218 protein-coding genes and 1 other RNA gene (2 of these 219 cut by a window edge) are annotated in these 223,099 nt (G+C 66.7%); 109 read left to right on the forward strand and 110 right to left on the reverse strand.

Going from position 1 to position 223,099, the window contains the following annotated elements; translation table 11 throughout:
- Positions 1-146 carry the 3' portion of a UdgX family uracil-DNA binding protein gene (locus tag ACP7C5_RS09220; protein WP_426264016.1) on the forward strand. Its footprint begins 1,243 nt before the window's first position, so the window shows 146 of its 1,389 coding nt (coding positions 1,244-1,389); the start codon falls outside the window, past its left edge; the stop codon is at positions 144-146.
- Positions 147-246: 100 nt separating this feature from the next.
- Here ACP7C5_RS09220 and dinB read toward each other — a convergent pair whose 3' ends face one another.
- Together dinB and ssrA are read right to left on the reverse strand one after the other, a co-directional pair.
- On the reverse strand, positions 247-1,353 hold the full coding sequence (dinB, locus tag ACP7C5_RS09225; protein WP_426264017.1) for a DNA polymerase IV: 1,107 nt from the start codon (positions 1,351-1,353) through the stop codon (positions 247-249).
- 69 nt (positions 1,354-1,422) lie between these two features.
- Positions 1,423-1,767: a transfer-messenger RNA gene (gene ssrA / locus ACP7C5_RS09230) on the reverse strand.
- An 81-nt stretch (positions 1,768-1,848) separates the two neighbouring features.
- Between ssrA and ACP7C5_RS09235 the strand changes: the two genes are divergently transcribed.
- Positions 1,849-2,280, forward strand: coding sequence for an RrF2 family transcriptional regulator (locus tag ACP7C5_RS09235; RefSeq protein WP_133186315.1), 432 nt, complete (start codon positions 1,849-1,851; stop codon positions 2,278-2,280).
- 39 nt (positions 2,281-2,319) lie between these two features.
- Here the strand turns inward: ACP7C5_RS09235 and mscL are convergent, their stop codons facing one another.
- Positions 2,320-2,748: a large conductance mechanosensitive channel protein MscL gene (gene mscL / locus ACP7C5_RS09240; RefSeq protein WP_354287882.1), complete on the reverse strand. Its 429-nt coding sequence runs from the start codon at positions 2,746-2,748 to the stop codon at positions 2,320-2,322.
- 84 nt (positions 2,749-2,832) lie between these two features.
- Here mscL and ACP7C5_RS09245 point away from each other — a divergent pair, with 84 nt between their 5' ends.
- Genes ACP7C5_RS09245 through ACP7C5_RS09260 form a run of 4 tightly spaced genes read left to right on the forward strand, consistent with a single transcriptional unit; the run spans position 2,833 to position 5,518 of the window.
- Positions 2,833-3,417 carry a LemA family protein gene (locus tag ACP7C5_RS09245; RefSeq protein ID WP_426264018.1) on the forward strand — a complete coding sequence of 195 codons (585 nt, stop codon included), beginning with the start codon at positions 2,833-2,835 and terminating at the stop codon, positions 3,415-3,417.
- A gap of 33 nt (positions 3,418-3,450) precedes the next feature.
- On the forward strand, positions 3,451-4,326 hold the full coding sequence (locus ACP7C5_RS09250) for a TPM domain-containing protein (protein ID WP_426264019.1): 876 nt from the start codon (positions 3,451-3,453) through the stop codon (positions 4,324-4,326).
- Positions 4,326-5,009 carry a TPM domain-containing protein gene (locus ACP7C5_RS09255; RefSeq protein ID WP_322162461.1) on the forward strand — a complete coding sequence of 228 codons (684 nt, stop codon included), beginning with the start codon at positions 4,326-4,328 and terminating at the stop codon, positions 5,007-5,009. The genes ACP7C5_RS09250 and ACP7C5_RS09255 overlap by 1 nt, the downstream gene beginning before the upstream one ends.
- Positions 5,006-5,518: an NUDIX hydrolase gene (locus ACP7C5_RS09260; protein WP_426264020.1), complete on the forward strand. Its 513-nt coding sequence runs from the start codon at positions 5,006-5,008 to the stop codon at positions 5,516-5,518. The genes ACP7C5_RS09255 and ACP7C5_RS09260 overlap by 4 nt, the downstream gene beginning before the upstream one ends.
- 39 nt (positions 5,519-5,557) lie before the next feature.
- Here ACP7C5_RS09260 and ACP7C5_RS09265 read toward each other — a convergent pair whose 3' ends face one another.
- Positions 5,558-5,839, reverse strand: coding sequence for an ETC complex I subunit (locus tag ACP7C5_RS09265; RefSeq protein WP_133186327.1), 282 nt, complete (start codon positions 5,837-5,839; stop codon positions 5,558-5,560).
- A 9-nt stretch (positions 5,840-5,848) separates the two neighbouring features.
- Positions 5,849-8,389: an ATP-dependent helicase HrpB gene (gene hrpB, locus ACP7C5_RS09270; RefSeq protein WP_426264021.1), complete on the reverse strand. Its 2,541-nt coding sequence runs from the start codon at positions 8,387-8,389 to the stop codon at positions 5,849-5,851.
- Between the two features lie 194 nt (positions 8,390-8,583).
- Here hrpB and ACP7C5_RS09275 point away from each other — a divergent pair, with 194 nt between their 5' ends.
- Positions 8,584-9,534 (forward strand): cation diffusion facilitator family transporter, encoded by a 951-nt coding sequence (locus tag ACP7C5_RS09275; protein WP_426264022.1) that lies wholly within the window; start codon positions 8,584-8,586, stop codon positions 9,532-9,534.
- 22 nt (positions 9,535-9,556) lie between these two features.
- Here the strand turns inward: ACP7C5_RS09275 and ACP7C5_RS09280 are convergent, their stop codons facing one another.
- Entirely contained in the window at positions 9,557-9,745 is a 189-nt protein-coding gene (locus ACP7C5_RS09280) for a hypothetical protein (RefSeq protein ID WP_426264023.1), read from the reverse strand.
- Positions 9,746-9,849: 104 nt separating this feature from the next.
- Positions 9,850-10,866 (reverse strand): polyprenyl synthetase family protein, encoded by a 1,017-nt coding sequence (locus ACP7C5_RS09285; protein ID WP_133186335.1) that lies wholly within the window; start codon positions 10,864-10,866, stop codon positions 9,850-9,852.
- 107 nt (positions 10,867-10,973) lie between these two features.
- On the opposite strand from ACP7C5_RS09285, the gene ACP7C5_RS09290 reads away from it, so the two are divergent.
- The 3 genes from ACP7C5_RS09290 (at position 10,974) to ACP7C5_RS09300 (ending at position 14,047) form a co-directional block, all read left to right on the forward strand.
- Complete coding sequence (locus ACP7C5_RS09290) at positions 10,974-11,258, forward strand: chorismate mutase (RefSeq protein WP_133186337.1); 285 nt, start codon at positions 10,974-10,976, stop codon at positions 11,256-11,258.
- Positions 11,259-11,353: 95 nt separating this feature from the next.
- Positions 11,354-12,967, forward strand: a complete 1,614-nt coding sequence (locus ACP7C5_RS09295) for an MFS transporter (RefSeq protein WP_426264024.1) — start codon at positions 11,354-11,356, stop codon at positions 12,965-12,967.
- 45 nt (positions 12,968-13,012) lie between these two features.
- Entirely contained in the window at positions 13,013-14,047 is a 1,035-nt protein-coding gene (locus ACP7C5_RS09300; protein WP_426264025.1) for an alanine racemase, read from the forward strand.
- Between the two features lie 51 nt (positions 14,048-14,098).
- Here the strand turns inward: ACP7C5_RS09300 and ACP7C5_RS09305 are convergent, their stop codons facing one another.
- The 3 genes from ACP7C5_RS09305 to ACP7C5_RS09315 all read right to left on the reverse strand — a co-directional run bounded on the left by ACP7C5_RS09305 (position 14,099) and on the right by ACP7C5_RS09315 (position 19,820).
- The gene (locus tag ACP7C5_RS09305) at positions 14,099-17,344 is read right to left on the reverse strand and encodes a TonB-dependent receptor domain-containing protein (protein ID WP_133186343.1); all 3,246 of its coding nucleotides are present in this window, start codon (positions 17,342-17,344) and stop codon (positions 14,099-14,101) included.
- 194 nt (positions 17,345-17,538) lie between these two features.
- Positions 17,539-18,711, reverse strand: coding sequence for an acetyl-CoA C-acetyltransferase (locus ACP7C5_RS09310; protein WP_426264026.1), 1,173 nt, complete (start codon positions 18,709-18,711; stop codon positions 17,539-17,541).
- 29 nt (positions 18,712-18,740) lie between these two features.
- Positions 18,741-19,820 carry an alpha/beta fold hydrolase gene (locus ACP7C5_RS09315; RefSeq protein ID WP_426264027.1) on the reverse strand — a complete coding sequence of 360 codons (1,080 nt, stop codon included), beginning with the start codon at positions 19,818-19,820 and terminating at the stop codon, positions 18,741-18,743.
- 20 nt (positions 19,821-19,840) lie between these two features.
- Between ACP7C5_RS09315 and phaR the strand changes: the two genes are divergently transcribed.
- A complete protein-coding gene (gene phaR / locus ACP7C5_RS09320; protein WP_426264028.1) occupies positions 19,841-20,422 on the forward strand; it encodes a polyhydroxyalkanoate synthesis repressor PhaR in 582 nt (193 codons plus the stop codon).
- Between the two features lie 7 nt (positions 20,423-20,429).
- The gene (locus ACP7C5_RS09325) at positions 20,430-20,609 is read left to right on the forward strand and encodes a hypothetical protein (protein WP_426264029.1); all 180 of its coding nucleotides are present in this window, start codon (positions 20,430-20,432) and stop codon (positions 20,607-20,609) included.
- Between the two features lie 230 nt (positions 20,610-20,839).
- On the opposite strand, the gene ACP7C5_RS09330 is transcribed toward ACP7C5_RS09325, so the two are convergent.
- The 7 genes from ACP7C5_RS09330 to ACP7C5_RS09360 all read right to left on the reverse strand — a co-directional run bounded on the left by ACP7C5_RS09330 (position 20,840) and on the right by ACP7C5_RS09360 (position 28,135).
- On the reverse strand, positions 20,840-21,145 hold the full coding sequence (locus tag ACP7C5_RS09330) for a hypothetical protein (protein ID WP_426264030.1): 306 nt from the start codon (positions 21,143-21,145) through the stop codon (positions 20,840-20,842).
- Between the two features lie 234 nt (positions 21,146-21,379).
- Positions 21,380-22,906, reverse strand: coding sequence for a CpaF family protein (locus ACP7C5_RS09335; RefSeq protein ID WP_189675867.1), 1,527 nt, complete (start codon positions 22,904-22,906; stop codon positions 21,380-21,382).
- 155 nt (positions 22,907-23,061) lie between these two features.
- Complete coding sequence (locus ACP7C5_RS09340) at positions 23,062-23,313, reverse strand: ATP synthase F1 subunit epsilon (RefSeq protein ID WP_426264031.1); 252 nt, start codon at positions 23,311-23,313, stop codon at positions 23,062-23,064.
- A gap of 186 nt (positions 23,314-23,499) precedes the next feature.
- Complete coding sequence (atpD, locus tag ACP7C5_RS09345) at positions 23,500-24,972, reverse strand: F0F1 ATP synthase subunit beta (RefSeq protein ID WP_133186355.1); 1,473 nt, start codon at positions 24,970-24,972, stop codon at positions 23,500-23,502.
- Between the two features lie 19 nt (positions 24,973-24,991).
- Positions 24,992-25,879: a F0F1 ATP synthase subunit gamma gene (locus ACP7C5_RS09350; RefSeq protein WP_133186357.1), complete on the reverse strand. Its 888-nt coding sequence runs from the start codon at positions 25,877-25,879 to the stop codon at positions 24,992-24,994.
- Between the two features lie 168 nt (positions 25,880-26,047).
- Complete coding sequence (gene atpA, locus ACP7C5_RS09355; protein ID WP_426264032.1) at positions 26,048-27,577, reverse strand: F0F1 ATP synthase subunit alpha; 1,530 nt, start codon at positions 27,575-27,577, stop codon at positions 26,048-26,050.
- 3 nt (positions 27,578-27,580) lie between these two features.
- Positions 27,581-28,135, reverse strand: coding sequence for a F0F1 ATP synthase subunit delta (locus ACP7C5_RS09360; protein WP_133186361.1), 555 nt, complete (start codon positions 28,133-28,135; stop codon positions 27,581-27,583).
- A gap of 219 nt (positions 28,136-28,354) precedes the next feature.
- Here ACP7C5_RS09360 and ACP7C5_RS09365 point away from each other — a divergent pair, with 219 nt between their 5' ends.
- The 4 genes from ACP7C5_RS09365 to ada all read left to right on the forward strand — a co-directional run bounded on the left by ACP7C5_RS09365 (position 28,355) and on the right by ada (position 31,986).
- The gene (locus tag ACP7C5_RS09365) at positions 28,355-29,647 is read left to right on the forward strand and encodes a HAMP domain-containing protein (protein ID WP_426264033.1); all 1,293 of its coding nucleotides are present in this window, start codon (positions 28,355-28,357) and stop codon (positions 29,645-29,647) included.
- Entirely contained in the window at positions 29,617-30,135 is a 519-nt protein-coding gene (locus tag ACP7C5_RS09370) for a methyl-accepting chemotaxis protein (RefSeq protein ID WP_426264034.1), read from the forward strand. Before ACP7C5_RS09365 ends, ACP7C5_RS09370 begins: the two co-directional genes overlap by 31 nt.
- A 69-nt stretch (positions 30,136-30,204) precedes the next feature.
- Complete coding sequence (locus tag ACP7C5_RS09375; RefSeq protein ID WP_426264035.1) at positions 30,205-30,882, forward strand: dienelactone hydrolase family protein; 678 nt, start codon at positions 30,205-30,207, stop codon at positions 30,880-30,882.
- Between the two features lie 63 nt (positions 30,883-30,945).
- The gene (gene ada, locus ACP7C5_RS09380) at positions 30,946-31,986 is read left to right on the forward strand and encodes a bifunctional DNA-binding transcriptional regulator/O6-methylguanine-DNA methyltransferase Ada (protein ID WP_426264036.1); all 1,041 of its coding nucleotides are present in this window, start codon (positions 30,946-30,948) and stop codon (positions 31,984-31,986) included.
- Positions 31,987-31,999: 13 nt separating this feature from the next.
- On the opposite strand, the gene ACP7C5_RS09385 is transcribed toward ada, so the two are convergent.
- Positions 32,000-33,550, reverse strand: a complete 1,551-nt coding sequence (locus ACP7C5_RS09385; RefSeq protein WP_426264273.1) for a S1C family serine protease — start codon at positions 33,548-33,550, stop codon at positions 32,000-32,002.
- Positions 33,551-33,963: 413 nt separating this feature from the next.
- Between ACP7C5_RS09385 and ACP7C5_RS09390 the strand changes: the two genes are divergently transcribed.
- Positions 33,964-34,818, forward strand: coding sequence for a GAF domain-containing protein (locus ACP7C5_RS09390; protein ID WP_426264037.1), 855 nt, complete (start codon positions 33,964-33,966; stop codon positions 34,816-34,818).
- Between the two features lie 22 nt (positions 34,819-34,840).
- Here ACP7C5_RS09390 and ACP7C5_RS09395 read toward each other — a convergent pair whose 3' ends face one another.
- Positions 34,841-36,394 carry a peptidase MA family metallohydrolase gene (locus tag ACP7C5_RS09395; protein ID WP_426264038.1) on the reverse strand — a complete coding sequence of 518 codons (1,554 nt, stop codon included), beginning with the start codon at positions 36,392-36,394 and terminating at the stop codon, positions 34,841-34,843.
- A gap of 85 nt (positions 36,395-36,479) precedes the next feature.
- Entirely contained in the window at positions 36,480-38,648 is a 2,169-nt protein-coding gene (locus ACP7C5_RS09400; RefSeq protein ID WP_426264274.1) for a primosomal protein N', read from the reverse strand.
- A 199-nt stretch (positions 38,649-38,847) separates the two neighbouring features.
- On the opposite strand from ACP7C5_RS09400, the gene ACP7C5_RS09405 reads away from it, so the two are divergent.
- Positions 38,848-39,732 (forward strand): tyrosine recombinase XerC, encoded by an 885-nt coding sequence (locus tag ACP7C5_RS09405; RefSeq protein WP_426264039.1) that lies wholly within the window; start codon positions 38,848-38,850, stop codon positions 39,730-39,732.
- Between the two features lie 130 nt (positions 39,733-39,862).
- Here ACP7C5_RS09405 and ACP7C5_RS09410 read toward each other — a convergent pair whose 3' ends face one another.
- The 4 genes from ACP7C5_RS09410 to rsmI form a co-directional block, all read right to left on the reverse strand.
- Positions 39,863-40,462: a DedA family protein gene (locus ACP7C5_RS09410; protein ID WP_426264040.1), complete on the reverse strand. Its 600-nt coding sequence runs from the start codon at positions 40,460-40,462 to the stop codon at positions 39,863-39,865.
- 188 nt (positions 40,463-40,650) lie between these two features.
- Entirely contained in the window at positions 40,651-41,607 is a 957-nt protein-coding gene (gene gshB / locus ACP7C5_RS09415; protein WP_426264041.1) for a glutathione synthase, read from the reverse strand.
- A 141-nt stretch (positions 41,608-41,748) separates the two neighbouring features.
- On the reverse strand, positions 41,749-42,054 hold the full coding sequence (locus ACP7C5_RS09420; RefSeq protein WP_322162496.1) for a YraN family protein: 306 nt from the start codon (positions 42,052-42,054) through the stop codon (positions 41,749-41,751).
- A 151-nt stretch (positions 42,055-42,205) separates the two neighbouring features.
- Positions 42,206-43,039 carry a 16S rRNA (cytidine(1402)-2'-O)-methyltransferase gene (gene rsmI, locus ACP7C5_RS09425; protein ID WP_189675856.1) on the reverse strand — a complete coding sequence of 278 codons (834 nt, stop codon included), beginning with the start codon at positions 43,037-43,039 and terminating at the stop codon, positions 42,206-42,208.
- A gap of 11 nt (positions 43,040-43,050) precedes the next feature.
- Here rsmI and ACP7C5_RS09430 point away from each other — a divergent pair, with 11 nt between their 5' ends.
- Positions 43,051-44,250 (forward strand): penicillin-binding protein activator, encoded by a 1,200-nt coding sequence (locus ACP7C5_RS09430; protein WP_426264042.1) that lies wholly within the window; start codon positions 43,051-43,053, stop codon positions 44,248-44,250.
- A 4-nt stretch (positions 44,251-44,254) separates the two neighbouring features.
- On the opposite strand, the gene hemW is transcribed toward ACP7C5_RS09430, so the two are convergent.
- Positions 44,255-45,445, reverse strand: coding sequence for a radical SAM family heme chaperone HemW (gene hemW / locus ACP7C5_RS09435; protein ID WP_426264043.1), 1,191 nt, complete (start codon positions 45,443-45,445; stop codon positions 44,255-44,257).
- Between the two features lie 39 nt (positions 45,446-45,484).
- Between hemW and ACP7C5_RS09440 the strand changes: the two genes are divergently transcribed.
- Positions 45,485-46,054, forward strand: a complete 570-nt coding sequence (locus ACP7C5_RS09440) for a CAP domain-containing protein (protein WP_426264044.1) — start codon at positions 45,485-45,487, stop codon at positions 46,052-46,054.
- Between the two features lie 160 nt (positions 46,055-46,214).
- Here the strand turns inward: ACP7C5_RS09440 and rdgB are convergent, their stop codons facing one another.
- Together rdgB and rph are read right to left on the reverse strand one after the other, a co-directional pair.
- Positions 46,215-46,847 (reverse strand): RdgB/HAM1 family non-canonical purine NTP pyrophosphatase, encoded by a 633-nt coding sequence (gene rdgB / locus ACP7C5_RS09445; RefSeq protein ID WP_322162504.1) that lies wholly within the window; start codon positions 46,845-46,847, stop codon positions 46,215-46,217.
- Positions 46,844-47,560, reverse strand: coding sequence for a ribonuclease PH (gene rph, locus ACP7C5_RS09450; RefSeq protein ID WP_133186384.1), 717 nt, complete (start codon positions 47,558-47,560; stop codon positions 46,844-46,846). Before rph ends, rdgB begins: the two co-directional genes overlap by 4 nt.
- 111 nt (positions 47,561-47,671) lie before the next feature.
- Here rph and ACP7C5_RS09455 point away from each other — a divergent pair, with 111 nt between their 5' ends.
- The 7 genes from ACP7C5_RS09455 to ACP7C5_RS09485 all read left to right on the forward strand — a co-directional run bounded on the left by ACP7C5_RS09455 (position 47,672) and on the right by ACP7C5_RS09485 (position 56,040).
- Positions 47,672-48,433 carry an energy transducer TonB gene (locus tag ACP7C5_RS09455; RefSeq protein WP_426264045.1) on the forward strand — a complete coding sequence of 254 codons (762 nt, stop codon included), beginning with the start codon at positions 47,672-47,674 and terminating at the stop codon, positions 48,431-48,433.
- A 515-nt stretch (positions 48,434-48,948) separates the two neighbouring features.
- Positions 48,949-49,992, forward strand: coding sequence for a heat-inducible transcriptional repressor HrcA (gene hrcA, locus ACP7C5_RS09460; RefSeq protein WP_426264046.1), 1,044 nt, complete (start codon positions 48,949-48,951; stop codon positions 49,990-49,992).
- 16 nt (positions 49,993-50,008) lie between these two features.
- Positions 50,009-50,557: a nucleotide exchange factor GrpE gene (gene grpE, locus ACP7C5_RS09465; protein WP_426264047.1), complete on the forward strand. Its 549-nt coding sequence runs from the start codon at positions 50,009-50,011 to the stop codon at positions 50,555-50,557.
- 14 nt (positions 50,558-50,571) lie between these two features.
- Entirely contained in the window at positions 50,572-51,531 is a 960-nt protein-coding gene (locus ACP7C5_RS09470; protein WP_426264048.1) for a cobaltochelatase CobT-related protein, read from the forward strand.
- A gap of 10 nt (positions 51,532-51,541) precedes the next feature.
- Complete coding sequence (locus ACP7C5_RS09475; RefSeq protein ID WP_426264049.1) at positions 51,542-51,718, forward strand: hypothetical protein; 177 nt, start codon at positions 51,542-51,544, stop codon at positions 51,716-51,718.
- Complete coding sequence (locus tag ACP7C5_RS09480) at positions 51,718-52,944, forward strand: threonine synthase (RefSeq protein WP_426264275.1); 1,227 nt, start codon at positions 51,718-51,720, stop codon at positions 52,942-52,944. Before ACP7C5_RS09475 ends, ACP7C5_RS09480 begins: the two co-directional genes overlap by 1 nt.
- 168 nt (positions 52,945-53,112) lie before the next feature.
- Positions 53,113-56,040, forward strand: coding sequence for a PAS domain-containing protein (locus ACP7C5_RS09485; protein ID WP_426264050.1), 2,928 nt, complete (start codon positions 53,113-53,115; stop codon positions 56,038-56,040).
- A gap of 7 nt (positions 56,041-56,047) precedes the next feature.
- On the opposite strand, the gene ACP7C5_RS09490 is transcribed toward ACP7C5_RS09485, so the two are convergent.
- Both ACP7C5_RS09490 and dapE read right to left on the reverse strand, forming a co-directional pair.
- Positions 56,048-57,187 (reverse strand): SET domain-containing protein, encoded by a 1,140-nt coding sequence (locus ACP7C5_RS09490; protein ID WP_426264051.1) that lies wholly within the window; start codon positions 57,185-57,187, stop codon positions 56,048-56,050.
- Between the two features lie 110 nt (positions 57,188-57,297).
- The gene (gene dapE / locus ACP7C5_RS09495; protein WP_426264052.1) at positions 57,298-58,434 is read right to left on the reverse strand and encodes a succinyl-diaminopimelate desuccinylase; all 1,137 of its coding nucleotides are present in this window, start codon (positions 58,432-58,434) and stop codon (positions 57,298-57,300) included.
- 10 nt (positions 58,435-58,444) lie between these two features.
- Here dapE and ACP7C5_RS09500 point away from each other — a divergent pair, with 10 nt between their 5' ends.
- Positions 58,445-58,909, forward strand: a complete 465-nt coding sequence (locus tag ACP7C5_RS09500; RefSeq protein ID WP_426264053.1) for a cupin domain-containing protein — start codon at positions 58,445-58,447, stop codon at positions 58,907-58,909.
- Positions 58,910-59,039: 130 nt separating this feature from the next.
- On the opposite strand, the gene ACP7C5_RS09505 is transcribed toward ACP7C5_RS09500, so the two are convergent.
- Positions 59,040-59,708: a glutathione S-transferase family protein gene (locus ACP7C5_RS09505; RefSeq protein ID WP_426264054.1), complete on the reverse strand. Its 669-nt coding sequence runs from the start codon at positions 59,706-59,708 to the stop codon at positions 59,040-59,042.
- 72 nt (positions 59,709-59,780) lie between these two features.
- Here ACP7C5_RS09505 and ACP7C5_RS09510 point away from each other — a divergent pair, with 72 nt between their 5' ends.
- Entirely contained in the window at positions 59,781-61,124 is a 1,344-nt protein-coding gene (locus ACP7C5_RS09510; RefSeq protein ID WP_426264055.1) for a chloride channel protein, read from the forward strand.
- A complete protein-coding gene (locus tag ACP7C5_RS09515; protein WP_426264056.1) occupies positions 61,121-61,588 on the forward strand; it encodes an OsmC family protein in 468 nt (155 codons plus the stop codon). Before ACP7C5_RS09510 ends, ACP7C5_RS09515 begins: the two co-directional genes overlap by 4 nt.
- Positions 61,589-61,622: 34 nt before the next feature.
- On the opposite strand, the gene yihA is transcribed toward ACP7C5_RS09515, so the two are convergent.
- The 6 genes from yihA to ACP7C5_RS09545 all read right to left on the reverse strand — a co-directional run bounded on the left by yihA (position 61,623) and on the right by ACP7C5_RS09545 (position 65,323).
- A complete protein-coding gene (yihA, locus tag ACP7C5_RS09520) occupies positions 61,623-62,258 on the reverse strand; it encodes a ribosome biogenesis GTP-binding protein YihA/YsxC (RefSeq protein ID WP_133186406.1) in 636 nt (211 codons plus the stop codon).
- Positions 62,255-64,009: a membrane protein insertase YidC gene (yidC, locus tag ACP7C5_RS09525; protein ID WP_426264057.1), complete on the reverse strand. Its 1,755-nt coding sequence runs from the start codon at positions 64,007-64,009 to the stop codon at positions 62,255-62,257. The genes yihA and yidC overlap by 4 nt, the downstream gene beginning before the upstream one ends.
- Before the next feature lie 34 nt (positions 64,010-64,043).
- Positions 64,044-64,256, reverse strand: coding sequence for a membrane protein insertion efficiency factor YidD (yidD, locus tag ACP7C5_RS09530; protein WP_322162526.1), 213 nt, complete (start codon positions 64,254-64,256; stop codon positions 64,044-64,046).
- Between the two features lie 151 nt (positions 64,257-64,407).
- Positions 64,408-64,674, reverse strand: coding sequence for a ribonuclease P protein component (gene rnpA / locus ACP7C5_RS09535; RefSeq protein ID WP_229839307.1), 267 nt, complete (start codon positions 64,672-64,674; stop codon positions 64,408-64,410).
- Between the two features lie 83 nt (positions 64,675-64,757).
- A complete protein-coding gene (gene rpmH / locus ACP7C5_RS09540) occupies positions 64,758-64,892 on the reverse strand; it encodes a 50S ribosomal protein L34 (RefSeq protein WP_010162954.1) in 135 nt (44 codons plus the stop codon).
- A gap of 101 nt (positions 64,893-64,993) precedes the next feature.
- On the reverse strand, positions 64,994-65,323 hold the full coding sequence (locus ACP7C5_RS09545; protein ID WP_426264058.1) for a hypothetical protein: 330 nt from the start codon (positions 65,321-65,323) through the stop codon (positions 64,994-64,996).
- 140 nt (positions 65,324-65,463) lie between these two features.
- On the opposite strand from ACP7C5_RS09545, the gene ACP7C5_RS09550 reads away from it, so the two are divergent.
- Both ACP7C5_RS09550 and ACP7C5_RS09555 read left to right on the forward strand, forming a co-directional pair.
- On the forward strand, positions 65,464-66,969 hold the full coding sequence (locus tag ACP7C5_RS09550; RefSeq protein WP_426264059.1) for a YifB family Mg chelatase-like AAA ATPase: 1,506 nt from the start codon (positions 65,464-65,466) through the stop codon (positions 66,967-66,969).
- 68 nt (positions 66,970-67,037) lie between these two features.
- Positions 67,038-67,571, forward strand: coding sequence for a DUF805 domain-containing protein (locus ACP7C5_RS09555; protein WP_426264060.1), 534 nt, complete (start codon positions 67,038-67,040; stop codon positions 67,569-67,571).
- A 57-nt stretch (positions 67,572-67,628) separates the two neighbouring features.
- Here ACP7C5_RS09555 and ACP7C5_RS09560 read toward each other — a convergent pair whose 3' ends face one another.
- A complete protein-coding gene (locus ACP7C5_RS09560) occupies positions 67,629-69,038 on the reverse strand; it encodes a helix-turn-helix domain-containing protein (protein WP_426264061.1) in 1,410 nt (469 codons plus the stop codon).
- Positions 69,039-69,125: 87 nt separating this feature from the next.
- On the opposite strand from ACP7C5_RS09560, the gene ACP7C5_RS09565 reads away from it, so the two are divergent.
- The 10 genes from ACP7C5_RS09565 to ACP7C5_RS09610 all read left to right on the forward strand — a co-directional run bounded on the left by ACP7C5_RS09565 (position 69,126) and on the right by ACP7C5_RS09610 (position 82,556).
- Positions 69,126-70,652 (forward strand): acyl-CoA carboxylase subunit beta, encoded by a 1,527-nt coding sequence (locus ACP7C5_RS09565; RefSeq protein ID WP_426264062.1) that lies wholly within the window; start codon positions 69,126-69,128, stop codon positions 70,650-70,652.
- On the forward strand, positions 70,649-72,790 hold the full coding sequence (scpA, locus tag ACP7C5_RS09570) for a methylmalonyl-CoA mutase (RefSeq protein ID WP_426264063.1): 2,142 nt from the start codon (positions 70,649-70,651) through the stop codon (positions 72,788-72,790). The genes ACP7C5_RS09565 and scpA overlap by 4 nt, the downstream gene beginning before the upstream one ends.
- Positions 72,787-73,881: a biotin synthase BioB gene (gene bioB / locus ACP7C5_RS09575; protein WP_426264064.1), complete on the forward strand. Its 1,095-nt coding sequence runs from the start codon at positions 72,787-72,789 to the stop codon at positions 73,879-73,881. The genes scpA and bioB overlap by 4 nt, the downstream gene beginning before the upstream one ends.
- Positions 73,872-74,231, forward strand: coding sequence for a lysozyme inhibitor LprI family protein (locus ACP7C5_RS09580; protein WP_426264065.1), 360 nt, complete (start codon positions 73,872-73,874; stop codon positions 74,229-74,231). Before bioB ends, ACP7C5_RS09580 begins: the two co-directional genes overlap by 10 nt.
- Before the next feature lie 174 nt (positions 74,232-74,405).
- Positions 74,406-76,463, forward strand: coding sequence for a biotin carboxylase N-terminal domain-containing protein (locus ACP7C5_RS09585; RefSeq protein WP_426264276.1), 2,058 nt, complete (start codon positions 74,406-74,408; stop codon positions 76,461-76,463).
- 129 nt (positions 76,464-76,592) lie between these two features.
- The gene (locus ACP7C5_RS09590; RefSeq protein ID WP_426264066.1) at positions 76,593-78,056 is read left to right on the forward strand and encodes an efflux transporter outer membrane subunit; all 1,464 of its coding nucleotides are present in this window, start codon (positions 76,593-76,595) and stop codon (positions 78,054-78,056) included.
- The gene (locus ACP7C5_RS09595) at positions 78,057-79,430 is read left to right on the forward strand and encodes an efflux RND transporter periplasmic adaptor subunit (RefSeq protein WP_426264067.1); all 1,374 of its coding nucleotides are present in this window, start codon (positions 78,057-78,059) and stop codon (positions 79,428-79,430) included.
- The gene (locus ACP7C5_RS09600; protein WP_426264068.1) at positions 79,420-80,280 is read left to right on the forward strand and encodes an ABC transporter ATP-binding protein; all 861 of its coding nucleotides are present in this window, start codon (positions 79,420-79,422) and stop codon (positions 80,278-80,280) included. The genes ACP7C5_RS09595 and ACP7C5_RS09600 overlap by 11 nt, the downstream gene beginning before the upstream one ends.
- Positions 80,280-81,488: an ABC transporter permease gene (locus ACP7C5_RS09605; protein WP_133186434.1), complete on the forward strand. Its 1,209-nt coding sequence runs from the start codon at positions 80,280-80,282 to the stop codon at positions 81,486-81,488. Before ACP7C5_RS09600 ends, ACP7C5_RS09605 begins: the two co-directional genes overlap by 1 nt.
- 135 nt (positions 81,489-81,623) lie before the next feature.
- The gene (locus tag ACP7C5_RS09610) at positions 81,624-82,556 is read left to right on the forward strand and encodes a 50S ribosomal protein L11 methyltransferase (RefSeq protein WP_426264069.1); all 933 of its coding nucleotides are present in this window, start codon (positions 81,624-81,626) and stop codon (positions 82,554-82,556) included.
- Positions 82,557-82,563: 7 nt separating this feature from the next.
- Here ACP7C5_RS09610 and ACP7C5_RS09615 read toward each other — a convergent pair whose 3' ends face one another.
- Both ACP7C5_RS09615 and phhA read right to left on the reverse strand, forming a co-directional pair.
- Positions 82,564-82,932 (reverse strand): hypothetical protein, encoded by a 369-nt coding sequence (locus tag ACP7C5_RS09615; RefSeq protein WP_426264070.1) that lies wholly within the window; start codon positions 82,930-82,932, stop codon positions 82,564-82,566.
- Positions 82,929-83,798 (reverse strand): phenylalanine 4-monooxygenase, encoded by an 870-nt coding sequence (gene phhA / locus ACP7C5_RS09620; protein WP_133186440.1) that lies wholly within the window; start codon positions 83,796-83,798, stop codon positions 82,929-82,931. The genes ACP7C5_RS09615 and phhA overlap by 4 nt, the downstream gene beginning before the upstream one ends.
- Positions 83,799-83,872: 74 nt before the next feature.
- Here phhA and ACP7C5_RS09625 point away from each other — a divergent pair, with 74 nt between their 5' ends.
- Positions 83,873-84,535 (forward strand): TIGR02117 family protein, encoded by a 663-nt coding sequence (locus ACP7C5_RS09625; protein WP_322162551.1) that lies wholly within the window; start codon positions 83,873-83,875, stop codon positions 84,533-84,535.
- Positions 84,532-85,224, forward strand: coding sequence for an esterase/lipase family protein (locus ACP7C5_RS09630; RefSeq protein WP_426264071.1), 693 nt, complete (start codon positions 84,532-84,534; stop codon positions 85,222-85,224). The genes ACP7C5_RS09625 and ACP7C5_RS09630 overlap by 4 nt, the downstream gene beginning before the upstream one ends.
- 132 nt (positions 85,225-85,356) lie before the next feature.
- On the opposite strand, the gene ACP7C5_RS09635 is transcribed toward ACP7C5_RS09630, so the two are convergent.
- Both ACP7C5_RS09635 and ACP7C5_RS09640 read right to left on the reverse strand, forming a co-directional pair.
- The gene (locus tag ACP7C5_RS09635) at positions 85,357-85,635 is read right to left on the reverse strand and encodes a hypothetical protein (RefSeq protein WP_133186446.1); all 279 of its coding nucleotides are present in this window, start codon (positions 85,633-85,635) and stop codon (positions 85,357-85,359) included.
- Complete coding sequence (locus ACP7C5_RS09640; protein ID WP_426264277.1) at positions 85,635-86,639, reverse strand: glycerophosphodiester phosphodiesterase; 1,005 nt, start codon at positions 86,637-86,639, stop codon at positions 85,635-85,637. Before ACP7C5_RS09640 ends, ACP7C5_RS09635 begins: the two co-directional genes overlap by 1 nt.
- A 267-nt stretch (positions 86,640-86,906) precedes the next feature.
- Here ACP7C5_RS09640 and ACP7C5_RS09645 point away from each other — a divergent pair, with 267 nt between their 5' ends.
- Positions 86,907-87,488, forward strand: coding sequence for a nucleotidyltransferase family protein (locus tag ACP7C5_RS09645; protein WP_133186448.1), 582 nt, complete (start codon positions 86,907-86,909; stop codon positions 87,486-87,488).
- Here the strand turns inward: ACP7C5_RS09645 and ACP7C5_RS09650 are convergent.
- From ACP7C5_RS09650 to ACP7C5_RS09660, 3 genes are all read right to left on the reverse strand, one after another.
- On the reverse strand, positions 87,485-88,183 hold the full coding sequence (locus tag ACP7C5_RS09650) for an SDR family NAD(P)-dependent oxidoreductase (protein WP_426264072.1): 699 nt from the start codon (positions 88,181-88,183) through the stop codon (positions 87,485-87,487). The genes ACP7C5_RS09645 and ACP7C5_RS09650 overlap by 4 nt on opposite strands.
- A gap of 78 nt (positions 88,184-88,261) precedes the next feature.
- Positions 88,262-89,641, reverse strand: a complete 1,380-nt coding sequence (locus tag ACP7C5_RS09655; RefSeq protein ID WP_426264073.1) for a methyl-accepting chemotaxis protein — start codon at positions 89,639-89,641, stop codon at positions 88,262-88,264.
- Positions 89,642-89,661: 20 nt separating this feature from the next.
- Positions 89,662-91,005, reverse strand: a complete 1,344-nt coding sequence (locus ACP7C5_RS09660) for a methyl-accepting chemotaxis protein (protein ID WP_426264278.1) — start codon at positions 91,003-91,005, stop codon at positions 89,662-89,664.
- Between the two features lie 248 nt (positions 91,006-91,253).
- Here ACP7C5_RS09660 and sdhC point away from each other — a divergent pair, with 248 nt between their 5' ends.
- The 11 genes from sdhC to lpdA all read left to right on the forward strand — a co-directional run bounded on the left by sdhC (position 91,254) and on the right by lpdA (position 104,978).
- Complete coding sequence (sdhC, locus tag ACP7C5_RS09665) at positions 91,254-91,664, forward strand: succinate dehydrogenase, cytochrome b556 subunit (RefSeq protein WP_426264074.1); 411 nt, start codon at positions 91,254-91,256, stop codon at positions 91,662-91,664.
- A gap of 1 nt (position 91,665) precedes the next feature.
- The gene (gene sdhD / locus ACP7C5_RS09670) at positions 91,666-92,064 is read left to right on the forward strand and encodes a succinate dehydrogenase, hydrophobic membrane anchor protein (RefSeq protein WP_133186456.1); all 399 of its coding nucleotides are present in this window, start codon (positions 91,666-91,668) and stop codon (positions 92,062-92,064) included.
- Positions 92,057-93,859, forward strand: coding sequence for a succinate dehydrogenase flavoprotein subunit (sdhA, locus tag ACP7C5_RS09675; RefSeq protein WP_189675822.1), 1,803 nt, complete (start codon positions 92,057-92,059; stop codon positions 93,857-93,859). The genes sdhD and sdhA overlap by 8 nt, the downstream gene beginning before the upstream one ends.
- A 124-nt stretch (positions 93,860-93,983) precedes the next feature.
- A complete protein-coding gene (locus ACP7C5_RS09680; RefSeq protein WP_189675821.1) occupies positions 93,984-94,544 on the forward strand; it encodes a ClpP family protease in 561 nt (186 codons plus the stop codon).
- 183 nt (positions 94,545-94,727) lie between these two features.
- Complete coding sequence (locus ACP7C5_RS09685) at positions 94,728-95,513, forward strand: succinate dehydrogenase iron-sulfur subunit (protein ID WP_133186466.1); 786 nt, start codon at positions 94,728-94,730, stop codon at positions 95,511-95,513.
- 252 nt (positions 95,514-95,765) lie between these two features.
- Positions 95,766-96,875 (forward strand): cell division protein ZapE, encoded by a 1,110-nt coding sequence (gene zapE, locus ACP7C5_RS09690; RefSeq protein ID WP_426264075.1) that lies wholly within the window; start codon positions 95,766-95,768, stop codon positions 96,873-96,875.
- A gap of 204 nt (positions 96,876-97,079) precedes the next feature.
- A complete protein-coding gene (gene mdh, locus ACP7C5_RS09695; protein WP_426264076.1) occupies positions 97,080-98,042 on the forward strand; it encodes a malate dehydrogenase in 963 nt (320 codons plus the stop codon).
- Between the two features lie 60 nt (positions 98,043-98,102).
- Entirely contained in the window at positions 98,103-98,987 is an 885-nt protein-coding gene (gene sucD, locus ACP7C5_RS09700) for a succinate--CoA ligase subunit alpha (RefSeq protein ID WP_010183864.1), read from the forward strand.
- A gap of 156 nt (positions 98,988-99,143) precedes the next feature.
- Positions 99,144-102,083 carry a 2-oxoglutarate dehydrogenase E1 component gene (locus ACP7C5_RS09705; protein WP_426264077.1) on the forward strand — a complete coding sequence of 980 codons (2,940 nt, stop codon included), beginning with the start codon at positions 99,144-99,146 and terminating at the stop codon, positions 102,081-102,083.
- A gap of 114 nt (positions 102,084-102,197) precedes the next feature.
- Positions 102,198-103,454 carry a 2-oxoglutarate dehydrogenase complex dihydrolipoyllysine-residue succinyltransferase gene (odhB, locus tag ACP7C5_RS09710; RefSeq protein WP_189675818.1) on the forward strand — a complete coding sequence of 419 codons (1,257 nt, stop codon included), beginning with the start codon at positions 102,198-102,200 and terminating at the stop codon, positions 103,452-103,454.
- A 117-nt stretch (positions 103,455-103,571) separates the two neighbouring features.
- Entirely contained in the window at positions 103,572-104,978 is a 1,407-nt protein-coding gene (gene lpdA / locus ACP7C5_RS09715; protein ID WP_426264078.1) for a dihydrolipoyl dehydrogenase, read from the forward strand.
- Between the two features lie 283 nt (positions 104,979-105,261).
- On the opposite strand, the gene ACP7C5_RS09720 is transcribed toward lpdA, so the two are convergent.
- Positions 105,262-105,984, reverse strand: a complete 723-nt coding sequence (locus tag ACP7C5_RS09720) for a YoaK family protein (protein ID WP_426264079.1) — start codon at positions 105,982-105,984, stop codon at positions 105,262-105,264.
- 51 nt (positions 105,985-106,035) lie between these two features.
- Between ACP7C5_RS09720 and ACP7C5_RS09725 the strand changes: the two genes are divergently transcribed.
- Positions 106,036-106,320, forward strand: a complete 285-nt coding sequence (locus ACP7C5_RS09725) for a hypothetical protein (protein ID WP_189675816.1) — start codon at positions 106,036-106,038, stop codon at positions 106,318-106,320.
- Positions 106,321-106,390: 70 nt separating this feature from the next.
- Positions 106,391-107,020 (forward strand): trimeric intracellular cation channel family protein, encoded by a 630-nt coding sequence (locus ACP7C5_RS09730; RefSeq protein WP_133186482.1) that lies wholly within the window; start codon positions 106,391-106,393, stop codon positions 107,018-107,020.
- Positions 107,021-107,027: 7 nt separating this feature from the next.
- Here ACP7C5_RS09730 and ACP7C5_RS09735 read toward each other — a convergent pair whose 3' ends face one another.
- Positions 107,028-107,834, reverse strand: coding sequence for an energy transducer TonB (locus ACP7C5_RS09735; RefSeq protein ID WP_426264080.1), 807 nt, complete (start codon positions 107,832-107,834; stop codon positions 107,028-107,030).
- Positions 107,835-107,934: 100 nt separating this feature from the next.
- Between ACP7C5_RS09735 and uvrA the strand changes: the two genes are divergently transcribed.
- The gene (gene uvrA, locus ACP7C5_RS09740) at positions 107,935-110,814 is read left to right on the forward strand and encodes an excinuclease ABC subunit UvrA (protein ID WP_426264081.1); all 2,880 of its coding nucleotides are present in this window, start codon (positions 107,935-107,937) and stop codon (positions 110,812-110,814) included.
- A gap of 78 nt (positions 110,815-110,892) precedes the next feature.
- On the opposite strand, the gene ACP7C5_RS09745 is transcribed toward uvrA, so the two are convergent.
- The 4 genes from ACP7C5_RS09745 to ACP7C5_RS09760 all read right to left on the reverse strand — a co-directional run bounded on the left by ACP7C5_RS09745 (position 110,893) and on the right by ACP7C5_RS09760 (position 113,507).
- Positions 110,893-111,942, reverse strand: a complete 1,050-nt coding sequence (locus ACP7C5_RS09745; protein ID WP_426264082.1) for a beta family protein — start codon at positions 111,940-111,942, stop codon at positions 110,893-110,895.
- 1 nt (position 111,943) lies between these two features.
- The gene (locus tag ACP7C5_RS09750) at positions 111,944-112,432 is read right to left on the reverse strand and encodes an ImmA/IrrE family metallo-endopeptidase (protein WP_426264083.1); all 489 of its coding nucleotides are present in this window, start codon (positions 112,430-112,432) and stop codon (positions 111,944-111,946) included.
- Positions 112,425-112,646, reverse strand: coding sequence for a hypothetical protein (locus tag ACP7C5_RS09755; protein ID WP_426264084.1), 222 nt, complete (start codon positions 112,644-112,646; stop codon positions 112,425-112,427). The genes ACP7C5_RS09750 and ACP7C5_RS09755 overlap by 8 nt, the downstream gene beginning before the upstream one ends.
- A 258-nt stretch (positions 112,647-112,904) precedes the next feature.
- The gene (locus tag ACP7C5_RS09760; protein ID WP_426264085.1) at positions 112,905-113,507 is read right to left on the reverse strand and encodes a hypothetical protein; all 603 of its coding nucleotides are present in this window, start codon (positions 113,505-113,507) and stop codon (positions 112,905-112,907) included.
- A gap of 309 nt (positions 113,508-113,816) precedes the next feature.
- Between ACP7C5_RS09760 and ACP7C5_RS09765 the strand changes: the two genes are divergently transcribed.
- The 3 genes from ACP7C5_RS09765 to ACP7C5_RS09775 all read left to right on the forward strand — a co-directional run bounded on the left by ACP7C5_RS09765 (position 113,817) and on the right by ACP7C5_RS09775 (position 115,602).
- Positions 113,817-114,554, forward strand: a complete 738-nt coding sequence (locus ACP7C5_RS09765; RefSeq protein ID WP_426264086.1) for a hypothetical protein — start codon at positions 113,817-113,819, stop codon at positions 114,552-114,554.
- 166 nt (positions 114,555-114,720) lie between these two features.
- Positions 114,721-115,155 (forward strand): hypothetical protein, encoded by a 435-nt coding sequence (locus tag ACP7C5_RS09770; RefSeq protein WP_206365622.1) that lies wholly within the window; start codon positions 114,721-114,723, stop codon positions 115,153-115,155.
- Positions 115,156-115,215: 60 nt separating this feature from the next.
- The gene (locus tag ACP7C5_RS09775; RefSeq protein WP_426264087.1) at positions 115,216-115,602 is read left to right on the forward strand and encodes a hypothetical protein; all 387 of its coding nucleotides are present in this window, start codon (positions 115,216-115,218) and stop codon (positions 115,600-115,602) included.
- Between the two features lie 25 nt (positions 115,603-115,627).
- Here ACP7C5_RS09775 and ACP7C5_RS09780 read toward each other — a convergent pair whose 3' ends face one another.
- Positions 115,628-116,272: a TMEM175 family protein gene (locus ACP7C5_RS09780; protein WP_426264088.1), complete on the reverse strand. Its 645-nt coding sequence runs from the start codon at positions 116,270-116,272 to the stop codon at positions 115,628-115,630.
- A 93-nt stretch (positions 116,273-116,365) separates the two neighbouring features.
- Here ACP7C5_RS09780 and hslV point away from each other — a divergent pair, with 93 nt between their 5' ends.
- Both hslV and hslU read left to right on the forward strand, forming a co-directional pair.
- On the forward strand, positions 116,366-116,920 hold the full coding sequence (gene hslV / locus ACP7C5_RS09785; protein WP_426264089.1) for an ATP-dependent protease subunit HslV: 555 nt from the start codon (positions 116,366-116,368) through the stop codon (positions 116,918-116,920).
- A 96-nt stretch (positions 116,921-117,016) separates the two neighbouring features.
- Complete coding sequence (gene hslU / locus ACP7C5_RS09790) at positions 117,017-118,312, forward strand: ATP-dependent protease ATPase subunit HslU (protein ID WP_426264090.1); 1,296 nt, start codon at positions 117,017-117,019, stop codon at positions 118,310-118,312.
- Between the two features lie 194 nt (positions 118,313-118,506).
- On the opposite strand, the gene ACP7C5_RS09795 is transcribed toward hslU, so the two are convergent.
- The 13 genes from ACP7C5_RS09795 to ACP7C5_RS09855 form a co-directional block, all read right to left on the reverse strand.
- Complete coding sequence (locus ACP7C5_RS09795; protein WP_426264091.1) at positions 118,507-118,878, reverse strand: hypothetical protein; 372 nt, start codon at positions 118,876-118,878, stop codon at positions 118,507-118,509.
- Complete coding sequence (locus ACP7C5_RS09800) at positions 118,875-119,282, reverse strand: hypothetical protein (protein WP_426264092.1); 408 nt, start codon at positions 119,280-119,282, stop codon at positions 118,875-118,877. Before ACP7C5_RS09800 ends, ACP7C5_RS09795 begins: the two co-directional genes overlap by 4 nt.
- Before the next feature lie 57 nt (positions 119,283-119,339).
- The gene (gene gloB / locus ACP7C5_RS09805) at positions 119,340-120,068 is read right to left on the reverse strand and encodes a hydroxyacylglutathione hydrolase (RefSeq protein ID WP_426264093.1); all 729 of its coding nucleotides are present in this window, start codon (positions 120,066-120,068) and stop codon (positions 119,340-119,342) included.
- Positions 120,068-120,484 (reverse strand): VOC family protein, encoded by a 417-nt coding sequence (locus ACP7C5_RS09810; RefSeq protein ID WP_426264094.1) that lies wholly within the window; start codon positions 120,482-120,484, stop codon positions 120,068-120,070. The genes gloB and ACP7C5_RS09810 overlap by 1 nt, the downstream gene beginning before the upstream one ends.
- 76 nt (positions 120,485-120,560) lie before the next feature.
- Entirely contained in the window at positions 120,561-121,319 is a 759-nt protein-coding gene (locus ACP7C5_RS09815) for a tetratricopeptide repeat protein (protein WP_426264095.1), read from the reverse strand.
- Entirely contained in the window at positions 121,316-122,053 is a 738-nt protein-coding gene (locus ACP7C5_RS09820; protein WP_426264096.1) for an alpha/beta hydrolase family protein, read from the reverse strand. The genes ACP7C5_RS09815 and ACP7C5_RS09820 overlap by 4 nt, the downstream gene beginning before the upstream one ends.
- 179 nt (positions 122,054-122,232) lie before the next feature.
- Entirely contained in the window at positions 122,233-123,144 is a 912-nt protein-coding gene (locus tag ACP7C5_RS09825) for an alpha/beta fold hydrolase (RefSeq protein WP_426264097.1), read from the reverse strand.
- Complete coding sequence (locus tag ACP7C5_RS09830) at positions 123,141-123,350, reverse strand: helix-turn-helix transcriptional regulator (protein WP_133186518.1); 210 nt, start codon at positions 123,348-123,350, stop codon at positions 123,141-123,143. Before ACP7C5_RS09830 ends, ACP7C5_RS09825 begins: the two co-directional genes overlap by 4 nt.
- Positions 123,347-123,766: a hypothetical protein gene (locus ACP7C5_RS09835; protein WP_426264098.1), complete on the reverse strand. Its 420-nt coding sequence runs from the start codon at positions 123,764-123,766 to the stop codon at positions 123,347-123,349. Before ACP7C5_RS09835 ends, ACP7C5_RS09830 begins: the two co-directional genes overlap by 4 nt.
- Positions 123,763-124,170 (reverse strand): hypothetical protein, encoded by a 408-nt coding sequence (locus ACP7C5_RS09840; RefSeq protein ID WP_426264099.1) that lies wholly within the window; start codon positions 124,168-124,170, stop codon positions 123,763-123,765. The genes ACP7C5_RS09835 and ACP7C5_RS09840 overlap by 4 nt, the downstream gene beginning before the upstream one ends.
- 221 nt (positions 124,171-124,391) lie before the next feature.
- Positions 124,392-126,011, reverse strand: a complete 1,620-nt coding sequence (locus ACP7C5_RS09845) for an NAD(P)/FAD-dependent oxidoreductase (protein WP_426264279.1) — start codon at positions 126,009-126,011, stop codon at positions 124,392-124,394.
- A gap of 188 nt (positions 126,012-126,199) precedes the next feature.
- Positions 126,200-126,454 (reverse strand): DUF6356 family protein, encoded by a 255-nt coding sequence (locus tag ACP7C5_RS09850; RefSeq protein ID WP_133186524.1) that lies wholly within the window; start codon positions 126,452-126,454, stop codon positions 126,200-126,202.
- A gap of 18 nt (positions 126,455-126,472) precedes the next feature.
- The gene (locus ACP7C5_RS09855) at positions 126,473-127,882 is read right to left on the reverse strand and encodes a UDP-N-acetylmuramate--L-alanine ligase (RefSeq protein ID WP_426264100.1); all 1,410 of its coding nucleotides are present in this window, start codon (positions 127,880-127,882) and stop codon (positions 126,473-126,475) included.
- Positions 127,883-127,928: 46 nt separating this feature from the next.
- Here ACP7C5_RS09855 and ACP7C5_RS09860 point away from each other — a divergent pair, with 46 nt between their 5' ends.
- The 5 genes from ACP7C5_RS09860 to ACP7C5_RS09880 all read left to right on the forward strand — a co-directional run bounded on the left by ACP7C5_RS09860 (position 127,929) and on the right by ACP7C5_RS09880 (position 132,913).
- Positions 127,929-128,744: an LD-carboxypeptidase gene (locus ACP7C5_RS09860; RefSeq protein ID WP_426264101.1), complete on the forward strand. Its 816-nt coding sequence runs from the start codon at positions 127,929-127,931 to the stop codon at positions 128,742-128,744.
- A gap of 48 nt (positions 128,745-128,792) precedes the next feature.
- On the forward strand, positions 128,793-130,148 hold the full coding sequence (locus ACP7C5_RS09865; protein ID WP_426264280.1) for a M48 family metalloprotease: 1,356 nt from the start codon (positions 128,793-128,795) through the stop codon (positions 130,146-130,148).
- On the forward strand, positions 130,148-130,879 hold the full coding sequence (locus tag ACP7C5_RS09870; protein ID WP_426264102.1) for a DsbA family protein: 732 nt from the start codon (positions 130,148-130,150) through the stop codon (positions 130,877-130,879). The genes ACP7C5_RS09865 and ACP7C5_RS09870 overlap by 1 nt, the downstream gene beginning before the upstream one ends.
- A 185-nt stretch (positions 130,880-131,064) precedes the next feature.
- The gene (locus ACP7C5_RS09875; protein WP_426264103.1) at positions 131,065-131,991 is read left to right on the forward strand and encodes an ABC transporter ATP-binding protein; all 927 of its coding nucleotides are present in this window, start codon (positions 131,065-131,067) and stop codon (positions 131,989-131,991) included.
- Between the two features lie 127 nt (positions 131,992-132,118).
- Positions 132,119-132,913: an ABC transporter permease gene (locus ACP7C5_RS09880; protein WP_426264104.1), complete on the forward strand. Its 795-nt coding sequence runs from the start codon at positions 132,119-132,121 to the stop codon at positions 132,911-132,913.
- A gap of 138 nt (positions 132,914-133,051) precedes the next feature.
- Here the strand turns inward: ACP7C5_RS09880 and ACP7C5_RS09885 are convergent, their stop codons facing one another.
- The 4 genes from ACP7C5_RS09885 to ACP7C5_RS09900 all read right to left on the reverse strand — a co-directional run bounded on the left by ACP7C5_RS09885 (position 133,052) and on the right by ACP7C5_RS09900 (position 137,709).
- Entirely contained in the window at positions 133,052-134,914 is a 1,863-nt protein-coding gene (locus ACP7C5_RS09885; protein ID WP_426264105.1) for a CocE/NonD family hydrolase, read from the reverse strand.
- 156 nt (positions 134,915-135,070) lie between these two features.
- The gene (gene glpX, locus ACP7C5_RS09890; protein WP_133186552.1) at positions 135,071-136,039 is read right to left on the reverse strand and encodes a class II fructose-bisphosphatase; all 969 of its coding nucleotides are present in this window, start codon (positions 136,037-136,039) and stop codon (positions 135,071-135,073) included.
- A 180-nt stretch (positions 136,040-136,219) separates the two neighbouring features.
- On the reverse strand, positions 136,220-137,044 hold the full coding sequence (gene dapD, locus ACP7C5_RS09895; protein WP_426264106.1) for a 2,3,4,5-tetrahydropyridine-2,6-dicarboxylate N-succinyltransferase: 825 nt from the start codon (positions 137,042-137,044) through the stop codon (positions 136,220-136,222).
- Positions 137,041-137,709 (reverse strand): pyrimidine 5'-nucleotidase, encoded by a 669-nt coding sequence (locus ACP7C5_RS09900; protein ID WP_426264107.1) that lies wholly within the window; start codon positions 137,707-137,709, stop codon positions 137,041-137,043. Before ACP7C5_RS09900 ends, dapD begins: the two co-directional genes overlap by 4 nt.
- Before the next feature lie 189 nt (positions 137,710-137,898).
- On the opposite strand from ACP7C5_RS09900, the gene ACP7C5_RS09905 reads away from it, so the two are divergent.
- Together ACP7C5_RS09905 and ACP7C5_RS09910 are read left to right on the forward strand one after the other, a co-directional pair.
- Complete coding sequence (locus ACP7C5_RS09905; RefSeq protein ID WP_426264108.1) at positions 137,899-138,897, forward strand: LLM class flavin-dependent oxidoreductase; 999 nt, start codon at positions 137,899-137,901, stop codon at positions 138,895-138,897.
- Between the two features lie 220 nt (positions 138,898-139,117).
- Positions 139,118-139,897: a TIGR00266 family protein gene (locus ACP7C5_RS09910; RefSeq protein WP_426264109.1), complete on the forward strand. Its 780-nt coding sequence runs from the start codon at positions 139,118-139,120 to the stop codon at positions 139,895-139,897.
- 12 nt (positions 139,898-139,909) lie between these two features.
- On the opposite strand, the gene ACP7C5_RS09915 is transcribed toward ACP7C5_RS09910, so the two are convergent.
- The 4 genes from ACP7C5_RS09915 to ACP7C5_RS09930 all read right to left on the reverse strand — a co-directional run bounded on the left by ACP7C5_RS09915 (position 139,910) and on the right by ACP7C5_RS09930 (position 143,535).
- Entirely contained in the window at positions 139,910-140,980 is a 1,071-nt protein-coding gene (locus ACP7C5_RS09915; RefSeq protein ID WP_426264110.1) for a serine aminopeptidase domain-containing protein, read from the reverse strand.
- A gap of 116 nt (positions 140,981-141,096) precedes the next feature.
- Entirely contained in the window at positions 141,097-142,422 is a 1,326-nt protein-coding gene (locus tag ACP7C5_RS09920; RefSeq protein ID WP_416194524.1) for a sensor histidine kinase, read from the reverse strand.
- Positions 142,423-142,532: 110 nt separating this feature from the next.
- Entirely contained in the window at positions 142,533-143,198 is a 666-nt protein-coding gene (locus ACP7C5_RS09925; protein ID WP_010183547.1) for a response regulator transcription factor, read from the reverse strand.
- Positions 143,199-143,229: 31 nt separating this feature from the next.
- Complete coding sequence (locus ACP7C5_RS09930) at positions 143,230-143,535, reverse strand: PepSY domain-containing protein (protein ID WP_133186564.1); 306 nt, start codon at positions 143,533-143,535, stop codon at positions 143,230-143,232.
- 382 nt (positions 143,536-143,917) lie between these two features.
- On the opposite strand from ACP7C5_RS09930, the gene ACP7C5_RS09935 reads away from it, so the two are divergent.
- Entirely contained in the window at positions 143,918-145,711 is a 1,794-nt protein-coding gene (locus tag ACP7C5_RS09935; RefSeq protein WP_189675782.1) for an ABC-F family ATP-binding cassette domain-containing protein, read from the forward strand.
- Between the two features lie 177 nt (positions 145,712-145,888).
- On the opposite strand, the gene ACP7C5_RS09940 is transcribed toward ACP7C5_RS09935, so the two are convergent.
- From ACP7C5_RS09940 to ACP7C5_RS09960, 5 genes are all read right to left on the reverse strand, one after another.
- A complete protein-coding gene (locus ACP7C5_RS09940; protein WP_426264111.1) occupies positions 145,889-146,713 on the reverse strand; it encodes a DUF815 domain-containing protein in 825 nt (274 codons plus the stop codon).
- A gap of 89 nt (positions 146,714-146,802) precedes the next feature.
- A complete protein-coding gene (locus ACP7C5_RS09945; protein ID WP_426264112.1) occupies positions 146,803-148,848 on the reverse strand; it encodes a tetratricopeptide repeat protein in 2,046 nt (681 codons plus the stop codon).
- Positions 148,841-150,190: a PEP-CTERM-box response regulator transcription factor gene (prsR, locus tag ACP7C5_RS09950; RefSeq protein WP_133186572.1), complete on the reverse strand. Its 1,350-nt coding sequence runs from the start codon at positions 150,188-150,190 to the stop codon at positions 148,841-148,843. The genes ACP7C5_RS09945 and prsR overlap by 8 nt, the downstream gene beginning before the upstream one ends.
- Positions 150,187-152,235, reverse strand: a complete 2,049-nt coding sequence (gene prsK, locus ACP7C5_RS09955; RefSeq protein WP_426264113.1) for an XrtA/PEP-CTERM system histidine kinase PrsK — start codon at positions 152,233-152,235, stop codon at positions 150,187-150,189. Before prsK ends, prsR begins: the two co-directional genes overlap by 4 nt.
- Positions 152,232-153,620, reverse strand: a complete 1,389-nt coding sequence (locus tag ACP7C5_RS09960) for a TIGR03013 family XrtA/PEP-CTERM system glycosyltransferase (protein ID WP_133186576.1) — start codon at positions 153,618-153,620, stop codon at positions 152,232-152,234. Before ACP7C5_RS09960 ends, prsK begins: the two co-directional genes overlap by 4 nt.
- Positions 153,621-153,791: 171 nt before the next feature.
- On the opposite strand from ACP7C5_RS09960, the gene ACP7C5_RS09965 reads away from it, so the two are divergent.
- Both ACP7C5_RS09965 and ACP7C5_RS09970 read left to right on the forward strand, forming a co-directional pair.
- On the forward strand, positions 153,792-154,847 hold the full coding sequence (locus ACP7C5_RS09965) for a mannose-1-phosphate guanylyltransferase/mannose-6-phosphate isomerase (RefSeq protein WP_322162625.1): 1,056 nt from the start codon (positions 153,792-153,794) through the stop codon (positions 154,845-154,847).
- Between the two features lie 23 nt (positions 154,848-154,870).
- Positions 154,871-155,362 carry a GNAT family N-acetyltransferase gene (locus ACP7C5_RS09970; RefSeq protein ID WP_426264114.1) on the forward strand — a complete coding sequence of 164 codons (492 nt, stop codon included), beginning with the start codon at positions 154,871-154,873 and terminating at the stop codon, positions 155,360-155,362.
- On the opposite strand, the gene ACP7C5_RS09975 is transcribed toward ACP7C5_RS09970, so the two are convergent.
- Positions 155,356-158,214 (reverse strand): TonB-dependent receptor, encoded by a 2,859-nt coding sequence (locus tag ACP7C5_RS09975; RefSeq protein WP_426264115.1) that lies wholly within the window; start codon positions 158,212-158,214, stop codon positions 155,356-155,358. The two genes, ACP7C5_RS09970 and ACP7C5_RS09975, sit on opposite strands and share 7 nt — an antisense overlap.
- Positions 158,215-158,391: 177 nt before the next feature.
- Between ACP7C5_RS09975 and ACP7C5_RS09980 the strand changes: the two genes are divergently transcribed.
- Positions 158,392-158,913, forward strand: coding sequence for a hypothetical protein (locus ACP7C5_RS09980; RefSeq protein ID WP_426264116.1), 522 nt, complete (start codon positions 158,392-158,394; stop codon positions 158,911-158,913).
- Positions 158,914-158,917: 4 nt separating this feature from the next.
- On the opposite strand, the gene ACP7C5_RS09985 is transcribed toward ACP7C5_RS09980, so the two are convergent.
- From ACP7C5_RS09985 to groES, 3 genes are all read right to left on the reverse strand, one after another.
- A complete protein-coding gene (locus ACP7C5_RS09985; RefSeq protein ID WP_426264117.1) occupies positions 158,918-159,487 on the reverse strand; it encodes a Uma2 family endonuclease in 570 nt (189 codons plus the stop codon).
- A gap of 214 nt (positions 159,488-159,701) precedes the next feature.
- The gene (groL, locus tag ACP7C5_RS09990) at positions 159,702-161,345 is read right to left on the reverse strand and encodes a chaperonin GroEL (protein ID WP_426264118.1); all 1,644 of its coding nucleotides are present in this window, start codon (positions 161,343-161,345) and stop codon (positions 159,702-159,704) included.
- 54 nt (positions 161,346-161,399) lie between these two features.
- Positions 161,400-161,687: a co-chaperone GroES gene (gene groES / locus ACP7C5_RS09995; RefSeq protein ID WP_010183565.1), complete on the reverse strand. Its 288-nt coding sequence runs from the start codon at positions 161,685-161,687 to the stop codon at positions 161,400-161,402.
- A 226-nt stretch (positions 161,688-161,913) separates the two neighbouring features.
- Between groES and sppA the strand changes: the two genes are divergently transcribed.
- The 6 genes from sppA (at position 161,914) to ACP7C5_RS10025 (ending at position 168,683) form a co-directional block, all read left to right on the forward strand.
- Positions 161,914-163,806, forward strand: coding sequence for a signal peptide peptidase SppA (gene sppA, locus ACP7C5_RS10000; protein WP_426264119.1), 1,893 nt, complete (start codon positions 161,914-161,916; stop codon positions 163,804-163,806).
- Positions 163,803-164,387: a GNAT family N-acetyltransferase gene (locus tag ACP7C5_RS10005; protein ID WP_426264120.1), complete on the forward strand. Its 585-nt coding sequence runs from the start codon at positions 163,803-163,805 to the stop codon at positions 164,385-164,387. The genes sppA and ACP7C5_RS10005 overlap by 4 nt, the downstream gene beginning before the upstream one ends.
- A gap of 59 nt (positions 164,388-164,446) precedes the next feature.
- Positions 164,447-164,743, forward strand: coding sequence for a GIY-YIG nuclease family protein (locus ACP7C5_RS10010; protein WP_426264121.1), 297 nt, complete (start codon positions 164,447-164,449; stop codon positions 164,741-164,743).
- Positions 164,744-164,819: 76 nt separating this feature from the next.
- On the forward strand, positions 164,820-167,741 hold the full coding sequence (ileS, locus tag ACP7C5_RS10015) for an isoleucine--tRNA ligase (protein ID WP_426264122.1): 2,922 nt from the start codon (positions 164,820-164,822) through the stop codon (positions 167,739-167,741).
- Positions 167,738-168,280 (forward strand): signal peptidase II, encoded by a 543-nt coding sequence (gene lspA / locus ACP7C5_RS10020; RefSeq protein WP_322162638.1) that lies wholly within the window; start codon positions 167,738-167,740, stop codon positions 168,278-168,280. The genes ileS and lspA overlap by 4 nt, the downstream gene beginning before the upstream one ends.
- Positions 168,273-168,683: a DUF3035 domain-containing protein gene (locus tag ACP7C5_RS10025; RefSeq protein ID WP_426264123.1), complete on the forward strand. Its 411-nt coding sequence runs from the start codon at positions 168,273-168,275 to the stop codon at positions 168,681-168,683. The genes lspA and ACP7C5_RS10025 overlap by 8 nt, the downstream gene beginning before the upstream one ends.
- Positions 168,684-168,771: 88 nt before the next feature.
- Here the strand turns inward: ACP7C5_RS10025 and ACP7C5_RS10030 are convergent, their stop codons facing one another.
- The 3 genes from ACP7C5_RS10030 to sseA all read right to left on the reverse strand — a co-directional run bounded on the left by ACP7C5_RS10030 (position 168,772) and on the right by sseA (position 171,968).
- Positions 168,772-169,626 carry a TorF family putative porin gene (locus ACP7C5_RS10030; protein WP_426264124.1) on the reverse strand — a complete coding sequence of 285 codons (855 nt, stop codon included), beginning with the start codon at positions 169,624-169,626 and terminating at the stop codon, positions 168,772-168,774.
- A 193-nt stretch (positions 169,627-169,819) separates the two neighbouring features.
- Entirely contained in the window at positions 169,820-171,013 is a 1,194-nt protein-coding gene (metC, locus tag ACP7C5_RS10035) for a cystathionine beta-lyase (RefSeq protein WP_426264125.1), read from the reverse strand.
- A gap of 115 nt (positions 171,014-171,128) precedes the next feature.
- Positions 171,129-171,968 (reverse strand): 3-mercaptopyruvate sulfurtransferase, encoded by an 840-nt coding sequence (gene sseA / locus ACP7C5_RS10040; RefSeq protein ID WP_426264126.1) that lies wholly within the window; start codon positions 171,966-171,968, stop codon positions 171,129-171,131.
- 128 nt (positions 171,969-172,096) lie between these two features.
- Between sseA and queF the strand changes: the two genes are divergently transcribed.
- The 3 genes from queF to ACP7C5_RS10055 all read left to right on the forward strand — a co-directional run bounded on the left by queF (position 172,097) and on the right by ACP7C5_RS10055 (position 176,291).
- Complete coding sequence (queF, locus tag ACP7C5_RS10045; protein ID WP_426264127.1) at positions 172,097-172,543, forward strand: preQ(1) synthase; 447 nt, start codon at positions 172,097-172,099, stop codon at positions 172,541-172,543.
- A 151-nt stretch (positions 172,544-172,694) separates the two neighbouring features.
- Positions 172,695-174,968, forward strand: coding sequence for a glycosyltransferase (locus tag ACP7C5_RS10050; protein ID WP_426264128.1), 2,274 nt, complete (start codon positions 172,695-172,697; stop codon positions 174,966-174,968).
- Positions 174,969-175,010: 42 nt separating this feature from the next.
- Positions 175,011-176,291, forward strand: a complete 1,281-nt coding sequence (locus ACP7C5_RS10055) for a glycoside hydrolase family 130 protein (RefSeq protein ID WP_426264129.1) — start codon at positions 175,011-175,013, stop codon at positions 176,289-176,291.
- Positions 176,292-176,422: 131 nt separating this feature from the next.
- On the opposite strand, the gene ACP7C5_RS10060 is transcribed toward ACP7C5_RS10055, so the two are convergent.
- Positions 176,423-178,369, reverse strand: coding sequence for an OPT family oligopeptide transporter (locus ACP7C5_RS10060; RefSeq protein ID WP_426264130.1), 1,947 nt, complete (start codon positions 178,367-178,369; stop codon positions 176,423-176,425).
- Between the two features lie 122 nt (positions 178,370-178,491).
- Here ACP7C5_RS10060 and ACP7C5_RS10065 point away from each other — a divergent pair, with 122 nt between their 5' ends.
- The 4 genes from ACP7C5_RS10065 to ACP7C5_RS10080 all read left to right on the forward strand — a co-directional run bounded on the left by ACP7C5_RS10065 (position 178,492) and on the right by ACP7C5_RS10080 (position 181,921).
- Positions 178,492-178,938 carry a MarR family winged helix-turn-helix transcriptional regulator gene (locus ACP7C5_RS10065; protein WP_354287987.1) on the forward strand — a complete coding sequence of 149 codons (447 nt, stop codon included), beginning with the start codon at positions 178,492-178,494 and terminating at the stop codon, positions 178,936-178,938.
- Between the two features lie 72 nt (positions 178,939-179,010).
- A complete protein-coding gene (locus ACP7C5_RS10070; RefSeq protein WP_426264131.1) occupies positions 179,011-179,841 on the forward strand; it encodes a diacylglycerol/lipid kinase family protein in 831 nt (276 codons plus the stop codon).
- Positions 179,838-180,605, forward strand: a complete 768-nt coding sequence (locus ACP7C5_RS10075; protein ID WP_426264132.1) for a metallophosphoesterase family protein — start codon at positions 179,838-179,840, stop codon at positions 180,603-180,605. Before ACP7C5_RS10070 ends, ACP7C5_RS10075 begins: the two co-directional genes overlap by 4 nt.
- Before the next feature lie 53 nt (positions 180,606-180,658).
- Complete coding sequence (locus ACP7C5_RS10080) at positions 180,659-181,921, forward strand: dipeptidase (RefSeq protein ID WP_426264133.1); 1,263 nt, start codon at positions 180,659-180,661, stop codon at positions 181,919-181,921.
- Between the two features lie 11 nt (positions 181,922-181,932).
- On the opposite strand, the gene ACP7C5_RS10085 is transcribed toward ACP7C5_RS10080, so the two are convergent.
- The 5 genes from ACP7C5_RS10085 to ACP7C5_RS10105 all read right to left on the reverse strand — a co-directional run bounded on the left by ACP7C5_RS10085 (position 181,933) and on the right by ACP7C5_RS10105 (position 186,257).
- The gene (locus tag ACP7C5_RS10085) at positions 181,933-183,207 is read right to left on the reverse strand and encodes a sensor histidine kinase (RefSeq protein WP_133186620.1); all 1,275 of its coding nucleotides are present in this window, start codon (positions 183,205-183,207) and stop codon (positions 181,933-181,935) included.
- A gap of 173 nt (positions 183,208-183,380) precedes the next feature.
- Positions 183,381-183,941, reverse strand: coding sequence for a 30S ribosomal protein S9 (rpsI, locus tag ACP7C5_RS10090; RefSeq protein WP_133186622.1), 561 nt, complete (start codon positions 183,939-183,941; stop codon positions 183,381-183,383).
- Positions 183,941-184,420, reverse strand: coding sequence for a 50S ribosomal protein L13 (gene rplM / locus ACP7C5_RS10095; protein WP_010185350.1), 480 nt, complete (start codon positions 184,418-184,420; stop codon positions 183,941-183,943). The genes rpsI and rplM overlap by 1 nt, the downstream gene beginning before the upstream one ends.
- Positions 184,421-184,571: 151 nt before the next feature.
- On the reverse strand, positions 184,572-185,609 hold the full coding sequence (locus ACP7C5_RS10100; RefSeq protein WP_426264134.1) for a COX15/CtaA family protein: 1,038 nt from the start codon (positions 185,607-185,609) through the stop codon (positions 184,572-184,574).
- A gap of 63 nt (positions 185,610-185,672) precedes the next feature.
- Positions 185,673-186,257 carry a hypothetical protein gene (locus ACP7C5_RS10105; RefSeq protein WP_354287992.1) on the reverse strand — a complete coding sequence of 195 codons (585 nt, stop codon included), beginning with the start codon at positions 186,255-186,257 and terminating at the stop codon, positions 185,673-185,675.
- Between the two features lie 139 nt (positions 186,258-186,396).
- Between ACP7C5_RS10105 and ACP7C5_RS10110 the strand changes: the two genes are divergently transcribed.
- Positions 186,397-186,789, forward strand: coding sequence for a MerC domain-containing protein (locus ACP7C5_RS10110; protein WP_133186628.1), 393 nt, complete (start codon positions 186,397-186,399; stop codon positions 186,787-186,789).
- A gap of 53 nt (positions 186,790-186,842) precedes the next feature.
- On the forward strand, positions 186,843-187,301 hold the full coding sequence (locus ACP7C5_RS10115) for a Fur family transcriptional regulator (protein ID WP_426264135.1): 459 nt from the start codon (positions 186,843-186,845) through the stop codon (positions 187,299-187,301).
- A gap of 7 nt (positions 187,302-187,308) precedes the next feature.
- On the opposite strand, the gene ACP7C5_RS10120 is transcribed toward ACP7C5_RS10115, so the two are convergent.
- The gene (locus tag ACP7C5_RS10120; RefSeq protein ID WP_426264136.1) at positions 187,309-187,848 is read right to left on the reverse strand and encodes a GNAT family N-acetyltransferase; all 540 of its coding nucleotides are present in this window, start codon (positions 187,846-187,848) and stop codon (positions 187,309-187,311) included.
- Positions 187,849-187,965: 117 nt separating this feature from the next.
- Between ACP7C5_RS10120 and dxs the strand changes: the two genes are divergently transcribed.
- The 3 genes from dxs (at position 187,966) to ACP7C5_RS10135 (ending at position 191,571) form a co-directional block, all read left to right on the forward strand.
- Positions 187,966-189,891, forward strand: a complete 1,926-nt coding sequence (gene dxs / locus ACP7C5_RS10125; protein ID WP_426264137.1) for a 1-deoxy-D-xylulose-5-phosphate synthase — start codon at positions 187,966-187,968, stop codon at positions 189,889-189,891.
- Between the two features lie 605 nt (positions 189,892-190,496).
- Positions 190,497-191,195: a DUF6629 family protein gene (locus ACP7C5_RS10130; protein WP_426264138.1), complete on the forward strand. Its 699-nt coding sequence runs from the start codon at positions 190,497-190,499 to the stop codon at positions 191,193-191,195.
- Positions 191,196-191,397: 202 nt separating this feature from the next.
- Positions 191,398-191,571, forward strand: a complete 174-nt coding sequence (locus ACP7C5_RS10135) for a hypothetical protein (RefSeq protein ID WP_426264139.1) — start codon at positions 191,398-191,400, stop codon at positions 191,569-191,571.
- A 51-nt stretch (positions 191,572-191,622) separates the two neighbouring features.
- Here the strand turns inward: ACP7C5_RS10135 and ACP7C5_RS10140 are convergent, their stop codons facing one another.
- The 5 genes from ACP7C5_RS10140 to ACP7C5_RS10160 all read right to left on the reverse strand — a co-directional run bounded on the left by ACP7C5_RS10140 (position 191,623) and on the right by ACP7C5_RS10160 (position 194,420).
- Positions 191,623-192,117 (reverse strand): DUF2442 domain-containing protein, encoded by a 495-nt coding sequence (locus ACP7C5_RS10140; protein ID WP_426264140.1) that lies wholly within the window; start codon positions 192,115-192,117, stop codon positions 191,623-191,625.
- 121 nt (positions 192,118-192,238) lie between these two features.
- Complete coding sequence (locus tag ACP7C5_RS10145) at positions 192,239-192,514, reverse strand: hypothetical protein (protein WP_426264141.1); 276 nt, start codon at positions 192,512-192,514, stop codon at positions 192,239-192,241.
- 26 nt (positions 192,515-192,540) lie between these two features.
- On the reverse strand, positions 192,541-193,005 hold the full coding sequence (locus ACP7C5_RS10150) for a hypothetical protein (protein WP_426264142.1): 465 nt from the start codon (positions 193,003-193,005) through the stop codon (positions 192,541-192,543).
- A 93-nt stretch (positions 193,006-193,098) separates the two neighbouring features.
- Positions 193,099-194,163 carry a ribonucleotide-diphosphate reductase subunit beta gene (locus ACP7C5_RS10155; RefSeq protein WP_426264143.1) on the reverse strand — a complete coding sequence of 355 codons (1,065 nt, stop codon included), beginning with the start codon at positions 194,161-194,163 and terminating at the stop codon, positions 193,099-193,101.
- A 56-nt stretch (positions 194,164-194,219) separates the two neighbouring features.
- Positions 194,220-194,420: a hypothetical protein gene (locus tag ACP7C5_RS10160; RefSeq protein ID WP_426264144.1), complete on the reverse strand. Its 201-nt coding sequence runs from the start codon at positions 194,418-194,420 to the stop codon at positions 194,220-194,222.
- Positions 194,421-194,553: 133 nt separating this feature from the next.
- Here ACP7C5_RS10160 and ACP7C5_RS10165 point away from each other — a divergent pair, with 133 nt between their 5' ends.
- Entirely contained in the window at positions 194,554-194,814 is a 261-nt protein-coding gene (locus tag ACP7C5_RS10165; protein WP_133186647.1) for a DUF2171 domain-containing protein, read from the forward strand.
- A gap of 68 nt (positions 194,815-194,882) precedes the next feature.
- Here the strand turns inward: ACP7C5_RS10165 and ACP7C5_RS10170 are convergent, their stop codons facing one another.
- The 4 genes from ACP7C5_RS10170 to ACP7C5_RS10185 all read right to left on the reverse strand — a co-directional run bounded on the left by ACP7C5_RS10170 (position 194,883) and on the right by ACP7C5_RS10185 (position 200,034).
- Positions 194,883-195,368, reverse strand: coding sequence for an endonuclease domain-containing protein (locus tag ACP7C5_RS10170; RefSeq protein WP_426264145.1), 486 nt, complete (start codon positions 195,366-195,368; stop codon positions 194,883-194,885).
- Positions 195,369-195,432: 64 nt separating this feature from the next.
- Complete coding sequence (locus ACP7C5_RS10175; RefSeq protein ID WP_426264146.1) at positions 195,433-197,385, reverse strand: ribonucleoside-diphosphate reductase subunit alpha; 1,953 nt, start codon at positions 197,383-197,385, stop codon at positions 195,433-195,435.
- Positions 197,386-197,786: 401 nt separating this feature from the next.
- Positions 197,787-199,256: a sensor histidine kinase gene (locus tag ACP7C5_RS10180; protein ID WP_426264147.1), complete on the reverse strand. Its 1,470-nt coding sequence runs from the start codon at positions 199,254-199,256 to the stop codon at positions 197,787-197,789.
- A gap of 118 nt (positions 199,257-199,374) precedes the next feature.
- Complete coding sequence (locus ACP7C5_RS10185) at positions 199,375-200,034, reverse strand: response regulator transcription factor (protein WP_322162673.1); 660 nt, start codon at positions 200,032-200,034, stop codon at positions 199,375-199,377.
- A 122-nt stretch (positions 200,035-200,156) separates the two neighbouring features.
- On the opposite strand from ACP7C5_RS10185, the gene ACP7C5_RS10190 reads away from it, so the two are divergent.
- Positions 200,157-200,837 carry a hypothetical protein gene (locus ACP7C5_RS10190; RefSeq protein ID WP_426264148.1) on the forward strand — a complete coding sequence of 227 codons (681 nt, stop codon included), beginning with the start codon at positions 200,157-200,159 and terminating at the stop codon, positions 200,835-200,837.
- Positions 200,838-201,009: 172 nt separating this feature from the next.
- Here the strand turns inward: ACP7C5_RS10190 and ACP7C5_RS10195 are convergent, their stop codons facing one another.
- Positions 201,010-203,121 (reverse strand): putative bifunctional diguanylate cyclase/phosphodiesterase, encoded by a 2,112-nt coding sequence (locus ACP7C5_RS10195; RefSeq protein WP_426264149.1) that lies wholly within the window; start codon positions 203,119-203,121, stop codon positions 201,010-201,012.
- Between the two features lie 131 nt (positions 203,122-203,252).
- Between ACP7C5_RS10195 and ACP7C5_RS10200 the strand changes: the two genes are divergently transcribed.
- The 5 genes from ACP7C5_RS10200 to ACP7C5_RS10220 all read left to right on the forward strand — a co-directional run bounded on the left by ACP7C5_RS10200 (position 203,253) and on the right by ACP7C5_RS10220 (position 207,128).
- Complete coding sequence (locus ACP7C5_RS10200; RefSeq protein ID WP_426264150.1) at positions 203,253-204,770, forward strand: fumarate hydratase; 1,518 nt, start codon at positions 203,253-203,255, stop codon at positions 204,768-204,770.
- Positions 204,771-204,843: 73 nt separating this feature from the next.
- The gene (locus ACP7C5_RS10205; protein ID WP_426264151.1) at positions 204,844-205,113 is read left to right on the forward strand and encodes a CopG family ribbon-helix-helix protein; all 270 of its coding nucleotides are present in this window, start codon (positions 204,844-204,846) and stop codon (positions 205,111-205,113) included.
- 113 nt (positions 205,114-205,226) lie between these two features.
- Positions 205,227-205,511, forward strand: a complete 285-nt coding sequence (locus tag ACP7C5_RS10210; RefSeq protein ID WP_426264152.1) for a GIY-YIG nuclease family protein — start codon at positions 205,227-205,229, stop codon at positions 205,509-205,511.
- Between the two features lie 135 nt (positions 205,512-205,646).
- On the forward strand, positions 205,647-206,561 hold the full coding sequence (locus ACP7C5_RS10215) for an EamA family transporter (RefSeq protein ID WP_426264153.1): 915 nt from the start codon (positions 205,647-205,649) through the stop codon (positions 206,559-206,561).
- Positions 206,562-206,672: 111 nt separating this feature from the next.
- Positions 206,673-207,128, forward strand: coding sequence for a hypothetical protein (locus ACP7C5_RS10220; protein ID WP_240699009.1), 456 nt, complete (start codon positions 206,673-206,675; stop codon positions 207,126-207,128).
- A gap of 192 nt (positions 207,129-207,320) precedes the next feature.
- Here the strand turns inward: ACP7C5_RS10220 and ACP7C5_RS10225 are convergent, their stop codons facing one another.
- A complete protein-coding gene (locus ACP7C5_RS10225) occupies positions 207,321-207,884 on the reverse strand; it encodes a DUF3617 domain-containing protein (protein WP_426264154.1) in 564 nt (187 codons plus the stop codon).
- An 81-nt stretch (positions 207,885-207,965) separates the two neighbouring features.
- Between ACP7C5_RS10225 and uvrB the strand changes: the two genes are divergently transcribed.
- From uvrB to ACP7C5_RS10240, 3 genes are all read left to right on the forward strand, one after another.
- The gene (gene uvrB, locus ACP7C5_RS10230) at positions 207,966-210,173 is read left to right on the forward strand and encodes an excinuclease ABC subunit UvrB (RefSeq protein ID WP_354288011.1); all 2,208 of its coding nucleotides are present in this window, start codon (positions 207,966-207,968) and stop codon (positions 210,171-210,173) included.
- A gap of 89 nt (positions 210,174-210,262) precedes the next feature.
- Positions 210,263-210,544 (forward strand): type II toxin-antitoxin system RelE/ParE family toxin, encoded by a 282-nt coding sequence (locus ACP7C5_RS10235; RefSeq protein ID WP_426264155.1) that lies wholly within the window; start codon positions 210,263-210,265, stop codon positions 210,542-210,544.
- Positions 210,516-210,836 (forward strand): HigA family addiction module antitoxin, encoded by a 321-nt coding sequence (locus ACP7C5_RS10240; protein ID WP_426264156.1) that lies wholly within the window; start codon positions 210,516-210,518, stop codon positions 210,834-210,836. Before ACP7C5_RS10235 ends, ACP7C5_RS10240 begins: the two co-directional genes overlap by 29 nt.
- Here ACP7C5_RS10240 and ACP7C5_RS10245 read toward each other — a convergent pair.
- Positions 210,833-211,201, reverse strand: coding sequence for a PRC-barrel domain-containing protein (locus tag ACP7C5_RS10245; protein ID WP_133186673.1), 369 nt, complete (start codon positions 211,199-211,201; stop codon positions 210,833-210,835). The two genes, ACP7C5_RS10240 and ACP7C5_RS10245, sit on opposite strands and share 4 nt — an antisense overlap.
- 191 nt (positions 211,202-211,392) lie before the next feature.
- Between ACP7C5_RS10245 and ACP7C5_RS10250 the strand changes: the two genes are divergently transcribed.
- Both ACP7C5_RS10250 and ACP7C5_RS10255 read left to right on the forward strand, forming a co-directional pair.
- A complete protein-coding gene (locus ACP7C5_RS10250; protein WP_426264157.1) occupies positions 211,393-211,947 on the forward strand; it encodes a hypothetical protein in 555 nt (184 codons plus the stop codon).
- Between the two features lie 524 nt (positions 211,948-212,471).
- Positions 212,472-214,049, forward strand: a complete 1,578-nt coding sequence (locus tag ACP7C5_RS10255; protein WP_426264158.1) for an amidase — start codon at positions 212,472-212,474, stop codon at positions 214,047-214,049.
- 137 nt (positions 214,050-214,186) lie between these two features.
- On the opposite strand, the gene ACP7C5_RS10260 is transcribed toward ACP7C5_RS10255, so the two are convergent.
- Entirely contained in the window at positions 214,187-214,639 is a 453-nt protein-coding gene (locus ACP7C5_RS10260; RefSeq protein WP_133186679.1) for a DUF2721 domain-containing protein, read from the reverse strand.
- 83 nt (positions 214,640-214,722) lie between these two features.
- On the opposite strand from ACP7C5_RS10260, the gene ACP7C5_RS10265 reads away from it, so the two are divergent.
- Entirely contained in the window at positions 214,723-215,805 is a 1,083-nt protein-coding gene (locus ACP7C5_RS10265; protein ID WP_426264159.1) for a GNAT family N-acetyltransferase, read from the forward strand.
- Positions 215,806-215,852: 47 nt separating this feature from the next.
- Positions 215,853-216,125 carry a UvrB/UvrC motif-containing protein gene (locus ACP7C5_RS10270; protein WP_133186683.1) on the forward strand — a complete coding sequence of 91 codons (273 nt, stop codon included), beginning with the start codon at positions 215,853-215,855 and terminating at the stop codon, positions 216,123-216,125.
- Between the two features lie 123 nt (positions 216,126-216,248).
- On the opposite strand, the gene ACP7C5_RS10275 is transcribed toward ACP7C5_RS10270, so the two are convergent.
- From ACP7C5_RS10275 to trmB, 6 genes are all read right to left on the reverse strand, one after another.
- Positions 216,249-218,474 carry a molybdopterin cofactor-binding domain-containing protein gene (locus ACP7C5_RS10275; RefSeq protein ID WP_426264160.1) on the reverse strand — a complete coding sequence of 742 codons (2,226 nt, stop codon included), beginning with the start codon at positions 218,472-218,474 and terminating at the stop codon, positions 216,249-216,251.
- The gene (locus ACP7C5_RS10280; protein WP_426264161.1) at positions 218,471-219,445 is read right to left on the reverse strand and encodes an FAD binding domain-containing protein; all 975 of its coding nucleotides are present in this window, start codon (positions 219,443-219,445) and stop codon (positions 218,471-218,473) included. The genes ACP7C5_RS10275 and ACP7C5_RS10280 overlap by 4 nt, the downstream gene beginning before the upstream one ends.
- Complete coding sequence (locus tag ACP7C5_RS10285; protein ID WP_140851689.1) at positions 219,442-219,939, reverse strand: 2Fe-2S iron-sulfur cluster-binding protein; 498 nt, start codon at positions 219,937-219,939, stop codon at positions 219,442-219,444. The genes ACP7C5_RS10280 and ACP7C5_RS10285 overlap by 4 nt, the downstream gene beginning before the upstream one ends.
- A gap of 112 nt (positions 219,940-220,051) precedes the next feature.
- Complete coding sequence (locus tag ACP7C5_RS10290; protein WP_189675731.1) at positions 220,052-220,339, reverse strand: hypothetical protein; 288 nt, start codon at positions 220,337-220,339, stop codon at positions 220,052-220,054.
- Positions 220,336-221,187 carry a hypothetical protein gene (locus ACP7C5_RS10295; protein ID WP_426264162.1) on the reverse strand — a complete coding sequence of 284 codons (852 nt, stop codon included), beginning with the start codon at positions 221,185-221,187 and terminating at the stop codon, positions 220,336-220,338. Before ACP7C5_RS10295 ends, ACP7C5_RS10290 begins: the two co-directional genes overlap by 4 nt.
- Positions 221,188-221,295: 108 nt before the next feature.
- Positions 221,296-221,985: a tRNA (guanine(46)-N(7))-methyltransferase TrmB gene (gene trmB / locus ACP7C5_RS10300; protein WP_426264163.1), complete on the reverse strand. Its 690-nt coding sequence runs from the start codon at positions 221,983-221,985 to the stop codon at positions 221,296-221,298.
- An 82-nt stretch (positions 221,986-222,067) separates the two neighbouring features.
- On the opposite strand from trmB, the gene ACP7C5_RS10305 reads away from it, so the two are divergent.
- Together ACP7C5_RS10305 and ACP7C5_RS10310 are read left to right on the forward strand one after the other, a co-directional pair.
- Complete coding sequence (locus tag ACP7C5_RS10305; protein ID WP_426264164.1) at positions 222,068-222,877, forward strand: formate/nitrite transporter family protein; 810 nt, start codon at positions 222,068-222,070, stop codon at positions 222,875-222,877.
- A 61-nt stretch (positions 222,878-222,938) separates the two neighbouring features.
- On the forward strand, positions 222,939-223,099 hold the beginning of the coding sequence (locus tag ACP7C5_RS10310; RefSeq protein ID WP_426264165.1) for a phosphatase PAP2 family protein. The gene runs 442 nt beyond the window's last position; only the first 161 of its 603 coding nucleotides appear in the window; its start codon is at positions 222,939-222,941; its stop codon lies beyond the right edge, outside the window.

Here is a 223,099-nt window from a genome sequence, read left to right on the forward strand (position 1 = left end):
GCGCGCTGACGCTGCCCGGTGGGGGCGAGGCGTGGATCACGGTGCATCCGAGCTATTTGCTGCGGATCCCGGATCGCGCGCAGGCGGATGCGGAATATGCGCGCTTCGTCGAGGATCTGCAGCGCGTGGGGGAGCGGGTGGCGTAGGCGGCGGCGACGGCGCGTATACCACCGTTCGTGCTGAGCCTGTCGAAGCACCGGCGCGCGGTAAGGCCCTTCGGCAGGCTCAGGGCGAACGGGGAGGGCGCTACAGCAACAACGTCGCCTGCTCGGTCGCTTCCTCGTTGTCGGTGATCCCCGACAGCGTCAGCCCGAGTAAGCGCACGCCGAGCGGCACCGGAAGCTGCGCATCGAGCAACGCACGTCCGCCCGCGACGAAGCTGGCGCGGTCGAACGCCCCGCGACTGAGCGAGCGTGCGCGCGTAATCGTGCGGAAATCCGAGAAGCGCAGCTTGAGCGTCACGGTCCGCCCGCGCACGCCGTGGCGCTCGATCCGCACCAGCGCCGCCTCGGCGACCCGGTCGAGCGCGGCGTGGAGATCGGCAGGGGACGCGATGTCGGTCTCGAACGTCCGCTCGGCCCCGACCGACTTGGTCGCGCGGTTGCTGCGCACCGGGCGATGGTCGATCCCGCGCGCGGCGCCGTAGAGATAGTCGGCATAGCTCCCGAAATGCGCGTGGAGGAAGGCGAGCGGTTGCTCGCGCAGGTCGGCGCCGGTCTCGATCCCGAGCGCCGCCATCCGCGTCGCGGTGACCGGGCCGACGCCGTGGAAGCGCTTGACCGGCAGGCTCGCGACGAACGCCGCGCCGCGCGCCGGGGGAATGACGCAGATCCCGTCGGGCTTGTTCTGGTCCGAGGCGAGCTTGGCGATGAACTTGTTGTAGCTCACGCCAGCCGACGCGGTGAGCCCGGTCTCGGCCTTGATCCGCGCGCGGATCTGCTCGGCGATCGCCTTGGCCGAGCCGAGGCCGTGGCGGTCCTCGGTGACGTCGAGATACGCCTCGTCGAGCGAGAGCGGTTCGATCTGGTCGGTATAGTCGGCGAAGATCGCGCGGATCTGCTGCGAGATCGCGCCATAGACGTCGAAGCGCGGCGGCACGAACACCAAATCGGGGCAGCGTCGGAGCGCGGTGACCGAGGGCATCGCCGAGCGCACGCCGAAGGTCCGCGCCTCATAACTCGCCGCCGCGACCACGCCGCGCGCGCGTGATCCGCCGACCGCGACGGGGCGGCCGCGCAAGCTCGGATCGTCGCGCTGTTCGACCGACGCATAGAAGGCATCCATGTCGATATGGATGATCTTGCGCTGCGGGGGCGGCGGGGGCGGCGGCGGGGCGCTGTCGGAGTCGGCCATGCTTCGCGTAACGCTACTCGCCGCAGGATAGGTGGGGAGCTTCTGTTGCTCGGTGCCCCCCGGACCGCCGGTGTCCGCTTCTGTTGCCCGGTGCGGCCCGGACCGCGCTTTTAACTTAGTAACTTAGACCGTTAGGCCTTAGTGTTACGCAGCAATCGCGAGTGCATGGTTATCGTTTGCACTTGTGGTTATGAGCCTTGAACAGGTTACTCAGCCTGGGCAAAAACAGCGCCTTTCAATACACGTCGATCCTAGTTCGACCCCGTCACACCCCCTCTGGAGAGAGGGGGTGTGGTGGAGTCGCCGGGTACTGCCCCCGGGTCCGCTGCATCTATTCTACGCCGCACTTTATCACCATAGCCGGGCAAGCCCGGCACGAGCGATATAGGCATGTTACAGCCGCGTGAAAAGGGGCGTTGCAACATGATGAAAAGGCCCGGTTTGACACCTTCCGCCTTTCACTCGCCACAAATCGGGTGCATGGGTTAGTATATCATGTTGACGCAACGTTCCCGCTACGCACTCCGCGCGATGATGTTCCTGGCGCAAGCCCCCGCCGGAAGCCCCCCGATCCCGATGAACCGCATCGCCGCCGAGGCGAACGTGCCGCGCAAGTTCCTCGAGCTGATCCTCGCCGATCTTCGCGAGGCCGGGTTCCTTCACAGCCATCGCGGCAAGATGGGCGGGTATTGCCTGTCGCGCCCGCCGCACCTGATTTCGCTCGGCGAGATCATCCGCGTGATCGAGGGGCCGCTTGCGCTGGTGCCGTGCGTCAGCCGTACCGCATACCGCTCGTGCAAGGATTGCAAGGACGAGGCGACCTGCGCGATCCGCCACGCGATGATGCGCGTGCGCGACGAGACCGCGCGGATTCTCGATGGCACCAGTCTTGCCGATGCGACTGCGGAGGAATTGGTCGCGGCGTAACCCACTCCCCTCCCCCGGAAGGGGAGGGGCTACCGATCATTACCGCCGGCGCAGCTCGTCGCGAATCTCGCGCAGCAGCGTGACGTCGGACGGCTCGACCGGCTCGGCGACGACTTCGGGCGCGGCGGGCATCAGCCGGTTCACCGCGCGGACGATCAAGAAGATGATGAAGGCGACGATCACGAAGTTCACCGCGGCGGTGATGAACGTCCCGTAGCCCAACAGCGGCACGCCGGCCTTTTTCAGCGCGGCATAATCCGATGATCCGGCGAGCGCGGGCGGCACCTTGCCGAGCACGACGAAGTAGCTCGAAAAATCGAGTCCGCCGAAGATCTTGCCGATGACCGGCATGATCACGTCGTCGGTCAGCGACGTAATGATCTTGCCGAACGCCGCGCCGATGATCACCGCGACGGCGAGATCGAGCACGTTCCCCCGAGCAATGAATGCCTTAAACTCCTTGAACAAAGCGAGCCCCCTTCCGATTTCATTTCGCGAGGCCATCGTACCCGGCTATCATGGTGACGCAAGATCTGAAGGGATCCCTACGATATGAAGTACCGCACTCCGCTCGTTCTCCTCGGCGCCTTCACCTTGGCTGGCTGCGGGCTCAACAGCGTTCCGACCGCGGAAGAGAATGCCAAGGCCAAATGGGCCGACGTCGAAAACTATTACCAGCGCCGCGCCGACCTCATCCCCAACCTCGTCTCGACGGTGAAGGCCGCGGGCGCGCAGGAGAAGGCGATCCTCGTCGAAGTGACGCAGGCTCGCGCCTCGGCGTCGCAAGTCAAGGTGTCGGGTGCCGATCTCAACGATCCGGCCAAGGTCGCCAATTACGAGAAGGCGCAGGCCGGCGTGACGATGTCGCTGCAGCGGCTCCAGGAAGCCTATCCCGAGCTCAAGTCGCAGGGCAATTACGCAACGCTGATGACGCAGCTCGAAGGCACCGAGAACCGCATCTCGACCGCGCGGCACGATTATAACGACGCCGTGCAGGCGTATAACACGACGATCCGCACCTTCCCCGACGCGATCGGCGCGAAGGTGATCTATGGTGCAAAGCCGCTCGTCCCGTTCAAGGCGACGAGCGCGGGCGCCGAGGAAGCGCCTGCGGTCAATTTCGGCAACACCAACTAAAGTAACCGGGCCGAAGGCCCCGAAGGCGATGTGATGCCGATGCGCCTGATTCAGGCCTTGCTTGCGACGTTGGTCGCGCTGCTGCTGTGGCTCGTCCCGGCAGCGGCGCAGACCTATCCAAAATTTACCGGATTGGTGGTCGATGCCGCCAACGTCCTGCCGCCAGCGACCGAGGCCGATCTGACCGCCAAGCTCGAGGCGTTGCAAAAGGACACCAAGCGGCAATTGGTCGTCGTCACGCTCCCCGATCTGCAGGGGCGCGAGCTGTCGGAATATGGCGTCGGGCTCGGGCGTGCCTGGGGTGTCGGGCTCAAGGACGTCGACAACGGCGCGATCCTGATGATCGCGCCGAACGAGGCCGCCGGGCATCGCGGGCCGCGGCTCGAAGTCGGCTATGGTCTCGAACCTTTCCTGACCGATGCGTTTTCGGGCGTGATGATCCGCGAGAAGATGCTGCCGCTGCTCAAGAAGCAGCCGAGCGACATTCCCGGCGCGATGGAGGCCGGCATCGACGCCGTCATCGCGCAGTTGCGTGCATCGCCCGAGGAACAGAAGGCCAATCTCGACAAGGCGGCAGCCGCGTTCGATGCGACGCACAAGCGCAGCACATCGCGCGGCGGCGGCGGGATTCCGTTCGGGATGATCTTCTGGGGCCTCGTGATCGGCTTCGTCATCCTGTCGAGCCTGCGCCGGCGCGGCGGCGGGCGGCAGTATAATGACGGGATCGGCTCGGCGGTGTTGTGGGGCTCGGTGCTCAGCAGTCTTGGCGATTCGCGTCGCGATTCGGGCGGCGGCTGGGGCGGCGGCAGCGGTGGCGGCGGCGGTTCTGATGGCAGCTGGGGCGGCGGTGGCTTCACCGGCGGTGGCGGCGGATCCTTTGGGGGCGGTGGCGCCTCGGGAGACTGGTAATGCCGCGCACAGCGCATCTCACGGCGGCGGACCACGCGGTCGTGCTCGCCGCGGTCAAGGCCGCCGAAGCGGGGACCGACGGCGAGATCGTGACGATCGTCAGCGATCGCTCGGACGAGTATCGTGACGCCGCGCTGCACTATGCGGTGGCCGCGATGCTGCTCGTCGTCGCGCTGTTCACGATCGATCCGGCCGCGATCGAGCGGTGGCTCGCAGGCTTTTCGGACGGGTGGGAATCGCCCGCCGATCCGCGGCTGCTGCTGTCGGCGCTGCTCGTGGTCGAGGCGATCGTCTTCCTGATCGTCCGCTATGCGCTCGGGCGTGCCGCGTGGCGGATCGCGCTGGTGCCGAAGGCGACGCGCGCGCGGCGCGTGCGACGTCGCGCGATCCAGTATTTCAAGGTCGGTGCCGAGCGGCGCACCACCGCGCGCGTCGGCATCCTGCTCTATCTGTCGCGCGACGAGCGCATGGCCGAAATCGTCGCCGACGAAGCGATCCACCGCGCGGTCCCGGCCGAACGCTGGGGCGCGGCGATGGCGGCGCTGGTCGCGCACTCGCGCGAGGGTCGGCCCGCCGCCGGAATGGCAGCGGCGGTCGAGCAGATCGGCACGATCCTGTCCGAAACCTTCCCCAAGACCGCCGACGACCGCAACGAACTTCCCGACCGGCTGATCGAAGTATGACCGCTGAAACGGTGTGGGACGGCAAGTTCATCAAGGTCATCAAGGACGGAAGCTGGGAATATGTCGCGCGCGCGCGCGGGATCGCCGCCGCGGTGATCCTCGCGATCGACGATGGCGCGGTGATCCTGGTCGAGCAATACCGCGTGCCGCTCGGGAAGCGCTGTCTGGAGTTGCCGGCTGGCCTTGTCGGCGATGAAACCGAAGGCGAGGGCATCCACACCTCGGCCGCGCGCGAGCTCGAGGAAGAAACCGGCTATTCCGCGGCGACGATCGAAACGATCGGCTTTTTCCATTCCTCGCCGGGGATGGTCTCGGAGGGCTTTACCCTCGTGCGCGCCACCGGGTTGACGCAGGTGAGTGCCGGCGGCGGGGTCGAGGGCGAGAACATCACCGTCCACCGCGTCCCGCTCGGCGAGATCGCGGCGTTCGTCACCGCCAAGCGCGCCGAGGGCGTGGCGATCGACGTCAAGATGCTGCTGCTGCTTAGCGGCGGAATTCTGGCTGGCTGAGTCGGCGAGGGGCAAACCGCCCCCGACCAACCCTCGCCGTCAGCGGAAGTTGTCGGCGTAGCTTTGCAGCTTGAGCGTCCGCGTCGGCGCGGCGACGACGGTGAAGGCAAGACCTTCGCGCTCGGCATAGGCGATCGCGGCTTCCTGCGTCGGGAAGCTCAGCCGCACCTGGTCACGCGTGTCGCCCGAGCCGGCCCAGCCGGTCAGCGGGTCGGCTTGCTTAGCCTCGGCAGGGGCGAAATCGAGCACCCAGCTGGTGGTGCGGGCACGGCCCGACGACATGGCGTTCTTGGGGCGCTGATAGATTCGGGCGATCGACATGGCGTCTCCTTATCGTGCTTCTTGGCGCCGCGCATCTGCGTTTTTCGTGCGCAGCGTTGCAGAGGCGGCGGCGGGGTCGTCGGGCCAGGGGTGGCGCGGGTAACGGCCGCGCATTTCCTTCGCCACCGCCGACCAACTTCCCGCCCAGAAGCCGGGCAAATCGCGCGTCGTCTGGATCGGCCGGCCGCCGGGCGAGGTAAGGCTAAGCACCAGCGCCACGCGCCCGCCCGCGATCATCGGATGCGTCGCGAGCCCGAACAGCGTCTGCGGGCGCAGCTCGACGCGCGGGCCACCCTCGGCATCGTAATCGATCGGGTGGGTCGAGCCAGCGGGGCTGGTGAAGTGCGTCGGCGCGAGGCGCTCGATCGTTTTCAGCGCGTCCCAGCCGATCAGGGTGCGGAGCGCTTCGGTCAGTGCGCCCGGGTCGATCCCGTCCAGCCGGCGCTTGCCCGCCAGCAGCGGGACGAGCCATTCGTCGGCGCGCGTAAGCAACGCCGCGTCGTCGAGCGCGAGTTCGGCGCCGCCATGCTCCTGCGCAAAGGCGGCGCGGTGGCGCAGCGCGAGCGCGGCGTCGCTCCACGGGAGGCGGGCGAGGCCGGTCGCCTGGACTCCTTCGAGCAGCGCCGCGGCGATAGCAGCGGGGTCGGCGTTCGAATCGTGGCCGCTCGACAGCCGCAGCGCGCCGAGTCGGCGTTCGTGCAGGGCGCGGATACCGCCGGTGGCGGGGTCGAAGGCGACGGTGCGATGCGTCGCGATCCGCTCGCCGAACAGCGTCTCGATCGTCGCGAGGTCGATCGCCGCGGCCGAGAGGATGCGCGCGCCCGACGCCATGCCTTGCGTCTCGGCGACGGCAAGCCATTCCTCGCGGGCGAGGCTGCTGGTTGGGTCGAGCTTGAACCCACGTCCGCCGACGGAAGCCCAGGTCTCGCCGGAATTGTCGCGCCGCCGCGCGATGCGGTCGGGGAAGGCGAGCGCGATGGCGATGGCTTCTTCTCCCCCTCCCGCTTGCGGGAGGGGGTTGGCGGGTGGGGGCGCGCTATCGCCGTTCGCGCCGGTTGAAGGCGCGCGCCCACCCCCAGCCCCTCCCGCAAGCGGGAGGGGAGCGAGCCCGCTCCACCGTTTTGCCAGTTTTCGCCCCGCTTCCGCGCGTTGGCCGCGCTCGCTGCGCCAGCGGCGGCGGCGCGTTTCGAGATCGACGTCGTTCCCGCCAAGTCCGCGCTCGCCGAGCAGCACCGCGACCTCGGCCGCGACGTCGGCCAGACCAAGCTCCCCCGCCCGCACCAGCATATGCCCGAGCCGCGGTGCGAGCGGCAGCCGCGCGATCGCATGGCCATGCGGCGTCGGGCGCCCGTCCGCATCGAGCGCGTCGAGCGCCGCGAGCCGCGCGCGCGCTTCCTGCACCGCGGCCTCGGGCGGCGGATCGAGCCAGCGCAACTGTCGCGGATCGGCGACGCCCCACAGCGCGCAGTCGAGCGTCAGCGCCGACAGATCGGCCTCGAGGATCTCGGGCGGGTCGAAGCGCGGCAGCCCGGCGGTCGCGGCTTCCTCCCACAGCCGATACGCCACCCCCGGCGTCTGGCGCGCGGCGCGGCCCGCACGTTGCGTGACCGCGGCCTGGCTCGCGCGTTCGGTGACGAGCCGCGTCATCCCCGCGGCACGATCGTAGCGCGGGCGCCGCGCGAGGCCCGAATCGACCACCACCGCGATCCCGTCGAGCGTCAGGCTGGTCTCGGCGATCGAGGTCGCGAGCACGACCTTGCGGCGCCCCGCGGTGTCGGGCGCGATCGCGGCGCGCTGCGCTGCCGGATCGAGGCTGCCGTGGAGCTTGTGGAGCACGATCCCCTCGCCGAGCCCGTCGAGCCGTTCGGCGGTGCGCTCGATCTCGGCGACGCCGGGCAGGAAGGCGAGGACTCCGCCCTTCTCCTCGCGCAGCGCGAGCCGCACCGCGCCCGCGATCGAATCCTCGATCCGCGCCTCGGCCGCGCGGCCGAGATGGCGCAGCGTGAGCGGGTGCATCCGCCCCGCGCTCTCGATCACCGGCGCGCCCTCCATCAGCCCCGAGAAGCGCGCACCGTCGAGCGTCGCCGACATCGCGACGAGCCGCAGATCGGGGCGCAGCCCGGCCTGCGCATCGAGCGCGAGCGCGAGCCCGAAATCGCTGTCGAGGCTGCGCTCATGGACTTCGTCGAACAGCACCGCCGAGACGCCCGCCAGTTCGGGATCGTTCTGGATGCGCGCGACGAAGATGCCCTCGGTCACGACGGTCACGCGGGTCGCCGCCGAACGCTTCGAATCCATCCGCGTGGCATAGCCGAAGGTCTGGCCGACGGCCTGCCCGGCGGTCGCCGCCATGCGCTCGGCGGCTGCGCGCGCGGCGAGACGGCGTGGCGAAAGCAGCAGGATCTCGCCGCTGCACCACGCTTGGCCAAGCAAAGCGGGCGCGACGGCGGTGGTCTTGCCTGCGCCCGGCGGCGCGACGAGGACGGCGTTGCTCGCGTCGCGCAGCCGCGCGAGCAGATCGGGCAGGACGGCGTGGATCGGCAGCGTCATGCCAAACACCGCAGATGTGGAAGGGGAAGGGTGGCCACGATACGCAGCGCCTTGCCCGATCGCGCGCCACGGGGACAGCGCGATATCGTGCGATCGATCGACGCATGGCGAAGGAACTGCGGCGGCATTCCCAACGTCCTAGTATATCCCGCAATCGCGATGCTAGGCGGGCATCCAGAGTTTCGGAGATCGTCGTGGCCGGCCATTCGCATCATCATCACGGGCATTCGCATGGCGCAGGCCATAGCCATGCCGGGCACGACCACGGTCCGCCCGCCGCGGGCCACGACCGGGCGTTTGCGATCGGCATCACGCTCAACCTCGGCTTCATCGTCGCCGAAGTCGTGTTCGGGCTGATCGCCGGGTCGGTCGCGTTGCTGGCGGATGCCGGGCACAATCTGTCCGACGTGCTCGGGCTCGGCGCGGCCTGGGCGGCGATCGCGCTCGGGCGGCGCGCGGCGTCGAAGCGCTTCACCTATGGGCTCAAGGGCTCGACGATCCTCGCGGCGTTGCTCAACGCGCTGCTGCTACTCGTCGCGCTCGGGGCGATCGTGCTCGAGGCGGTGCAGCGGATCGCGACGCCCGCGCCGGTCGACGGGCCGACCGTCGCCTGGGTCGCGGGCGCGGGGATTGTCGTGAATGGGGTGACCGCGTGGCTGTTCATGCGCGGCCGCAAGGACGATCTCAACATCCGCGGCGCCTATCTCCACATGCTGAGCGATGCGATGGTGTCGGCGGGGGTCGTCGTGTCGGGGCTGGTGATCTGGCTCTCGGGGGCGACCTGGATCGATCCGATCGTCAGCATCGTCATCGCGGTGCTGATCTTCCTGCAGACCTGGGGCTTGCTCCGCGAATCGGTCGAGATGGCGCTGGCGGCGGTGCCGCGCAGCATCGATTCGGACGAAGTGTGGGAGGAATTGCGCGAACTGCCGGGCGTCGCGCGCGTGCATCACGTCCATATCTGGCCGATGAGCACGACCGAGACCGTGCTGACCGCGCATCTCGTCATGCCCGGCGGGCATCCGGGCGACGCCTTCCTCGACCGCGCGCGGACGATGCTCAAGGCGCATTTCGGGATCGGCCATGCGACCTTGCAAGTCGAACTCGACGGGGCCGACGCGACCGAGCCGAAGCTCGGCTGCTAACCGCCGGGGGCGGTGTCGCGCGTCAGGGCTTGAACATCGCCACCACAGCGTCGAACAGCGTCGCGCCGGCGAGCGGGCCGACCAAGAGCATCACGAGATTGAAACCGATGATCCAGGCGGTGATCGACTCGGCGCGTTTGTTCTGCCGTGGCGCGGGCTTTGGCGCGGGGGGCTCGGGTGGGCTCCACTGGTTCTGGAAATCGACGAACATACTCGATCCTCTTGTTGCGATCGCCCGCTCGACGTCCAACCGCGCCGCCACTATGCGCCTTTCCGTGGCATTGGAAAGATCGAAAGGCTTACCGGGCGCGCGGCTTAGTAGGCGCGCGCGATCGCGAATTCGACGGCTTCGACCATTGCGTCCTTGGCCTTGCCGTTGGCGAAGATCGCCAGCGCATCGATCGCGCGCTGGCCGTAATGGCGCGCCCGTGCGAGCGTGTCGTCGACCGCGCGCGTCGCCCGAACGAGCTCGATCGCACGCTCGAAATCCGCGTCGCTGTTGCGATGCCCTTCGATCGCCGCCTTCCAGAACACGCGATCCTCCGGATTGCCGCGCGCATAGGCGAGGATCACCGGGAGCGTCGCCTTGCCTTCGCGGAAATCGTCGCCGGCATCCTTGCCCATCGTGCCCGCGTCGGAGACATAGTCGATCGCATCGTCGACCAGCTGGAAGGCGATGCCGAGGTTGCGCCCGTACGAATCGAGCGCGAGCTCTTCGGCCTCGGGGCGCTCGGCGACGACCGCCGAGACGCGGCAGGCCGCAGCGAACAAAGCCGCGGTCTTCGCGCCGATGATGTCGAGATAGCGCTCCTCGGGCGTGTCGATCCGACGCGCGGCGGTGAGCTGGTTGACCTCGCCCTCGGCGATGATCGCGCTTGCGCCCGCGAGGATCCCGAGCACTTTCAGCGATCCGTCCTCGACCATCAGCTCGAACGAGCGGCTGAACAGGAAATCGCCGACGAGCACGCTCGCCGGGTTGCCCCAGATGAGGTTGGCGGTGCGCTTCCCGCGGCGCAGGTCGGATCCGTCGACGACATCGTCGTGGAGCAGCGTGGCGGTGTGGATGAACTCGACCGCAGCGGCGAGGCGGTGATGCCGCGTGCCCGAATAGCTCAGCAGCCGTGCGCTCGCGAGCGTCAGCATCGGGCGCATCCGCTTGCCGCCACCGGCGATCAAATGCCCGGCGAGTTCGGGGATCAGCGGAATCTCGGACTGCATCCGCGACAGGATCACGGCATTGACCATGTTCATGTCGCCGGTGACGAGTTGCACCATCGGCTCCAGCGAGGGCTGGGCGCGGCTCGGATCGAGGCGGAGAAGGGTGGCGCTCATGTGGCGTGCGATGTGGCCGCGCGCGCGCCCAAAGGCAAGCGTTTCCCGGCTTGCATGGGCCCTCCCGTGCCCGCAATAGGGCGAGGACATCAGATGGGGAGCAATCGGTGGCCGACGAGACGCTGAACGGATACCGCCAGAGCATCGACAATATCGATGCGGCGCTGGTCTTTCTGCTCGCCGAGCGCTTCAAGACGACGCAGGCGGTCGGGCGCTACAAGGCGTCCGCTGGGTTGCCGCCCGCCGATCCGGGGCGTGAGGAATCGCAGATCGCGCGGCTGCGCGGGCTCGCCAAGCAAGCCGATCTCGACCCCGATTTCAGCGAGAAGTTCCTGCGCTTCATCATCGACGAAGTCATCCGCCATCACGAGCGCGTGCGCGACGCCGGATAACCCGCTGCGCGCCGGGCTGGCGGGATGCGTCTTGCCGCACGGGCGAAACCGCTTATCGTCGCGCCGGACCCGAAGCATGGGTGGGGATGGTGAGAATGGCGACGATCTTGGCGAGCGATGTGGGGCCGGACGTGCCGGTGACGCCGAGCCGCAAGGACATCCAGCTCATCATCACTGCCTCGTCGCTCGGCACGATCTTCGAATGGTATGATTTCTTCATCTACGGCACGCTTGCTGCCTCGGGGATCATCGGGCGGACCTTCTTTCCCGCGCAAAGCGAGCTGCTCCAGACGCTCTACGCCTGGGCGGGCTTTGCGGTCGGGTTCGGCTTTCGCCCGCTCGGCGCGATCCTGTTCGGCTTTCTCGGCGACAAGCTCGGGCGCAAATATACCTTCCTCGTCACGATCACGCTGATGGGCCTCGCCACCGCCGGAGTCGGCCTGGTGCCGAGCGCGGCGACGATCGGGCTCGCCGCGCCGTTCATCGTGATCGGACTGCGAATCCTGCAGGGGCTCGCGCTCGGCGGTGAATATGGCGGCGCGGCGATCTATGTCGCCGAGCATTCGCCACCCGGGCGGAGCGGCTATTTCACGAGCTTCATTCAAGCGAGTGTGGCTGGTGGATTCATCCTCAGCCTCGCCGTCGTGCTGCTGGCCAAGGCGGTGATGCCAGCGGGAATGTGGGACGCATGGGGCTGGCGCGTGCCGTTCGTGTTCTCGCTCGTGCTGCTCGGCGTGTCGCTGTGGATGCGGCTCAAACTGTCCGAAAGCCCGGTGTTCAAGCAAATGAAGGCGGCGGGCGAGACCGCGAAGAACCCCTTTACCGAAAGCTTCACCTATCCCGGCAACCTCAAGCGGCTGTTCGTCGCGCTGTTCGGCATCGCCGCCGGGCTGACGGTGATCTGGTACACCGCGATGTTCACCGTGCTGTCGTTCCTGCAAGGCACGATGCGCGTCCAGGAAACCGCCGCCCAGTTGATCGTCGGGTTCGGCGCGCTCGGCGGGCTTGGGTTCTTCGTGCTGTTCGGCTGGCTGTCGGACCGAGTCGGGCGAAAGACGCCGATCGTGATCGGCTATGCGCTGACGCTCGTGCTGCTCTTTCCGATCTTCTGGGTGATGGGCAGCGCCGCCAACCCCGAACTCGCGCATGCCGCCAAGCGCGCGCCCGTCGTCGTGTCGGGGCCTGCGTGCCAATACGACCTGTTTCCGGCCAAGCCGACCGAATGCCGCCGCTTGCTCGACTATCTGTCGAAAAAGGGCGTGCCGTATACCAAGGCGCACACCCCGGTGACGCTGGTGCTGATCGGCGGCGTGGGCGTCGACGATCTCAGCGATGCCGGGCTCGATGCCGCGCTCGCGAACGGCGGGTACGATCTGCGCCCGGTCGTGCCGTCGCCGGGCAATATCGTGCTGATCCTGCTCGCGATCCTTGCGCTCAGCGCGCTCGCCGGGATCACCTATGGCCCGGTCGCCGCCTTACTCTCCGAGATGTTCCCGCCGCGGATCCGCTACAGCTCGATGTCGATCCCCTATCATTTCGGCACCGGCTATTTCGGCGGCTTCCTGCCGCTGATCAGCCAGGTGATCGTCGCGCGCACGGGCAATCCCTATGCCGGGCTGTGGTACACGATCGCGGTGGTGGCGATGGCGCTGGTCGTCACGCTCTATGGCCTCGAGGAAAGCAAGCCGGGCCGGGCGAGCGCCGACTGAACGCCGGGCTGGCGCGTGCCTGCCGCGGCGGCTAACCGCTCTGGCATGACCGATGCTCCGCTCCGCCTCCGCCTCGACACCGCCGCGCTCGTCGCGAACTGGCGCGCGCTCGACGCGCTGAGCGGCGCGGCGGCGTGCGGCGCGGCGATCAAGGCCGATGGCTATGGCCTCGGCGCAGCGGGTGTCGCCGAGCGCCTGGCGGGGGCGGGATGCCGCGATTTCTTCGTCGCGAGCTGGGGCGAGGCCGAGCGCCTTGCCGGGCTCGGCTTCGACATCGCCGTGCTGCACGGCGTGCGCGCCGAGGACATGGCGGCCGCCACGAGCGGTATCGCGCGCCCGGTGCTCAATACCGCGGCGCACGTCGCGCGCTGGCGCGCGGGTGGCGGCGGGCGGTGCGACGTGATGGTCGATACCGGCATGAACCGGCTCGGCGTATCGATCGCCGAGGTCGCAAGCGGGCTGCTCGATGGCCTGGCGATCGACACGCTGATGAGCCATCTCGCCTGCGCCGACGAAGACAGCGCGATGAATGCGCGGCAGGCAGCGGCGTTGCGCGGGCTCGGCGGGCGCACCGCCGCACGGCGGCTGAGCCTCGCCAATTCGGCGGGAATCGCGCTTGGCGCCGACTATGCCTTCGACCTCACGCGACCCGGGCTTGCGCTCTACGGTGGCGTGCCACGCGGCGAACTGGCGGGCGTGGTCGGGCAAGTCGTCACGCCCGAAGCGCAGATCCTCCAGCGCCGTACCCTCCAGGCGGGCGATTCGATCGGCTATAATGCGCAGTTCACGGCCGCGGCTCCGCTCGAGGTGGCGATTCTCAATATCGGCTATGCCGACGGCTATTGGCGCGGGTTCAGTAATGCCGGCACCGCGCGCGCCGGTGCTGCCGCGCTGCCGGTAATCGGCCGCGTGTCGATGGACTTGACGGCGATCTCGGTCGCGGCGGCGCCGGAGCTCGGCGAGGGCGATTGGGTCGCGCTCGACTATGCGTTGCCGGCGGCAGCGGCCGCCTCGGGCATGTCGCAATATGAGCTGCTGACGGGGTTGGGGCAGCGGTTCGAAAGGCGCTGGACCGCATAAAAAAAGGGGCCGCGAAAGCGACCCCTTTTCCTCAGGTTGGATGTGTTTCGATCAGAATTTGAACTCGGCGCCCGCATAGAAGAAGCGGCCGGTGTTCGGATAGATCGCGTCGTTGCCCGTGCCCGTAAGATCGTACGGCGGCAGCTTGTTGGTGAGGTTGTCGACGCCGGCGTAGAAGCGGTACTTGTCGGTCGCGTTCACGCCCAGGCGAAGGCTGTGGTACACGATCGGGTTGTAGTACACGAACGGACGCGCGTCGGGGTTGGTCGGAGTCCGGCCCTGCGAAGTGAAGAACGTTTCATAGGAAAGCCCCGAAACGATCTGCTTGCCGACGTAGCGCGCATTGTAGTTCAGGTCGACCGGGCCCCATTTCCCGTTGATCGTGAACTGACCCTGCCACTTCGGATCGCCGAGCGTGCTGTCGATCCGGTCATAGCGGTTGGGTTCGGTGATGTAGGTGTATTGCAGGCGATCCATCACATAGCTGACCTGCAGGCGCAGATTGAGCTGCAGGTTGCTGCGGAACGCATGGACGTAGGCTGCGTCGAAATCGAGGCCGCGCGTTGCCAGCTTGGCGAAGTTGAACGGCTGGTTGATGAAGCCGTTGCCGTTGCCCGCCAGGCCGAAGGTGAACTGCGACGTGTCGATCGTGCGCGAGGTCTGGCCGTTGAAGGTCTGGTTGGTAACCGGATCGGTCGTCGTGCGGCGGAAGACGGCGGCGCAGAACGTGTTGTTGATGCCGCCCGGATCGTCATAGCAGCGGTTGATGATCGCCTGGCCGGTAAGGCCGGAGATCACGTTCTTCACGCGGATGTTGTAGTAGGTGACCTTGAAGTTGAGGCCGGGGATATAGTGCGGCGCATAGTTCATGCTGGTCGTGAAGCTCAGGCCGACTTCAGGCGAGAGGTTGGGGTTGCCCTGGTTCACACCGGCAACACCCGATGCCGACTGGTTGGTCCACGGCTTCACCAGAGTCGCGCCCGATGCGGGATCGACGAAGGTGATGCTGGTCGGGATACCGGCCGCCGCGCAGTTCTTCACGCGGTTCGGACCGGCGTTGATGTTGTTGCCCGAGTTGGTGCCACCCGCCTGGTCGCACGGATCGGTCAGGCCGTTGGCGAAGGTGGTCGCCGCGGTCGCATAGAGGTTGGACAGGTTCGGTGCGCGGACCGAGCGTGCCAAAGTCGCGTTGAAGGTCAGGTCGCGGACCGGCGAGTAGATCACACCGGCATTCCATGCGACGACCGAACCGACCGTGCCGCCGTAATCGGACACGCGGCCAGCGCCTTCGATCGTCAGTTCGCGGATGAGCGGCAAGTTGGCGAGGACCGGTAGGCGAAGCTCGCCATAGAGTTCCTTGATCTCGACCTTGTTCGGATCGAACGTCGCCGCCGGGTTGAGGAAGGTCGCGCCCGACGCGGTGACCGGATCCTGGCCCGAGAACGCATCCTCGCTACGATATTCGGCACCGATCGAGAAGCCGACCGGGCCGCCGGGCAGCTTGAAGAAGCCGCTCGAATCGCCCGAGAGGAATGCCGTTGCGTCGATTTCCTCGGCCCACTGGTTCCGCGTCGAGGTGTAGAGCGTGTAGTTGAGGGCGCGCTGGTCGAAGGCGCCCTGGCCGAACAGGTTCAACGGAACGCAGGCCGCGTCGTCGTTGGTCGTGCTGGCGTCGGCATTGACCGCGCAGACGATCTTCTGGCCGGTCGAATTGTTGACGAAGTTGCTCCCGGCATAGCCGGTCGGTGCGACAACCGCGTTCACCGCCTTGCCGTAGTTCGCGATCAGAACGTTGCCGCCCGTGCGATAGTAGTTTTCGGTGCGACCGTAGTTGCCGGCGATCTCGTAGTGGAGATTGCCCTTTTCGCTGATGTCACCCTGCACGCCGAGAACGGCGCGATAGGTCTGCCGCTTATGGAATTCGGCACGCGTCCCGAAATCGTTGTTGAAGCGGTTGAGCGTGAACGACGTGGCGCCCGGGGCGAGGATCGTCTGCAGCGTCGAGCGCGATGCGGCGGAGAGGAACGGGTTGTTGATGCTGAACGTCGAGGTCAGCGTACCACCCGTGAAGCTCGGCTGGGTCGATTGCTGCTCGACATCGACCTTGACGTAGGTCGCCTCGAGGAACGGCTTGAAGGCGGGCGAGAAATCACCGCTCAACATCAGGTTCGCAACATAGCGATCCTGGCTCGGCAGCAACATCGCATCTTCGACGCCCGTCGCGGTCAATCCGCGGAGAATCCCGCCGCCGATCGCGCGATTGTCGACAATGTTGCTGTCCTTCTGCAGCGAACCGTCGGGCTGGAACACGTAGTTGTACGCGAGCGGGGCGCCGGTCGGCGTGGTCTGCCCGGTGCAGATCGCGGCGCGCTGCGCGGCATTGGCCGTGGTCGCGGTGCCCGGGCAGGTCGTCACGACGGTACCGCCGATCGAGCGGTTGCCGAAGACGATGCCGCTCGACACGAACGAGGTGTTCGGAATGCCGTCGAAGTTGCGGTTCGGCGCGGTCGTGATCTGCGTCGTGATGAACCCGGGCGTTCCCGTGAACGCGCCCAGATAATCGCGATCGGCATAGAAGACCGAGTTTGCGCGCGTATATTCGCCCGACACGGTGAGGTTCACCCGGCCGTCGAGGAAGTTGTGGCCGGCGATGCCGCTGATCAGGTAGGTGCCGCGGTCGCCATAGGTGGTCGTGCCGCCCTGTGCGCGAATCCGCACGCCGTCATAGTTCTTGCGCAGCACGAAGTTGACGACGCCCGCGATCGCATCCGAACCGTAGATCGCCGAATTGCCGCCGGTGACGAGATCGACGCGTTCGACCAGATCGTACGGAATCGTGCTGACGTCGGGCGTGTAGCTGCCGGGAACGGCGGTCACGACGCGACGGCCGTTGACGAGCGTCAGCGTGCGCGCAGTACCGAGGCCGCGCAGATCGAGCAGGCTGAGGCCCGCGGTGCCGATGCTGCCGGTCGAGTTCGCCTGGCTGAAGGTCGAGCGGAGCTGCGGGAGCTGATTGAGCGCGTCGCCGAGCGAAACGTCGCCGCGCGCACCGAGCAGTTCGACCGCCGAAATTGCCGTAACCGGAACCGACTGGTCGAGCTTGCGGACCCGGATGCGCGAACCGGTGACGACGATATCTTCAGGGCCCTGGTTCGCCGCCGCAGCGTCGTCGGCAGCAAGCGAGCCTGGTGGTGTGGCAGGCGCCGGCTCGGGAGGTGCGGTTTGAGCGGCGGCAGGCAAAGCGATAACGAGCGACACGCCGGTAAGGGCGCTCGCCGACAACAGTCTGAGCTTCATCGATAGTTCCCCATTTCCGGGCGGCGGTTCCGCCTGCCCGGTTGGGGGTAACAAATAAGAAATGTAGGTCCGGCGCAACCCCTACATTTCACAAACCTGAACAAAAGCTGACAGTTTGTTAAACATGTGACCAAAGTGTCACATTCGTCATGCTTTCAAAAAAATTGTTGTCCCGGCGCAACGGTTTTTGGGTTTTACCGCTCGACGCAGACCGCAATCCCCATTCCGCCGCCAATACAAAGCGTTGCCAGACCCTTCCGAACATCGCGCTTGGCCATCTCGTACAGCAGCGTCGTCAGCACGCGCGCGCCCGAGGCGCCGATCGGGTGGCCGATCGCGATCGCACCGCCGTTGACGTTGACGCGCTCGGGATCCCAGCCGAGTTCCTTGCCGACCGACAGCGCCTGCGCGGCAAACGCTTCGTTCGCTTCGATCAGGTCGACATCGCCAATGCTCCAGCCGGCCTTTTCGAGCGCGCGGCGAGTCGCGGGGACGGGGCCGATCCCCATGATCGACGGATCGACCCCGGCCGACGCCCAGCTCGCGATCCGTGCGAGGATCGGGCTCCCACGCGTCTCGGCCTCGGCGCGCGTCATCAGCACGAGCGCGGCGGCGCCGTCGTTGAGGCCGCTCGCGTTCGCCGCGGTGACGGTGCCGTCCTTCTTGAACGCCGGGCGCAGGCCGGCAACGCTCTCGAGCGTCGCCCCGGCGCGGATATATTCGTCGTCCGCGACGATCGTGTCGCCCTTGCGGCCCTTGATCGTGACGGGCGCGATCTCGTCGCGGAAGCGGCCGGCGGTACGCGCGGCTTCGGCGAGGTTCTGCGAGCGGACCGCGAACACGTCCTGTGCCTCGCGCGAGATCTGGTACTGCTCGGCGAGATTCTCGGCAGTGATGCCCATGTGATAGTTGTTGAACACGTCGGTCAGCCCGTCGCTGATCATCGTGTCGATTAGCGTGACATTGCCCATCTTGGTACCGCCGCGCAGGTTCTGTGCGTGCGCGCTGAGCGACATCGATTCCTGCCCGCCCGCGACCATGATGCGCGCATCGCCGCACGCGATCGACTGCGCCGCCAGCGCCACCGCGCGCAAGCCCGAACCGCACACCTGGTTGACACCCCAGGCAGGGATTTCCTTGGGTACGCCCGCGGCCATCGCCGCCTGGCGCGCCGGGTTCTGCCCCTGGCCGGCAGTGAGCACTTGGCCGAGGATGACCTCGGAGACTTCGTCACCCGCAACGCCGGCCTGCGCGAGCGCCGCCTCTATCGCGATCCGGCCGAGCTCGTGCGCCGGCGTCGCGGCGAACGCGCCGAGGAAGCTGCCGACGGGCGTGCGCTTGGCGGCGGTGATGACGATGTCCTGCATGGCTCTGCTCCGGCGGTAAGGTGTGGCCGCTATCTAGCCGGGGAACACGCGTTTAACCACCCCGCGAGCGGCTCCCACAGCTGCGCGCGGGCGCCGCTGCCGACGATCATCCCGACATGACCCGCACCGAGATCATGGCGATTGGCGAGATCGGCGGCGGTGGCGGCGGGCACGATACGGTCGTTGCGCGAGACGAAGTCGACGCTCGGGCAGTGCAGCGCCGTGGGGGTGATCGTCGTGCCCGTGATCCGCCAGGCGCCGCTGCCGGGCACGTCTTGCGCGATACAATCCTCGAACAGTTGTCGTCCGGCGGCATAGGGCAGGGGGGCGCCGCCATTCGTCCAATCCTCCATCGCGATGAAGCGCTGCGCCGCGGCGCTGTCGGGGTCGAGCGCGGCGAACGACTCGTATTTGGCGACCGTCCGCGCCGGGTCGAGCCGCCAGAAGCCCGCTTGCAGCACTTCCATCGGCACGAGCCCCATCGCCTCGCACGCGGGTTTGGCCGACGCCCATAAGCCCGCCATATCGGCGCGCGCCGCCTCGCCGAAGCCAGCGAAATGCCACGGTGCGGCGATTAGCGCCAATCCCGCGACTTCGGCGAGGCAGGCGGCGGCGAGCGCCAGCGTGCCGCCGAGGCAATAGCCGACGAGGATCGGCGGCGAGTCGAACTTGGCGATCAGCGGCAGCAGCACGCGCGTGACATGCGCGTCGAGATCGAGCGCGCGCCCCGCCGGGGCTTGCGTCCCCCAGTCGAGCAGGAAGGGGCGGTGCCCTTGCGCGGCCAGCCAGCGCAGCAACGAGACGTCGGGCAGCAAATCGAGGATGTGCGGCGGATTGATCAGCGACGGTACGAACACGATCGCGCGCCCGGTCGCGCCCTTCGCGCCGTAATCGCGCAGCCGTGCTTTCCCTTTTCGGTAGCGCGCCGGCATCGGCTTGCGCACGCGACCGCGCGGCGCGTCCTGATACCCGCGCAGTCCCGCCAGTGCTGCGACGCGGCGATCGGGTTCGGTCGCGGTCTCGGCAAGCAGCATTTCGAGGAATAAGGGTAGCGGACGCGGGCCGTGTTGCGATGCGGTAATAATTGGTGGTAGGTTCTGGCCAAACATTCGTCGGGGAGCCCTTCTGCATGAAAAAGACCATTCCGGGCGACGGCCCGGTGACGATCAAGAAGTATGCGAACCGCCGGCTCTACAATACCGAGACGTCTTCCTACATCACCCTCGAACATCTCGCCGCGATGACGCGCGAGGGGCGCGACTTCAAGGTGCTCGACGCGAAGACCGAAGAAGACATCACGCACAACATCCTTACCCAGATCATCATGGAAGAGGAACAGCGCGGCCAGACGATGCTGCCGGTCAACTTCCTGCGCCAGCTGATCGCGATGTACGGCGATTCGATGCAGGCGATGGTGCCGGGCTATCTCGAGGCGTCGATGGACAGCTTCCGCCACAACCAACAGCAGTTCAAGTCGGCGGTCGAGGGGGCTTTCGCGCAGTCGCCCTTCGCCAACACCCCGTTCGCCGAGATCGCCAAGCAGAATTTGGCGATGTTCGAGGCGGCGACCGCGGCGTTCAAGCCCGGCGCGGTGCCCGGTGGCGCGGCGAAGCCTGCCCCGGCTGCCGCGATGAGCAAGGATGACGAGATCGCCGCGCTCAAGGCCGAGCTCGGCCGGTTGAACGAGAAGATCGAGAAGCTCGGCGACTGATCCGGCGATGGGGTGGTGGATCGGTGCGGCGGGTGCGATGCTCGTCGCGGTGTGGGCAGGTGTCGCCGACTGGCGGCGGCAGCGGCGCGACGACCTCGACGCGGTCGGCTGGGTCGACTGGCGCACCCTCCACATCCTCGCGCTGGTGGCGACAGCGCTTTGTGCGGCGCTGGCGTGGCGCGGGTGAGGGGATGTCTTATTGTGGCGGGGAGCGGACATTGCTGCAACGACAGTCGAGGCGAAAGTTCCTGCAACCTGTCCGTCATTCCCGCGTAGGCGGGAATCCATTAGCACCGTCCGTCCTGTACCGCGCCGGCAGGCAGTATGGATCCCCGCCTACGCGGGGATGACGGGAGGGGGCCAGCGCCCTATTTGATAGCGGCCGCAACGCACCTGCCTGAACGGCCGAATTGGTGGTTAGCTGCCGTCGTCGTCCTCGTAAAAGGTATGGCCTCGGTTGTCCGGTTTCACCAATTTGTAGAATGGAGCCGCGCGGATTTCATCGACACTTAGCGTCAGGAGCGCGTCGCCGTTAGACAACCAGGCGCCCCCTCTGTTGAGATTTGAGCGAACGCGCCCAAAGGCAATTTCGGCTGCACGCCGCTCGTCGGCGGCAAGCACGTAGCGATGGCAATAAAACCCATCCGGCTGTGATAGGTCATCACTTGGTGGCGCGACGGTCCACTGCAACGTGCCGTGAACTAAAACGTAGTAGCATTGCATTCGCCATCAATCAGGCGATCCGGCAATCTCCGCAAGTGGTCGATTTTTGCCGCGCAGCTTTTGCGCTTGGCGCAGGTTCACGGCGCGGCGCGCAACACCGTTATCCTTCCTTTTCGTGCCTTCGTGTGAGTCACCTTCTTCTTCCTTCTGCCTCAGAAGAAGAGGAGTTTCCAGACAACGGCACAAAGCGCTCCACCCGCCGCTCTTGCGAGCAACGGCCAGCTTCGCGCAGCCTCAGAGGCACGCCTCGAGATACGCCTGGTCGAACCCGAACGTCCGCGCCTTTTCCAACGTGTAGGGACGCAGACCCATCGACCGATATTCGCCGATGATCTTCCCGTCGGCCGATTCGTCGAGATATTCGAACTTGAACAGCTCCTGCGTGACGATCACCGGGCCTTCCATGCCGATCACCTCGGTGACGTTGGTCACACGGCGCGAGCCGTCGCGCAGACGCTTCACCTGGATGATCATCTCGACCGAATCGGCGATCTGGCGCGAGATCGCCTCCTTCGGGACCTTGATGTCGGACATCATCACCATGTTCTCCATACGCGCGAGCGCCTCGCGCGGAGAGTTGGCGTGGAGCGTACACATCGATCCGTCGTGACCGGTGTTCATGGCAGCGAGCATGTCGAAACACTCGGACCCACGGATTTCGCCGAGGATGATGCGATCCGGGCGCATACGCAGTGCGTTCTTGACGAGATCGCGGATGCTGATCTCGCCCTGGCCCTCGAGGTTGGCTGGGCGCGTTTCGAGCGGGAGCCAGTGCGGCTGCTGCAGGCGAAGTTCGGCCGCATCCTCGATCGTCAGCACGCGTTCGCCGGGGTCGATCATCTTCGACAGCGCGTTGAGCATCGTCGTCTTGCCCGAGCCGGTACCGCCGGAGATGACGACGTTGAAGCGGCACGCGCCGGCGATCTTCAGTGCGGTCGCCATCTTCGGGCTCATCGAGCCGAAGCCCGCCATCATGTCGAGCGTGATCGGTTTCGCCGAGAATTTACGAATCGAGATCGCGGTGCCGCGCAAGCTCAGCGGCGGGACGATCACGTTGACGCGGCTGCCGTCCTTGAGGCGGGCGTCGGCGAGCGGCGTGGTCTGGTCGACGCGACGGCCGACCGAGTTGCAGATGCGCTGCGCGATCTGGAAGAGATGTTCCTCGTCGCGGAACTGGATCTGCGCGAGCTCGAGCTTGCCCTTGCGCTCGACATAAGTCTGCTCGGGGCCGTTGACCATGATGTCGGTGATGTTCGGATCGGCGAGCAATTCTTCCAACGGCCCGAGCCCGAGCAGTTCGTCGACCAGCACCTTTTCGAGCGCGAATTGCTCGCGCCGGTTGAGTGTCAGTTTCAGTTCGGCGAGCACTTCGCCGATGATCGGACGGAATTCCTCGGCGAGCTCGTCCTTGTCGAGCGTCGCCGCCGCCTCGGGATCGACGCGTTCGAGCAAGCGCGGGAGGACCTGCTCCTTGATCTTGTGGATCGAGCTTTCGAAGCCTTCGACCTTCGAGCTGCCCGATTCGCCCGACAGCGCCTGCCGGTCGGCAAGGCGCTGCATCGCGTCCTGCTGCGTACCGGGCATCGTGCCGAGCGGCTCGGGGTCGAGGCCACCGGGCAGCGGCGGGAACTGTTCGCCCGCGCCGGGAGCCGATTCGCCATCAGCCGGACGCGAACCACCGCCCTGCATCGGGCGTGCCACGCCGAACGCGGGTCTCGCGCTCGCGCCCGCCATGCCAGGTCGACGCCCAAATGCACTCATGCCGCCAGTTTCCTCATGCTTGGCAACAAGCGTTAGGCGAGAGTGTTTGACATTTTCCTAACCAAACCGCGCGCTCGGGTGGCGCGGACCGCTAAAACGAAAAGGGCACCGTCATCATGACGATGACAGTGCCCGATCGCGGGAGAGCGTAAACCTTAAGCGGTACGCTCGGCGAGTACCGTGAGGCCAGTCGCGCTGACTTCGGCGAAACCGCCTTCGATCGCGATCAGCTCGGGCTCGCCCTTTTCGGTGCGATAGACCGACAGCGCGCCGTCGCGGATCGTCGACATGACGGGCGCATGGCCCTCGAGCACGCCGAAATCGCCCTCGGTGCCGGGGACGACGACCATGTAGACCTCTTCCGACCGGACGAGCTTTTCGGGAGTGACGAGTTCGAAGTGCAGCATGTCTTGTCCTTCTCCAGGCCCTCTCCCGCTTTCGCGGGAGAGGCTACGGAGACTTGGTCCGCCTTCTTCAGGCGGGCCTAGTCGAAGTCGGTGGGGGTCTTCTTCTTGTCCGGGGCGCGGCGAAGAAAAAGATCCTCACCCAACCCTCTCCCGCGAAGGCGGGAGAGGGCTAGTAGGGAAGAAGCCTTAGGCTTCCTTGGCCATCTTCTCGGCCTTGGCGATCACTTCGTCGATGCCGCCGACCATGTAGAAGGCGCTCTCGGGCAGGTGATCGTACTCGCCGTCGACGACTGCCTTGAACGACTTCACGGTATCCTCGACCTGGACGAACTTGCCGCTGATGCCGGTGAAGACCTCGGCGACGTGGAACGGCTGGCTGAGGAAGCGCTGGATCTTGCGAGCGCGCGACACGGTCGACTTATCTTCTTCCGACAGCTCGTCCATGCCGAGAATGGCGATGATGTCCTGGAGCGACTTGTAGCGCTGCAGCGTCTCCTGAACGCGGCGGGCGGTGTCGTAATGCTCCTGGCCGACGATCGCCGGGGTCAGCACGCGGCTGGTCGAGTCGAGCGGATCGACCGCCGGGTAGATGCCCAGCTCCGAAATCGCGCGGTTGAGGTTGGTCGTCGCGTCCAGATGGGCGAACGAGGTTGCCGGCGCCGGATCGGTAAGATCGTCTGCCGGAACGTAGATCGCCTGCACCGAGGTGATCGAGCCCTTGTTGGTCGACGTGATGCGCTCCTGCAGCGCGCCCATGTCGGTCGACAGCGTCGGCTGATAGCCCACCGCCGACGGGATACGGCCGAGCAGTGCCGACACTTCCGAACCCGCCTGCGTGAAGCGGAAGATGTTGTCGACGAAGAACAGCACGTCCTGGCCTTCGACGTCGCGGAAATATTCGGCGATCGTCAGGCCCGAGAGCGCAACGCGTGCACGCGCGCCTGGCGGCTCGTTCATCTGGCCGAACACGAGCGCGACCTTCGAACCTTCGGGCGTCGGGTTGCCATCGGCATCCTTGGCGATAACGCCCGCGTCGAGGAACTCGTGGTACAGATCGTTACCCTCGCGGGTACGCTCGCCGACGCCCGCGAACACCGAGGTGCCGCCGTGGCCCTTGGCGATGTTGTTGATCAGTTCCTGGATGAGCACGGTCTTGCCGACGCCGGCGCCGCCGAACAGGCCGATCTTGCCGCCCTTTGCATATGGCGCGAGCAGATCGATGACCTTGATGCCGGTGACGAGAATCGCGCTCTCGGTCGACTGGTCGACGAACAGCGGGGCAGGGGCGTGGATCGGCATCGTCTCGGTGTGGCCGACCGGACCACGCTCGTCGATCGGCTCGCCGATGACGTTGAGGATGCGGCCGAGCGTCTGCGGGCCGACGGGGACGCGGATCTGCGAGCCGGTGTCGGTGACTTCCTGGCCGCGGGTCAGGCCCTCGGTCGAGTCCATCGCGATCGTGCGGACGGTGTTCTCACCGAGATGCTGCGCGACTTCGAGCACGAGGCGGTTGCCGTTGTTCGACGTCTCGAGCGCGTTGAGAATCGCGGGAAGGCGATCCTGCTCGAAGGTCACGTCGACGACGGCGCCGATGACTTGGCTGATACGGCCAACGCTGTTCGTAAGCGCCGGGGCGAGTGTGTCTGGGGCGGTTGCCATGATGCTTTCCTCGTATCGACTACTTGAGCGCTTCGGCGCCGGAGATGATTTCCACCAGCTCGGTGGTGATCGCGGCCTGGCGGCTGCGGTTGTACTGGATCGTCAGGCGATTGATCATGTCGCCGGCATTGCGCGTCGCATTGTCCATCGCGGTCATGCGGCTGCCCTGCTCCGACGCGGCATTCTCGAGCAATGCGCCGAAAATCTGGATCGCGATGTTGCGCGGCAGCAGCGCGGCGAGGATCGATTCCTCGTCGGGCTCATATTCGACCGCGGCGGTCGCCGACGATGCGGCGACGTCGTTCGCGGCCGACGGCAGCGCGACCGGAATGATCTGGCGGCCGACCGGCTCCTGCACCAGCGCCGACTGGAAGCGGGCGTAGAACAGATGCGCGATGTCGAACTCGCCGGCCTCGTAGCGCGCGATCAGATCGTCGGTGATCGCCTTGGCGTCGGCGAAGGCGACGGTCTTGATGTGGCTCATTTCATGATCGGCGAGGATCTGCGTCGGGAAGAAGCGCTTGATCACGCGGCCCTTCTTGCCGGCGACGTAGAACTTCACCGTCTTGCCGGCACGCTCGAGCTCTTCGGCCTTGCGGCGCGCCGCACGGACGATGTTCGAGTTGAACGCACCTGCGAGACCGCGCTCCGAGGTCGCGATCACCAGCAGATGGACCTGGTCCTTGCCGGTGCCGGCGAGCAGCTTGGGGCTCGATTCGCTGACGGTCACCTTCGACGCGAGGCTCGCCATCACTTGCTCGAGGCGCAGCGCGTACGGGCGTGCGGCAATCGCCGCTTCCTGCGCGCGGCGCAGCTTGGCAGCGGCGACCATCTTCATCGCCTTGGTGATCTTCTGCGTCGACTTCACCGAGCCGATGCGGATCTTGAGGGCTTTAAGCGAGGCCATTCTAGTCCTTCTTATCCGCTCCCGCGTGCGGGAGAGGCTACGGAGACTTGGGTCGCGTCCTTCACGCGGCCCTAGTCGAAGTCGGTGAGGGTCTTCTGCTTGTCGGGCGTCGACGAGAAGAAGACCCTCACCCAACCCTCTCCCGCGAAAGCGGGAGAGGGCTAGGCATTACGCAAACGTCTTCGAAAACGCACCGAGCGCGGTCTTCAGCGCTTCGGTCGTCTCCTTCGACAGGTCGCGCTTGTCGCGAATGTCGGTGAGGAGAGCGGCGTGGCTGCTGCGCATCTCGGTGAGCATCGCCTGCTCGTAGCGGACGACCGCGTTGACCGGGACGGTATCGAGGAAACCGTTGGTGCCAGCGAAGATCGACACGGTCTGCTCTTCGAACGGCATCGGCGCGAACTGCGCCTGCTTGAGCAGCTCGGTCAGACGCGCGCCGCGGTTGAGCAGCTTCTGCGTAGAGGCATCGAGGTCCGAGCCGAACTGCGCGAACGCCGCCATTTCGCGATACTGCGCGAGCTCGAGCTTGATCGAGCCCGACACCTTCTTCATCGCCTTGGTCTGTGCCGCCGAGCCGACGCGCGACACCGACAGGCCAACGTTAATGGCGGGACGGATGCCCGCGAAGAACAGGTCGGTCTCGAGGAAGATCTGGCCGTCGGTGATCGAGATCACGTTGGTCGGGATGTAGGCCGACACGTCGCCCGCCTGCGTTTCGATGATCGGCAGCGCGGTGAGCGAGCCGCCCCCGTTGGCGTCGTTCATCTTGGCCGCGCGCTCGAGCAGGCGGCTGTGGAGATAGAACACGTCGCCGGGATAGGCTTCGCGGCCCGGCGGGCGGCGCAGCAGCAGCGACATCTGGCGGTAGGCGACGGCCTGCTTCGAGAGATCGTCATAGACGATGACGGCATGCATGCCGTTGTCGCGGAAATATTCGCCCATCGCGCAGCCGGTGTACGGTGCGAGGAACTGCAGCGGGGCAGGGTCCGACGCGGTTGCCGCAACGACGATCGAGTAATCCATCGCGCCCTGCTCGGTCAGCGTGCGGACGAGCTGTGCGACGGTCGAGCGCTTCTGGCCGACGGCGACGTAGATGCAATAGAGCTTCTTCGACTCGTCGTCGCCCTGATGCGCCGCCTTCTGGTTGATAAAGGTGTCGATCGCGACCGCCGACTTGCCGGTCTGGCGATCGCCGATGATCAGCTCGCGCTGGCCACGGCCGACGGGAACGAGCGCGTCGATCGCCTTGAGGCCGGTCTGGACCGGCTCGTTGACCGAGGTGCGCGGGATGATGCCCGGTGCCTTGACTTCGACGCGGCTGCGCTGCGTCGTCTCGATCGGGCCCTTGCCGTCGATCGGGTTGCCGAGGCCATCGACGACGCGGCCGAGCAGGCCCTTGCCGACGGGGACGTCGACGATCGTGCCGGTGCGCTTGACGACGTCACCTTCCTTGATCTGCGAGTCCGACCCGAAGATCACGACGCCGACATTGTCGGCCTCGAGGTTGAGCGCCATGCCCTGCACGCCGTTCGAGAATTCGACCATCTCGCCCGCCTGGACGTTGTCGAGCCCGAAGATGCGCGCGATGCCGTCACCGACGCTGAGCACCTGGCCGGTTTCCGAAACCTGCGCTTCGGTGCCGAAATTGGCGATCTGGTCCTTGATGACCTTCGAGATTTCTGCGGCGCGGATATCCATGACTTAACCTTTCATCGCGTGCGCGAGAGCATTGAGACGAGTGCGAATCGAGCTGTCGATCCGCTGCGAGCCGATCTGGACGACCAGACCGCCGAGGAGGGTGGGGTCGACCGAGAGATCGACCGAAACGTCGGTGCCGATGCGGGTGCGCAGCTGCTGCTTGAGCGCCTCGACCTGCTCTTCGGTGAGCGGATGCGCCGAGGTCACTTCCGCGGTCGTCTCGCCGCGGTGGCGCGCGGCCAGATCGCGGAAGGCGCGGATGATCGCCGGGAGCTGCGACAGACGCCGGTTGTCGGCGAGCACGCCGAGGAACTTCGCCGTCGTATCGTCGACGTCGATCATCTCCGCGGCCGACGCGACGGCCTTGGCCGCCTGCTGGCGCGAGACGACCGGGCTTCCGATCAGCTGTGCGAACTCGCTCGACTGCGCGATCGCGGCGCGGACGCGGCCGAGGCTCGCTTCGACGGCGTCGATCGATTTGGTGTCACGCGCGAGCTCGAACAAAGCGGTGGCATAGCGGCCGCTTAAGCTTGCTTGAATACCGCCGGATGCTTCCACGCGATTGAGGTCCTCTTGGGCACGAATGGTGGCCCCATGCAAAAAGAGGGCGCTGGGGAATGCGCCTTCAGATGGGATGGCGAGCGGTTAGCATCGGCTCGGGTCGCTTGCAAGCCATGCGCACCAAGCGGCCCTATTGCAGCAAGAACTCGCGTCTTTCACGCAACTGTAACATTCGCTTAACCATTGCTTGGCAGCTTCGAGACCATAGCGTCGGACATGAAACGAATCGCTTTCGCTCCGAAGGTCCCCCTGCTCGATCGCTGGATCGGCCGTTTTGCCACGCGCTGGGATGCCGGCGGGCGCAACGTGCGTATCCAGCTGCGGCGCATCGTCGCGGCGTTGCTGGCAATCCAGGCTTTGCTCGCGCTTGCGCTGGTCGGCACCACCGCCGCGACCAGCCACCGCGTCAACGTGCTCGTGCTCGACCGCTTGTATCCGATCGGCGAGCTGCAGCGTGTCAATGCGAGCTACGCCAATGCCTTGCTGACGGCGAACAAGGTGCGCAGCGGCAATCTCTCGGCGGCGGGCGCGATCGCCACGATCCAGGCGACGCGTGCCGAGATCGCAACCAACTGGAGCGCGTTCACGCACCACCATCTCGATACGCGGCGGGCGAGCCAGGTCGCGCACGTAGAATCCGCGCGCCACGATGCCGATGCCGCGCTCGATACGCTCCACGACCTGTTGCGCGCCAAACGGATCGACCAACTCGACTTTTTCGTCAGCGGCCCGCTTTATGCCGCGATCGATCCGCTGACCGCGTCGAGCACGACGCTGATGACCGATCTGCGTGCCGACGCAGCGCGCGAGCGAGCCGCGCTCGATGCCGGGTTCCTCCAGGTCTTTCTGCTCGTCGCCTTCGTCACCGCAGCGGCGCTGATGGTGGCGGTATGGGGAATGCGGATGCTGACGCTGCGAGTCGTTCGCCCGCTCGCGCTGATCGCCGAGGCGACGCGCGACATCACGCTCGAGCGCGCCGATGCGCCGATCCCCGCGCTCGACCGCAGCGACGAGATCGGCGACATCGCGCGCGCGCTGGTGTTTGCGCGGCAGCGCTCGGCCGATGCGCGCCGGCTGAGCGAGGAAGCGCGTCGGACCGCCGACGCGCTCTACGCCAACGAGCGGCGCGAGGACGCCGCGCGCGCGAAACGCGCCGCGCATCTCGACGCGCTGTTCGAAGTGTTCGAGCGGACCGCCGGGATCTCGGTGCGCCAGCTCGCCTCGACCGGCCCGGCGCTGCGCGAAACCGCCGCGGCGATGTCGAGCGAAGCGGGGACGACCGAGAAGCATGCGATGGCGACTGCTGCGCTGACCGAGCAAAGCGCGAACAATGCCCGCACGATCACGCAATCGGCGACCGCGCTTGCCGGCGCGATCGAGCGGATCAGCCGTGCGGCGAACGAATCGCGCGCTGGTGTGGCGACGGTGCGCGAGCGCACGCTCGAAGGGCGCGGGCACGCCGAATCGATGGGGCGCTGGTGGCCGAGATCGCCGCCGTGCTCGACATGATCGCCGCGGTCGCTGGGCAGACCAATCTGCTCGCCTTGAACGCGACGATCGAGGCGGCGCGCGCGGGCGAGGCGGGGCGCGGCTTCGCGGTCGTCGCCGAGGAAGTGAAGGGCCTCGCCCGCCAGACGCAGACCGCCGCCGGGCGGATCGAGGCGCGGCTCGCCGCCGTGCGCACCGCGAGCGACACCGTACTCGCGACGATCGAATCGGTCGACGGGCTGGTCGCCGAGCTCGATCAGTCGTCGGCCAATGTCGCGCACGCGGTCGATCAGCAGCGGGGCATGACGCAAGCGATCGCCTATGCCATCGCCGAGGTCGAGGACGGCACCGCCGACGCCGCCGCCAACATGCAGACGCTGCGCGAACGCGCGCAGCGCTCGCGCCAGACGTCGGACGACGTGACGCGCACCGCCGAGGATGTCGCGGGGAGCGTCGAGCGGCTGCGCGGGCAGATCAACCAGCTGATGGCTGACGTCCGCGCCGCCTGATCGCGCTTCCGTGCACGCCGCAATGTTGCTAGCGGCGCGGTCGCGGGGGCGACAGCGACGGAGAGTAGAATGACCGGCCAGATGCAGCAGATGACGATGTCCGACGGCGCCCAGATCGGCGTCTATCACGCGCAGCCGAGCGGCGCGCGCAAGGGCGGGCTGGTGCTGGTCCAGGAGATTTTCGGCGTCACCGCGCACATTCGCGACCTCTGCGATGGGTACGCTGCCGATGGCTATGAAGTGCTCGCGCCCGCGATCTTCGACCGCGAGCATCCCGGCTTCGAGGCCGATCACGATGCCGAGGGCATGGCGCAGGGCATCAAGCTCGCGCGCGAAGTCCATCCGTTCGACCTCAGCCTCGCCGACGTCCAGACCTGCGTCGATACGCTCGCCAAGGACGGCCCGGTGTTCGTCGTCGGCTATTGCTATGGCGGTTCGGTCGCGTGGTTCGCGGCGACGCGGATGCACAATGTCGCGGCGGCCTCGGCCTATTACGGCAGCATGGTCCCCGCCGCCGCCGACGAGGAGCCCAAGGTTCCCGTGATCCTCCATTTCGGGCGCGAGGATCAGGGCATCCCGATGGAGGGCGTCGAAAAGGTCATCGCCAAGGATTGGCCCAACGCGACGGTCTATGTCTACGAAGCGGGCCACGGCTTCAACTCGGACCGCCGCGAAGCCTATGACGCCGAGAGCGCCAAGCGCGCCAAAGAACGCACGCTCGAGCTGTTCGCCGCCAATGCGGGCTGACGCTGCGCTTTGAGCGCAAGCGCCGGGATGGCGCGGTACGGGGCGGCGGGTACATAAGACCGCATGACCATGCCGCGCCTCCCGCTCGACCCTGACGCCGCGTGGCGCGCCTTTGAGGCGCGCGACCGGCATTCCGATGGCCGCTTCGTCGGCGCGGTGAAGACCACCGGAATCTATTGCAAGCCGAGCTGCCCGGCGCGGCGCCCCAAGCGCGAGAATATGGATTTCTACCGCACGCCCGAGGACGCCCAGGCGGCGGGCTTCCGCGCGTGTCTGCGCTGCACCCCCGACGCGGTCGGGCGCGACCGGATCGCGGTGGCGCAAGCCATCGCGCTGATCGAGGCGGCCGACGAACTGGTCGCGCTCGACACGATCGCGGCGTGCGTCGGCTATGCCCCGCACCATTTCCACCGGCTGTTCAAGCGCGCGACGGGCGTGACGCCTGCCGCCTATGCGCGCGGCCTGATGGCGCAGCGCGCAGCGCGTGCGCTGAGCGAGGAGAGCACCGTGACCGCAGCGCTGTACGAGGCCGGCTATTCGGCACCGAGTCGCTTTTATGAAGGCGGCGCCAAGCGCCTCGGCATGAGTCCGAGCGCGTGGCAGCGCGGTGGCGAGGGGGTGACGATCCGCTGGATCCTCGCCGAGACCTCGCTCGGGCCGATGCTCGTCGCGGCGACCGACAAGGGGCTGTGCCGCGTCTCGTTCGACGAGGACGAGGGCGCGTTGCGCGCGCGCTTCCCGCATGCCGAGATCGTCCCCGGCGGCGCGGCGCTCGCCGATCTCGCCGCGCGCGTCGTCGCCAGCGTCGAATCGCCCGAGCGCGACCAGGACCTGCCGCTCGACGTCCGCGGGACGGCGTTCCAGGAGGCGATCTGGCAGGCGCTGCGCGAAATCCCCTTGGGCGAGACACGCAGCTATGCCGAACTCGCCGCCGCCGCGGGCACCCCCAAGGCCGTTCGCGCGGCGGGGAGCGCGTGCGGCGCCAACCCCGTGTCGATCGTCGTGCCATGCCACCGCGCCCAGCGCAGCGACGGGACGCTCGGCGGCTATGCTTACGGGATCGACCGCAAGGTCGCGCTGCGCGATCGCGAGGGCGTAGCGTAGACGCTCCGCGCCTTTACTCGACGGGCACTGCGGACGCGGGCGGCCCGCCGGACTGCGCCGCCTCGCACTGATAGACGATCTTCTCGTTCGGCCGTGCGGGCAGGCTCGTGCGGATCGCGGCCTGTTGCGAAGCGAGGTTGGCGCGTCCGGCCTCGTCGGGCGAGCACGCCTTGAGCGTCACTTGCGCGCGGATTTTCCGGATATCGTCCATCTGGTCGGACCCGAGGAAATAGCGCGTCGTCACATAGCTGCGCGTCGCCGGATCGAACTGCAGCACCGATACCGTCTGCTCCTGTGCGGGCACCAGGATGCGATCCCATTTGCTGCCATTCTCGGCATATTGCGTGCGGCCGTTCATGCAGCCCGCCTTGCCCCAGTCGATCACCGTATCGGTCGTTGCCGAGGAGACGACGCGGCTGCGCTCGGGCACCAGGTGGCACACCAGCTTGCCGAGCGGCGCGCGCGACGACATCGGCGCGACGGGTGAGTCGATCTTCGCGGTTTCGCTGGGAGTGGCTAGCATCGGCGTCCCCGTTGGGCGCAGCAGGAAGAGCACGACCGCCCCCGCCATCATCAGCGCGCCGACCCCCCATGCCCAGATCGCCCCGCGCCGCAGCGCCTGCGCATCGAGCAGCCCGCCCGCGCCGATCGCCATCGCGCCGAGCACGAGCAGCAGCGTCGCGATCGCCATCACGTTCTCGCGGTGCCGATCGGCGGCGTCGCGCGCCGCGATCCAGGCGGCATCGCGCGCGACCAGCGCCTTGCCGGCGGCATCGCGCCGCGCGCCGTCGGCGAGCGCGGCGGCCTTGGCCTCGGCCTGCGCGTCAACCTTGTCGATATCGGCGATGCTGGTGCACGGCGTGCCGACCGCGGCATAGGGTTGCTTGGCGCGGATCAGGAAGGCGGTGAGCTCGCTATTGGCGATCGCGAAGCCGAAGCTCGAATCGCCTTCCTCGCCGCGCGTGATCGCCGAATTGACACCGATCACGCGCCCGCACGGATCGAGCAAAGGCCCGCCCGAATTGCCGCGCGCGATCTGCGCGGTGTGGAGCAAAACGGCGGTCCCCGACATCTGCCGCCGCCCCGAAAACACGCCTTCGGACCGGATCGGCGAGAGGGGGTGAATGTAATCGACTGCCGATTTCGCGGTCGCCATGTCGACATTGCCGGGATAGCCGAGCGCGGTGACCATGCTCCCCTCGTCGACCGGCCCGGTGTATATTGCGGTGGTGGGGATCGGCTTGCCGGTAAATTCGATCAGCGCGAGGTCGTGGACGGTATCGAGCGCGATGACCTTGCCCTGATAGCTTTTCGAGCCCTCCGACGGCACGATGCCGATCACGACATTGCCGGGATAGCGCGCGAGCAGTTCGACGACATGCGCGTTGGTGACGATCCGGTTGGGCGCGACCGCGAAACCGCTGCCGTGCCCGAAGCCGACGACTTCATCATCGACGATCGCGATCGTCACGACGCGCACCACCCCGCGCGCAGTGGCGGAGATATCGTCGGCGCGTGCCGGTGCTGACGAGAGCAGTGCCGTTGCCAGCACCGCGATGACCATCGCCCAAGACCGCAGGAGGCAAAGGGCAAGGCTCTGGCGCGACGCGGCGCGACGGCCGCTGTCGGCGGGGAAGACGGAGGGCAGGCAGGACATGGCAACGATTCTGACAGGATAGCGCCGCGCGGGACAGGGGAAAGTGCGTGTCCGAGGCATTCACGCGCTGGCCCGAGCCCGGGGGCGTGCCTTCAGCCAACACGGCGCCGACCGGCCAGCGTCACGCCAGCGACGGGGAGCACGATCCGGTATGCCGGACATATGCAGCCGGAAAATCCGGTCGCGAAAAGCCGCTACGAGGCCAGGATGCAGCTGTTCTTGGTCAGGGGAATCGCTGCTTCATACTGTAAAAGACCGGACAGGATTTTGCGAGCGAGGCAGCTTACGCCGTAGCGTGAGAGAGGTTTCGAAAGTTCGTCATGCTCGTCGATCGACGCTTTCCTGTCCCGGACGATGAGGCGTCCCGGCTCGACGCCCTGAAACGCTATGCGATCCTCGATACCGCGCCCGAGCCCGTGTTGAACGATGTCGTACGGATCGCGCAACGCGTGTTCAGCGTGCCGTCGAGCGCGGTGTCGTTCGTCGACGACGACCGGCAATGGTTGAAGGCGCGGCGCGGAATCGATTTTGCCGAGACCCGGCGCGAGGACGCCTTCTGCGCGCATACGATCCTGTCGAACGCGCCGATGGTCGTCCCCGACGCGATGGTCGATCCGCGCTTCAACGAAAATGCACTGGTGGTGCACGCGCCGCACATCCGGTTCTACGCTGGCGCGCCGCTGACGACGCCGGGCGGTTTCAACATCGGCACGGTCTGCATCACCGATTCGGTCCCACGCGCGGATTTTTGCGCGCGCGAGCGGCGGCAATTGGCCGCGCTGGCGACGGTGGCGATGGCGGAACTCGATCGCCGCGCTCCGCCGGGCGACCAGCGCGGCTTGCTGCGCCACGGCGTCGCGCTGCACGGCTCGGTGAGCGGCTACGGGATCGTCCAGACGCTGGTCGAGATCGCCAACATTTCCACGCGCGGCGCGCTGATCCGCGGCAGCCTGCCGCCGCTGCAGCACCAGGGCGGCCTGATCCTGACGATCGGCAACACGGTCGTCGTCACGACGGTCGCCTGGTGCCGCAACGACACCGCCGGCCTCGCCTTCCAGAACCCGATCGACCCGATCCTGCTCGCCTGGATGAACGACCGCATCCTGGCCGGCGACCGGCGGCCCGTCGCGGCGGGCGAGCGGGCGCCGATCGCCGTGCCGCCGCCGCTGGCGTGAGTCGATCGCGTCTCGGCGTGCGTCAGCTTCCCGCCGGTTGAGCTGCCGTGGCACCCCCCGCGCGGCGCTTCTCGAGCCGCTCGAGCATCTCGCGCGCGGTCTCTTCCTTGGCCCCCGCGCCGGCGAGCCGGTATTTCACCGACATCTTGTCGTCGCGCGCCTTGTCCTTGGCGCTCTGTTCGCCGCTCGCGCGTGTCCTGAAGGCCAGCGGCCGGATCGTATCGATGGCATCGTCGAGCATGTCGCGGGCTTCGAAATCGGACGCGACCATCCGCCGCAGCTCGGCGTTCTCCGGCATCGTGTCGAAGGCGGCGAGCAAGCCGTTCTGCGCCCCCGCAGGCGGCAGCACGCCTTGTGCGGTAAAGCTCTCATAATAGGCCTTGAGGATGCGGGGCGTGTGCGGCGCAAGCCGGTTGGCGGCGAGGATCGACTGGCGTGCGGCGGTCCAGCGTGCCGGATCGGTGACCTTGGCGACACGCAGTCCCTCCACATCGAGCATTCCCTGGAACATCAGCGCGCGCGGATCCTGCGGCGCGACCTTCAGCCAATGCGCGACGGTGGCGCGCGCCGCATCGTGATGCTGGACGAGCATTTGCGCATCGCTTAGCACCGCGAGCGCCGACGGATCATCGGGATAGGAGGCCACGACGCTGCCGAGTCGCTGTTCGAAATCGGCGAAATTGGCAGCGGGGACACCCGCGCTCAGCCGGATCTGGAAGGGGACGAGCGCGCTTTGCGCGGGGCTCAGGGTCTGAACCGTGACCGGGCCGGGATCGAGCTTCTTGAACGGCAGATCGAGCACCTGGTGGTTTCGCACCGCCGCATAGTCGCGCAATTCCGCATCGAGCGCCGCAACATTGCCGAACGCCTTGGTCGCCGCGGCCTCGAAGCTGCTGCCGTCGTTGATCGCCTTGAGATAGGCGGTCAGCTGGCCGGGCCGCTTCTGCGTCGTCGAGAGATAGTGCACGAGCAGCCAGCCCTCGGCATAAAGCAGATAGACGTTGGTCACATCGCTGTACCGGCGGGCCGAGAGGACTTGCGAGATGGGTATCCAGGCGTTGTCGTTCAGCGACTTGTAGCGGTTCTCGAGCGGGATTCCGACCGTCGTTACATCCTTTGCGCCGATCTTGGTCGTGCCGTAATAGTCGGCAAAGCCCTCGATATACCAAGTCGGGTAGGCGCCCGAAAAGTTGTGGAACATGAACTGGTGCGCCAGTTCGTGGAACAGCACGACCTGCGCGAACGAGCCGTCATCCCCTTCGATCCCGGCGCGCGGCATGACGGTGTACGATCCGCGAATGTCGTCGTCATAATAGCCTGCGACGCCGCTGCTGGGGAACGGCATCGTGTCTTGCACCGCAGTCTGGCTGGGTACCATGAAGACTCGGATCGGAGTCGTATTCGGGGTCGTCTTGGCGCCGGAGATGACCCGCAGCACGTTCTCATACTTTTCGAGCCGCTCCGCCAGCGCGCGCGCGCTCGTTTCGCTCCCCTCGGTATAGACGATGAAATTGGTCGAAGTGGCCGTCCGCCACGTCGCGCCGGCAGCGCTCGACGTGGCTGCCAACAGCGCCACACATACCCATTTCCGTACCATGTTTCAGCCCCCGCCAAATGTCGCCGACCAGCGTATCGGCCGGGTGCTGGCACGGCAAGCTAGGTCATACGAAGCTGTACGGATCGACATCCACGACGACGCGCACCTTGCTCGGCCAGTCGAGCCCGCCGAGCCAGTCGCGCACGACGTCCTGCACCGCCAGCCCGCGCTTGGCGTGGATCAGCAGCCGGAAGCGATGCCGCCCGCGCAGCATCGCGAGCGGGGCGGGGGCGGGTCCGTAGACTTCCATCGCCTCGAGCTGCGGCGCGGCGCGGCCGATCAGCCGCGCGGTTTCGAGCGCCGCCTGCTGGTCCTCGCTCGACACGACGATCCCGGCGAAACGCCCGAACGGCGGCGCATTGGCCTCGCGGCGATGCTCGGTCTCGGCGCTGTAGAACGCCTCCGTATCGCCCGAGACGAGCGCCTTCATCACCGCCGCATCGGGGCTATGCGTCTGGATATAGACGTGCCCCGGCTTGGCGCCGCGCCCGGCGCGGCCGGCGACCTGGCAGATCTGCTGGAAGGTGCGCTCGCTCGCGCGCAGATCGCCGCCGTCGAGCCCGAGATCGGCGTCGATCACCCCGACCAGCGTGAGGTTGGGGAAGTGGTAGCCCTTCGTCACCAGCTGCGTGCCGACGACGATGTCGATGTCGTGCGCCTCCATCCGTGCCACGAACTCGGCGGCCTTGGCGGGCGACCACATCGTGTCCGAGGTGACCACCGCGATCTTGGCGGTGGGGAACAGTTCGGTCACTTCGTCGGCGATCCGCTCGACCCCCGGGCCGACCGCGGCGAGCGTGTCCTCGTTATGGCATTCGGGGCAGATCTTCGGGACTGGCTCGGTATGGCCGCAATGGTGGCACGCGAGCCTGCGGACGAGGCGGTGCTCGACCATCCACGCGGTGCAATTGGGGCATTGGAAGCGGTGGCCGCAGGTGCGGCACAGCGTGAGCGGCGCGTAACCACGGCGGTTGAGGAAGAGCAGCGACTGTTCGCGCCGCTCCAGCGTCTCCTCCATCGCTTTCACCAGCCGCGGCGCGATCCAGCGGCCGCGTTCGGGCGGTTCGGCGATCAAGTCGATCGCCTCGATCGCGGGCATCTCGGCGGCGCCCCAGCGGCCGGGCAGCTTGACCTCGGCATAGCGGCCGAGCGCGACTTGCTGGCGCGTCTCGATCGCCGGGGTGGCCGAGGCGAGGATCACCGGGATCTCCTCGAACTTGCCGCGCATCACCGCGACGTCGCGCGCGTGATAATGCACGCCCTCTTCCTGCTTGAAGCTCGTCTCGTGCGCTTCGTCGACGACGATCAGCCCGAGATTGGCATAGGGCAGGAACAGCGCCGAGCGCGCGCCGACGGTGACGAGCGCTTGCCCGCTGGCGATGCCGCGCCACGCGCGCCGCCGCTGCGACTGGCGCAAGCCCGAATGCCACGCCACCGGCTGGACGCCGAAGCGCGCGGCGAAGCGCTTGAGGAAGGGCTCGGTCAGCGCGATTTCGGGAAGCAACACGAGGCACTGGCGGTTCTCGCGGATCGCGGCGGCGACCGCTTCGAAATAGACCTCGGTCTTGCCCGAGCCGGTGACGCCGTCGAGCAAGGTCGGTGCGAACGCACGCGCGGTGACGTCGGCGACGAGCGTGCCGGAGGCGGCGCGCTGGTCGGGCGAGAGCGCGGGCGCCGCGAAATCGGGATCGGGGGCGGGGAAGGGGCTGTCGATATCGACCTCGACCGCCTCGAGCGCACCGACCTTGACCAGCCCGCGGATCACCGCGTCGGACACCTCGCCAAGCGCGGCGAGCTCGCGGATCAGGCCCTGGAAGCTGCCGATCTTCTCGAGCGCCTGTTCGCGCTGCGGCGTGAGCCGCGCAGGCACGTCTCCGGTCGCGCGATATTCGGTGATCGTCTTGCTGCCCTCGAGCGCCGAGGTCGACGACAAGGCCATCCGCACCACCGCTGCCGGCGAGGCGAGATAATAGTCTGCGGTCCATTCGATCAGCCGCCGCAGCGGCGCGGCAAGCGGGGGCACCGGCGCGACGCCGACGAGGTTGCGCAGCCGGTTGTCGCCGACTTCGGCGTCGGATGGCATCCGCTCGGGCTCCCACACCACGCCAAGCAACTGCCGCGGGCCGAGCGGCGCGACGACCACCGAGCCCGGCTCGACGCTCATGCCGTGCGGCACGCGGTAATCGAGCGGGCCGAGCGCTGAGTTGAGGACGAGGACGCGGGCGCGGGACATGATGCGCATATGGCGGGTCGAGGGGGCGGGTGCAAAGGGGGCGAGTGTTTCCAACCGGTTCGTCACCCCGGCCTTGTGCCGGGGTCCACCACGCCGCGAGGTTGCTGCAGGATAAGCGGCGTCGCGCCCGCGACTGGGTAGACCCCGGCACGAGGCCGGGGTGACGGCGGTGGGTGAGGTCCGCTACACCCCCGCCCCAATGTCAGACCTCCCCCGCCTCTACGCCGAGCACCTCGCGCGCGACCGGCGGCGTTCGGTGCATACCGTGCGCGCCTATGAGGCGACCGCGACGCGGCTGTGCGGCTTCCTCACCCAGCATTGGGGCGAAGCCGTCGACCGCGCGTCGCTCGCCCGGACCGACACCGCCGATCTGCGCGCCTTCCTCGCCCAGCGCCGCAGCGACGGGCTGACCAACGCGTCGGCTGCGCGCGAACTGTCGGCGGTGCGCGGCTTCCTCGCCTTCGCGACGGGCGAGGGCACCACGCCGCGGCTCAAGGGACCGCGCGTCAAGAAAGGCGTGCCGCGCCCGGTCTCGCCCGACGAAGCCGTCGCGCTCGCCGACGATGTCGCCGACGATGCCAGCGAACCGTGGATCGGCGCGCGCGACCTCGCGGTCCTGCTGCTGCTGTACGGCGCGGGCTTGCGCGTTGCCGAGGCGTTGTCGCTGACCGGCGCGGTGCTCCCGCTCGGCGCGACGCTCGTCGTGACGGGCAAGCGCGACAAGACGCGGATTGTCCCGTTGCTCCCGCAAGTGCGCGCGGCGGTCGAGGCGTATGTCGCGCTCAGCCCGTACGGCACCGCGCGCGACGCGCCGATCTTCCGCGGCGCGAAGGGCGGGCCGCTGTCGCCGCGGCTGGTGCGGCGCGCGGTGCAAGGCGCGCGGGTGCGGCTCGGGCTGCCCGATCGCACGACGCCGCACGCGCTGCGGCATTCGTTCGCGACGCACCTGCTCGGGCGCGGCGCCGATCTGCGCGCGCTGCAAGAGCTGCTCGGCCATGCGAGCCTCAGTTCGACGCAAATCTATACGCAAGTCGACGCGGCGCATCTGCTCGACGTCTACCGCAACGCGCATCCGCGGGCTTAGGCGCTTTTTCATCACCCCGGCCTCGTGCCGGGGTCCACCGCTCCGCGCGAGCCTCGCGGGCAGGGCGCGTATCCCGGTGGACCCCGGGACAAGCCCGGGGTGACGGTGGGGGAGGGCGCGCGGCCAAGTCTTAGGCGCGTGGCCTCCAGCGCAGCAGCCGCCACAGATAGCCAACCACGATCGCCACTGTCAGCGCGATCGCGGCAGGCCCGATAAACCGATCGAGCTCGCGGAAATTCGCGCCGAGATAATAGCCCGCAACCGCCAGCCCGGTATTCCAGATCGCCGAGCCCGCCGCAGTCCACAGCAGGAAGCGCAGGTGCGACATCCGCGCCATCCCGGCGGGCAGCGACACCATCGTGCGGAACGCGGGCATGAAGCGAAACACGAACACCACCCACTGCCCGCGCGACAGGAAGAAGGCCTCGAGCGCGACGACATGCTGCCAGTCGAGCGTCAGCCAGCGGCCGTAACGATCGACGAACGGCCGCAGCCGGTGGTAGCCGAGCCGGTAGCCGATCGCGTACCAGAAATAATTGCCGACGACGGTTCCGACGGTGCCCGCGACGATCAGCGGGACGAGCGTCATCTGCCCGCGCGCGACCGCGATCCCGCCCAGGCCCATGATCACTTCGGACGGGATCGGCGGGAAGACGTTCTCGAGCACCATCAGCACGAAGATGCCGAAATAGCCGCCCCACGCCGTGAGGTTGACGATGAAGTCGGTCACGTCTTCTTCTCCCCTCCCGCGTGCGGGAGGGGGCGGGGGTGGGCGCGCGCTCTCACGATCAGCATCGGCGCATAGCGCGAGCCCACCCCCAGCCCAGTTCGGGGTCGGATGTGGCCCCGCCACATCCTCGACCGCGCGGGGCGCGGTCGACCCCGAACTCGCAAGCGGGAGGGGGGAAGAAGGGCGAATCACCCACGCGCTGCAACATTCCGCTCGATCGCGTCCCAGATCAGCCCCGCCACATCGGTCCCGTCGAACCGCTCGATCGCGACGATCCCGGTCGGCGATGTGACGTTGATCTCGGTCAGCCATGCGCCGCCGATCACGTCGATCCCGACGAACAGCAGCCCGCGCTTCTTGAGTTCCGGCCCGAGCACCGCACAGATCTCGCGCTCCTTGTCCGTCAACTCGGTCTTCACCGCCGACCCGCCGACCGCGAGGTTCGAGCGGATCTCGCCCTCGCCGGGCAGCCGGTTGATCGCGCCGGCAACCTCTCCGTCGATCAGTACGATCCGCTTGTCACCCTTGGCGACCGCCGGAAGGAACGCCTGCACCATGTGCGGCTCGCGCCACATCGTGTTGAACACCTCGATCAGTGCCGACAGGTTCGCGCCGTCCGATCCGACCTTGAAGATCGCCTTGCCGCCATTGCCGTGCAGCGGCTTGATCACGATCTCGCCGTGCTGCGCGAGGAAGGCACGCGCCTCGTCGAGGCTGCGCGTGACGAGCGTCGGCGGCATGAACTGCGGGTAATCGAGCACGAACACCTTTTCGGGCGCGTTGCGGACCGAGGCGGGGTCGTTGACCACCAGCGTCTTGTGCGCGATCCGCTCGAGCAGGTGCGTCGCGGTGATATAGCCGAGGTCGAACGGCGGGTCCTGCCGCATCAGCACGACGTCGGCCTCGTCGCCGAGATCGAGGCTGACGGGTTCGCCGAAACTGTAATGATCGCCGACGACGCGCTGCACGGTGACGGGATCGGCCTTGGTCCAGACGCGGCCGTTCGCATAGTTCAGGTCTTCGGCATTGTAGTGGAACAGTTTGTGCCCGCGCTGCTGCGCGGCGAGCATCAGCGCGAAGGTCGAATCACCCGCGATGTTGATATGCGCGATCGGATCCATCTGGACGGCGACAGTGAGGGACATGTTCGACTCCTGCCGCTTGCCGTCACCCCAGCGGAGGCTGGGGTCTCTGTGGCGCGGGCGCTGCGCGTCAACCGCGAGATGCCAGCCTGCGCTGGCATGACGGTTGGGGTAAAGCGCATCTAAGGTGCCGAGCCTGCGATGTCACCCGATCCACGCATTCTCGATGTGGCGCGGCTGCGTGCCCGGCGCGAGCAGGATGACATCGACACGGATGTCGTCGCCCGGCGCGGCATAGGTCGGCATCAGATATTCGGCGGCGGCGGCGACGCGGGCGAGGCGGCGCTCGTCGATCGCGAAGTCGAGTTCGGCGGCGGTGGCGCGCATTTTCACTTCGACAAAGGCGACCAGCTTGTCCTTGCGCGCGATCAGATCGACTTCGCCAGCGGGCGTGCGCACGCGCCGCGCGAGGATTTGCCAGCCCTTGAGGCGCAGCCACCAGCCGGCCAAGCGCTCGCCGCGCCGACCGGAGGCTTCGGCCGCTTGCCGCTTCGCATTCCCTTCCCGCTTGCGGGAGGGGCCAGGGGAGGGGATGTCGCGCGGCACGCCTGAACATGCCCTCCCCCAACCCCTCCCGCAAGCGGGAGGGGAGTAGGAGCCACTACGCCTTCAACTCCAGCGCCCGCGCGTAGAGCGTCTTGCGATCCAACCCCAGCGCCTTGGCGACTTCGCTCGCCGCCTGCCCGGTCGACAGCCGAGTCAGCGCCTCGGCGAGCGCGCTGTCGGCATCCGCCGCGCTCGCTGCTTCGGGCGCGCCGGGGCCTGCCACCACGACGACGATCTCGCCCTTGGGCGGCGCATCGGCATAGCGCGCGGCAAGCTCAGACAACGTCCCCGTCACCGCTTCCTCGAAATGCTTGGTGATCTCGCGCGTCACCGCCGCTTCGCGATCCCCCAGCCCTTCGGCGAGCGCCGCCAGCATCACGCCGAGCCGCGGGCCCGATTCATACAGCACCAGCGTCGCGCGCACCGCCGCCACTTCAGCGATCGCCGCCGCGCGCGCCTGCGCCTTTGACGGCAGGAAGCCGAGGAACAGGAAGCGATCGGTCGGCAACCCGGCAAGCGTCAGCGCCGCTACCGCCGCACACGGCCCCGGAATCGTCCACACCGTATGCCCCGCCGCGCGCGCATCGCGCACCAGCTTGTAGCCGGGGTCGGAGATCAGCGGCGTCCCCGCATCGGACACCAGCGCCACCGCTTCGGTCCCCATGCGGGCGATCAGGCCGGGGCGGACATCCTCGGCATTGTGGTCGTGATACGGCGTCATCGGCCGCTTGACGCCGATATGGTTCAACAGCTTGCCCGTCACCCGGCTGTCCTCGACCGCGATGATCGCGGCGTGGCTGAGGATATGCGCCGCACGCGGCGTGAGATCGCCGAGATTGCCGATCGGGGTGGCAACGATGTAGAGGCCGGGGGAAAGATCAGGGTTCATCGGGAGTGGTCATGGCAGAGCGGGATATGGGCGCGCAACGTCCCATCGGGTTTAAGCGGCTTTTGCGCGGGGCAGCGTTGGTCGGCGCGGTGCTGCTCGCGGGCTGCCAGACGGTCGTGCCCGGGCCCGGCCCATCGCGGCGCCCCCCGGCGGAGCGCCCGTCGCAGAGCCAGCAGCCTGCGGTCGAGCCGGGCATCCCGACCGATACGCAGCGCCACCGCGTCGCCTTGCTCGTGCCGCTCTCGGGCGCGAATGCCGGCGTCGGGCAGAGTCTGGCCAACGCAACGCAGATGGCCCTGCTCGATTCGCGCAACGAGCGCGTCCGCATCACCAGCTACGACACCGCCGCCGGTGCCGCGCAGGCCGCGCAGCGCGCGCTCGCCGATGGCAACCAGCTGATTCTCGGCCCCTTGCTCGCCGACGACGTCCGCGCCGTGACGCCGATCGCGCGGCGCGCGGGCGTTCCCGTGGTGAGCTTCTCGAACGATGCCACCGCGGCGGGCAACGGCGCGTATCTGATGGGCTATGTCCCCGCGCAGTCGATCATCCGCGTCGTCAAATATGCGCACGACCAGGGCGTGGCGAGCTTCGGCGGCCTCGTCCCCAACGGCGTGTACGGCGAACGCGCCTCGACCGCGTTCCTGCGTGCGGTCGAATCGGCCGGCGGCCGCGTCGGCGCGCTGCAGACCTATGATCGCGCGCCGGGCTCGATGACCGCGGCGATCACGCGGATGGCCAAGAGCGCCCCGTATCAGGCGATCCTGATCGCCGATGGCGGCTCTGCGGCGGCGGCGGGTGTCCCCGTGCTGCGGCGCAACGGCATGGGCGGCGCGCGCATCCTCGGCACCGAATTGTGGAATTCGGAAAGTTCGATCGCGAGCAAGCCAACGCTCGAGGGCGCGTGGTTCGCGAGCGTCTCGGACGGGCTGTACCGCCAATATGCCGCAAAATACCGCGCCCGCTTCGGCGCGGCGCCGTTCCGGCTGTCGAGCCTCGGCTATGATTCGGTGCTGCTGACGATCCGCATCATGCGCGACTGGCCGATGGGGAGCGCGTTCCCCGAGGACCGGCTCAAGGATCGTGGCGGTTTTTCAGGGATCGACGGCGCATTCCGCTTCGGCCGCGACAATGTCGCCGAGCGTGCGCTCGAAGTGCAGGAGATCCACAGCGGAACGACGGTGACGGTATCGCCCGCGCCGAGCGGGTTCTAACCTTCTAAAGCCCCTCCCCTGAAGGGGAGGGGCTTAGGACGATCAATGGCAGGATCGCATCGAGCAGGAGCATCCCCGCCTCGGTGACGCGCAGATGGTCGCCAGAGCGTGCAACCAAGCCCTGCGTTTCGAGCCGCGCCGCCGCCGTCCAGTCGATCAGCGCCTCGACCGTCGTCTCGCCCAGCCCCGCGATCCGTGCGAGATCGACACCTTCGCGCAACCGCAACCCCATCAGCAACGCTTCGGTCGAGCGCTCGCCCGGCACCAGCGGCTGTTCGATCTGCGCGCCGTGCCCGTTGCGCGCGACCGCGCCAATCCAGTTCTCGGGCTTCTTGTGCCGCGCCGTCGCGAGGCCACCGCGTCGCCCGTGCGCCCCCGGACCGACCCCGGCATAATCGCGGTAGCGCCAGTAAACGAGGTTGTGGCGGCTCTCCGCCCCCAGCCGCGCATGGTTCGAAATCTCATACGCCGGCAGCCCCGCCGCCGCGGTCGCCGCGCGCGTCGCCTCGAACAGGTCGGCCGCGGAATCGCCATCGGGAATGACGATCCGCCCCGCCGCCGCCTCGGTCGCAAAGCGCGTGCCGGGTTCGATCGTCAGCTGGTAGAGCGAGAGATGCTCGGTCCCGAACGACAGCGCGCGGGTGAGCTCGGCATCCCAGGCGGCAAGCGTCTGGCCCGGCCGCGCATAAATCAGGTCGAAGCTGACGCGCGCAAACGCCGCCTGCGCGGTCGCGAGCGCGGCGAGGCCTTCGTCGACGCCGTGCGCCCGGCCGAGGAACACCAAGGCTTCGTCGTCGAGCGCCTGCAACCCGAGCGACACGCGGTTGACCCCGGCGCGCGCGATATCGGCGAAACGCGCCGCCTCGACCGAGGAGGGATTGGCCTCGAGCGTGATCTCGATATCGGGCTCGGGCGGCCAATACGTCGTTGCCGCATCGATGATCGCGGCGACCGTCGCGGGCGGCATCAGCGAGGGCGTGCCGCCGCCGAAGAAGATCGAGCCGAGCCGCCGTCCGGGCAGCGCCGCCGCCTCATACGCCAGGTCGGCAAGCAGCGCGTCGCGCCACGCCGCCTGGTCGACGCTCTCGCGGACATGGCTGTTGAAATCGCAATAGGGGCATTTCGACACGCAGAACGGCCAATGGACATAAAGCGCGAGCGGCGGCGTTAGCAGGGGCGTTTCGGGGGCATTCATCAACCGGAGCCTATGGGCGTTTCGAGGAGATTACGAAAGATGCGCGTTCACTGGCTGGCGCTGGCCTTGGTGGCGGGACTGACAGGATGCGCCGCGTCCGACCCGGACGAACCGCCGCGCGTCACCGAGCCACGACTGAGCGAGGCGTCCGCTGCGCGCGGCGAATCGCTGCTGCAGCGCGCGATGCTCGACGGGCACAATCGTGCGCGCGCTGCGGTCGGCGCGCCGCCGCTGGCGTGGAACGCCGAACTTGCCGACGATGCCGCGCGCTATGCCGCGGTGCTCGCCGAAACACGCGACTTCAAGCATTCGACCGGCCTGCGCGGGCGCATCCCCGAGGGCGAGAACCTCTTCATGGGGTCGCGCGGCGCGTATCGCTATGACGAGATGGTGCAGCTGTGGGTCGACGAGCGACGCGGCTACCGGGCAGGCGTCGTGCCCGACATCAGCACGACGGGGCGCTGGCAGGATGTCGCGCATTACACGCAGATCATCTGGCGGCGGACCAGCGCGGTCGGCTGCGCGCTCGCGAGCAGCGCGCGCGACGACTATCTGGTGTGCCGCTATTCGCCGCCGGGGAATGTCGTCGGGCGGCGCGTGGCGGACTAAGGGCGCTTACGCCTGTGTCGTCCCCGGCTTCCGTTCCCCGGCGAAGGCCGGGGACCAGGCGTGGCGCAGGCCGAGGCGGGCGCAACGCGCGCCTGTTGAAGCCATCGCACCTGGGCCCCGGCCTTCGCCGGGGAACAGATGCGTGGGATGAGGTGGAGGCTTACACCACCGCCGCAATAAGCTGCGCGAACGCATCCGCCCGGTGGCTGATCGCGTGCTTCTGCGCCGGGTCCATCTCGGCATAGGTCTGGTCGCCACCCGCAGGCACGAACACCGGATCATAACCGAACCCGACATCGCCGCGCGGCGGCCAGGTCAGCGTGCCCTCGGCACGGCCTTCGAACCATTGCACATGCCCATCGGGCCACGCCAGCGCGAGCACGCAGACGAAGTGCGCGGCGCGGCTCGCGTCGGGCCCCTTGGTCGCGAGCGCCTGCTCGACCTTGGTCATCGCGAGCGTCCAGTCGCGCCCGTTCGGCGTCTCTGCCCAATTCGCAGTATATACCCCGGGGTCGCCGTTCAGCGCCTCGACGCACAGCCCGCTGTCATCGGCGAGCGCGGGGAGGCCCGACAGGTCCGCCGCCTGCAATGCCTTCAGTTCGGCATTGGCGACGAACGTGGTGCCGGTCTCCTCGGGCTCGGGGAGATCGAGGTCGGCCGCCGAGATCGCCTCGATGCCGTGCTCGGCGAGCAAGGCGCCGATCTCGCGCACCTTGCCGGCATTGTGGCTGGCGATGACGAGCTTGCCCGGGCTGAGCTTGCGAATGGCCTGCGGCGCGACCTCTTGCGTCATTTTGCGACCGCCTTGGCTTGTGCGGCGAAAATGTCGGTGCAGCCGATCCGCGCGAGACGCAGCAAGCGGAGCAGCGCCTCCTCGTCATAGGTCGCGCCCTCGGCGGTCGCCTGGACTTCGGCGATGTTGCCGTTTTCGAGCAGCACGAAGTTGGCGTCGGCGTCGGCGTTCGAATCCTCGTCATAGTCGAGGTCGAGCACCGGCGTGCCCTTGAAGATCCCGCAGCTGATCGCCGCGACCTTCTGCGTCAGCGGGTCGGCGGTGAGCTTGCCGCTCGCCATCAGCCCGTCGATCGCGAGCCGCAGCGCGACCCATGCGCCAGAGATCGATGCGGTGCGCGTGCCGCCATCGGCCTGGATCACGTCGCAATCGAGCACGATCTGGCGCTCGCCGAGCAGCTTGAGATCGGTCACGGCGCGCAGCGAACGGCCGATCAGCCGCTGGATTTCCTGCGTGCGGCCCGACTGCTTGCCCTTGGCGGCCTCGCGGCTGCCGCGCGTGTGCGTGGCGCGCGGGAGCATGCCGTATTCGGCCGTCACCCAGCCTTCGCCCTTGCCGCGCAGGAACGGCGGGACCTTCTCCTCGATCGACGCCGTGACCAGCACCTTGGTGTCGCCGAAGCCGATCAGCACCGACCCTTCGGCATGTTTGGTGAAGCGCGGCTCGATCGTGATCGTGCGCATCTGGTCGGGGGTGCGGCCGCTGGGGCGCATGGGGAGTCTCCTGGAAATGATCGAGTCGCCCTAGCTGTGCGTTGGGCGGGTGTCACCCCTTGGCTGGGGGCGGCGGATGCCCACATTCGGGGCCAAGGACGACGCAAAGACATGACCGGCTACGCACCAGCTTCACGACAGGACCGGATCATCGGCGCGGGCGGCGCGGCGGTGCTCGTCGGCCTGATCGGCTATGGGCTGGTGATGGGGCTCGGCGTCGATTTCCAGCGCCGCGTCGTCGAGGATCTCAAGGTGATCTCGGTCCTGCCCGATTCGCCCCCGCCCAAGCCCGATCCGGTGCCCGCGCCCAAAAAAGCCGAGAAGCGCAAGGAGGCCGCAGCATCGCCGCCCAACCTCAAGGCGAAGGCGACCGAATTGGTCGCGCCGCCGCCGCCGATCGTGCTGCGCCAGCCGCCGCCGGTGGTGGTCGCGCCGATCGCCGGCATCGGCGCCGAGCGTTCGACCGGCTCCGCCTCGATCGCCGGCCCGGGAACTGGAAGCGGCGGGCAGGGCAATGGCACCGGCAGCGGCGATAGCGGCGACGGCGATGGCGGCGGCGGCGGGACCGATGCCGAGCTCATCAGCAACGCGCTGCGCTACCGCGATCTGCCGCGCGACGTGTATGAATCACAGGCCGCCGGCATGGTGACGTATCGCGCGACGATCGGGGTGAACGGTCGGCTCAGCGATTGCCGGATCGTCCGCTCGAGCGGCAACCGCGCGCTCGATGCCGCGACCTGCGCGCTCGCGCTCCAGCATGTCCGTTTCCGCCCGGCGCGCGATGCGAGCGGGCGCAAGGTGGCGGATTCGGCGCTGTTCGAACAGGAATGGACCGTGACGCGCGATCCGGATCGCGAAGATCGCGACCGCTAGCCCGCGCGCCGACCGTCACTGCCCACCGTCGTCATCCCAGCGAAGGCTGGGATCTCCCGCGGCGCGCGGGGGCGCAGAAACGGGGAGACCCCAGCGTGCGCTGGGGTGACGCGGGGGGTGTGGGCGGCGCATGGTTGGGCATCCGTCATCGGCCACCCCGCTATCGCGTCATACCCGCCCGCGCACCACGCTCGTCATCCCAGCGAAAGCTGGGATCTCCCGCGGGCGCGCGGGCGCGCGAAAACGGGGAGACCCCAGCGTGCGCTGGGGTGATGGGCGGGCGCTGTCCTACACGGCGTGCTTATGGTATGTCCGTGTCGGCTCTTTGATATAGTCGGCTGTCCAGTAACCGCTCGCGTCCGGCGAAGGGTCGGAGACGAACGTCGATCATCGCAAAAATGGAAACGATATCGTCGGTCGTTTTCGCTCCGGGGGTCAATCGAGTCAACCAACGCACCGTCGGTCGCAACACGCAACCGGTTGAGCCCCGCGCCGCACCGCCCCATATAGGTCTAATGCGGCTGCCCCCGATCACCGAGCTCAACGACCGCGCCCGCGACGTCTTCCGCGTCGTCGTGCAGAGCTATCTCGATACCGGCGCGCCGATCGGGTCGCGCACGATCGCGCACCTGTCCGGGTTGAACCTGTCGCCGGCCTCGATCCGCAACGTGATGCAGGATCTCGAAGAACTCGGCCTGCTCGCAGCCCCCCATACCAGCGCGGGGCGGATGCCCACAGAGATCGGTCTGCGCCTCTTCGTCGACGGGATGATGCAGGCGCTCGAACCCTCGCTCGAGGAGCGCGCCGCGATCGAGCGCCAGCTCGTCCAGACGGGCCCCGTCGAGGAAGCGATCGCCGCCACCACTGCGGCGCTGTCGGGCCTGTCGGCGTGTGCCGGGATGGTGATGGTCGCCAAGCGCGAACTCGTGCTGCGCCAGATGAGCTTCGTGCCCTTGTCGTCCGACAAGGCGCTCGCGGTGCTAGTCGGCGAAGACGGCTCGATCGAGAACCGCGTGATCGATCTGCCGCCCGGCCTGCCGGTCTCGGCTTTGATCGAGGCGGGCAATTATATGAGCGCGATGCTCGGCGGCCTGACGCTGTTCGAGGCGCGCGCGAAGATTGAGCGCGAGCTGCTCGCCGAACGCGCCGAGCTCGACGGCGCCGCGCGCGCGCTGATCGAACGCGGCCTCGCGATCTGGAGCGAGGATGGCGAGCGCCGCCCGGTGCTGATCGTGCGCGGCCAGGCGCGGCTGATCGACGATGCCGCCGCCGCCGATCTCGAGCGCGTGCGCTTCCTGCTCGATGATCTCGAGGGCAAGCAGGACATCGCGCGCCTGCTCGACAACGCCAGCGCGGGCGATGCGACGCGGATCTTCATCGGCGCGGAGACCAAATTGTTCTCGCTGTCGGGCTCGTCGGTGATCGCCAAACCGTTCCGCGGATTGGACGGTCGCGTGGTCGGCGTGGTCGGTGTGATTGGCCCGACGCGGTTGAACTATGCGCGCGTCGTGCCCATGGTGGATTATACCGCCGCGACACTCGCGCGGCTGATGGCTTGAATGGACTAGGGACGACATGACCGAAGACGAAAACACCGTGGCGAACGACGCGGCCGAGCTGCGCGAAGAGACCGCCGCAGCGGCGCCCGAGGTTGCCGAGCATGACGAGACCGCCAAGCTGCGCGCCGAACTCGCCGAGTCGAAGGCCGCCGTGCTCTACGCGCACGCCGAGGCGCAGAACGTCCGCCGCCGCGCCGAGAAGGAAACCGCCGACGCACGCGCCTACGCCTCGACCAACTTCGCGCGCGACCTGCTGTCGGTCGCCGACAATCTCACCCGCGGCCTCGACGCGATCCCGGCCGAGCTACGCGCCGACGAGAAGATGAAGGGCCTCGTCGCGGGCCTCGAAGCGACGGGCCGCGAGCTCGAGGCGGTGTTCCAGCGCCACGGCATCAAGAAGATGGTGGCGATCGGCGAGAAGCTCGACCCCAATTTCCACCAGGCGATGTTCGAATTGCCGAGCGATGAGACGCCGGGCACCGTCGTGCAGGAGATGCAGGCCGGGTACATGATCAAGGATCGCTTGCTGCGGCCGGCGTTGGTGGGCGTGGCGAAGGCGGGGTGAGCGAGGGGTGGCGCGTGGCCCAAGACCTGGCCAGCGTCGCCATTGCGGTGTTTTTTCTTTACCTTGCGGTGGCTTGGTCCCGACGAAAACGCCGCCGACACGATTGCGCGCCAGATCGGCCTGAGCAGCCGTACAGCGTCTACACGAAGGAGTTCGATCTCGCGCTGCGCGCGCGCGATGTGCCGTCGGTCTTGTCCGCGGATCCCTTTCTCAACGGAAAGGGATGGACCCTTAACGATCCGTCAGTATGGCGGAGGAAGGTTGCAACGGCGCAAGACATTGCGGCAGCGTACGAGCAATCCTGGCCTTCCACAGAGCAGGAAGACCGCCTCGACGACTGGGCGATTTGTTTTCTGGTCGATCAATCCGGGTCGATGCGCGACGAGCCGATCGCCCATGTAGCCGCTGCGCTGTCGTTAGAGGTCAAACGTCTTCTAGAGCGGGGTGCCCGCACCTCCGTGCTGGGGTTTTCCACCGTCGGCTGGCATGGCGGCAAGGCGCGGCAAAAGTGGCTGTTCAGCGACCAGCCGGGGCGCCCCGGGCGACTCTGCGCGCTGCTGCACGTGACATATCAGGAATTCAATGAAAAGCTGGAGCAGGAAGACTGGGAGGCCATGTTGCATCCTGATCTGCTCCGCGAAAACGTGGACGGCGAGGCGCTTGCGTGGGCGCTCAGGCGTGTTGAAGGCGATGCATCTCTTCGACGCGCTTTGATCGTTGTTTCAGACGGAGCACCGGTGGACGATGCCACGTTGACGCATAATGGGACGGGATATTTAGAGCGCCATCTTCAATCGGTTATTCGCGGTATCGAAGCCGACGAACAGATCCTTCTAGGCGCCGTAGGCGTTGGTTTTGATGTCGGTCGGTATTATGCGATGTCCGAATCTGCGACGGCGTTGGACGATTTGCCAGCAGCACTTCACACGGTTGTTACCCGTATGACAGCGCAAGCGACCCATCGGTCGGTATAAAGGATTGAAGATGAGTATCGATCTGCGATCTAAAGGCCCAATCCCGCTTGACGCATTCGTTGCGGAGATCGAGCGACGCCGCGCCGCGGCTGGCTACCCGGACATGCCGCGCAACGCCGGCAACCGCCGCACCGAAAGCAAGCGCGCGCTGCTAAAGGCAATCGAAGTTGCAGGGGGCAAGTGGTGATCAATTCGAACCTTACCGCCGACCGCTCGACCTTCGTCACGCATCTCGAATGCTCGATGACGGGCGAGCGCTACGAGGCCGATCAGCTCCACGGCCTGTCGCGCGTCGGGCGCCCGCTGCTCGTCCGCTACGATCTCGACGCGGTCAAAGCCGCGCTTCCCAAGGCGACGCTCGAATCGCGCCAGACCGATCTGTGGCGTTGGCGCGAGCTGCTGCCCGTGCGGCGGACAGAGAACATCGTCAGCCTCGGCGAGATCGAGACGCCGCTCGTGCCAATCCCGAAAAGCGTGGGCAGCGCGAACGTGCTGGTCAAGGACGAAGGCCGCTTGCCGACGGGCAGCTTCAAGGCGCGCGGGCTCGTGATGGCGGTGGCGATGGCGAAGGAGCTGGGCGTCACCCGGATCGCGATGCCGACCAACGGCAATGCCGGTGCCGCGCTCGCCGCCTATGCGACGCGCTGCGGGATCGAGACAATCGTGCTGGCGCCCGAGGAAACGCCAGAGATCAATATCCGCGAGATCGCCGCGCAGGGCGCGCGCGTGTACCGCGTCAACGGCCAGATCGATGATTGCGGCGCGATCGTCGGGCGCGGCGCCGCCGAGGGGCGCTGGTTCGATTTCTCGACCCTGAAGGAGCCCTACCGGATCGAGGGCAAGAAAACGATGGGGCTCGAGCTCGCCGCGCAATTCGGCTGGAAGCTCCCCGATGCGATCTTCTACCCGACTGGCGGCGGCACCGGGTTGATCGGCATGTGGAAGGCGTTCGACGAGCTCGAAAAGCTCGGCTGGATCGGCTCCGAGCGCCCGCGCATGTATGCTATCCAGGCAAGCGGCTGCGCGCCGATCGTCCGCGCGTTCGAGGCGGGCGAGGAACATGCCGAACGCTGGGAAGACGCCGCGACCGTCGCCGCCGGGATCCGCGTCCCCAAGGCGGTCGGCGATTTCCTGATCCTGCGCGCCGTCCGTGAAAGCGGTGGCAAGGCGCTCGGCGTCGGCGATCCCGCGATCCTCAAGGCGGTCGAGGATTGCGCGAAAAAGGACGGTTTGCTGCTCTGTCCCGAGGGCGGCGCGACGCTCGCCGCCTATCGCGCGGCGCTGCGCAGCGGCGAAGTCGATGAGGACGAGCGCGTCGTCCTGTTCAACTGCGCGACGGGCCTCAAATATCCGATGCCCGAGGCCAATGCCGCGGTCGATCGGTTTGGCGAGATCGATCTTGGCGCACTGTGAGGCACGCTAATATTGCTTAATTTTTTCGGCCGTATCGTGCCGTGTTGACAGCCTTGCCATGAGCTCGCACGCTTTGGTCGCCGCCGTCCGGCGCTGCCGTGCCCATGTGCGAGATCTGAGCCTATGGCCGTTGAACATCCCGTACCCGATCTCGTCCCGAGGTCAAATGTGGAATCGATCTCGGCAAAGCTGCGCTTTCTCGACGGTGCGGGGCCGATCGCGACGCTGTTGCGCACCCACGACTGGAGCGGGCATCCGCTCGGCCCCCCCGAGGATTGGCCCGCCACGCTCAAGCTGAGTGTCAGCCTGTGCCTGCGCGCGCGCTTCCCGAGCGCGGTCTATTGGGGGGCGGACTTCTGGCTGATCTTCAATGCTGCGTGGACCGGCATGGCCGGGCCCGACGCGTCGAAGCTCGCGCGTCCGGTGGCGGAGACGCGGCCTGAATTGTGGTCGATGATCGAGCCGCACTTCCGGCGGGCGTTCGAGACCGGCGAAGGCGCGACCTTCTCGTCACAGCCAGTGACGATGCTGCGCGACGGGGTACCGACGCTCACCTATTGGACCTATAACATTTCGCCGATCCAGGACGAGAACGGCACGGTCGTCGGCCTGTTCAACCAAGGCCTCGAGGTGACCGACTATGTCGAGACCGACAATGCCTTGCGCGCGGCGAAGCGCGAGCGCGATTTCATCCTGACCCTCGTCGAGGAACAGCGCATCCAGCCAAGCCCGGATGACGTCATGCAGCGCACGGCCGAGGCGTTGGGGCGGTTCCTCGAGGTCGACCGGGTCGGATTTTTCGAGGTCACGCCCGAGGATCTGCTGATCTACGGAGCATGCTGGGTCAGCGGACGCTTGCCGCCGCTGACGGGCACGACGCCTTCGGCGGTGTTCGGCAAGATCATCGGCAAGACCGTGCAACGCGGCAACACGCTGGTATTCAACGCTCCCGACGATCCGGCCGCGCCACCGCCGGCCGTCCTCGGCGCGATTGGGACCAAGGCCGGGCTGAGCGTTCCGCTGGTGCGTGGCGGCGCATTGCAAGGTGCGCTCTATGTCAGCCACGCCGAGCCGCGCGCGTGGACGCGTGGCGAGATCGCCTTGGTCGAGGAGGTCGCCGAGCTGAGCTGGGACGCGGTCGCGCGGATCCGCGCGGTGACCGAGTTACGCGCGCTCAACGCCGACCTTGCGCGCAAGGTCGCGGCGCGAACTGCGGAGCGCGATCAATTGTGGGAGTTCAGCACCGATCTGCTTGGCATTGCCGAGCAGGACGGGTCCTGGATAGCGGTTAATCCGGCGTGGGAGCGCTCGCTCGGCTGGTCGAACGAGGAGATCGTCGGGCGCGACAGCCGGTGGCTGCGACATCCCGACGACGAAGGCGGCAGCTCGGCCGAGATCGCGCAGATCGCGGCGGCCGGAACGACGCATCGGCTCGAACGGCGGCTACGCACGCGCGACGGCGGCTATCGTATTTTTGCCTGGCAGACGACGCTGGTCGGCGACCGGCTCTACACCAACGCGCGCGATATTACCGAGGAGCGGCGCCAGCAGGCCGCGTTGCGGGCTGCCGATGCCCGGACGCGGATCGTGCTCAACGCGATGGAGGGCATCGGGGTCTGGACCTATGACGTCGCGCGCGACCGGTTCGATGGCGAAATCGGCTTTGCCGAGCTGTACGGGTTTACCCCCGAGCAATTGGAAACGGGGGTCTCGCTCGCCGATGTCGCGGCGCGGGTCCATCCCGATGACCAAGCGATTCTGACGGCCGCCGTCGAGCTTGCGCGCAAGACCGGACAGGACGGCGCGCACGAATATCGCCTGCGGCTGCCCGATGGCAGCGTGCGCTGGGTGATGGCGCGCAACCATGTCCAGCACGACGCGGCTGGCGGACGGGAGACCGTCGTCGGCGTCGGCGTCGATGTCAGCCGCCAGCGCGAGCTCGAGGAGCGATTGCGCCAAGCACAGAAGATGGAAGCGGTTGGCCAGCTCACCGGGGGGCTCGCGCATGACTTCAACAATCTGCTGACGGGCATTTCGGGCGCGCTAGAGCTGATGCAGCTGCGGGTGACGCAGGGGCGCACCGAGGACTTGCCGCGCTATATCGCTGCGGCGCAGGCCGGCGCGGTGCGCGCGGCGGCGTTGACGCACCGGTTGCTCGCTTTCTCGCGCCGCCAGCCGCTCGATCCGCGCCCGGTCGATGTCCCGCAGCTGATCGCCGGGATGGAGGATCTCGTCCGTGGCACGCTCGGCCCGTCGATCACGCTCGAGATCGCCGCGCAGCCCAAAAGCTGGCCAGTGCTGGCCGACGCCAACCAGCTCGAGAATGCGCTGCTCAACCTGTGTATCAATGCGCGCGATGCGAGCCCGGCTGGGGGTACGGTGCGGATCACGGCGCATAACGAGACTTTCGATCCGTCCGCGGCGGCAGTGCGCGACCTCCCGCCCGGCGCATATCTCGTAGTGTGCGTCGCCGATTCGGGGACGGGGATGAGTGCCGACGTCATCGGCCGCGCGTTCGATCCGTTCTTCACGACCAAGCCGATCGGGCAGGGGACGGGGCTCGGCCTGTCGATGATCTACGGCTTCGTCCGGCAATCGGGTGGGCAGATCCAGATCCACTCAACGCTCGGCGAAGGGACGACGATCTGCCTGTATCTGCCACGGCATGACGGCGCGGTCGGTGACGGCGCGCCTGCGCAGGCGGGGCCCACGCTCGGCGCCGCGCGGCGCGGCGAGACCGTGCTCGTCGTCGATGACGAGCCGAGCGTGCGGATGCTGGTGAGCGAAGTGCTCGGCGAGCTCGGCTATGTCGCGCTCGAGGCCGAGACCGGCGCGGCGGCGCTCGAGCTGCTGCGTTCGGCCGAGCGGATCGATTTGCTGGTGACCGATGTCGGGCTGCCCGGCGGCCTCAACGGCCGGCAAGTCGCCGATGCGGCGCGGGTCGCGCGGCCGACGCTGCCGGTGCTGTTCATCACGGGCTTTGCCGAGAATGCGGTCGTCGGCGACGGCGCGCTCGAGCCGGGGATGGCGCTGCTCGCCAAGCCGTTCGCGATGGAGGCGCTGGTCGAGCGGATCCGCACGATGCTAGGGGCGTAGGGCTGCGCTACGCCGCCCGGTCGCGTGCCACCGCGTCGCGGCGGCGCAAATACGGCGCGACGAGATTGCGCGCGCGAAACCACTCCTGACGCTCCTGCGACAGCGTCGAGAAATTGCCGATGACGCGACGGCAGTCGGCGCTGCGGCACTGGCAGATCATGTGCCAGTTCGATTCGGCGAGCGTCGTCGAATAGTCCCACGCGATCTCCTCGCCCGCTGCGATGTCGCGCACCGCGACCAGCGTCACGCTGCCGCCGGCGAAGCGCAGGCCGGCATTGGGGTCGCAGCTATGGTTGATGAGATCGTCGATCTTGCCCGATGGCCCCATGAAATGCTGCGGCGTCACCTGGACGAAGCGATCGCTCGATCCGCGCATCAGGCTGGGCACCTGGTCGGCGCGGAAGCGGCGGCCGGTGAAGCGGATGATCGCATCGCCCTCGGCAAAGCCCTGCGCGGCATAGACCGCCTTGCCGAGATGCGTCTCACCGACCGCGAACAGATTGGCGGCGGGGCCGTACGCGTCAAGCACGTAGAAGCGGCCCTGCCGGAAGCCGAGCGAGCGCAGCGGGTTGATCGTCGCCAGGCCGACCATGAACCACACGCTCGCGTGGCACAGCGATTCGACGAGGATATAGGCATATTCGCCGACATGCTGGTCGCCGCTGCGTGTCGCGACGAGCAGCGTCGCAAGGTCGCCGATCGACCACAGGCCCCAGGCAGGCGAGCGTTCGCGCGTGCGGTCCTGCAGCACGCTTTGCCAAGTCGGCCAGAAGCTCACCGGCACCGCGACCACCACGAGCATATGTGCCCAGAAGGCATTGTGCGAGACGATCCACAGCGTCAGCGCGGCAAGGCAAGTGCCGGTGCAGAACAGCTCGCCGCGCGACGGCGCGCTCCACACCGAGCGGCGCCAGATCCCGATCGTCACCGCGGCGCATGCGAGAGCCGACAGCGCGAACACCCAGCCGGGGAGCGCGTTCGGGTTGACCGCGGCGTAGGTGGCGGCCTCGACGGTGGTGGCGGCGCTCCAGATCAGCCAGGAGGCGCGGTTGGGCTGGACGAGGTGCCGACGCAGCCCGACCAAGTACAGGCCATAGCCGGCCACGCTGCACGCGATCGCAATCAGGAACCAGGGATCGATCGGCATGCCCGCGCACCGTTAAGGTCAATTCGATGCGTATCGCATCTGCCGACTCGCGTCCACGAAAACGTAGGAATATCCACGAGTCGCACCGAAGCTCGATGATTTGGACTCGGTTAAAGCTGTGTGACCCGCGCGATGATCTCGGCATAGATCGCGGTGAGCGCGGTCATGTCGGCGAGCGCGACGGCTTCGTCGAGCTTGTGCATCGTTGCGTTGACCAGCCCGAATTCGACCGTCGGGCACAGCGCCGAGAGGAAACGCGCATCGGACGTCCCGCCCGTGGTCGACAGCGCGGGCGCGAAACCGGTCTGCGCTTCGATCGCGGCGCCGATCAGCGCGGAGAACGCGCCCGGCGCGGTGAGGAAGGCTTCGCCCGATATCCGCGCGGTGACGATCGCGGCGGGATCATGCCGATGGACGAGCGCTTCGATCCGCTCGACCAGAGCGCCCCCGCGCTGCTCGTCGTTGAAGCGGATGCTGAGCCGCGCGCTCGCCTTGGCCGGGATGATGTTGGTGGCCGGGTTGCCGACGGTGATGTCGGTGACTTCGATGTTCGACGGCTGGAACCAGGCATTGCCCGTGTCGAGCACGATGGCGTCGATCTCGGCGAGTATCGCGATCAGCCGCGGGATCGGATTGTCGGCGAGGTGGGGGTAGGCGACATGGCCCTGCTTGCCCGGCACCGCGATCCACAGATTGACCGAGCCACGGCGGCCGATCTTGACCATGTCGCCGAGCTTTGCCGACGAGGTCGGTTCGCCGACGAGGCAGAAATCGGGGCGGACGCCCGTTTCCGCCATCCGCTCGATCAGGCTGCGCGTGCCGTAGGTGGCGGGGCCTTCCTCGTCGCCGGTCAGGATCAAGCTGAGCGGGGCGGTCGGCTCGGCCGGGATCGCGGCGATGAAGGCGGCGATCGCGCCCTTCATGTCGACCGCACCGCGGCCGTAGAGCAGGTCGCCGCGGATCTCGGGCGCGAACGCGCCGCTCGTCCAGCCCTCGCCGGGGGGCACGACATCGAGATGCCCGGCAAAGGCGAGATGCGCGCCAGTGCCGCCGCGCGTCGCAAGCAGGTTCTCGACCGGGCCGTCGGGGGCTTCTCCGAGGGTGAAGCGATCGACCGTGAAGCCGAGCGGCACCAGCGCGGCTTCGACCACGTCGAACACGGTGCCCCGCGCCGGGGTCACGCTCTCGCAAGCGAGCAGCGCCTTGGCGAGGGTGACGCAATCGGGCAGGTTCGAGGTGCTATCCATGGAGGCGACATTGCCCAAGCTTGACCTCGATACAATCCCGCAAACCAACGCGACGGGCTATCCGCCGCCGTTCGATACGCCGGTGCAGGGGCGCTGGTACCGCCGGCTCGCGCCGCCTGCTGGGCTGACGCATTTCGGGGCGAGCCATGTCACGCTCGAACCCGGCGGCTGGTCGTCGCAGCGGCACTGGCATGCCGATGAGGACGAACTGGTCGTGATGCTGTCGGGCGAGGCGGTGCTGGTCGAGGACGGCGGCGAGACGCTCCTGCGTACGGGCGACGTCGCGACGTTCGCGGCCGGGGTCGCGGACGGGCACCATCTGCAGAACCGCAGCGACGTGCCGTGCGTCTATGTCGCGATCGGCGCGGGGCCGCGGCTGCAGGGCGGGGAGTATCCCGATATCGACATGCGCTTCCTGCCCGGCCGTTACGAGCGGAAGGACGGGACGCCGTATCCGACTGAGCGCGTGCCGTAGCGTCGCTTCTACCCAGGCTGAACCATGTGCCGTTCGCCCTGAGCCTGTCGAAGGGCACCTCGCAGCAGGCTGGCGTTCAGCGTGCTAAGAGCAGGGCTTCGACAGGCGCAGCCCGAACGGATTTGGGGTGTCAGGCCGTCGGCGCCGGCTGCTCGAATTGCTCGATCACCCATTCCTCTTCCTGCGCGCTCGCGATCCAGTCCTGCATAAACGGGTGGTGGAGCACCGCCTCCATATAGGGCGCGGCGAAGCGCGCGATCGGCAGGCTGTAGGTGACGATCCGCGTCACCACGGGCGCGTACATGATGTCGGCCGCGCCGAACGCGCCGAACAGGAAATCGCCCTCGCCGCCGAAGCGCGCGCGCGCCTGTGCCCACAGCTCCATGATCCGCTCGAGATCGGCGAGCACGTCGGCGTCGGGCTGGGCGGGCGGGAAGATCTGGCGGACGTTCATGCTGTGCTTGCGGCGCAGCGCGGTGAAGCTCGAATGCATCTCCGCCGCCATCGACCGCGCCATCGCGCGCGCGGCGTCATCGGCCGGCCAGAACAGGTCGCGCGAGGTCTTCTCGGCGAGGTATTCGACGATCGCGAGGCTGTCCCACACCACGGCGTCGCCATCCCACAGGATCGGCACCTTGCCCGAGGAGGGGGCGAATTCGTCGCCTTCGCGGCGCTTGTCCCACTCGGCGTCGTAGAGCGGGACGACGGCTTCTTCGAACAGCAGGCCCGATTGCTTGCACGCGAGCCAGCCGCGCAGCGACCAGGAGGAATAGGCCTTGTTGCCGATGATGAGTTTCATGGCCCCTGCCTAAGCGAGCGCGGAACGCCGCGCAACCGCATCCGCGGGTGGTGTCCAGCGCCGCAATCGCGCATGAGCGCGGGCATGAATCGCAATGCGCCTTATGCCGTCCGCCTCGTCTCGATCGTGTGGCGCCGACGCGGTGCGCGCCAGGCCGGGATGCAAATCGGTCGGTTGCGGCGGCGGCTGGCGACCGGTGTCGGCGCGGTACTGCTCGGGCTGGTCGCGTTGCTGTTTGCCGGGGCGAGCGACCGCGCGCAGGCGGTTTTCGGCGTGTTGGTCGCGCGCTTCCCGTATGCGCCGCTCGCTTTGACCCCGGCGGTGTTCGCGCTGGTCGTGTGGGTGACGCGCCGTACCGCGCCCTATGCCCGCGGATCGGGCATTCCGCAGGTGATTGCCGCCAGCCGCGCGCCCGATACGCCGCCGAGCAACGCGCTCGTCTCGCTGTGGACGGCGTGCGTCAAGCTCGTGCTGACGATCGTGATGCTGCTCGGCGGCGCGTCGGTCGGGCGCGAGGGGCCGACGGTGCAGATCAGCGCGGCGATCATGGTCAAGGTCCACCGCTATCTGCGCGTGCCGATCACCTCGGGCGTGCTGATCGCGGGCGGCGCAGCGGGCGTCGCGGCGGCGTTCAACACGCCGCTCGCCGGGGTTGCCTTCGCGATCGAGGAGCTTGCGGCCGCTTACGAACAGCGTGTCGCGGTGCTGGTGATGGGGGCGGTGATGATCGCGGGCCTGGTAAGCCTCGGGATTGCGGGCGACTATGTCTATTTCGGGGTGATGCACGAGACGCTGGGAGTGTCGGCGGTCTTGCTCGTCACCCCGGTTGCAGGCGTGCTCGGCGGTGCTGCGGGCGGGCTGTTCTCGCGGCTGGTGCTCGGTTTTGCGGGCGCGCGCTGGCGGCCGATCGCGGCGGCGCGGGCGCATCCGATCCTGTTCGCTGGCGGATGCGGGTTGGTTGTCGCGCTGCTCGGGATTGTCACCGGGGGCGCGACGTGGGGCACTGGCTATGGCGCGACGCGCGCCTTGGTCGAAGGGCTTGGCCAGTCGGACTGGTTCGGGCCGGCTAAGTTCCTCGCAGCGCTCGCCACGACGCTCAGCGGCGCGCCGGGCGGCATCTTCGCGCCGTCGCTCGCGGTGGGGGCGGGGTTCGGCAATCTGCTGACCGGGCTGTTTGCGGGTGAGCCGGCGGGTGCGGTCGTGCTGCTTGGCATGACCGCCTATTTCGTCGGCGTGGTGCGCGCGCCGCTGACCGCGGTGATCATCGTGATGGAGGCGACCGCGGCGCGCGGGCTGATCCTGCCGCTGTTCGCGACCGCGCTGATCGCCGATGCGGCGAGCACATTGGTGTGCCGTGAGCGGCTGTATCACGGGCTCGCCAAACCGTTCGTGGCGCTGGTGGAGGGTAAGGCATGACACAACACGATTTCACCGCGCGAATCGCCTGGACGGGCAACCGCGGGGCGGGGACCTCCACCTATCGCGGTTACGACCGGACGTGGGACATCGCGACGCCCGGTGGGGCGGTGGTGGCGTGCTCGAACGATCCGCGGCTCGGCGGCGATCCGGCGTTGCCCAACCCCGAGGACCTGTTGCTGGCTAGCTTAGCGGGGTGCCACATGCTGTGGTACCTGCACCTGGCGAGCGTCGCCGGCGTGGTGGTGACCGGCTATAGCGACGATCCGCTCGGCATGGGCGAGAGCGCGCCCGACGGCACCGGGTGCTTCGTCAAGGCAGTGCTGCGGCCTCGGATCGAGGTCGCGGCGGGGAGTGACCTGACGATGGCGGATGCGATCCACGCGCAGATCCACGCGCACTGCTTCATCGCGCGGTCGGTAAACTTTTCGGTCGAGGTAGCGGCAACCTACGTCGAGGTTTGAACCGCGTCGGTCGATGGACCGACGCGCGCAAGTCTCAGCGTACCGCCTCGATTACCGCTGCGCGCAGTTCGGGGATGCCGAGCCCGGTCTCGCTCGACGTCACTAGGATCTCGGGATGCGCTGCCGGGCGCTTGCGCGCTTCGACCGCGGTCGCCTCGGTCACCTCGACCAGCTCCGACGCCTTGATCTTGTCGGCCTTGGTGATGACCATGCGGTAGCTCACCGCCGCCTTGTCGAGCATCTCGAGGATGTCGCGATCGACCTCCTTGATGCCGTGGCGCGCGTCGATCAGCACCAGCGCGCGCTTGAGCACGTCGCGCCCGCGCAGGAAATCGTTGACCATGAAGCGCCACTTCTTGACCAGGTCCTTCGGCGCCTTGGCATAGCCATAGCCGGGCATGTCGACGAGGCGGAACGCCAGCGGATTGCCGACGTCGAAGAAGTTCAGCTCCTGCGTGCGGCCCGGCGTGTTCGAGGTGCGCGCGAGCGAGTTGCGGTTGGTCAGCGCGTTGAGCAGCGACGACTTGCCGACGTTCGAGCGGCCAGCGAAGGCGACTTCGTTGACCGTCGGCTCGGGGATAAACTCGAGCGTCGGCGCGGATTTGAGGAACGCGATCGGCCCGGCGAAGAGCTTGCGCGCAATCTCGATATCTTCTGGTTCGAAGCTCACTTCTTCACCGCCGGCTCTTTGAGGCCCGGGTGCCGCGCGTACAGCAGGCGCTGCTGCGCGACGGTCCACAGGTTCGAGGTGATCCAATAGACCTGCAGGCCGACCGCGAACGGCGCCATCACGAACATCAGCACCCACGGCATGATCGCGAACACCTGCTTCTGCGCGTCGTCCATCGGCGCCGGGTTCAACTTGAACTGGAAGAACATCGAGATGCCGAGCAGCACCGGCACGATGCCGATCGCGAGGAAGGGCGGCAGATGGTACGGCAAATATCCGAACGCATTGAGGATCGTCGCCGGGTCGGGCGCCGACAGATCGTGGATCCAGCCGACGAACGGCTGGTGGCGCATTTCGATCGTCAGCAGCAACACCTTGTACAGCGAATACATGATCGGGATCTGGATCAGCGTCGGCAGGCAGCCCGCGAGCGGGTTGACCTTCTCGGCCTTGTACAGCGCCATCACTTCCTGCTGCGCACGCGCCTTGTCGTCCTTATGCTTCTCCTGGATCGCCTTCATCTTCGGCTGGATCGCCTTCATCGCGGCCATCGAGGCGAACTGGCGCTGCGCGACCGGGAAGATCAGCGTGCGGATCGTGACGGTGAGCAGGATGATCGCAACACCGAAATTGCCGATCATGCGGAACAGCCAGTCGAGATATTTGAAGATCGGCTTTTCGACGACCTCGAACCAGCCCCAGTCGATCGCCTTGCCGAAATGCTGGATGCCGAGGCGATCCTCATAGCGGTCGAGCGTGTTGGTTTCCTTCGCACCTGCAAAGAACTTCGCGGTCGAGACGAGCGCCTTGCCCGGCGCGATGACGCGCGGCGCCTGTGTGAAATCGCCCTGGAAGGTGTCGCCATTGGCGGCGTGGAAGCCGGCATGGACCTGCGCCTTGGGGTCGGGGATCACGGCGGCGAGGAAATATTTGTCGCCAAAGCCGAGCCAGCCGCCCTTTGCGTCGAAGAAGTTGTCGCCGGCCTTGGCATTGCTGCCCCAGATGCGGCCCATGAAGGTCGCGTCCTTGCCCTTCAGATTGTCGAAGGTGATGTCGTAGGTCGCGCCTTTGTCGAACACGCCGATCGGGCCGATGTGATTGGTCCAGGTGTCGGGCTCGGTGCCGACGCCCGAGCGCGAGACGAGCGCATAGGGGCGCAGCGCTACGGCCGCGGGGCCGGCATTGCCGACGCTCTGGCGTACCGTGAACATGTATTTGTCGTCGATCGCGAAGGTGAGTGCGAAGACCTGGCCCTTGCCGTTCGCCCAGCGCAGCGTGACCGGCGTGGTGGGGGTTAGCGCACCACCGCTCGCGGTGAAGACCGTGTCGCCGTTGGGGACGCTGACGCCGTCGCCATTCCAGCCGAAGCCCGCGAAATAGGCATCCTTGGTACCGCGCGGCGACAGCAAGCGGATCGGCGGCGAATTCTTGTCGATCGTCTGCTTGTACTTGGTCAGCGTCAGATCATCGATCCGCGCGCCCTTGAGGTTGATCGAGCCTTGGAGGTCGGCGGTGCGGATCGGCACGCGCGGGCTCTCGGCCTGGACGATCTTGAGATCGCGCACGGCCGCGGCACCCGTCGCGGCAGGGCCGGTCGGCGTGGCGACGACCTGGCTCTTGCCGTCGACCAGCTTGGTGGCAGGCGGGTTCGCCGCGCGCGGGAAGAAGCGCGCCGACAGGAAATTGCCGCCGAACAGGATGATCGCGGCGAGCACCGCGAACAGGATGAAATTGCGGGTGTCTTGTTTCACGCTGGCGTTATCCGTTCGTCACTCGCGGGAGTCTTCAGGGCACGGGATCGGGGCCGAACCCGCCCCAGGGATGGCATCGCGCGATTCGCTTGGCCGCCAACCACCCACCTTTCACCGCGCCATAGCGACGTAAGGCGGTGATTGCATAGGCGGAACAGCTTGGCTGATAGCGGCAGGTAGGCGGAAGGATCGCCGAAGGGCCGATCTGCCAGCCTCGGACGAGCAGCACGAGCAGGCGGGTCAGCATGGCTGCGCTCCGGCGCGAATCGCCCATCGGTCACCCCGGCCTTGTGCCGGGGTCCACCGGGCGGCTCGCGCATCCCATGCAATCCGGGCGTTGCGCGGGGTGCGAAGTGGGCCCCGGCACAAGGCCGGGGTGGCAGTGGCGGGCGTGGGGCTCACCGCGCCACCTTCGCCAGCGCCTTGATCAGCTCGGCGCGGAGCACGGCATAATCGCGCTCGATCCCGCCATTGCGGCCGATCAGCACATGGTCGGCCCCGCGCACGCCCGAATCGGGGAGCACATCACGCGCCAAAGCGCGCAACCGGCGTTTCATCCGGTTCCGCACCACGGCATTGCCGATTTTCTTGGTTACGGTGAAGCCGACACGCATGTCGCTCGATCCGTCGTCGCGGGCGCGCACCTGCAGGACAAAGCCCGGCATCGGCGCTCGCTTGCCAGCATTCGCCGCGAGAAAATCGCGGCGAATCTGCAATGTCCGTATGTCGGCTCCGCCGACGGGGTCGCTTAGGCCGACAGCTTCTTGCGGCCGCGGTTGCGGCGCGCGCGAATCACGTTGCGGCCGCCTGGCGTCGCCATGCGCGAGCGGAACCCGTGGCGGCGTGCGCGCACCAGATTGCTCGGCTGAAAGGTCCGCTTCATCGTTCATTCCCTAAAATTCTGCCCGGGGCACGTCTAAATAGAAAACGGCCGCCACGAGGACGGCCTTGGTGGGCTGCGCTTAACGACCGACCTGCGCAAAGTCAACGCGGGCGATCGTTCGACGGCGGGGCGAGAATCTCGGCGAGGCGCTGGCGTAAGGTCGGCGGCGGACCCTCGGGCATCACCGCCTTGTCGCGCGCACGGCGGCGCGCCGCGCTTTTGCGGCGCAGCCCCATGTCGGCATAATGGCCGAGCGCTGGCCAGCGACGTTTGGTGTCGACAAATATCCGCTTAGTGCGGTGCGAATTCTGCAACATCAGCGCAAGGCCTGCGGCGAACACGAAAATGCCGCCCGGCCCGGGAATCGCGCCGACCAGCGGCGAGAGAATCACCAGGACGACGCCCGTGGAAAACCACAGCGTACGGAGCATCGGGTGGCGTTGCGGCTTCATTGTCGTCCGATGTGGGTCGCGCGGGCCTGTTCGGCAAGGCGCGATCGCGCCACGCCAGCACGCCCGCTATCGTCACGGGCAAAAGACGTTATGCTGTCAGCACTTGCTGAGGGGTGGGGATGGTCGCGAGCGTGTCGACGGTGGCGTATCTCGGGCTCGAGGCGCGTGCCGTCGAGGTCCAGGTGCAACTCATTCCCGGATTGCCGGGCTTCTATGTCGTCGGGCTTGGCGACAAAGCGGTCGGCGAGAGTCGCGAGCGCGTGCGCGGCGCGATCGCGGCGATGGGGCTGGCGCTGCCGCCCAAGCGGATCGTGGTCAATCTCTCGCCCGCCGACTTGCCCAAGGAAGGATCGCATTTCGACTTGCCGATCGCGCTCGGGTTGCTCGCCGCGATGGGCGTGGTCGATGCCGAGACGCTGAGCGACTATCTCGTCGTCGGCGAACTGAGCCTCGACGCACGGATTGCGCCGTCGCCGGGGGTGTTGCTCGCGGCGCTGCATGCCTCCGAGCGTGGGCTCGGGCTGATCTGCCCGGCAGCGCAGGGCGCCGAGGCAGCATGGGCGGGGCAGGCGGTGCTCGCCGCGCCCGACATTCTGTCGCTGATCAACCATTTCAAGGGGTACGGCCTGCTCGGTGCACCGCAGCCGGGCACGGTCGAGGCGGCGCTTGCCGGACCCGATTTGCGCCAGGTCAAGGGACAGGAAACCGCCAAGCGCGCGCTCGAGATCGCGGCGGCTGGCGGGCACAATCTGCTGATGGTCGGCCCGCCGGGGTCGGGCAAGTCGCTGATGGCGTCGTGCCTGCCCGGCATCCTGCCGCCGCTTGATCCGGCCGAGGCGCTCGAAGTGTCGATGGTGGCAAGCGTCGCGGGCACGCTGACTGGCGGGCGCCTGACTCGGTCGCGGCCGTACCGCGCGCCGCATCATTCGGCGTCGATGGCGGCGCTGGTCGGCGGTGGATTGAAGGTCAAGCCGGGCGAGGTCAGCCTCGCGCATCTCGGCGTGTTGTTCCTCGACGAACTGCCCGAGTTCCAGCGCGCGGTGCTCGATTCGCTGCGCCAGCCGCTCGAGACCGGAACGGTCAGCGTCGCGCGCGCCAACGCGCACGTCACTTTCCCGGCGCGCGTCCAGTTGATCGCGGCGATGAATCCGTGCCGCTGCGGGCATCTCGGCGATGCCGCTTTGGCGTGCTCGCGCGCGCCGCGCTGTGCCGCGGATTACCAGGCGAAGGTGTCGGGCCCGCTACTCGACCGGATCGATTTGCATGTCGAAGTGCCGGCGGTGAGCGCGGCGGATCTCGTGCTGCCGCCGCCTGCCGAAGGTTCGGCCGAGGTCGCGGCGCGCGTTGCGACGGCGCGCGGCGTCCAGACGCTGCGCTACGCCGATCACCCGGTGCGCACCAATGCCGAGGCCGATGGCGAATTGCTCGATGCGGTCGCGACGCCCGACGAGTCCGGGCGCGCGTTGCTGGCGCAGGCATCGGCGGCGATGCGGCTGTCGGCGCGGGGCTATACGCGCATCCTGCGCGTCGCGCGGACGATCGCCGATCTCGCCGGGGCCGAGCAGGTCGGGCGGCTGCACGTCGCCGAGGCGTTAAGCTATCGCCGGCAAGCGCCGCGTAATTGAAGGACTTGCTCCCGCAATGTTTGGCCGCAACACTATGAGCATGCGCAGCCCGCGCCAGGGGACAGACGATGGAATGGATGATCTTGCCGTTGAAGCGCTACGCGCACTTCAATGGCCGCTCGCGCCGCAAGGAATATTGGATGTGGATCCTGTTCCAGGTGATCGTCGGCATCGTGCTCAGCTTCATCGATGCAGCGCTCGGGCTTGGCGGACAGGCCACCGGCACGACGAGTGCAGTGCCGGGTAGCGTCGCTGCGGCGGGCAATCTGCGCGGCGGGATCCTCAGCAATATCTTCTCGCTTGCGGTGCTGCTGCCCAACATCGCGGTCGCGGTGCGGCGGATGCACGACATCGACCGCAGCGGCTGGTACATCCTGCTGCCGATGGTCCCGGTATTCGTCGCGATCTTCGCTGTGGCGGGCAACGCGGCGTCGGGAAACATGGGCGTGATGATTCTGGCAGGCGTCGCCGGGCTTGCCGCGCTGGTCTGCAGCATCCTCGTGTTCGTCTGGTATTGCACCGCCGGCACGCCGGGCCCGAACCGCTTCGGCAACGATCCCAAGGCGGACGTCCCTGCCGATCTGGCGCGCACCTTCGAGTAATCGGCACCGTCGCGTGACGCGGGAACGGCGCGGCGATCGGGGCTGTCGCCCCCACCGCTACGGCGTGGTGCGGAGCTCGTAGGGGATCCGCCCGCGCCGGTCGGGATCGATGTGCAAGTCGCTCGCGGCCGGCGGGAAGGCGCGCTGGTCGCAATCGGCGCGCGGGCAGACGCGGCACGAGCTGCCGATCGGCGTCGCGCCGCTGTCGGTGCGCAAGCCATCGGCATAGACGAAGGCCGACGCGTACCGCTCCTCGCAGCCGAGCGCGACGGCGTAGCGGCGCGGGGCTCGCGTGTAGCTGTTCGACGGTTTGACGAGCCCCTTCGCCATCGAGACGTAGCGCACGCTGTCGGGCGTTTCGGCGAGCTGGACGAGGATGCGATCGGGGATCGCCACGGCTTCGTGCACCACCCAGAGCGGACAGGCCCCGCCGAAGCGCGCAAATTCGAGTCGTGTCGCCGAATGCCGCTTGGTGATGTTGCCGGCCATGTCGACGCGGCAGAAGAAGACGGGGATGCCGAGCGCGCCAGGGCGCTGGAGCGTCGAGAGGCGGTGGCAGGTTTGCTCGAAGCTCGTCCCGAACTGGAGCCGGAGCTGGTCGACATCGTGGCGACATTCGCGCGCGGCCTGGCGGAAGGCGAGATACGGCATCAGCAATGCCCCGGCGGCGTAATTGGTGATGCCCGCGCCGAGCAGTTGGCGTCCGACGCTCGTCTGCGATCCGCGCGCGGCGATGCTCGCGACGAGATCGCCGAATTCGAGCCGCGCGAGCTGATACGCGACCGAGAACAGGATGCTCTCCGCCGGCTGCGACGGATCGACATGCAGCACGCCCGCCGGATCGAACGCGCGGATCGCGGTGTCGCCCTTTGCGATCGGCGCGACGCGCACGCCGAACCGGTCGAGCAGCCGCGCCTCGATCTGCTGCAGCGCCGGGCCGTCGGCGAATTCGGCGGCGATCCGCTCGGCGGCGCGGTCGATCTCGTCGATGTAGTTCTGCTGCGCGTGAAACCAGTCGCGCACTTCTTCCCACGGCAGGCGGCGTGCGCTGCCCTCGGCGCCGACCTGATCGTCGAGCGCGCGCAATTGCGCGAGATTTGCGCGCTGCGTCGCATAGAGCGCGGCGAGGCGGCGCGCGATCAACGGGTGCTGGCGGATGACGCGTTCGATATCGCTGAGATCACCAACGACGTCGCCGACGCTCGGGTCCGAGCAGGCGTCGATCACATCCGACAGCAGCGTCTCGGTCTCGCTCGGGTCGATCGCCGACCAGTCATGCGGATAGTGCGTCGCGAGCGCTGCCAGCACGTTGCCCGTGATCGGCCGGTCGCCGCTCTCGATCTGCGACAGATACGACACCGAGATGGCGAGTGCCCGCGCCATCTCGGCCTGGCTCAAGCCGAGCTGCTTGCGCACCGCGCGGACACGGTAGCCGTCGAACGATCGGCGCGATTGGGGAACGGGCATTGTGAAGTTTCCACACGCGTATTTGCAAAACCACATTTGCATAGTGCGCGCAGAGCGGCAAGACGAGCGCGACCTAAGGGAGTGCGCATGTCTTCGACCCTCGCCGAACTGGACCGCAAGCGCGAAGCCGCCCGCATGGGTGGCGGTGAAAAGCGCATCGCCGCGCAACACGCCAAGGGCAAGCTGACCGCGCGCGAGCGGCTCAATGTCCTGCTCGACGAGGGCTCGTTCGAGGAGCTCGACATGTATGTCGAGCATAATTGCGTCGATTTCGGAATGCAGGACCAGATCATCCCGGGCGACGGCGTCGTCACGGGGTCGGGCACGATCAACGGCCGGCTGGTGTTCGTCTTCTCGCAGGATTTCACCGTGTTCGGCGGTTCGCTCAGCGAGCGTCATGCGCAGAAGATCTGCAAGATCATGGACATGGCGCTCAAGGTCGGCGCGCCGGTGATCGGGCTCAACGACAGCGGCGGCGCGCGCATCCAGGAGGGCGTCGCATCGCTCGGCGGCTATGCCGAAGTGTTCCAGCGCAATGTGCTGGCGAGCGGCGTCGTGCCGCAAATCTCTCTCATCATGGGGCCATGCGCCGGGGGTGCCGTCTATTCCCCGGCGATGACCGACTTCATCTTCATGGTGAAGGATAGTTCCTACATGTTCGTCACCGGCCCAGATGTAGTGAAGACCGTTACCAACGAGATCGTCACGCAGGAGGAACTGGGTGGAGCGGTGACGCATACCACGAAGTCGGGGGTCGCCGACGTGGCCTTCGAGAACGATATCGAGGCGCTGCTCGCGGCCCGCGACTTCGTGGATTTCCTTCCCGCCTCGAACCGCGAAGCGTCGCCCGAACGGCCATCGTCGGACCCGTGGGACCGGATCGAGCACAGCCTCGACCAGTTGGTGCCGGCCAGCGCCAACCAGCCGTACGACATGCACGAGCTGATCCGGAAGACGGTCGACGAGGGCGATTTCTTCGAGGTCCAGCCGACGCATGCCGGCAATATCATCATCGGGTTCGGGCGGATCGAGGGACGCACCGTCGGTTTCGTCGCCAACCAGCCGATGGTGCTCGCCGGCTGCCTCGACATCAATTCGTCGAAGAAGGCGGCGCGCTTCGTGCGCTTCTGCGACGCGTTCGAGATCCCGATCGTCACCTTCGTCGATGTGCCGGGCTTCCTGCCGGGCACCGCGCAGGAATTGAACGGCATCATCAAGCATGGCGCCAAGCTGCTGTTCGCCTATGCCGAGGCGACCGTGCCGAAGATCACGGTGATTACGCGGAAAGCTTACGGCGGCGCGTATGACGTGATGGCGTCGAAGCATCTGCGCGGCGACCTCAATTATGCCTGGCCGACCGCCGAGATCGCGGTGATGGGCGCGAAGGGTGCGGTCGAGATCATCTTCCGCGGCCGCTCGCCCGAGGAGATCGCCGAGCAGACCGCGCAGTACGAGGCGCGCTTCGCCAACCCGTTCGTCGCGGCGAGCAAGGGGTTCATCGACGAGGTGATCCAGCCGCACTCGACGCGCCGCCGCATCGCGCTTGGCTTGCGCAAGCTGCGCGGCAAGGCGCTCGAAAACCCGTGGAAAAAGCACGACAACATCCCATTATGACCGACAAACCAACGCTGAGCGACTGGCAGGCGGCTGCTGCCAAGGAAGTCAAAGGTCGCGACCTGACCTGGCAGACGCCCGAGGGAATTGCGGTCAAGCCGCTGTATACCGCGGCCGATGTCGAGGGGATCGATCCCGGCCTGCCGGGCTTCGCGCCCTTTACGCGCGGGGTGCGCGCGTCGATGTATGCGGGGCGGCCGTGGACGATCCGGCAATATGCCGGCTTCTCGACCGCCGAGGCTTCGAACGCCTTCTACCGCCGCAACCTGGCGGCTGGGCAAAAGGGGCTGTCGGTCGCGTTCGATCTGGCGACGCATCGCGGGTATGACTCAGACCATCCGCGCGTCACCGGCGATGTCGGCAAGGCGGGCGTGGCGATCGATACGATCGACGACATGAAGATCCTGTTCGACGGCATTCCGCTCGACAAGATGTCGGTCTCGATGACGATGAACGGCGCGGTGATCCCGATCCTCGCCTTCTTCATCGTCGCGGGCGAGGAGCAGGGCGTGCCTCAGGCGCTTCTCGACGGGACCATCCAGAACGACATCCTCAAGGAGTTCATGGTCCGCAACACCTACATCTACCCGCCCGAGCCGAGCATGCGGATCATCTCGGACATCATCGCCTACACCTCGGCGCATATGCCCAAGTTCAATTCGATCTCGATTTCCGGCTATCACATGCAGGAAGCGGGCGCGACGCAGCTGCAGGAGCTGGCGTTCACGATCGCCGACGGGCGCGAGTACGCCAAGGCGGCGATGGCATCGGGGCTCGATCTCGACGCGTTTGCCGGGCGGCTGTCGTTCTTCTTCGCGATCGGCATGAACTTTTTCATGGAAGTCGCCAAGCTGCGCGCCGCGCGCAAACTGTGGCACCGCGTGATGACCGATCTTGGCGCCAAGGACGAGCGCTCGAAGATGCTGCGCACGCATTGCCAGACGAGCGGCGTGTCGCTGACCGAGCAGGATCCGTACAACAACGTCATCCGCACCACGGTCGAGGCGATGGCGGCGATGCTGGGGGGGACGCAAAGTCTCCACACCAATGCGCTCGACGAGGCGATCGCGCTGCCGACCGATTTCTCGGCGCGGATCGCGCGCAACACGCAGATCGTGCTGCAGGAAGAGACGGGGATGACCAAGGTCGTCGATCCGCTCGGTGGTTCTTATTACATCGAGGCGCTGACCGAGGAGCTGGTCGACAAGGCGTGGGAGATCATCCAGCGCGTCGAGGCCGAGGGCGGTATGGCGCAGGCGGTCGCGGCGGGCTGGCCCAAGGCGATGATCGAGGAAGCCTCGGCCGGCCGCGCGGCGCGCGTCGACAAGGGCGAGGACGTCATCGTCGGCGTCAACAAGTACAAGCTCGCCGAGCAGGACCCGATCGACATTCTCGACGTCGACAATGTCGCGGTGCGCGAATCGCAGATCGCGCGGATCGCGCGGTCGAAGGCTGGGCGCGACGAGGCGAAATGCACGGCGGCGCTCGACGCGTTGCGCGAAGGCGCGCGCGGTACGACCAATGTGCTCGCGATCGCGGTCGAATGCGCCCGCCAGCGCGCGACGCTCGGCGAGATTTCCTCCGCCATGGAGGATATCTTCGGCCGCTACGACACAGTCCCCACCCCGGTGTCGGGCATTTACGGCGGCGCGCACGAGTTCGACGCGGCCTGGCAGGGGCTCAAGGAAGGCGTCGTCTCGCTCGAGACGCGCAACGGCCGCCGTCCGCGCATGCTCGTCGCCAAGATGGGGCAGGACGGGCATGACCGCGGCGCGAACCTCGTGTCGTCGGCGTTTGGCGACCTCGGGTTCGACGTGGTGCCGGGGCCGTTGTTCCAGACGCCGTCCGAAGCCGCCAAGCTCGCGATCGAAAGCGATGTCGACGTGGTCGGCGCATCGTCGCTCGCGGCGGGGCACAAGACGCTGATCCCAGAGCTGATCGGGCATCTGCGCGAGGCCGGACGCGGCGACATCAAGGTGATCGCGGGCGGGGTGATCCCGGCGCAGGATTATCAAGTGTTGCGCGACGCCGGCGTGCAGGGGATTTTCGGGCCCGGGACCAATCTGGTCGAGGCGGCGGGCGAAGTGTTGCGGTTGCTGGGGCACAACATGCCGCCGGTCGAGGAAGATGTGAAATGACTGTAGATACGCTCCGTCACCCCGGACTTGTTCCGGGGTCCACCGCCCCACACGCGCCGACCTTGCAAGCTGAGGCGGAACAGGTCCGGGGTGACGAAGTGCGAACCGACTGGACCCGCGCCGAGATCGCCGCTTTGTTCGATCTCCCCTTCGACGAACTGATGTTCCGCGCCCAGACCACGCACCGCGCACACCACGCTGCGGGGCAGGTGCAGCTCTGCACGCTCTTGTCGATCAAGACCGGCGGCTGCCCCGAGGATTGCGGCTATTGCAACCAGTCCGCCTCGGCCGAGACCGAGCTCAAGGCGAGCAAGCTGATGGACGTCCGCGCCGTGCTGCAATCCGCCGCGCAGGCACGCGACGCGGGGAGCCAGCGCTTCTGCATGGGCGCCGCCTGGCGCAACCCCAAGGACAAGGACATGCCCGCGATCATCGAGATGGTGCAGGGCGTCCGCCAGATGGGGATGGAGACCTGCATGACGCTCGGCATGCTGACGCCCGCCCAGGCCGAGCAGCTCGCCGAAGCGGGGCTCGATTACTACAACCACAACATCGACACCTCGCCGGAAAAATACGCCGAGGTCATCACGACGCGGACCTTCCAGGACCGGCTCGACACGCTCGAGAACGTGCGTGAGGCGGGCATCAATGTCTGCTGCGGCGGGATCGTCGGGATGGGCGAGACGCGCGCCGATCGCGTCGGTTTCGTCCATGCGCTCGCTACGCTGCCGCGCCATCCCGAGAGCGTGCCGGTCAATGCGCTGGTGCCGGTCAAGGGCACCGTGCTCGGCAACATGCTCGCCGACACGCCGCTCGCCGCGATCGACGACATCGAGTTCGTCCGCACGGTTGCGGTCGCGCGCGTCACGATGCCGCTGAGCATGGTGCGGCTGTCGGCGGGGCGCGAGAGCATGTCCGAGGCGACGCAGGCTTTGTGCTTCATGGCGGGCGCGAACTCGATCTTCACCGGCGACAAGCTGCTCACCACGGGCAATGCCGGCGACGACAAGGACGCCGCACTGCTGGCGAAGCTCGGGCTCGTCCCGATGGTCGGCGAGGAACCGATGCGGAAGGAAAAGACGTGCTGCTGATCGCGCTGCTTCTCACCGCCGCGCCGATCCAGACCCAGGCAGCGATGAACCGCAGCACGGGTGCAAGCTACGCGCAGGCCGACGCCGCGATGACCGCGCAGTGGAAGCGGACCTATGCCTATATGAAGGGCCGCGATGCGCAGGACACGTCGCGCGGCGGCGGGTTCGGTTATGCGGGCGCCTTGCTCGAGAGCCAGCGCGCCTGGCTCAAGTATCGCGATACGCAGTGCGTCATCGAGGGCGGGCAATATGCCGGCGGATCGGCGCAAGGCATGACGATGGCGGCGTGCCGGACCGACCTGACGCGAGCGCGGACGGCGCAACTGAAATCGATGATCTGGTACCAGTGATGACGAGTTCCCTTCCCGGTTACGGGAGGGGTTAGGGGGAGGGGCCATCCTCCCTCCAGGTTTCACCTCTTGCGGACGGGCCTTCCTCTGGTCCTTCCCGCAAGCGGGAGGGGAGAAGTTAGCGTGTTCAAGAAGATCCTCGTCGCCAATCGCGGTGAAATCGCCTGCCGCGTGATGCGCACCGCCAAGAAGATGGGGATCGCCACCGTCGCGGTCTATTCCGACGCCGACGCGCGCTCCCCGCACGTGCTGATGGCCGACGAAGCCGTCCGGCTCGGGCCGCCCCCTGCGGGCGAAAGCTATCTGCTCGCCGACTTGATCCTGCTCGCCGCCAAGGAAACCGGCGCCGACTGTATCCACCCAGGCTACGGCTTCCTGTCCGAGCGCGAGAGCTTCGCGCGCGCCTGCGCGGATGCCGGGATCGCGTTCGTCGGCCCGCCCCCGAAAGCGATCGCCGCGATGGGCGACAAGATCGAATCGAAGAAGCTCGCCAAGGCGGCGGGCGTCAACGTCGTCCCCGGCTTCCTCGGCGAGATCGCCGATACTGAGGATGCGGTGCGGATCGCCAGCGAGATCGGCTATCCGGTGATGATGAAGGCCTCGGCTGGCGGCGGCGGCAAGGGGATGCGGCTCGCCTATTCCGAGCAGGACGTGCGCGAAGGCTTCGAGGCGACCAAGCGCGAGGGGCTCGCGTCGTTCGGCGACGACCGCGTGTTCATCGAGAAGTTCATCGAAAGCCCGCGCCACATCGAGATCCAGGTGATGGGCGACCAGCACGGCAACATCGTCTATCTCGGCGAGCGCGAATGCTCGATCCAGCGCCGCCACCAGAAGGTCGTCGAGGAAGCGCCGTCGCCGTTCGTCACGCCGAAGATGCGCAAGGCCATGGGCGAGCAGACGGTAGCCCTCGCCCGCGCGGTGGGCTATTTCTCGGCGGGGACGGTCGAGTTGATCGTGTCGGGCGCCGATACCACCGGCGAAGGCTTCTACTTCCTCGAGATGAACACCCGGCTGCAGGTCGAGCATCCCGTGACCGAGGCGGTGACCGGGCTCGATCTGGTCGAGCTGATGATCCGCGTGGCGGCGGGGGAACCGCTTGGCTTCTCGCAGGACGACGTCCACCTCAACGGCTGGGCGATCGAGAACCGCGTCTATGCCGAGGACCCGTATCGCGGGTTCCTGCCGAGCATTGGCCGGCTGGTGCGGTACAATCCGCCCGAAAGCAGCGAGACGCCCTACCTTTCCCCCTCCCGCTTGCGGGAGGGGCTAGGGGAGGGGCGTGCCGCGAGCGCGGACCTCTCCGGCACGCCCCTCCCCCAACCCCTCCCGCAAGCGGGAGGGGGGCAAGAAGAAGCGTATACCCGCGTCGATGACGGCGTCCGCGAGGGCGGCGAGGTCAGCATGTTCTACGACCCTATGATCGCCAAGCTGATCACCTGGGCGCCGACCCGCGAGGAAGCGATCGACGAGCAGATCGCCGCGCTCGACGCGTTCGAGATCGAAGGCCCCGGCAACAACATCGATTTCCTTTCGGCGCTGATGCAGCACCCGCGCTTCCGCTCGGGCAACATCACGACCGGCTTCATCGCCGAGGAATATCCCGACGGCTTCCACGGTGCCCCCGCCAATGCCGAGTTGATCGAAGCGCTCGCCGCGATCGCCGCCTTCGCCGCGACCGCCGAGGCCGACCGCGCGCGCCGCATCGACGGGCAGCTCGGCAAGCGACTCCGGCCGCCGTCGGAATGGTCGGTGCGGATCGGCGACAGCGATCATCTCGTGTCGATCTCGACCGATGGGATCACCGTCGACGATGCCGATCTCGACATCGCGCTCGAGTATACGCCGGGCGACCGCTATGTAGACGCCGAGCTCGACGATGCGCCGCTGACCGTCAAGATTTCGCGCACCCGCACCGGCTTCAAGCTCACCACGCGCGGCGCGAGCCACGTCGCGCGCGTGCTCCCAGCGCATGTCGCGCCCTACGCGCAGCACATGATCACCAAGATCCCACCCGATCTGTCGAAGTTCTTGCTCTGCCCGATGCCCGGCCTGCTGATGCGGCTCGATGTCGGCGCCGGCGACAAGGTCGAGGCGGGGCAGCCGCTTGCGGTGGTGGAAGCCATGAAGATGGAAAATATCCTGCGCGCCGAGAAGGCGGGTACGGTCAAATCGGTCAACGCTGCGCCCGGCGACAGCCTCGCGGTCGATGCGGTGATCCTCGAGATGGAATAGCCGTGGGCGGCGTCTCGCGCTGATGCGATCCGCGATACCGACATTTCGTATCGCGTCAGGACGGAACCGCGACAGGTTGCGACAATAAATCGGTGGACCTCGCACGGTGTGCTAGTCCACACGAACACCATGCGTCACCGCCTTTCCCTGCTGCTCGCCGTCACCCTACCGCTGGCGGCGTGTACGGTTGGCCCGGATTACCACCCCGCCACGCCCGCGACGCTCGGCGTGCCCGATGTGTATTCGGTGCCGAGCGACGGCCGCCCCGCCGCCGATCTCACCGCCTGGTGGACGCAGTTCAACGATCCGCTGCTCGCGAGCATCGTCGAGCGCGCGCGGACCAACAATCTCGACATCGCCCAAGCCGTCGCGCGGCTGCGCCAGGCGCGCGAAGCGCTGGTCCAGTCGCGCGCGCAATTGCTGCCGACGCTGAGCGGATCGGGCGGCTATACACGCTCGCAAAGTATCCGCGGCGGCACGACGACCTTGCCCGGCGGCGCGACGGTCATCACCGGGCGCGGATCGGGCGACACGCTGTCGCTCGGGCTCGACGTGCAATATCAGGTCGGGCTGTTCGGCGAGGTGCGCCGCACGGTCGAGGCGAGCCGCGCGCAATATCAGGCGTCGGGCTATGATTACGCCAGCGTCGTGCTGTCGACCCAGGCCGAGACCGCGCGCAACTACATGCTCGCGCGGCTGTATCAAGCGCAGCTCGCCAATGCGCGCGATTCGCTGCGGTTGCAGGACGACAACCTCCAGATCGCGGGCTTCCGCGTCCAGGCTGGGCTCGTCTCGTCGCTCGATGCCGAGCAGGCGCGTTCGCAGCGCGCCTCGACCGCGGCGACGATCCCGACGATCGAGCAGAATTACAACGCTGCGGTGTCGCGACTGGGCGTGCTGACCGGCCAGGCCCCTGGCGCGCTCAAGGCCGAGCTGGCGGCGGCGCGGCCGATCCCGACGGGGCCGGCATCGGTCGCGGTCGGCATCCCGATCGACACGCTGCGCCAGCGCCCCGATGTCCGCGCCGCGGAGCGCGCACTTGCCGCGGCGACGGCGCAGATCGGCATATCGAAGGCAGCGCTCTATCCGGCGCTCGCGATCAGCGGCAGCGTCTCGACCGATGCGTCGCATATCGGCGACCTGTTCCAGAGCATTGCGGGCCAGGTGTTCGCCGGGCTGACACAGGCGATCTTCAACGGCGGGCGGCTGCGCTCGCAGGTCCGCGCGAGCGAGGCGGCGGCGGAGGGCTCGTTCGCCGCGTACAAATCGACCGTGCTGTCGGGGCTCGAGGATGTCGAGAACGCGGTCGTCGCGCTCGACAGCGCGCGCGCCCGTGCAGCCCAGTTCGCGATCGCGCTCGACGCCGCGAACAACAGCGCGATCCTGTCGCGCACGCAGTACCGCGCGGGGCTGACCGATTTCACCACGCTCAACACGTCGGAGGCGAGCTTGCTGACCGCGCGCAATGGCCTGAGCCAGGCGCAGTCCGACCAGGCGACGGCGCTCGTCCAGCTCTATCTCGCGCTCGGCGGCGGCTGGGACAGTGCCGCCGATCCGACCGCCCTCCCGCTCTCTCCCGCACAGGTACGATAGATGGCCGATCCCGCGCGCACCGATCTGAACGAATTTCTCGGCGCCAAGTCGGTTCCCGCCTGGCGCCGCTGGGCGAAATGGGCTGCGGTCGGCGTCGGCGTCCTGTTGCTGCTGATCCTGCTCAAGAGCTGCTTCGGGGGCACTGCCAAGCCCGAATATGCGACCGACACCGTCGCGCGCGGCGCATTGGCGGTCAGCGTCTCGGCAACGGGCAAGCTCGCGCCGACCAACCAAGTCAATGTCGGTTCGGAATTGTCGGGGCTCGTCACCAAGGTCGTCGTCGACGTCAACGACCGCGTGACCAAGGGGCAGCCGCTCGCATTGGTCGATCCGTCGCGTTTCCAGGATACGGTCAACCAAAGCCAGGCCGCGCTCGATGCCGCGGTCGCGACGGTCGCGCAGAATCAGGCGACGCTGTCGCAGTCGAATGCGACGCTTGCGCGCTTCCAGGAGGTCAGCCGCCTGTCGGGCGGGCGCGTCCCCGCCAAGACCGAGATGGACCAGGCGGTCGCCGACCGGAACCGCGCGATCGCCAATGTGCGGGCGGCGCAAGCCAATGTCGCCTCGGCACGCGCGACGCTGTCGTCGAACGCGACGCAGCTCGTGAAAACGGTGATCCGGTCGCCCGTCAACGGCGTCGTGCTCGCGCGACAGATCGAACCGGGCCAGACCGTCGCCGCCTCGTTCAGCACGCCGACGCTGTTCGTCATCGCCGAGGATCTCAGCCGGATGAAGCTGCAGGTCGCGATCGACGAAGCCGATGTCGGATCGGTCAAGGAAGGGCAGAGCGCGGTCTTCACGGTCGACGCCTTCCCGGGCAAGACCTTCCCCGCGGCGATCACGCGCGTCGACCTCGGATCGAACCTGTCGGCGCAAGCCAGCACGACGACCACGACGACGACCACGACCGGGCAAGTCGTGTCGTACAGCGCGACGCTGAGCGTCGGTAACGCCAATCTCCAATTGCGCCCGGGCATGACCGCGACTGCCGACATCACCACGACCGCCAAGACCAACGTGCTGCTCGTCCCCAATGCCGCGTTGCGCTTCAAGCCGACCGACACGGGCGCGAGCGCCAACAAGGGCATTGCCGGCGCGCTGATCCCCGGCCGTCCGCGGCGTGGCGGCGCGGGCACGGGCAAGGGCGAGACGGTCAAGCGCGGCGGATCGCAGACGGTCTATATCGCCGATGCGCAGGGCACGCCGCAGCCGGTGCAGATCACCACGGGTGAAAGCAACGGCGCGATGACCGAAGTGATCGGCGGCAATCTCAAGCCCGGTGACAAGGTCATCACCGGGCAGCTCGCGGCGGGCGCGAGCGCATCGGGGGCGGGCAAGCGCAAGCGGTCGGGCGGGCAGGCCGGTGGCCAGTAACGCCCCCGCCGTCCACGTCGCTGGCCAATATGTGCCCGCCGCGGGCGCACCGATCATCGCGCTGCGTCAGGTCATCAAGACGTACGGCGAGGGCGCGACCGCGTTCCAGGCGCTCAAGGGTATCGACCTCGACATCGCGCAGGGCGACTTCGTCGCGGTGATGGGGGCGTCGGGCTCGGGCAAGTCGACCACGATGAACATCCTCGGCTGTCTCGACGTGCCGAGCGGCGGGACGTTCGTGTTCAAGGGCGTCCATGTCGAGACGCTCGACCGCAACCAGCGCGCGTTGCTGCGGCGGAAGTATCTCGGCTTCGTGTTCCAGGGGTTTAATTTGCTCGCGCGCACGACCGCGCTCGAGAATGTCGAGCTGCCCTTGCTGTATCGCGGCGATGCGAAGAAGGAGCGGCGCGCTTTGGCGATGGCGGCGCTCGACAAGGTCGGGCTCGCCGACTGGTGGGACCATACGCCGGCCGAGCTGTCGGGCGGGCAGCAGCAGCGCGTCGCGATCGCGCGCGCGATCGTCACCGCGCCGTCGGTGCTGCTGGCGGACGAACCGACCGGCAACCTCGATTCGGAGCGGTCGATCGAGATCATGGAGCTGCTGTCGGGGCTCAATCGCGACAGCGGGATCACGGTGATCATGGTGACGCACGAACCCGACATGGCGGCGTTCGCGCATACCATCGTCCATTTCAAGGACGGGCTGGTCGAGCGCGTCGAGGCGCAGCATCGGCCGGGGGAGACTCCCGACGAATCCCCCTCCCGCTTGCGGGAGGGGTTAGGGGAGGGCAGTGCGTCAAGCGATAGCCCCACCGGCACGCCTCTCCCGCAAGCGGGCGGGGAATCATAATGTTCGGCACGACCCTCCTCCTCGCGCTGCGTTCGATCGCGCGCCACAAGCTGCGTTCGTTCCTCACCACGCTCGGCATCATCATCGGCGTCGCAGCGGTGGTAACGATGGTGACGCTCGGCCAGGCGACGACCGCGGCGGTGCAGAAATCGATCGCCGCGCTCGGCACCAACATCCTCCAGATTCGCCCTGGTCAGGGTTTCGGTCGCGGCGGCGGCGGACCGCGTCCGCCAGACTTCAAGGCCGACGACCCCGCCGCGATCCGCGACCAGATCGCCGGCGTCACCGCGGTCGCGGCGCAGGCCGGCACCACCGGCACCGCGATCTACGAGGGCGCGAACTGGTCGACCACGGTCAACGGCACGACCAATGCCTATTTCCAGGTCCAGCCGTGGCCGCTCGCCGAGGGGCGCATTTTCACCCCGGCGGAGGAAGCCGCAGGCAAATCGATCTGCATCATCGGCAATACCGTCAACGACAATCTCTATCGCGGCGCGTCGCCGCTCGGCACGCGGCTGCGCATCGCGGGGATTTCGTGCGACGTAATCGGCTTGTTGTCGAAGCGCGGGCAGGCGGGTTTCGGCGGCGATCAGGACGATGTCATCATCATGCCGCTGAAGACGGTGCAGCGCCGCTTCACCGGCACGACCGACCTCAAGCTGATGCTCGTCGGCGTCGACCAGGCCTATTCGAGCGCGGCGGTGCAATCCTCGATCGAGGATCTGTTGCGCGAACGCCGCAACATCACCGGCGGCAAGGACGACGATTTCAACATCTTCGATACAGCGCAAATCTCGGCGACGCTGACGCAATCGACCACCTTGCTGACCGGGATCGTCACCGCGGTGGCGGCGATCAGCCTGATCGTCGGCGGGATCGGGATCATGAACATCATGCTCGTCTCGGTGACCGAGCGCACGCGCGAGATCGGCATCCGCCTCGCGATCGGCGCGGTCGCGAACGAGGTGTTGATGCAGTTCCTCGTCGAGGCGATCGCGCTGTCGATGCTCGGCGGGTTGATCGGGCTCGTCGTCGCGCAACTCGCGATCCTTGGCCTTGCGCCGGTGATGAAGGTCGACTTCCTGTTCGTGCCGCAGATCAACCTGATCGCGTTCGGCATCTCGGCGGTGATCGGCGTCGTCTTCGGCTATTTCCCCGCGCGCCGCGCGGCAGCACTCAACCCGATCGACGCGCTCCGCCACGAATAACCGCGTAACGCTACGCCCTTTCTTCTCCGCGTCTCCGCGTCTCCGCGTGAAATCAATTTCTTGTTCACGCGGAGACGCGGAGAGAAGAAGGGATGCCCGCTTGCGCGGGGCGGGCGGCGCGGGCAGGACGCAGCGATGACCAGCTGGAAAGTGACGCTCCCCTGCACCCGCGCCGAGGCCGAGGCGATCGATGCCGCCGATGATATCGTCGTGGGCATGGTGCTGATGACGACCGAACTCGAGGAGGACGATCGCGAGCATTGGCGGCTCGACGCCTATCTCGAGGTGGCGCCGACGCCCGCGGCGATCGCCGCGATCCGCCTGCTCGCGCCGAGCGCGGGGGAGAGAGCGCCGCAGGTCGAGGAACTGCCCGACGAGGATTGGGTGACGCTGAGCCAGGACGGGCTCGAGCCGATCGCCGAGGGTCGCTTCGTCGTCCATACCAGCGCGCATCCCGTCGCCGCCCCCGCAGGCGGTCGCGCCTTCCTGATCGAGGCGGGGCAGGCGTTCGGCACCGGACACCATGCGACCACGTCGGGATGTCTCGCGATGCTCGACCGGCTCGCCGACCAGTCGTTCGCACGGATCATCGATATCGGCACCGGCACCGGGCTGCTCGCCTTCGCCGCACAGCATCTGTGGCCGACGGCCGAGATCGTCGCGACCGATATCGACCCGCGCGCGATCATCGTCACGCGCGAGAATGCCGAGCTCAACGCGCTCGACGGCATCGCGCTGATCGTCGCCGACGGTGCGCTCGACGATACGATCACCGCACGCGCGCCGTACGATCTGGTGATCGCCAATATCCTGGCGGGCCCCTTGGTGTCGATGGCGCCCGAGCTCGCCGCAATCGCCGCGCCCGGCGCGACGATCGTCCTGGCGGGCTTGCTCGACACGCAGCGCGCCGATGTCGTCGCGGCGTTTGCCGGCTGCGGCTGCACGCTGGCCGAGACCGACCGGCGCGGCGACTGGACGATCCTGCGGCTCGTGGCGGGCGCGGTGCGCTATGTCCCGACCAAGCCGATCGACCCGAAGGGACGCGACGGCTGGGCGCTCGATCTCTAGCGACGCGTCAGGCCGGCTGCCACTCGGCCTTCTCGCGCCGGAGCGAGGCGAGCAGCGAATCGTAGATCACCTTGGCGCGCGTCAGCCCGGCCTGGCTGCGCCCGCGGTCGTCGATCGGCAGCTCGCCGCGCACGCCGAAGCCGTCACGCAGGAACTCGCGGTCGTCGTAGCGTGTCTTGAACATCTGGAGAAAATCGCGGCATTCGCTCGCCATCGTCGCGCGTTCGTCGAAGCTGAGCTGCGGCAGCGCCTCGGCGATTTCGGCATGCAGCGCCTTCAAATGGCCGAAGACATGCAGCCGCTCGGTCATGAACGCCTGCAGCGTCGGCCACTGTTCCTCGGCCATCGCCCAGCGCTCGCGTTCGGCGCGGCTCACGACGCCTTCGCCAGCGCATAGGCCTGCGACCCGCGCGTCAGCAGCGTGTCGTCGGGCAGGATTTGCGCGACCGGCACGTCGGGCATCTCGGCAAGCTTGGTATAGAGCGGGGCGAAGTCGGTCTCGACCGTTACGCGCAGCAGATCCTCGAAGCTCGGGATGACGAAATAGTTCTGCTGGAAGTCGTCGATCCGGTACTCGGTGCGCATCACGCGTTCGAGATCGAAGGCGATACGATTGGGGCTCGGGTCATCGAGTGCGAAGCGGCTCTCTGCAAAGCTCGACACGATCCCCGCGCCGTAGAGCCGCAAGCCTTCGGGCTCGGCGACGAGGCCGAACTCGACCGTGTACCAATACAGCCGCCCGAGATATTTCAGCGCATCGAGCCCCTGCGCGCGCTGCCCGCCGCGGCCGTATGCCGCGAGGTAATCGGCGAAGACGGGGTCGGCGAGCATCGGGACATGGCCGAACACGTCGTGGAACACGTCGGGTTCCTGGAGATAATCGAGCTGGTCGGCGCGGCGGATGAAATTGCCCGCGACGAAGCGGCGGTTCGCCATATGGTCGAAGAACACGGCGTCGGGCACGAGCCCCGGCACCGCGACGACTTGCCAGCCGGTCAGCTTCATCAGCCGGTCGGACAGTTCCTCGAAATCGGGAATCCCCGGTTTAGACAGCTTGAGTACATCTAGCCCGCGCAAATAGGCGTCCGACGCGCGACCCGGCAGCAGTTTTGCCTGGCGCGCGAACAAGGTGTCCCAGACGTGGTGTTCTTCTTGGCTGAAATGCGCCCAATCCTGCGGGATCGTCCAATCGGCGGAGGCGCCGGGCGGGGGGCGGTCGAGAACGTGCGTATCATCGGTCATTGCTGCAGGGTATCACAGCCACTGCGGGTCTGGAATGCTTACGCATGAAACGAATTCTTGGGCGGGTAGTCAGCGTGGCTGGCATAATCGCCGTATTGCTCGTCGCTTATGGCGCGGCGGGGATGGCGGGCGGTGCGGTGCCGAGCAATGCTGGCTGGAGCCAGCCGCGCGATGGCGTGCGAATCCTGGTCGAGAGCAATGGCGTGCATACCGATCTGGTGCTGCCCAAGGTCGCAGCCGGGGTCGATTGGCGCGACCTTTTGCCTGGCGATGATCTCGCCGATCCGCGCTATGCCGGCTTCGATCATGTCGCGATCGGCTGGGGCGAGCGGACCTTCTACCTCGAGACGCCGCGCTGGAGCGACGTGAAGCCGCTGACCGTGCTGCGCGCCGCGTTCGGCAGCGACCGCACCGTGCTCCATGTCGAGCATATCGCGCCGCCCGCCGCGGCCGACGATGCGCGCGTGCTCGTGCTGCGGCCCGACGAATATCGCCGGCTCGCGGCGTTTATTCGGGCAAGCTTTGCCGGGCGGCAGGCATGGCACCGTACCGGCTATGCCAGCAACGACGCCTTCTATCAGGCGCGCGGTCGCTATAGCGCGATCGAGACGTGCAACGCCTGGACCGGCGACGCCTTGCGGGCGGCCGGGGTGCGGATCGGCGTGTGGACGCCGTTTCCGGTGACGGTACTCGGCTGGTTTGCCCCGCCGCGACATCCGCTACGAGATGCGACGTGAAACCGCCGTCGAAAGCATTGCTCGCGCTCGAAGTGCCGCGCGGGGCGTGGGGACTGGCATCGCTGCTCGGGTCGCGGTCGCTGCTGGCCAAGGGGCCGCGCGGCGATGGGCGGCCGGTGCTGCTGCTGCCAGGCTTGTTCAACAGCGATCTGTCGGGGGTGTTCCTGCAGCGCTATCTCGTCTCGCTCGGTTACCGCGCCGAGGGGTGGGGGCTCGGGCGCAATCTCGGCGCGCGGACGATCGGCGTCGATGGCGCGCGGCTGCACGACCGGATCGTCGCGCTGGCCGCGGCGAGCGGCGAGCCGGTGACCTTGGTCGGCGTCAGTCTCGGCGGGATCATGGCGCGTTTCGCGGCGCATCGCTGGCCCGAGCTGGTGCGCGAAGTGGTGACGATCAGCTCGCCTTATGCCGGCAGCCCGCGCGCGACCAATGTGTGGCGCGCGTTCGAATTCTTCACTGGCGACCGGATCGACGCGCCCGAGATCGTCGCGCACAGCGCATTGGTCGCGCAGACCCCGCCGGTGCCGGCAACCGCGATCTGGAGCCGCAGCGATGGGCTGGTCAATGGCATGATCTGCCACGACGCCGCGGGGCGATCGGTCGAGGTGCGCAGCAGCCATGTCGGCGTGCAGGTGCGCCCGGCGGTGTTGCTCGCGGTGGCGCAGGTGCTGGGCGGCGCTGCGGTCTGAACGAACGTCGTACCGACCGTCACCCCGGCCTTGTGCCGGGGCCCACCGTGCCGCGCGTGCTACGCGGGCACGATGTGCGGCCCGGTGGACCCCGGGACGAGCCCGGGGTGACGGACGAGGTCAGGCGTGGGCTCAGCGCCCCGCCTGATACCCGTCGTAGCGATTGCAGTCGGGGCGCTGCTCGCGGCGGCATTCCTGCGCCCAGCGGCGGCGTTCGGCGCCTTCGCGCGCTTCCTGCTTGCGCATCTTGCGGCCGTAGTTGCGATCGGCTTCGGACTGGCTCGTCGTCGTCCAGTCGACCGCCTTGCCTGCGGCCTTGACGGGGAAGGTGACGATGCTGGCAGCGGTGCGGACGCAGCCGCCCATCATCAGCGGGAGCAAGGCGGCGGCGATCAAGGGGCGGTACTGCATCATTTTTCCTTTAGGGCGTTGCGCACCTTTACGCCAATCCCTGGGAAATCGGTAAAGAAGCCGTCGATTCCGAGCGCGAGATAGCGCCGCATCGCATCTTCGATCCGCCCGTGGACCGCCGGATCGGTGTCGGTCTGCAGGCTCGGCGGCAGGAAGATGTTTTCGGCGCGGAAGGTCCAGGGGTGGAGCCGCAGCCCGGCGGCATGCGCATCGGCGACCAGGGTCGTCGGCGGCGCATCGCCATTCTCGATCATCGCGAGGCCGGGGCCAATGCCATACGCGTATTTCGCGACCGCCTTGAGCCCCTCGGGCGTCGCCATCGCGGCATAGCTCGGCACGGCATGGTCGGCAGGGCCGCCGCTCGCGTCCATTAGCTGAATCAGCCGCAGCCCCGTCATGGCGTGGATGCGCTTGAGATTGTCGACCTCGAACGACTGGATGAACACCGGGTCGCTCGGCTTGTCCCAGCCCGCGGCCTTGAGCTGCGCGACGAGCCGCGCCTCCATCGGATGGCCGATGCTCGCGAAATAGCTCGGATGCTTGGTCTCGGGATAGATGCCGACGACGCGCCCGCCGACCGAATACTGTTTCGCCAGAGCGATCACCTCGGCAAGCGTCGGGACTTCGAATTGGCCGTCATAGCGCACGTTGTCGGGGCGCAGCTTGGGCAAACGCTCGACCGCGCGCAGCGTCTTCAGCTCGGCGAGCGTAAAATCCTCGGTGAACCAGCCGGTATGGCTCTCGCCGTCGATCACCTTGGTCGTGCGGCGCCCGGCGAATTCGGGGTGCTTGGCGACATCGGTGGTGCCGGTGATGTCATTCTCGTGCCGCGCGACAAAGATGTCGTCCTTGGTCAGCACGAGGTCGGGCTCAATGAAATCGGCGCCTTGCTCGATCGCGAGCGTGTACGAGGCGATCGTATGCTCGGGCCGAAGCCCACTCGCGCCGCGGTGCGCGATGACGATCGGCGGGGAGAGCGGTTGCGCGGTGACGGGGTGGGGCATCACGCCAGTCTGCGCGATCGCCGGGCTCGACGCCAGCGACAGCAACAGCGCCGCGACTGTCTGGGCGGCCTTGGCGGTGCTCGAATGCGTCATCGTCGTAAAAATCCTCTTGGCAGCGTCGTGTTCGCCCGCATGGGGCTAGACGATGACAGTTTGACGATAGCGCGCCACGCGAAAAGCCTCGATAGCGCAGCGCTGTGCGGACCATATCGGCGACGGCGCGCGTTGATGCCGCAGGGCGAGGGGCAGTCGCGCCGGAGAACCGAGATGATCGCGATCGACGACTATGTGCTGATCCTGCTCGCTGCTGGGCGGTCCGAACGCTTTGGCGATGCCGACAAGTTGCAGCAGGACTTTCTCGGCAAGCCGCTCGCCTTCCACGTCGTCACTGCGCTCGAGGATGTGCCGTTCAAGGCGCGCTTCGCGGTCTGTTCGAACACCGCGCTCGATTTCGGCAGTCGCGGCTACACCGTGCTCCACAATGCCGACCCCGGCGACGGCATGGCGGGATCGGTCAAGCTCGGCGTGCGCGCCGCGATCGAGCTCGGCTGTGCCGGTGCGGTGATCGCGCTTGCGGACATGCCGCGCGTGACCGCGTCGCACATCTATCGCCTCGCCGACGCGGTCGACGGCGATGGCGAGAATGCCGTGATCGCCTCGAGCAACGGCGTCCAGACGAGCCCGCCCGCGCTGTTCGGCGCAGCGCGGCTTCCGGCGCTGCTCGAACTGGCGGGCGACGAAGGCGCGCGCGCGATGGTCCGCGCCGGGCGCCACGTCATCGCGCCCGAAGCGGAGCTGCTCGACATCGACCGGCCCGAGGATCTCGAGCGGCTGCGCGCGCTGCGCTAACGGACGTAGCTCGCGCCGTTGATGTCGATCACCGCGCCCGTCATCGACGCCGGCGCGGTCAGCGCGAGGAAGCGCGCGGCCTCGGCGACTTCCTCGGGCATCGCGACGCGCCCGAGCGGAATGTCGGCGAGCAGCGCGTCGCCGCCGCGGCTCTCGAGATACTCCTCGGCCATCCCGGTCATCGTGAAGCCCGGGCAGATCGCGAACGCGAGGATCCCGTTACGGGCATAGCCGCGCGCGATCGACTTGGTCATTGCGACCATCCCGGCCTTCGACGCGGCATAATGCCAATGCGCCGGAGAATCGCCGCGATAGGCCGCGCGGCTGGCGATGTTGACGATCCGCCCGCCGACGCCGCGCTCCTGCCAGTGGCGCACCGCGAAGCGGCAGAGCTCGGCCGAGGCGGTCAGGTTGATCCGCAGCGTGCGCTCCCATTGCTCGACCCACACGGCATCGTCGGACTCGATCGGGTTGGCCTCGAACACGCCGGCATTGTTGATCAGCACGTCGATCCGCCCGTCGCAGCGCGCGAGCGCTGCATCCCACAAGGCGCGCGGTGCGGCGGGATCGGCGAAGTCGGCGGGGATGCCCGAGCGGGTGCCCTGGCCGATGACGGTGGCGCCCGCCGCTTCGAGCGCGGTGAGCGTGGCGGCACCGATCCCGCGCGATGAACCGGTGAGGAGGATGTTGGCCATGGGCGGTGTTTAGCGGGCCGTTCGCCCAAGCGCTACGGGCCTCCCCTCGCTTTCAGGGAGGGGAAAGACGGGAGGAGGTCAGGCCGCCACGCTCGCCGAGAAGGTGTCGGCCGCGCCTTTCAGCTCGCCCAGCCGATCGTCGACGGTGCCGAACTCGCGTTCGAGCGTGTCGATCTCGCCCGCGACTCGCTCGGTGCCCGCCCGGATCGCGGTGATCGTCCCCGACATCGAATCGGCGGCGAGCGCGGTTTCGTCGACTGCCGCGGTGATCGCGGTGACGGTCTGCGCTTGCGCCTGCATTGCGAACCGGATGCGGTTGGCGCTTTCCTGGACCTCGACGACGGTCGATTTGATCGAGGCGTTGGTCTCGACCGTCGAGCGCGTTGCCGACTGGATCGCGGCGATCTTGGCGGCGATGTCGTCGGTCGCACGCGCGGTCTGGTTGGCGAGGCTCTTCACTTCCTGCGCGACCACCGCGAAGCCACGGCCGGCATCGCCCGCGCGCGCCGCCTCGATCGTCGCGTTGAGCGCGAGCAGATTGGTCTGTCCGGCAATGTCGCGGATCAGCCCGAGGATCGATTCGATCGACTTGGCATGATCGCTGAGCGTCTCCGACATGCCGACCGCCGTCGTCGCCTGGGTCGAGGCGCGCGTCGCGATTTCGGCGGCAGCTTCGACTTCGCTGCGCGCATCCTCGATCGCACGAATGAGGCCAGCGGCAGTCTGCGCGGCTTCGCGCATCGCCATCGCCGACTGTTCGGCCGCGGCGGCGACTTCGCTCGTCTGGCCGAGCATCCCGCGCGCCGCGCGCGATGCACCTTGCGCCTGGACGCGAATGCGGTTGCCGAGCGCGGCGGCACCCTCGATCGAGCTGGCGATCGTCGCGCTGAAATCGGCCGAGCGGGTGCGCCGTTCGGAGCGTGCGCGTTCGGCATCGTGCGCGCCGAGATACGATGCCATCACATCGGCCTCGACGAGCGCGAGCCGCTGGACGCAATCGGCGAGCGCGCCGATCCGCGCCGACCCGCTGCCGAGCTTGGCTTCGATCGCGACCAGCGTGCGGGTATGCGCAAAGCTCAACGACGAGAGCAGTGCCTGCAACGGCACGCCCGCCTTTTGCGACGATGCGGCATGGCGCGTCGCCATTCGCATCCAGTCATCCTCGTACGGCGCGGCATATTTGACGCGGGTGTAGCGCGCGCTGTTGTCGACTCGCGTGTCGAGATAGTCCGCGGTGAATTGCGAGCGGATGTGCGCGCTCACCGGCAGCGAGAGATAATGCTCCCAGAAAGCACGCGAGATTTCGGCTTCGTGTCCGGCGATCGCCTGCGTGATCTCCGCCGCGCACGCGCGGATGCTGCCGTCCCAATCATAGTCGGCGACACGGGCGGCGGCGGTGCGGTGTTCGCCGCTCCACCCACCCGGGATCGCGCCTACAAGCGCGTCGCTTACTGCCATCTCAGTTCCTCGTTCCCGGTTTACGCCGCGACTTTTGCGACAAAGTCGCTCGCGCGGTTCTTTAAGGTCCCCAGCTTGTGGTCGAGCGAATCGAAGCCGCGCCCGACGCTGTCGATCTCGGAGGCGACCGATTCGGTGTCCTCGCGGATCGTGGTGATGGTGTTCGACATCGAATCGGCGGCGAGCGCGGTCTCGTCGACCGCGGCGGTGATCGCGGTGACGGTGTGCGCTTGCGCCTCCATCGCATAGCGGATGCGGTTGGCGCTTTCCTGGACCTCGGCGACGGTCGATTTGATCGAGGCGTTGGTCGCGACGGTCGAGCGCGTCGCCGACTGGATCGCGGCGATCTTGGCGGCGATGTCGTCGGTTGCGCGCGCGGTCTGTTTGGCCAGCGACTTCACCTCTTGCGCGACGACCGCGAAGCCACGCCCCGAATCGCCGGCGCGCGCCGCCTCGATCGTTGCGTTGAGCGCGAGCAGATTGGTCTGCCCGGCGATGTCGCGGATGAGCCCGAGGATCGATTCGATCGACTTGGCATGGTCGCTGAGCGTTTCCGACATGCCGACCGCAGCGCTTGCCTGGGTCGAGGCGCGTGTCGCGATCTCGGCGGCGGCTTCGACTTCGGAGCGCGCATCCTCGATCGCGCGGATCAGTCCGGCGGCGGTCTGCGCCGCCTCGCGCATCGCCATCGCCGATTGCTCGGCGGCGGCGGCGACTTCGCTCGTCTTGCCGAGCATGCCGCGTGCCGAGGTCGAGGTGCGGACCGACTGGCCGCGCAGCACTTCGGATTCCTGCGTCGCTTCCTCGACCGTCGCGGCGATGCGCTCGCGGAACTCGGTGGCGAGTCGGTCGCGCTCGCCTTGCGCGCTGTTGAGGCGGAAGGCGTTGTAGATTTCGACGGTGATCTCGGCTTCGAGCCCGGTCAGCCGCATCAGCGTGTCGATGAAGCCGGGCAGGCGCGGGTCGTCGCCCTTGACGCGCTTGAACAGGATATCGAGCGCGGCGCGGTCGCTCGCGCAGGTCATCGACAGCAGCGCCATCGTCGACACGCCCTCCTTGTAGCCCGACGCGACCGATCGCTCCATCGACTCGATCCAGGCACGCCCCGAAACGTCGCAGAAGCGATTGCGCAGGAAGGTCACGCCAAGCTCGATCATCTTGGTTTCTTCGTGCGGCTGCCAGCTCTTTTCGCCCGGGCTCGCGCGGCGCCATTGCGCCCAGAACGCCAGCGCGATCTCGGCGGCATCGGCCTCGAGGACGCTCCACACGTCGCGCGCGGCGGCTTCCAGCGTATTGTCGAAATCGAAGGCGCGCAGGCGCGCCCGGATATCGATGGTCGCGGCGACCGTACCGGGGGCAGGCAATGCAGTGGGGTTCAAGGCGAAGCTCCGTATCTGCCGCAGCCATGGGCTGTACGCTACTGGTCGGCGGTCACCCGATGGCTTAACGCGATTTGGTTAACGCTCGGTAAGCCCTGCGTGCGGCCAGCTTAGGCCCTTGGGCAAAGTGCCCAGCTGCAATTGCTGCATCTCCGTGGCATGCCAGAAACCTTGCATCGCAGCGCTTGCCGACTAAAGGAGCCACAACCCAATATGACGAGGACGTCCTAGCCTTGGCCAGCCCAACACCCCGCGCCCGACCGCTCAGTCCGCATCTGTCGATCTGGAAACCCGGTCCGCACATGGTGGTCTCGATCCTCCACCGCATTACCGGCGACGGTATGGCGACCGTCGGCACCGTCGTGCTCGTCTGGTGGCTCGCCGCGATCGCGGCGGGGCGCGAGAGCTATCAAACCTTCTACCATGTGTTCGGCGAAGTTGCCGGCGGTGCGATAGGTTACCTGTTCGCCATCGGCATGACGCTGTGCTTCTTCCAGCACATGGCGACCGGCATCCGCCACTTCTTCCTCGATGCCGGCGCCGGTTACGAGTTGAAGATCAATCGCTCGGGCTCGATCGCGACAATGGTCTTTGCGGTGGTGGCAACCGTGCTCGTCTGGGCCTATATCGTGGGGGTCAAGTAAGATGGGTAACGGAACCGAACTCGGCCGCGTCCGCGGTCTCGGCAGCGCCAAGGAAGGCGCGCACCATTGGTGGGCGCAACGCGTCACCGCCGGATCGAACCTGTTTCTCACCTTGTGGTTCTTCGTCGCGCTCGTCCGCCTGCCGGCCTACGATTACGACTCGGTCCACACCTGGCTCGGCTCGCCCTGGGCGGCGATCCCGCTGGTGCTGCTGATCCTCTCGGTCTTCTATCACTTCCGGCTCGGGCTGCAGGTGCTGATCGAGGACTACCAACACGGCGCCAGCCGGGTTGCTTTGATGCTGCTGCTCAACTTCTTCACCTTCGGCAGCGGCGCCGTCGCCCTTTTTGCGATCCTCAAGGTCGCGTTCACCGCCACCACCGGAGTGCCGCATGTCTGAGGCATATAAGATTATCGATCATACCTACGACGCCGTCGTCGTAGGTGCCGGCGGGTCCGGCCTTCGTGCCACGATGGGGATCGCCGAAAGCGGGCTGAAAACCGCGTGCATCACAAAGGTGTTCCCGACGCGCTCGCACACCGTCGCTGCGCAGGGCGGCATCGCCGCGTCGCTCGGCAACAATTCGCCCGACCATTGGACGTGGCACATGTTCGACACCGTCAAGGGGTCGGACTGGCTCGGCGACCAGGACGCGATCGAGTATATGGTGCGCGAAGCACCGGCGGCGGTCTATGAGCTCGAGCACGCCGGCGTGCCGTTCAGCCGCAACGAGAATGGCACGATCTACCAGCGTCCGTTCGGCGGCCACATGCAGAACATGGGCGAGGGGCCGCCGGTCCAGCGCACCGCCGCTGCCGCCGATCGTACCGGCCATGCCATGCTCCACGCGCTGTACCAGCAGAGCCTGAAGTATGACGCCGACTTCTACATCGAATATTTCGCGCTCGACCTGATCATGGAAGACGGCGTGTGCCGCGGCGTGATCGCTCTGTGCATGGACGACGGCTCGATCCACCGGTTCCGCTCGCACAATGTCGTGCTCGCGACGGGTGGCTATGGTCGCTGCTATTATTCGGCCACGTCGGCGCACACCTGCACCGGCGACGGCAATGCGATGGTGCTACGCGCGGGGCTCCCGCTGCAGGACATGGAGTTCGTCCAGTTCCACCCGACCGGCATCTACGGCGCGGGCGTGCTCATCACCGAGGGCGCGCGCGGCGAGGGCGGGTATCTCACCAATTCCGAGGGCGAGCGCTTCATGGAGCGCTATGCTCCGTCGGCGAAGGATCTCGCGTCGCGCGACGTCGTGTCGCGCTCGATGGCGCTCGAAATGCGCGAGGGCCGCGGCGTCGGCAAGAATGGCGACCATATCTGGCTCCATCTCGACCATATCGATCCCAAGGTGCTCGCCGAGCGCCTGCCGGGCATCACCGAGACCGGCAAGATCTTCGCCGGCGTCGATCTGACGCGCCAGCCGCTGCCGGTCACGCCGACGGTGCATTACAACATGGGCGGCATCCCGACCAATTATCACGGCGAAGTCGTCCATATGAAGGATGGCAACCCCGATGCGGTCGTCCCCGGCCTGTTCGCGGTGGGCGAGGCGGCATGCGTCTCGGTCCACGGTGCCAACCGCCTGGGTTCGAACTCGCTGATCGATCTGGTCGTGTTCGGTCGTGCGACGGGTCTGCGGATCAAGGACATCCTCAAGCCCAACACGCCGCACCAGCCGCTGCCCAAGGGGTCGGAAGAGCTGTCGCTCAGCCGCCTCGACCGCTTCCGCAACGCGACGGGCACGATCCCGACCGCGCAGATCCGCCTCGAGATGCAGCGCACCATGCAGAAGAACTGCGCCGTGTTCCGCGACAACGAGCTACTGAACGAGGGCGTCGAGCAGATCAAGGCGACCTACGCCAAGCTCAATGACGTCGCGGTCACGGATCGCTCGCTGATCTGGAACACCGATCTGGTCGAGACGCTCGAGCTCGACAATCTGCTCGCGCAGTCGATGGTGACGATGCAGTCGGCGGCGAACCGCAAGGAATCGCGCGGCGCGCACGTCAACGAGGATCATCCCGATCGCGACGACGCGAACTGGATGAAGCACACCACCGCGACCTTCACGGGCTGGGGCGGCGTCGGCGGCAAGGTCGAGATCGGCTATCGCCCGGTCCACGACTACACGCTCACCGACGAAGCCGAATACATCAAGCCGAAGAAGCGGGTGTATTGATAGCGTGGCGGGGGCAGTCCGCGCCCCCGCCAATGCCGCCCCGGCAGCCGATCGAACCCGGCTGAAAATTTCGGATGTTGCGGTGGCGCTGGAACCAGGCCCCGCTTCGCCGGTTAGCGCGGGCATGACAGCCACCCGCTACCCCTTGCTCGCCAATCCGCACATCCGCCTGTCGGGTCCGGTCGACCAGCTGATGTACACCAACTTCCGCCAGCAACTCGACGCCTGCCCGGACGAGGGGACGATCGTCATCGCGCTGACGACGCTCGGCGGCGACCCCGAGGTCGCGCGGACGATGGCCGACGATATCCGCTTGCTCGACGAGCATGACGGGCGCGAGATCCTGTTCCTCGGCAAGGTCGCGGTCTATTCGGCCGGCGCGACCTTCATGGCGGCGTTCCCGGTCGAGCGCCGGTTCCTCACGCGGCACACGCGGCTGATGATCCACGAGCGCAAGATTTCGAAGACGATCACGCTCGATGGGCCACTGCGGATGGTGGTCGCGTCGATCAAGGCGGCGCTCCACGAGGTCGAGCATTCGATCGAGATCGAGGAAGAGGGCTTCCGCGCGATCGTCAAGGACAGCCAAGTCGATTTCGAGGAACTGCGCGAGAAGGCGCCGTCCAATTGGTATATCGAGGCCGAGCAGGCGCGCGATCTGGGGCTGGTGCTCGACGTGATCTGAGGGCTTGCTCCCCTCCCTTTCAGCGCGCGCAAGAGCGATGCCGCGGCTGGGACAAATTGCCCACCCTCTTTCAATTGCATGCTGCAATGCAGAGCTAGGGTTTGCGGCCCGCGCTCACTCTGTGTACGAGCGGTCGCAAACCCGGCGCTCTTGGGCGCTACGCATCACGGAAACGAGACAGCGATGGCCGAATTCTCCCTTCCCGCCAATTCGAAGATCAAGAAGACCGGCACGGTGCACAAAGCGGCATCGGACGCGACTCGGATCAAGAACTTCAAGATCTATCGCTACGATCCCGATGCCGGCCAGAACCCGCATTACGACACGTTCGAGGTCGATCTCGATTCGTGCGGCCCGATGGTTCTCGACGCGCTGATCAAGATGAAGTCCGAGCAGGATTCGTCGCTCACCTTCCGCCGTTCTTGCCGCGAGGGCATTTGCGGGTCGTGCGCGATGAACATCGACGGCACCAACACGCTCGCCTGCACCAAGGCGATCGAGGACGTGAAGGGCGAGATCCGCATCACCCCGCTGCCGCACATGGAAGTGATCAAGGATCTCGTCCCCGATTTCACGCACTTCTATGCGCAGTACAGCTCGATCAAGCCGTGGCTGCAGACCGTCACCCCGCCGCCCTCGGGCAAGGAGCGGCTCCAGTCGCCGGCCGAGCGCGAGAAGCTCGACGGGCTGTACGAGTGCATCCTGTGCGCGTGCTGCTCGACGGCGTGCCCGAGCTATTGGTGGAATTCGGACAAGTTCCTGGGCCCAGCGATCCTGTTGCAAGCCTATCGCTGGCTCGCCGACAGCCGCGACGAGATGACCGGCGAGCGGCTCGACGAGCTCGAGGATCCGTTTCGCCTGTATCGCTGCCACACGATCATGAACTGCGCGAACGTCTGCCCCAAGGGTCTCAACCCCGCCAAGGCGATCGCCGAGATCAAGAAGATGGAAATCGAACGCGTCGTTTGATTTTTCTCCCTCTCCCCGGGAGAGGAGTTTGGGGTCGGCCATGCCCCCGGCATGGCCTGAACAGCGCGGGGCGCTGTTCACCCCAAACTGGCCCGCGCCGCAGGCGTGGGAAGGGTGAGGGTGACGCGGGCGATATCGCGCAGCACCCTCATCCGGCGCTTCGCGCCAGCTTCTCCCACCGGGAGAAGGATTTGAGGGATCACCTCGCGGTAACTGCAGCTCCGTGGGAATCCATGTGAGGTGCGTTACGGAATGACCGACATCCTCAAGCGCTACGCCGCGCTCCTCGCTTCGGGCGAGCTGAAACCCGATCCCGAGCAAGCCGCCGCCGCCCAGCGCCTCGCCGATCTCGCGACCGCGCTCGAGGCCACTCCAAAACGCGGCTCCACGCTGTGGCGCGTGCTCGGCCGCAAGCCCGAGCCGCCGCGCGGGCTCTACATCTGGGGCGGGGTGGGGCGCGGCAAGTCGATGCTGATGGACCTGTTCTTCGACAGTCTCGACATCCGCCGCAAGCGCCGCGTCCATTTCGCCGAATTCATGCTCGAAGTGCACCAGCGCCTCGCCGCCGAGCGTGCCAAGGAACTCGGCGACCCGATCCCGCCGCTCGCCAGAACCTTTGCCGAGGAAACGCGCCTGCTCGCGTTCGACGAGATGATGGTCACCAACAGCCCCGACGCGATGATCCTGTCGCGGCTGTTTACGCATTTGCTCGACGAGGGCGTGACCGTGGTGACCACTTCGAACCGCCCGCCCGCCGATCTCTACAAGAACGGGCTCAACCGCGAGCATTTCCTGCCGTTCATCGCGCTGATCGAGCAAAAACTCGATGTGCTCGCGCTCAACGGCCCGACCGATTATCGCCGCGATCGCCTGGGGCAGGTCGACACCTGGCTCGTTCCCAACGGCCCGCAGGCGACCGCGACGCTCTCTGGCGACTTTTTCCGCCTCACCGATTTTCCGGTCGAGGACCGCGCCCACGTTCCCTCCGAAGAGATGATCGTCCAGGGCCGCACGCTCCACGTCCCCAAGGCGCTCAAGGGTGTCGCGGTGTTCAGCTTCAAGCGGCTCTGCGGCGAGGCGCGCGGTGCCGCCGACTACATCGCGATTGCGCGGCGCTTCCACACCGTGATCCTCGTCGGCATCCCCAAGCTCGGCCCCGATATGCGCAACGAGGCGGCGCGATTCGTCGCTTTGATCGATGCGCTGTACGAACATAAGGTCAAACTGCTCGCCGCCGCCGACGCCGAGCCCGCGCTGCTGTATGAGGCAGGAGATGGCCGTTTCGAGTTCGAACGCACGATCAGCCGCCTCGAAGAAATGCGTTCGGAAGAGTATCTTGCGCAAGGCCATGGCACAGACTGAGCGCTGTGGCGTTCAGCATTGGTAGAAGCATCCGCCCGACCCAATTGCACTTGCGAATTAGTCGCAATACTGCTTGTTAACCCCGTCGCCTTTACGGTTGCCCCGAGGCGCAAACCGGCCTAAGCCGCGCGCCATCTGCCCCGCCGCGCGTCCGCGGCCCCAATCACAACGCCCGGATGCGGGCGATAGTCGGAAGGATCCCAGATGGCTCGCAAGAAGATCGCGCTGATCGGCGCCGGTAACATCGGTGGCACGCTCGCGCACCTCGCAGCGCTCAAGGGTCTGGGCGACGTCGTGCTGTTCGACGTGGTCGAAGGCGTGCCGCAGGGCAAGGCGCTCGATCTCAGCCAGTGCTCGCCGGTCGAGGGCTTCGACGCCAAGGTCACCGGCACGAACGATTACAAGGACATCGCCGACGCCGACGTGATCATCGTCACCGCTGGTGTCGCGCGCAAGCCCGGCATGAGCCGCGACGATCTGCTCGGTATCAACCTGAAGGTGATGAAGGCCGTCGGCGAGGGCATCGCTGCCAACGCCCCCGACGCGTTCGTCATCTGCATCACCAACCCGCTCGACGCGATGGTGTGGGCGCTGCGCGAATTCTCGGGGCTCCCGCATCACATGGTGGTCGGCATGGCCGGCGTGCTCGACTCGGCGCGCTTCAGCCACTTCCTCGCCGAGGAATTCGAGGTTTCGGTCAAGGACGTCACCAGCTTCGTGCTCGGCGGGCATGGCGACACGATGGTCCCGGTTATCCAGTATTCGACCGTCTCGGGCATCCCCGTCCCCGATCTGATCGCGATGGGCCGTTCGACCCAGGAGAAGATCGACGCCATCGTCAAGCGCACGCGCGGCGGCGGCGGTGAGATCGTCGCTTTGCTCAAGACCGGCTCGGCCTATTATGCGCCCGCCACCAGCGGCATCGCGATGGCCGAAGCCTATCTCTACGACCAGAAGCGCGTCCTCCCGGCAGCGGCGCACCTCACCGGCCAGTACGGCATCGACAATCTCTATGTCGGCGTGCCGGTGGTGATCGGTGCGGGCGGCGTCGAGCAGATCGTCGAGATCGCGCTCGACGACGAAGCCAAGGGCAACCTCTCGGTCTCGGTCGACGCGGTCAAGGAACTGCTGGTCGCGTGCAAGGCGATCGACGGGTCGCTCAACTGATTTTTCTGCCGGTGGTGCGCTGATCGCACCACCGCTTTCTCCCAACAGGAAGAACGCTGCATGAGCATTCTCGTCGACAAGAACACCAAGGTCATCACCCAGGGCATGACCGGTGAGACCGGCAGCTTCCACACCAAGGCGGCGCTCGAATACGGCACGCAGATGGTTGGCGGCGTGACGCCCGGCAAGGGCGGCACCACCCACCTCGACCTGCCGGTGTACGACACCGTCGCCGAGGCCGTCGCCAAGACCGGCGCGACCGCGTCCGTCATCTACGTTCCGCCCCCCTTCGCGGCCGACTCGATCCTCGAGGCGATCGACGCACAGGTTCCGCTGATCGTCACGATCACGGAAGGGATTCCGGTGCTCGACATGGTCCGCGTCAAGCGCGCGCTGTCGGGTTCCAAGTCGCGGCTGATCGGCCCGAACTGCCCGGGCGTGCTGACGCCTGGCGAGTGCAAGATCGGCATCATGCCCGGCAGCATCTTCCGCAAGGGTTCGGTCGGCGTTGTCAGCCGTTCAGGCACGCTCACCTATGAGGCGGTGTTCCAGACGTCGAACGCAGGCCTTGGTCAGACGACTGCGGTCGGCATCGGTGGCGATCCGGTCAACGGCACGAACTTCATCGACGTGCTCGAGCTGTTCCTCGCCGACGACGAGACCAAGTCGATCATCATGATCGGTGAAATCGGCGGTTCGGCCGAAGAGGAAGCCGCGCAGTTCCTGCGCGACGAAGCCAAGCGCGGTCGCTCGAAGCCGATGGCCGGCTTCATCGCGGGCCGCACGGCGCCTCCGGGTCGTCGCATGGGCCATGCCGGGGCGATCGTCTCGGGCGGCCAGGGCGGCGCCGAGGACAAGATCGCGGCGATGGAAGCGGCGGGTATCCGCGTTGCGGACAGCCCCTCGGAACTGGGCACGACCTTGCTGGCAGTGCTGAACGGTTGAATCTAACCCTTCTCCCCTTGTGGGAGAAGGTGGCCCGAAGGGCCGGATGAGGGGGAGTAGTGGGCCGCTGCTGTGGTCCCCCTCACCCTCCCACCCGCAAGAGCGGGTGGGCCCCTCCCTCTCCCACAAGGGGAGAGGGAAAAGAGGACGACGATTATGGGCATTGAAGGCCAGGATTTCGCGGATGTTGCGGGCAGCGTAAGCCCCGCCTTCATCGAGTCGCTCTACGCGCGGTTCAAGGCGTCGCCCGACAGCGTCGAGCCGTCGTGGCGCTCCTGGTTCGAAGGCCTCGAAGGCTCGACCGAAGGCGCTTCGTGGCAGCAGGCGAACTGGCCGCTTTCCTCGACCGACGATCTCACCTCGGCGCTCGACCCGACCCAGATGGAGCCCGCGCCCAAGCCCGCGCGCGGTGGCGCCAAGCCAGCTCCCGCCGCGCCGGCCGCCCCGGCGCCCTCGCAGGACGCGATCCTGCGCGCCGCGAGCGATTCGATCCGCGCGATGATGCTGATCCGCACCTACCGCGTGCGCGGCCATCTCGCCGCCAATCTCGATCCGCTCGGTCTGTCGACGCGCGACATGCCCGATGATCTGAAGACCGAATATCACGGCTTCTCCGACGCCGATATCGACCGCAAGGTCTATCTCGGCGGCGCGATGGGGCTCGAATGGGCGACGATCCGCGAGCTCGTCGACACGCTGCGCACCAATTATTGCGGCAATGTCGGCCTCGAATACATGCACATCGCCGACGTCGAAGAGCGTCGCTTCCTGCAGGACCGCATGGAAGGCAAGGACAAGGCGATCGAGTTCACCGACCTCGGCAAGAAGGCGATCCTCAACAAGGTGATCGAAGCCGAGCAGTGGGAACGCTTCTGCGGCAAGAAGTATGTCGGCACCAAGCGCTTCGGCCTCGATGGCGGCGAAAGCATGATCCCGGCGCTCGAGTCGGTCATCAAATATGGTGGCGCGCTCGGCATCAACGATATCGTCTTCGGCATGGCGCATCGCGGCCGCTTGAACGTCCTCACCAACGTGATGGCCAAGCCGTTCCGCATCATCTTCCACGAATTCGGCGGCGGGTCGGACAATCCCGACGACGTCGCGGGTTCGGGCGACGTGAAGTACCACCTCGGCACCTCGACCGACCGCGAGTTCGACGGGATCAGCGTCCATATGTCGCTGGTCGCCAACCCGTCGCACCTCGAGGCGGAAGACCCGGTCGTGCTCGGCAAGACGCGCGCGATCCAGACGATCGCGGGCGATCTCGACGAGCACAAGGCATCGCTCCCCGTCCTCATCCACGGCGACGCGGCGTTCGCGGGACAGGGGATCGTCTGGGAGTGCCTCGGCTTCTCCGGCATCCGCGGCTACAACACCGGCGGCTGCGTCCACTTCATCATCAACAACCAGGTCGGCTTCACGACGTCGCCGCAGTTCGCGCGTTCGTCGCCATACCCGTCGGACGTCGCCAAGGGCGTCCAGGCGCCGATCTTCCACGTCAACGGCGACGATCCCGAGGCGGTGACCTTCGCCACCAAGATGGCGATCGAATATCGCCAGAAGTTCCACCGCGACGTGGTGATCGACATGTGGTGCTATCGCCGCAACGGTCACAACGAGGGCGACGAGCCGTCCTTCACGCAGCCGCTGATGTACGACGTGATCCGCAAGCATCAGCCGGTCAGCGAAATCTATGGCGCCAAGCTGATCGAGCAGAAGGTGATCGACCGCGCGTGGATCGACGCCAATATCGCGCAGTTCACGACGCTGCTCGAAGGCGAGTTCGAAGCTGGCGCCACCTACAAGCCCAACAAGGCCGACTGGTTCGCCGGTCGCTGGTCGGGGCTGCACTCGCCCGCCGATTCGGAAAGCGCGCGCCGCAACGTCGAGACGGGCATCGAGCAGAAGCTGTTCGATTCGCTCGGCCGCACGCTGACGACGATCCCCGAGGGGCTGACCGTCCACAAGACGCTCAACCGCGTGCTCGATGCCAAGCGGGCGATGTTCAAGACCGGCGAGAATTTCGACTGGGCGACCGGCGAAGCGCTGGCGTTCGGGTCGCTGCTCTCGGAGGGCTATGGCGTCCGCCTGTCGGGCCAGGATTCGGGCCGCGGCACTTTCTCGCAACGCCATGCGGTGTGGGTCGATCAGACCAACGAGGATAAGTATCGCCCGCTCTCGACCGTCGAGCATGGCCGCTTCGAAGTGCTCGACTCGCCGCTGAGCGAATATGGCGTGCTCGGGTTCGAGTACGGCTATGCGCTCGCCGATCCGAAGACGCTGGTGCTGTGGGAGGCGCAGTTCGGCGACTTCATGAACGGCGCGCAGATCATGATCGACCAGTTCATCGCGAGCGGAGAGGCCAAGTGGCTTCGCGCCAACGGCCTCGTGATGCTGCTGCCGCATGGCTATGAAGGGCAGGGGCCGGAGCATTCGTCCGCCCGCGTCGAGCGCTTCCTCCAGCTCTGCGCGCAGGACAATATCCAGGTCGCCAACTGCACCACGCCGGCCAACTATTTCCACCTGCTGCGCCGGCAGATGCACCGCTCGTTCCGCAAGCCCTTGATCATCTTTACGCCCAAGTCGCTGCTGCGCCACAAGCTGGCGGTGTCGAAGACCGCGGACTTCATCGGCGACAGCCACTTCCAGCGGATGCTGAGCGACCCTTCGGCGCCCGCCGATGCGGACGTGAAGCGCCTCGTTCTCTGCACCGGCAAGGTTGCGTACGATTTGATGGAAGCGCGCGATGCCGCGGGCGACCAGAACACGGCGATCGTCCGTGTCGAGCAGCTCTACCCCTTCCCGGGCGAGCCGCTGGTCGAGCGTCTCAAGCGCATGCCCAACCTCGAGACGGTGGTGTGGGCGCAGGAAGAGCCGAAGAACAACGGCGCGTGGACCTTCGTCGATCCGTTCATCGAGGAATGCCTGATCGAAGCGGGCGGCACGGTGCAGCGTGCGCGCTATGCCGGTCGTGCGGCCTCAGCCTCGCCGGCGACGGGCTTGATGAAGCGCCACCAGACCGAGCAGGCGGCGCTCGTCGCCGATGCGCTCGGGCACAGCGTCCGCGAGGAAATTCGCCGGACACGCAAGGTTTGATCGTTACCCCGGCTGCGCGAGCAGCCGGGCCTTCGTAATTTTGCGCAGCGCTTGATCGGCAAGCGTTGCGCACCTGGGCCCCGGCCTTCGCCGGGGAAGAGAAAAGAGGCTGATATGGCAACCGAAGTCACAGTACCGGTACTCGGTGAATCGATCACCGAAGCGACGCTCGGCGAATGGCTCAAGCAGCCCGGCGACAAGGTCGCGGTCGACGAGCCGATCGCCAGCCTCGAGACCGACAAGGTCTCGGTCGAAGTCCCGTCGCCCGTCGCCGGCGTGATGGGCCAGCACGCGGTGCAGGTCGGTGACACCGTCCTCGTCGGCGCCATGATCGCGACGATCGACGCAGGCGAGGGCGCGCCCGCCACCGCTGCCGCGCCACAGCCCGCCGTGCTCCAGTCGCCCGCGGCTGAGGCACAGGCATCGCCCGCCGCGACCGCCGGCCAGCAGGCGCCTGCCTCCGACCCGCGCGACACGCCTGCAGCGCTCTCGCCGTCGGTTCGCCGCGCGGTGCTCGAGCACGGTGTCGACCCCGCGACCGTCAAGGGCACCGGCAAGGATGGCCGCCTGACCAAGGACGACGTCGCCGCCGCTGCCGCCTCGACCCCGGCGCCCGCCCCGGCACCCGCCGCCGCACCGCCCGTCTCGGCTTCGGTTGCCGCGTCGACCGGCCGCAAGGAAGAGCGCGTCCGCATGACGCGCCTGCGCCAGACGATCGCCAAGCGCCTCAAGGAAGCGCAGAACACCGCCGCGCTGCTGACGACCTTCAACGACGTCGACATGACCGCGGTCATCGAGGCGCGCGCGAAGTACAAGGATCTGTTCGAGAAGAAGCACGGCGTCCGCCTCGGCTTCATGGGCTTCTTCGTGAAGGCCGCGTGCCTCGCGCTGAAGGACATCCCGAGCGTCAACGCCTCGATCGAGGGCGATGAGATCGTCTATCACGATTATGCCGACATCTCGGTCGCGGTGTCGTCGCCGGGCGGGCTAGTCGTGCCGGTGGTGCGCGATGCCGACCAGATGTCGGTCGCGCAGGTCGAGAAGACGATCGGCGATTTCGGCAAGCGCGCCAAGGACGGCACGCTCAAGATGGACGAAATGAAGGGCGGTACCTTCACCATCTCGAACGGCGGCGTGTTCGGCTCGCTGATGTCGACCCCGATCATCAACCCGCCGCAGGCCGCCGTGCTCGGCCTGCACCGCATCGAGGACCGCGCGGTCGTCGTGAACGGCCAGATCGTGATCCGCCCGATGATGTATCTGGCGCTCAGCTACGATCACCGCCTGATCGACGGTCGCGAAGCGGTGACGTTCCTCGTCGCGCTCAAGAATGCGATCGAAGATCCGACGCGGATCCTGATCGACCTGTAATATCGGATCGCACCTACCCATATTCCGTTCGTGCTGAGCTTGCCGAAGCACTGTCCTTGTCTGTCGGACGGAAGAGAAGGCAGCCCCTCGGCAAGCTCGGGGCGAACGGAGTGACACATGGCTGACTACGATTACGACGTCCTCATCATCGGCTCGGGCCCCGGCGGCTACGTCGCGGCGATCCGCGCCGCCCAGCTCGGCCTGCGCACTGCCTGCGTCGAATCGCGCGAGACGTTAGGCGGCACCTGCCTCAACGTCGGCTGCATCCCGTCGAAGGCGCTGCTCCACGCGAGCGAGTATTTCGACGCCGCCGCCAACGGCACGATGGCCAAACTCGGCATCAAGGTCACGCCCGAGCTCGACCTTCCGCAGATGCACGCGCAGCGGCTCGACGCGGTCAACCAGCTGACCGGCGGCATCGCTTTCCTGTTCAAGAAGAACAAGGTCACCTGGCTCAAGGGCCGCGGCGCGTTCGTCGATGCGCACACCGTCCAGGTCGGCGAGCAGACCGTCACCGCCAAGGACATCGTCATCGCGACGGGCTCGTCGGTCACCCCGCTGCCGGGCGTCACCGTCGACCAGAAGGTCGTCGTCGATTCGACCGGCGCGCTCGAGCTCGACAAGGTGCCCGAGCATATGGTCGTGATCGGCGGCGGCGTGATCGGGCTCGAGCTCGGTAGCGTGTGGCGCCGGCTCGGCGCACGCGTCACCTGCGTCGAGTATCTCGACCAGATCCTCCCCGGCTTCGACGGCGATATCCGCAAAGAATCGAACAAGGTCTTCAAGAAGCAGGGCATCGAATTCAAGCTCTCAACCAAGGTCACCGGCGTCACCGTCAACGGCGACAAGGCGACACTGACGGTCGAGCCGTCGGCCGGCGGCCCAGCCGAGACGATCGAAGCGGATTGCGTGCTCGTGTCGATCGGGCGTCGTCCCAACACCGACGGCCTCGCGCTCGAGAACGCCGGCCTCTCGACCAACCCGCGGGGCCAGATCGACACCGACCACCGCTTCCAGACGAGCGTCCCCGGCGTATGGGCGATCGGCGACGTGATTCCGGGCCCGATGCTCGCGCACAAGGCCGAGGACGAAGGCATTGCGGTCGCCGAGAACATCGCGGGCCACACCGGCATCGTGAACCACGCGGTCATCCCGAGCGTCGTCTACACCTGGCCCGAGATCGCCGGCGTCGGCCTCACCGAGGAAGTCGCGCGCGAGCAGGCGACCAAGAACGGCGGCGAGATCAAGGTCGGCAAGTTCCCGATGGCGGGCAACAGCCGCGCCAAGACCAATCATGATCCCGACGGCTTCGTGAAGATCATCGCCGATGCCAAGTCCGATCGCGTGCTCGGCGTCTGGGCGATCGCGGTGCCCGCGGGCACGATGATCGCCGAGGCGGCTTTGGGCATGGAGATGGGCGCGACGAGCGAGGACATCGCCTACACCTGCCATGCGCATCCGACGCATAGCGAGGCGATGAAGGAAGCCGCGATGGCGGTGAGAGGGAAGGCGATACACGTCTGAGTCTGATCGCGCCAAGCCGTAGCAAAGCTACGGCGCGGCCCCGCCGCGATCAGACCGGCCGGCGGCGCCCGAAGCGCCGACCGACGGCGTGGCTTTGCCACGCCGCTGCCAACCAGGAAGCCAACCGACCACGCCCCCCGTTCCCCGGCGAAGGCCGGGGCCCAGTAGCAAGGGCGGTGGTAAGCGAGCGGTGTCGCGCGATCGTCACCCCAAGCACGACTGGGCCCCGGCCTTCGCCGGGGAACGCCTCGGTTGCATCTGCTCGGTCGGGGGGAAGGTACCGCTAAGCCGTATCGCGCTGCGTAGCCCGCGCCCCAACCGTCAGCACCGCCGCCGCCCCCGCCGCGATCCACAGCGCGCCGGTCCCGTACGCCGCATAACACCGCGCGCCCGTGATCACCCCCGCGCCGAACCCCAGCCACAACCCAAGATAGCGCGCCCAGTCCCAGCGTGGTCCTTCGCCCATCAGCGCGGCGGCGAGCCCCTGGCCGATCCGCACCAGCGCGCCGGTCATGTACGTCAGCCCGATGCTGACCTCGCCATCGCGCGTGAACACGCCGTTCTCCGCCCCCATCGCGGTCGCCAGCAGCAGCAGCGGCACGATGACCGGATGATATGGCGCAAACAGCGCCGCGCCGCCGAGCAGCAGCGTGACGAGCGCCATCACCGCAACGCGCTGATGGTGCGGCCGCGAACGTCCGATGATCGCCGCCGCCACCACGCCGCTGACGAAGCTCAAAATCAACCCGGCCCCGATCCGCGCGTCGTTGCTCGCCCCGGTGGCGAGCGACACGCCGAGCCGCGTCGTATTGCCGCTCATGAACGAAGCGAAGAAGCCGCCCATGCTCGAATAGGCCAGCGCATCGACGAACCCCGCCAACCCGGTGAGGCACGCTGCAAAGAGGAGGGTGGAGCGCTGATACCGTCGCATCGCGCGACCATGCCCGATGCCCCGCGCCGATGCCAGCGTCGCGCTCGCTGCGCAGGCGGAACGATCCGCGCGCACGGCGGTTTTCCCGCGCGTACCATCACGGTACGTGTCCAACAGGGGTTACCGATGAAAAAGACGATGATCGCGGCGCTGGCGCTGGTCGCACTGCCGCTCGCCGCATGCGGCGGCAATGGCGACGGCAAACTCGCCAAGCAAGTCGAGAAGGCTGCCGACAACCGCGCCGACGCGATGGAGGCCAACGCCAAGGACCTCGAGGAGCAGGCCAAGCAGGAGCGCAAGACCGGCGACGAGCGCGCCGACGCGATCCGCGCCGCCGATGTCAACGCAAGCGCGATGACGCCCGAACAGCGCGGCGAAGTCGTCGCCAACGAAGCGGCGGCCGTCCGCTGATCGCTGCGGCGCGCGACCCTGTGTCGCGCGCCGCATTCCCTCGCGCGCCTTGCGCGGGTAGAGCGCTGCGATGCCCTCGCAATTTCCCTGGCAATTCGGCTCTGCGCTGCCCTGGCTCGATCTGTTCGGGATCGCCGTGTTCGCGATCACCGGTGCGCTCGCCGCAATCCGCCATCGCCAGACGCTTGTCACCGCCACCTTCTTCGCGCTGATTACCGGGGTCGGCGGCGGATCGGTGCGCGACCTGCTGATCGGCGCGCCGGTCTTCTGGGTGCATGACCGCTTCGTCGCGGGGATCTGCCTCGCGGTCGCTGTACTGGTGTGGACGACGCCCGAGCGCTGGTGGAAGGGCACTGCGCTCGACTGGCTCGATGCGGTGGGCTTGGCCGCCTATGCCGTGTTCGGCGCGGCGAAGGCCCTCGCGTTCGGCATCCCGCCGGTGCCGGCGGCGCTGATGGGCGTGGTGACGGCGTGCATCGGCGGCGTCATCCGAGACGTGCTCGCGGGCGAGCCGTCGATCTTGATGCGGCCGGAATTGTATGTGACCGCGGCGGCGCTGGCGTCGGGGTCGTATGTCGTGCTGGTGAGCGCGGGCATCTCGCCAAGCCTCGCCGCGCCGATCGCCGCTGCGTGCGGTTTTGCACTCCGCGCGGCGGCCATCAGGTGGCGGCTGGCGTTGCCAGCCTATGGCCGGGGCTAACGGTCGCTCAGGGCAGTCGCCAATTCACGTAACGCATCGCGTGCACCGTCGTCGGCTTTCCGTCGTAGCCGAGCGGCGGGGCATATCGCCCCCGCTTGGTAACGGCCGCACACGAGGCCAGGTCGAGCGACTTCGATCCACTCGATTGAATGATCCGACAATCGCCGACCTTTCCGTCGGGCTGGATTGCCCAGATCATCATTGTGGTGCCTGCGCTGCCCGCTGAGAGCGCTTCGGACGGATAGTCGTCAGTCGTGATCCAGCCCGCCATTGGTGTAAGCGGCGTTGGCAATGGCGCCTTGTCGCGCTCGGACGGGTCGACACCCCATTGTTTCAGCAAATCGTCCTGGCACGCCCGGAGCGCCGCGGCGGCGCTCTTCATTCCGGGCACCGCGAAGCTCGTGCGGGCTCCGTCGGCCGATGCGATCGTCAGCGCTGAAGAGGTTTGCACGGCCGCAGCGCCGTCTTGCTCGGTCCGGAGGGTCGTGACGATCTGGTTTCTCGCCTTCACATCGTAAACCGAGACGGTGCTGTCGATTGCCTGGCCCGACGGCTGGAGTAGCAACTGGGCTTTAAGGGAGCGTGCACGGGTGGTGGTGGCGCCCGACGAAAGGGTGACGATCTCCAACGCATCGCCCAGTGGCCACGGTTTGAATCCCAGCGTCCTGCGTGCCTGTCCATCTCCATAGTCGCGCGACAGGATGCACGCCGCATCGGCATATTCGACGGTCCATTTGCCGGTCGGCTGCAATGGGACCTCGGCGGGCGCGGGACCCCCGAGCGCGAGCAGCGCTGCAATCAGCATCGTCTTCATAGCTTGCCCCCAAACCTTGTCGTTGCGAGTTTAACGCCCCATCTCGCCCCTGCAACCGGTCGCTTGCGCCATCCGAACAAATCTGGAACAAACCGCTCCCATGCTGACTCATATTTCCGTGCGCGGCGCGCGCGAGCACAATCTCAAGGACGTCTCGGTCGATATCCCGCGCGATACGCTGACGGTCATCACCGGGCTGTCGGGCAGCGGCAAGTCGAGCCTCGCCTTCGACACGATCTACGCGGAAGGCCAGCGGCGTTACGTAGAGTCGCTCAGCGCCTATGCCCGCCAGTTCCTCGAGCTGATGCAGAAGCCCGACGTCGATCACATCGAGGGCCTCTCCCCCGCGATCAGCATCGAGCAGAAGACCACCAGCCGCAATCCGCGCTCGACCGTGGCGACCGTCACCGAGATCTACGATTACATGCGCCTGCTGTGGGCGCGCGTCGGGATCCCGTATTCCCCCGCGACCGGCGAGCCGATCGCCGCGCAGACCGTCAGCCAGATGGTCGACCGCGTGATGGCGCTTCCCGAGGGCACGCGGCTGTACCTGCTCGCCCCGGTCGTGCGCGGCCGCAAGGGCGAGTATAAGAAGGAACTGCTCGAGTGGCAGAAGGCCGGCTTCACCCGCGTCCGCATCGACGGCGAGATATACGAGATCGACGAAGCCCCCGCGATCGACAAGAAGTACAAGCATGACCTCGAGGTCGTCGTCGACCGCCTCGTCATCGGCCCCGACATCGCGACGCGTCTGGCCGAAAGCTTCGAGGCCGCGCTGAAGCTCGCCGACGGGCTGGCCTATGTCGACCCCGCCGACCCGGTCGAGCCGCACACCCCCAAGAACGAAGTGCTCGGCGACAACGCGCCCCCCGGCCGCATCGTGTTCAGCGAGAAGTTCGCCTGCCCGGTGTCGGGCTTCACCATCGCCGAGATCGAGCCGCGGCTCTTCTCGTTCAACGCGCCGCAGGGTGCGTGCCCGGCGTGCGATGGCCTCGGCGAAAAGATGCTGTTCGACGAGGAGCTCGTCGTCCCCAACCATGCGCTCAGCATCAAGAAGGGCGCGGTCGTGCCCTGGGCCAAGTCCAACCCGCCGTCGCCGTACTACATGCAGGTGCTCGGCAGCCTCGCGCGCGAGTATAAGTTCGAGCTCGACACGCCGTGGGAAGACCTGCCCGAAACCGCGCGCGACACGATCCTCTACGGCACCAAGGGCAAGGCGGTCACGCTGACCTTCATCGACGGCAAGAAGTCGTACGACGTCAAGAAGCCGTTCGAGGGTGTGATCGGCAACCTCAACCGCCGCATGCTCTCGACCGAGAGCGCGTGGATGCGCGAGGAGCTGAGCAAGTACCAGTCCTCCGCCGCGTGCGAAGTCTGCAAGGGCGCGCGGCTCAAGCCCGAGGCGCTCGCGGTCAAGATCGGCATGCGCGACATCTCGAGCGTCACGCGCCTGTCGGTGGTCGATGCGCTCGCCTGGTTCGAGCAGGTCCCGAGCCAGCTCGGCGACCAGCAGAATGCGATTGCCGAGCGCATCCTCAAGGAGATCCTCGAGCGGATCGGCTTCCTCAACAATGTCGGGCTCGATTACCTCAACCTCGATCGCACCTCGGGCACGCTGTCGGGCGGCGAATCGCAGCGCATCCGTCTTGCGTCGCAGATCGGCAGCGGCCTGTCGGGCGTGCTCTACGTGCTCGACGAGCCCTCGATCGGCCTGCACCAGCGCGACAACGACATGCTGCTCAAGACCCTTCGCCGGCTCCGCGATCTCGGCAACACCGTGCTCGTCGTCGAGCATGACGAGGACGCGATCCGCACCGCCGACTATGTCATCGACATGGGGCCGGGCGCCGGCGTCCATGGCGGCCACATCGTCGCGCAAGGCACCTTCGAGGAAGTCCTCGCCAACGAGAACAGCATCACCGCCGACTATCTCTCGGGGCGCCGCGAAGTCGCCGTCCCCAAGACCCGGCGCAAAGGCAACGGCAAGAAGATCACCGTCCACAACGCCACCGCCAACAACCTCAAGGGCGTGACGGCGAGCCTCCCGCTCGGCACCTTCACCTGCATCACCGGCGTCTCGGGGTCGGGCAAGTCGAGCTTCACGATCGACACGCTGTTCGCCGCCGCCTCGCGCACGCTCAACGGCGCGCGCATCGTCCAGGGCAAGCACGACAAGATCACCGGCCTGCAATATCTCGACAAGGTCATCGACATCGACCAGTCGCCGATCGGCCGCACCCCGCGCTCGAACCCGGCGACCTATACCGGCAGCTTCACCCAGATCCGCGACTGGTTCGCCGGCCTCCCCGAAAGCTTAGCCCGCGGCTACAAGCCCGGGCGCTTCAGCTTCAACGTCAAGGGCGGCCGCTGCGAGGCGTGCCAGGGCGACGGGCTGCTCAAGATCGAGATGCACTTCCTCCCCGACGTCTATGTGACGTGCGACGTCTGCCACGGCGAGCGCTACAATCGCGAGACGCTCGAGGTGAAGTTCAAGGGCAAGAGCATCGCCGACGTGCTCGACATGACGGTCGAGGATGCGGTCGAATTCTTCAAGGCGGTCCCGCCGATCCGCGACAAGATGGCGATGCTGCAGGAAGTGGGCCTCGGCTACGTCAAGGTCGGCCAGCAGGCGACGACGCTGTCGGGCGGCGAGGCGCAGCGCGTCAAGCTCGCCAAGGAACTGTCGCGCCGCGCCACCGGGCAGACGCTGTATATTCTGGACGAGCCGACGACGGGGCTGCATTTCGAGGACGTGCGCAAGCTGCTCGAAGTGCTCCACCAGCTGGTCGAGCAGGGGAATACGGTGGTGGTGATCGAGCATAACCTCGACGTCATCAAGACCGCGGATTGGGTGCTCGACCTTGGGCCCGAGGGGGGCGTGAAGGGCGGCGAGATCGTCGCGCAGGGGACGCCTGAGGTTGTGGCGAAGGCGAAGGGGTCGTTTACTGGGAAGTATTTGGCGCCGTTGTTGAAAGGATAAGGCGCGGAAGAAGTGGTATTGTCTATTGGGTAAGCAACGAAGAAGCAATATCCACGTGACAATCGAGTCTTTGCCGATTCAATCCTCGTATGGCGCTTCGTCGGTGGGCAGAATGCTCGTAGCTCCCGACTGGATAGTCATATGAATATTGACTCTAGCCTGTGTAGCTACTTGTAGGCCTGTTACCCCAGTCCCTGGGAAGTCCGTCGTTGCTGCGATCGTTTGCTTTCCCCAAGAATCAGGTGTCGACGCGAAGCAGGGGTGATGTTGCGCTTCCCAAGCCATTTCAGAGAATCCGGGATCATTGTCGGGATCGGCCCGAAAAATCTCCCATGAGGAAATCTTCGGAACGTCGATTCGCGACGGGATGTTGCCACCGCCGCCTGAAAGTGGAGGGCGGGTGCTTGCCCAATCGCCGTATGTTAAGTCGGCCTGCTGAAATCTCTGACGCATCGCGGCGAACAACCGCCTTTCCATCGCCATTTCTTCCATATTGCCCACGATGTGAGAAAAGCTGTCAGGGAAAGAACTCGACATGACAACGATTTCTGAGTTCGGGAGCGCAACCAAGATTCTTTCCAGTGTGGGCAACGACCAAGCTTCTAGCGCTAGGTAATCTCGTGACCATCCAGCATCAACGACGATCACTGTATCATGGGGTAACGGCGGTAAACCCAGTATCAAATCGGAAAGTGGTATGGCCGATCCGCGGCGCTGATGGATAATTAGTCCGCGGTCCAAATCTGCTGCATTGCCGATTTGAAGCAGGAGATTGTCCGGGGAGGTTGGCGGAATGAGCACCGGTACAGCGCCGGGAATAGAATCTACGGTTTCGTAGAAATGACGATGTCCTTGGTGGCTCTCGAACAAGTCGTCGAACTCTGATTGGGCTTCACGAGGATTTGGATGTGCTCGGCGCTGGGCATCTAGCGCAAACCCGAATGGCTGGCCGGCAGTTGCTTCACGAATCCTATCGATCGTCAGAGAGAAATGGTTTGCGTGAGGCCAAGGGCGAGCCTGAAAAATAGGAAACACGGTTGCCTTGACGTCAGGAAATAGCGTTCGATACGCTCCGACCTCCGCGACTCCCGTTTTCAATAAGGCTACATACTGTTTGAGCTGAAGCAAATTATCCCACCCGTATACTCATCGCCTGCTTTGAAACGCCAAATTCTTCCGCAAGTTGTGATATGCTGTCGTCATTTAAATTCTTAGCGTGTTTCGCCATAGCTACGCTAACTGCTTGACTGGGCATAACGATATCTGCGGCTAGCCGGTTGGCTTCCGCCTCCATTCTCGATGAGAGTGTTGATCGATAAAGAACAGAGTCGACTATTCCAGAATTTATGCGATCTCTGTGGATAAGGTAATGCGCAATTTCATGAGCAATAGTGAAACGTTGACGTTCCTTGGATTCAAATCGATTAATCTTTATAACGAAACCATCGCCGTCAGGCTGGATTAAGCCGGATATGTTTACAGGCAGCGTCGCTATTACCACTCGCAAGCCCAGTGCAGTCGCCAAGGCACCTACTTTTACGGGTGTCTGAGTGGTAAATTCGCGTAATACGTCAAGGTCGGAATCGTCGATGCGATGACTGAAGCTAAAATCAGTCATTGTAGGGGGTTTCGTCTTTAGCAGGCTCTTTCAGTCCTTCGATGCCACTGTAAGCGATATCGGCGAATAGAGCCTCCAGTTCCTTTCTCAACGGCCCTTCCTTTTCCAACTGCTTCGAGAAGTATTCCACCGAGTGGGAGCGGAGCTTATTTTCCAATGTGCTCCATCCAATAACGCCTGCTGCTGCGACGAAGAAGCCAAGAACTGTAATCATCAATCCTAAAGCTGTGAGCGTAATTGAGATAAAGTCGCTATACTTTATGTCGTCAATTGACGGTAGCAGGGGAGTATGAGCTAAATGCAATATAATCGTTGTCACTGCACCAACGCAGGCGGCTACAATGCAGAGAGCAAAAAATTTAGCGTGGCAGCCATAAAGGCTAAGCTAGATGCTATTTTTTTCTTTGGCAATGTGACCCGCAGGATCTGCTCGCCGCCGCCCCGCGTCGCTAGTCGAGCACGAGGCTCGGCCTCAAACAAAAGGCTCCATCACCCCGCTAACCACCAACAACCCACAAACCCCCGCGAGCATCGCCACATTCGCCCGCCGCCCCTTCACCAGCAGCAGCGCGATCAGCAGGCCGAGCACCCCGAACCCGCTCACCAGATACACCAGCACCACCAGCCCGTTCCCCACCGGCTCCACCACCTCGGGCCGCGGGTGGAGCGCGTCGAGCACGACGCCCCCGGCCCAGCTCGCCACATTCGCGGTGAGCAGCCCGCCGATCACCAGCCGGTTCTGCTTGTCGTACCATTCGTCGAACTCGGGCCAGTCCTCGGGCGTGTCGGGAAAGATCAGCGTCGCCGCGAGATAATAGACGCCGACCATCGCCAGCACGCTGAGCAGCGTGACGTAATTCGCGCTGATCTGCTCGCGCGCATCGAAGGCGAGCAGCCAGAAGCTCGTCAGGTCGAGCATCACCACCAGCCCGAGCAACGGCGTCAGCCAGCCGATCCGCACCGGCCGCGCGCCGCGCTTCAATTTCAACGCACGCGAAAAGCCGTTGAGCACCGCGGCGAGCGCCAGGCCCAGCACCAGGCCGAACAGCGTGAACACCAAACCAAATGGACTCATCGTGATTTCCCCCCGGATATCAGGGGGAAGGCTAGCGCGGCCGAGGCGGGGCGTCGAGTCTTGCGCGCTGCGGGGAGGGGGGGCGCAGCAAAGCCGCGCTGCGGCACCACACCGTCTGCCGCTGTGGCAAACCCCGGTCGTCGGCCAACGCTGTCGCGCCGCCGTCCGGGCCACGGCGGGGGCGCTCGTCGCTTGCTACGCAAAAGCCTCGGCGGCGCGGCGTAAAAAAATCTTGCGGATGGGGCTGTCCTACAGCGCTATGTTCTGTATATGTTCCGAATCCTCGCTACCCATGGAGAGGACCGACTCATGCCGTCAGACTCGACCCAGCCGCCATCCGACACCGCGCCCGTGCGCGATCCCGCGTCCGATCACCCCGCGCCCCCGCAAACCCCCGACGCGCCACCCCAGCCGCGCACCCACCACGATCCGCATGCCGCAATCAGGGCGCGGATCCGCAAGCTCCAGGGTGCCGAGGCGGCGCGCGCGCGCGAGGCCGCGCCCCATCCCGCGCGCGCGCCGGAGCCCGCCCCGAAGCGCCGTCGCCGCGCGAACGGCATGGTGTGGCGCGACGTCTCCGCGACCGGCTGGACGACCGACAAGCAGCGTGCCTTTCTCGAACATCTCGCGACGCACGGCTGCGTCAGCCACGCCGCAGCGCATGTCGGCCTGTCGAAGCAATCGGCCTATGCGTTGCGCCACCGCGGTGGGCGCACGATGTTCGCGCTCGCCTGGGACGTCGCGGTCCGCTCGGCGCGCAAAGCGCTGCTCGACGAAGCGTTGGAGCGCGCCTTTGCCGGGCGGTCGCTGCCCGTCTGGTATCGCGGCGAGCACGTCGGCGAGCGCATCGTCCATAACGACCGGCTGCTGATGCAATTGCTCGCGCATCCCTTCGAGCCGATCGATTCGGCGTATGACGCGGCGTCGCTGGCGCAGGCCTGGCCGACGTTGCTCGCGCAGGTCGATGCCGAGTTGCCGTTCGACGTGAAGATGCTGCGCACGCGCGACGCCGATCAGGACGAAAACGGAAACGATGACGAGCGATAAGGACAGCTCCGGGGGTCAATCGAGTCAAGCGCGCACGCTTCGTCGCACGCTCCCGACCGTATCGCGCGCCGTGCGGCATCGCTCCGCCGCGCGGCGGGGCGGCGTCGGCGGGCAACCTTATCGCCGCCCGCGCATTGCGCTTGGATACGATAACAGGAGGATTCGAATGCGCACCCTCACTCTCGGCCTGTTGGCCGCATGTACCTTGGTCGCCGGCTGCGACGAATATGGCGACAGTTACGGCGGCGGCCCGCGCCGCGGATATGGCGGCGGCTATTCGCAATACGATTACGACCGGCCCGATCCGGCGTATAACGGCTACGATGCCTCGCGTTATTACCGCGACGACAACCGCCGCTATCAGGAGCGCCGGCTGAGCAACAACGACCGCGTCTATCGCGGCAGCGACGGGCGTTACTATTGCCGCCACAGCGACGGTACGACCGGTCTGGTCGTCGGCGGGATCGCGGGCGGCGCGCTCGGCGCGGCGATCGCACCGGGTGGTTCGGGCGTGCTCGGTGCACTGCTCGGTGCCGCCGGCGGCGCGCTGGCCGGCCAGGCGATCGACAAGGACAGCACGCGCGACGCGCGCTGCCGCTAACTTCCCCGCGCGCGGCGGCCCCGGTCGCCGCGCGCCCGATTTTGCAGAATGAGATGTGACATGGCCAAGACCCAGCTTCCCAAAAGCGCCATCAAGCGCGCCCCCGCGCCGCAGGCCGCCAGCGCCACGCCTGCGATCAGCCGCACTGCGGCCTGGTCGATCGGCGCGGTCGTCGTCGCGGCTGGCGCCGGGGTCGCCGCGTTCCTGACGCGCGGGCGGATCGCGAGCGCGCTCGCCAAGGCGTCGGGAACGGCCGAGGGGCATGTGCCGACCGACCTGCTCGATCCCAAGCGCAATGCCGACGACCGCGCGATCGCCGATTTCCGCCCCGACATGGATGCGGTGATGACCGCCGCCGAGCGCGAGGCGCTGCGCCCGCCGGTCGGCAAGCCGTCGATCACCGCGTCGAACGGCTCGATGAACGCGATGACCGCGCCCGCCAATTGAGCGGGTGCCGCGCCCGCAGGCTGGCTCAGGCCGCCGTGCGGGCGAAGCGGCGATGGACTTGCCGCCGCAGGATCGCCTGCCACAAGGGGATCGTCAGCAGCCCCATCTGGCTGAGCGGCGCGATGAAGAAGGCAAGGCCGAACGACGCCGTCGCGCCGAGCACCACGCCGATGCCGCGGATGCGGACCTGGGCGATCGCCTCGGCTGCGGTGTCGGCGCGGACGATACCCGGGCTGGTGGTGCGATAGGTCACCCACATGCTGAGCAGCCCGGTGACGATCAGCGTCAGCGCATAGAGCGCCGAGGGGACGAGCGTCCCCAGATTGGCGCTCATGAACGCGGTCGCGAAGGGCGTGAACACGATCGCGCAGAGCATCAGGATATTGGGCGCGAGCAGCTTGTCCGAATAGCGCCCCGCCAGAGCGAAGGCGCGGTGATGCCCGGTCCAGAACGCCGCGATGACGAAGAAGCTGACGAAGAAGCCGAACAAGCTCGGGCCGAGATCGGCGAGCGCTTGGAGAAAGGCGGCGGGCGACGCCCCATGTGGCAGATGCGGCGGGTGCACCTCGATGATCAGCAGCGTGATCGCGATCGCGAACACGGCGTCGGAAAAGAAGATCAGCCGCTCGAGCGGGTGATCGGGCCCTGCATGGCCGTGCTGGTCGCTCATACGTATCGTTCCCCCGCGCCTCCTATCGCCGAGCAGGGCGCGCCGACGCAAGCCGGATTGCACAGGGCGACCCCGCATCCCATATCGCCCTCCATGAGCGAGAACAAAATTGTGTGGCACGGCACCACGATCCTCTCCGTGCGCAAGAATGGGCGCGTCATCGTCGCCGGCGACGGCCAGGTGACGCAGGGCCAGACCGTGATGAAACCCAATGCGAAGAAGGTGCGGCGGCTGGGCGACGGATCGGTGATCGGCGGCTTCGCCGGCGCGACCGCGGATGCCTTCACGCTGTTCGAGCGGCTCGAGCGCAAGCTTGAGCAGCATCACGGGCAATTGCTGCGTAGCGCGGTCGAGCTCGCCAAGGACTGGCGGACCGATAAATATCTGCGCAACCTCGAGGCGATGATGATCGTCGCCGACAAGGACGTGACGCTGATCCTGACGGGCAATGGCGACGTGCTCGAGCCCGAGGCCGGGATCGCCGCGATCGGATCGGGCGGCAATTTCGCGCTCGCCGCAGCGCGCGCACTGGCGGATTACGAAGCCGATGCCGAGACGATCGCGCGCAAGGCGATGGGAATTGCAGGCGAGCTGTGCGTCTATACCAACGACCGGCTAACCGTCGAAGGGCTCGACACGAGCGCGTGATGCGCGTCGCCCCGGCGGAGGCCGGGGCCGCTAGGCTCTAGCGCGCGCCCTTGCACCATAGCGGCCCCGGCCTCCGCCGGGGCGACGGAAGCAGAGATGAACCAGGACCTCACCCCCAAAGCCATCGTCGCCGCGCTCGACGCGCACATCATCGGCCAGGCCGACGCCAAGCGCGCGGTCGCGGTCGCGATGCGCAACCGCTGGCGCCGCCAGCAGCTCGCACCCGATCTGCGCGACGAGGTGTCCCCCAAGAACATCCTGATGATCGGACCGACCGGTTGCGGCAAGACCGAGATCAGCCGACGGCTGGCCAAGCTCGCCGACGCGCCGTTCATCAAGGTCGAGGCGACCAAGTTCACCGAAGTCGGCTATGTCGGCCGCGACGTCGAACAGATTGCGCGCGACCTGGTCGAGGAAGCGATCCGGCTCGAGAAGGAGCGGCGGCGCGGCGCGGTGAAGGACAAGGCCGAGGAAGCCGCGATGGCGCGCCTGCTCGACGCGCTGACCGGCAAGGGCGCGAGCGAGGCGACACGCGAGGCGTTCCGCCAGCGGCTGCACGACGGCCATCTGCGCGACACCGAGATCGAGATCGAACTCGAGGCGGCGCCCGCGATGCCGTTCGAAATGCCCGGTGGCGGCGCGCAGATGATCAACCTGTCCGAGATGATGGGCAAGGCGTTCGGCGGCGGCCAGCTCAAGCGCCGCAAGCTGAGCGTGCCCGCCGCCTGGGACAAGCTCGTCGAGGAAGAGGCCGACAAGCGGCTCGACCAGGACGAACTCAGCCGCGCCGCGATCGCCGATGCCGAGGCGAACGGAATCGTCTTCCTCGACGAGATCGACAAGATCGCGGTGAGCGACGGGCGCGGCGGATCGGTCAGCCGCGAGGGCGTGCAGCGCGATCTCCTACCGCTGATCGAGGGAACGACGGTCGCGACCAAATACGGGCCGATGAAGACCGATCATGTGCTCTTCATCGCGAGCGGCGCGTTCCATGTGGCCAAGCCGTCCGACCTGTTGCCCGAGCTGCAGGGCCGCCTGCCGATCCGCGTCGAATTGAAGGCGCTGACCGAGGACGATTTCGTCGCGATCCTCTCCGACACCAAGGCGTCGCTGACGCAGCAATATGTCGCGCTGATCGCGACCGAGGGCGTCGGCGTCGAGTTCACCGCGGATGGTATCCGCGCCGTCGCGCGGATCGCCGCCGAAGTGAATGGCGAGATCGAGAATATCGGTGCGCGGCGCTTGCAGACGGTGATGGAAAAGCTGCTCGAGGATGTCAGCTTCAATGCCGAGGATCGCGGTGGCGAGACCGTGGTGGTGGATGCGGCGTATGTCGAAACGCATCTGGCGAGCATCGCGCGCAATACCGACCTCAGCCGGTTCGTGCTCTAACAAGGCGGGGCATCGTCTTCGCCTTCAAGACTGTCGCAGCCCCTCGCGTTCGCCCTGAGCCTGTCGAAGGGCACTTCGCCGCTTGCGCAAGGGGGAGGGGTGCGGCGGGGCTTCGACAGGCTCAGCCCGAACGGGTCTGGAGTGGCGCGCTTTAGCGAGGCTGCGGCGGCTTCGCCCTGGAAACGGCCCGGTTCCTACCGCGGCTTGTCCCACGGCACGAAGCTCCCCAGCCGACACCGCGGCCCAGGGATCGTGCTGCCCGTGCGTTCGAGCGTGTAGAATTGATCGTTGCGGCACAATTGCGCACCATAGACCTCGGTAACGACGATCGCATCGTCGTCGAGCCCGGGGCAGCCATTGGGCAAATCGTTGCGCCACATCCGGCTACCGTCGCGGTACAGCAGGATGCGGTCACCGATAACCTGCGGTGCGCCGACCCGGCTGGGCGAAACGCAGGTCTCGGGCTTGCCCGGCGTTCGGCCCGCAAGCGCCTTGGCGAGATCCTTCGCATCGTCCGATGCGGTAGACCCGCCCAGCGCCGCCACCAGCAGCAGCCCGCGGATCACGGCCTGCGATAGGGGACGAAGTCGCCGAAGCTGCAGCTTCCGCTCGGCGTGCTCGTGATGAGATCGGCCGTCCGCACGATATCGCCGCGGCAGAATTGGCTGCCGAAGGTCTTGGTGATGATCGCATCGCCACGCCGCAGCCCGAAACAGCCGCCGCCGGTATCGTTGACCATCACGTCGTTGCGGCCGTTCTTGTAGAGGATCCTGTCGCCGACGCGCGTCGAGTCGCGATACCGGAAGGTGTCGATGCAGCTTTGCGGCTTGCCCGGCACGAGGCCGGCAAGCTGCTTGTCGAGCTCGACCTGATCGCGCGCCGCTTCACGTGCGCGATACTCTTTGGAGTCGGCGGACAGCGCGGCGCTCGCGCCAGCCAGCACGATCAGCGGAAGGATGAAGCGGAACATGCGATCGGTCCTTTTCAAAACGCTTGCGGCCCCATCCGCGTCATACCGCAGATACGGCTAGAATGCATCCTTGGCTGCACGTCGTTCCGCGAGCTGGTCGGCCGATGTCGCACGCAGGAACGGGTTGGTCGCGAGCTCGAGCGCGATCGTCGTCGGGACGGTCGGTTCGCCCGCTGCGCGCTGCGCATCGACCGTAGCCATCCGTTCGGTGACGGCCTGATTGTCGGGCTCGGCAGCGGCGGCGTAGCGGCCGTTCGACTGCGTATATTCGTGCGCGCAATAGACGATCGTCTCGGGCGGTAGCGCAGCAAGGCGCTGCATGTTGCCGTACATCTGCGCGGCATCGCCCTCAAACAGCCGCCCGCAGCCCATCGCGAACAGCGTGTCGCCGCTGAACAGTGCAGCGTCGTCGGCGATGTAGAACACGATGTGCCCGGCGGTGTGGCCAGGCGTCTCGATCACGCGCGCGACATGCGTGCCGATGCGCACCGAATCGCCTTCGCGCACGCCGTAATCGAGCGTCGGGATCTTGCCCGCTTCGGCGGCGGGGCCACTAACCACCGCGCCGAGCGCCTTGATCGCGGCATTGCCGCCGGTGTGATCGGGGTGCCAGTGCGTGTTCCAGATCTGCGAGATCGTCCAGCCGCGCGCCTCGGCCGCGGCGAGCACGGGGGCGGCGTCGCTCGGATCGATCACCACGGTCTCGTCGGAGACGGGATCGTGCACCAGCCAGACATAATTGTCGCTCAGTGCCGGGATGCGGACGATCTCGAGCGCGCCTGCCATCACCATTCGCCGGTGTTGGGCATCGACGCCCACGGCTCGGCCGGCGCCAGCGCGCCGCCTTCCTGGAGCAGTTCGATCGAGATGTTGTCGGGGGTGCGGACGAACGCCATGTGGCCGTCGCGCGGCGGGCGATTGATCGTCACGCCGCCGTCGTGCAACCGCTGGCACGTCTCGTAGATATTATCGACGTGGTAGGCGAGATGCCCGAAATTGCGCCCGCCGGTATAGGGTTCGGGATCCCAATTGTGCGTCAGCTCGACCTGCGCGTCATGGTCGCCGGGGGCGGCGAGGAAGATCAGCGTGAAGCGGCCCTTCTCGCTGTCCATCCGCCGCACTTCCTCGAGCCCGAGCAGCTTGAAGAACGCGATCGTCCCATCGGGATCGGTGACGCGGATCATGGTGTGGAGATATTTCATCGGCGCGCTCCATTGTGCTTTGCGCCGAGATAGGCGCGCGCGAGCAGCGATGCCACCCCGACGCGTTCCAAAAGCGTCAGGGCTTGGCGGTGAACTGCAGCAATGCGGCGGCGGCGGCCTTTCCGGCGGCGCTGTCGGGCCGCAGCGTGACCGCTTGCTGCCACGCGGCCCGCGCGCCGGCTTCGTCCTTCGCGAACGCCGCGATATTGCCCGCCTCGAGCTGGACCGCTGGGTCGTCGCTGCCGCGCCGCAGCGCTTCGGCGATGTCGTGCTGCGCGCGGACGATCTGGCTCTGGCGCCGCGCGAGCGTCGCCGAGAGCAGCCAAGCGAGCGGGTCTTCGGGCACCTCGGCAAGCGCGCGGTCGAGATCGTCGCGCGCACCGTCGAGATCGCCCCCGGCAACCATCGCGCGCGCGCGGTCGAGATGCGCTTCGCCCAGCGGCAGCCCGCTCAGCGAGCCGCCCGCGAGTGCCGCATCGAGCGCGGCGCGCGCCTTGGTCGCATCGCCCGATGCAAGCCAGGCATTGCCCGCTTGCGCCCAGTAATTGACCGCACGGCCGTCGCCGGCCTTTTCGGCGGCACGCGCGGCGGCATCGAACGCGGTCGCGGCGGCGGGCCAGCGCTGTTCATTGGCATAGGCCATGCCGAGGCACTGCCCGGCAAGAAAACCACCGCCCGCGAGTTGCCATTGTCCGGCTTCGGCTTCGGCCAAGGTCGGGTTGTTGGTCGCCAGATCGAGGCACTTTTCGTAGCGCTGCGACGGCGGCGGGGCGGGCGGGCCGATCGGCGCGGTGGCTTGCGCGAACAACAGCGGGGCGAGCAGCAACGGGGTCATAGATCGGCCATCACACTTTCGAGCGTCGCCTCGAGCAACGCGAGGTCGGCGTCGCGCGACAGGCGGTGGTCGCCTCCCTTCACCAAAGTAAGCTGCACATCGGCTGAACGGAGCTGCTCGACCAGATGGATCGAGCGGTTGGCGGGCACTTCGGTATCGGCCATGCCGTGGAGCAACCGCACCGGCACGTCGATCGCGAGACCCGAGAAGAGCACGCGATTGGCCTCGCCCGACTGCCAGAAGGCGCGAGTATAGACCATCGGCAAATCGGCGTAGCGCCCGACCTTTTCGAGCCGGCCTTCGGACAGGATCGCGAGCTTCTGTTCGACGGTGAAGCCCCAGTCGGTGAAATCGGGCGCCGCCGCGATCCCGACGAGCGCCGCCACCTTTTCGGGATGGTCGCGCGCGACGAGCAGCATCAGCCAGCCGCCCATCGATGATCCGACCAGCACCGCGGGGCCACCTGCGGCTGCGTCGAGCATCGCGACGACATCGTCGCGCCAGCCGGCGAGCGTCTGCTCCTCGAAGTCGCCCTCGCTGCTGCCGCAGCCGCCATAATCGAAGCGCAGATAGGCGCGGCCTTTGCGCTTCGCCCACGCCTCGAGCGCGAGCGCCTTGCTGCCCTCCATGTCCGAGCCATAGCCCGGCAGGAAGACGATCGTCGGGCCGGTGCCCTCGGTCAGATGATAGGCGAGCGCGGGGCGGGCGGGGGTGGGGGAGAGCGTGTCGGTCATGGCGCGGAGGCTTAGCGGAAGATTACGGGAGGGGAAATCGCGCTTTCCTCAGCCTCCCGTTCCCCGGCGCAGGCCGGGGCCCAGTCGCGGGCCGCTGCAGGGAAGCGCTGCGCTCGACCGGCTCCGCACTTCGCTGCTGGGCCCCGGCCTGCGCCGGGGAACAGGGGCGCGTTGGCCCTTTACTTCGCCTCGACGAAGGCGAGCACCGCCGCCTTGAACGCGTTGGGCTGGTCGAGCATCACCATGTGCGCACTCTCGGCAATGTCGGCGAAGGCGATATGCGCCGCGGCGGCGTATTGCTTGCGATAGAAGGCGTCGGCCTTCGCCTTGGGCAACGATGCGGCATTCCACGGATAGAGCATCGTCATCGGCGTCGCGATCGTCGCGAGCGACGGACGCAGGTCGGTCGTCAGATCCTCGTACATCGCCTCGCCGGTGACGCGCGGATCGGCGGCCTTCGCCCAGCCTGACATCGTCACGACGCTGCCGGGCTTGAGCGCGAGTCCGCGCGTCTGCGCCGCGACCATCTCTTCGCTCAGCGGCTTGCCATAGGTCGCGACGATCCCGTCGCGCATCTTGGCGGCATAGGGCGCGACCATCGCGGGCGTCGGATCGACCCCGGGCGGGGCCATGATCACCGCGAAGAACGGCAGCGAATCGACGATCATCAGCCGCGCCAGATCGGTCGGATGCGCTTTTGCCAGCATCAGGCCAACCAGCCCGCCCATCGAATGCCCGACGACCAGCGCATCCTGCAGCTTCTCCGCCGCAATATAACCGTCGAGATCGGCGACGATCCCGTCGAGCACGCCTGGCTGGAGATTGGCCCCCGGATCGTCGCCGCCGAAGCCGTTGACTTGGACCAGGATGACGCGGTGCTTCGAAGCGAGTGCGGGGGCGACCCCGTCCCACACTGCGCGCGGGGAGGCGAGGCCGGGGATAAGGATCACCGGGCTGCCCGTGCCGATCGTCACGATCGAGATATGCGGCAACCGCACCTCGGGTGTCGCCGCAAGCGGCGCCGCGAGGGCGGGCGTGGCGAGAAGCAGTGCGAGCGCGGCAACGAGGCAGGCTTTGACGACAGGCTTCACGCTACATCTCCTTTGGAGGGACTGGCGAAAATCGCTTCGATCGGAAGCTCGAACAGTTCGGCGATGCGGAAGGCGAGCGGGAGCGAGGGATCGTAGCGCCCGGTCTCGATCGCGTTGACGCTTTGGCGCGATACGTCGAGCCGCTCGGCGAGATCGCCCTGGCTCCAGTTGCGCTCGGCGCGGAGCACCTTGAGGCGGTTGATCATGCCGCGTCCTCGCCGCGCCGCTCGATCACGGCGTTGACCGCCGATCCGAGGCCCAGCCCGGCAAACCATGCGATCGGCACGAAGAACAGCGGCACGTGCGGCGCGTGAGCATAGACTTCGAGAAACCCCCAGCCGGTCGCCAGCGTCATCGCAAAGCCCGTCGCGACCAGCGCCTTGCGCACTTCGAGCATCCGCCGATATTCGTCGCGCAGGTCGATCAGATAGCGCCCGATGATCCAGAACACCGCGCTGAGCGGGAACGCGGGGAGCAAGGCGATCAGCCACAGCAGCGGCCCCTCGGCGTGGAGCGCGCGGATCAGGAAGGGCGATGCCCAGACCAGCACGACATAGAGCGCCATCGTCGGGACGAAGCGGCGCAGATAGGCGCGGTCGGCCGGGTCGATGCGGCGGCTCACAGCGCGGCGTCCGCGCCGAACAGGCGATCGGCGCAATTGCCCAGGCCCAATCCGCCAAACCACAGCACGGCGACATAATAGGGCTCGACATGGCCGACCAGGTCGAACGCCTCGAGGAAGCCCCACAAAGTCGCGGCGCTCAGCGCGAAGCCGCTCGCCCACAGCGTCTGGCGGACCATCAGCATGCGCAGATATTCGTCCTGCTCGTCGACCAGATAGCGCCCGATCGCGACGAACACGCCGATGATCGGCAGCGCGGGCAGCACCGCAACGACCCACGCCGCCGGACCGCCAACGAGCTGATGCTTGAAGGCATAGACCGCGCCAAGCAACGCGGCGGCGTACAGCAGCGCCAGCCAGAGCGTGCGGACTTGATAGCGGCGGGCGGCAACGGTGCGCGACATGGAAAGCTCCCTTTCACGTTTGTGAAGGAAGCTTTACAGTCAAGGTCGCTTGTCTGTCAAGTGAGCTTTCCACCCGGTTTGTGCTGCGGGTGTGCCTCTCCATCACCCCGGCCTTGTGCCGGGGTCTACCGGGATGCGCGTACTACAGCGACCGCTCGCGCGGCACGGTGGACCCCGGGACGAGCCCGGGGTGACGACGGGGAGGGCGAACCAACCCGAACTTACGCGCCCATCGCCCGCGCGACCGCCTCCGCCACCTTGATCCCGTCGACTGCAGCCGACAAAATCCCCCCGGCGTACCCGGCGCCTTCGCCCGCCGGGAACAGCCCGGCAGTGTTGAGGCTCTGGAAATCGTCGCCGCGCGTGATGCGGAGCGGCGAGGACGTGCGCGTCTCGACGCCGGTCAGCACCGCGTCGGGATGGTCGTAACCGGGGATCTCGCGGCCGAACTGGACGAGCGCCTCGCGCATCGCGGTCACCGCGAACTCGGGCAGGCATTCCGCGAGATCGGTCATGTGGACGCCGGGCTTGTACGACGGCACGACGCTGGCGAGCTTGGTCGAGGCGCGCCCGGCAAGGAAATCGCCGAGCAATTGCGCCGGCGCGGCATAGGTCGATCCGCCCGCGACGAAGGCGCGCGATTCCCAATGGCGCTGCAGCGCGATGCCGGCGAGCGCGTCGCCGGGATAATCGCGCGCCGGGTCGATCCCGACGACGAGGCCCGAATTGGCGTTGCGCTCGTTGCGCGAATATTGGCTCATCCCGTTGGTCGCGACGCGGCCCTCCTCCGATGTCGCCGCTACCACCGTTCCGCCCGGGCACATGCAGAAGCTGTAGGCGGTGCGGCCGTTCTTGGCGTGGTGCGACAACGCGTAATCGGCCGCGCCGAGGATCGGGTTGCCGGCATTGGGACCGAAGCGCGCATCGTCGATCCACGATTGCGGATGCTCGATGCGGACGCCGATCGAGAAGGGCTTGGCCTCGAGATAGACGCCCTCGTCATGCAGCATCGCAAAGGTGTCGCGCGCGCTGTGGCCGACCGCGAGCACGACCTGTTCGGCTTCCAGATAATCGCCCGTATGCAGGTGCAGCCCGCGCACTTTCCGCGAGCCATCGGCGGCCGTCGCCACGTCTATCCCGTCGACACGAGTCTCGAAGCGATATTCGCCGCCGAGCGCCTCGATCGTCGCGCGCATGCTCTCGACCATCGTGACGAGGCGGAAGGTGCCGATATGCGGGTGCGCCTCGGTCAGGATCTCGGGCGGCGCGCCCGCCTTGACGAACTCGATCAGCACCTTGCGGTCGAGATGCCGCGCGTCCTTGATTCGGCTGTAGAGCTTGCCGTCGGAGAAGGTCCCCGCGCCGCCCTCGCCGAACTGGACGTTTGATTCGGGGTTGAGCACGCTCTTGCGCCACAGCCCCCAAGTGTCCTTGGTGCGTTCGCGCACGACCTTGCCGCGATCGACGATGATCGGCTTGTAGCCCATCTGCGCGAGGATCAGCCCGGCGAACAGGCCGCACGGGCCGGTGCCGATGACGACCGGGCGGGGGCCGCTATAATTCGCGGGGGCCTGGGCGACGAATTTGTACGCCGTGTTCGGCGTCGGCTGGACGTGGCGGTCCTTCTTGAAGCGCGCGAGCACAGGGGCTTCGTTGCGGAGCGTGACGTCGACCGAATAGACGAGCTGGATGTCGCTCTTGATCCGCGCATCGTGTGCACGCCGCGCGATAGAAAAGCGGACGAGGTCGCGCGGGGTGATCCGCAAGCGATTGCGGATCGCGGCGGGCAGTTCCTCGTCGGCGTGATGGAGCGGGAGCTTGAGTTCGGTGATGCGGAGCATCGCGACGCTGTAGCGGGGAAGCGCGCGTTCGGGAATGTAGTTCCTCCCCGGCACGGGGAGGGGGACCGTGAGCATTCAGCGAACGGTGGAGGGGGCTGGCAACGGGCGCAGCGCACGTGGCCCCCCCTCCACCCCTCGGCTGAAGAAGCCGAGCGGTCCCCCTCCCCGTGCCGGGGAGGATTAAGGGGTCAGATCACATATTCGACGGTGCGGCGCTGCAATTCATCCGCGCTCGCCGCCGCGCGCTTCGCCACGATCTGCGCGTTCAACCGCATCACTGTGCGGCTCCCGGTGGTCTTGAACGCGAACGGCAGGAACGCATGCACCACGCCGGCAAGCCCGCCACCGATCATCGTCATGCCAAAGCGCGAGGCGACGAGGAAATGCTCGCCAAAGGTCTCGCCGACCGAGGCGGGGTGATCGAGGAACAGGCGGCGAAACATAAGGCGGCTCCTTGTAGGTCAGCGCAGTCTAGCGGCAATCTGTGGCAACATGTCGGCAGCAAGCTGGCTCAGTGTATCGTCGCGCGCCCCCATTACCACGATCCGGTCGCCGGGTCGCGCCTGCGCAATGATCCACGCGGCGGCATCGGCGCGGTCGGCGAGGTGATGGGCTTGCGGACCGATTTCGGCGACGATGTCGGCGCTGGTCACTTCGCGCGCGACGGTGCCGCCCTGATAGACCGGGTCGGGCAAGACGAGCCGGTCGTCGCCGCCGAGCGCATCGCGGAACATCGCGACCAGTTCGGTCCGCATGACCTTGAGCGGGCCGTAGCCATGCGGCTGGAACAGCACGAGCAGCCGCCCGGGGAAAGCATGCAACGTCGCCAGCGTCGCGGCGATCTTGTCGGGGTTGTGCCCGAAATCGTCGAGCACGGTGACACCGTCAGCCTCGCCGACCAGCTCGAAGCGGCGCTTGAGGCCGGTGAAGCCAGCGATCGCGGCGATTGCTTCGGGAAGCGGCACGCCGGCTGCGCGCGCCGCGCCAAGCGCCGCGAGCGCGTTCGACACGTTGTGCCGCCCCGGAACGGCGAGCCGGACCGCGTGGGTCGCGCCATCGGCGATCAGGTCGAACCCGATGGCGAATGGCTCCGGCGCAAGGTTGCGCGCGCTCAGGTCGGCGTCGGCATCGACCGCGAACGTGACGAGCTTTGCCGGGTCGAGCGTCGATGCGAGCGCGGCGGTTTCGGCGTCCCCGATATTAAGAACCGTCGTCTCGGCCTTGCCTGCGAACTCGCCGAACAGCGCGCGCAACTCCTCGAGCGACTTATGGTCGAGGCTGACATTGTTGAGCACTGCGATCTTCGGCGCATAGAGCGCGATCGACCCGTCGCTCTCATCGACTTCGCTGACGAACGCCTCGCCCGCGCCGACCAGCGCGCTGGCAAACGGCGCATCGGGGCTCGCAAAGTTCTTCATCACCGCGCCGTTCATCACGGTCGGGTCGCGCCCGCAGGCGTGGAGGATCCAGCCGATCATCCCCGTCACGGTCGACTTGCCGCTCGTCCCGGCAACGCCGATCGGCAGCGCGCTCGCGTTGAACAGCGAGGCGAGCAGTTCGGGCCGGCTGAGCCGCTCCGCGCCGACGCGCTCCGCCGACACGATGTCCGCGACGGTCGATTCCACCGCGGCCGATGCGACGACGATTTGTTCGGCCGAGGTCACGCCCGAGCCGTCCTGCGGGAACAGCGTCACGCCCTTTGCGGCAAGATCGGCGAACTTGGCGGGCAGGGCACCGCGATCGAGCGAACGGTCCGAACCCGCCACGCGCGCGCCGCGCCCGGCGAGGATCATCGCGAGCGGCATCATGCCGCTGCCGCCGATGCCTACGAAGAAATAGGGGGCGAAGAAGTATGATTTGCCGTTGCTCATGGCCGGGGGCTATCGCGGGCAGCGACGGAGTGCAACGGAGCTGAACATGCGAATTGGGATCGTGGCACCCGCCAAGGGGATCGACGAAGCACTCGCCTCGCGGGCGCTCGGCCTTGCGGCGGTGGCGATGCCCTCGGTCGATCTCGTCTTCCATCCGCAATGCTTTCTGTCCGACGGCCATTTTGCCGGCCCCGACGCGGCGCGCGCGGCGGCGTTTCTCGAAATCGCCAATGATCCTGCGTTCGACGCGATCTGGTTCGCGCGCGGCGGCTATGGCTCGAACCGCATCCTCAACACCGTCATGCCGCAGCTCGGCGAGGCCGCGCGGCGGAAAACCTATCTCGGCTTTTCGGACATGGGTTTCGTGCTCGGCGCGCTCTATGCCGCCAAGATCGGGCGACCGGCGCACGGCCCGATGATTCTCGATGCGCGGCGCAGCGATGGCGGCTTCGCCTTCGCGCGGGGCTTGCGCTGGCTCGCCTCCAAGGACCGCGCGGTGCTCGAACCCGGGCTCGACGGCCACCCCGCCGCCGCGTTCAACCTCGCGATCCTGACCGCGTTGATCGGCACGCCGTGGCTGCCCGATCTCACCGATCACGTGCTGCTGATCGAGGAAGTGTCCGAACCGCTCTACCGCATCGACCGGATGCTCTTCACGATGGCGCACGCGACGCAGTTGAAGGGGCTGGCGGGCGTGCGGCTCGGCAACGTCACCGATATCCAGGCCAACGAACCGCCGTGGGGCGAAAGCCTCGAGACGATGATCGCGCGCTGGTGCGGCGAGATGGGGGTGCGCTATCTCGGGCGCGCCGAAATTGGCCATGGGGCGGGCAATCACGTCGTCCCGTTCGGCCTGGCGTAGCGCCGCATGGGCGTTGCCCCGCCCGCCAATCTCGGCGATACGGGGCGGATGAAGCGACTCTTCGCGGCGTGCGCGCTCTCCCTCCTCGCCTGGGCGCAACCGGCGGCAGCGCAATCGATCCTGCGCGATGCCGAGACCGAAGCGATGTTCAACGACATGTCGCGTCCGCTGATCCTGGCGGCGGGGCTCTCGCCGAGGAACGTCAAGGTCGTCCTGATCAACGACGATTCGATCAACGCTTTCACCGCGGGCGGGCAGACGATCTATGTCCATTCGGGGCTGATCCAGGCCGCCGACAACGCCAACCAAGTCCAGGGCGTGATCGCGCACGAGCTCGGCCATGTCGCCGACGGGCACGTCGTGCTGATGGACGCGGGCATCAAGCCCGCGCTCGGCGTCTCGATCCTCAGTATGGTGCTCGGCGTCGCGGCGATCGCCGCGGGCGCGCCCGAGGCGGGGGCCGGGATCCTCTCGGCTGGCACGACCGCGGCGCAGGGCAAGTTCCTCGCGTTCAGCCGCGTCCAGGAATCGACGGCCGACGCCACCGGCGCGAAATTCCTGCGCGAGGCCGGCGTCACCGGCAAGGGCATGCTGACCTTCTTCAAGAAGCTGCAGAACGAGGAATATGCGTACGGCCTCAAGAACATCGACCCGTTCGCGCAGAGCCATCCGCTGTCGGGCGAGCGCATCGCCAGCCTCACCGCCGACGTCATCGCCTCGCCGGCCTATGGCAAGAAGCCGGACCAGGCGCTCGAGGAACAGTTCAAGCGCGTCAAGGCCAAGCTGCTCGGCTATGTCGCCGACCCCAAGACCACGCTCAACACCTATCCCGACGAGGATCAGAGCCTCTATGCGCACTATGCCCGCGCCTATGCCTGGCACAAATCGGCTTACCCCGAGAAAGCCGATGCCGAGGCCGCCGCGCTGATCAAGGCTGCGCCGCATGATCCGTATTTCCTAGAGATCCAGGGCCAGATCCTGCTCGAGGCAGGCAAGCCGCTCCAGGCGCTGGCCCCGTTGCGCGAGGCGACCGAGCTGTCGCGCAACGCGCCGCTGATCGCGACGACCTTCGGCCACGCGCTGATCGCGACCGAGGACAAGGCGAATTACCCCGAGGCGATCAAGGTGCTGCGCCAGGCAGTGGCGCGCGACGACGAAAATCCCTTCGCCTGGTATCAGCTCGGCACCGTCTATGAGGCGATGGGCGACCAGCCGCGCGCGATGCTGGCAAGCGCCGAGCAAGCGAGCCTGACGGGCAACGTCCCGCTCGCCGCGTATAGCGCGCGCGGCGCGATGCAAGGGCTCGCCCCCAACAGCGTCGACTGGATCCGCGCGCAGGACATCGCGCTCGCCGCGCAGAACGAAATCGACGACAACCCGAAGAAATATAAGAAGAAACGCTGATGCGCCCGGCCTGGAATTCCATAACCCTCGCGCTCGTCGCGGGGCTGATCGGCGCGGCCGGTTTTGCCAGCCTCGAGCGGCTGATCCCGGCAAGCGGCGGTGAGCGCGCGCGCGTCGAGGGCGTGGTGCACGATTATCTGATGGCGCATCCCGAGATCCTGCCCGCGGCGATGGACGCCTTGCGTGACCGCGGCCATGCCGAGACGATCGCGGCGAACCGCAGCGCGATCTACACGCCGGTCGGCAGCGCCTGGGCGGGGAGCACCAACCCGGATGTCACCATCGTCGAATATTTCGATTACAATTGCGGCTATTGCCGCGCCAGCCTCCCGACGATCGCGGCGCTGCTCAAGAGCGACCCCAAGATCCGCATCGTCTATCGCGACTTCCCGATCCTCGCGCAAAGCAGCATCGATGCCGCGCGGATGAGCTTGGCGGCGGCCGAGCAGGGCAAGTTCCAGGCGTTCCACGACGCACTCTATGCCGGCGGCCCGGTCAGCACGCAGAGCATCGCCGCGGCGGCGAAGACCGCGGGCGTCGATGCCGCGCGCGCCGCGGCCTATGCGCCGCGCGCCGAGCAGGAGATCACCTCGAACGCAACGATCGCACGCGCGCTCGGCATGACCGGCACGCCGAGCTGGGTGATCGGCACCAAGGTGGTTTCCTCCGCGCTCCCGCTCGAGGACTTGCAAAAGGCGGTCGCCGAAGCGCGCGCGGCTGGGCTCAAGTAACACCCGTCACCCCGGCCTTGTGCCGGGGTCCACCGTGCGGCGCGCGGTCCGGCGGCAGTTCGCGCGGCACAGTGGACCCCGGCACGAGGCCGGGGTGACGGCGCGATAGGCATCGCGACTTTCATACCGAGCGGTTGTTATCTCCCCGCTACCGCCCTATCTGCGCGACAACAATCGGGGGCAGCATGGACACCATTCTATCGATCGCGGGCGTGTCGAAGACCTACGCCTCGGGACATCGCGCGCTCGAGCCGGTCGATCTCGACATCGCGCGCGGCGAGATCTTCGCGTTGCTCGGGCCCAACGGCGCGGGCAAGACGACGCTGATCTCGATCATCTGCGGGATCGTCACGCCCAGCACGGGGACCGTGATGGTGCTCGGCCATGACGCGCAAAAGGATTTCCGCAGCGCGCGCCGCGCGATCGGCCTCGTGCCACAGGAACTGTCGGTCGACATGTTCGAGACCGTGCTCGCCACCGTCAAGTTCAGCCGCCGCCTGTTCGGCAAGGGCCCGAACGACGCGCATATCGAGCAAGTGTTGCGCGACCTGTCGCTGTGGGAGAAGCGCGACGCCAAGATCCGCGAGCTGTCGGGCGGCATGAAGCGCCGCGTGCTGATCGCCAAGGCGCTCAGCCACGAACCCGAGATCCTGTTCCTCGACGAGCCGACCGCAGGCGTCGACGTGGCTTTGCGCCGCGACATGTGGAAGCTCGTCCACAAGCTCCGCGCTGGCGGCACGACGATCATCCTGACGACGCATTACATCGAGGAGGCCGAGGAGATGGCCGACCGAGTCGGCGTGATCGACAAGGGGCGGATCATCCTGGTCGAACGGAAGGCCGCGCTGATGAAGAAGTTCGGCAAGCGGCGGATGCTGATCGCGCTGCAGGCGCCGATGACCGCAGTGCCCGCCGATCTCGCGGCATGGAACCTCGCACTGGAGGATGAGGGCGCGACATTGCTCTACACCTTCGATTCGGAGAATGAGGACATTCCGGGGTTGCTCGCGAAGCTCGGCACGCTCGGCATCGGCTATCGCGATCTCGAGACGCACAAGAGCTCGCTCGAAGACATTTTCGTCGACCTCGTCGAACAGAAGGACGCGGCATGAGCGCCTGGGCATCTCTTCCACCCGTTCGCCCTGAGCCTGTCGAAGGGCTGCTCTCAACGGACGGTGCGCTCGTGGCGGGCAGTGCTTCGACAGGCTCAGCACGAACGGAAATAGGGAGGATCGCTGCATGAGCACGCACGCCGCAACCAAGGCCCCCGCGGTCAATTTCCACGGCATCTGGGCGACCTATCGCTTCGAGATGGCGCGCGCGCTGCGCACCTTGTGGCAGAGCCTCGTCACGCCGGTGATCACCACCTCGCTCTATTTCGTCGTGTTCGGCGGGGCGATCGGGTCGAAGATCAGCACGGTCGGCGGGGTCGGCTATGGCAGCTTCATCGTGCCCGGCCTGATCATGCTCTCGCTGCTGACGCAGAGCATCTCGAACGCCTCGATCGGCATCTATTTCCCCAAATTCACCGGCACCGTTTACGAGCTGCTCTCGGCTCCCGTGTCGGCGATGGAGATGGTGATCGGATATGTCGGCGCGGCGGCGACCAAATCGATCGTTCTCGGGCTGATCATCCTGGCCACCGCGTCGCTGTTCGTGCCGCTTAGCATCGTCCATCCGGTCGCGATGCTCGCCTTCCTCGTGCTGACGAGCATCACCTTCAGTCTGCTCGGCTTCATCATCGGCGTGTGGGCGAACGGCTTCGAGCAGCTGAACTTCATCCCCGCGCTGCTGATCACGCCGCTGACCTTCCTCGGCGGGGCCTTCTATTCGATCGACATGCTGCCGCAGCCGTGGCGGACGGTGAGCCTGTTCAACCCGGTGGTGTATCTGGTGAGCGGCTTCCGCTGGGCGTTCTTCGACAAGGGCGACGTGTCGGTAGGCTTAAGCCTGGGCGTGACCGCGCTGTTCCTGGTCGGGTGCCTCGGCGTCATCTCGTGGATCTTCAAGACCGGCTGGCGGATGAAGAACTAATCTCCCTCTCCCTGTGGGAGAGGGAAGGGGCCCGCACCCAAAGGGCGTGGGAAGGGTAAGGGCAGTGCGGTCCGGCGGCGTGCGCTGTCCTCACCCGACCTCGCTGCGCTCGGCCACCCTCTCCCGAAGGAGAGGGATTTAGGGCATTACCGGCAGCACGATCTTCGAGCCGGCGCAAACACGCTGCGTCGCCTTGACGAAATCCCCCGCCTTCGCCCGCGCGATATTGGGTACGAAGCGCTGCGGGTTGCGGTCGATTACCGGGAACCAGCTCGACTGAACCTGCACCATCAGCCGGTGGCCCTTCAAGAACACATGGTCGTGCTCGCGCAGCGCCACTTCCCAGCGCGTCACCTTGCCCGGCACCAGCGGCTGCGGGTTCGTGTCGCTCGCAAGGAAACGCCCGCGCCGGACATCCATCGCGATCGGGAGCTGATAGCCGTTGAGCGACTTGGCATAGTCGCCGGGCTTTGGCGATTCGGCGTTCTGCACTTGGTTGTCCGGATAGACGTCGATCAACTTGACGACGAAGTCGCTGTCGGTCCCGCTGGTCGAGGCGGCAAGCTGCGCGAGGACATGCCCCGTCACGGTCAGATCCTTCTCGAGCGGCGCGCTCGTATAGCTCAGCACATCGGGCCGGCCGCCGAGGAAACGCTGGTCGGCCGCCTCCCACCACGACCAGTCGGGCGACAGATACGTCCCGGACATCGGGCGCGCGCGGAACGGCACCGGGTTGGCCGGGTCCGACACATAATCGCGGCACGCTTCGCCCGGTGCCGGTGCCTTGAACGACAGCGAGCCGTCGGCGTGGAGATACAGGTCGGTCGGCTTGGTGCCTGCCGCCGGCCACGCCGTGTAGCTCTTCCACGCCCAGCTGCCGCTCCGGAAGCTTTTCACGCCGGTCGTCGGCTTCGCGCCCGTCCCGTGGAGCCAATAGGCGAAGAACGGCGCCTGGATCTGCTCCTGGAACTGCGTCCCGCTCGGCACGCCGTACGGGATGGGCCCGAGCGCATTGGTCGGCCGCTGCCACCAGCCATGCGCCCAAGGGCCGGCGACCATCGTCGCGAGATGGTCGGGGTCGTTCTGCGCCTGCTTGAAATAGATCTGCCACGATCCCGACGGATCTTCCTGATCCCAATAGCCCGCGACGTTGAGCGTCGGCACCGTCGTCTTGCCGAGCCGGTCGCTCCAGCGCTGATCGGTATAGAAGGCGTCGTGATTGGGATGGTCGAGCAAGGCGGTGAACATCGGCACCTTGCCCTTGAACTCGGTCTTGTCGATCTGCTCGACCGGGCCCTTGGCGAGGAACCAGTCGTACGTGTCGTAGCGATCGTATTGGAACGACGTGTCCTGCGTCTTGTCGAGCTGGAGCATTGCCAGCCAGTCGGTCGCATACGACAGGCGTAGCGCGCCGTTTCGGTGAAGATCGTCGGACTGCCAGTAATCGACCCAAGCCGCCTGCGGGCTGACCGCCTTCAGCGCGGGATGCGGGCCGATCAGCGCGATCGCCGCGGCGAAGCCCGGGTAGGACACGCCCCACATCCCGACCTTGCCGCTGTTTTGCGGCACGTTCTTCACCAGCCAGTCGATGCTGTCATAGGCGTCGGTCGATTCGTCGACCTGCTTCGGATCGCCCGGATGCACCGCGGTGGAAAGCGTAAACACGCCGTCGGACTTGAAGCGCCCGCGCATCGACTGCTCGACATAAATATAGCCGTCACGGTCGAGCGCGACTTGATTGCCCGGCGTCTTCTTCGGCGCGGAGTCGGGCACGCCATAGGGGGTGCGCGAGAACAGGATCGGCAGCGGTCCGGTCTGGTTCCGCGGACGCAAGATCACGGTCTGGAGCCGCGCGCCGTCGCGCATCGGGACCATCACTTCTTCGTAGGTGTAGGGGGAAAGCGCGGGGGCAGGGGCCGCTACGGGCGCGGCCTGCGGGCGCGCAGCGATCGGGCCGGCCAGCGCGACACCGGCAGCCAGCGCCGCCACAACTTTACGCATACCCAACCCCCAAACGTCACCCCGGCCTCGTGCCGGGGTCCACCGTGCCGCAAAAGCTCTCGCGGCAAGTCTGCGGCACGGTAGACCCCGGGACAAGCCCGGGGTGACGAATTGGTTCTTAGCCCCTCCCCTTCAGGGGAGGGGCTTAGGCGCGCCTCAGATCCGGTGTTCGCCCTTGACCCAGCGCACCGTGCCCGAGCTTGCGCGCATCACGACGCTCTCGGTCGTCATGATGTGCCCCTTGCGCTTCACGCCGGCGAGCAGCGAGCCGTCGGTCACGCCGGTCGCCGCGAAGATGCAGTCGCCGCGTGCCAGCTCGGTCAGGTCGTACTGCTTGTCGAGGTCGGTCACGCCCCACTTGGCGGCACGCGCGCGCTCGTCGTCGTTGCGGAACAGCAGGCGGCCCTTGAACTGCCCGCCGACGCAACGCAGCGCCGCGCACGCGAGCACGCCCTCGGGGGCGCCGCCCGAACCCATATAGATGTCGATCGTCGTGTCGGGGTTGGTCGTCGCGATCACGCCGGCCACGTCGCCGTCGCCGATCAGCATGATGCCGCAGCCGAGTGCGCGCAGCTCGGCGATGATCTTGGCGTGGCGCGGACGATCGAGCACGCAGGCGATGATCTCGGATGGCTTGACGCCCTTGGCGGCCGCCAGCGCGGTGACGTTCTCGGTCGGCGACTTGTCGAGGTCGATGATCCCCTCGGGATAGCCCGGGCCGCACGCAATCTTGTCCATATAGACGTCGGGCGCGTTGAGCAGCCCGCCTTCCTCGGCGATCGCGAGCACCGCGAGCGCGTTCGGCCCGGCGGTGGCGCAGATCGTCGTGCCTTCGAGCGGATCGAGCGCGATATCGATCTTCGGGCCCTTGCCGATCGCCGAACCGACCTTCTCGCCGATGAACAGCATCGGCGCCTCGTCGCGCTCGCCTTCGCCGATGACGACGGTGCCGTCCATGTAGAGCGAGTTGAGCGCGGTGCGCATCGCGTCGACCGCCGCCGCATCCGCCGCCTTTTCGTCGCCGCGCCCGGTGAGCGTCGAAGCGGCGATCGCCGCCGCCTCGGTCACGCGGACCATTTCGAGCACGAGAACACGATCGAGCGTTTTGGAAGCGGTGGTGGTCATTGACGAAGCATCCTCTTGTTTGGGGAGGGACTAGGCGGGGCGCGTTACGTTGTCGAGACTGACCTTCTTCCCTCCCTGGAAGGGAGGGGTTGGGGGTGGGTCGGCCCGTGGCGGGCGTAACGTTCCCATTGAGAGCAACCCACCCCTCGATCCCCTCCCTTCCAGGGAGGGGAGGAGCCGTCAGTCGCGCAGCAGTTCGTTGATGCTGGTCTTCGAGCGCGTCTGCGCGTCGACGCGCTTTACGATCACCGCGCAATACAGCGCCGGCTTGCCGTCGCCGCCACCGGTCGAGCCCGGCACGACCACCGAATAGGGCGGCACTTCGCCGCGGAACATTTCGCCGGTTGCGCGGTCGATGATCTTGGTCGAGGCGCCGAGATACACGCCCATCGACAGCACAGCACCTTCGCCGACGCGCACACCCTCGGCGACCTCGGCCCGCGCGCCGATGAACGCGCCGTCGCCGATGATCACCGGGTCGGCCTGGAGCGGTTCGAGCACGCCGCCGATCCCCGCGCCGCCCGACAGATGCACGCCCTTGCCGATCTGCGCGCAGCTGCCGACCGTCGCCCAGGTGTCGACCATCGTGCCCTCACCGACATAGGCGCCGATGTTGACGAAGCTCGGCATCAGGATTGCGCCCTTGCCGATGAAGCTCCCGCGCCGCGCAACCGCACCGGGAACGACGCGGAAGCCACCTGCGCGGAACTCGGCCTCACCCCAGCCGGCGAACTTCGACGGCACCTTGTCGAACGCCGGTGCGCCACCCGCGCCGCCCTCGACCAGGCTGTTGTCGTTGAGCCGGAACGACAGCAGCACCGCCTTCTTGAGCCACTGATTGACCTGCCAGCCGCCGTCCCCGGTCGGCTCGGCGACGCGCATCGCGCCCGAATCGAGCTGGAGCAGCGCCTGCTCGACCGCGTCGCGCACATCGCCCTTGGTCGCGAAGCTGATCGTGTCGCGCGCGTCCCACGCGCCGTCGATGGTCTGCTGCAGGTCGCTCATATATCCCCCGTATGGTCGTGGAGCCACGCCGTGATGTCGGCGCAGGTGAAGTCGATGAAGGAGCGGTCCTCGCCGCCCGGCGTCTGTTCGGAGCCATTGTCGACCCACAGCGTCGTCATGCCGATCGCCTTCGCGGGCGCGAGATTGCGCGCCATGTCCTCGGCGAACAGGCAGGTCGCGGGGTCGAGATCGAACGCCGCGCACAGCCCGGCATAGGCCGAGGCTTGCGGCTTCGGGATTAGGTCCATCGCATGGACGTCGTGGATCGCCTCGAAACTTTCGCCGAGCCCGAGCTTGGCCAGCACTTTGCTGGCATAGGGCGTGTCGGCATTGGTGAAGACGAGCTTGCGCCCCGGCAGTTTGGCGATCGCGGCGGCGAGCGGGGCGTTCTCCTCGAGCACGTCCATCTCGATGTCGTGGACATGGTCGAGAAAGGCATGCGGGTCGACGTCATGCTCGGCCATCAGCCCGGCGAGCGTCGTGCCGTGGGCGTGGAAATAGCCCTTCTGGATGCGGCGCGCCTCGACATGGTCGACCGCGAACTTGTCGGCGATATACCCCGTCATCCGCGCATCGATCTGGTCGAACAGCCGCGCGCTCGAGGGGTAGAGCGTGTTGTCGAGATCGAAGATCCAGGTGCGGATATGGGCGAGGCGTGGGTCCATGCGGTGGCTCTAAGCGGGAGGGGACGTAGGGGCAAGGCGGAGACGCATCTTCGCCCCTCCCCTGAAGGGGAGGGGACGGGGGTGGGGCGTGCCTCGCAGAGACGCCGGCGCTTTTGACTTCCCCACCCCAACCCCTCCCCTTCAGGGGAGGGGCTTTGAAACGACCGCCGTCCTCCCCACATCCCTAACATGACCCAATATTCCCTGCTCGATCTCGTCCCCGTCATCGAAGGCGGCACCGTGTCCCAGGCGCTCGCCAACGCCGCGGACCTCGCAAAGCACGCCGAGCGCAACGGCTTCCACCGCTACTGGACCGCCGAGCATCACGGCATGACCGGCATCGCCAGCGCCGCCACCTCGGTCGTGCTCGGCCACATCGCCGCGAACACCTCGACGATCCGCGTCGGCGCGGGCGGGATCATGCTGCCCAACCACGCCCCGCTCGCGATCGCCGAGCAGTTCGGCACGCTCGACGCGCTGTTCCCCGGCCGGATCGACCTCGGCCTCGGCCGCGCGCCGGGCTCGGACCAGATCGTCGCGCGCGCGATGCGCCGCAATCTCGAGACCGACGCCAACGCCTTCCCGCGCGACGTGGTCGAGCTGCAGAGCTATTTCGCAAACGACGGCCAGACCGGCATCGTCGCGACGCCGGGCGCCGGTGCAGACGTCTCGCTGTGGATTCTCGGCTCGAGCACCTTCGGCGCGCAGCTCGCCGCGATGCTCGGGCTGCCCTATGCCTTCGCGTCGCACTTCGCGCCCGATTCGCTGATGGCGGCGATCGACATCTACCGTCGCACCTTCCGCCCCTCGGCCGCGCTTGCCAAACCGCACGTCATGGCCGGCTTCAACGTCTTCGCCGCCGATACCGATGCGCAGGGCGAGTTGCTGGCGAGCTCGCAGCAACAGGCGTTCGTCGCGCTGCGCACCGGCAACCCGCGCCAGCTTCCGCCGCCCGTCGCGGGCTATCGCGAGAGCCTCGGCGCGCAAGGGGCCGCGATCCTCGATCACGTCCTGTCGTGCTCGGCAGTCGGCGGCCCCGCGAAGGTCGCGCGCGAGATCGCCGCGTTCGTCGCCCGTACCGGCGTCGACGAGCTGATGATCGCCAGTTCGATCTACGATCACGAAGCGCGCAAGCGCAGCCTGACGATCACCGCGGAAGCGATGCAGGACGTCGCCATCGCGGCGTAAAGCCGCTCACGCCGGACTTGGTTCGGCATGCGCGCGGACGGCCCCCCTCCGTCACCCCGGCCTTGTGCCGGGGCCCACCGCGATGCGCGGGATGCCGCTGGAGCGTGCGCGGCCCGGTGGACCCCGGGACAAGCCCGGGGTGACGAGGGGAGGGGCGTAGTATTCCATCGCTCCCCTTGCTGTGTTACGTCAGTGCACCACAGCAAGAGCCTCTCCAACCATGCGCTACGACATCGCCGGCACCGTAATGCAGACCGTCTCGATCGATCTCGATCGCGGTGAACGGATCGTCAGCCAGACGCACGCGATGGCGTGGATGAGCGACGGCATCCGGATGGACACGCACACCGGCGGCGGGCTGTTCGCGGGCCTCAAGCGCGCGATGTCGGGCGGCAGCATCTTCATCACCGAATATATCGCCGACGAGACCGCGCACGTTGCCTTCGCCCCGCGCTTCCCCGGCAAGATCATCGCGCGCAACCTCCGCGCCGGCGAGTCCTTGATCTGCCGCAAGGAGACCTTCCTCTGCGCCGAATATTCGGTGTCGCTCGACATCGCCTTCCAGCAGCGCCTCGGCGCCGGCGTGTTCGCGGGCGAGGGCTTCATCCTCCAGCGCGTTACTGGCCCTGGCACCGTGTTCCTCGACCTGTCGGGCGAAGTGATCGAGAAGGACCTAGCCCCCGGCGAGCGCCTCCGCGTCCATGCCGGGCATATCGGCATTCAGGAGCCGACCGTCTCGACCGACATTCAGATGGTGCGCGGCTTCCGCAACATCCTGTTCGGCGGTGAGGGCCTGTTCCTCGCGACGCTGACCGGGCCGGGCAAAGTCTGGCTGCAATCGATGCCGATCATGAATCTGGCGGAAGAGGTCGCGCGCCATCTGCCGGGGAAGGAAGAGCGCGGCGCGGCAGCGGGCGCGGGGATCGGGCGGCTGGTCGGCGGTGGTGCAGCCGGCGCGGTGGTCGGCGGGCTGCTCGGCGGGTTATTGGGGAACGAGTGAGGCGAGGGCGCTTTACGACCGCAGCGCCTGACCGAACCACTTCGCCATGTCATCGAGCGGCTTGCGGGCGACGGGTAATAGCGTGTCGGTCTGCGCCGACGCTGCGGTGCCGAGCGAATGGCCAAGCCCCGGATAGCCGATCAACGTGACGCGCGCACGCGCTTCGGGGCGGCGTGCAAACGCCTGCGCCGCGTCGGGCGCGATCATCGAGTCGTTCAACCCCTGCAGGAGCAGGATCCGCGCATTGGTCGCCGGGAAGGCGTCGGCAACCCCTTTGAGCGAGCGCGCCGTCGCGGCGATCCCGAGCCCACTCTCGGGACCGTCGGCATACCAGGAGGCCAGGATCGGATCGGCCTCGGCAAAGCTGATCCGCCCATCGCGGTTGGTGTCGAGCAGCGGATTGACGCGTTCGCCGGGCCGAAAACCGCGGAACATGCGAACGAAGATGTGCGCGAGATCCCCGCCGGGGCCGGCATCGGCGCGCGCGATCGCATCGGCATCTAGCGCACCGTCGACCGCAAAGCGCGCGAGATAGGGCTTGCCGATGCGTTGATATTGCGCCTGCGCCACATGGGCGGGCGTGTCGACGACCGGGCCCATCAGCGCCACCGCGCGAACCGCCGGCTCCCCGCTCGCGACCGCCATCGCGACGGTGGTGCCCTCGCTCCACCCGACCAGGCCGAGCGGCAGGCCGCGCGCTTCCGGGCGCGCCGTGACCAATGCCACCGCGGCGCGGCCGTCGGCTGCGAGATCGGATCCGTTCAACGTGTCGAACTTGGCGCGGTCCACGGTCGTCGGCCCGGTGACATAGCGCTTGTTGTAGCGGAACGAGACGATTCCGGCGCACGCAAGGCGATTGGCGACCTGAAGCATCGGCCGCGAGGTGATCGTATGGTTCGGCCCCTCGATAGCACCGTCCATGTCCGCAACATCGGACCCGGGGAACAGCACGACCACGCCGCGCCGCGCGATCCCGGCAGGCGGTGTTACGAGTTCACCCGCGGTCGTCACGCTGGGAAGCGCCAAGGCGACTGGCGCGCGTTGCGGCACGCAGTCCTGGGCGAAGGCCGGTGCCACGAGCATCGTGGAGGCCGCTGCTACAGCGAAATAAAACGATCCCCGCACGTCGTCACCCCAACCCGATTTGACTGCCCGGAAGCGGTTCTGGCAGCTGCCTCTTCGCTAGGCAAGCGCAGCACTCAGTTCGCCGCAGGCAACCGCAACCGTACCAGCAACCCGCCGAGATCCTCGCTCTCTTCCAGCGACACCGTGCCCTCGTAGATCTCCGCCACGTCGCGCACGATCGCCATGCCGAGCCCCGTGCCAGGTTTGCCCGAATCGAGCCGCACGCCGCGGTCGAAGATGCGGATGCGCTGTTCCTCGGGGATGCCGACGCCGTCATCCTCGATCAGGAATTCGACGAAGCCCGAATGCTTCGAGACGGTGACGAACACCGATCCGCCGCCGTACTTCGCGGCATTCTCGATCAGATTGCCGAGCATCTCGTCGAGATCCTGCCGCTCGACATGGACTTGCAGATCCTTTGGCCCGTCGCTGTCGATGCGGACGTGGCGATAGAGGATGCCGACCGCGCGCTCGACCGATTCGAGGCTCGGCCAGACGTCCGCCCGGCTGTGCGCCGACCCGCGCCGCCCGACCGCGCGGGCGCGGGCGAGGTGGTGGTCGACCTGCCGCCGCATCGTCCGCGCCTCGCGCACGACGGTCTCGCCGAGATCGTTAGCCTCGGCGGTCGCGGCGTTCATGATCACGGTGAGCGGCGTCTTGAGCGCATGCGCGAGGTTGCCGGCGTGACGTCGCGCTTCCTCGGCCTGGCGTTCGTTATGTGCGATCAGCGCGTTCAGTTCTTCGACCATCGGCGCGACCTCGATCGGCATCGGCCGCTCGATCTGGCGTGCCTTGCCAGCGCGCATCCGCGCGATCTCCTCGCGCACTTTGCGCAGCGGCCACAGCCCGTAAAAGGTCTGCAGACCCGCCATCACGATCAGCCCGAAGCCGAGCAGGGCGAAGCTGCGCACCAAAGTCTTGCGCAGCACCTTGATCTGCGCGTCGAGCCCGTCGCGATTTTGCGCGACCTGGAAGCGCCAGCGCACCTTCGACCCCGGCAGCGTGACGTCGCGCTCGACGATCCGCAGCCGTTCGGGATTCTCCGCCTTGGGATCGACGAACTGCTTGCTGTCATAGGCATGGACGCCGAGATCGTTGTGCTTGCCGCCATAGGCCAGCCGCCGATCCCACAGCGAGCGCGACGCATATGGTTCCTGGCCCGGCGCGCCGATCTGATAGTAAAGGCCGGAATTTGGCTCGATGAAGCGCTGATCGGCGAGCTCGCGATTCGACAGGACTTCGCCCTGCGGCCCGATCTCGGCCGAGACGATCAAGGCGGTCAGCACATATTCGAGCTGGTCGTCGAAATTGCGCGTGATCGCGGTGGTCAGCACGCGGTCGAGCGCGAACCCGCCGCCGGCGAGCAGCAGCAGGATCCAGCCCGCCGCGATCAGGATCATCCGGCGCGACAGCGACCCCGTGGTGCGCACCGGGATCGCCGGATGCGCATCGCCCTCGAGCGCGGGCAGCGGCGGCGCTATTAGGTCGGACGCGTCGGCTTCAGCCACGGTCAGGCATCCGGGTCTTCAAGGCTGTAGCCAAGCCCGCGGATCGTGGTGATCACGTCCTGCCCGAGCTTCTTGCGGATACGCGTGACGAACACTTCGATCGTGTTCGAATCGCGGTCGAAATCCTGGTCGTAGATATGCTCGATCAGCTCGGTGCGGCTGACCACCTTGCCCTTGTGGTGGAGCAGATAGCTGAGCAGCTTGTATTCCTGCGCGGTCATCTTGACCGGCTCGCCGTTGAGCGTGACCTTGCCGCTGCGCGTGTCGAGGCGGACGCCGCCCGCGGTCAGTTCGGACGAGGCATTGCCCGAGGCGCGGCGGATCAATGCGCGCAGGCGGGCGATCAGTTCCTCCGACTGGAACGGCTTGGCGACATAATCGTCGGCGCCGGCATCGAGCCCGGCGACCTTGTCCGACCAGCTGTCGCGCGCGGTGAGCACGAGCACGGGGGCGGTGCGGCCTTCCTTGCGCCAGCGGTCGAGCACGGTCAGCCCGTCGATCTCGGGCAGGCCGAGATCGAGGATGATCGCGTCGTAATTCTCGGTCGAGCCCATGAAATGCCCTTCCTCGCCATCAGTGGCGAGGTCGATTGCATAGCCGGCGCCTTCCAGCGTGGCCTTGAGCTGCTGGCCCAGGCTCGGTTCGTCCTCGACGATCAATACGCGCATGTCTGTGTTCCCTTTACGAGCGCGGACGCGCTCAATTGCCGGTGCGGCCGATGATCTGGCCGGTACGGCCGTCGACCTCGACCCAGATGACGGTTCCATCGCGCAGGAACTTGAGCGTGTAAATCCCGCGGTCGGCGTCGAAATCGAAGCCGAGATACTGGCTGCCACGCATCGTCGGCAGCACGCGCCCCTCGATCTCGCGGATCGGCAGGATGCGGCCCTCGCGCCGCGCGCGCCACGCTTCGCGTTGATCGACATGTTGCAGCCCCGCGCCCGCCAGCGGGGGCGGGGCGGTGGCAGTGGCCAGTCCCAACAAGACGGTTACGAGCATCGACATCGGCTTTGCATAGGGGCGCAGGATTGAACAGCCTGTGAATGAGCCGAAGCGCGGCAGCCGGCCACGCCCGGCTGACCCGCGCAAGGCCGGACGGCGGGTCGCGCCAGCGAACCCGTCCGACGACGCGGCTTTGCCGCGGCGGGGCGCACCGTCCGTTTCCTCGCCAGAGCCAGTCGTCGTCACCCCGGCCGCGTGCCGGGGTCCACCAAGCAGCGGGCACAAACCGCAATTCGTCACGATGCCCGCGCGGCCCGGTGGACCCCGGCACAAGGCCGGGGTGACGGCTAGGATCCTGCTCGAGCGGACCGCGCTTCATGCGGCCTCACCCGCGCCCGCGCTTTAGCCTCGATTTACCCACGCTTAATCGCTAGGCCGCGCGGCCATGGCATTAGCACCAATCCTCGCATACGAAAATCTCGGCGTCATCCAGGGCTCCGGATGGCTCTTTCGGAACCTCGACATCCATATCGGCCCGCGCGATCGGCTCGCGCTGATCGGCCGCAACGGCGCTGGCAAGACCACGCTGATGAAGCTGCTCGGCAACAAGATCGACAGCGACGAAGGCCGCCGCACGATCGTCCCCGGCACGCGCGTGATCCTGCTCGAACAGGAGCCGGCAATGACCGGCTGCACGACGCTCGCCGATTATGTTCTCGGCGGCGACGACGCCCCGCGCCAGCACGAGGCCGAAGCGATCGCCGACCAGCTCGGCATCGATCTCACCCGCGAGGCCGCCAAGGCCTCGGGCGGCGAACGCCGCCGCGCTGCGATCGTCCGCGCTTTCGCGCAGAACCCCGACGTGCTGCTGCTCGACGAGCCGACCAACCATCTCGACATCGGCGCGATCGAATGGATCGAGGAATGGCTCCAGCGCTTCCGCGGCGCGTTCGTCGTGATCAGCCATGACCGCACCTTCCTCACCAAGCTGACCAAGCAGACGCTGTGGATGGACCGTGGCAATCTGCGCCGTGCCGAGATCGGCTTCGGCGGCTTCGATGCGTGGACCGAAGCGGTCTATGCCGACGAGGCGCGCAATGCCGAGAAGCTCGACGCCAAGCTGAAGCTCGAGGAGCATTGGCTGCTGCGCGGCGTCACCGGGCGCCGCAAGCGTAACCAGGGCCGCCTCACCAAGCTGGTCGAGATGCGCGCCGAACGCGCGTCGATGGTCGGCCCGGCGGGGGCCGCCAACCTCTCGATCGGCACCGGCGACGCCAAGTCGAAGGTGGTGATCGACGCCAAGCACATCACCAAGGCGTTCGGCGACCGCACGATCATCGACGATCTGACGCTGCGCGTGACGCGCAAGGATCGCATCGGCATCGTCGGCGCGAACGGCGCGGGCAAGTCGACGCTGCTCAAGCTGCTGACCGGCGAACTCGCGCCCGACCACGGCACGATCAAGATGGCGCAGGGGCTCGAGCGTATCGTCATCGACCAGCAGCGCAGCAAGATGGAGCCTGACAAGACGATCCGCGACGTGCTCGCCGACGGCGGTGACTGGGTCGAGGTGCAGGGCTCGCGCAAGCATGTCGTCGGGTACCTGAAGGACTTCCTGTTCGAGCCCGGCGTGCTCGACGCCAAGATCGGCACGCTGTCGGGCGGCGAGCGCTCGCGCCTGCTGCTCGCGCGCGAATTCGCCAAGCCGTCGAACCTGCTCATCCTCGACGAGCCGACCAACGATCTCGATCTCGAGACGCTCGACCTGCTGCAGGACGTGATCGGCGATTATGAAGGCACCGTGCTGATCGTCAGCCACGACCGCGACTTCCTCGATCGCACGGTGACGATCACGCTCGGGCTCGACGGCTCGGGCACGGTCGACGTCGTCGCGGGCGGCTATGAGGATTGGGAGCGTCGGCGCAAGGCGAAGGCGCCGACCAAGCGCGGCGCGATCGCGCGCAACGCTGTCTCGGCCACCGCCGCACCCGCGCCGGGCGCCAAGGTCAAGCTGACCTATAAGGATCAGCGCGATTACGAGCAGCTGCCCAAGCGGATCGAGGCGCTCGACGCGGCGATCGCGCGCGACCAGACGCTGCTCGAGGATCCCGATCTCTACACGCGCGACCCCGACGCGTTCGAGCGGCTGATGGAGGCGATCGGCCAGGCACAGGAAGACAAAACGGCGGCCGAACTGCGCTGGCTCGAGCTGGCGGAAATGGTCGAAGGGCAGGGGTGAGCCTGCGGGCGATCTATCGTTCCTAGCCCTCTCCCGCTTGCGGGAGAGGGTTGGGTGAGGGCCTTCTTCTTCAAGCGCGACAGAAGGCCCCCACCGACTGCGACTAGGTCCGCCTGAAGGAGGCGAACCAAGTCTCCGTGGCCTCTCTCGCATGCGGGAGAGGGCGGGGCGACTCCGTTACCCCAACGAGCGCCCCTGCCGCCCGGCCAGCTCGACGATGTAATGCCACGCGACGCGCCCCGAGCGCGCGCCACGCCGCGTGGCAAAACCGACAGCATCCATCGGATCGAACGGCAACGCATACGCCGTCGCATAGCTCGCGACGATCGCCAGATACCCGTCCTGGTCGACCACGTGAAAACCAAGGCTCAGCCCGAAGCGATCGGCGAGCGCGAGCGCGTCGTCGGCGGCATCGCGCGGGTTCACCGCATTCGGCTGATCGATCATCTCGCGCGGGACGAGATGGCGGCGGTTCGAGGTGACGACGAGCCGGGCATTGGCCGGCCGCGCTTCCGCCCCGCCATCGAGCATCGAGCGCAAAGCGCGCCCGTCGGCGGCGGCGTCGAAGCCGAGATCGTCGATGAACAGCAGGAACGCGCGGGGGCACTCGGCGATCAGCGCGAACAACGCGGGCAGCGTGTCGAGCTGCGCGGTGACGATCTCGACCAGCGCCAGCGCGCCGCCCTCGGCCTGCACCGCGCCGGTCACCGCCTTGACCAGCGCGGACTTGCCGGTGCCGCGCGCGCCCCACAGCAGCACGTCGTGCGCTGCGGCCTTGGCCGCCAGATGGCGCGCATTGTCGAGCATCGCGCGGCGCTGCGCATCGACGCCGTGGAGCCGTTCCAGCGGCAAGGGACGGAAGTCGCGCACCGGTTCGAGCACTGTGCCACGCCACACATAGGCCGGGTGCGCGAGCGGATCGGCGCTTGCGGGCAGCGGCGGTGCAAGGCGTTCGAGCGCGGCGGCGATGCGGGCGAGGGGATCGGTGCTGGGCTCGGTCATGCCGCGCCTGCTACACTGCGGGCGGCCGCTTCGCTAGGTGAGCCAGCGCGTCGCCTCTGCATGGCATGCCCGCAGCCGCGATCGCGCGGCTAGCCGAGCACCTTCAGCGCCGCGAGCGCCGCGGCACGATCCGCGAAGCTCGGATCGGCAAGCGCCGCGCGGATCTGCGTCTTGGCCTCGGCATTGCGATCGAGATCGGCATAGGCCTGGCCAAGGTGCCAGCGCAGTTCCGACTTCTCGGGTGCGATCGACGCGGCCTTTTCGAGCAGTTGCAAAGCCAGCGCGCTCTTGCCCTGCTGGTACAGCGCCCAGCCATAGGCATCGGTCGTCGCCGGGTTCATCGGCGCGAGCGCATAGGCGGCCTTGCCGAACACCCCGCCCGTCATCGCATCGCCTTCGCCGGTATAGGCATAGGACAGTTCGGCGAGCAAAGCCGCGTCGCGATTGCCTATCCGCTGCCGCAAGCTTTCGAGCGTCTCGATCGCCGCGTCCCAATCGCCGCCGGCGATCTGCCAATGCGCGGTGAGGCGCTGGCCCGCGATGTTCTGCGGGTTTTGCGACACGAACAAGGCGAGGACATTCGCTGCCTCGGCGCGGCGGCCCGCGCGGTCGAGCGCATCGACCGTGCGCAGCATCGTCGGTTCGTCGAAGCGGATGTCGATCGCGTGGCGATAGGCATTGGCGGCGTCGCCCGCGCGGTTCATCGCCATCAGCGTGTCGCCAAGCGCGAGATAGGCGCTGGGCGCGCCCGGCGTGAGGGCGACGAGGCTCTGCGCCTTGGCGAGCGCGGCAGCGGTATCCCCCGCTTCGAGCAGGCCGCGCACCAGCCCGAGCTGCGCGACCGGCTCGTCGGGCGCGGTGTGTGCGGCGAGGCTCAGTCCGGCCAGACCGTCATCGGTGCCGAATGGCGTCGACCCGACCTGCACGGGAAGCGCCGAACGGTCGAGATATGTCGCCGCCCAGTCGCGCTCGCCCGATTGCTCGAACGCGCGCCCGACGAGCGACAGCGTATAGCTGTCGGCGTCGGCCCGGAGCGCGATCGGCTTGAGCATGTCGAGCGCCCCGCGCGCATCGCCCGAGCGCAGCAGGGCGGCGCCGAGCAACCGCCGCGCGACGATGTTGGTCGGTTGCTGGCCGACGAGCAGCGTCCAGGAATCGATCGCCTGCTGGTACACGCCGGCCTTGTACGCGAGCGTGCCGTTGAGCAGCAGCGCGCCGGGCATGGCGTCGAGCTGGCCCTTGGTGCGGGCCATCAGCTGGCGTGCCAGATCGTCCTTGCCGGCGCGCGCAGCGAGCACCGCCTGGAGATAGAGTGCTTGCACGCTGCCCGGGCGCGCGGCGAGCGCCTTGCGCGTCGCGGCGAGCATGTCCTGATAGCGCCCGACCTCGCCGAGCGTCGCGGCATATTCGATCAAGGCGGGGACGTAATAGGCATCGTGCGCGAGCGCGGCCTCGAACCACGGAAGCGCCGCGACCAGCCCATATTGCGCGCGGACGAGTTCGCCGCGCAGCGTCAGCGCCTCGACATTGTTGGCGTTCGCCGCGGTCGCGCGCTGCGCGGCGGTGATCGCGCCTGCGAGATTGCCCATCTGATACTGGATGCGGCCAAGATCGGACCAGGCGAAGCTGTCGTTCGGCGTATCGGCGAGCAGCGTGGCGAGCACGCCTTGCGCGCGCGCCGGATCGCCCCCCGCCGCCAAGGCGCGAGCGCCGACGCGAATTGCGTAGCCGGCATAGCGCGGTGGCGCCTTGCCAGCCTCGGCGAACGCGCGGTTGGCTTGCCCCTGAAGCAGCCAGGCCTGTGCGAGCAAATGATGCGTGCGGGCCGGATCGAATCCGGCCGCACGAGCGCGCGTGACTTCGCCCTCTGCGGCGATCCCGTCGCCGACCGACACGAAGCTGCGCGCGAGCATCGCATGCGCGAGCCCCGATTTCGGATCCGCCTTGATCGCGGCTTGGGCGTGGTTGCGCGCGGCACTGTAGTTTCCGATTCCGAGCGCCTTCGCGCTCAGCGCGAGCTCGGTGCGGGCGGTGGTGGCATCGGCGCGCGCCGGCGCGCTGCATCCGACCGCGAGCAGGCCCGCAGCGGCTATCGTGGCGACCGATCCGAGGAGATACGGCAGGGACTTATGCATGCAGGTCATAGCTCTTCAGCAGATCATAGAGCGTCGGTCGGCTGACGCCCAACAATTTGGCAGTGTTGGAAATATTGCCCTCGGCGCGCGCCAGCGCCTGAGTGATCGTCGCGCGGTCGGCGCCTTCACGCGCTGCGCGCAGATTGAGCGGCAGCTCGTCGCGACCCTCGGCAAGATCGAGATCGGCGGCGGTCACGAGCTTGCCCTCGGCCATGATCACGGCGCGCTTCATGCGGTTCTCGAGCTCGCGGACATTGCCCGGCCATGGCCACGACGCGATCGCCGCGCGTGCGTCGGGCGCGAGGCCGGTGACCCCCGAGCGCATCGACGCGGCATAGAGTTTGAGGAAATGCTGCGCGAGCAGGGCAGCGTCGCCGCTGCGTTCGGCGAGCGCGGGGATGCGTACGACGATCTCGGCGAGGCGATAGTAGAGATCCTCGCGGAACGTGCCCGCTGCGACCATCGCGTCGACGTCCTGGTGCGTCGCGCAGACGATCCGTGTGTCGACCGCGATCGCCTTGCGGCCGCCGATCCGCTCGATCGTGCGCTCCTGCAAGAAGCGTAGCAGCTTGACCTGGAGCGGCAGCGGCACGTCGCCGATTTCGTCGAGGAACAGCGTGCCGCCCTGCGCTTGTTCGATCTTGCCTTCGGTGGTCTTGACCGCGCCGGTGAACGCGCCCTTTTCGTGGCCGAACAGCTCGCTTTCGAGCAAGGTCTCGGGGATGGCGGCGCAGTTGATCGCGACGAACGCGCCCTTCGCGCGCGGGCTGGCATCGTGCAGGCCGCGCGCGAGCAGTTCCTTGCCCGTGCCGCTCGCGCCGAGCAGCATCACCGACACGTCGGCACCCGCGACGCGTTCGATCGTGCGCGTGACCTTGAGCATTTCGGGGCTCGCGGTGATCATGCCGCCGAGTCCGGTGCCGCTGCTGCGCGCAGCAAGGCGGCGGTTTTCGGCTTCGAGCGCGTGGACGTGGAACGCGCGCGCGACGATCAGGCCGAGCGCGTCGATGTCGATCGGCTTGGCATAGAAGTCCCACGCGCCATCGGCGATCGCCTGGCGCGCGCTGTCGCGTGCGCCGTGGCCAGATGCGACGATCACTTTGGTATCGGGCTTGAGCCGAAGGATTTCGGCAAGCGTGGCGAAGCCTTCGCTGGTCCCGTCGGGGTCTGGCGGCAGGCCGAGATCGAGCGTGACGACCGCGGGCTCCTCGGCGCGGATCGCGTCGAGCGCGGTGGTGCGATCGACCGCGGTGACGACCGAATAGCCTTCATACGCCCAGCGCAACTGGCGCTGCAGGCCGAGATCGTCCTCGACGATCAGCAATTTGGGTTTGTCGGTCATGCGGCCTGGTCCAGCGAGATCGTCCGCGCTGCAGTGAGCGTGACATGGAAAGTCGTGCCGGCGCCCTCGCGGCTTTCGACCGCGACGCTGCCGCCCATCGCCTCGGCCAGCTGCCGCGCCTCGAACGCACCGATGCCGAAGCCGCCCGGCTTGGACGACGCGAAGGGCTTGAAGAGCTGTTCGCGCAGGAACGCGGGGCTCATCCCGCAGCCTTGGTCGATCACCGCGATCGATACGCGCTTGGCATCGCCCGAAACCGCGAGCGTGACGGGTTCGGTCGGTGGGCTTGCCTCGATCGCATTCTGCAGCAGGTGGCCGAGCGCTTGCTCGAGCCGGAAGGGATCGGCGTGCGCGAAGACGGGTGTGCCGCTCACCACGACCGGATGCTGGGCGCGTCGCCGCGCCGCGACCAGTTCGGCGAGCGCGAGCACCTCGACCGGGCGAAGCTCCTCGGCGCGCGTGTGATGATGCTGCGACAGCCGCGCGAGCAAATCGTTCATCCGCCCCGCCGAATCCTGCAGCGTTGCGATCATGTCGGCGCGGAAGGCCGGGTTGTCGGCATGGCGCTCGGCATTGCGCGCGACGAGGCTCAACTGGCTGACGAGATTCTTGATGTCGTGCAGGATGAAGGCGAAGCGGCGGTTGAATTCGTCGAAGCGCTTGGCCTCGGCGAGCGCCGATTGCGCGCGCTCTTCCGCCAGATAGCTCGCGACCTGGCGTCCGGCGATGCGCAACAGGTCGAAATCCTCCCAGTCGAGCGCGCGGTCGATCGGCGGTCGGGCGAGCAGGATCGCCCCTTGCAGCCGGTCGAGATGGACGAGCGGCAGCAACACCCAGCCATCGGAGTCGAGCATCCAGATCGGTACGCTCGCGCTTTCCGCCGCGTCGGTCGTATCGGCGCGGACCGCATCGAGTTCGACGATCCGCCCCGTCCTTGCGAGATGCGTAACCAGTGCGGCCTCGGCGCCAGCGCTGGGCGCGTCCCAATTCCACCCGGCGCCGACGCCGAGTCCCGCGCCATCGGGCACAAGCAACAGCCCGGCGGGAGAATCGGTAAGATCGGCGACCGCCTTGACGATCCGCGCGTCGAGCGAGGCGGCATCGTCGGGCTTCCCGAGCGTGTCGGTGAAACGGATCCACTCGGCGCGATAATCGTAGCGATGCCGGAAGAAGTGTTTGGAGACCTTCACCTTGGCCCAGGCGCGCACCCATGGCGACGACAGGATCGTCACCCCGGCAGCGGTCGAACCGAAGACGAAGGCGGTTTGCCATAGCCGCGCATTGTCGCCGCTGATCGAGGCGATCGCGCTGGTCGCGACGAACATCACCGCGGCGTAGAGCAAGGTCACCGCGAACGAGACGGTCTGCCACGCGACGGTGCGCGAGACTTGCAGCGTCCACTCGCCATTGCGCTGGACCGCGACCGCGAGCACCGGCGCGACGAGCGCCATCACGAAACCGCGCCCGATCGTCAGCGCGGTCGGTGCGCCGCCGCTGATATAAGCCGAAACATAGAGCAGCAAGTCGATGCCCCACATCGCCCCGAGCGCGAAGACGACCAGGCGTAACCCTGCGCGCGAGCGCGGCGTGGCGGTGGCGTAAAGGTTATGGACCAGCAACAGCGCCACGATCGCGACCATGCTGCGCAGAAGCAAGCGCACGGCGGCGACTTGCGGAATTAGGGTAACGCCGACGGCCTGTTCTAGGATCGCGAGCCCGATCCCGGCGGCGCTGACTAGGGCGACCACGCCGTAGATGACGCCGATCGCGCGGCGCTCGCGCACCGGTAGGTCGTGCCGTACGAGCGCATGCATGAAGGCGAGCCAGGCAAGATTGCGCAGTCCTTCGGCGACGCGCGTGACGACATCGCTCGCTTCGATCCCGGCGACCGCCAGCGCCCACAAAGCGGTCAGCCCGAGCGCGCAGACCAGCGGCAAACGCGGCAGGCCCTTGCCGCGCTCGCGCAGCCGCGACGCGGCGACGCCCGCGAAGAGAAAGGCGGCGAGCGCATGGCTCCACAGGATGAGCGTGGCGGTGCCCGTCATCGCGCGCCCTCTGGCCACAACACGACGCGGACCGTTTGCAGGAGGATCAACAGATCGAGAAAGGGCGAATAGTTCTTCGCGTAATAGAGATCGTATTCGAGCTTTTGCCGGCTGTCCTCGATCGACGCGCCGTACGGATAGTTGATCTGCGCCCAGCCGGTAATTCCAGGCTTCACCATGTGCCGTTCGGCGTAATAGGGCAGCTGCTGCTCGAGATCCTCGACGAATTGCGGACGCTCGGGCCGCGGGCCGACAAAGCTCATCTCGCCCTTGAGCACCGACCAGGTCTGCGGCAGTTCGTCAATCCGGAGCTTGCGGATAATGCGCCCGACACGCGTGATCCGCGGATCGTTCTTTTCGGCCCAGACGGCTTGCCCGGCGACCTCGGCGTCGATCCGCATCGAGCGCAGTTTCACGCAGTCGAAGCCGACATTGTAAAGCCCGACGCGGCGCTGCCGATAAAACGCCGGCCCCTTGCTCTCGAGCTTGATCGCGATCGCGGTGAGCAGGATCAGCGGGAGCGTGAGGGTGAGCAGGATAAGGCTCGCGGTGACGTCGAACACGCGCTTGAACAGGCTCGAGAAGACACGGCCGGACGAAAACCCGTCGGAGAAGATCAGCCAGCTCGGGTTGACGCTTTGCAAGTCGACTCGGCCGGTCTCGCGTTCGAGGAAGGTCGAGATCTCGTTGACGTGGACGCCGGTGGTCTTGATTCGCAACAGATCCTTGAGCGGCAAGGCGTTGCGGCGTTCCTCGAGCGCGAGCACGACTTCGCTGGCGTTGAGCAAGACGACGTGATCGGCGAGGTTATAGATCGCATCGCGCGCAATCGCCTCGGGAATGACGCGCGCGGCCTCGCTCATCGAGATATAGCCGACGACGACGAACCCCGCGCCCGGCGTCTGCGCGAGCGCCTTGAGCCGCGCTGCGCGCGCGCCGGCACCGAGCACGACGACGCGCCGCTTGAACGCCTGCCCGCCGATCAGCTTGCCGATGAGGATTCGCAGCGCGATCAGCAGCAGCGCGGCGATCCCCATCGCGTAGAACAGATTGGACCGCCAGAAGCTCGCCGACGGCAGGAGGAAGAAAACGACGCTCAGGAAGATCACGCCAAGCGAAATCGCCACGAGCAGCCGCGCCGTCGCGTAGCGCAACGACTGCAGCGCGCCCGCGCCGTACACCCCAACCGCGACCATTGCCATTTCGAGCGACGCGGCGAAGGTCAGCAGTTGCGGGATGCGAGCTTGCATCGGCGTCATCGGCATGAGCAACTGGCCCATCCGCAGCGTGTAGCCGATCTCCCCCGCCGCGATCAGCAGGACGAAGTCGATCATCCCGAGCAGCAGCACGGCGTTGGGAATATAGTGCTTGAACAACCTGATCATCAGCGGTGGACCTCGTCCGCGCCCGCGCGGGGGATGTAAGCGATTCCGACACGGGCATGCCGCTGTCGCAGAAATTGACAAAGAAAAGCTAAAAGGGCCGGATCGGGATGGAACAAGGGATTACCTTCCGCCGCGCGAGCCGCTACAGCGCCGCGACCTAGGAGGAACTTTATGCCACAGCCACAGACGATTGTCCCTGTAATCCTATCGGGCGGGTCGGGCACGCGACTGTGGCCGATGTCCACGCCAGCCATGCCCAAGCAGATGCTGGCGCTGACCTCCGACGAAACGATGCTCCAGCTCACCGCCCGCCGCGCCCAGGGCGCGCGGTTCAATGCGCCGATCGTCGTCGCCAATGCCAAGCATGCAGCGATGGTGGAAGAGCAACTCGAAGCAGCGTCCGCCACGGCCGATGCGCTTATCCTCGAACCGATCGGGCGCAATACCGCACCGGCGATCGCTTTGGCAGCGATCGCGGCGGGGTCGGGCGACGCCGCGCTGCTGATCATGCCGTCGGATCACGTGATCCTCGACGTGCCGGCGTTCCATGCCGCGATCGAAGCTGCGTTGCCGCTAGTCCAGCAGGGCTGGCTGGTCACCTTCGGGATCGATCCGCATGCGCCCGAGACGGGCTACGGCTATATCCATATGGGCGAGAAACTGGCGACCGGGGTCCATCGCGTCGCCAAGTTCGTCGAAAAGCCGCCGCGCGACGCGGCCGAAGCGATGCTCGCCGCTGGCGATCATGCCTGGAACGGTGGTATTTTCCTGTTCCGCGCCGATTCCTATCTCGAAGCGCTGGCGCAGCATGATCCCGAGACGCTCACCGCGTGCAAGGCATCGATGGAAAATGCGCGCCACGAGGGCAAGCGGATCTATCCCGAGGCCGAAGCTTTTGCTGCTTCGCCCGCAGAGTCGATCGATTACGCGGTGATGGAAAAGGCCGAGCGCGTTGCCGTCGTGCCGGTGAAGATGGGCTGGAGCGATCTCGGCAGCTGGGACGCGCTGCAGGACATCAGCGAGCGCGACGCTGCGGGCAATTCGCATCAAGGCGAAGTGATCGCGATCGACACGACCAATTGCCTGGTGCGCAGCGATGGTGTCCGGATCGCCATGGTCGGGGTCGACAATCTGATCGTCGTTGCCAGCGGCAATGACATCTTGATCCTGCCAAGCGGTCGGAGCCAGGAGGTCAAGGCGCTGATCGAGGCGATGAAGAAGAAGTAAGGCGGGGCAGGGGGTAAGCGACGATGACGGGCCTGACGATTCACGCCTATAGCGACGCGCTTGCCCCCGCCTTCCACGACATCAACGCGCAGTGGATCGGCGCGATGTATCGGCTCGAGCAGACCGATCGCGACGTGCTCGAACATCCGTTCGAGCGGATCATCGCGCCGGGCGGCGATATCCTGTTCGTCGAGGTGGCGGGTCTCGGCATTGTCGGCGCGTGCGCGCTGCAGCGGACCGGGCAGGACCAATATGAGCTGACCAAGATGGGCGTGGTCGACACCGCGCGCGGGCGTGGTGCGGGGGCGTTCCTGCTCGACGCCGTCATCGCGCGCGCCACGGCGATGGGCGCGCGGCGGCTGTATCTGCTGAGCAATACCAAGAGCGCGACGGCGATCCGCCTCTACGAGAAAGCCGGCTTCCGCCATGATGCGGGAATCATGGCGGAGTTCGGCGCCCGATACGAACGGTGCAACGTCGCGATGCTGTATCCGCTCGCCGCCGGAGCTCAATAAGCGAGCTGAACGCCGATACGAAAGGTCTGGCGATAGCGCTCGTTCTCGATGAGTTGCGTCTTGACCGCCTGGTAGCGCCGCCAGGGGGAATCGAGCAGATTGCTCGCCTCGACGAACACGGTGAACCGCTTGACCGGCGAGTAACCGATCCGCGCGTCGAGCGAATTGTTCTCGTCGGTATATTGGTCGGTCGCCGCGGTCGTACCGAGCGTGTCGAGATAGGCCGAGCGATAGGTATAGGCGAGCCGTCCGGTCAGGCCGTATTTCTCGTAATAGAGCTGCGCCGTGCCGATATATTTCGACTGGAGCAGATTGCGCACCGAGCCCGCCCGGCCGATCACGCCGCGCGACGATCCATCGGTATAGGTGAAATTCCCCGACACGCCGAAGCCAGACAGCGCGCCCGGCAGGAAGGTCAGCTGCGCCTGGAGATTGGCCTCGACGCCGTAGATCTTCGCGCTGTCGCCATTGACCGGCTGCGTGACCAGTGCGCGAGTGAAGGTCGTGCCGCCGAAGGTGCCGCCTTGCGTCGTGCCGACGGTGAAGATCGGGTCGTCGAGATGCTTGTAGAAGCCCGCGATCGAAACGATTCCCTGGCCCGCGAGATAATATTCGGCCGATAGATCGCCCGACACCGCCTTGTAGGGCTTGAGGTTGGGGTTCCCGAGCGCGACGACGCCGGCGTTGGGCGTGGTGTCGCTGACGTTCACGTACGGCGCGAGCAAATTGTAATCCGGCCGGCCGATCGCGGTGGTGACGGCGGCGCGCAGCACGAGGCGGTCGGTTGCGTCGAGGCGCACGGTGAGATCGGGGAAGGCGTCGGTATAGGCGCGCGAATTCGAGACGTTGTAACCCTGGCTCACCAGCGAGGTCGCGGTGAAGGCCTTGCCCTTGTAGGTGCCGTCGGTGTGCTCAATGCGGACGCCGGGGACGATCGTCAGCTTGGCGAACGTGAACGTGCCCATGATGTAGCCGCCATAGACCTTCTCGCTGAGGTCGTAATCGTTGACCAGCGAGTTGGCGACCGACGTCGCCGCGTCCGACGCGCTCTGCGTCCGCGCGGCGGGATTGGTGACGGTGTAATAGGTCTGCGCCTGATCGTAGTTGATCCGCGGGCCGACCGGATAGCGGCCGTCATAGATCGCGCTGCCGTCGTCGCCCGCAGCCCCGGTCGCGGCGAGCGTGCTGCCGAGCGAATATTGCTGGAAGTCGCGATTGTTGGACTTGTCGGTCTGCTGGAACTTACCGCCGAGCTTGATCGTGCTGTCGCTGCCGACGCCGATCGGGATCGTCAGGTCGGCGCGCGCCTGGTAGAGGTTTTCCGCGGCGCGACGGCGGTCGTACGTCACGCGATAGCCGTTGTAGAGCGCGCTGTTGTACGGCGTGCCATTGGCGGTGTTGACCCTGAACAGCGTGTCGGCGAGGTCGAGCGACAGGCCGGTCAGCGCGGTGCTGCCGCTGCGGAACGAGAATTCCGAGCGCAGCGGGTCTTTCTTGAGCGCTTTGCTGTAGGTGCCCTCGACCTGCAGCTCCGACCCGCCGAAGCGGAACTTGCCGCCGAGCTCGCCTGAGAAGGTCGAGTCATCCTCGTTGCGCAGCCGCAGGAAGCGCGTGCCGCGGCCGCTGAAGGTGCCGCCGTTCGAGATCGCGGCATTGACCGCCTGCTGCGCCGCGGTCGGCTGCGTGGCGACGCCAGCGGCGTTGGTCGTCGCGTAGGTGACCGGGATCTCGATCCGCGACTGGTCGCGCGTCTCGTGGTCCTTGAAGGTCGAATAGAGCGTGCGAAGATAGACGGTGACGTCCGAACTCGGCCGCCAATCGAAATTGCCGACCACGCCGTAGCGGGTGCGGTTGAGATTGTAGTCGCGCAACCGGTAATCGTCGGGCAGCGCGCGGCTCGCGCCGGTCGGCGTGCCCCAGTTCGACGAGCCTTGCAGGTTCTCGGATTCGATCGGTCGGCTCGAATAGTTGCCCGAGAGCACGACGCCGAAGGTCCTGTCGGGACCGAAGCGCGTGCCCGCCGTGATATCGCCCTCATACGGGCTGCGACTGTTGAGCGTATTGTAGCCGCTGACGATCCGCGCGTTGGCGAACGCCTTGGTGCGGTCGAACGCGGTTAGCGTGTTGATGTCGACCTGACCCGCGATGGCATTGGCGTCGCGGTCGGGGGTGAGCGATTTGACGACGGTGACCGAGCCGATCAGCGAGGAGGGGATGTCGTCGAGCTTGACCTGGCGGCTCTCGGGCTCGGGTGCGGGGGCGGTCTGGCCGTTGACGGTGACGTTGGCGAGGTTGGGATTGACGCCCCGGATGATGACGTAGCGCCCTTCGCCCTGATCGTTGGCGACCGAGATGCCGGGCAGGCGGCGCAGCGCTTCGGCGACGTTCTGGTCGGGCAGCTTGCCGACGTCATTGGCGTTGAGCGTGTCGGAGATGGCGTTGGACGAGCGCTTGACCTGGAGTGCGCGGCGCTCGGCGGCGCGCTGTCCGGTGACGACGATCTCGCCGCCGCTCGTGTCGCCCGATGGCGGATCGAGCCGGAACTCGACGACCGTCGCGCGGTCGCTCGAGGTCGCGCTGCGCGTCACGGTCGGATAGCCGATATAGGTGAAGGTCAGCTCGACCGGACCGGGCGCGAGATCGCGGATCACGAACATGCCGTCGCGGTCGGCGACCGCGGTGCGACCCGCAGCGGAGATCGTCGCGCCCGGCAAGGCCGCGCCGGTCTGCGGATCGAGCACGCGGCCCGCTACATCGGCGGCATATGCCGGTAGCGCAGTGGAGCCGAGCAGCGCCGCGCACAGGCCTGCCTTGGACGCGAAGCTACGCGCCCGGATTTGTCCGAACATCATGATTTTCCCCCGGCTCGCGGCGTTGATTGGGGATTCCCAATGTGCCCGCGTCGCCGAGGCCCTATCCGCGTCGCGTGACGGCAGCGTGACGTTTTCGCTATGTTTCGGAGAAGGCGCGAGTCGGCGACCAGTCTATGGTAGGGGAGACGCTCAAACCGAATCAGGCGGAGGACACCGATGCGTCGCACCCCCATAGTTTACGGCATGAGCGCGCTGCTGATCGGCTCGATCGCGGCTATGAGCGGCCATGCGCAAGAGCGCGACAGCCTCGGGCATGTCGTGACGCAGCCACTGCGCGACACGCGGATCGAGAAGACCAAGATTCCGCCTGTCCTCCAGCTCGCGGCGTCTGCGCCGTATTCCGCGGCGCATACGCAAAGCTGCGCGACGATCGCGGGCGAAGTTCGGAAGCTCGACGGTGCACTCGGCGCCGATGTCGACGTGCCGGGCAAGGCCAAGGGTGAGGGCAGCGAAATCGCAGCGGTGGCGGCGCGGACGGCGGTCAGTACGCTGATCCCGGGGCTGGGCCTCGTCCGGGTCATCACCGGAGCGGACAAGGAGCAGCGCCGCGCCGAGGCGGCGGTCTATGCCGGGCAGACGCGGCGCGCGTTTCTGAAGGGGCTGGGCTATGCGCGCAAATGCCCGGCACCAGCGGCACCGACGCGTGCCGCGGTGGCGGATATGCCGAGCTCGAACTGAGCCGTCAGTCGCGCGCGAAGATTTCGGCGTGGGGAATCGGGAGGTTCAGCGAGGGTATCGTCAGGTCGTCGCCCGTCGCGAGCCAGTCGGCGGTCCAGCCGCCGGTGGGCGTGCGCTGGACGAGATGGATGCGCTCTTCCGCGGGGTCGACGAGGATCACCTCGCGCATGCCGGCAAGCGCGCAATATTCCGCAAGCTTGACCTTCTGGTCGTGTGTCGACGTGGAGGGCGACAGCACTTCGAACACCACCTGCGGATCGCCGAGCAATTTCTTGCGCGCGTTCTCGGGGGCGGCCGGGTTGTTGCAATAGACGCTGACGTCGGGGAGGCGCACCGTGCGTATGTCGGTCTGGGCGGCGAGGTCGGAGCCGTATGGCCGACAGCCTGAGCCGCGAAGGCGCGGGCCGAGCGCCATAAGGATATTGAAGGCTATCCGCGCATGCTCTTCGCTGCCGCCCGCCATCATATAGATCATGCCGTCTTCGAGCTCGGCCTTCGCGCCGCCAAAATCCATCTCGAGGAATTCCTCGACGCTGACGCGGCGATAGGCTGGGTCGAGGGCGATCGCGGGCATGACACGCAATATACGCCGAATCACCAGACAAACAAAGGGCCGGCGGATCGCTCCGTCGGCCCTTCGTCTTGGTCCAGCCGGGAGGCCGGGCGTTGGTTCCGGCACCGGCAAAGCCGGTGCTGCGTCGGACGGGATCGTCGAGCATGCTCGCCGACCCGCCGGCCGGAGCCACGCGAGTCCTGACATAGCTCTCGCTATGTCAGGCCGCGTTGGCTCAGAAGTCCATACCGCCCATGCCGCCCATGCCGCCGCCGCCCATCGGCATTGCGGGCTTGTCTTCCGGCAGCTCGCTCACGGCCGCTTCGGTCGTGATGAGCAGGCCGGCGACCGATGCTGCGTTCTGCAGCGCGGTACGGACGACCTTGGTCGGATCGATCACGCCGGCTTCGACCAGGTTCTCGTACGTGTCGGTCGCAGCGTTGAAGCCGATCGTCGGATCGTTGCCGTCGAGCAGCTTGCCCGAGACGACCGCGCCGTCGTGGCCGGCATTGGTGGCGATCTGGCGCACCAGCGAGGTCAGCGACTTGCGGACGATGTCGATGCCGCGCGTCTGGTCTTCGTTCGCACCGGTCAGGCCGTCGAGGACCTTGCTGGCGTAGAGGAGGGCCGTGCCGCCGCCGGGGACGATGCCTTCTTCAACGGCTGCGCGCGTTGCGTGCAGCGCGTCGTCGACGCGGTCCTTGCGCTCCTTGACTTCGACTTCCGAAGAACCACCGACCTTGATGACAGCAACGCCGCCGGCAAGCTTGGCGAGACGCTCCTGGAGCTTCTCCTTGTCATAGTCCGACGTCGTGTTCTCGATCTGCTGACGGATCGCATCGGTGCGGCCCTTGATCGCGTCCGAGTCACCAGCACCGTCGACGATGACGGTGTTGTCCTTGTCGATCGTGACGCGCTTGGCGGTGCCGAGCATGCCGATCGTGACCGACTCGAGCTTGATGCCGAGGTCTTCCGAGATCATCTCGCCCTTGGTCAGGATCGCGATGTCCTCGAGCATCGCCTTGCGACGATCGCCGAAACCCGGTGCCTTGACCGCTGCGACCTTCAGGCCGCCGCGCAGCTTGTTGACGACGAGCGTGGCGAGTGCCTCGCCCTCGATGTCCTCGGCGATGATCAAGAGCGGACGACCCGACTGAACGACGGCTTCCAGGATCGGGAGCATCGCCTGCAGGTTCGACAGCTTCTTCTCGTGGATCAGGATGTAGGGATCCTGAAGCTCGACCGACATCTTCTCGGGGTTGGTGATGAAGTAGGGCGAGAGGTAGCCGCGGTCGAACTGCATGCCTTCGACGACGTCGAGCTCGAACTCGAGACCCTTGGCTTCCTCGACGGTGATCACGCCTTCCTTGCCGACCTTCTCCATCGCTTCGGCGATCTTCTCGCCGACTTCACGATCGCCATTGGCCGAGATGATGCCGACCTGGGCGACTTCGTGCGAACCCGAAACCGGCTTCGAGCGCGACTTGACGTCCTCGACGACCCTGATGACCGCGAGATCGATACCGCGCTTGAGGTCCATCGGGTTCATGCCCGCTGCGACCGACTTCATGCCCTCGCGAACGATGGCCTGCGCCAGAACCGTTGCGGTGGTCGTGCCGTCGCCGGCGATGTCGTTGGTCTTCGAGGCGACTTCGCGCAGCATCTGCGCGCCCATGTTCTCGAACTTGTCCTTGAGCTCGATTTCCTTGGCGACGGTGACGCCGTCCTTGGTGATGCGCGGTGCGCCGAAGCTCTTGTCGATCACGACGTTGCGGCCCTTTGGCCCCAGCGTGACCTTGACGGCGTCGGCGAGGATGTCGACGCCACGGAGGATGCGCTCGCGCGCGTCACGGCCGAATTTTACGTCCTTGGCTGCCATGATGAGGCTACCCTTTCAGATGAGAAATGTGGTGAAAGTTACGCGGAGAAGGAGTTAACCGACGATCCCGAGGATGTCCGATTCCTTCATGATCAGCAGGTCTTCGCCGTCGATCTTGACCTCGGTGCCCGACCATTTGCCGAACAGGATCTTGTCGCCGGCCTTGACTTCGAGCGGGTGGATTTCACCGGCTTCGTTGCGGGCGCCGGTGCCGACCGAGACGACTTCGCCTTCCTGCGGCTTTTCCTTGGCAGTCTCGGGGATGATGATCCCGCCGGCGGTCTTTTCTTCTGCCTCTACGCGGCGGACGAGCACGCGATCGTGCAACGGACGAAAGGTCATGGGCGAAGTCCCTTTATAATGAACAGGTGTTAGCACTCGACGTTGGTGAGTGCCAGCAGGGCGGATATGATGGCGAGGTCTCGCATCGTCAACGGGCGCAGCCAAATTTCTGCGGAACCAAATGCAAAATCGGCGAATTGCCGTGTTGGTCGTATAGCACGCATTTACTCGGCTGGTGGCTTGCCGTAGCGAGGCGATGTGATCTCCGCCAACAAGGAGCGGCCAAGTGAAACTCGTACGCGGCGCGTGGAAAATTCTCGTCGGCATCAAGGACGCGCTGGTCCTTATCGCGATGCTGCTGTTCTTTGGCCTGCTGTTCGCAGCGCTCGCCTCGAAACCGAACAAGGCGGCGATCGGCGACGGTGCGCTCGTGCTCAAGCTCGATGGCCCGATCGTCGAGCAGACGCAGGAGGCAAGCGCCTTCGCCAGCCTGAGCGGCAACGGCATCCAGCGCGAATATCGCCTGCGCGACGTGGTCCGCAGCCTCGACAAGGCGGCCAAGGACGACCGCGTCAAGGTGGTCGTGCTCGATCTCGACTCGTTCGGCGGCGGCTATCCCGCAGCGCTCGAGGATGTCGGCGCGGCGCTGCGCCGCGTTCGCGACGGTTCCGATGGGAAGGGGGGCAAGCCGGTGCTGGCCTATGCCACCGCGTACACCGATTCCGGCTATCGCCTCGCCGCGAACGCCAGCGAGATCTGGGAAAGCCCGATGGGCGGCACGCTGTTCATGGGGCCGGGCGGATCGCAGCTCTATTACAAAGGCCTGATCGACAAGCTCGGCGTCAATGCGCACGTCTACCGCGTCGGCAAGTACAAGTCGTTCGTCGAGCCCTATACCCGCACCGAAGCCTCGCCCGAGGCGAAGGAGGAAGTGGTCAAGCTCTACCAGGTGCTGTTCGCCAACTGGCAGCAGTCGGTCGCGCGTGCACGCCCCAAGGCGAAGTTCGCGCCCTTCCTCGCGACGCCGGGCGCGGTCATTACCGCGGCGCAGGGCGACATCGCCAAGGCCAATATGGACGCGGGGCTGGTCGACAAGCTCGGCACGCGGCTCGACTTCGGCAAGCGCGTCGCCGCGATCGCCGGGGTCGACAGCGGCAAGGCGGCCGGGCTGTTCAAGACGATCAAATACGACGCCTATGTCGCCGCCAATCCGCTGCCGACCGGCGGCGACAAGGTCGGCGTGCTGACGATCGCGGGCGACATCATCGACGGCAAGTCGAAGGCCGGCTCGGTCGGGTCGGACACGGTGTCGAAGCTGCTGCTCGATGCGCTGGCCAAGAAGGACCTCAAGGCGCTCGTCGTGCGCGTCGATTCGCCCGGCGGCTCGGCGCTCGCATCGGAAGACATGCGCCGCGCGATCGAGGAGGCGAAGGCGCAGAAGCTGCCGATCGTCGTCTCGATGGGCTCGGTCGCGGCATCGGGCGGCTATTGGGTCTCGACCGCGGGCGACATGGTGTTCGCGCAGCCGACGACGATCACCGGCTCGATCGGCATCTTCGGGATCATCCCGACCTTCGAGAACACGCTCAAGAAGGTCGGGCTGACCACCGATGGCGTCCGCACCACGCCGCTGTCGGGGCAGCCCGACATTTACGGCGGCACCAACCCGGAGACCGATGCGATCTTCCAGGCGGGGATCGAGAATGGCTATCGCCAGTTCATCACGCGCGTCGCCGGCGCGCGGAAGATGACGCCTGAGCAAGTCAACGAGATCGCGCAGGGGCGCGTCTGGGATGGCGGGACCGCGCTCCAGCTCCACCTGGTCGACAAATTCGGCGGGTTGCAGGATGCGATCGCCGAGGCGGCGCGGCGCGCGGGGCTAAAGGCCGACGGCTATCACGCCGAATATCTCGAGAAGAAGCCCAGCGCGTTCGCCAAGATGATCCAGCAGTTCGCCGATTCGAACAAGGATGACGATGCGTCGGCAGGCGATGCCTTCACGCGGATGGCGGCCGAGCGGCGTGCGGTGTTCGCGCGCGCGCTGGGCGACGTGACGCGGATCGGCACGGGGGCTGCGATCCAGGCGCGCTGCCTCGAATGCGACGGCGTCGGCGGCACCGCGCCGCGCGCCGGCGACGCGCGGTTGATGGACTTCGTGCTCGCACGGTTCGGGCTGTGAGCCTGGACCGCGCCCCGACACGGATCGCGATCCGGCCCGCGACCCCCGACGATGCTGCGGCGATCGCGGCGATCTACCGCCCCTATGTCGAGCGCGGGACGGTGTCGTTCGAGACCGAGGCGCCCGATGCCGGCGTGATCGCGCAGCGGATGGCGGCGTCGCGCGGGCTGTACCCGTGGCTGGTCGCGACCGAAGGCGAGGGTGGGGCGGTGCTCGGCTATGCCTATGCCTCGGCGTTCCGCGATCGGTCGGCGTATCGCTTCACGATCGAGACGACGGTCTATCTCGAGACGGGCACGCAGGGGCGCGGCAACGGGCGGCAATTGTATGATGCGCTGATCGACACGGTACGCGCGCAGGGGTTCACGCATGCGATCGGCGTGATCGCGCTGCCCAACGACCATTCGATCCGGCTGCACGAGTCGGTCGGTTTCAAGCGCGCGGGGTTCTTCCGCGAGGCGGGGTATAAGGACGGGCGCTGGATCGACGTTGGGTACTGGCACTGCGACCTCAACGACGCGACGATCCCGCCGATGGAACCCAAGCCGTTCAGCGCGACGGGGATGGTGTGGAATTGGTGAAGTAGCGGCACGAGGATGTTCCCCGGCGAAGGCCGGGGTCCAGACGAGGAGCGCATGGGGTGGAGAAACCAGGCTTCGTGTACATCATGGCGAACCGGCGTAACGGTACGCTCTATATCGGCGTAACGAGTGACCTCCCCAAGCGCATCTGGGAACATCGCAACGACCTGATCGGCGGCTTCACCAGGCGATATCGCTGCCACCGGCTTGTCTGGTACGAAGCATGCGGCGGGATCGAACACGCGCGCACGCGCGAATTGCAGATGAAGGAATGGAAGCGCGCCTGGAAAATCCGCGAGATCGAGGGCCTCAATCCGGAGTGGGAAGATTTGTTCGACCGACTCGATCCGATGTGATGCGCATTCCGACTGGGCCCCGGCCTTCGCCGGGGAACTAGCAAGAGCTTCCGCGCTTCGCTAAGGCCGCACTCAAATGACCGACACCCCAGACACCGCATCCGCTCCGCGCGATTATCGCGACACCGTCTTCCTGCCGAAGACCGACTTCCCGATGAAGGCCGGCCTGCCCGCCAAGGAGCCCGGCATCCTCGCGCGCTGGCAGGCGATGGGCCTTTACGAGAAGACGCGCGAAGCCCGCCGCGGGCGTGAGAAGTTCATCCTGCACGACGGCCCGCCGTACGCGAACGGCGACATGCATATCGGCCATGCGCTCAACCATATCCTCAAGGACACGGTGTGCCGCACGCAGGGGCTGCTCGGTAAGGACGCGCCCTATGTGCCCGGCTGGGACTGCCACGGCCTGCCGATCGAGTGGAAGGTCGAGGAAAAATATCGCGCGAAGAAGCTCAACAAGGACGAGGTCCCCCCAGCCGAGTTCCGCGCCGAGTGCCGCGCCTATGCGCAGCATTGGGTCGACGTGCAGCGCGAGCAGTTGAAGCGGCTCGGCATCAATGGCGATTGGGACCATCCCTATCTGACGATGGATTTCGCTGCCGAAGCGACGATCGTCACCGAGCTGATGAAATTCGCGGAGAGCGGCCAGCTCTATCGCGGCGCCAAGCCAGTGATGTGGTCGCCCGTCGAGAAGACCGCGCTCGCCGAGGCCGAGGTCGAATATGAGGACGTCGTGTCGACGCAGATCGACGTCGCGTTCGAAATCGTGGACGCGCCAAACGCGCCCGAGCTGGTCGGTGCGCACGCGGTGATCTGGACGACGACGCCGTGGACGATCCCGGTGAACCAGGCGCTGAGCTATGGGCCGGAGATCGAGTATGTTTTGCTCGAAACAACGTCTGGTTTGAAGGTTCTGGTCGCCGACGCACTGCAAGGTGCATTCGGAAATCGCACCCGAGCGGCCTCTGCAAGCGGTGGCTACCAGGACGAGCGGCTGTCCGATGGCAACGATCAAGAGCTTTGGCGCGGTAAGGGCTCTGACCTCGAAGGCGCCACCGCGCGGCATCCGATGCACGAGCTCGGCGGGTTCTTCGCGAAGCCGCGGCCGTTCCTGCCGGGCGATTTCGTCACTACCGACGCCGGCACCGGGCTCGTCCATATGGCGCCGGACCACGGCGAGGACGATTTCCTGCTGTGCAAGCAATATGGCATCGAGCCGGTCTTCGCGGTCGATGGCGCGGGGATGTATCGCGACGATTGGGCGTGGCTCGGCGGGCAGGGCTCGGTGATCAACAAGAAGTTCGTCTCCGCCGAGGGGCCGATCTGTTCGGATCTGCGCGGCGTGGGTGCGTTGCTCGCGGCGAGCGATGATTTCGCGCATTCCTATCCGCATTCGTGGCGGTCGAAGGCTAAGGTTATTTTCCGGGCTACGCCGCAGTGGTTCATTCCGATGGATCAGGCGCTGCCAGAGTCCCCCTCCCGCTTGCGGGAGGGGTTAGGGGAGGGCAGTGCCGCCAGCGCTAACCTTTCCGGCACTGCCCTCCCCCAGCCCCTCCCGCAGGCGGGAGGGGAGCAAGAAGGGGCGACCCTTCGTTCCACCGCGCTCGCGGCGATCGAAGCGACCACCTGGTATCCGCCGAAGGGCCAGAACCGCATCACCGCGATGGTCGCCGGCCGCCCCGATTGGGTGATCAGCCGCCAGCGCGCTTGGGGCGTGCCGATCACGCTGTTCGTCAACCGCCTGACCGGCCAGTATCTGGTCGATCCCGCGGTCAATGCGCGCATCATCGCCGCGATCAACGCCGAGGGCGTCGATGCGTGGTCCGAGGAAGCGGCGCAGGACCTGCTCGGCCCCGATTACGCGCTCGCCGATTACGAGCGCGTCACCGACATTCTCGACGTGTGGTTCGACAGTGGCTGCACGCATGCCTTCGTGCTCGAGAGCGGGCGCTGGCCCGATCTGCAATGGCCGGCCGATCTCTATCTCGAAGGCTCGGACCAGCATCGCGGCTGGTTCCAGTCGTCGCTGATGGAGGCGTGCGGCACGCGCCGGCGCGCGCCGTACAATGCGGTGCTGACGCATGGCTTCACGATGGACTCCAAGGGCATGAAGATGTCCAAGAGCCTCGGCAACACGATCAACCCGCTCGACCTGATGAAGGAATCGGGCGCGGACATCCTGCGGCTGTGGGCGCTGTCGGTCGATTTCACCGAGGACCACCGCATCGGCAAGGAGATCCTCGGCGGCGTCTCCGACCAGTATCGCAAGCTGCGCAACACCTTCCGCTATCTGCTCGGCGCGCTCGACGGGTTCGAGGAGAGCGAGCGGCTGCCGGTCGCGGAGATGCCCGAGCTCGAACGCTACGTGCTCCATCTGCTCGCCGAGCTCGACGCCAAGCTCAAGGCGGCGGTGCTGGTGTACGATTTCAACAGCTATGTCCGGCTGCTGACCGAGTTCGCGCAGGAGGATCTGTCGGCCTTCTACTTCGATATCCGCAAGGATTCGCTGTATTGCGACGCGCCGGCCGACCCCAAGCGCCGCGCCGTGCGGACGGTGTTCGACACGCTGTTCCACGCACTCGTCCGCTATGCCGCGCCGGTGCTGTGCTTCACCGCCGAGGAGACGTGGCAGGCGCGCTTCCCGAGCGAGGACGGCTCGGTCCATCTGCTCGAATGGCCCGAGGTTCCCGCGGTCGACAGCGTCGATGCGGCGAAGTGGGATGCCGTCCGCGCCTTGCGCCAGCAGGTGACCGAGGCGATCGAGCCTCTGCGCCGCGAGAAGATCGTCCGCTCGAGCCTCGAAGCCGAGGTGGTCGTGCCCGAGGCGCCGCTGCCGGTTGCCGAACTCGCGGAGCTGTTCATCGTCGCGCAGGTCACGCTCGGCGACACGCTCGCGGTGGCGCGGACCGACTTCCACAAATGCGGTCGCTGCTGGCGGCTGCTCCCCGAGGTCGAAGAAGACGGCGATCTGTGCGATCGCTGCGAGGCGGTGGTGGCATGAGGCTCCCGCTCGCAGGCTTCGCGACCGCGGTCGCGCTGTTCGTCGCCGACCAGGCCGCCAAGCTCGGTGTGACCGAGGGGCTCAAGCTCGATGCGATGACCAACGCGCATTACGTCACGTCGTTCTTCAACCTGCGCTTCGTCGCCAATAAGGGCGTGTCGCTGGGGCTGCTCCACGCCGATACCGACACGACGCGCTGGCTACTGGTGCTGATGACCGGCGCAATCGCGGTCGGCGTGCTGGTGTGGATGCTGCGCGAGACCAAGCGCGCCGACCAGATGGCGCTCGGGCTCGTGCTCGGCGGCGCGTTCGGCAATATCCTCGACCGGATCCGGCTCGGCTATGTCGTCGATTTCGCCGATCTGCATTTCGGCGAATGGCAGCCGTTTCTGGTGTTCAACATCGCCGACGCGGCGATCAGTATCGGCGTGCTTATCTTGCTCGCGCGCGCGCTTCTGATACGAGATACACCGAACCAAGATTCTGGGACCAAAGCATCTGGGGCGGACCAGGGCCCAACGGAGAATATCCATGCGTAAGATTTCGATTCTGTCGGCCGGCGTGGCGCTGCTCGCGTTGGGCGCTTGCGCGCATGGCAAGGGTGGCCGCAACGGACCCGACGAATTCTCGGTCGCGCGCCAGGCTCCGCTCGTCATTCCGCCCGATTTCTCGCTGACCCCGCCAAAGCCAGGTGCGGCGCGTGCGAACGACACCAGCGCCAACGCGCAGGCGCTCGACGCGCTGTTCGGCGGCACCGCGCCGCGCAGCGCCGCCGAAAGCGCGGCGATCTCGCAGGCGGGCGTCGATTCGGACGATCCCGGCATCCGCTCGTCGGTCGGCGATCCGGGCACGACCGTGGTCGACAAGGGCACGACGACGCGCGACGTGGTCGCAGCGCCCGAGGGCGACGGTCAGGCAGCCAAGGCGACCGCGCCGAAGTGAGCCAAAACAAAACCCTCCCCCGCGGCTGCGGGAGAGGGTTTCGGGACCGATCAGAGGGAGTGCCCGCAAGGGCGCTCCCTTTTTCGTATCAGAAGTTCACGCCGACATAGGCGAGCACAGTCGATCCGCGGCCGAAGCGCGACGCATAGCCGCGCCGGTACAGCCCGCCGACCTTGTTGTTGGTGATGTCGGTATCGACATAGCTCACGCCGACCTTGAACGGACCCCCGACGGCTTCGGCGGTTGCCGACCAGTCGAGATAGTTGCGGTCGTTGCCGTTGAGGTTGGCGAGGCCGAGCGAGCCGTCGGTATAGCCGAGATGGCCCTTCAGCGTGATCGGCGTCTTGGGCACCGCGACCGAGGCTTCGCCATAGACGTAGATATTGTCGTCCTTGTTGTTCGGCGTGAAATCGAGGCCCTTCTGGCCGCCCCATGCATAATTGCCGCCGACCTTGGTCGAGACCGGGCCGAGCGTGTAGCTCACCGAAGCATAGGGCTCGAAGAAGTCGGTGTTGAGGCCCTTTACGCCGCTCGGATAGTAATAATAGAGCAGGCCGCCATCGACCGTCAGGCCGCTGAAGGTCTTGGTATAGCCGGCGTACAGATCGACCTCGGCATCGCCATATCCGGTGAGGAGCGGGGTCTTGCCGCTGCCGTCGATCGTCGAGGCCCAGGTGCCGACATAGAAACCGGCCGTGCTGTTGATGTTGATCGTGCCCTGGACGGCACCTTCGCCGTTGGTCTGGGTCAAACCGCGGAAGCGGTAATCGCTGATCAGCGTCGCGCCGCCGGTGATCTTGAACGGCTTGTCGGGCGCAGCAGGCGCCGCGGCGGGGGCGTCCTTGGCGTCGGGCGTGGTGGTGGTTGGGATATCCTGCGCAAAGGCGGGCGTGGCGGAGGCGGCGAGCAAGAGCGCGCCAAGCGTAGATGTGGAGAAGCGCATCGTTTCCCTTTCGAAAATGCGACTGTCCCCGCCTGCTTTACCGATGCGGCGTCTGTCGGAGGCGCAAGACCTCCCGCGCAGCTAAGCGGCAAGATCTTTCATTGCCGAGCTACGCTGCATCGCACAACTTAATTCGCGCGCGTGCGCGGGATACCGCGCTATTGTGGCTGTTGCGCAACACCAGTGTTTCAAATCATTGCTGAGCGGAAAAGCGCGCTAGGCCAGCGGCGAGGTCGGCGATCAGATCCGCCGGATCCTCGAGGCCGATCTGCAGCCGGACGAGTGGCCCGGCATCGGCGCGGCGCATGACGCTGCGATGGCGTTGTGGGTCGACCGGAAGCGCGAGGCTTTCGAACCCGCCCCAGCTATAGCCGATCCCGAAATGCTCGAGCCCGTCGATCAGCCGCGCGCGATCGGCCTCGCCACCGCCGTTGAGGACGAACGAGAACAGCCCCGACGACCCCGTAAAGTCGCGCAGGAAGTGCGCGTGGCCGGGGCAGCTCGGCAAAGCCGGGTGGAGCACGGTCGCGACTTCGGGCTGCTGCTCGAGCCAGTGCGCGATCTCGAGCGCGCTTGCCTGATGCTGCTTGAGCCGGATCGCCATCGTGCGCAGGCCACGACTGGCGAGCCAGCTGTCGTCGGGGCTGGCGATCTGGCCGAGCTGGAAGCTGGTGTCGCGTAGCCGCGCGAAATGGCCCGGCGCGGCAGTGACCGAGCCGAGCATCACGTCGCTATGGCCGACGATATATTTTGTGCACGCAAGGATCGTGAGGTCGATGCCGTGCGCGATCGCGGGAAAGAACAGCGGCGTCGCCCAGGTGTTGTCGAGCAGCGTGGTGATGCCGCGCGCCTTGGCGACGGCGACGATCGCGGGAATGTCCTGAACCTCGAAGGTCAGGCTGCCGGGGCTTTCGAGCAGGATCGCGCGAGTCGCATCGGTGATCACGTCGGCGATGCCCGCGCCGATCATCGGATCATAGAAGCGCGTCGTGATCCCCATCCGCTTGAGCAGCCCCATGCCCATCGCGCGAGTCGGGTCATAGGCGCTGTCGGGAAGGAGCAGTTCGTCGCCGGGCGAGAGCACCGACAGCAATGCGGCTGCGATCGCTGCGACGCCCGAGGGGTAAAGGAAGGTGCCCTCGGCGCCGGGCTCGAGCTCGGTCAGCGCATCGGCGAGGCTCCACTGCGTCGGCGTGCCCTTGCGACCGTAGAACAGCCGGTGGTGCGTATCGCGCCCACCCGCCTCGCGCAGATCCACGACCGAATCGTAGAGGATCGTCGAGGCGCGCCAGACCGGCGTGTTGACGATCCCCTGCGTCCATTCCTTGCGGCGGCCGGCGGTGACGACGCGGGTCGAATCGCCCTTGGGGGCATCGGTCTTCTTCATGGCGCGAAATCCTGCAATGCAGGCCCTGCAAAGCGGGAGACCGTGAAGAAGGCAAGAGTGTCGCGTGTATTGTCAGAAGCCCCTCCCGTTCAGGGGAGGGGCTTTCGAGATGCGCTTACGCCGCGCCGGTCGCCTTTGGCGTGGTGCGGTCGGCACCCCATTCGGACCAGCTGCCGTCATAGACCGCCGCCTCGTTGCCGAGCAGATGCGCGCCGAACGCCAGCGCCGAGGCGGTGATGCCCGAGCCACAGGTCGTGACGAGCGGCTTGGCGACATCGATGCCCGCGCCTTCGAACGCCGACTTCAACGCGTCGCCGGTCTTCCACGTGCCATCGGCATTGAAGAGCTCGCCGACGGGCAGGTTCTTCGAGCCCGGAATATGGCCGGCATGCGTCGCCGGGCGCGGATCGGGTTCCTCGCCGGTGAAGCGTGCGGCCGAGCGCGCGTCGAGCACTTGCTCGGCGCCGCTGTCGACATTGGCCTTCATCTGATCGAGCGTGCGGACGCCCTTGTCGTCGGCCCAAACGGTGAAGTGGCGGTGGCGGAGCTGCTCCTTGCCGCTGGCGGTCTCACGCCCTTCGGCCTGCCACTTGGCGAGCCCGCCATCGAGGATCGCGACATCATGCGCGCCGAAGGTGCGCAGCATGAACCAGGCGCGCGCCGAGGTGTGGAGCGGCGAATTGTCGTAGAGCACGATGCGGCTGCCATCGCCGAGACCGAGCGACTGCATCCGGCTGGCGAACTTTTCGGGCGCGGGGAGCATCGAGGGTAGGGTGCTGCTGGTGTCGGCGATCTCGGCGAGATCCATGAACACGGCGCCCGGGATGTGCGCGGCTTCATATTCGGCGGCGGGGTCGCGGTCGACGAGTCCGGCGAAATAGGTGGCGTCGACAATCCTCAGGTCGTTCGCGCCCAGCTCGTTTGCGAGCCATTCGGTTGTCACCAGCGAATCCATCGATCGTCTCCTTGGTTTTTTGATAGCCTAACCATCCGATCGCGCGCCGTCGAGACGCTCGAGGATCATCTGCGCGGGATGATCGGTGCGGGATGACGGGGGCGGATCGCTTCCCTATATCGCTGTGCATGACTCCTATGCATCTCGGCCAAACCAGCGCGCTCCCCACTTCGCCCGAGGAGGCGGTGCTCGATTACGTTCCCAACCCGCGGCCCGGTCGCCTGTATCTGGTGCGCTTCGCGGTGCCCGAATTCACCTCGCTTTGCCCGGTGACGGCACAGCCCGATTTCGCGCATCTCGTGATCGATTACGCACCTGCAGCAACGATCGTCGAATCGAAGTCGCTCAAGCTGTTTCTCGGCGCGTTCCGCAACCACCAAGCGTTCCATGAGGATTGCACCGTCGGGATTGGCGAACGGCTGTTCACCGAGATGCAGCCGACATGGTTGCGAATCGGTGGGTATTGGTACCCGCGCGGTGGCATCCCGATCGACGTTTTCTGGCAATCGGGCCCACCGCCCGAGAGCTTGTGGCTGCCGTCGCAGGACGTTCCGGGCTATCGCGGGCGCGGTTGAGCGCTGGGCTCGTTCATCCTACCGCAAGGTTGATTTGGATCAGACAATTCCCATTGTTGCAATGCAACATTCTTGCAACCATATTGAAACTTGGCCGTTCGGGAGAGGTAACTCGAGGGTATAAGCCCCGTCAGAAATAGGATTTGCGAACATGGTGCAACTGGCGGATGTCGTGAACTCGATCGACCACCTGGCTTTGGTCGGTAATTTTCTGCCGCGTAAATGTGGTCTCGCAACCTATACCACCGATACCTTCACCGCGCTGAAGAGCCGGTTCCCGGATCTTAAGATCGACGTCTATGCGATGGACGATCACCCCGGCCGTTACGAATATCCCCCCGAGGTGACGCGCAGCATCCCCGAGCAGGACCGGATGCAGTATCTCGAAGCCGCGCGCGAGATCGAGGCGAGCGGTGCGCAGGCGTTGTGGCTGCAACACGAATACGGCATTTTCGGCGGCGCAGCGGGCGAGCATATCCTCGCCTTGCTCGAGCGCGTGTCGATGCCGGTGATCGTTACGCTCCACACGATCCTCGAAAAGCCCAACGCCGATCAGCGTCGCGTGATGGAAGGCCTGCTGCGGCGTGCGTCGCGCGTCATCGTCATGGCCGAGCGTGGGCGTGAGATCCTCGAGCGCGTATATGGTGCAACCGGCCGGTCGATCGTGATGATCCCGCACGGTGTTCCCGATCGCGAGTTCGTCGATCCCAACACGCTCAAGTCGCGCTTTGGCTGGGAAGGGCGCGACGTCGTCCTGACCTTCGGCCTGCTCGCGCCGGGCAAGGGCATCGAAGTGATGATCAATGCGCTGCCCGCGATCGTCGAGCAGAACCCCAACGTGCTCTACGCCGTGCTGGGTGCGACGCATCCGAACCTCGTCGCACACGAAGGCGAGAAGTATCGCGACAAGTTGAAGGCGCTCGCGCTCGATCTCGGGGTCGGCCGCAACATCGAATTCATCGATGCGTTTCTCGAGCATGACGAGCTCATCGACTATCTGCAGGCTGCAGACATCTATGCGACGCCGTATCTCAATCCGGCGCAGATCACGTCGGGGACCTTGTCCTACGCAGTGGGCGTCGGCAAGGCGGTCGTCTCGACGCCGTATGTCCATGCGACCGAGATTCTCGCGGATGGGCACGGCGTGCTCGTCGACTTTGGGGATTCCGCAGCGTTCGCGCGCGAGATCAACGCCTTGCTCGGCAGCGAGCGCAACCGGATCAAGCTTTCGGAGCGTGCCTATGCGCGTGGCCGTACGATGATCTGGCCGCGTCTCGCCGAACTTGCCATGCGCGAGATTGGGCAGATGGTCGCCTCCAAGCCGTTGCGCATGCCGAGCAGCACTGCGGCGCTGACTCCGTTGGCACCCGATTTCGCGGCGGTCGAGCGGATGAGCGATTCGACCGGAATGCTGCAGCATTCGATCTTCTCGATCCCCGATCGCCGCCATGGGTATTGCATCGACGACAACGCCCGTGCGCTCATGCTGGTCAGCCAGATGACGTCGCTCGACGAGGTCCAGCGCGACAAGTGGATGACGATTTATGCGTCGTTCCTGCAATATGCCTGGAACCCCGAGGAGCGGCGTTTCCGCAACTTCATGAATTTCGATCGCACCTGGTGCGAGGAGTTCGGTTCGGAGGATTCGAACGGTCGTACGCTGTGGGCCTTCGGCGTGACCGCGCGCGATGCGCAGATGGACAAGCACAAGATGTGGGCCGCATCGATGTTCGACATGACGGCGTCGCTGTCGCTCGAGCTCGGATCGCCACGCGCCCACGCCTTTGCGATACTGGGTGCCGCGGCGATGCTCGAGGTGGTTCCGACGCATTCCCTCGCCCGGACGATTCTGACGCGCTTCGGCGACGATCTGCTTGCTTTGCTCGAGGATGCGCGCCGTCCGCAGTGGGAATGGTTCGAGATCGTGTTGGCGTATGATAATGCGCGTCTGCCCGAGGCGCTGCTGCGTGCCGGTCTTGCGCTCCAGCGCGACGACATGATCCAGTGCGGCCTCAAGACGCTCGAATGGATCGTCGCCAAGCAGACCTCGCCCGACGGCCGCTTCCGCGCGGTCGGCAGCGAGAGCTTCGGGCGGGTCTATGCCGAGCCTTTGCAGTTCGACCAGCAGCCGCTCGAGGCGCAGGCGACGATCGACGCGTGCAGCGCGGCGTTCGACGCGTCGCGGGACGCGCGTTGGGTCGAGGAAGCCAACCGCGCGTATCGCTGGTATCTCGGGCAGAACGATCTCGATTTGCCGCTGGCAACCGTCCAGGATGGCGGCTGCTTCGACGGCCTGATGCCGAGCGGGCTCAACCGGAATCAGGGTGCCGAGTCGATTTTGGCGCTGCAATTGGCCGGTTGCACGATTTCCGGGCTGGCAAAGCGGGCGCAAAGCGTGGCAGGACCGGATCGCGCCGTCGCGTAGCCTCGCTCGCGACGTCGCCAAGGCGTTACGCGAGGCGATATTGTGATCGAGCTGTTTGAACACCCATTGCGACTCCACGCCGACCCGTCACGGGTCGTCGTGCGACCGTTCCACCTTGCCTGGAGCGGCAATGGTGGCAACCGCACCGAGCGGATCGTCAATGCCGTGATGGCGCTCGATGCTGCAGAGACGCGCGCCGAGCTCGAGGTGGTGCTCAAGGATTTCGAGGCGCGGCATTGGCAGACGCGGCGCGTCTTCATGACGCGCTACGACGAGATCGAGGCGATGCTCGGGCTCGACGGTAGCGAGATCGGCGACGAGAAGCGCCAGCTGATCGGTGCCTATTTCTGCCACGAATACAGCTATGCTGCGGCGGCGTTGATGAATCCCAGCGCGGTGCCGCATTTCGACCAGTCGGGCATGCCTGCGGGATCGCAGCGCATCCTGATGAGTTTGCGCGCGGTTGGCGAAGGGCACATCTCCTCGGTCGCGTTCCGCGAAGGCATCATTACCGACGGCAACCAGTTGAAGCTCGCGCCCGAGCCGCCGTTCGCGACCGCGACCGATGCGGTCGGGCTCGACGAGGAAGAGCTGCCCGAGGGGCCGATCACCGTCTATCGCCACCGCGATTCGACGCTGTCGGGTACGGTGATCTTCCCGATCACCGCGGCACAGTCGAAGGGGCTCGAGGATCTTCGCCTCGTCCAGTTCCAGCATGACGATGGCAGCTACGAATGGCTCGGCACGTACACCGCGTATAACGGCTCGACGATCCAGTCCGAGCTGATGCGCACGCGCGATTTCCGCGCGTTCGATCTGGTGCCGATGTCGGGTTCGGCGTCGCGCAACAAGGGCATGGGGCTGTTCCCGCGCAAGGTGAACGGCCAGTACATGATGATCGGCCGGCAGGACGGCGAAAACCTGTATCTGATCAAATCCGACACGCTGACGCATTGGGACGAGGGCGAAAAGCTGCTCGGGCCGATGTATCCGTGGGAGCTGGTCCAGATCGGCAATTGCGGCCCGCCGATCGAGCTCGACGAGGGCTGGCTGCTGCTGACGCACGGCGTTGGCGCAATGCGCAAATATGCAATCGGTGCGGTGCTGCTCGACAAGACCAACCCGGCCAAGGTGACCGGCCGCACACGCGAGCCGATCCTGGCCGCGGCGAACCAGGACCGTGAGGGCTATGTGCCCAACGTCGTCTATACGTGCGGCGCGATCCGGCATGGCGACACGCTGTTCGTGCCCTACGGCGTGGCCGATAGCTCGGTCGCGTTCGCGTTCATCGACATCAAGACGCTGCTCGAGGCGATGGCTTAACCTCCCTCCCCGTTCGGGAGAGGGAAGGGGCCCGCTCGGCGAAGCCGAGGGGGACGGGTTAGGGCAGTTCGTGTTCTGCCCTCACCCGACCTCGCTGCGATCGGCCACCCTCTCCCAAAGCGAGAGGGATTTCAGCGTGTTGCCGCCACCGCGCGGCGATACAGCATCGCCGCGATCGCGAAGAACAAGAGCGTCCCCCCGATCAACGCCTCGGTCTCGTGGCCCGACATCAGCTTGAGCGGCGCATCGCTGCCGCTCAGCCACACGACCAGCGCGAACACCACGCCCCACAGGCTTTCGCCGACGATCATGCCCGTCGCGGTCAGCGTCCCCATCCGCTCGGCAATCTCAGGGTTCGCGCTGCGGTGTGCCCAACGGTTGTAGAACCAGCCGAACACCGAGCCGAGCACGGTCGGCAGGATCACCGCCATCGGCAGGTAGATGCCGAGCGCGACGCCGAGCGGCGGCAGGCGCAACAGCCGGAGCCGACCGAGCAGCTCGTCGAGCGCGATCAGCGCGACGCCCGCAGCGACGCCGTAGCCGAGCATCGTCCAGTTCGCATCGCCCGACAACACACCCTTCGCCAGCGCCGAGATCAGCCCCGCCTGTGGCGCCGCAAGCGCGTTCGGCCCAGCGCCGGGGACGCCGACGAACCCCATCCCGCTGTTGAGCACGTTGAGCACCGGCGGAATGATCAGCGATCCGAACACAACGCCGATCACGAGCGCGACCTGCTGCTTCCACGGCGTCGCGCCGACGAGCTGGCCGGTCTTGAGGTCCTGCAGATTGTCGTTCGAGATCGTCGCGACACCAAACACGATACCGGTGACGATCAGCGCATAGGCGATCAGCGCGCGCGTCGTGTCGGCGCCGGGATTCTGCCCGAACAGCCCGACGAGCATCAGCGACGATCCGATCACCGCGAGGATACCGATCCCCGACACGGGCGAGTTCGACGCCCCGATCAGCCCCGCCATATAGCCGCACACCGCCGCGATCATCAGCCCCGCGACAAGCACGAACACGAGCGCCCCAGCGATCAGCAGGAATGCCGAGCCGACGAGCGCGCCGCCCGCGATCACGTCCCACAACAGCCAGCCGATCGGCAGCAGCGTCAGCAGCGCGACGAGCGCGACCCAGGCGATCGGCAAATCGCGTTCCTCGAGCGCGAGCGTCTCGCCCTTGCCGCGCGCGGCGCTGGCGGCGAGTGCTGAGCGCACGCCACCGATCACGGGGCCGGCGATCTTGACCAGGGTCCAGATCGCCGAAATGCCGATCACGCCCGCGCCGAAGAAGCGCACGTCGCCCTTCCACACGGTGTTGACCCAGTCGGCGATGTCGCTCGGCGCGGGATGCGCCGCGGTCAGCATCGGCACGAGCACGAACCAACCGATCACGAGCCCGAGCGCCATCGCCGCGCCGACCGAGATGCCGACGAGATGCCCGACGCCGATCAGCGCGAACGACAGGCTGCCCGAGATCCCCGTTGCGCCCGCGCCGACGCGGAAGCTGGTTGCGGCGGTATCGGTAATGATCTTGGTCTGCGTGAAGATCGCGAAAGCCGCCGAGGCGATGCTGTTCCAGATCAAAACGAGCAATCCTTGGCGGGCTTCGGCCTCGCCCTCGCGCGATCCGGCGCCGATCTGGAGCACTTCGGCGGCGGCGACACCCTCGGGATAGGGCAGGTCGGTATCGACGACGAGCGCACGCCGCAACGGCACCGAGAACATGACGCCGAGGATCCCGCCGGTCATCGTGATTGCGGCGGTCTGGACATAGGGGAAGTCCTGCCACCAGCCGATCATCACCAGCCCCGGCAGCACAAAGATGATCGCGGCGAGTGTGCCCGCTGCACTGGCGACCGTCTGGACAATGTTGTTCTCGAGGATCGTCGATCCCTTGAACAGCTTGAGGATCGCCATCGAGATCACCGCGGCGGGAATCGAGGTCGCGAAGGTCAGCCCGACCTTGAGCCCGAGATAGACGTTGGCGGCGGTGAACAGCAGCGTGATGAGCCCGCCAAGCAGCACGCCGCGCAGCGTGAGTTCGGCGATCGGGGCGGGACGAGAGTCAGTCATCGCCCCATCTCGCACAAGCGACGCCCTGAACGACAGCGCTTTTTGCGCGGGATATCGCGCGGCGCCCAGGACGGATCGAGGAAACGCTGGATATTTTGAGCATGCTTATTATACCGCGTGCCATGCAAGATTCGATCGCCTTCATGATCAGTGACGTTTCGCGACTGATGCGCCGTCGCTTCGACGAGCGCGCGCGCGCGATTGGCGTGACGCGGACGCAGTGGCGCGTGCTGAAGTTTCTTCAGCGAGGCGAGGGGATCAATCAGGGCGGGCTGGCCGAAATGCTCGAGGTCGAGCCGATCACCGCGTGCCGGATGATCGACCGGCTCGAGGAAGCCGGGTTGGTCGAGCGGCGCCGCGACCCGAGCGACCGGCGCGCGTGGCAAATCTACCTGACCGAGCGCGCGCGGCCTTTGCTCGACGATCTCGGGCATCTTGCCGACGAAATGCTCGGCAGTGCGCTGGCGGGGGTCTCGGATGCCGAGCAGGCGCTCGTAATCGCGACCTTGCAACAGATCCGGGCCAATTTGTCCGATGCACAGCCTGCGAAGGACGCTGCCAACGCGTAATTGCCGCGCGAAGTCGCGTTTTTTTCCGTTGCGCAGGCGTCACTTCTGGCCGCGCTGTGCGTTGAGCGCGCCATGCAGAGACTGTGGTTCATCACCAATATCAAATCGGGCACCGCGACCCCCGCCAAGGCCGATGCCATCGCGGCGTCGTTCGCCGGGGAGGGGCTGACGCTGGTCGGACGCACCGCTTTCCCGAGCGACCCCTTGCCGACCGCCGAATCGCTCGATGCGGCTGACGTCGACACAGCAGTGCTGTTCGCGGGGGACGGGACGATCAATGCGGCGGTCAGTGCGCTGGCGGAATGGCGCGGCGCAGTGTTGATCCTGCCCGGCGGCACGATGAACCTGCTCGCCAAGATGCTCCACGGCTCGACCGATCCTGCGGCGATCGTCACCGCGGCGATCGCCCATGGTCGCAAGATCGCGCTTCCGGTGGTCGACCTGCCGGAGCATCGCGCGCTGGTCGGGCTGATCCTTGGGCCGGCCGCCACCTGGGTCCGCGCGCGCGAGCTGGTGCGGGCGGGGCGGTTGCGGGGATTGGGTCGCGCCCTGCGCCAGGCGTGGCGACGGACTTTCGGTCACGGCATCCGGCTCGACGGCGTGCCTGGCCTCAAGCACGGCGCGCAAGCGGTGTTGGTGCGGGCAGAGCCAGGGCGGCTCGATATCGCGGCGATCGACGCGCGCGATTTTCGCGCGCTGACGCGGCTCGGCTGGGAATGGGTGACCGGCGACTGGGTCGAGGCGTCCGAGGTCACGCAATGCCATGCCGAGCAGTTCCGGACACGCGGCGACAAGCCGGCGCTTGCGCTGGTGGACGGCGAACCGGTGATGCTCGAACCCGGCAGCACGATCCGGCTCGGCACCACGCGCGAGCTCTTCATTACGACCAAGAAGGACGCGTGATGCGGCTGTTCCATGTCAGCGACGTGCATTTCGGGCGCGAGGATGCGGCAGCGGTCGCCTGGTTCGGGGGGCTGGTCAAGGCCGAGCAGCCCGACGCGGTGATCATGACGGGCGACCTGACGATGCGCGCACGGCGCCGCGAGTTCTCCGCCGGGCTCGCGTGGTTGCAGGGGCTCGGCGTGCCGGTGACGGTCGAGGTCGGCAATCACGATTTGCCCTATTTCAACCCGATCGACCGGTTCTTCCGGCCTTATCGGCGGATGCGCAAGATCGAGCGGATGGTCGAGCAGCCGCTCGACTTGCCCGGCGTCGCGATCGTCCCGCTCGTGACGACGGCGCGCGCGCAATGGCGGCTCAACTGGTCGAAGGGCAAGGTGAGCCGCGGCGCGCTCGATCGCACGCTCGCGTTGCTGGCTCAGGTGCCTGCGGGAAAGCTGGTCTTCATCGCCTGTCATCATCCGCTGGTCGAACCCGAGACGCGGATGTCGGCGCAGACGCATAACGGCGCGGCTGCGCTTCGGGCGCTGGCCGACGCCGGCGCGGATGCGGTGCTGACCGGACATGTCCATGATCCGTTCGACATTGCGCATAGCGTCGATGGCACCGTGGTGCGGATGATCGGCGCGGGAACGCTGTCCGAACGCACGCGCACGACGCCGCCCTCGTTCAACGAAATCCGCATCGCCGACGGGCGTTTCGACGTGCTGCTGCGGACGATGACGCCGGCGCCCGATCGTCCGCTCGAGCGGGAACGCGCGGAATAAGCGCTGCATGCCGAAGGGCTTGTAACGCCGCCGTTGCGCGATACGCTGGCGTAATGAAAACAGCTCTCCTGCTCGCGTCGCTCCTGCTCGCCACAGCACCCGCTTATGCAGCGCCGTCCGACATCGACGCTCGCGTCGCGCGCGTGCTGAAAGACACGCCGCTGATCGACGGGCATAACGACTGGGCCGAGACGCTCGTCGGCCGCGCCGGCGACGCGCGCTGGACGCTCGATCTGACGACGCTCGACCCGGCCAAATACGACACCGACATCACGCGGCTGCGCAAGGGCGGCGTCGGCGGGCAATTCTGGTCGGTCTATGTCGATGCCAACTTGCCCGGGCCGCAGCAGGTCGAAGCGACGTTCGAGCAGATCGGGCTGATGCAGCAGATCTTCGCTCGCTATCCGACCGTGTTCGAGGCCGCGACCACCGCTGCCGACGTCCGGCGGATCCAGGCGAAGGGCCGGATCGCGTCGCTTCTCGGGGTCGAGGGCGGGGGGCAGATCGACGGGAGGTTCGCCGTGCTGCGCGCCTATCGCCAGCTCGGCGCATCCTATCTCACGCTGACGCATTCGCGGACGATCGCCTGGGCCGATTCGGCGACCGACGATCCGAAGCATGGCGGTCTGACCAAGTTCGGCGAGGCGGTGGTGCACGAACTCAACCGGCTCGGCATGCTGGTCGATCTCAGCCACGTCAACGAAGCGACGATGCGCGCCGCGCTGCGCGTGTCGAGCGCACCGGTGATCTTCTCGCATTCGAGCGCACGCGCGCTGTGCGATCATCCGCGCAACGTGTCCGACGCCGTGCTCAAGCTGCTCGCCGCCAATGGCGGGATCGTGATGGTCAATTTCGCGCCGAGCTACGTCTCGGAGCAGCGCCGACTATGGGAGGCGGCGCACAATGGCGAGATCGCCAGCTACAACGCGCCGCCGTTCGGCGGGCTCTATATCGGCCAACCCGACAAGGCCAAGGCGGCGCTGGCGGCGTGGGAGCTGGCGCACCCCAAGCCAGCGGTGACGCTGACGATGGTCGCCGACCATATCGACCATATCGCCAAGGTGGCGGGGATCGACCATGTCGGGATCGGATCCGATTTCGATGGGCTTAGCGAATTGCCGCAAGGGCTCGACGGCGTCGAAACCTATCCCGCCTTGCTCGCCGAACTGGCGCGGCGTGGGTGGAGCGACCGCGATCTCGCCAAGCTGGCGGGCGGCAACATCATGCGCGTGATGGCGGGCGCCGAGCGCGCCGCACTCGCGCTCAAGGGCGAGCCCGCGGCGACCGCGACGATCGCGCAACTCGACGGGACGTAAACGCGCCGGTCTCAGCCGTGCGCGGGCTTCGCCGGAAAGGTGATGGCGAACCACGCCCCCCCATCGGATCCGGCGTCGATCACGCCGTCGAGACTGCGCACCAGCGTCCGGATCAGCTGCATACCCAGGCTCGTCGATGATCGGCTCGTCAGGTCGAACGCCTCGGGCAACCCCTTGCCGAAATCGCGCACGGTCACGACGATCGCGCTGTCCTGCGCCTTCGCGGTGACGACAACGCGCCCCCCGGCATCGCCATAGGCATATTTGGCGGCATTGGTGACAAGCTCGGTGAGCAGCAGACCGACCGCGACGGCCTGGTCGGCATGAAGCGAGATGTCGTCGGCGCTGCACTCCAGCGTGACGGTGGCGAGCTGCGTCGAAAGGCTCGCGCACAGATCCTTGATCAGCGCGGGGATCTCGATCCGTCCGGTATCCTGGCGCCACAATTGATCGTGCGTCCGGGCGATCGCGATAACGTGGCCCGACGCCTCGTTTAGCGCGCTCGAGACTTCGGGGAGCGGATTGCTGCGGGATTGCAGATGGAGGATGCTCGACAGCATCGTCAGGCTGTTCTTGACGCGATGGCTCGCCTCGCGGACGAGCACCTTCTGGTAATCGATCGCTTCGGCGAGGCGGCGCTCGCCCTCCTGTCGGTCCATCGCGACGCCGAGCAAATTGGCGAAGCCCTGGAGGAAAGCGATATCGGCGGCCTCGAACTGGCCGGCGCTCGGGCTGTCGACCTCAAGCACGCCCCACGGGCCCGCGGTGGTCGAGATCAGCACGTTGATCGCGCGGCGTACGCCGTGTTCGACCATGATCTTCGGCGTGCGGAAGCGCTCCTCGCCCTCGAGATGGTTCGAGATGACGGGCGTGCCGTTCTGATAGGCGAAGCCCGCGGGGGACTTATCGTCGGCGGCGAGGCTGACCTTGCCGATCACCCCGGCGCGCCACCCCACGCCCGCGCGGAAGATCAAGTCGTGCTGTTCGGCGCGGTACTCGAGCACTTTGCACAGGCTGGTCTGCATCCCGTCGGCGGCCATTTCGGCAGCCTTGGCGAGCAGCGCTTCATTGTCGCGGCATTGCAGCGCGAACAGCCCGAAATCGGACAGGATCGCCTGTTGCTGCAAGCGGTAACCGAGCAGCGACCCGGCGCCGACCTGTTCGATCGCCTCGGCAAACGATGTCGGCTCGTTCGATGCGCAGTCGGTCGTCTCGACCACGTCGTCCGATGGCCCGTCGAGCAAGGCGGTCTGGTTGGTCGCCTGCGGCGCGCGATCGTCGGTCAAACCCGGACTTCCCTTTGTCGTTTTTTCTGGTGCTGTTGCGTATTTCGGCATGGCAGCGTGGCAATGCAAGATCGCGCCCAAGCGGCTCGCGGTATGCCGAGCAGGTCGACCAGAACCGAAAAGGGCGGCCCGTTGCCGGACCGCCCCTTTGCGTACTACAGTTTCGTGGAAGCTTAGCGCTTCGAGAACTGGAAGCTACGACGGGCCTTCGCCTTGCCGTACTTCTTACGCTCGACCGTGCGGCTGTCGCGGGTCAGGAACCCGGCTGCCTTGACGGGCGCACGCAGGATCGGCTCGAAACGAGTCAGCGCCTGGCTGATACCATGCTTGACCGCGCCGGCCTGGCCCGAGAGGCCACCGCCCTTGACGGTGCAGACGACGTCATACGCGCCATCACGCTCGGTCACGCCGAACGGCTGGTTGATGACGAGACGCAGCGTCGGACGTGCGAAATACACTTCCTGGTCGCGGCCGTTGATCGTGATCTTGCCGGTGCCGGGCTTGATCCAGACGCGTGCGACGGCGTCCTTACGACGGCCGGTCGCATAGGCGCGGCCGTACTGGTCGAGGATCTGCTCGCGCAGCGGCATCGGCTCGTGCGTCGGCGCTGCGGGGGCAGCAACGTAATCTTCGCCGGTGGCAGGCGCGGTCGTTGCAGCGGCAGGCGCTGCAACCGGTGCCGGCGTGTTGGTCAGGCCGGCGAGATCGGCGAGGGACTGGCGGTTGTCGGACATCAGTTGCCCACCTTGTTCTTGCGGTTCATGCTGCCGATGTCGAGGACTTCGGGGTTCTGCGCTTCGTGCGGATGCTCGGTACCAGCGAAGACGCGCAGGTTGCGCAGCTGGGCGCGACCCAGCGGCCCGCGCGGGATCATCCGCTCGATGGCCTTTTCGATGATCCGCTCGGGGAAACGACCCTCGAGGATCTTGCCGGCCGCGACGCCCTTGATGCCGCCGGCATAACCCGTGTGACGGTAGTAGATCTTGTCCTTGAGCTTGTTGCCCGTGAACCGCACCTTGTCCGCGTTGATGATGATGACATTGTCACCGCAATCGACGTGCGGGGTGAAGCTCGGCTTATGCTTACCGCGCAGGATGTTCGCGATGATCGACGCCATACGGCCGACGACCAGACCGTCGGCATCGACGATGATCCATTTCTTCTCCACCTCATGCGGCAATGCCGGTTTGGTGGTCTTCATCAGCGCCTTCATGGGGCTTGTGACCTTTACATGCTAAAATGACAGATGCCGCCCCTTCGAGGGCGGCACCGTTGGAAGCGCTATTGCTGCTTGGCCTTGCGAAAGTCAAGCAAAGTGCGGGTTTGCTGACGGGTATTCTGATACCGGAGCGCTTTGCGGAGGGTCAGATCGCGCGGCGGCCGACGGCATGCGCCGCGGCGGCGGTCGCAATCACGAGCAAGGCGGCATTGGCCTGGTGTGCGACCGCGACGGCGATCTCGACCCCGCTCAGCAACGTCACGATGCCAAGCACGATCTGCGCACAGACCAGGCCGATCAGCGCCAGCCCAAGGCGCGGCGCGCCGGCGCGGCGGGCGCGCGCGGCGAGCATCATCACGCCGAACGCGACGGCGAAGGCGAGCCAGCGATGGACGAACTGGACGACGATCGGGTTGTCGAACAGGTTGCGCCACAGCGGATCGGTAAACGGCGTTGCCATCGGGAAGATCACGTCGCCCATCAACGGCCAGCTCGAAAAGGCGTAGCCGGCGCGCAGGCCAGCGGTCAGCGCGCCGAACAGGATCTGCGCGAACAGCAGCACGATCGCGATCGCCGGGATCAGCCGCAACTGGGCAGGGCGTGCAAGCCGGTTGTCGGCGAGCGCGCGCAGATCGAGGGCGGTCCACACCATGCCGGCGAGCGTGAACAAGGCGGTGAGCAAATGCGTCGCGAGCCAGCCCGGCGCGACCTCGGTCCGTCCACTGAGCCCCGAGCGGACCATGAGCCAGCCGAACGTGCCCTGAAGCGCGATCAGCGAGAACAAAGCGACGAGCCGCACCAGATACCCGCGCGGGATCCGCCGCCGGACCGCGAACCACACCAGCGGCACGAGAAAGGCGAGGCCGATCACGCGGCCAAGCATGCGGTGGAGATATTCCCAAAAGAAGATCGCCTTGAACCCGGCGAGCGTCATCCCCTGGTTGAAGGCCTCGTATTGCGGGATCGTGCGGTAATTGGCGAATTCGGCCTGCCACTGCGCATCTGTTATCGGGGGAATGCTGCCGCTGAGCGGTTTCCATGACGTGATCGACAGCCCCGATTCGGTCAGCCGCGTGATCCCGCCGATCACGACGATCGCGACGATCAGCGCGGCCACGACGAACAGCCAGGTGGAGAGCGTCCGCGGGCGGACGGTGGAGGGGAGCGAAGACGCCTGGAGCATCGTGCGACCTTACGCGGTTGTCGGCGGCGCGTCGATTGGACAAACTGCCGCGGGGGCGGGCGGTTATCCGGGCTGGTGTCGATAGCCCTCGAGTTGCTTCGCTTGATCGACCAGCGGCGGGACATTGGTCGCCTGGCGCAGCGCATCGGACAGCAGCTCGCGCTGGTACGGCTCCTGCGTCCAGGCGTGTCCCGGCGCGCGCTGGAATTGCGTGCCATAGATTTGCGGCTGACCGATCCGTTGAAGATAGCGGTCGAGCGTCGCCGCGGCGATCCACACCGCCTCGGGTTTGCCGCGGGCGGTTGCGACCACCGCGAGCGTATGCGCCTTGAGGAAATCCGCTGGCGTCTCGCCATGCTGGAACAGATAGGCCGCGTGATAGAAATCGTCCCCGCTGTGCAGGGCGCCCGTGTCGAGCAGCACCTGCGTCCGCGCCCGCCGGGCGCGATCCGCTGGCCACAGCACCTTCCAGTCGATCGTGGCGGGGGTGTCGCGCGCCTTTTGGTCTGCGTCGAACAGCGCGGTCATCTCTGGGTTGCTGGCGGGTTGCGCTACGGGCGCGGGCCGCGTGGCGGGTTCGGCCGGGGCGGGGGAGGCCGCCGACGCGGGGGTCGCCCACAGCATCAGGCCGACGATAGCGCAGCGCATTTCCACTCCCGACCCCAAGCAGTTCAGGCACCATCATGCGATGCGGCATGACAGCACGCCAGTCCGACGAAAGGCCACCACAAAAAATCGTCGATGATATGTTGTAACCTGACCCTCGACATGCCACATGGCGTCCAGCATGACGACTCTCGCCCACACCCCCGCAATCCGCTGGATCGAACAGCGGTTCGACACGATGGCGATCGGGCTGTCGGGGCTGTGCATGGTGCATTGCATCGCGAGCTCGGTGTTCATCGCGCTGGCCTCGACTGCGGGCGGGCTGCTGCTCAACCCGCTGTTCCACGAGATCGGGCTGACGATCGCGATCGGCTTCGGCGTGTTTGCGCTTGGGCGCGGGATCTTCACGCACGGCTATATGATGCCGGCTGTGGTCGGCTCGGCCGGGCTCGGCACGATGGCGGGCGCGATCTCCTTGCCGCATGACGGATCGGGGATGGAGACGGTGTGGACGCTGATCGGCGTGGCGACGCTCGCACTCGGCCACGACCTGAACCGCCGCGCCGCCAACTGACCCTCCTGAGTCGCGCCGTTGCGGGGAGGGCCCGCACCGCCTATCTCGGCCGCATGGCCACACATCATCATGCCGAGCCGCAAGGCGCCGATCTCGCCGTCGCCGCGCGGGCGACGCTCGAACGCTCGGGCGAGCAATGGACCGCGATGCGCGCGCAAATCTTCCGCGCGCTCGCTGGGTTCGACAAGCCGGCATCGGCCTATGACATCGCCGAGGCGGTCTCCAAGGCCGAGGGGCGTCGCGTCGCCGCCAACAGCGTGTACCGCATCCTCGACCTGTTCGTCGGTGCCAATCTGGCGCGGCGAGTCGAGAGCTCGAACGCCTATATCGCCAACGCGCACCCCGATTGTCTCCACGACTGCATCTTCCTGGTGTGCGACAGCTGCGGGCAGACGACGCACCTCGATGACGACCGTATCACCAAGGGCGTGCGCTCGGCGGCGGAAGCGGCGGGATTCTCGCCGGTGCGGCCGGTGATCGAAGTCCGCGGCAAGTGCGCCGACTGTGGCTGAGCCGCGCTCAGCCAAGATCCTTTCCCATGCGTAACCCCGGCACAGGCGTGCCGCGCTCCGCCATCTTGGCGACGCGCTCGATCTCCTGATAGCCCGCGGCGCGATAGAGCGGCTCGCCCGACAGCGTCGCCATCAGCTCGACCCGCGTGAAGCCAGCGCCCCGCGCAGCCGCTTCGCATAGGCCGAGCACCAAGCGGCCAATACCACGGCGCACGAAGCCGGGGTCGGTGTACATCGCGCGAATCCGGCCAGGCTCGCTTGCGGGATCGAGCGTGCGCGCATCGCGCGGCGCGGCGCCGGCATTGCCGCCGTAGAGCGTCGCGCGGTAGCTCCAGCCGCCGCAGCCCGCGAGTTGGCCGTCCTGCTCGACCACGAAATAGGTGCGGTCGGCGATCAATTGCGTGTCGAGTCCCATGCTCAACCGGCTTGCGGCGATCTCATCGGGTGACAGGAAACCGTGCTGCAGCTCGGCGATCGCGCGCTCCATCAACGCGGCGATCGCCGGGATGTCGGCCTCGGCAGCAAGGCGATGGCTAAGCGCGGTCATGGCATTTCCCCCGGTACGATCGGCGCGATGTGATGCCGCGACGCACGGCGCGTCAAGAATGTGCGCAGCGCAATCGAGGTAATCGACAGGCGGATTGCACCACGCTAAGCAGGCCGGATGGTCGATATTCTCCAAACGCCGCTGCTCGACACGGTGAACATTCCCGCCGATCTTCGGACGCTTGCCCCCACCCAGCTTCGCCAGCTTGCCGACGAGCTCCGCCAGGAGACGATCGCCGCCGTCGGCGTAACAGGTGGCCACCTGGGCTCGGGGCTCGGCGTGGTCGAGCTGACGGTTGCGATTCACTATGTGTTCGACACGCCCAACGACAAGCTCGTCTGGGACGTCGGGCATCAATGCTATCCGCACAAGATCCTCACCGGCCGGCGTGACCGGATCCGGACGCTGCGCATGGGCGGGGGCCTGTCGGGCTTCACCAAGCGCTCCGAGAGCGAATACGACCCGTTCGGCGCGGCGCACAGCTCGACCTCGATTTCGGCCGCGCTCGGCTTCGGCGTCGCCAACAAGATCGCCGACAAGCCCGGCAAGGGCATTGCGGTGATCGGCGACGGCGCGATGTCTGCCGGCATGGCCTATGAGGCGATGAACAACGCCGCCCAAGCCGGCAACCGGCTGGTCGTGATCCTCAACGACAACGACATGTCGATCGCCCCGCCCGTCGGCGGGCTGTCGGCCTATCTCAGCCGCATCGTGTCGAGCCGCGAGTTCCTCGGCTTCCGCGATCTGGCGCGCAAACTCGCCAAGCGGCTGCCGAAGCCGATCGCGACGGGCATGCGCAAGACCGAGGAATTCGCCCGCGGCATGGCGATGGGCGGCACCTTGTTCGAGGAGCTCGGCTTCTATTATGTCGGCCCGATCGACGGGCATAACCTCGACCAGCTGATCCCCGTGCTCGAGAATGTCCGCGATGCCGAGGAGGGCCCGATCCTCGTCCATGTCGTGACCAAGAAGGGCAAGGGCTATGCCCCGGCCGAGGCCGCGGCGGACAAGTATCACGGCGTCCAGAAGTTCGACGTCATCTCGGGCGTGCAGACCAAGGCGCCCCCGGGTCCGCCGCAGTATCAGAACGTGTTCGGCGCGCAGCTTTCGAAGGAAGCCGAAACCGATCCGCGGATCTGCGCGATCACCGCGGCGATGCCGTCGGGCACCGGGCTCGACGCCTTTGCCAAGGCGCATCCCGAGCGCTTCTTCGACGTCGGCATCGCCGAGCAGCACGCCGTCACCTTCGCCGCGGGCCTCGCCGCGCAGGGGATGCGGCCGTTCTGCGCGATCTATTCGACCTTCCTGCAGCGCGCCTATGACCAGGTCGTCCACGACGTCTGCATCCAGAACCTGCCGGTGCGCTTCGCGATCGACCGCGCTGGCCTGGTCGGGGCCGATGGCGCGACGCATGCCGGGTCGTTCGACCTGGCCTATCTCGCCACGCTGCCCAACATGGTGGTGATGGCGCCGGCCGACGAAGCCGAGCTGGTCCATATGACGCACACCGCGATCCTCCACGACAGCGGGCCGATCGCGGTGCGCTATCCACGCGGCAACGGCACCGGCGTCGCGCTTCCCGCGGTTGCCGAGGCGCTCGAGATCGGCAAGGGGCGGATCGTGCGGCAGGGGCACAAGGTCGCGATCCTGTCGCTCGGCACGCGGCTCGAAGAGGCGATGCGCGCGGCCGAGGCGCTCGAGGCGAAGGGGCTGTCGACGACGGTCGCCGATCTGCGCTTCGCCAAGCCGCTCGACGAGGAGCTGATCCGCAAGCTGCTGACGACGCACGAAGTCGCGGTGACGATCGAGGAAGGCGCGGTCGGGGGCTTGGGCGCACACGTGCTGACCTTCGCCAGCGACTCGGGGCTGATCGACGCGGGGCTCAAGCTGCGCACGATGCGGCTGCCCGACACGTTCCAGGACCAGGACAAGCCCGAGCTGCAATATGCCCAGGCCGGGCTCGATGCCGAGGCGATCGTCGAGACCGTGCTGAAAGCGCTGCGGCACAATTCGAGCAGCGTCGTCGAGGGCGCGCGCGCCTGAATGGCGCGGCGGCGGATCCCCGCGGTGGTGGGGATACGTCGGCGGGTGGGGTGCTGCGTCGCTCCTGCGGACGGTGCGACGAACCGAGTGGGCAATTGACTCGATTGACCCCTGGACGGTGAGTCTTCGATCGCGATCGTTTCCGTTTTTGTGATGATCGCGGGCAGACATCCCATCCCGTCGCCCCGGCGAAGGCCGGGGCCGCTCTGTGGTGGCGCCGACGGATCCATGCGCGCGAGAGCGACGCGGCCCCGGCCTTCGCCGGGGCGACGGGATAGGGTCTTGGTGTGCGTGAGGATCGGCATGACCGGCTCTCTGAGATCTGAGACGTGCCCTATATAACCTAATTGTTTCGTGTAGGACAGCGGTTTGTAGCGGTGGCGGTTCGATCGGTGATCGGGTGTGGAACGCGGGCGTGGCCGGCAGCATCGCCGCGGCGGAGGGCGAGGTCGATCGGCGGCGGCGGCTTCGCGCGCCGAGCGCGCACCCGCGACGGGCCCGGTCGCTGCCGGGGGTCGCGTCGCGGCCGCCGCGAAATCCTGCTGGCATTCCACGGCGTTGCGCCCCAGAGCGGACGTCTCTCCTGCTCGTGAAGGTCTGCGCGCATGTGCTTTTCGGCCACCGCCAGTTTTACCGCGTCGGCGGTCCTCGGGGTGGTCGGCGTCGCGACGCTACGGCATGTCCGCGAGCCGCGCGCGCTGCTCTTCGCGTGCGTGCCGCTGCTGTTCGCGGTGCACCAGTTCTCCGAAGGGATGGTGTGGCTCGCGCTCGAGGGGCGGCTCGGGGCCACGGCAGTCGACCATAGCGTGTTCCTCTTCACGCTCTATGCGATCGGGATCCTGCCGCTGCTGATGCCCGTCGCGGTGGTGCTGATGGAGCCGCCGGGGTGGCGGCGGCGCGCGATCCTTGGCCTGTGCGGCGTGGGGGCGGTGGTGTTCGCATGGGACATGACCGGCCTCGTCGTCGCGCCGACCTGCGCGGTGATCGAGCAGCATTCGATCACCTATACCAACCCGATCACCAGCCAGATGTGGGTGTCGCTGCTCTACATCCTCGCGACGTGCGGGGCGCTGCTGCTGTCGACGCACCGCGTGGTGCGGGGGTACGGGCTGCTCAACGTGATCGGGCTGACGATCGTGCATCTGGTCAAGGGCTATGCGTTCGCGTCGGTGTGGTGCTTCTATGCCGCGGTGCTGAGCGTGGTGCTGTATCGGCAGTTCAACCGGCAGGACATCGATGTGGCGACCCCCAATGGGACGAGCGCGCCGCGGCGGCCGTTTGTTTTGTCGTGGTTGCGGGGGTGAGGGGCGTTTGATCCTCCCCCGCCATGGGGAGGTGGCGCGTATGCGCCGGAGGGGGAGGTAAGAGGGCCCTCTCTTGCAGAGGACACCGCTTCCGCCCCCTCCGTCGGCCTACGGCCCCCACCTCCCCCTAGCGGGGGAGGATTGGGCTCGTGGCGCAAGCGGCGATTTTTCATGATGCGCAAACGGTGATACACTCGCGCGCATGAAGCCGACCGCGATCCCCGCCGAGAAGGTCTCCGAGCAAGCTGGCGAGCCCGACCCCGGCTATGCTGCCCGGGAGCGTGCGAAGATCGAGCGCGGACTGGCACAAACCCGCGATCGTGCGGCGATGATCCCGGTCGAGCAGGTGTGGCGCGACCTCAAGCTTGAAGGTTAACCTCACGCCGCAGGCGCGGGACGATCTGGTCGCGATCCGCCTCGCGCGCCTCTAAGCGTTATCTTGCTCCTGCCATTCGGGCTGCCCAGCGGCCCAGATGCGTGCAACGCGTCGTCGCGTATCTTCGACCTCTTTTAGAAAAGGCTTCCAAGTTCGGGCAACCTCTTCAGCACGACGCAAGTGCGATCGCTGCAGTTCGAGGGATTGGCGCCATATCTCTTCGGTCTGCCACTTGGTCTCCACGACAATCTCCAGACGCTCGAGTGTGGCGGATAGAAAGCGACGAAGGTCAGGCCGCCAGGTTCTTCGGGAGCATCGTCCGGTCGCCCCTGCCGGCGAGCAGGCCGGCGATGGAAATGTCTTCGTCGAGCGTTTCCCAATGCAGGCCGTATTGGCTGATCTGCACTGTGCCGCGATCGGCCGGCTGGCATCGAACAGCCGCGGAAACCAAGCGAGCGGCACGCCGAGCGTGCGGCCGTCGTCGAACTCGACCCACATTTGGTCGGCATCGAAGCGGACTTCGGTAGCCTTAGGCGAAATAGTCATGCCATGCGCTTTCGATCTCGGCGCTGAGATCGGCTACGATTCGGCCGAGCACCACGAGTGTCGGCGAGTTCGTAGTCGGCAGTAAGGTGGATGCCTGAGGCTATATCAGGGAAACTAAACTTTAAGAAGCATCAATTTCTTTCTTTCGATCGAAATAAACGTCAACAGCGGTCATCATGTTCTTGTTTGGCTTTGTAGATTTTAGTATTTCCTTGATATCTTCTAAAGATAAATCGCCCAAAGAAGCAAGTGAATAGCCAAAACTACCAACCCTCTTTATTGTCATTCCGCATGGTGAAAAATAGGATATTGTCGAAAGACACCCGGCAATGTATTGTTGCCATGCTTCCGTTTCAAAGGCAGATTGAACTTCGAACTCGATGGATGTCTCGCTCATCTTTTGAATAGCATATATGGCAACCGTTAAGCCTGCAGTAGACTTGTCCTTATTATTGGTCGCTGCCCCATTTTTCCATTTAAATTACTAGAATTTACTATTCTGTCGGTCAACAGTCCTTTTTCGATCTTGTTTTCTACGGCATCAAATCTCGGAGAAAGACTTGAAATCTCTGTCGAAACGCGATCGGCTAAGGTAGTTAAAAAGTTTGAAGCATCTTCTAATTTAGCGGATGACTGAGACGTGTTTTGAACTGATGACTGCAAAGAGCCAACCATTTCGGAAAATGATTGATTTGAAAACATTGAATAAAATATAGCGATAATAGCCAAAATTATCGAAGCTATGGAACTGGCGAAGGATATATAATCTCGCAGAAATGATCCATTCGGAACTAACAGCAATAAAGCGGTGATAATTAATACGAGGATAGATATTATCCAAAACGCATGAACCGCGCCGTGAATTCTGAAGTGTTCTGCAATACCCATCTTGGCTTCCTAATCTTTCCGCCCACGGCGATCTGTGCCGTGGGCGTGGCTCAAGGTGGGGATTAGATTACGCTAATCCCCGGCCGGCGCGACTTACTCCGCGGCCACGCCAGCGCGCGAGAACATATCCCCCGCCTCACCAGCATCCTCATTCGCCACCGGAACCCCAACACCCGCCTTCGCCTTCTGGCGCTTGTCGAACCCGTCCCACACTTCGTTCCAATTGCCGCGCGTCGCCGCCTTCGAATATTCCGTCGCGCGCTGTTCGAAGAAGTTGGCGTGCTCGACGCCGTTGAGCATCGGCGCGAGCCAGGGGAGGGGGTGTTCGTCGATCATGTAGATCGGCTTCATGCCCAGCTGCCCAAGGCGCCAGTCGGCGATGTAGCGGATGTACTTCTTGATTTCCTTGGGGGTCATGCCGTTGACCGGGCCCATTTCGAACGCGAGATCGATGAAATTGTCCTCGAGCCGGACGGTGTGCTGGCACATGTCGGCAATGTCGTCGCGCACCGACTTGGTCATGCAGTTGCGCTCGGCGCAGAAGGCGTGGAACAGCTTGATGATGCCCTCGCAGTGGAGGCTCTCGTCGCGGATCGACCAGGTGACGATCTGCCCCATGCCCTTCATCTTGTTGAAGCGCGGGAAGTTCATCAGCATGGCGAAGCTGGCGAAGAGCTGCAGCCCCTCGGTGAAGCCGCCGAACATCGCGAGCGTCTTGGCGATGTCCTCGTCATTGTCGACGCCGAAGGTCTGCAGGTAGTCGTGCTTGTCCTTCATCTCGCTATATTCGAGGAAGGCGCCATATTCGCTCTCGGGCATGCCGATCGTGTCGAGCAGATGGCTGTACGCGGCGATGTGCACCGTTTCCATGTTGCTGAACGCCGCCAGCATCATCTTGATCTCGGTCGGCTTGAAGATGCGGCCGTATTTCTCGTGATAGCAATCCTGCACCTCGACATCGGCCTGGGTGAAGAAGCGGAAGATCTGCGTCAGCAGGTTGCGCTCATGGTCGCTGAGCTTCTGCGCCCAGTCGCGGCAATCCTCGCCCAAGGGCACTTCCTCGGGCATCCAGTGGATCTGCTGCTGGCGCTTCCAGAAATCGAACGCCCAGGGGTATTCGAACGGCTTGTACTGCTTGCGGGCTTCGGTGAGGGACATGCGGTTTACTCCGGGACTGTATCTGGGGATGGGTTAAAACTGGGGGTGAAACTGGGTCATGCGGCGACGCTCCAGCGCCACATCGCGCTCGCCGACATCAGCAGCACGATGCCGAGCGACATCGCCATGATGCCGATCATGCGGAAGGCGTAGACCTTGCCGGGCGCGCTCGGCCGGGTGAGCGACAGCAGCAGGCCGGCGCCTATAGCCGTGAACAGCGCGGCGACCGCGTACATGATGCCGATCGACAGGCTCATCGCTGGTCCCCGATCGGGCGGACCGCATGGAAGGCGTTGCGGATGCGTAATGATGGGATCATGCTGTGCCTCGTGCATCCAATGCCCCAACGGCGCGTTGGGGGATCGCAATCATAGCACAGGAGCTACCATCATGGTCGACGCATCGCAGATCAAAGAACATGCCGAAGTCATCGGCGCCGACGGCGTCCATGTCGGCACCGTCGACCATGTCGAGGGCGGCCGCATCAAGCTGACCAAGAAGGACTCGGGCGCGCAGGTCAACGAGGGCTCGGGGTCGCACGAAGGGCATCACCATTACATCTCGCTCGGCTTGGTCGCCGATGTCGAAGACGGCAAGGTGCGGCTCTCGGCAAACGGCGATGTCGCCGTGACCTTCGAAGAAGAGAAATAAGCTAAAAGTCCCTCTCCCTTTGGGAGAGGGTGGCCGAGCGTAGCGAGGTCGGGTGAGGGCAGTGCGGGTCATTCCGCGCTGCCCTTTCCGTATGCGATGTCCTCACCCTTCCCACGCGGCTGCGCCGCGCGGGCCCAGTTTTGGGTGAGCAGCGCCCCGCGCTGTTCAGGACATGCCGGGGGCATGTCCGACCCAAAACTCCTCTCCCGAAGGGAGAGGGAGATGGACGCGATCACGCCGTCGGTATTTTTCATCACATCGGTGTTGGTGAAGCGCAGCACGTGAAACCCTTCCGCTTCGATCATCTTGGTTCGGCCTGCATCGCGCGTCTCGCGATCGGCATGCGTGTCGCCATCGACCTCGATCACAAGCTTTGCCGAAAAGCACAGGATGTCGGTGTAGAATGGCCCTACCGGCGCTTGATGGCGCCATTTCAGCGTCAGGAAGCTCTCGCGCAGCGCCCGTAACAGCCGGCGTTCCGGCTCGGGTGCATCGCGCCGCAATTGCCGCGCGCGCGGAACGGTACCGACTGGCTGACGTGCATAGAGCCGCATCCTGTCCTCACCCTTCCGCGGCTGCGCCGCTCCCTCCCTCTCCCACCGGGAGAGGGAATTTAGCTCACTGGCACGCCAGACACTCGTCGTAATCGGTCGTTTCGAACTCGTATTGCGGCTTCTCGATCGTGTTGTCGTTCTCGACCCCGCCGGCGAACCCAGCGCGCTGGATGCTCTTCGAGCGCAGATAGTAAAGCGACTTCACGCCGAGCTCCCACGCGCGGAAGTGGAGCATCAGCAAGTCCCACTTTTCGACGTCGGCGGGGATGAACAGGTTGAGCGAGGTCGACTGATCGATGAACGGCGTACGGTCGGCCTGTAGCTCGATCAGCCAGCGCTGGTCGATCTCGAAGCTCGTCTTGTAGCAGTCCTTCTCGTCCTGGCTGAGGAAATCGAGATGCTGGACCGAACCGCCCTGCTCGAGGATCGAATTCCAGATCGCGTCCGAGTTCTTGGACTTCTCGATCAGCAATTTCTCGAGATACGGATTCTTGATCGAGAACGAGCCCGACAGCGTCTTGTGCGTGTAGATGTTCGCCGGGATCGGCTCGATGCACGCCGAGGTGCCGCCGCAGATGATCGAGATCGACGCGGTCGGCGCGATCGCCATCTTGCAGCTGAACCGCTCCATCACGCCCATGTCGGCGGCGTCGGGGCAGGGGCCGCGCTCCATCGCGAGGTGCATCGAGGCTTCGTCGACTTGGCCCTTGATGTGCTTGAACATCCGCAGGTTCCACGACTTGGCCATCGCGCCCTCGAAGGGCAGGCCGCGCGCCTGGAGGAAGCTGTGATAGCCCATCACGCCGAGGCCGACCGACCGCTCGCGCATCGCCGAATAGGCGGCGCGCTCCATGCCGGGTTCGGCGCGGTCGATGAAATCCTGCAGGACGTTGTCGAGGAAGCGCATCACGTCCTCGATAAAGCCCTTCTCGTCCTTCCACTGGTCCCACGTCTCGAGGTTGAGCGAGGACAGGCAGCAGACGGCAGTGCGGTCGTTGCCGAGATGGTCCTTGCCGGTCGGCAGCGTGATTTCCGAGCACAGGTTCGAGGTCGAGACCTTGAGCCCCAAGTCGCGGTGATGCTTGGGCATGCCCTTGTTCACGTGATCGGCGAAAACGATGTACGGCTCGCCGGTGGCAAGCCGCGTCTCGACGAGCTTCTGGAACAGGCCGCGCGCATCGACCGTCGCGCGGACCGAGCCGTCCTTCGGGCTCGTCAGGTTCCACTCTTCGCCCGCGCGCACCGCTTCCATGAAGGCGTCGGTGATCAGCACGCCGTGATGGAGGTTGAGCGCCTTGCGGTTGAAATCGCCCGAGGGCTTACGGATTTCGAGGAACTCCTCGATCTCGGGGTGCGAGATGTCGAGATAGCAGGCGGCCGACCCGCGGCGCAGCGAGCCTTGCGAGATGGCGAGCGTCAGCGAATCCATCACGCGGACGAACGGGATGATGCCCGAGGTCTTGCCGTTGAGGCCGACCGGCTCGCCGATGCCGCGGACATTGCCCCAATAGGTACCGATGCCGCCGCCGCGCGAGGCGAGCCAGACATTCTCGTTCCAGGTGTCGACGATGCCGCCGAGGCTGTCGGGCACCGAATTGAGGAAGCACGAGATCGGCAGTCCGCGCCCGGTGCCGCCGTTCGACAGAACGGGCGTTGCGGGCATGAACCACAGCTTCGAGATATAGCCGTAGAGGCGCTGGGCGTGTGCGCCGTCATCGGCATAAGCCGAGGCGACACGCACGAACAGATCCTGGAAGGTCTCGCCCGGGAGCAGATAGCGGTCGCGCAGCGTGTCCTTGCCGAAATCGGTCAGCAGCGCATCGCGCGAATGATCGACCTCGACCGGATAGAGCTGGACGTGGATCTCCTTCGAATCGCCCCGCGCGGCGAGCTTGCGATCGGCGGTGCCGCGACCGTCCTTGGCGGCGTCGTCGGCGGGTGCCGCAGCGGCGGCGAGCGCCTCGATCATATCGGTGGCCATGTCGGTACTCACTTCCCCGGTATCCCGAAAATCCATGTTTCGCGTCCCTGTAAACTCGTTCAAAATCGTGTCGACCGGGACCGCCTCTGTTCCCGATCCGTTCGAATCGGGAAGCGAGCTCCCAGCATAGCATTCCGTGGGCAAACGCGAGAACAAAAACAGACCGTCCCGCGCTGCAATCGCAGTCCAGATCATTACCGCAATATAGGGTTGCGGTGTCTGATTCACTAGCTCTTGGGTTCGCCCCCGAACTCAACCCCTACAGATTGTGCCGGATCGCGCGGAGACACAAGACGGTAAATGACAGATTGGGGACTCGGTTCGTCGCTAATCCGCGACGCTTGGCGGATGACCGGGCGAGGCCTCATCACGCGACGCGCGGTCAAAGCTGGCTTCGCTCAAACGCAAGAGACCGAAGCGGGAACGTGACAATATTTTCACGCCTCGGAGAAAAGCGTCGTCGGCAGCGTAACGATCGCATCGAGACCACCGAGCGATGCTGCATCGAGCACCAGCGAGCCCCCATAGAGCGTCGCGAGTTCGTGTGCGATCGACAGGCCGAAGCCGTGGCCATCGCCGCGTTCATCGAGTCGCTGCCCGGCGGTGAGCGCGGCGGCGCGCGCCGCGGGCGCAATGCCCTGGCCGTCATCGGCGATGCTCAGGCGGATGAAGCGCGGGTCGGATGCGGGGGCGGCGTCGATCGTGATTCGCGATGCGGCGAAGCGCCACGCATTGTCGAGCAGATTGCCGATCAACTCGTCGAGATCCTGCCGGTCGACCGCGACGCTGAGCGCGGGATCGATCGTCGCGCTCGCGCTGACGCCGCGATCGGCGTGGATCCGCGACAGCGCGGTGGTCAGGTCGGCGACGACGGGGGCGAGCGGGGTTGCGAAGCGCAAGCCGCTCCCCGGCGTCGCGGCGCGCGCGCGGCCGAGATGGTGGCGCACGGCTTGGTCGATCCGCGCGACCTGCGCGGCAAGTGTGCCGTCGGGATCGTGCTGCGGCAGCGCGAGCGCGAGCGTGGCGAGCGGCGTCTTGAGGCCATGCGCGAGATTGGCGACGTGCGCGCGGGCATTGGCGAGCGCGGTCGCATTTTCGTCGAGCAGCGCGTTGATCTCGCGCGCGAGCGGGGCGAGTTCGGTCGGCTGGTCCTCGTGCAGCGCGCGCGCGGTTCCGGCGCGGATCGCGGCGAGGCCGGTGCGCATCGTCTTCAAGGGGCGCAGGCCGATGCGGAGCTGGATCAGCGTCGCCGCCGCCAGCGCGACGCCGAGCAGCAGCAGCGAGCCGAGCAGCGGTGCCATCGCGGCGCGGAGCGGGCGGTCGACGATCGCGCGCGGGGCGGAGGCGGTGATCCGCACCGCGCCCGCCGGGGTGGCGAGCGTCAGGCTGCGCGCATGGCGCATGCCGTCCTCGCCATGCCAGTCGAGCGCTTGGGTGCCGTCGCGGTCGCGCGGGCCGTCGCCGTGTGCGCGTCGGCCATCGGGCGGGGGCGGCGGGCCGATCAGCGCTGACGCGACGGATGACGGAGCGGAAGGCGCTGGCGGGGAAAGCGGCGGCCAAGCGGGCGGCGGTGCGCGCCGCGGGCCGCCCGCTTGCAGCGCGGCGAGGGCGGGCGCGGCGGGCGAGGTGATCGTGCGGCCCGGCGCATCGATCCGCCAGCCCCAGCCGCCTTGCGGATCGTCATAGGGCGCGGCGAGGACGAGCCGCGCATGGTCGATGCTGCCGTCGGGGCGGACGGCTTGCTCGAGCACCGCGATCTGCGCGTCGAGCCGGTCGTCCAGCCCGTGCATCACGAAGCGATCGAGCACCGCGCCGATCGTCACCGCGGCAAAGGCGAGCGCGGCGAGCGTCGCGACGAGCGCGGTGACGAGCAGGCGACCGTAGAGCGAGCGGGGGAGGAGGGTCATGTCAGCCCTTTCGTCACCCCGGCCTTGTGCCGGGGCCCACCGTCCAACACCGGCTGCCGCGCGAGGGGCGAAGTGGACCCCGGCACAAGGCCGGGGTGACGGAAGAGGGCGGGGCCGCTCACCCCTCCACCACGCGATAGCCGCGTCCGCGGACGGTCTCGATCGCCTCGGCGCCGATCTTCTTGCGCAGCCGCCCGATGATCACTTCGAGCGAGTTCGAATCGGGATCCGAATCGCCTTCATAGACATGGTCGAGCAAATACAGCCGCTCGACCACGACGCCCTTGCGCAGCATCAGCGCCGAGAGCACGCGCCATTCGAGCGCGGTGAGCCGCAGCGGGAGACCGTCTAGCTCGACCTGCCCAGTCAGCGAATCGAAGGCGACACGGCCGCACACGATCCGCGCGGCGGCATTGCCCGTCGCGCGGCGGACCAGCGCGCGCAGCCGCATGACGAGTTCCTCGACGCGGAACGGCTTGGTCAGATAGTCGTCGGCGCCGGCGCGGAAGCCCGCGACCTTTTCCGACCAGCCGTCGCGCGCGGTGAGGATCAGTACGGGGAGCACGCGGCCCGCGGCGCGCCATTCCTCGAGCACGGTGATCCCCGATTTGATCGGCAGGCCAAGATCGAGCACCGCCGCGTCATAGCCGCCGGTATCGCCGAGATGCGCGCCGTCCTCGCCATTGGTGGCGACGTCGACCGCGAAATGCTCGGCGCGCAACGCCTTGGCGATTCCCTCGGCGAGCGCCGTGTCGTCCTCGACCAATAAGATCCGCATATCCTCAGTCCTTTGCACCGCGCGCTAGGCGGACTGCTTAAACCGAGACTGAACCGACAAGTTCAGCGCGGTGTCGGAACGCACCGGTAGAAAGCGGGCATCAACCACGCAGGAGTGCAATGATGACCGACCAAATCGAAGGCCCCCGGGCCCCTCACGATACCGTGGCGGACGACCGCCCGCGCCGCAAGCTGCCCGTCCGCACCGCGATCGTGGGCGCGGCGCTGCTCGCGCTCGGCATCGGCGGCGGCGCGACGATCGCACAGATGACCGGCCCTTCGGTCGAGATGGCGCCGCTTAAGGCGGTGGCGATCCGCTCGCTGACCGACAATGGCAGCGTGATCAGCGTGCGCGGCCGCGTTGCCGAAACCTATGGCCCGATGTTCGTGCTGACCGATGGCAGCGGGCGTGCGCTGGTCGATCTCGGGCGGCAGGGCGATGGCACCGGCCTCGTCAGCGCCGGGCAGGCGGTGACCGTCCAGGGCCATTATCGCCGCGGGATGATCCACGCTTCGTTCCTGGTGAGCGCCGACGGCAAGGTCGTCGCGCTGCGGCCGATGGGCCCGCCGCATCATGGTCCGGGTGGGTCTGGTGGTCCGGGCGGCCCCGATGGGCCCGATGGTCCGCGACACGGTCCGCGTGGACCCGGCGCCGGTCCCGATGGCGGCCCCGGCGCGAACGACGCGCCGCCACCACCGCCGCCGCCTACGATGGGCACGACTGCTCCGGCCGCCCCGGTGTTTCCGGCCGCCGTTCCAGCAGCGCCGGTAGCGCCGGCAGCAACCGGGAACTCCGCACGGTAAGGGGCCAACGGCTCCCCTCCCTGGAAGGGGGGGCTGGGGGTGGGTCGGCCCGTCGTCGGACGGACCGTTCCCACTGAGAGCAACCCACCCCTCGATCCCCTCCGTTCCAGGGAGGGGAGGCGAAGGATGAGCGTCGCTCGCACCCGGCGGCGGCGCTCGGCAGGGGTGGCTCTTATCCCGCCTTGCGCACCGGAGCGGTGGTGGCCGCCGCGAGGCGCTCGAGGTTGAAGCTCTCTGCAAAGGCGAGGCCGGCCTTGCCATCGGCTGCCCAGCGCAGCGTGGCGGGGAACATCTGGTCCTCGAGCAGTTCGATCAACACTTCGAACTCGCCTGCTCCGGCCTCGACATCGATCCCGTCGATCATCGCGCCCGTCGTCGAGAGGTTGCGGATCCGCACCTCGCCGACAATGTCGCCCGCCTGGATCCGCGCAGTCCGCAGCATCGCGGTGCGTGGGCTCCGGCTGACGCGGAAGCCGTTGGCGATCGCGCGGCCGCCGCCCGCCGCGAGCTGCTCGAGCACATCGGGCGCGCGCGCCGGCTTGCCATAGACATAGCCCTGGATGTGGCTGCAGCCGAGCTCGCGGATCAGCGCGATCTCGTCGTGATTCTCGACGCCCTCGGCGGTCGTCTCCATCCCCAGCGTCTCGGCGAGGCTGACGATCGCCTTGATGATCGCGGCGTTGCGGTTGCCCGCGATCGCCGCGCCGCGCACGAAGCTCTGGTCGATCTTGATCTTGTCGAACGGCGCCTTCTTCAAATAGCCGAGCGACGAATAGCCCGTTCCGAAATCATCGAGCGCGAGCCGCACGCCGCAGCCCTTGAGCGTCCTGAACATCTGCTCGGTCGCGGCGTTTTCGTTGACGAACACGCCCTCGGTGATCTCGAGCTCGAGCCGATCGGGCGCGATCCCTGATTTGGCGAGCGCCGAGGTGATGACCGTCGGCAGCGCTGGATTGGCGAACTGGATCGGCGAGACGTTGACCGCGACGCGCACGTCCTTCGGCCAACACGCCGCATCGAGACACGCGGTGCGCAACACCCATTCGCCGATCGATTCGATCAGCCCGCAATCCTCGGCGACGGGGACGAAGTCGGCCGGGCTGATCAGCCCGCGCGTCGGATGCTGCCAGCGCAGCAGCGCCTCATAGCCGACGATCCGCTCGGTCTTCGTGCTGACGACGGGCTGATAGGCGACGAAGAACTGGTTGGCGGCAAGCGCGTCGCGCAGATCGTCCTCGAGCTGCTTGCGGCTCTGCGCGCCGGCGAGCATTTCCGGGCGGAAGAAGCGGTGGATGCCGCGCCCGTCGCCCTTGGCGGCATAGAGCGCGAGATCGGCGTTGCGCACCAGCGTCTCGGCGTCATGCCCGTCCTCGGGCGCGATCGCGACGCCGATCGAGCAGCCGATGCTGATCGCCGAGCCCTCGATCGTATAGGGTTGCGACAGGTCGAAGATCACGCGCCGCGCGAGATCGCCGAGCCGCGTGCGATCGGTCTCGTTGGGCAGGATCACCTGGAATTCGTCGCCGCCCAGGCGTCCGACCAGCCCGTTGCCGCCGATCGCGCGCTGCAAGCGCTGCGCCACCTGCTTGAGCAGCGCGTCGCCGGTGTGGTGGCCGAGCGTGTCGTTGACGGCCTTGAAGCGATCGAGATCGAGCAGGAGCAGCGCGCTGGTGCGCGGCGCGACGCTGCTCGCGCTCAGCGTCTGTTCGAGCGACAGCCGCAGCCGCTGGCGGTTGGCGAGGCCGGTGAGCCCGTCGAACAATGCGAGCCGCGTGATCTCGGCATCGGCGCGGCGCGTCTCGGTGAGATCGCTCCCGCTGCCGACAAAGCCGAGGAACGCGCCCGCCGAGTCGGCGATCGGCCGCCCCGAGATCGACCACCAGCGCTCGAGCTTGGCGCGGCTCGCGGGGCGGACCGAGTAGTTCGAAAAGGCGGTGCGTGCGGCGAGGTGGAAGCCGAGCGTGCGCTCGGTCTCGGGCGAGGCGCTGTCCATGCGGAACAGCGTCGGCAGCGGCTGGCCGAGCGCGGGCGCATCCGGCGCGTCGAGTTCGGCGGCGACCTTGGCCGAGAGATAGCTGAGGCAGCCCTCTACGTCGGTACGCCAGAACCAGCCGTTCGAATGTCCTTCGAATTCATCGACCAGCAGCCGCGCGAGGCGATCGTGCGAGTCGCGTTCGGGGCAAATCGTAACGCTGCGCCGACGGGCCCAGAGGACACCGGCCGCAACACCGCTAAGCCCCAGAGCGAGGGCCAGAATCAGGAGAAGAAGCGGCGAAATGGGCATCGTCGCCGCTATAGCGGGCGATCCTTTCCAAAATCCTTGTGCCCTAGACAATCTTCGCAAGAACCGCGTGCGGCGGATGGCTTGGCGCGCGGCGGACATGGCTTTAAGGCCCGGCCCATAGGAGTAGCCCCATGACGACCATCATCCGCGAAGCCGATCTGATCGAAAGCGTCGCCGACGCGCTGCAATTCATCTCCTTCTATCATCCGATGGATTATATCCGCGCGCTGGGCGAAGCGTATGACGCCGAGCAGGGGCCGGCGGCGAAGGACGCGATCGCGCAGATCCTGACCAATTCGCGGATGTGCGCCGAGGGGCATCGCCCGATCTGCCAGGATACCGGCATCGTCAACGTCTTCATCAAATGGGGCATGGACTGCCGCTTCGACGATACCAGCCGCTCGCTGCAGGAGATCGTCGATCAGGGCGTGCGGCTTGCCTATCTCAACCCCGAGAACAAGCTGCGCGCCTCGGTGCTGGCGGATCCCGCCTTCACGCGGCGCAACACCAAGGACAATACGCCGTGCGTGCTGCATGTCGACATGGTGCCGGGGGCGCGCGTTTCGGTCGATGTCGCGGCGAAGGGCGGCGGCAGCGAGAACAAGTCGAAGTTCAAGATGATGAACCCGTCCGATTCGATCGTCGACTGGGTGCTCGAGATGCTGCCGCAGATGGGCGCCGGGTGGTGCCCGCCGGGGATGCTCGGCATCGGCATCGGCGGCACTGCCGAGCATTGCGTGCTGCTGGCGAAGCAGGCGCTGATGGAGCCGATCGACATGGGGCCTTTGAAGGCACGCGGGCCGAAGACCGACATCGAGGCGCTGCGGATCGAGATCTTCGACAAGGTCAATGCGCTCGGCATCGGCGCGCAGGGGCTCGGCGGGCTGTCGACGATCCTCGACGTCAAGATCATGGACGCGCCGTGCCATGCCGCGGGCAAGCCCGTCGCGATGATCCCCAATTGCGCGGCGACGCGGCACGCGCATTTCGTGCTCGACGGATCGGGGCCGAGCTTCCTCGAGGCGCCCAAGCTGGATGAGTGGCCCAAGGTCGACTGGCAGCCCGACAGCGCAGCGATCCGCGTCGATCTCGATGCGCTGACTCCCGAGATGGTGCAGGGCTGGAAGCAGGGCGACCGGCTTTTGCTCAACGGCAAGATGCTGACCGGGCGTGACGCCGCGCACAAGCGGATCAAGGACATGCTCGATGCGGGCGAGCCGCTGCCGGTCGAGTTCAAGGGCCGCGTGATCTATTATGTCGGGCCGGTCGATCCGGTCGGTGACGAAGTGGTGGGACCAGCGGGTCCGACGACGGCAACGCGGATGGACAAGTTCACGCGGATGATGCTCGACCAGGGGCTGCTCGCGATGGTCGGCAAGGCCGAGCGCGGGCCCGATGCGACCAAGGCGATCGCCGAGGGCAAGTCGGCTTATCTTATGGCGGTCGGCGGGGCGGCGTATCTCGTCGCGCGCGCGATCAAGGGATCGAAGGTGGTCGGGTTCGCGGATCTTGGGATGGAGGCGATCTACGAGTTCGAGGTCGAGGATTTCCCGGTGACGGTGGCGGTCGATTCGACTGGGGCGAACGTGCACCAGTTGGCGCCGCTGGTGTGGAAGGAGAAGATCGCACGTGAGGGGTTGCTGGTGTGAGGGGCCGATTGTCGGGCAACTCCCGATCCGCTATTAATACCAGGTAGTACCTCCGACTACCGAGGTGGATACCATGCCGACATCGCTCAAGATCGATCCTGAAATGAAAAGCCGGATCCAGGCGCTGGCGCAGCAACGCGACCGCTCGGCGCACTGGATCATGCGCGAGGCGATCCGCGAATATGTCGATCGCGAAGAGGCGCGCGAAGGCTTCCGGCAAGAGGCGTCGGATGCCTGGATGGCGTATCAGGAAACCGGACGGCATCTCACGGCTGCGGAAACGATCGGCTGGCTCGAAAGCTGGGGGTCGGAGACTGAGCGCGAGGGGTTGCGGATTTCCTGACCGTCGCCCCGGCGAAGGCCGGGGCCGCTCCGTTGTGGGGGTGTGACGGGAGATCTAGGTACCGCTACATCTTCCAGCGGCCCCGGCCTTCGCCGGGGCGACGGGGGTGGGGGATGAGCGGTTACACGTACATCATGACCAATACGGCGTTCGGCGTGTTGTACGTTGGCGTAACCTCCGACATTGCGCGCATTCTTGCGCATCGCGAGGGGCGCGGGTCAGCGTTCGCGCGGAAGTGGGGGTGCACCCGGCTCGTCTATATCGAGCAGCACGAGCGGATCGAGGACGCCATCGTTCGCGAGAAGCGCTTGAAAGACTGGAACCGCGTGTGGAAATGCCGCCTCATCGCCGAGGCCAATCCGAACTGGGACGACCTATGGGATACGATCAATAGCTAGCCCCCATCGTCGCCCCGGTGCAAGCCGAAGCCGCTGGGTTGCTTTGCGAGGCGGCTGCCCGGAATGCAGCGGCCCCGGCCTGCGCCGGGGCGACGGCTTAGGCAAAGGCGGCGAGCTTCGTTGGGGTGATAGGTCATGATGCCCCTCTGGCTCCCCGCCGCGCTGATCGGCGGGGCGTTGCAGGCGTGGCGGACGGCGGTGCAGCGGCGGGTGTCGCGCACGCTTTCGGTCAACGCTGCCGGATTGGTGCGCTATCTCTACGGCCTCCCGGTCGCGGTGTTGCTCGTCGTCGGGTATCAATACCTTGTGGCACCGGCGCCGTTTCCGACGCTCGGCGCGTGGTTTCTGCCCTTCTGCCTCGGCGGCGGGATCGCGCAGATCATCGCGACCAATTTGCTGCTGATGGCGTTCGGCGAGCGCAATTTCGTCGTCGGGACCGCCTATTCGAAGACCGAGGCGGTGCAGAGCGCCTTGCTGTCGGTGTTGCTGCTCGGCGATCATCTGAGCCTCTCGACCTGGACCGGCATCGGCTTTGGCGTGGCGGGCGTCATGGTGCTGTCGACGGGCGGCAAGCGGATGGGGCCGCTCGCCTTCCTGCGCGCGCTCGGGCAGCCGGCGGCGCGGTACGGGATTGCTTCGGGCTTCGCCTTTGCGTTGACGACGATCGGCATCCGCGCCGCGACCCAGGAAGTGCACACGCCCGATCACATCCGCGCCGCGCTGATCGTGCTGGCGGTGACGGTGGCGGTGCAGACGGTGCTGCAGGGCACCTACGTCTATCTGCGCGAGCGCGACCAGGTTGCGCGCGTTTTCTCCGAGTGGCGCGTTGCGGGGCAAGTCGGGCTGATGTCGTCGGTCGCCTCGGCGTGCTGGTTCACCGGGTTCGCCTCGGCGCCGGTCGCTTTGGTGCGGATCGTCGGTCAGGTCGAGGTCGCCTTCACGATGGCGTTTGCGCATTTCTATCTTGGCGAGAAGACCAGCCCGGGCGAGGTTGCCGGGCTTGTGTTGGTCGCGATCGGCGTCGTGCTGGCCTTGGTCGGCAGCCTGTGACGCGGGCGTGCGCACTGCTGGACCTCGCCCGAAGTGTAGGTACGGCTGCGTAACGAGATCTGCTTGGGGGCGGCGCGGGAGAGTGCTAAGCGGCACGCGGAGGGATCCGACGTGGCGACATCGATGGTACCGGCGGGATATGAAGCATCACTCGATCGCGCGGGGCTCGCGCTCGGTGCGGGGGGCGTTGTCGGGGGGCTGTTCGCCGCGGGGTTGGTGACGATCGGCAGCGGGTTCGATCCGTTTCCGATGCTGATCGGGTTCCTCGTCGGCGCGGTGATCACCGCGATGGCGGCGGTCGCGATCGGCGGGCCGGTTTGGCTCGCGTGCCACGCGCTTGGGCGGCGCGGACCCGTGAGCGCGGTGAGCGTCGGGGCGCTGGCGGGCTTCGCGCTGTTTCTTGGCGGGCAGACCTATGGGTTCGGGATTTTCGCGATGCCGCAGGAAGACACGCCGACGCTGCTCTATCGCTGGATGAGCGCCATCGCGACGAGCCTGGTGCTGGCACTGGTGTCCGCGCTGATCGGCTGGACGATGTGGCGCGTGGCGTATCGGCGGGCGGGGTAGGTGGTAGCGGTGGGCGTGCGCCCATAAACCCCAAACCGTCACCCCGACCTTGTGCCGGGCGCCACCGTGCCGCTTATCCCGCCGCCGCAGACTTTGCGGCACGGTGGACCCCGGGACGAGCCCGGGGTGACGCAGTGGGGTGATCGCGGCGCGGGCTCATGCCTTCACCGGGATGCTTCCCGCCCCGCGTGCTTACGGCTTCGCCGCCGGAGCGACCGGTGCCGGCCCTGCCGCCGGCGCTTCGGGCGGAGTGATGTCGCCGGGCTTGCAGTCGCCGGCGCGGGTCGAGACGATCCGCATCTGCATCGTGCCTTCCTTCGCGCCGCCGACGGCATAGCCCTCGGTCTGCATCGTCATGTCCTGCTTGGTCGCGCTGTTGCTGCCGTCGATCGTCATCTTGACGGTGCCGCCGGTCGGCTGCTTGCAGGTCGCGGCGACGTGGATCGTGCCGCCCGACACGTCCTTCTTGCCAAAGGTGCAGTTCTGGCCGCGCGACGCCATCTGCTCCATCGCCTTGCCGAAATCTTCCTTGGCGGCGGCGGTGGGGGTTAGGCAGACCGATGTGCCCGCCATCGAATCGAACATCTTCTGCATCTGCGTCTTGGTTTCGGGCGTCGCGCCGCGACCCTCGAGCTTCAGGATCTCGATCTTCTGCGACCAGCTGCCGGCCTGGCGCTTGACCGGACCCGAGGGCGAACAGGCGACGAGCGCGAGGGTAGGCAAAGCGAGCAGCGTGGCCAGCGTGCGGAACGACATTGAAGAATCTCCCCGGGAGTGCGCGCGCCGGCGGTCGGCGTGCGTTGTCTGTTGGCGTGTTCCTTCCCATATTGCGCAGCTATGGCAATCCAGATTCGCACCAGCCTCGACGAGCCCGAAACCGGGCAGAGCTTCGTCCCGCATCGCCCGGCGCGTCCGCCCAAGGCCGAAGGCGGCAAGCGCTTCACGCTTGCCTCCGAATATACCGCAGCGGGCGACCAGCCGACCGCGATCGCCGAACTCGTCGCGCAGACGCAGGCCGGCGAGCGCGACCAAGTGCTGCTCGGTGTGACCGGATCGGGCAAGACCTTCACGATGGCCAAGGTTATCGAGGCGGTGCAGCGCCCCGCGCTGATTCTCGCGCCGAACAAGATCCTGGCGGCGCAGCTGTACGGGGAAATGAAGTCGTTTTTCCCCGACAATGCCGTCGAATATTTCGTATCCTATTACGATTATTATCAGCCCGAGGCGTATGTCGCGCGCTCGGACACCTACATCGAGAAGGAGTCGTCGACCAACGAGGCGATCGACCGGATGCGGCATTCGGCCACCCGCTCGCTGTTGGAGCGCGACGATGTGATCATCGTGGCGTCGGTGTCGTGCCTGTACGGTATCGGCTCGGTCGAGACCTATTCGGCGATGATCTTCGACCTCAAGAAGGGGCAGACGGTCGACCAGCGCGAGATCGTGCGCAAGCTCGTGGCGTTGCAGTACAAGCGCAACGACGCGGCTTTCCAGCGCGGCAATTTCCGCGTGCGCGGCGACAATCTCGAGCTGTTCCCGTCGCATTACGACGACACCGCGTGGCGCATCTCGTTCTTTGGCGACGAGATCGAGGAGATCGTCGAGTTCGATCCGCTGACGGGGAAGAAGATCGCGAGCCTCAATTCGGTGCGCGTCTATGCCAACTCGCACTATGTGACGCCGGGGCCGACGCTCAAGCAGGCGATGGAGGCGATCAAGTTCGAACTGTCCGAGCGGCTCAAGGAACTGGTGCCGGAGGGTAAGCTGCTCGAGGCGCAGCGGTTGGAGCAGCGGACGAACTTCGACCTCGAGATGATCGCGGCGACGGGTAGCTGCGCGGGGATCGAGAATTATTCGCGCTTCCTTACCGGCCGGATGCCGGGCGAGCCGCCACCCACTTTGTTCGAATATCTGCCCGAGAATGCGCTGCTGTTCGTCGACGAGAGCCATGTCACCGTCGGCCAGATCAACGGCATGTCGCGCGGCGATCACCGCCGCAAGCTGACGCTCGCCGAATATGGTTTCCGCCTGCCGTCGGCGATCGACAACCGGCCCTTGCGCTTCAACGAATGGGACGCGATGCGGCCGCAGACGACCTATGTCTCGGCGACGCCGGGGGCGTGGGAGATGGAGCAGACCGGCGGGGTGTTCGCCGAGCAGGTCATCCGCCCGACCGGGCTGATCGACCCGCCGATCGAGATCAAGCCGGTCGAGGAGCAGGTCCAGGACCTGATCGTCGAGGCGCGCAAGACCGCCGAGCTTGGCTATCGCACGCTGGTGACGACGCTGACCAAGCGGATGGCGGAGGATCTCACCGAGTTCATGCACGAGGCGGGCCTGCGCGTCCGCTACATGCACAGCGACGTCGAGACTTTGGAGCGTATCGAGCTGATCCGCGACCTTCGGCTCGGCGTGTACGACGTGCTGATCGGCATCAACCTGCTGCGCGAGGGGCTCGACATTCCCGAATGTGGGCTGGTCGCGATCCTCGATGCCGACAAGGAAGGCTTCCTGCGGTCGGAGACGTCGCTGATCCAGACGATCGGCCGCGCGGCGCGCAACGTCGACGGGCGCGTGATCCTTTATGCCGATCGCATCACCGGCTCGATGGAGCGGGCGATGAACGAGACCGGGCGACGCCGCGAGAAGCAGCTGGCGTACAATGCCGAGCATGGCATCACCCCGACGACGATCCGCCGCAACATCGGCGACATCATCCAGGACGTCGCTAGCCGTGACCAGGTGACGGTCGAGATCGACGAGGACCGGCCGCACATGGTCGGGCATAACCTGCGCGCGTATATCGAGGATCTGGAAAAGCAGATGCGGACGGCCGCGGCGGATCTCGAGTTCGAGACGGCTGGTCGCTTGCGCGACGAGATCCGGCAGTTGGAGCAGGAAGAACTCGGGCTGCCGGTCGACCAGCAGAAGGCACCGGTGATGGGGCGCTCGAACGAGGGCAAGCCGGGGACGCGCAAGACACGCTATGGCAAGAGCCAGAAGATCCGGGCGGGGATGGCGGGGAGTTCGCGGCGGGCGCGGTAATTTGGCGCCTACTTTCAGAGTGCTCGTTGTGCACTGGCTTCGGAAGCATGGTAAATTGTGCCTATGCTCGAAACGCCAAGGCCGCCCCGATGATCCGCACCTTCTCTGATCACGAAACCGAGCTTGTGTGGAACAGAGAGCGTAGCCGAAAGCTACCGCCCGACATCCAGCAACGCGCGACGCGTAAGCTTACGGTCTTGGATGCGGCTCAGTCACTCGACGAGCTTGGAAATCAGCGTGGGAACCGGCTCCATGCGCTGAAGGATGATCGGGCGGGCCATCACAGCATTTCAATTAACGACCAATGGCGTATATGTTTCGTCTGGAAGGACGGAGACGCATATGACGTCGAAATTGCAGACTATCACTAATCCGGATTGGCTGGACAATGAGCATGCTGGCCAGATGTTAGTCAGCGAATTTCTCGAACCCGAAAAGCTAAGCGTAGAGCGGCTTGCTGACGGTATCGGGGTCGCGCCCGATCGCATCACCGAGGTCATCGAAGGCATTCGTCCGGTCGACGCCGATCTCGATCTGCGCCTTGGCCGCTATTTCGGTATGTCAGAAGGCTTTTTTCTGCGCCTTCAGGACCGGTACGAAATCGTCGAAGCCAAGCGCGCCCTGAACGGCGCGCTCGACCGCATCGTGCCGCGCGCCGCTTAACCCAGCGACAGATCCTCGCCCGCGACATCATAATATTTCGAGACTCGATCGGCATAGGCCTGGTCGAACTCCGGCGCATTCGCTGCCCAGCTCGGGCCGCCCTCGAGCACGCGGCGGTCGATCGTCACGACATAGGTGTCGTTGACCGGATCGAACGCGAGCAGCGAGAAGGGGATCGGGTAATAGGCCTTGCCCATGCCGAGAAAGCCGCCGATCGACAGCACCGCATAGACCGCGCGGCCGGTGCGCTTGTTGACCATTAGCGAGAACAACGTGCCGATCTTGTCGCCGTCGCGACTGCGGATCGGCATCGTGTCGGCTTTGTTCGACTGGAGCAGCAATTGGGTCGGTTCGGTCTGGGCCATGGATCTCTTCCTTCGTGTCGCGAGCGTAACGGCGCGTGGGCCATTGCGGTTCCCTGGGACATCAACGATCGCACCCCCGGGGCTGGTTCCCGCGGATAAGCGCGTTTGGTGAGCGCCAGTCGACACGGATTCGGGGTGGAGCGCGGGCGGCAGCGGTTGAGCGAGGCGATCGCTTCGCGCATACACCTGCCATGTCCCTGACTCCCGCCCGCTTCGCCCCGCCACGCCTTGCTGTCGTCGCCACGCTCTTGGTCCTTGCCGGTTGCGTCGGAAATCCCGCACCGCCGCGTGCCGTTGCCCCGACGGTTGCGGCGCCGCGCCCGGTTCCGGTGGCGCCGCCCCCCGCGCCGCTCACCGCCGACTGGCGCGATTGGCCGGTGACGCCGGGCGACTGGACGTACCGCGTCGACACACGCGGATCGATCGCGCTGTTCGGGGTGCCCGGCGCCGACGCGTTGCTGACGCTGCGCTGCGACCGCCAGACCAATACGGTGTATCTCTCGCGCCAGGGGCAGGCGCGCGGCCCGCTGACGCTGCGGACGTCGACCCTGGCGCGCAGCGTGACGGTCCAGCCGACCGGCGCCGCGCCGGCCTATGTCGCGACCGCGCTGACGCCGCGCGACGGGATCCTCGATGCGATGGCGTTCAGCCGCGGGCGGTTCCTGGTCGAGCAGGCCGGGATGCCGACGCTGGTCGTTCCCGCCTGGGCCGAAGTCGGCCGCGTGACCGAGGATTGCCGCCGCTGATCGGGATGCCGCGCGGTACGATAAACCGACTTTAGGCAGGCCGAAGAGAATCGTCGAAACAGGCCCATAATACAAGACTTGTTTCGTCTAAAAATATGATTCAAACCTGAGTCGTGACCAGGCCTGGTCACGCTGTTTTAACTGGCGAAAGGAGGTGATCCGATGTCTCATGGTTCAGCAATGGGGTCGGTTCAGTTCGTTCGGAGGACGCACCGCTAGGCCTTTGAGGCTAGTCCTGCGACGAAGGGGCGGGGGGTATTCTCCCCCAGTCAACGCCACCGATCGTCGAGGCTTTGCGGTACGCATGGTCCTCCAAGCTGGAGCTTCCGGCCGCTGACCATGTCAGGAGGTTGCCGATGTCCTCGAAAAGGGCATCGGCAGCCTCTTTTCATGTCCGGGGTCGGGGGCGGGCGGGCTTCGCGATTGTGCTCTTGCCAGTGACGATCTGCTTGTCGCCGATGCGGCGATGACCCATGATCGCGCGATGGCGCGGGTCTGGCTGCGTCGCTCGACCGGAGACCAAGATGCGCTTCACGCTGTCGCTGCTGCTTTCGACCATTCTCGCCGGAGCCGCGCACGCGCAGACGCTCCCGGACGTTACCGAAAAATCGATCGATCAGGTCCAGGCGATGATGGCGGCGGGCACGAGCAGCGCGGCGATCACCCAGGCCTATCTCGCGCGCATCGCGGCGATGGACCGGACCGGGCCGACGCTGCGCGCGGTGATCGCGACCAATCCCGATGCGATCGCGCAGGCGCGCGCTGCCGATGCGCGGCGCAAGGCGGGCAAGCCGCTCGGGCCGCTCGACGGCGTGCCGGTGCTGATCAAGGACAATATCGAGACCAGGGATCCGATCGCGACGACCGCGGGGAGCCTCGCGCTCAAGGACAACATCACGCGCCGCGACGCGCCGTTGGTGGCGAGCCTGCGCCGACAGGGCGCGGTGATCCTCGGCAAGACCAATCTCAGCGAATGGGCCAATATCCGCTCGACGCACTCGATGAGCGGGTGGAGCGCGGTCGGCGGGCTGGTGCGCAACCCGTATGCGCTCGACCGGACCTCGTGCGGCTCGTCGAGCGGATCGGGCGCGGCGGTGGCGGCGAGCTTTGCCGCGGCAGCGGTCGGGACCGAGACCGATGGATCGGTGGTGTGTCCGTCCTCGATGAACGGGCTGGTCGGGTTGAAACCGACGCTCGGCATGATCAGCCGCACGCACGTCGTGCCGATCAGCCATAGCCAGGACACGCCCGGCCCGATGGCGCGCAGCGTGCGCGACGCGGCGGTGCTGTTCAACGGGATGATCGGCGTCGATCCGGCCGATCCGGCGACCAAGGGCACCGCCAAATATGCGCATGACTTTGCCGCGCCGCTGGCGAGCGCTTCGCTGGCCGGGGTGCGTATCGCCGTGCTGCATCCCGAAATGTCAGAGTTGCTCAAGGCCAAATATGCAGCGGCGCTGGCGGTGTTGAAGGCGCAGGGCGCGGTGCTGGTCGATGTCACGCCGCCCAAGCTCGACGGGTTGGGCGAGGCCGAATTGCTGGTGCTGCAGACCGAACTCAAGGCCGATCTCAACAGCTATCTCGCGACCACGCCGCAAGCGGTGAAGACGCGCACGCTCGCCGATGTCATCGCGTTCGATCGCGCCGAAGCGACGCGCGAAATGCCGTTCTTCCAGCAGGAGACCTTCGAGGCGGCCGAACAGACACGCGGCCTCGCCGATGCCGAATATCTCGGCGCGCGCGCGAAATCGCTGCGGCTGGCGGGCAAGGAGGGGATCGACGCGATGCTCGCGACCGCCAATGCGACGCTGATCGTCGCGCCGACCTACGGCATGCCGTGGCTGTCCAACACGGTCTCGGGTGATGGAGGTGAGGGGCCGAGTGCTGCCGGGCTGCCGGCGGTGGCGGGCTATCCGCATTTGACGGTGCCGATGGGGCTGGTGCGGGGCGTGCCGGTTGGGGTGTCGTTCATTGCGACCGCGTGGGCCGACCAGAGCGTGCTCAACGCTGGGTATGTCTATGAACAAGCGGCGCATGCGCGGGTGGTACCGGGTTATGCCGCGACGAATGATGCCGGGCCCGGGCTGGACGGCGCGCGCTGAGCTTACTCCCTTCCCTGAAAGGGAGGGGCAGGGGGTGGGTCGGCCCGTTGTTCGGCCGGGCACCTGCCCTAGGCCGACCCACCCCAGACCCCTCCCTTCCAGGGAGGGGAGGCGTCTCCCCGGGAGGCGGGCGCGACTCAGCGTTCGAGCAGCTCGCTGCGGACGTGGATCGCCGATAGCGAGATGCGGACCTCGAGCAGGAACCCGATCAGCGAGGAAATCAGCAGCGCCATCGCGAGAATGAAGATCACCGCGACGATCGTGCCGATATGCAGTGCGAACAGGCTGGCGACGAACAGCAAGGCGACGACGATGCACGTCATCGCCGCGCTCGACACCGCGAGCACGAGCGAGCGGTTGATCACCGTCATCCGCCGGTCGAGCAGCCGGAGTTCCCAGACGTGACGGTCATGCTCGGGGCCGCTCGACAGCGGGTGCCATTCCTCGACGACACGCGCGCGATCGACGACGCGCGCCAGCCGCCCGGCGAGCACGTTGAGCAGCTGCCCGATCGCGGCGAGCATGAAGATCGGCGAAAGCGACAGCTGGATCGTCTGGGCGATCGTCGAGACGGCGGGGTAGGGGTTCATGATGGCCCTTTGTGGAATGCGGCTGGCGCGGGCGCAAGGCGTCGGCCACAGATTGGTAACCCTGCTGCTTGAGACGTGTTCCAATGACCAAGCCGATGCTGCTCTCCGACTTCACCCGGCTGCCGTCGCGCACGCGTGCCAGCGTGGGCGCCGGGCTGTCGGGCGCGATCGACATCGTTGCCGATGCAGCGGCACCGAGCCATGCGTTCCTGCGCTATGCCTGGTATGCGGCGGCGCTTGCGGCGTATGGCGGGGCGGCGCGGACGATAATGGTCGAGGAAGACGACCTGCCGGTGATCGCGCTGCCGTTCGTGCGAATCGGGCCGGCGATCGCGCGGGTCGCGACGATCCCTGGAAGCTATTGGCCGTTTCGCAGCTTTCCGATCCACCGCCACGCCGATGTGCCTGCGGTCGATGCCTTGCTCGACATGCTCTCGCGCAGCGTCAACGCATTGCGGATCGGCCCGGTGGTCGATGGCGATCCGGCGCTCGAGGCGCTGCTGCCGCGGGCGCGCGCAAAGGGGTGGGCAGTGCTCGACCGCTTCGTCGCGAACAGCTTCGTGCTCGACGTGCAGCAGCCCGACTGGCCGCGCGGATCGACGCTGCGCAAGAACCGCTTTCACGAGAAGCATCTCGCCGAGCATGGCGCGCTCGACTGGCGCTTCGTCGGCGCGGGGGAGTGGGATGCGGCGTTCGATCAGCTTGCGGCGGTCGAGCAGAAGAGCTGGATCGCGGCGAGGACCGATGGTCGCGACGCCAAATTCACGGACGAGGGCCATGGTGGCTTCTGGCGAGAAGCGGCGCGCGATCCGGTCGTCGCCGCGATGCTGTCAGCCGCGGTACTGAGCATCGATGGTGCGCCGGCGGCGTTTTCGTTCGATCTCGATGCCGGCACGACGCGCTATGCGATCGCCAACAGCTATGATCCGGCGTTCGCCAAGCATTCGCCGGGCAAGCTGCTCTCGTATCGCAACCTCGTTCGCGCACGGGCGGCAGGCTTGCGCAGCGTCGATTGGGGCGCGGGCGACAGCGGCTACAAGACGACGCTCGGCGCGGAGCAGGGCCCGGCGTTGCGCGACTGGCTGCTGGTACGGCCCGGTGTGCCGGCGTTCGTCGGGGCGATGTTCAAGGGGCGCTGGGCGGCGAGCGGCAATCCGGGCGGGTAAGGCAGCGACGACAGGACCCAAGCCGGTCTCGCGGCGTTTAGACGCGCATGGATGAGATCGAACGCGTTCGGATTGAAATGGAAGCTGCGGCGGAGGCGCTCGATTTCGAGCAAGCGCGGCGACTACGCGACCGGCTCGCTTTGCTGCGCGGCGGCGCCAGCGCCGAGGAAGCCGCCGAGGCCGAGACCGTCGGCCTGATCCGCCAGCAGCCCGGCGCAATGGGGCTGGGGACGAGCCAGCAACGGATGACACCGCCGCCGGGCTGGAAGAAGCCGGTCAAGCCCGATCCGATGACCAAAGGGCGTTCGCGCAAGCGGTGATTGGCGTGCCGTCGTCACCCCGGCCTTGTGCCGGGGCCCACCGTGACCCGCGTACTGTAGTCGTGGCGCGCGCTTCCCGGTGGGCCCCGGCACAAGGCCGGGGTGACGGGCGCGGGGAGCGGATCACACCGGCGGCAAGTGATCCAGCAGCTTGTCGACCGTAATCGGATAGTCGCGAACGCGGATACCCGTTGCGTTGAACACGGCATTGCCGATCGCCGCGCCGCAACCCGAGATGCCGAGCTCGCCGATGCCCTTGGCGTGGATCGGATTGGCGAACTGGTCGCGCTCCTCGAGGAAATGCACCTCGATCTGCGGCACGTCGGCGTTCACCGGCACGTGATATTCGCCGAGATCGTGGTTCACCAACTTGCCATTGCGCGGATCGTGGACGAGGTCCTCGGTCAGCGCCGCGCCGATGCCGAAGGTCATCCCGCCGAGGCACTGCGAGCGCGCAGTCTTCGCATTGAGGATGCGGCCTGCCGAGAACACGCCGAGCATCCGCCGGACGCGGACTTCACCGGTGGTCGTATTGACGCCGACTTCGACGAAATGCGCGCCATAGCTCGACTGCTTGCGCTCCTTCTCCATCTTGCCCGGTGCGATCGAGCCGATCGCCTCGATCCCGTCGCCGACGAGCGAGCCGAGCGACACCTGGCGGTTGTCGGCGATCGCCTGGCCATCCTTGAGCGTCAGCGCTTCGGGGTCGCAGCCCATCGCCTTGGCGAGCTTCTCGCGCAGCGTCTCGCACGCGAGATACACCGCCGAGCCGCTCGACCCTGCGCCCCACGAACCGCCGGAGCCGGCCGCGTCAGGCAGATCGGTATCGCCGAGCACGACACTGACCTGATCGAGCGGAAGCCCGAGCAGTTCGCCGGCGATCTGGCCGAGGATCGTATAACTGCCGGTGCCGATGTCGGTCATCGCCGAGCTTACGGTTGCGCGGCCATTGGCGTCGATCGCAACCTTGGCCGAGGATTCCATCAGCATGTTGGTCCGCACCGCAATGGCGACGCCCATGCCGATCATCCACTCGCCGTCGCGCACTTGGCCCGGCGTCGCGTTGCGCTTCGACCAGCCGAACTTCTCGGCGCCTTCCTCGAGGCAGCGGACGAGCTGGCGCGTCGAGAAGGGGATCTTCTCCTCGGGGTCTTCGCTCGGCTCGTTCTGCTTCCAGAAGTCGATCGGGTCGACACCGAGCTTGTGGCACAATTCGTCGAGCGCGGCCTCGGTCGCCATCATGCCGACCGCTTCGCCCGGCGCGCGCATCGAGCCCGACAGCAGCCAGTCGAGTTCGACCAGATCGTGGTTGATCAGCCGGTTCTCGCCCGAATAGGCGAAATGCGTGCCGATGCCGGTCGGCTCGAAAAAGCCTTCGCCGGGGAGGTTGCTCGTCAGCGTCTCGTGCCCGACGCCGGTGAGCTTGCCCGCGCCATCGACCGAGAAGCGTACGCGCTGCTCGGTGTTCGAGCGACGTACGGTGGTTTCGAACACCTGCGGGCGCGTCATCACGGCTTTGACCGGGCGGCCGAGCTGCTTGGCAGCCACCGCGGCGGCGACCGATTCGGGCGCGATGCCAAGCTTCGAGCCGAACCCGCCGCCGATATACGGCGCGATGATCCGGACTTTCTTGTCTTTGACGCCGAGCGACTTTGCGAGCTGGGTCTTGTCCGAGGTCGGCATCTGATACGAACCGTACAGCGTCAGCGCGCCATCCTCGTCCCACACCGCGATCGAGGCGTGTGGCTCCATCGCCGAGCTGTTCTGGCTCGGCGTCGTGTAGGTGACATCGACCGAATTGGCGGCGTCCGCCATCGCCTTCTCGACATCGCCCTGCTTGAAGTGCGCGGGGATGGTGTTGGGCGGCGGCTTGGTCGTTTCGTCCTTGTGGGCCTCGAAATCGAAGCGGCCCTCGGCTTCCTCATATTCGACCTTGATGCGAATGCCCGCGTCGCGCGCGGCTTCATAGCTTTCGGCGAGCACGATCGCGACGATCTCGCCGAAATAATGGACGTCCTGCACACCTTGCGTCGGCGCCTTGGTCTCGCCGCCCTGCTGCGAATTCTGCAGGAAAGTTTTGAAGTCGGTGACGACGTCGATCACGCCGGGGATCGCGCGGACGCCGTCGGCATCGACATTGGTGACCTTGCCGCGGCCGAACTTGGTGCCGACGAGATAGCCGTAGGCGAGGTTGGGGATCTGGTATTCGGCCGAATAGGTCGCCTGGCCGGTGACCTTGAGCGGGCCTTCCTTGCGGTCGAGCGGGCGGCCGATGATCCCCTGGCTGCCACTGTCGAGCAGGCTGGCGGGGACGGGCTTGTCCATCTTGAGGCTGTTGGTGTTGCTCATGCGGTCAACTCACGCAGGCACGCGATCAGCGTGCGTTTCATCAGCGGGATCTTGAAGTCGTTCGACCCATAGCCCTGTGCTTCGGCGAGCAGGATGTCTGCAGCCGCCGCGAAGATTTCGTCGGACGGCGCCTTGCCGATCAGCGACTCCTCGACGCGGCTATCGCGCCACGGCATCGGGCCGAGGCCACCAAAGGCGAGTTGCGCCGTGGCGATCGTGCCGTTCTCGACCGAGACGAGTCCGGCGACCGAGACGAGCGCGAAGGCGTAGGACGCGCGGTCGCGGACCTTGCGGTAGAGCTGCTTGCCGGCGACCGGCGCGGGCAGCTCGACATGCGTGATCAGCTCGCCGGGCTTGAGGACGGTCTCGATTTCGGGCGTGTCGCCGGGGAGGCGATAGAAATCGTGGATGCTGATCCGGCGGCGATCGCCGCCTGGGGTGAGCGTGATGATCGTCGCGTCGAGTGCGCGCATCGCGACAGGCATGTCGCCGGGGTGCGTGGCGATGCACGACTCGCTGGTGCCGAGGATCGCGAGGATGCGATTGTACCCGCCGATCGCCGAGCAGCCGCTGCCGGGCGCGCGCTTGTTGCACGCCATTGCGGGGTCGTAGAAATAATAGCAGCGCGTCCGCTGGAGCAGATTGCCGCCCGTCGTCGCCTTGTTGCGCAGCTGGCCCGAGGCGCCCGCGAGTAAAGCGCGGCTGAGCACTTCGTACTTTTCGCGCACGCGAGTGTCGGCGGCGAGGTCGCTGTTGGGGACGAGCGCGCCGATCAGCAGGCCACCGGATTCGGTGTCTTCGATCTTGGCGAGGTCGAGCCGGCTGATGTCGACGAGCTTGTCGGGCGTCTCGACCTGCAGCTTCATCAAATCGAGCAAATTGGTGCCGCCCGCGATGAAACGCGTGCCCGCGCCGACGAAGCCGACGGCTTCCTCGGCGTTCGCGGGCTTTTCGTAGGTGAAGGTCTTCATGCCTTGGCCTCCGCCACGTCGCGGATCGCGTCGACGATGTTGGGATAGGCGGCGCAGCGGCAGAGGTTGCCGCTCATCCGCTCGGAGATTTCGCCATCGTTGAACTCGACGTCGCCGAGCGTCTCGCTGACATGGCTCGGCCAGCCCTTCTTGACCTCGTCGAGCATGCCGACCGCCGAGCAGATCTGCCCTGGCGTGCAATAACCGCACTGATAGCCGTCATGCTTGACGAACGCGGCTTGCAGCGGGTGCAGATCCTCGGGCGTGCCGAGACCTTCGATCGTGGTGATCTCGTCGTCCTGGTGCATCACCGCGAGCGACAGGCAGCTGTTGATGCGACGGCCGTTGACCAGAACGGTACACGCGCCGCACTGGCCGTGATCGCAGCCCTTTTTCGAGCCGGTCAGGCCAAGATGCTCGCGCAGCAGATCGAGCAGCGAGGTTCGAATGTCGGGTTCGGCGGTGTAGGCCGTTCCATTGATGGTGAAGTGCATGTCAGACCCCTGCGGTTCGGCGAGGTAAACGCGCATTTCGGAAATGAGGTCCGCACGCGCGGAGATATTGCGCGCCGATCTTCGCTGCCCGGCATCGGCCGGTCGCGTTCGGTCAGGGGCGGCGCGGCCAGTGCATGCGGATCCGCCAGACGATGCCGGTCTTGCGCACCGCACTCCCACAGCGCGCCTGCGCGAACAGCCGCGCGTAGCTGAGATCGTGGACTGGCTTGGACGGGGTGAGGCGCTCATGCTCGCGCGCGGCGTCGAGCGCGGTCTGGCAGGCCTGCTCGCTCGGGAAGCTCGCATCGAGCAAGGCGGCGGCGGAGTGTGGCGTCCAGGCCTTTGCGTGCACAGGCGTCGTGGCCGCCAGCGCCAAAGCCAGCGACGGCAGCGCGATCATTTGCTGAGCCGCACGGCCGACGCCGAGGCGATCTCGGTCTTCGGCTGCGCGCACGACCGTAGTGCGGCGAGTCCACCGACCGCGTCGAGCCGCGTGCGCGCTTCGCGGGCGAGCGCGGCCTTGTCGATCGGCCAGCCGATGTTGGCGTCCTTGGCGCTTCCCGGGAAGACGACATAGGCGATCCGCCCGTCGGGCAGCCCCTCGCCGTTGCGCGGGTTGGGCGCCTGGGCGCCGAGCGCGTGCCAGAACGCGACCGACGCCTCGCCGAGTCGTTCGACCGGGCCTTCGTCGGCGATGACGAACGGCGTCGTCTGGCCGGTATCGAGGTTGGTCGCGAAGCCGATATCGCCCATCTCGCCCATGCCATCGGTGCGATAGATCGGCGCGGGGAGCACGATGTACGGGATCGCCGCGGCATCGACATAGCTGGCGGTGCTTGCGGGCCCGGCGAACGCGGTGTTCCGCAGCGAGGTCATCGAGACGAAGTAGCCTCTGTATGGCCCGTCCCGCTGGATCGCTGGTCGGGTCGGATCGGCCGGGTCGGCGACGAGCACGGTCTGCCACCATGATCCATCGGGATAGCCCGCCGCGGCAAGGCAATCGATCCCGCGGCCGGTCTCGGGGCAAGTGTTGGGCACGTCGGCGGGGTGATAGGCGTTGGGCGCACCATCTGCGTCGACGAGCTTGTGGTCGGTCGCGAAATAATAGGCCGCGTGATCGGGGCTGAACGCGATCGGCACGCCCATGTAATCGAATCCGCCCGCGGGGCAGGACTGCGCGATCGCGCTCGTGCTCGAAAAGAGGCAGCAGCTCAAAGCGGTCGCCAGCAGGCGCCGGACGGTGGACACGGTTGAATTTCCCTCGGGGGCTGGATGCACCCGCGTCGAACGAGACGAGCGGACCGAGAGTTCCGTGGCTACCCGTGCGGCATGCGCGCGGCGCGACGAGCCGAGCCGCTACGCCGTTGGCTGGTAGATGTAGCGGAAATACCAGACCTCGCGCCCCTGGCGGCGGGCCTTGCGCTCGTAGCGCGTCTCGGGCCAGTCGTCGGGGCGCGTCAGGAAATCGGCGGGGCTTTTCGCGCTCCACACGAAATCGCGGCGTTGGCCGAGCACCATCATCGCCCAGCGGCAATAGGTCGGATCGTCGGTGCCGAGCCGGAATTCGGCGCCGGGCTTGAGCTTGGCCGCGATCAGATCGAGCGGGCCGTGATTGACCATCCGCCGCTTTGCGTGGCGCGCTTTGCGCCACGGATCGGGGTGGAGCAGATAGACGCGCGACAGCGACGCATCGGGGAGCCGCTCGAGCACGTCGAGCGCATCGCCCATATGGAGGCGGATATTGTCGAGCTCTTCGTCACGGACATGCGTCAGCGCGCCGACGACGCCGTTGAGGAACGGTTCGCAGCCGATGAACCCCGTCTCGCGCCGCGCCATCGCCTGGCCGGCGAGATGCTCGCCCGCGCCGAAGCCGATCTCGACCTCGATCGGGCAATCCTTGCCGAACAGCGTGGTGGCATCGAGCGGGCCTTCTTCGGGAACGCTGATTTCGGGGAGCAGGCGCTCGACCAAATCGGCCTGGCCGAGGCGGAGCTTGTGCCCCTGGCGGCGGCCATAGAGGCGGCGGGTCGTCATCGGATCGGTCATCCGCGCAGCCTCTAGCGAGCGCAGCGTTCGGAGCAAAGTCCCGTTACGGTCGTTACAGCGCATCAACGAAGTGGCGGACATGATGGCGGACACCAATCAAGAGCAAACCGAGGGCGGTGACGTCGAGGAACTGAAGGCCGCCAATGCGCGCGAGCTGCACCGTGCGGTGCGCGAGGAAGGGCAAGAGGAACTCGAACGCCCGATCACCTCGCTGTTCTGGTCGGGGCTGGCGGGGGGGCTGGCGATCAACGCCTCGCTGATCGCCGAGGCGGCGATCGCGGCGCACACCGCGCCGTCGCCGGCGCGCCCGCTGCTGATCGCGATCGGCTATCCGATCGGCTTCCTGATGGTGATCCTCGGGCGGATGCAATTGTTTACCGAGAGCACGGTGACCGCGATGCTGCCGCTCGTGACCGAGCCGTCATGGGCGGCGCTCGGGCGGACCTTGCGGCTGTGGGGCGTCGTGCTGGGGGGCAATTTGCTCGGGACCGCGCTCGTTGCGTGGGCGTTTGCGACGCTCGAGCTCGGCGATCCCGCAATGCGCGCGGCGATGCTCGAAGTGTCGATGAAGATCACCGTGCACGGCGCGCTCGATACCTTCATCAATGCGGTGCCGGCGGGCTTCCTGATCGCGATCGTTGCTTGGACCTTGCCCAATGCGCGCGAACAGGCGTTCCTTGTGGTGTTCGGGATCGTCTATGTCGTCGCTATCGGCGGGTTCAGCCATTCGGTGGTCGGGTCGAGCGAGACCTTCCTGCTGCTCTTTTCGGGCAAGATCGGCGGGGGTCAGGCGCTGGCGTTCCTCGTGCCCGCGGTGCTCGGCAATCTGTTCGGCGGGGCGGGCCTGTTCGCGGTGCTGGCCCATGCGCAGGTGCAGGAAGAAGGCGCCTGATCCGGGCGGAGCCAATCCGCCGCCCGCGGCGTTGGGCGTGCGACACAAGAGGAATAGCGACATGAGCAAGATCGCCAAGGCCGTGCGGAAAATCGCCCGCGCCGACCGCAAGGTCACGCACCGCGCCGCGGCGCATCGCGACACGCCCGCGGTCAAGCTGGCGGGGGCGGCGAGCGAAGTCGCCGACCAGCCGCCGTTGCTGTTGCTCGGCGTCGGGACGAT

The sequence above is a fragment of the Sphingomonas sp. PWP1-2 genome, assembly GCF_049898305.1.
Taxonomy (GTDB): domain Bacteria; phylum Pseudomonadota; class Alphaproteobacteria; order Sphingomonadales; family Sphingomonadaceae; genus Sphingomonas; species Sphingomonas glacialis.

Excerpts from the sequence above, each read along its gene's own strand:
- dinB (WP_426264017.1), bottom strand. The coding sequence starts at position 1,353 with ATGGCCGACTCCGACAGCGCCCCGCCGCCGCCCCCGCCGCCCCCGCAG.
- ACP7C5_RS09235 (WP_133186315.1), top strand. The coding sequence starts at position 1,849 with ATGTTGACGCAACGTTCCCGCTACGCACTCCGCGCGATGATGTTCCTG.
- ACP7C5_RS09245 (WP_426264018.1), top strand. The coding sequence starts at position 2,833 with ATGAAGTACCGCACTCCGCTCGTTCTCCTCGGCGCCTTCACCTTGGCT.
- ACP7C5_RS09250 (WP_426264019.1), top strand. The coding sequence starts at position 3,451 with ATGCCGATGCGCCTGATTCAGGCCTTGCTTGCGACGTTGGTCGCGCTG.
- ACP7C5_RS09255 (WP_322162461.1), top strand. The coding sequence starts at position 4,326 with ATGCCGCGCACAGCGCATCTCACGGCGGCGGACCACGCGGTCGTGCTC.
- ACP7C5_RS09260 (WP_426264020.1), top strand. The coding sequence starts at position 5,006 with ATGACCGCTGAAACGGTGTGGGACGGCAAGTTCATCAAGGTCATCAAG.
- ACP7C5_RS09265 (WP_133186327.1), bottom strand. The coding sequence starts at position 5,839 with ATGTCGATCGCCCGAATCTATCAGCGCCCCAAGAACGCCATGTCGTCG.
- hrpB (WP_426264021.1), bottom strand. The coding sequence starts at position 8,389 with ATGACGCTGCCGATCCACGCCGTCCTGCCCGATCTGCTCGCGCGGCTG.
- ACP7C5_RS09280 (WP_426264023.1), bottom strand. The coding sequence starts at position 9,745 with ATGTTCGTCGATTTCCAGAACCAGTGGAGCCCACCCGAGCCCCCCGCG.
- ACP7C5_RS09285 (WP_133186335.1), bottom strand. The coding sequence starts at position 10,866 with ATGAGCGCCACCCTTCTCCGCCTCGATCCGAGCCGCGCCCAGCCCTCG.
- ACP7C5_RS09295 (WP_426264024.1), top strand. The coding sequence starts at position 11,354 with ATGGCGACGATCTTGGCGAGCGATGTGGGGCCGGACGTGCCGGTGACG.
- ACP7C5_RS09300 (WP_426264025.1), top strand. The coding sequence starts at position 13,013 with ATGACCGATGCTCCGCTCCGCCTCCGCCTCGACACCGCCGCGCTCGTC.
- ACP7C5_RS09305 (WP_133186343.1), bottom strand. The coding sequence starts at position 17,344 with ATGAAGCTCAGACTGTTGTCGGCGAGCGCCCTTACCGGCGTGTCGCTC.
- ACP7C5_RS09310 (WP_426264026.1), bottom strand. The coding sequence starts at position 18,711 with ATGCAGGACATCGTCATCACCGCCGCCAAGCGCACGCCCGTCGGCAGC.
- ACP7C5_RS09315 (WP_426264027.1), bottom strand. The coding sequence starts at position 19,820 with ATGTTTGGCCAGAACCTACCACCAATTATTACCGCATCGCAACACGGC.
- phaR (WP_426264028.1), top strand. The coding sequence starts at position 19,841 with ATGAAAAAGACCATTCCGGGCGACGGCCCGGTGACGATCAAGAAGTAT.
- ACP7C5_RS09325 (WP_426264029.1), top strand. The coding sequence starts at position 20,430 with ATGGGGTGGTGGATCGGTGCGGCGGGTGCGATGCTCGTCGCGGTGTGG.
- ACP7C5_RS09330 (WP_426264030.1), bottom strand. The coding sequence starts at position 21,145 with ATGCAATGCTACTACGTTTTAGTTCACGGCACGTTGCAGTGGACCGTC.
- ACP7C5_RS09335 (WP_189675867.1), bottom strand. The coding sequence starts at position 22,906 with ATGAGTGCATTTGGGCGTCGACCTGGCATGGCGGGCGCGAGCGCGAGA.
- ACP7C5_RS09340 (WP_426264031.1), bottom strand. The coding sequence starts at position 23,313 with ATGCTGCACTTCGAACTCGTCACTCCCGAAAAGCTCGTCCGGTCGGAA.
- atpD (WP_133186355.1), bottom strand. The coding sequence starts at position 24,972 with ATGGCAACCGCCCCAGACACACTCGCCCCGGCGCTTACGAACAGCGTT.
- ACP7C5_RS09350 (WP_133186357.1), bottom strand. The coding sequence starts at position 25,879 with ATGGCCTCGCTTAAAGCCCTCAAGATCCGCATCGGCTCGGTGAAGTCG.
- atpA (WP_426264032.1), bottom strand. The coding sequence starts at position 27,577 with ATGGATATCCGCGCCGCAGAAATCTCGAAGGTCATCAAGGACCAGATC.
- ACP7C5_RS09365 (WP_426264033.1), top strand. The coding sequence starts at position 28,355 with ATGAAACGAATCGCTTTCGCTCCGAAGGTCCCCCTGCTCGATCGCTGG.
- ACP7C5_RS09375 (WP_426264035.1), top strand. The coding sequence starts at position 30,205 with ATGACCGGCCAGATGCAGCAGATGACGATGTCCGACGGCGCCCAGATC.
- ada (WP_426264036.1), top strand. The coding sequence starts at position 30,946 with ATGACCATGCCGCGCCTCCCGCTCGACCCTGACGCCGCGTGGCGCGCC.
- ACP7C5_RS09385 (WP_426264273.1), bottom strand. The coding sequence starts at position 33,550 with ATGGTCATCGCGGTGCTGGCAACGGCACTGCTCTCGTCAGCACCGGCA.
- ACP7C5_RS09390 (WP_426264037.1), top strand. The coding sequence starts at position 33,964 with ATGCTCGTCGATCGACGCTTTCCTGTCCCGGACGATGAGGCGTCCCGG.
- ACP7C5_RS09400 (WP_426264274.1), bottom strand. The coding sequence starts at position 38,648 with ATGTCCCGCGCCCGCGTCCTCGTCCTCAACTCAGCGCTCGGCCCGCTC.
- ACP7C5_RS09405 (WP_426264039.1), top strand. The coding sequence starts at position 38,848 with ATGTCAGACCTCCCCCGCCTCTACGCCGAGCACCTCGCGCGCGACCGG.
- gshB (WP_426264041.1), bottom strand. The coding sequence starts at position 41,607 with ATGTCCCTCACTGTCGCCGTCCAGATGGATCCGATCGCGCATATCAAC.
- rsmI (WP_189675856.1), bottom strand. The coding sequence starts at position 43,039 with ATGAACCCTGATCTTTCCCCCGGCCTCTACATCGTTGCCACCCCGATC.
- ACP7C5_RS09430 (WP_426264042.1), top strand. The coding sequence starts at position 43,051 with ATGGCAGAGCGGGATATGGGCGCGCAACGTCCCATCGGGTTTAAGCGG.
- hemW (WP_426264043.1), bottom strand. The coding sequence starts at position 45,445 with ATGAATGCCCCCGAAACGCCCCTGCTAACGCCGCCGCTCGCGCTTTAT.
- ACP7C5_RS09440 (WP_426264044.1), top strand. The coding sequence starts at position 45,485 with ATGCGCGTTCACTGGCTGGCGCTGGCCTTGGTGGCGGGACTGACAGGA.
- rdgB (WP_322162504.1), bottom strand. The coding sequence starts at position 46,847 with ATGACGCAAGAGGTCGCGCCGCAGGCCATTCGCAAGCTCAGCCCGGGC.
- rph (WP_133186384.1), bottom strand. The coding sequence starts at position 47,560 with ATGCGCCCCAGCGGCCGCACCCCCGACCAGATGCGCACGATCACGATC.
- ACP7C5_RS09455 (WP_426264045.1), top strand. The coding sequence starts at position 47,672 with ATGACCGGCTACGCACCAGCTTCACGACAGGACCGGATCATCGGCGCG.
- hrcA (WP_426264046.1), top strand. The coding sequence starts at position 48,949 with ATGCGGCTGCCCCCGATCACCGAGCTCAACGACCGCGCCCGCGACGTC.
- grpE (WP_426264047.1), top strand. The coding sequence starts at position 50,009 with ATGACCGAAGACGAAAACACCGTGGCGAACGACGCGGCCGAGCTGCGC.
- ACP7C5_RS09475 (WP_426264049.1), top strand. The coding sequence starts at position 51,542 with ATGAGTATCGATCTGCGATCTAAAGGCCCAATCCCGCTTGACGCATTC.
- ACP7C5_RS09490 (WP_426264051.1), bottom strand. The coding sequence starts at position 57,187 with ATGCCGATCGATCCCTGGTTCCTGATTGCGATCGCGTGCAGCGTGGCC.
- dapE (WP_426264052.1), bottom strand. The coding sequence starts at position 58,434 with ATGGATAGCACCTCGAACCTGCCCGATTGCGTCACCCTCGCCAAGGCG.
- ACP7C5_RS09505 (WP_426264054.1), bottom strand. The coding sequence starts at position 59,708 with ATGAAACTCATCATCGGCAACAAGGCCTATTCCTCCTGGTCGCTGCGC.
- ACP7C5_RS09510 (WP_426264055.1), top strand. The coding sequence starts at position 59,781 with ATGAGCGCGGGCATGAATCGCAATGCGCCTTATGCCGTCCGCCTCGTC.
- ACP7C5_RS09515 (WP_426264056.1), top strand. The coding sequence starts at position 61,121 with ATGACACAACACGATTTCACCGCGCGAATCGCCTGGACGGGCAACCGC.
- yidD (WP_322162526.1), bottom strand. The coding sequence starts at position 64,256 with ATGCTGACCCGCCTGCTCGTGCTGCTCGTCCGAGGCTGGCAGATCGGC.
- rnpA (WP_229839307.1), bottom strand. The coding sequence starts at position 64,674 with ATGCCGGGCTTTGTCCTGCAGGTGCGCGCCCGCGACGACGGATCGAGC.
- rpmH (WP_010162954.1), bottom strand. The coding sequence starts at position 64,892 with ATGAAGCGGACCTTTCAGCCGAGCAATCTGGTGCGCGCACGCCGCCAC.
- ACP7C5_RS09545 (WP_426264058.1), bottom strand. The coding sequence starts at position 65,323 with ATGCTCCGTACGCTGTGGTTTTCCACGGGCGTCGTCCTGGTGATTCTC.
- ACP7C5_RS09550 (WP_426264059.1), top strand. The coding sequence starts at position 65,464 with ATGGTCGCGAGCGTGTCGACGGTGGCGTATCTCGGGCTCGAGGCGCGT.
- ACP7C5_RS09555 (WP_426264060.1), top strand. The coding sequence starts at position 67,038 with ATGGAATGGATGATCTTGCCGTTGAAGCGCTACGCGCACTTCAATGGC.
- ACP7C5_RS09560 (WP_426264061.1), bottom strand. The coding sequence starts at position 69,038 with ATGCCCGTTCCCCAATCGCGCCGATCGTTCGACGGCTACCGTGTCCGC.
- ACP7C5_RS09565 (WP_426264062.1), top strand. The coding sequence starts at position 69,126 with ATGTCTTCGACCCTCGCCGAACTGGACCGCAAGCGCGAAGCCGCCCGC.
- scpA (WP_426264063.1), top strand. The coding sequence starts at position 70,649 with ATGACCGACAAACCAACGCTGAGCGACTGGCAGGCGGCTGCTGCCAAG.
- bioB (WP_426264064.1), top strand. The coding sequence starts at position 72,787 with ATGACTGTAGATACGCTCCGTCACCCCGGACTTGTTCCGGGGTCCACC.
- ACP7C5_RS09585 (WP_426264276.1), top strand. The coding sequence starts at position 74,406 with ATGCGCACCGCCAAGAAGATGGGGATCGCCACCGTCGCGGTCTATTCC.
- ACP7C5_RS09590 (WP_426264066.1), top strand. The coding sequence starts at position 76,593 with ATGCGTCACCGCCTTTCCCTGCTGCTCGCCGTCACCCTACCGCTGGCG.
- ACP7C5_RS09595 (WP_426264067.1), top strand. The coding sequence starts at position 78,057 with ATGGCCGATCCCGCGCGCACCGATCTGAACGAATTTCTCGGCGCCAAG.
- ACP7C5_RS09605 (WP_133186434.1), top strand. The coding sequence starts at position 80,280 with ATGTTCGGCACGACCCTCCTCCTCGCGCTGCGTTCGATCGCGCGCCAC.
- ACP7C5_RS09610 (WP_426264069.1), top strand. The coding sequence starts at position 81,624 with ATGACCAGCTGGAAAGTGACGCTCCCCTGCACCCGCGCCGAGGCCGAG.
- phhA (WP_133186440.1), bottom strand. The coding sequence starts at position 83,798 with ATGACCGATGATACGCACGTTCTCGACCGCCCCCCGCCCGGCGCCTCC.
- ACP7C5_RS09635 (WP_133186446.1), bottom strand. The coding sequence starts at position 85,635 with ATGCAGTACCGCCCCTTGATCGCCGCCGCCTTGCTCCCGCTGATGATG.
- ACP7C5_RS09640 (WP_426264277.1), bottom strand. The coding sequence starts at position 86,639 with ATGCCCCACCCCGTCACCGCGCAACCGCTCTCCCCGCCGATCGTCATC.
- ACP7C5_RS09645 (WP_133186448.1), top strand. The coding sequence starts at position 86,907 with ATGATCGCGATCGACGACTATGTGCTGATCCTGCTCGCTGCTGGGCGG.
- ACP7C5_RS09650 (WP_426264072.1), bottom strand. The coding sequence starts at position 88,183 with ATGGCCAACATCCTCCTCACCGGTTCATCGCGCGGGATCGGTGCCGCC.
- ACP7C5_RS09655 (WP_426264073.1), bottom strand. The coding sequence starts at position 89,641 with ATGGCAGTAAGCGACGCGCTTGTAGGCGCGATCCCGGGTGGGTGGAGC.
- sdhD (WP_133186456.1), top strand. The coding sequence starts at position 91,666 with ATGGGTAACGGAACCGAACTCGGCCGCGTCCGCGGTCTCGGCAGCGCC.
- sdhA (WP_189675822.1), top strand. The coding sequence starts at position 92,057 with ATGTCTGAGGCATATAAGATTATCGATCATACCTACGACGCCGTCGTC.
- ACP7C5_RS09680 (WP_189675821.1), top strand. The coding sequence starts at position 93,984 with ATGACAGCCACCCGCTACCCCTTGCTCGCCAATCCGCACATCCGCCTG.
- ACP7C5_RS09685 (WP_133186466.1), top strand. The coding sequence starts at position 94,728 with ATGGCCGAATTCTCCCTTCCCGCCAATTCGAAGATCAAGAAGACCGGC.
- zapE (WP_426264075.1), top strand. The coding sequence starts at position 95,766 with ATGACCGACATCCTCAAGCGCTACGCCGCGCTCCTCGCTTCGGGCGAG.
- mdh (WP_426264076.1), top strand. The coding sequence starts at position 97,080 with ATGGCTCGCAAGAAGATCGCGCTGATCGGCGCCGGTAACATCGGTGGC.
- sucD (WP_010183864.1), top strand. The coding sequence starts at position 98,103 with ATGAGCATTCTCGTCGACAAGAACACCAAGGTCATCACCCAGGGCATG.
- ACP7C5_RS09705 (WP_426264077.1), top strand. The coding sequence starts at position 99,144 with ATGGGCATTGAAGGCCAGGATTTCGCGGATGTTGCGGGCAGCGTAAGC.
- odhB (WP_189675818.1), top strand. The coding sequence starts at position 102,198 with ATGGCAACCGAAGTCACAGTACCGGTACTCGGTGAATCGATCACCGAA.
- lpdA (WP_426264078.1), top strand. The coding sequence starts at position 103,572 with ATGGCTGACTACGATTACGACGTCCTCATCATCGGCTCGGGCCCCGGC.
- ACP7C5_RS09725 (WP_189675816.1), top strand. The coding sequence starts at position 106,036 with ATGAAAAAGACGATGATCGCGGCGCTGGCGCTGGTCGCACTGCCGCTC.
- ACP7C5_RS09730 (WP_133186482.1), top strand. The coding sequence starts at position 106,391 with ATGCCCTCGCAATTTCCCTGGCAATTCGGCTCTGCGCTGCCCTGGCTC.
- ACP7C5_RS09735 (WP_426264080.1), bottom strand. The coding sequence starts at position 107,834 with ATGAAGACGATGCTGATTGCAGCGCTGCTCGCGCTCGGGGGTCCCGCG.
- uvrA (WP_426264081.1), top strand. The coding sequence starts at position 107,935 with ATGCTGACTCATATTTCCGTGCGCGGCGCGCGCGAGCACAATCTCAAG.
- ACP7C5_RS09750 (WP_426264083.1), bottom strand. The coding sequence starts at position 112,432 with ATGACTGATTTTAGCTTCAGTCATCGCATCGACGATTCCGACCTTGAC.
- ACP7C5_RS09755 (WP_426264084.1), bottom strand. The coding sequence starts at position 112,646 with ATGATTACAGTTCTTGGCTTCTTCGTCGCAGCAGCAGGCGTTATTGGA.
- ACP7C5_RS09760 (WP_426264085.1), bottom strand. The coding sequence starts at position 113,507 with ATGAGTCCATTTGGTTTGGTGTTCACGCTGTTCGGCCTGGTGCTGGGC.
- ACP7C5_RS09765 (WP_426264086.1), top strand. The coding sequence starts at position 113,817 with ATGCCGTCAGACTCGACCCAGCCGCCATCCGACACCGCGCCCGTGCGC.
- ACP7C5_RS09770 (WP_206365622.1), top strand. The coding sequence starts at position 114,721 with ATGCGCACCCTCACTCTCGGCCTGTTGGCCGCATGTACCTTGGTCGCC.
- ACP7C5_RS09775 (WP_426264087.1), top strand. The coding sequence starts at position 115,216 with ATGGCCAAGACCCAGCTTCCCAAAAGCGCCATCAAGCGCGCCCCCGCG.
- ACP7C5_RS09780 (WP_426264088.1), bottom strand. The coding sequence starts at position 116,272 with ATGAGCGACCAGCACGGCCATGCAGGGCCCGATCACCCGCTCGAGCGG.
- hslV (WP_426264089.1), top strand. The coding sequence starts at position 116,366 with ATGAGCGAGAACAAAATTGTGTGGCACGGCACCACGATCCTCTCCGTG.
- hslU (WP_426264090.1), top strand. The coding sequence starts at position 117,017 with ATGAACCAGGACCTCACCCCCAAAGCCATCGTCGCCGCGCTCGACGCG.
- ACP7C5_RS09800 (WP_426264092.1), bottom strand. The coding sequence starts at position 119,282 with ATGTTCCGCTTCATCCTTCCGCTGATCGTGCTGGCTGGCGCGAGCGCC.
- gloB (WP_426264093.1), bottom strand. The coding sequence starts at position 120,068 with ATGGCAGGCGCGCTCGAGATCGTCCGCATCCCGGCACTGAGCGACAAT.
- ACP7C5_RS09810 (WP_426264094.1), bottom strand. The coding sequence starts at position 120,484 with ATGAAATATCTCCACACCATGATCCGCGTCACCGATCCCGATGGGACG.
- ACP7C5_RS09815 (WP_426264095.1), bottom strand. The coding sequence starts at position 121,319 with ATGACCCCGTTGCTGCTCGCCCCGCTGTTGTTCGCGCAAGCCACCGCG.
- ACP7C5_RS09820 (WP_426264096.1), bottom strand. The coding sequence starts at position 122,053 with ATGACCGACACGCTCTCCCCCACCCCCGCCCGCCCCGCGCTCGCCTAT.
- ACP7C5_RS09830 (WP_133186518.1), bottom strand. The coding sequence starts at position 123,350 with ATGATCAACCGCCTCAAGGTGCTCCGCGCCGAGCGCAACTGGAGCCAG.
- ACP7C5_RS09840 (WP_426264099.1), bottom strand. The coding sequence starts at position 124,170 with ATGTCGCGCACCGTTGCCGCCCGCCGCTATCAAGTCCGCACGCTCTGG.
- ACP7C5_RS09845 (WP_426264279.1), bottom strand. The coding sequence starts at position 126,011 with ATGCTCCGCATCACCGAACTCAAGCTCCCGCTCCATCACGCCGACGAG.
- ACP7C5_RS09850 (WP_133186524.1), bottom strand. The coding sequence starts at position 126,454 with ATGTTTCGCCGCCTGTTCCTCGATCACCCCGCCTCGGTCGGCGAGACC.
- ACP7C5_RS09855 (WP_426264100.1), bottom strand. The coding sequence starts at position 127,882 with ATGAGCAACGGCAAATCATACTTCTTCGCCCCCTATTTCTTCGTAGGC.
- ACP7C5_RS09860 (WP_426264101.1), top strand. The coding sequence starts at position 127,929 with ATGCGAATTGGGATCGTGGCACCCGCCAAGGGGATCGACGAAGCACTC.
- ACP7C5_RS09865 (WP_426264280.1), top strand. The coding sequence starts at position 128,793 with ATGAAGCGACTCTTCGCGGCGTGCGCGCTCTCCCTCCTCGCCTGGGCG.
- ACP7C5_RS09870 (WP_426264102.1), top strand. The coding sequence starts at position 130,148 with ATGCGCCCGGCCTGGAATTCCATAACCCTCGCGCTCGTCGCGGGGCTG.
- ACP7C5_RS09875 (WP_426264103.1), top strand. The coding sequence starts at position 131,065 with ATGGACACCATTCTATCGATCGCGGGCGTGTCGAAGACCTACGCCTCG.
- ACP7C5_RS09880 (WP_426264104.1), top strand. The coding sequence starts at position 132,119 with ATGAGCACGCACGCCGCAACCAAGGCCCCCGCGGTCAATTTCCACGGC.
- ACP7C5_RS09885 (WP_426264105.1), bottom strand. The coding sequence starts at position 134,914 with ATGCGTAAAGTTGTGGCGGCGCTGGCTGCCGGTGTCGCGCTGGCCGGC.
- glpX (WP_133186552.1), bottom strand. The coding sequence starts at position 136,039 with ATGACCACCACCGCTTCCAAAACGCTCGATCGTGTTCTCGTGCTCGAA.
- dapD (WP_426264106.1), bottom strand. The coding sequence starts at position 137,044 with ATGAGCGACCTGCAGCAGACCATCGACGGCGCGTGGGACGCGCGCGAC.
- ACP7C5_RS09900 (WP_426264107.1), bottom strand. The coding sequence starts at position 137,709 with ATGGACCCACGCCTCGCCCATATCCGCACCTGGATCTTCGATCTCGAC.
- ACP7C5_RS09905 (WP_426264108.1), top strand. The coding sequence starts at position 137,899 with ATGACCCAATATTCCCTGCTCGATCTCGTCCCCGTCATCGAAGGCGGC.
- ACP7C5_RS09910 (WP_426264109.1), top strand. The coding sequence starts at position 139,118 with ATGCGCTACGACATCGCCGGCACCGTAATGCAGACCGTCTCGATCGAT.
- ACP7C5_RS09915 (WP_426264110.1), bottom strand. The coding sequence starts at position 140,980 with ATGCTCGTGGCACCGGCCTTCGCCCAGGACTGCGTGCCGCAACGCGCG.
- ACP7C5_RS09920 (WP_416194524.1), bottom strand. The coding sequence starts at position 142,422 with ATGATCCTGATCGCGGCGGGCTGGATCCTGCTGCTGCTCGCCGGCGGC.
- ACP7C5_RS09925 (WP_010183547.1), bottom strand. The coding sequence starts at position 143,198 with ATGCGCGTATTGATCGTCGAGGACGAACCGAGCCTGGGCCAGCAGCTC.
- ACP7C5_RS09930 (WP_133186564.1), bottom strand. The coding sequence starts at position 143,535 with ATGTCGATGCTCGTAACCGTCTTGTTGGGACTGGCCACTGCCACCGCC.
- ACP7C5_RS09935 (WP_189675782.1), top strand. The coding sequence starts at position 143,918 with ATGGCATTAGCACCAATCCTCGCATACGAAAATCTCGGCGTCATCCAG.
- ACP7C5_RS09940 (WP_426264111.1), bottom strand. The coding sequence starts at position 146,713 with ATGACCGAGCCCAGCACCGATCCCCTCGCCCGCATCGCCGCCGCGCTC.
- ACP7C5_RS09945 (WP_426264112.1), bottom strand. The coding sequence starts at position 148,848 with ATGCATAAGTCCCTGCCGTATCTCCTCGGATCGGTCGCCACGATAGCC.
- prsR (WP_133186572.1), bottom strand. The coding sequence starts at position 150,190 with ATGACCGACAAACCCAAATTGCTGATCGTCGAGGACGATCTCGGCCTG.
- prsK (WP_426264113.1), bottom strand. The coding sequence starts at position 152,235 with ATGACGGGCACCGCCACGCTCATCCTGTGGAGCCATGCGCTCGCCGCC.
- ACP7C5_RS09960 (WP_133186576.1), bottom strand. The coding sequence starts at position 153,620 with ATGATCAGGTTGTTCAAGCACTATATTCCCAACGCCGTGCTGCTGCTC.
- ACP7C5_RS09965 (WP_322162625.1), top strand. The coding sequence starts at position 153,792 with ATGCCACAGCCACAGACGATTGTCCCTGTAATCCTATCGGGCGGGTCG.
- ACP7C5_RS09970 (WP_426264114.1), top strand. The coding sequence starts at position 154,871 with ATGACGGGCCTGACGATTCACGCCTATAGCGACGCGCTTGCCCCCGCC.
- ACP7C5_RS09975 (WP_426264115.1), bottom strand. The coding sequence starts at position 158,214 with ATGATGTTCGGACAAATCCGGGCGCGTAGCTTCGCGTCCAAGGCAGGC.
- ACP7C5_RS09980 (WP_426264116.1), top strand. The coding sequence starts at position 158,392 with ATGCGTCGCACCCCCATAGTTTACGGCATGAGCGCGCTGCTGATCGGC.
- ACP7C5_RS09985 (WP_426264117.1), bottom strand. The coding sequence starts at position 159,487 with ATGCCCGCGATCGCCCTCGACCCAGCCTATCGCCGCGTCAGCGTCGAG.
- groL (WP_426264118.1), bottom strand. The coding sequence starts at position 161,345 with ATGGCAGCCAAGGACGTAAAATTCGGCCGTGACGCGCGCGAGCGCATC.
- groES (WP_010183565.1), bottom strand. The coding sequence starts at position 161,687 with ATGACCTTTCGTCCGTTGCACGATCGCGTGCTCGTCCGCCGCGTAGAG.
- ileS (WP_426264122.1), top strand. The coding sequence starts at position 164,820 with ATGACCGACACCCCAGACACCGCATCCGCTCCGCGCGATTATCGCGAC.
- lspA (WP_322162638.1), top strand. The coding sequence starts at position 167,738 with ATGAGGCTCCCGCTCGCAGGCTTCGCGACCGCGGTCGCGCTGTTCGTC.
- ACP7C5_RS10025 (WP_426264123.1), top strand. The coding sequence starts at position 168,273 with ATGCGTAAGATTTCGATTCTGTCGGCCGGCGTGGCGCTGCTCGCGTTG.
- ACP7C5_RS10030 (WP_426264124.1), bottom strand. The coding sequence starts at position 169,626 with ATGCGCTTCTCCACATCTACGCTTGGCGCGCTCTTGCTCGCCGCCTCC.
- metC (WP_426264125.1), bottom strand. The coding sequence starts at position 171,013 with ATGAAGAAGACCGATGCCCCCAAGGGCGATTCGACCCGCGTCGTCACC.
- sseA (WP_426264126.1), bottom strand. The coding sequence starts at position 171,968 with ATGGATTCGCTGGTGACAACCGAATGGCTCGCAAACGAGCTGGGCGCG.
- queF (WP_426264127.1), top strand. The coding sequence starts at position 172,097 with ATGACTCCTATGCATCTCGGCCAAACCAGCGCGCTCCCCACTTCGCCC.
- ACP7C5_RS10050 (WP_426264128.1), top strand. The coding sequence starts at position 172,695 with ATGGTGCAACTGGCGGATGTCGTGAACTCGATCGACCACCTGGCTTTG.
- ACP7C5_RS10060 (WP_426264130.1), bottom strand. The coding sequence starts at position 178,369 with ATGACTGACTCTCGTCCCGCCCCGATCGCCGAACTCACGCTGCGCGGC.
- ACP7C5_RS10065 (WP_354287987.1), top strand. The coding sequence starts at position 178,492 with ATGCAAGATTCGATCGCCTTCATGATCAGTGACGTTTCGCGACTGATG.
- ACP7C5_RS10070 (WP_426264131.1), top strand. The coding sequence starts at position 179,011 with ATGCAGAGACTGTGGTTCATCACCAATATCAAATCGGGCACCGCGACC.
- ACP7C5_RS10080 (WP_426264133.1), top strand. The coding sequence starts at position 180,659 with ATGAAAACAGCTCTCCTGCTCGCGTCGCTCCTGCTCGCCACAGCACCC.
- rpsI (WP_133186622.1), bottom strand. The coding sequence starts at position 183,941 with ATGTCCGACAACCGCCAGTCCCTCGCCGATCTCGCCGGCCTGACCAAC.
- rplM (WP_010185350.1), bottom strand. The coding sequence starts at position 184,420 with ATGAAGGCGCTGATGAAGACCACCAAACCGGCATTGCCGCATGAGGTG.
- ACP7C5_RS10100 (WP_426264134.1), bottom strand. The coding sequence starts at position 185,609 with ATGCTCCAGGCGTCTTCGCTCCCCTCCACCGTCCGCCCGCGGACGCTC.
- ACP7C5_RS10105 (WP_354287992.1), bottom strand. The coding sequence starts at position 186,257 with ATGCGCTGCGCTATCGTCGGCCTGATGCTGTGGGCGACCCCCGCGTCG.
- ACP7C5_RS10110 (WP_133186628.1), top strand. The coding sequence starts at position 186,397 with ATGACGACTCTCGCCCACACCCCCGCAATCCGCTGGATCGAACAGCGG.
- ACP7C5_RS10115 (WP_426264135.1), top strand. The coding sequence starts at position 186,843 with ATGGCCACACATCATCATGCCGAGCCGCAAGGCGCCGATCTCGCCGTC.
- ACP7C5_RS10120 (WP_426264136.1), bottom strand. The coding sequence starts at position 187,848 with ATGACCGCGCTTAGCCATCGCCTTGCTGCCGAGGCCGACATCCCGGCG.
- dxs (WP_426264137.1), top strand. The coding sequence starts at position 187,966 with ATGGTCGATATTCTCCAAACGCCGCTGCTCGACACGGTGAACATTCCC.
- ACP7C5_RS10130 (WP_426264138.1), top strand. The coding sequence starts at position 190,497 with ATGTGCTTTTCGGCCACCGCCAGTTTTACCGCGTCGGCGGTCCTCGGG.
- ACP7C5_RS10135 (WP_426264139.1), top strand. The coding sequence starts at position 191,398 with ATGAAGCCGACCGCGATCCCCGCCGAGAAGGTCTCCGAGCAAGCTGGC.
- ACP7C5_RS10140 (WP_426264140.1), bottom strand. The coding sequence starts at position 192,117 with ATGACTATTTCGCCTAAGGCTACCGAAGTCCGCTTCGATGCCGACCAA.
- ACP7C5_RS10145 (WP_426264141.1), bottom strand. The coding sequence starts at position 192,514 with ATGAGCGAGACATCCATCGAGTTCGAAGTTCAATCTGCCTTTGAAACG.
- ACP7C5_RS10150 (WP_426264142.1), bottom strand. The coding sequence starts at position 193,005 with ATGGGTATTGCAGAACACTTCAGAATTCACGGCGCGGTTCATGCGTTT.
- ACP7C5_RS10155 (WP_426264143.1), bottom strand. The coding sequence starts at position 194,163 with ATGTCCCTCACCGAAGCCCGCAAGCAGTACAAGCCGTTCGAATACCCC.
- ACP7C5_RS10160 (WP_426264144.1), bottom strand. The coding sequence starts at position 194,420 with ATGAGCCTGTCGATCGGCATCATGTACGCGGTCGCCGCGCTGTTCACG.
- ACP7C5_RS10165 (WP_133186647.1), top strand. The coding sequence starts at position 194,554 with ATGGTCGACGCATCGCAGATCAAAGAACATGCCGAAGTCATCGGCGCC.
- ACP7C5_RS10170 (WP_426264145.1), bottom strand. The coding sequence starts at position 195,368 with ATGCGGCTCTATGCACGTCAGCCAGTCGGTACCGTTCCGCGCGCGCGG.
- ACP7C5_RS10175 (WP_426264146.1), bottom strand. The coding sequence starts at position 197,385 with ATGGATTTTCGGGATACCGGGGAAGTGAGTACCGACATGGCCACCGAT.
- ACP7C5_RS10180 (WP_426264147.1), bottom strand. The coding sequence starts at position 199,256 with ATGACCCTCCTCCCCCGCTCGCTCTACGGTCGCCTGCTCGTCACCGCG.
- ACP7C5_RS10185 (WP_322162673.1), bottom strand. The coding sequence starts at position 200,034 with ATGCGGATCTTATTGGTCGAGGACGACACGGCGCTCGCCGAGGGAATC.
- ACP7C5_RS10190 (WP_426264148.1), top strand. The coding sequence starts at position 200,157 with ATGACCGACCAAATCGAAGGCCCCCGGGCCCCTCACGATACCGTGGCG.
- ACP7C5_RS10195 (WP_426264149.1), bottom strand. The coding sequence starts at position 203,121 with ATGCCCATTTCGCCGCTTCTTCTCCTGATTCTGGCCCTCGCTCTGGGG.
- ACP7C5_RS10200 (WP_426264150.1), top strand. The coding sequence starts at position 203,253 with ATGACGACCATCATCCGCGAAGCCGATCTGATCGAAAGCGTCGCCGAC.
- ACP7C5_RS10205 (WP_426264151.1), top strand. The coding sequence starts at position 204,844 with ATGCCGACATCGCTCAAGATCGATCCTGAAATGAAAAGCCGGATCCAG.
- ACP7C5_RS10210 (WP_426264152.1), top strand. The coding sequence starts at position 205,227 with ATGAGCGGTTACACGTACATCATGACCAATACGGCGTTCGGCGTGTTG.
- ACP7C5_RS10215 (WP_426264153.1), top strand. The coding sequence starts at position 205,647 with ATGATGCCCCTCTGGCTCCCCGCCGCGCTGATCGGCGGGGCGTTGCAG.
- ACP7C5_RS10225 (WP_426264154.1), bottom strand. The coding sequence starts at position 207,884 with ATGTCGTTCCGCACGCTGGCCACGCTGCTCGCTTTGCCTACCCTCGCG.
- uvrB (WP_354288011.1), top strand. The coding sequence starts at position 207,966 with ATGGCAATCCAGATTCGCACCAGCCTCGACGAGCCCGAAACCGGGCAG.
- ACP7C5_RS10235 (WP_426264155.1), top strand. The coding sequence starts at position 210,263 with ATGATCCGCACCTTCTCTGATCACGAAACCGAGCTTGTGTGGAACAGA.
- ACP7C5_RS10240 (WP_426264156.1), top strand. The coding sequence starts at position 210,516 with ATGACGTCGAAATTGCAGACTATCACTAATCCGGATTGGCTGGACAAT.
- ACP7C5_RS10245 (WP_133186673.1), bottom strand. The coding sequence starts at position 211,201 with ATGGCCCAGACCGAACCGACCCAATTGCTGCTCCAGTCGAACAAAGCC.
- ACP7C5_RS10250 (WP_426264157.1), top strand. The coding sequence starts at position 211,393 with ATGTCCCTGACTCCCGCCCGCTTCGCCCCGCCACGCCTTGCTGTCGTC.
- ACP7C5_RS10255 (WP_426264158.1), top strand. The coding sequence starts at position 212,472 with ATGCGCTTCACGCTGTCGCTGCTGCTTTCGACCATTCTCGCCGGAGCC.
- ACP7C5_RS10260 (WP_133186679.1), bottom strand. The coding sequence starts at position 214,639 with ATGAACCCCTACCCCGCCGTCTCGACGATCGCCCAGACGATCCAGCTG.
- ACP7C5_RS10265 (WP_426264159.1), top strand. The coding sequence starts at position 214,723 with ATGACCAAGCCGATGCTGCTCTCCGACTTCACCCGGCTGCCGTCGCGC.
- ACP7C5_RS10270 (WP_133186683.1), top strand. The coding sequence starts at position 215,853 with ATGGATGAGATCGAACGCGTTCGGATTGAAATGGAAGCTGCGGCGGAG.
- ACP7C5_RS10275 (WP_426264160.1), bottom strand. The coding sequence starts at position 218,474 with ATGAGCAACACCAACAGCCTCAAGATGGACAAGCCCGTCCCCGCCAGC.
- ACP7C5_RS10280 (WP_426264161.1), bottom strand. The coding sequence starts at position 219,445 with ATGAAGACCTTCACCTACGAAAAGCCCGCGAACGCCGAGGAAGCCGTC.
- ACP7C5_RS10285 (WP_140851689.1), bottom strand. The coding sequence starts at position 219,939 with ATGCACTTCACCATCAATGGAACGGCCTACACCGCCGAACCCGACATT.
- ACP7C5_RS10290 (WP_189675731.1), bottom strand. The coding sequence starts at position 220,339 with ATGATCGCGCTGCCGTCGCTGGCTTTGGCGCTGGCGGCCACGACGCCT.
- trmB (WP_426264163.1), bottom strand. The coding sequence starts at position 221,985 with ATGACCGATCCGATGACGACCCGCCGCCTCTATGGCCGCCGCCAGGGG.
- ACP7C5_RS10305 (WP_426264164.1), top strand. The coding sequence starts at position 222,068 with ATGGCGGACACCAATCAAGAGCAAACCGAGGGCGGTGACGTCGAGGAA.